Genomic DNA, 230,686 nt, shown 5'->3' on the forward strand with positions numbered 1-230,686 from the left:
CCAGTTTTGCGAAGCGTCGTTCATCACTGGTATTGATGGTAATGATCTGCTGCTTGGCGTGCGGATGATTGAGTGTCTCCGTTTGGGGGGAGAGTAAGCGCTGCAAGTGTTCATTTAGCCAAGTTGGGAGTGCATTGGAAGATATACGATACAGGTGACCTCGGTGCATTGTTTGATGAGTCCAAAATGTATTGGGTAGCGCGTTGAGGGCTTGGGTATTTATTTTGATACGTGTGACCAGTATCGCTGTGCTTTCGGATGCAAAAGGAGTGATGGCGACGGGGGTGTGCTTAAACTCTGGTTGTCCCGATATCGGGTCTGTGTGCGGGCTGATCAACGCCGTTACTTTTCCCATGTTGCTATTGCTGTCGTTCCAGTGAAAGGGGGCAAATAGATTATTAGGTTGGACATCTTTGCTGGTTATCAGACGAAAGTGAGCTTGACCATATTCGTTGCTTAGCTTGACGATACCGTCTGGTGTGAGCTGATGGCGTGTTGCGTCATCGGGGTGAACCATGACAAAAGGCTCGTTGGTATGCTCAGATAAGCGAGGTGATAATCCACTGCGTGTCATCGTATGCCAGTGATCGCGGACCCGTCCGGTATTCAGAATAAACGGAGAGCTAGCATTTGGCTGAGCAATTGGTGGCTCAAACTGGCAAGCAATAAACTGAGCTTTGCCTGACGGCGTTGCAAATTGACCGTCTCCCAAAAGCCGAGGTGTCGGTTGGTTAATGTTATGTACTGGCCATTGCTGGGGTGAAAGCTGATGATACTCTTTGCTGCTCAGTTGACTCAATCCTGAAAGGTTGAGGGGACGGGCTGTTTTTCCATAGTTATCGAATGCTGTTAATTGACTGTATTCTTTAAAAATATCAGCTTCATGCTGATAAGGGAATGCATCAAAAAAACCCATTCTTTTGGCTACTTCACTGATGATCCACCAATCGGGTTTTCCTTCTCCTGGGGTGGGCAGTAAACGTCGTTGGCGTGATATTCGTCGCTCGGAATTGGTCACGGTACCGGATTTTTCACTCCAGCCTTGAGCGGGCAGTTTAACATGGGCATGGCGCAGGGTATCAGTGTCTGCCATACAGTCAGAAACGACGACTAATGGGCACTCATCAAGAATTTTATTTATTCGTTGGTTGTCTGGCAGGCTGACGGCGGGGTTGGTTGCCATTATCCAAATCGCTTTAATTTCACCCTGCTCGATAGCATCAAACATTGCCATGGCTTTTCGCCCTGGGGCTTGGGCAAGGGTGTCTGTTTGCCAAAATTGGCTAATTAGACGGTGATGGTCTGCATTATTAAAATCCATATGGCTTGCCAGCATATTGGCAAGTCCGCCAACTTCACGCCCTCCCATCGCATTAGGTTGGCCTGTTACTGAAAACGGGGTGCTACCCGGTTGGCCGACGCGTCCTGTGGCAAGGTGGCAGTTAATGATACTGTTGACTTTGTCGGTGCCCGATGTCGATTGATTCACGCCTTGCGAGTATACGGTAACGGTTTTATTGGTTTGGGCAAAGAGCTGATAAAAGTCATTGATTTGTTTTGCTGATAACCCTGTTGCTGCTTGCACTTGATCTAAGGCGGCAAAGTCACCCACGGTAGCCAGTGTGAGGTCAAAGCCTTCGGTGTGGGCTTCTATATATTGTTGGTTGAGGTATCGATGTTTAGTTAGATAGGCCAACAAACCATTGAATAAAGCAACATCACTCCCAGATTTTAATGGTAAGTACAGGTCGGCAATATCACAACTCGCTGTTTTACGTGGGTCAATAACCACGACTTTGGTGTTTTGCTTGGCTTTGGCGGCTTTTAATCGTTGAAATAATACCGGATGACACCAAGCGAGGTTTGAACCTGTCAAGATCACTAACTCAGCTTGCTCAATATCCTCATAACAGCCGGGTACAATATCAGCACCGAATGCTCGCTTATGGCCCGCGACAGACGATGACATGCAGAGCCTTGAATTCGTATCAATATTGCTGCTGCCAATGAATCCCTTCATCAGCTTATTGGCGACATAGTAATCTTCGGTGAGTAATTGCCCTGAGACATAAAAAGCGACTGCTTGCCGACCATGTTGTTCGATGACTTGGTTAAACTGCTCAGCAACGTAATCTAAAGCTTGATCCCACTGGCATGATTCGCCATGTATTGATGGTGTGAGTAGACGGCCCTGATGGCCGACAGTTTCCCCCAATGTGAGCCCTTTAGTGCATAGCTTGCCATAATTTGCAGGGTGCTCAGTATCTCCTCTGATATCAAGCGTGCCTTGGGCGTTCGGCTTGGCTTCTATGCCACAGCCTACGCCACAGTATGCGCAGGTGGTTTTAATCCATTTATCGGTGCTGTCACTCATCGTTATTTACCTCGATGTCAATTTCCTTACTGCTGATAACGGCAATAACCGCGCCAACTATTTATTCGCTGATAAAATGTGATAAAGCAAAGCTAAATTCTTTATTCTTTCTTTTTTGTGGGCGTTTACTCTGGGTATAATACTTTGTGGGTATACCCTGTGGTGTTTTATATCGTATGGCGATATGGATTGGTGCAATGAACGGCATTTTTGCACAAGTTAAGTGCAGTGTATGAATTGCTGGATAAGTAAAACGATGAGAGTAGAAGATAAAATAAAAAATTAAATCACTTTAAAAACAATAATTTGCTTATGTTATGTCACATGCGTAATCGATTTGGCACTGTCTTTGCTGTTCTGAATTCATAGCAATAGCAGCGTACATGGAAAGTACGAGTGAGGATGAAATGTCAAATAAAGCAGAAAAACATGAAAGTGCGATTGTTGATTTACCAGCTCGAGGCCAACTTTCATCGCTAGCCCCTCAATTAACAATCACCCCTTCGTCAGTCTTATTACGCAAGCAGCGAAGTGGCCGAGTAAGCCTTGTTGGTGCTGGGCCAGGTGACCCAATGTTATTAACACTCAAGGCACTAAAAGCGATAGAGCAAGCAGATGTCATCGTATATGACCGACTTGTTAGTGATGATATTTGCGCTTTGTTCCCAGCCACAGCAAAAGCAGTGTATGTCGGTAAAGCAAAAGGGCAGCATAGTGCTAGCCAAGACGAGATAAACCAAATTTTAATTGAATATGCACAAGCAGGCTCATCTGTTTGCCGCTTGAAAGGCGGTGATAGTTTCATTTTTGGTCGAGGCAGCGAAGAAATGTTGGCACTTAAAACGCTGGATATCGACGTGGAGGTTGTCCCGGGGATCACCGCCGCGGCAGGATGTACAACGTATGCCGGTATTCCGTTGACTCACCGTGGTATGTCACAAGGGTGTACGTTTGTGACGGCACACGCTGAGAAAACCCTCGATATAAACTGGCAGGCACTGGCGCAACTTGATCATACCTTGGTGTTTTATATGGGGCTGAGCAAAACGGCGTTGATCACCACGCGTTTGATCTCGGCAGGAATGGCTGCTGATACGCCAGTCGCTTTAATTGAAAATGGATGTTGTCCTGAGCAACGCCTTGTCACGGGTGATTTATCAATGCTCTCGTCATTGGTTGATGAACATCAAGTGAAATCTCCAGCGTTGATAGTGGTTGGTGAGGTTGTATCACTGGCAGAGCAGTTGCAATGGCTGACGGCAATGTCAGTGCAACAACAATCGAAAATGACGGCATAAGCAAAGGAAGGCGCATGATGAGTAAACAACAACATGAAAAATGTTTGTCAGCGAAACAGCGAATAGTCGTCGTCGGCAATGGCATGGTTGGCCACAAATTTATAGAAGATATGTTGGTACATGATAGCGATGGCCAATATCAGATAATTACCTTTTCAGAAGAATCAAGATTGGCCTATGACAGGGTACAGTTAAGTCACTATTTCAGTGGTAAGTCTGCACAGGACTTGGCGCTGACTGATGAGGATTATTACCAGCAGCACGGTATTAATTATGTTTTGAATGAATGTGTTACGCAGGTTGATCACCACAAGAAGCTGGTTGTGACGGCAAGCGGACGTGAAGAGCCTTACGACAAGCTGATTTTAGCTACGGGATCATACCCATTTGTCCCTCCAATACCGGGTAATGACCAAACACATTGCCATGTCTACCGCACTATTGATGATCTCGAAGCGATAGAGGTATCAGGTAACCAAAGCCAAGTTGGTGTGGTAATTGGTGGAGGGCTACTCGGATTGGAAGCGGCAAATGCACTGAAATGCATGGGACTCGAAACCCATGTCGTGGAGTTTGCACCAAGGCTGATGGCGGTGCAACTTGATCAAGGAGGTGGGGCTTTACTTGCTAGGAAAATCGAAGACTTAGGAGTCTCGGTTCACACCGAAAAGGCCACAACAGAAATTGTTGCTGGTGAAAGTTGCCGTTATCGCATGAGCTTTGCTGATGGTACGTCACTTGAAACCGATATGGTGGTCTTTTCTGCAGGGATCCGGCCACAAGATGCATTGGCTCGTCAGTCAGGTATCGAAGTGGGAGAGCGTGGCGGCATTGTTATCGACAACCAATGCCAAACAAGCGTTGAAGATATTTATGCCATTGGCGAGTGTGCATTATGGCAAAACCGAATTTTTGGTTTAGTGGCTCCGGGTTACCAAATGGCAAAAGTCGTGGCACAGCAGTTTTGCCTTGATAAAGCAGAGGGTGGTTTTAAAGGGGCTGATATGAGCACCAAATTAAAACTACTTGGTGTCGACGTTGCTAGTATCGGTGATGCGCAAGGTTCAACGGAAGGTGCGCAGTCTTACACTTTTAGTGACGAAATAGAGCAAGTTTATAAACGTCTTATAATCTCCCCCGAAGGCGATAAAATTATTGGTGCGGTGCTGGTGGGCGATGTTGAAAGTTATGATCAACTACTGCAAATAAAACTAAATGATATGCCGTTGCCTGAGAATCCAGCAGTGCTGATATTGCCACAATTAGCGGGTGAAGACGCGAGCTCAAGCGGTGCGGGTGTTGAGGCACTTCCTGATACTGCCTCGGTATGTTCTTGTTACGATGTGACCAAAGGACAAATCCGAGAGGCTGTTGCCGGTGGTTGCCAGACCATGGCTGATCTGAAATCAGTGACCAAGGCGTCCTCTGGTTGTGGTGGCTGTGCGGCCTTTGCAAAGCAGATCATGGATGCAGAGCTTGCTTCAATGGGAGTGAGTGTCAGCAATCACCTTTGTGAACATTTCGAATATTCGCGTCAGGAGCTGGCTGATATTGTTCGAATTAAACAAATTAAAACCTTTGATGCATTGTTAGATAGCCACGGCACAGGGTTGGGTTGTGATGTGTGTAAGCCAGCAGTTGGTTCGATATTGGCGTCATTCTGGAATGACTACGTGCTAAATGATGCCCACCTTGAGCTGCAAGATACCAATGATATTTATCTCGGCAATATGCAAAAAGATGGTACTTACTCGGTGGTGCCTCGTATTCCCGGCGGTGAAATCACGCCTGATAGCTTGATTGTACTGGGGGAGGTAGCGAAAGAATTTGATTTATACACCAAGATAACAGGTGGTCAACGGGTCGACCTTTTTGGGGCTCAACTGCATGAGTTACCATTGATTTGGTCGAAGTTGGTTGATGCTGGCTTCGAGACAGGCCATGCCTATGGCAAATCGGTCCGTACGGTGAAGTCTTGTGTCGGCAGTACATGGTGTCGATACGGTGTCGCTGACAGTGTTGGCTTCGCGATTGAGCTAGAAAATCGCTACAAAGGGTTACGCGCCCCTCATAAACTCAAGTTTGCGGTGTCGGGCTGTACACGAGAGTGTGCTGAAGCTCAGTCGAAAGACATCGGGGTTATCGCCACTGAAAATGGCTGGAACCTGTATGTTTGCGGTAACGGTGGTATGCGGCCGCGCCATGCTGATTTATTTGCTAGCGATTTAGATTCTGCCACCTTGCTCGCTTATGTTGATCGACTATTGATGTTTTACATTCGTACGGCTGATCGCTTGCAGCGTACATCGGTGTGGCTCGAAAACCTTGAAGGCGGGTTGGACTACCTTAAGCAGGTGGTTATTGACGACAAACTTGGACTGGCAAAAGAGCTAGAAACCGATATGGCTTATAACATTAGCCAGTACCAGTGTGAGTGGCAAACAACCTTGGCCTCTCCTGAAAAACTCAAACGATTTAGCCATTTTATTAATAGCGAATATCCCGATCAGGACTTGGCCTATGAGCTCGAACGTGGTCAGCGGCGCCCTGCAGACATTACCGTTACGAACGGCCAGCGAATCGAAATTGTTGATATTACAGAAAAGTCAGTGTGAGGTAATGATGGAACAGTGGCAAACCGTGTGTCGAAAAGAAGATCTAGTTAAGAATACTGGCGTCTGCGCGTTAGTCGATAATAAGCAGGTGGCTATTTTTTATTGTAAGCGAACAGAGTCGTTGTATGCCGTTGATAATTACGATCCTATTGGTGGCGCCAATGTGCTTTCAAGGGGGATGATCGGCTCATTGGGTGAAGAGACAGTTGTTGCTTCTCCGTTGTACAAACAGCATTTTAGTTTACTCACCGGAAAATGCATTGAAGCGCCAGAGGTGGTTTTAAAAACCTATGCAGTAAGGTGTTTTGATGGAGATGTCCAGCTAAGTCAATAATGATAGTATTTGGTTGTTTGTTATATGAAGCATGGCTTGTGCCATGCTTTTTTATTTCTGATGAATATTCGACTTGTAAATCAGTATGATAGTTAAATAAAAACACATACCACTTTGTGGCTATCTTGCGATTTTGGTCTACTTTGGTGCGTGATTGCATCATTACCAAGCTGTTATCTGTGTTTTACTCGGAATACTCTCAAATTATCACTTTAACTGGTTGTTTTTACGTGTGTTGTTAATGTGGCATGATGAGTGCATTGAACAGGTTAGATTATGATATAAGGATACATAAAATGTCATCAACTGGTTCGTTCAATATTTTTTCATTTAAGGGGAAGATGAAAATTCTTCACCTTAGTTGGTTTGCTTTTTTTATTACTTTTTTCGTTTGGTTTAACTTTGCACCTTTGCTACAAGCGGTAAAGGAGTCACTGGGTCTTACAACGGCTGAAATTAAGACGTTATTAATTCTTAACGTTGCTTTCACGATACCTGCTCGGGTGGTGATAGGCATGCTAACGGATAAATATGGCCCACGTATTGTTTACGCCACCTTACTGGCTATCAGCTCGATACCTTGCTTTGTATTTGCGTTTGCCGACAATTTTGTACAAGCAGCAATTGCACGATTTGCTTTGGGCTTCATTGGGGCAGGCTTTGTTGTTGGTATACGTTTGGTTTCTGAATGGTTTCCCCATAATGAGTTAGGCACTGCTGAAGGTATCTATGGTGGATGGGGTAATTTTGGCTCTGCGGCAGCAGCGTTTACCCTGCCGACAGTCGCACTGATGTTTGGTGGCGAGGATGGTTGGCGATATGCCATGGCAATCACTGGTGTAATGAGTCTTGGCTTTGCCTTTGTCTTTTATGCCAATGTAACCGATACCCCGAAAGGTGCGACCTACTTCAAGCCGAAGAACCTGACCGCGATGGAAGTGACATCAAAAGGTGATTTCTTCTTACTTCTAATCATGAAGCTACCGATGTATGGCGCATTGGCTTTATTGGCTTGGAAACTATCGCCAAGCGGTGTTGGTATGCTTGAAGAGAGTATGGTGGCGGGGATTAATATAGCGCTGGCTGTGGTGTACCTGTATGAAGTCACGCAGGTTTGGAAAGTTAATAAACATGTCTTTGAAAAACCGGTACCAGAAATCCACCGTTATAAATTTAAGCAGGTTGCTGTGTTAAATGTGCTCTATTTTGCGACATTTGGCTCTGAACTAGCGGTTATTTCAATGTTGCCACTGTTCTTCTCAGATACCTTTGAATTAACCCCAGTAATGGCCGGAATGGTTGCTTCTGCCTATGCCTTTATGAACTTGATGTCTCGCCCTGGCGGCGGTTGGATTTCAGATAAGTTTGGTCGAAAACCAACGCTGTTGATTTTAACCGCAGGTTTAGCTGTTGGTTACTTCCTTATGGGGCAGGTAGAGAGTAGTTGGCCGGTTTGGTTGGCTGTACTTGCCGCGATGGCTTGTTCGTTTTTTGTACAGGCAGGGGAAGGTGCCGTTTTTGCAACGGTACCGTTGATTAAGCGCCGTATGACGGGACAGATTGCAGGTATGACAGGGGCATATGGCAATGTTGGAGCAGTTTGTTACCTGACGATTCTCTCATTGGTGGATTACAGCACCTTTTTCTATGTGATAGCGGCTACAGCTGTGGTGGGCTTCATCACCTTATTGATGATGGAAGAGCCTAGAGGGCAAATTGCCGAGGTAAATGATGACGGTAGCGTCACTATGATTGATGTCGCTAAGAGCTAGGCCTGAGTATATGTAGAGAGGGGGGGGAGTTATGTCAGTCACTGAAAGTAAGTTGGCAGCAACGGTGCCTGTTTTGCAGGTACAGATGGGGGGCAAATCTGTTGCTGGTGTTAGGGCGACCAACCAAGATGCATTTGCTGTCAGCATCCCCAAACGGCAGGCGGAGCTGAAACATAAGGGCGTTGTTGCCTGCATTGCTGATGGTGTCAGCTGCAGTGACTATGGTCAGCAGGCGAGCCATACGGCAGTGACTCAGTTTATTGACGACTATTATGCTGCTCCCACTACGTGGGGGGTTAGGCATACTGTTGCCAAAGTACTGAATGCACTCAATCTGTGGTTATTTGCCCATGGCGATCAGCATCAACTCACCCACAATGGTTTGATCACCACATTTTCAGCTGTGGTGATCAAATCGAATACGGCACATATCGCCCATGTTGGTGATAGCCGGATCTACCATTATCGCGCGGGACGTTTTGTTCAAGTAACCCAAGATCACTGTCGGCGGCATATAGGTACTCGCCGCTTTCTTACCCGAGCGTTAGGGATGGATAACCACCTTGAAGTTGATTTCCAGCAGCTTAAGTTAGAGCAGGGAGATTGGTTGTTGATGACTACTGACGGGGTGCATGACTGGTTGTCGGATACCCAACTTGTGGCGGCGATCTCTGGTGGGAAAAATAGGGTAGATCCAGAGCGACTTGCTGAGGATGTGATAGAACAGGCACTGGTAGCAGGTAGTACCGATAATGTGAGCTGTTTATTATTACGGATTGATGACTTGCCAACGATGAGTCTGCAAGAAACCATTACCGATCTGACCAAAAGGGCGATACCTCCTGTTATGGAGGTGGGTAATCGTATTGATCAATACGAAATTATACGTGTGCTTCATAGCGGTACACGTAGTCATGTTTATCTTGCTAGCAGCTTATTTGACGGTAAATCATACGTACTAAAGACACCATCAATAAACTGTGAGGATGATTATCAATATTTACAAGCATTTGTTCGTGAAGGTTGGATTGGTGAGCAAATACAACATTCAAGTGTGATGAAAATACACCCTCATTCAAGGTCATCCTCTTTCTTATATCACGTTTGTGAATATATAGAAGGAAGGACCTTAAGGCAGTGGATGTATGACAACCCAACACCTGAACTAGATAAAGTAAGGGTGATTGTGAGTGAAATTATAAAATCGTTACGAGTGCTTCAGCGAAATGGTATTGTACACCGTGATCTTAAGCCAGAAAATATAATCATTAATGGAAAAAATAAAATAACAATTATTGATTTTGGTGCAGCTCAAGTTGACGGACTTAATGAAATAGGTTCACCAATAAAAGAGGAGTTACCCGTTGGTGATTTGAAATATATATCCCCTGAATGTTTGGCTACCCGAAAAGCGACATTTAAAGCAGATATGTTTTCGCTTGTGGTTATAACCTATGAAATGTTAACTGGGAAGTACCCCTATAATGTATTCCCTGTTGCTGAACCTAAGAAAGGTATTAATAAAAAAATAACGTATACGTCACTGAAGGTATATCGGGATGATTTACCACCTTGGCTTGATCTCGTTGTCCAAAAGGGGTGCCACCCTGAGGATACGCACCGCTATCAGGCTTTTACTGAATTAGAGTTTGAACTTTCTACTCCCTGTGAGAGTCTATTATTAGACGGTGCTAATTTGCCCCTGATAAAAAAAGATCCGGTCTTGTTTTGGAAAGTTATTTGTGTGATTTTAACCGTCATTATTGCAATCCAACTTTATCTGTAGAGTAGATGCTTTTATAAAGTTTATCGTTCGGAATAAAAAGGTCGATATATCTATCCACTGTCTGATTTTATGAAATATTTATATTAATTTATGTTAATTAGTCATGGCCACTTTCATTAATGCATATAACTTATTAATTAACTAAAAATAATTGAGATCATCCTTCCATATATATTCTGATTGTTTTGTGCAATGCAAAATAATGCCTATAAATATAGGCGTCAGCTGAACGTCTATGTCTAGTAAAGTCGATAATAAATGCATGTTTATAGTAATGCGATCATTGGATGATTGAGTTACCTATAAACCAACTATTAGTAGATACTGGAAAAGCAGTGGTTAGCCTTTCCTGCGGGCAGTTGACTTCCTTACAATAATTATGGAAGTTTACAATGAAAAAAATAATACCTTTGTCAGTTGGTGCAGCAACGGTAATGGCTGCCATTACGTCATTTCAGGTAAGTGCACATGGTTGGACCGATTTCCCTAAAGCACGTCAAATGTTTTGTTATGAAGACGGTGGGTATGACTGGCCAACAGATGGTTCTGGGATCCCTAATGCGGCGTGTCGCGCCACATTCCTAGAGTCAGGCACTTACCCATTTGTACAAAAAAATGAATACGCAGCGATTGTCATGAATCACGGTGATGAGAATGCAGTTAAAGCCGTCGTGCCAGATGGCCAACTTTGCTATGGCGCAGACGCTAAGAAAAGTGGTATCGGTGTGGCTTCTGCAGATTGGCAGCGCACAACGTTAAAAGCGGGTGAAACGATCCAAATGAAGTTTTTGGCGACCGCGCCGCATAACCCAAGCTATTGGGAAATCTATTTATCTAAGCCATCTTATAATGCCGCTTACAGCCGTTTAGGTTGGGATGATGTTGAGCTGATTGCCGAGTACGGCAATATAGAAAAGGTACGTATCGGAAGTGATGATTTCTACCTTATGGATATCACCATGCCAGCAGGCCGCACAGGCGAAGCAACGTTATTTACTCGCTGGCAACGAACTGATGGTGGCGGTGAAGGTTTCTATAACTGTAGTGATATTAAATTTGAAGGTGATGCGCCGCCACCTGAATGGAGCGAGTTAGGCTCTTATGTTCAGCAAGGTTTAGTCGCTGATGTCGGCGATCATATCCTGTATCGTATTTTCAATGAAAATGGTTCTGAAATTGTTGAAGAGAAGTTGCCGATAACCGCTCAAAATCAAGATATTCATGCTTGGTCATATGAGCTTGCTCAGCTGATTAATGAGCAACATAAAACAATTACTCAAGTGGGTATTGAGCAGCAGTCAGGAATGATCACTTATGATCAGTCCGATCTCTATGCTAATAAAGTATATGTAACCAACCCTGACTATCGATATGCGCTAGATATACGTGACGGTGATGTTATTGAACCTGCACCAGTTGAAGTTACGGGCCTGAAGTCAGAATATACGCAAGGCAGTGATGGTAAAACATTGATTGATGCGACGGTTAGTTCTGAAGGCCATTACAGCATCAATATGAACTTGCTAGATAGCAATGGTCAACAAGTTACATCAGCAACAGATACTGTTGATAATGGTAATATTGTGCTTAGTGTTCTCACAACACAGCTCGGTAGCTTTACTGTTGAAGTAACAGCTGCTGCTGAAGGCAGCACAGAGCATGAAGTGATAACTGCTCAGTCGATCACCATTAAAGAGTCTTCAGGTGGTGGTGACTATGATTTCGAATACCCAGAAGGGATCGGTAGTTATGTACCCGGTGAAACAGTGGTATTAGGCCGTGATGGTAGCACTTACGAGTGTCGTCCATTCCCTGAGGGTGGTTGGTGTAATATCGATTCAGCTGCTCACTATGAGCCGGGTTTTGGTTCTGCTTGGCAGGATGCTTGGATCAAGCAATAAGTCGTAGCTTAATTTACTAAGACATTGAAAGCGCTGGCATAGTCCAGCGTTTTTTTATGCCTGCCATCTCACACTTCTCAATAGGGTTTATTGTCTAGATGAAACTTAATGTTTCCTCTGGTAGACAATTTAGATACTCAACGTGTTGATTACTTGATCGCGCTCAAATTACTTCTTATCAATGCCGCAGAGAAAAACATAGATTGAGCAAGATCAAATTGCTGCACAAGATAGCAGTGTTAGATCATAGCGAGAAGCAGAAAAGAGACTGATTACAGGTAACCCGTTTGTCATCAAATTTGATAAGAGGGTTAAAGTAATTAGTATTTGATAGATATGGAGAAATTATCATGAGTAGTGCATTTTTTATCCCAACAGTAAACCTAATGGGGGCAGGCTGCCTAACAGAAGCTGTTGATGCTATACAGGCACATGGTTTTAAGAAGGCACTGATTGTAACGGATAAAGTGCTTAGCCAAATTGGTATGGTGAAACAAGTTGCCGATTTGCTTTCTGAGCGAAATGTTGACTCTGTTGTTTTTGATGGGACACAACCAAACCCAACCATAGGTAACGTTGAATCAGGCTTGGCACTGTTGCAAGAAGGTCAGTGCGACTTTGTTATCTCGCTGGGTGGCGGTTCTCCACATGATTGCGCCAAAGGTATTGCGCTAGTCGCTTCAAATGGTGGCAAGATTGCTGATTATGAAGGTGTTGATCAGTCAGCAAAACCTCAGTTGCCGTTGATTGCTATTAACACCACTGCAGGTACTGCATCAGAAATGACGCGTTTTTGTATTATTACCGATGAAGCGCGTCATATTAAAATGGCGATAGTGGACAAAAATACCACGCCGCTAATGTCGGTGAACGATCCAGAATTGATGCTAGCTAAACCGGCATCTCTAACAGCAGCTACAGGTATGGATGCATTGACTCATGCGATTGAAGCTTATGTGTCTACAGCGGCGACGCCGATTACCGATGCGGTGGCAATTAAAGCCATTGAGCTTATTCAGGCTCACCTACGTACGGCAGTTAATGATGGCCAGAACATTGAAGCGCGTGAGCAAATGGCCTATGCCCAGTTTATGGCGGGCATGGCATTTAACAATGCCTCACTCGGTTATGTTCATGCTATGGCACACCAGTTAGGTGGTTTTTATGACTTGCCGCATGGTGTATGTAATGCCGTATTGCTGCCACATGTTCAACGTTACAATGCACAAGTTTGCCCTGAGCGCCTAAGTGATGTGGCAAAGGCCATGGGTGTTAACGTTGAGGGCATGACGCCAGAGCAAGGTGCAGAAGCAGCATTGGAAGCCATTCAGGTACTATCAAAAGACGTTGGTATTCCGGCTGGCTTATCCGAGCTGGGTGCGAAAGCTGAAGATATTACCATTCTTGCTGATAATGCATTAAAAGATGCATGTGGTTTTACCAACCCTAAACAAGCAACGCATGAAGAGATTTCGGGTATTTTTTCTGCTGCGTTGTAATGAAATAGCCTGAGATTGAAAGTAACGTTGGTACATGAATAAGCGGCTTAAATGCCGCTTTTTAATGGTTAGATTGAAGCTGATCGTTTAATTTCTGTTTGGCTTTATGAGTAAAATACAGCAAGCCATTTTTTCCCTGTTGTTTTACTTCGTACATAGCAAAATCAGCTTGCTGTAATAGAGTGGGGATTGTTTGCGCTGTAGTTGGATACTCACTGGCACCAATACTGGCAGAGATAGTGTGCTCCTTACCAGCATAGTAGGCAGGCTGTTTGAATATATTAATTAGTTGTGTGCTAATACACGACTGTTTCCCTACTTTAGGCTGACATAGCTCTATTACAGCAAACTCATCGCCTCCCATGCGAGCAACTTTAAAGTCTCTTCCGTGTAGCTTTGTTAATCGGGTTGCAATTTCTATCAATAAGTCGTCACCCGCTTGATGCCCTAACGTATCATTAATTTGTTTAAAACCATCTAGATCGATAAGGTAAAAAGTAAACGGAGTCTTACTTTCGGTTAGGCTAATTAATTTATTATTGAGCCATAAGCGATTATGTACGCCCGTTAACGAGTCATTCATTGCCAATTTGTGGTGAAGGCGCGAATCGCGATAAAGGATAAAAACAATCATAATGCCAAATAGCAGTGTTGCAATGAATAGGTAGCGAATTAATATTTCCATTTTATCGACGGCGTTAACTTGATTCGCTAATTCGCCACTTGAAAGTCGAAACTTGTGATTAAGAAAGATAACTAAATCGTCGTAATCATGACGAACCGTATTTAAGATTGGCTGTATATTTTGGGTGGTAGGTAAATTTAATAAATCGTTTTCTATGGATTGGATAAAACGATAGTGCTCGATCAACTCTTGTTGTGCACCACTGAAGGAGTGTAAATGGATGATCTCTGAATTAATGAGTATGGTTTTAAACCGACTCCATAGAATTTCATATTGCAACATCATATCGTTATAGTCACTATGTTGCGACTGATAGCTACGTAGCTGATAGTTAAACTCTGCATATTCTTTAGACAGTTGAAGCACATACCAAATAGCTTCGTTTTGGCTTTTAGCAATAATGTTAGATGTGTGCTTTAGCGACCCTATTGCCGCGATAATACTGAACATCAGAAGTGGGATGACGAGAAAAAATACTGCCCTGATAGACTTTTTTTTAGTTAGCATTATTTTAATAATTACTGCTTAGTTTCAATAAATTCTATTTGCCATACCATTTTCCCCAAGTGCTCTGTTTGGGCTAGCTCCGGATAAGCATCAATTGATGCGACTAACCAATAAGGGCCATAATTTCTAACTTTTAGATATTTCCCATTTTTTTTGATGGCTATAAGAGGGTTAAATTCATCAAGATATTGCTGAGAAACATCAACTTGATAATCATTTAATGCTGTTACTGTAATGGTTTTATAGCTCAGGGAATATGTGTTAAGTAAATCTGATAGCAGTACACCTTCAAATTCAGCTGTACCTTCAAACCAAGGCAAACGAGTAGATAGGCTACTTTGCGGCAAAGACTCTAGTTTACTGCGCTCAAGCGTAATCGATATTTTCTCACCAGATGTTGTTGCACCTGACAATGTCAGTGGTGGCGCGTAAGCTAGTGATAATAAGGGAAAAAACAAAAGTGACATTAAAAATGTAACACGTCCTAGTTGTGTTGCCAGCATCTTAAAAGCCTCATTTATTTGTTTTTATATTAGTGTAGTTGTTTATAGAACGACAGCAGTCGAATACGGCTAAAAAAGTCAAGATTTAAGGGGGTAGATCAAAATAAAAGTTGAAAAACCTTGAGGTCGATCCAGTTACTCACTAGAATCGCCCCTTCTTTTGTCATTCTATAAATCGTTTTGCGTTGAATGATACTCATGGCTTACGTCATGTCTGTCAGGGTTTCCCTGTTATTAACAACCCTTGGTTGTATCTATGTCTCTTGAGCTTTGTGATAGAGACTGCCTGAAAACAATCTGTGTTTAACTCAATAATCCAGGAGTGAAAATTGGAAATTTTCAATTTCGTTCTGGACAACTGGGATGTCATTGTCTCTCGTACTGTAGAGCACTTGTCATTGGTTAGCTTAGCTGTTGGCTTAGCGATGCTAACTGGCGTGCCTATTGGTATTGCAATCACCCAGAATCAACGTGCAGCAAATATCGTGCTGTATGTTGCGTCCATTATTATTACGATTCCATCTATCGCATTGTTTGGGATCATGATCCCCGTGCTGTCAATTATCGGCCAAGGGATCGGCTATTTACCTGCAGTTATTGCAGTTTTATTGTATTCGCAGCTACCCATTATTCGTAACACTTATACCGCGATTACTAACGTTGACCCGGCATTACGTGAAGCCGCTCGTGGCATTGGTTTAACCAATATGCAGCGTTTACGCCTTGTTGAAATTCCGCTAGCTATTCCTGTCATTATGGCGGGTGTTCGTATGGCGGTTGTGATGAACATTGGTGTAATGGCCATTGCAACTTATATCGGTGCTGGTGGCTTAGGTACATTCATCGCTCGTGGTATCAGCCAGTCTGATCCGCGTCAGTTGATTGTTGGTGCGGTCACCGTCAGCCTGTTAGCCATTTTTGCTGACACTGTTCTGGCTAAAATCCAGAAGAAATTCACACCGAAAGGCGTCGTTGTTCACGGCTAAAGTATTACGAATTAAGAGGGTGTTTTCATGATCCAACTTGAGAACCTGACAAAAATTTTCGAAACACCACAGGGCGTGGTGACGGCTGCCGACCATATCAATATGGAAGTTCCAACTGGCGAGATCTGTGTATTACTTGGCCCTTCTGGTTGTGGCAAGACAACAACACTAAAAATGATTAACCGTTTGGTGACGCCAACATCGGGCCGAGTTTTGATCAACGGTGAAGATACGACAGGTATCGATACAGTTACGCTGCGCCGTAATATTGGTTATGTTATCCAGCAAATCGGCTTGTTCCCGAACATGACGATTGAAGAAAATATTGCCCTTATCCCGAAACTAATGGGGTGGGACGCAAAACGTTGTACTCAGCGTGCTAAAGATTTGCTCGATATGGTTGCGCTAGATCCGAACGCTTTCATGAAGCGTTACCCGAATGAACTTTCGGGCGGGCAGCAACAGCGTGTGGGTGTGGTACGTGCGCTAGCGGCAGATGCACCAGTCCTTTTGATGGATGAACCTTTTGGTGCTATTGACCCAATCAACCGTGAAGTCATTCAGGAAGAATTCCTGAAAATGAACAAAGAGCTGAAGAAAACCATCATGTTCGTATCACACGATATTGATGAAGCGGTGAAAATGGCGAATAAAATTGCCATTTTCCGCGATGGTCAGCTAGAGCAATATTCAAGCCCCGATCAATTGCTTGCTCACCCTGCAACTGACTTTGTCGCTGACTTTGTGGGTACCGATCGTACCCTTAAGCGCCTACAGCTTTCTACCGCAGGTGAGGTGATGGAAAGCCATGTGCCGACTGTTATGCCAAGCGATAATCTTGAAGTCGCTAAGCAGCGTATGGAAGAGTACGGCCATGGCATGATTGTGATGGTTAACAACCAACATCAGCCTGTGGGTGTGATCACCAAATCTGTTGCGATGAGCCAGCGTGGTTTGTGTAGCGATCACTTTAATGGCTTGCCAATTCTGATGAAGCAAGAACAGGATTTACGTGCAGTCGTTTCGAAAATGTTCGCACATGATATTAGCTGGTTAGCAGTGGTTGATGAGCAGGGTCGCCTGTGTGGTGAAATTTCACAGCGTGGTATTACACACCACCTGGGAGCAAGTTTCCGAACGAAGGGGTAAGGGATGAAGTCGATTAATCTAAGCCCTTACATCAATGCTTTACTGATGCTGACGGTCTTTACACTTGGGGTTTGGGCACAGTCCTCTGGGTTTATTGAACAATTTATCTATTACTGGGATGAAATTGTTTACCTATCTGGTCACCACATCAAGCTAACCCTGATTTCAGGCTCTATTGCGGTGATGATTGGTATTCCGGTCGGGGTGATTTTAAGTCGTCCGTCTTGCCGTAAGATTGCAGATATTGTGATGCAGATTTTTAACGTGGGTACAACAGTACCGACGCTCGCTGTATTAGCACTATCGATGAGCTTTTTAGGTATAGGTGATAAGCCTGCCGTTTTCGCGTTAGCGTTTGCATCGGTTTTACCTATTTTACGTAATACCTATACGGGTTTACTTTCGGTTCCTGCGCACCTTAAAGAGGCGGCAACAGGGATCGGCCTTACACCTTGGCAGCAGCTGATGAAAGTTGAGTTGCCCAATGCGATGTATGTGATCATGGCAGGTGTGCGTACTGCAATTGCGATTAATATCGGTACAGTGCCATTGGCGTTCCAGATTGGTGGTACAGGCTTAGGCGAACTGATTTTTGCGGGTATCGACTTGTATGATACGCCAATGATGCTTGCTGGTGCGATTCCAACCGCAGTGTTAGCACTGATTGCGGATATTCTTCTGGGCATGCTGACTTACTTTGTCGTCAGTAAAGGCGTTAACCCTAATCGTAAGTAAGAGGCAACAATGAAACGCATTATTTCTTTATTGGCTACCGTTGCATTGCTCAGCTCTGCATCAGCCATGGCAGCTGGCAAGCTGGTTGTTGGCGGTAAGGGTTATACCGAGCAGTTGATTATGTCTTCAATGACGGCGCAGTACTTGTCGAATTTGGGTTATGACGTCGATCAGCGTGATGGCATGGGTTCAACTGTTTTACGTACAGCGCAACTAAACGGCCAAATTGATTTGTACTGGGAGTACACCGGTACAGGTTTGGTGACCTTTAATAAGGTGGTTGATAAGCTGACGCCAGCAGAAACTTACCAGCGTGTAAAAGAGCTCGATAAGAAAGTGGGCTTAGTGTGGTTGAACCCATCATTGGCGAATAATACCTACGCACTTGCAATGCGTAAGGATTTTGCCAAAGAAAAGGGCATTGAATCAATTACCGACATGATGGACTGGCTTCGAACCGAAGATGGTCAAGATGCTCAGCTGGCAACGAATATTGAATTCTCGGCTCGCCCAGATGGTTTGAAGTCATTGCTAGAAGCGTATAACTTTACTCTGCCTCGCCATAACTTGCGCAAGATGAATTCAGGGTTAGTTTACCAAGCTCTCTCACAGAACGTTGTTGATATCTCGATGGTGTTTGCGACCGATGGGCGTGTTAAAGCGTTTGATTTTTATGTTCTGAAAGATGACCGTAATCATTTCCCTAATTATGCGTTAACACCTGTTGTACGTCAGGATACGCTAGATAAGCACCCTCAGCTTGCTGAACAGCTTAACGTACTATCTGCGTTAATGGACGATGAAATTATGTCGTCATTAAACGCAACGGTTGATGTTGATGGTGTATCGATTGAGCGTGCCTCTCGTGAATTTTTACAGCAGAATAATTTGTTGTAACAAGAGCCTAAATTAATAAAAGGCCAGCATTCGCTGGCCTTTTTAATGGTAACAAGATGATAAAAAGTGAATTAAAGGTTGGTATCGCACAAATTGCCCCTGTGCTAGGCGATGTTGCAGCGAACCGAGAAAAGCACCTTAGCTATATTAAACAGGCTCATGCACAAGGCGTTGAGCTATTGTTGTTTCCTGAGCTATCACTAACAGGATATAGCTTGAAAGAGCAAACCCTTGAGGTTGCCATGCCAGTGACTGATGTACTGTTTAATGAACTCGCTGCAGTTGCTGGTAATATGGTTGTGAGTGTTGGTTTTGTTGAAGAAGCGGCCGCTGGTGAATTCTATAATGCACAGGCGTTGATTAAGAATGAACAACCGTTGCATGTGCATCGCAAGATAAACCTACCTAACTATGGCGGATTAGAAGAAGCTAAATGGTATAGCAAAGGCCAAGATCTAACGATGTGCGAACCCATTAATGGTTGGCCGATGCATACACTGATTTGCGCGGATCTATGGAACCCAGCGCTGCCTCATCTTGCGATGTTAGATAAGCCTGCAATTATGCTTGCCCCAGTTAATTCAGCAGCCGATATTGTTTCTGATGAGTTTTCAAACCCACAGGGCTGGAAGACAAACACTGATTTCATCTCAATGACCTATGGTGTGCCTTTATTGATGGCCAATAGCTGCGCCCGTGAAGGGAATAGTCAGTTTTGGGGCGGCTCTCGTATTATGGATGCACTTGGCAACTGCGTGGCTGAGGCGGGATCTGAAGAGGTATTAATTACTGCGAATTTGAAGCTGGAAGATACACGGATAGCTCGGTTCCAATTACCAACAATTCGAGATGCAGATTCAAGGTTAATGCTTGATTTGTTAGCGAAGCGAATTGGAAAGTAATGTTAGCGGCTTATATCGCTAGTATGATGCTTCACTTATGACTTTGATAAAGCGGTGATACAAGTGAAATGATGTATCACTAGTATCACCGTGCTTAAAACTGGCTCAGAATTTATAATAATGGGCTAAACATATAAAAGAATTGTTCAATTAATTTATTGGTAATATGCCGCTTTTCCCATTCATCTTTATTCACTAATGACGAATCTTTAATATATTCTTGCTGGAGCCAATTTAATTGTTGGGTAAACTCCGGATTATCAACCGCAAGTGTTACTTCAAAATTAAGCCATAGGCTACGCATATCGAGGTTAACGGTACCAATCAAACAATGGTTCCGATCTATGACAACGGATTTTGTATGCAGTAACCCACCATGAAAACGATGAATATTGACCCCTGCCGTTAATAGCTCAGTAAAGAATGATCGACTTGCCCATTCCACCATAATTGAGTCATTTTTATCAGGAATAATGATATCGACTATCACACCGCGCTCAGCTGCACCTTTCAACGCGTGAAGTAGGTTTTCGCTCGGCACGAAGTAGGGGGTTGTAATAACAACACTTTCTTTCGCTTGATAAATACTCAGTAGCAAGACTTGGTGGATGATTTCATCAGGCATTCCAGGACCTGATGGTATGACTTGAATCATATCGATATTTTCATTGGTGCTCGGCAATGTACACTCAGGTTGGGAAGGTAAGTAACGATCACCCGTTTCTACTTCCCAGTCCCATGCCTGTATACAGTTCATGACTGATACCGTTGGCCCAGTTACTCTTACCATTACATCAACCCATTGACCCACACCCGCATCTGTTTTAAAAAAAGCAGGATCAACGAGGTTCATCGAACCGGTATAACCAATGGTGCTATCGATAACGACAATTTTACGGTGCTGGCGTAAATCCAATCGGCGAAAAAACATCCTTAAGGGGCTTACAGCCAGAGCAGCAGTGATATCAATTCCTGCGTGCCGCATTAGCTTGGGCCAATGCGAGCGGAAAAAACGGGAGCTGCCTGCTGCATCTAATAAGATCTTTACGTTCACACCACGCCTAGCGGCTAGAACAAGCGCTGTTGCAACCTCGTCGGCTAACCCTCCTGGGTGCCAGATATAAAACTCCATATCGATGGAGGACTTAGCCTGGTTGATATCATCAATGAAAGAACGAAGGATCTTTTGTGGGGAGTCTTGTAGTGACAGTGTGTTCCCACTTAATGCTGGAATACCTAAACGGTTTTCACAAAGATCGTTGATTGGCCTAGCGTGCTCGCTCATTAAATGCGGTTGGTGTCCAGAACAGTCATTAAGACGCTGAAACCAGTCTGCAAAGGGTTGGAACATGTCTTTTGAACGTTCTGCTCGTTTTTTTCCGAGATTCAGTTCGCCAAATAACAAATAAGCCATAACACCACCCACAGGAATGATGTAGATAATCATAAGCCAAGCCAATGATACCCCTACGACGCGGCGTTTAAAGACAACACGCATCGTGACCGCAGCAATCATTAGCCAATAGAAGAAAACACCGACCCAGGTAAGTACTTGGTAAAACTGTTCCATTTAAATGATTTTTTTGAGTTTTGTTATTACCTATTCTGCATTGAAACGGTAGGAATACCAGCGAAATAACGCGTAAAGCAGAGAAAGATCATTGAACATCGTAAAGAAATTTATGCTGATATGTATGACATATGTAACAGGAACTTAATGCGAACGTGCAAAAAATAAGCGATGTGATGATAAAAGTGGAAAAAAAGCAGTTAATGATCAAAAAGTATGATCATGGCCTTCACATTCTAATCGCAACCTGTTTTACTTGCTACCTATAGAGCGTCAAAAACACATTTTATAAGTGTACACTAAAGTTTACAAAACATAATTGACGCCTATCTCAAGCACACACAACAGAATATTTTGGAGAGAACGTGGCGAATAGTAATACAACCACAGCACCCCGTGAGAATTGGGGGTCAAGATTAGGCTTCGTAATGGCCGCGGCAGGATCCGCAGTAGGTCTAGGTAACATCTGGAAGTTCCCATACACAGCTGGTGAGAGTGGTGGTGGTGCTTTTGTCTTTATCTATCTATTGTTCGTTATCTTTATCGGTTTCAGCGTTATGCTGACTGAATTTGCCGTGGGCCGTAAAACAGGCCTTTCCGCAGTAGGTGCTTTTAAATCAACGGATCGTCGCTGGTCATTCGTCGGGGTGATTGGTGTTGTCAGCGGCCTGCTTATTATGGGCTTCTATCCGGTCGTTGGTGGCTGGGCAATCGCATACATCTATAAAATTTCGTCTGGTCTATTAAGCACACCTGAAGCAATTGGTGATAGCTTTGGCAGCTTTATCTCTAACCCCGTTCAACCTTTGATGTGGATGGGCTTATACCTTGTATTCAACATTCTTGTTGTAATTAAGGGTATTTCAGGCGGTATCGAGAAAGCAGGTAAAATCCTGATGCCTCTACTGTTTGCTATCCTGATCTTGGTTGCAATCAAAGGCCTTACTCTTCCTGGTGCATCGGCTGGCCTAGAATTCCTATTTAAACCAGATTTTTCTAAAGTAGACAGCAGCGTTGTATTGGCTGCGCTAGGTCAGGCTTTCTTCTCACTAAGTCTAGGTATGGGTTGTATGATCACATACGGTAGCTACCTGAAGAAGAAAGAGAACTTAGTTCAAACGACGGCGATGGTAACAGCGATGGATACTGGTGTTGCGCTGCTTGCCGGTCTAGCGATGTTCCCAGCGATGTTCGCTTTCAACATGGAACCAGCAGCAGGCCCAGGCCTAATCTTCGTTGTCGTTCCTCAGCTATTTGCTGAAATGGGCGGTATTGTTGGTCTGTTACTTGCGCTACTGTTCTTTATTGCACTAAGTGTTGCTGCTCTGACATCTTCAGTTTCTTTACTTGAAGTTGTAGTTTCATACCTGATTGACGAAAAAGGCATGAAACGTCCTACGGCGGTATTCTCTGCAAGTGCGGTAATGGCTGTATTGTGTGTGTTCGCATCACTGTCTCTTGGCGGTACGGGACCACAGTTATTCGATACTGGCGCCTTTGATGTCTTCGATTTGCTGACTGATAAGATCTTCCTAGCCGTGGGCGGTATGTTAGTTTGTATCTTTGCTGGCTGGCGTCTGAGCCGTAGTGAGCTAGAAAAAGAGATCACTAACGACGGTGAAATTAAATTCCCACTGTTTGGCCTATGGTACAACCTAGTTAAATACGTGATTCCTTTCGCTATCGCTATCGTTGCTATTGCAGGTGTGAAAGCCGGTTTTGACAGCGGTAAAGGTGAAATTATGGTGCTGGGCTTGGCGATTATCGGTATCGGCGGATTAATTTCTAAGAAGCTGTAAACCAGTTACAAGCAATACCGTTAAATAGTAAAGCGAGAACCATAAAGGTTCTCGCTTTTTTGTTTTTATACTACGCCCCTCGCTGGCTTTAAAAACAATAATCGGTATACTTCTTGCTCCAAAATCGGAGCCAGATTGTTATGTTCGATATCCTTCATACTCACCCCGACTATCTAGTCATTAATAAGCATCCTAACGTTTCTGTTCATAAAGATGACGGCGATACCATGCTGTTGCAAGAAGTGGCTAACCAGAGTGGGGATGAGCAGCTTTATCTCGTGCATCGTTTAGATAAGATGACCTCTGGTTTGTTGCTACTCGGTCGAAATAAGCAAGCTGCAGCTATATTGTCTGCCAATTTCGCCAATCGTGATGTGGAAAAATATTATGTCGCGATTGGGACTAAAAAACCGAAGAAAAAGCAAGGCATTATTATTGGTGATATGAGCCGTTCACGTCGAAGTAGCTGGAAGTTGGAATCGAGTACAGAAAATCCTGCGGTTACTCAATTTTTCTCGACTGCAGCAGGTAACGGCCGACGATTATTTTTGTGCAAACCCTATACAGGGAAAACGCATCAAATTCGTGTGGCACTAAAAAGTATTGGCTCCGGCATTGCAGGGGACGGTATTTACGGTTGCGAACCTTTAGATCGCGGTTATTTACATGCCTATGCGCTACGTTTTCCATATCAGGGGGAGCTGTGGCAATTTATTTGCGCTCCAACGGCGGGTGAGTTGTGGAGTATTGATGAGACAGTGCAAACTTTGCAGCAATGGTCTGAACCTTGGGCTCTTGATTGGCCAGTAATACCAAGCAAAATAAAAAGGTCGTAAAGTAACCAAATTATGTGGTTTTGATGTGTAGAAATACCCTCTTACATGGCTTATTTAGCTGAAGTGGATATTTAATGACATTAAATCTGGTTTGATTGCCGCTTAATTGACCGATCGCAATTACACTATTGATGAAGATCACATATAATATCGGTCTAGGACCTCCCTAGACCGAGAATCAAAAAATGCGCCTTACCCGCTCTATTTCACTCCGTATGCGACTCAAGAAAAAAAAGAATAAAACTCGCTTTTGGGGGCTGGCATCATTTCGTCGTAATCGACAGATCAATAAAAAACGTACTCTTCGCCAGCGACAAGTACGCATGAATGCAGAGTATGTCGTTCTTGCTCAGTGCCGGCAGCAGGAAGAAGACTTAAAATTCGTCGCTTAAACCTCCTTTCCAAAGACTTAAACTCGAATTAATTTTTGTTGAAACGAGCATCTTGAGGTCTCTGAGTATAGAATAGCGCCCTTATTTCAATTCATGTCGTAGAGTTATGGAAACAAGTGCGCTAACTACCCTAGAACAACACCTGCTTGATGAACTTACTTCCCCGCCGTCTGAAGTACGCCGATTATTTCATGGTCGTGGCCGTTGTTGGCCGGGGCTGGAACAGCTAACGGTTGATTGGCTGACAGGTCAAGTGTTGGTCTCATTATTCAAAGAGCCCTCTGAAGCGTTTCTTGTTGAACTACATCAACGACTGAATTCCATAACAACGACTGATATTTGGCGACAAAGTGGTGCGCAATCGCTGTTGCTCCAACATCGTGATCGTCAAGGCTCACCCATGGAGCTATTGTGGGGTGAAGATCGTGAATACCAAAATGTGGTTGAAAACGGTTTAACCTTCAAGTTGGATTTAGGGCGTAAGCAAAATAACGGATTATTCCTTGATATGCGTTATGGCCGTGATTGGGTAATGGAGCATGCTCAGGGAAAACGCGTTCTTAACTTGTTCGCGTATACTTGCGGTTTTTCAGTCGCGGCAATTGAAGGTGGCGCCGAGCACGTTGTTAACCTTGATATGGCAAAAGCGGCGTTGACGCGTGGCAGAGATAATCATCACCTGAATAACCATGATTTGAAAAAAGTCAGCTTTCTTGGTCATGAGCTATTTAAATCATGGGGTAAAGTTCGAAAGCTTGGTCCTTACGACATGATTATTATCGATCCACCATCTTTCCAGAAAGGTAGCTTTGCCCTAACAAAAGATTACCAAAGAATTCTGCGTCGTTTGCCTGAATTATTGACTGAAAATGGTCAGGTTGTTGCTTGTGTCAACGATCCTTCAGTATCGTCGAACTTTTTAATAGAAGGGATGGCAGCAGAAGCCCCTGAACTCATTTTTGAACAGCGTCTTGAGAATCCACCTGAATTTAAAGACATCGATCCTGAAGGTGGATTGAAAGTGTTGATATTCAATCGTCAGTAGCAGGGTAGCCACTATGTTGTTTGAATTAGCGTAAATTAAAACGCCCAGCTTTGCCGTTGGGCGTTTTGGTATTAGGAAGCACAGAGTGTATTAATTAGCCATTTCAGTGCAGAATTCACTGTGGACAACTTCCTGGGCCATAGTGCGACCACGCATGTCCATGATCACGATGTTATAATTAACGCCTTCATTAACGAGTGGGCTGAGCTCTTCACTATTGCAATAGCTTATAGCGGCATTCTTTGCGGCTTGAGTTGGCGGTGTTTTGCCGCCACCGCCGTATAAGATCGTAATTTCAACCATCTTGTCTCGAGCTTGAGCCTTCATGATTTTATATTCATCAATCATATCGTAAGGCGCACGATTATTAATTGCAGCCGCACGGCTGTCAGCGAGTGCTTTTATTGCATCGTCTTGAGCGTTTGAAGCACAACCTACCATCAGAAGTAGGGTTAAGCATGCCATCGTTTGTTTAAGCATAATGTGTGTCTCTATGGCTGCTATGGCAGCACTTTCTTGAAGGGTTTAACAATAACATTGTCATAAACACCAGCTTCAATATAAGGATCAGCGTCAGCCCAAGCTTGCGCATCTTCTAGGGAATGAAATTCAGCGATAACCGTTGAGCCTGTGAAGCCTGCTTCTCCTGGGTTCTCGCTATCGATAGCTGGCATTGGACCGGCAACGAGCAATCGACCTTGTTCTTGTAATGCTTTTAGGCGCTCAAGGTGTTTGTCGCGAACACTTAAGCGACGTTCTAGGCTGTTTTCAACATCTTGAGAAAAAATGACGTACCACATGAATTGCTATCTCCTTATATGACCAATAGGCAGAAGTTCGAATGACCCAAGCACTTATGGCTGGCGTTAAAAGGTTATCTTAAAGGAAAAAAAAAGCCCTAACTAGTTGTTAGGGCTTTTTTGCGGAACTTTGCACTGTTCTATACGAACGTATTTCTCGTCGGGTCTTATTTTTATACTTTTTTGACTGGACGTGGGCGACCGTCGCTGTCGATAGCAACATAGTTGAATGTTGCATCGCAGACCATAAAGCGGTCTTCGATCGCTTCTTCTTTGACGGGCTTCACCCATACTTCTAGATCGATACTCATCGAGCTATTACCGATCTTGGTACATTCGCCGTAGCAACATACAACATCGCCAACTTTGACGGGCTTTTTAAATGTGATACTTGAAACGGAAACCGTCACGATACGTCCGCCGGAGATCTCTTTAGCGAGGATACCGCCAGCAAGGTCTAATTGAGACATAAGCCAGCCACCAAAAATATCACCGTTGGCATTGGTATCAGCTGGCATTGCAAGAGTGCGAAGCAATAGTTGCCCGCGTGGAATATTATTTTTTGATGTCATGTTACGGCTCTGTACTATTCTGAATCGTCTTTAGGCATATGGTGGTAAATATAGCCGCCAGTCGCAAGGGTGAAAATCAAAGTTAGTGCTAAAAGACCAAATACTTTGAAATTAACCCATACATCGAGCGGTAAGCGGAAAGCAATATAGACATTCACAATGGCACAAACAATAAAAAACAGTGCCCATGCTGTATTTATTCGTCGCCAAGCAAATTCGGGTAAGGTGATTTCTTTCCCTAACATCCCCCTTATCAGTGGCTTACCTATCAATTGACTAATTATGAGGCCAAAAGCAAAAATGGCATAAACAATGGTGACTTTCCACTTAATGAAATTTTCATCATGAAGAAAGATAGTCAACCCGCCAAATACGGCAACCATCAGAAAAGTGATCACCTGCATTTTTTCCACTTTTTTGTATAGAAACCATGTTAAGGCGACTTGCACCGCGGTGGCGACAATAAGCGCTCCTGTTGCAACATAGATATCGTGGGTCTTATACAAAATGAAAAAAAGAACGAGTGGAATAAATTCAATCAGCTGCTTCATGTACTGGGTATCCTGATACTGGTGAGCACTTAGTATACCAAGCGCATATCTTTTTGGGGCGTTTATTGATTCGACGAAGATTAGCCCTAACAGCGCGTATCATCATCTTTGGTAACCCGTAAAAATAAAGGCTGCGTGTCTGCAGCCTTTGCTTGTGGTGTGATTGGTGTTTACCAGTCCCCGATAGGTGCTTTACGCCTTACTATCGTTTGATTGAGGTGTTTCATCGACATTTGTCATATTGTCGACAATAACGGCGCAAGCCGCATCACCCGTGATATTGAGTGCCGTTCGAGTCATATCAAAAATACGGTCAAGTGCAAATAATAGTGGTAAGCCCTCAATCGGTATGCCTGCTGCCAGCAGCACCGCAACCACAAGGAATGATGGGCCGGGTACACCTGCTTGACCCACTGCTCCTAATGTAGAGGTGATAATGATGGCGATGTAGGCACTCATGCTTAGATCAATATTAAATATTTGGGCAAAAAAGATAGCCACGAGCCCATAGTAAATGGCATTACCGCTCATGTTAATGGTTGCGCCAAGCGGTAAGACAAACGATGCCGTTGAGTTTTTAACGCCGAGCTCTTCTTCACACACTTCCATGGTGACAGGCAGGGTTGCCATCGATGAAGCTGTCGATAAGGCGACAGCCTGTGGCTTTTTCATGACCGATAAGAACGTTATTGGTGATGTATTACTAAAAACTTTGATTAAAGCTGGATAGAAGATAAAGCCATAAATCAAAATGGCGATGAGGTATACCATAAAGAGTTTGAATACGACCATTAGCGCATCGAAGCCGAATGAACCAACCGCATCTGCCATCAGGCCGAATACACCAAGTGGCGCAACCTTCATGACCACATTGATCATCCAAACCATGGCATCCACAACGGTATTCACCCCGTTAAGCACAGGGTCGCGACGTTTCTTTTCAATCTTGGATAGTGCAATACCAAAGAACATGCAAAATACAAGGATTTGTATAATGTTGCCCTCGTTCAATGATTGAAAAATATTGGTTGGGATCATCCCCAACAGGGTCGCCCAAAAAGTCGGTAAGTCTCCCTTATTTGCATAAATATTGGAGAACATACCTTCAACACCCGCGAGGTTAACACCGACGCCGGGTTCAAAGATCTCACCTAAAAAGAGAGCTAATGAGACGGCAACAGCGGAGGTTAAGCCAAAAAAGCCCAATGTCGCTAAACCGACTTTTCCTGCGGAGTGGCTACTCCCAAGGCTCGCCGAACCAGAAATGATTGCTACGGCAACAAGTGGAATAACCAGCATCTTTATCAGATGGATAAATATACTGCCGAGAGGTGCAAAGATGCTAGCTGATGGCCCCATCGTTGCCCCAACGAGTGTCCCCACACACATAGCAATAACGACCTGTACGCCGATATTGCCGAACAATCCTTTTTCTTGTAACACCGTTAGATACCTCAGTTTTGCATATTATTAATGTTTGTTTGCAGCTGCATTTTTCTAGTAATTATAAAGCATTCTTGTTTGATTCTGTTGCGAAAGTGTTTTTACATGTAAACAGAATAATTATCAATGTTTGTTTGTTAAACCTGTTATTTCAATGATCAAGGCTAATTTTTGGCTTCAATCGTATAGTTTAGTTAACAAAGTGCTCATGTGTTTTTGAACGTTGTTGGTTAAGCTGTAGAGCTCATGACTAGGCCGAAAAGCAGAAGTACACATAATAATATAGATATGTGTATTTTTAACTAACTTATAAAGTGAAAACAAAATAAGAATGAAACCAATTTATATAACGTAACGTGACAACTATAAATAAAATATTARTGATATTCATTACGGTTGTTTCTAACTGCTCATGTCTATGTCTAGATAATTAGTCGAATTTTATTTCGCGTTTAGTATCCAATCATCTTTAATAGTAGTCACGATGTTTTCTGTTGCGATTAATTAACCTAGCCCTTTAGGGTTAAGTTTGTTGGGTGATTAGTGGTTGTAATTTAAATAAATTGTTTTTTTGTTTTTTATTAAGCTGGGTAAATGTTTCTTTATTTATTGCGGGGTATATTTAATCATTTCACATCAATGGTTTAAGTGTTTAAAGGTGTAAATTTCATTTCGATGGTTAGGTTTTAAGTAACGCTTATCACCTCGATAAGAGTTAATTAATTGTCTGTAATGAATGCTCTCCCTATAATTCACCGCATGCCAAAACGGAACCGGGTAATAAACGTGAATTACTTTTCTATTTATAGTTTTGTTTGATTTCTCGGTGTTATAACTGTTCAGGCTGAAATTATCGCCGTAGATTTAATATCTAGCGCGATGGTTAAATTATAAAAATAACTCGCAATAATTAACCTTCCTATTGCTTAGGGCGGGTGCCATTGGACGGCAAAATACCAAGTCATTAATTAATATTTTATTTATAGGTTTAAAAAATGAAAAAGTCTCTTATTACTCTGTCATTATTAGCAGCGATGGGTTCAACTACAGCAATGGCTAGTTCAAATATTGGTACAGGTGATTTTAATGGTCATGATGTCGTCATTGGTGAGATTGCGAAAAATGATGATGGCTCTATAATCGCAGCAGATATCAGTGTTGATGGTACTCAACATCGAATTATGAAACAGAATGATAGCTGGACTGTTTCAAATGAAAATGGCTTAGGGCAAGAGCTAAAAGTTGATGAAAGCGGGAATATTACAATTGATGGCAAGGACTCTGGTAATGTATCTGACTATAACAAACCTCGCCCAGTACTTCCGCCAAAAGCTGATGAGTCTCTTCCTATGGAGCCAGAAGCGAGTAACCCGATAGAAGCAGTACCAACACACCCGATTGAAGATCCTGAATTTTCAAACCCAATCGAACCAGAGCCAGAGCACCCAATTGAAGATGGAAAGCCTGGTCAGGGGCCTGAAGGTGAACCATCAAACCCAGATCGTCCTAATGGTGAAACCGAAGACCGTATCCAAGGTAAGATCAATGACCGTATCGATGCCGTTGATGGTGCACTAGATCAAGGCCGTACATCAATCTCTGATAATACCGCAGCAATTAACGATTTACGTACTGATTTTGAAGATTTTGCCGACGAGACCAATAAGCGCTTTAATGAGCTTGATGATCGTATGGATGGTGTGGTTGCGTCTATGCATGCAATCACTAACGCCCGTCCAATGGTCTCAAACCCTGGTGACTTTGCTATGGGTGCGGGTGTTGGTTTCGCTGGTTCGAAAGAAGCGATTGCGATTGGTGGTGCATACGCAATTAATGAGAATTGGGCTGCATCTGCAACGATGAACTATGAAAGCTCAACTCGCCACAGTTCAAGCCAAGTATCTGGCGGTGCGGGTGTGCAATACAGATTTTAATGCCCTGGTAAGTAAAAAAACATAAGCACATGGTAGTATTTAGGGAATTTCCCAAGGGAGGCTGTAATCGCCTCCCTTTTTTTGTTTATTAATGAATGTCTGGCAAAAAAAACACCCTCAGCATAAGGCAAGAGGGTATCTAGAATCGCTTAGTCCGTTAGTAGATTATGAAAGACGGGTTGCCGCTTTCATATCACTGATGAACTTGTGCATGTTAGTTAGCATTGCATCGTTGTCACCTAGGCTGTTTTCAATCACTTTCACGACAGCAGAGCCAGAGATAGCACCTGCAGCACCGGCTTCAATGGCTTCTTTTACTTGTGCTGGTTCTGAGATACCAAAACCAAGCAGAGCGGGTGGTGCATCGTTAGCTTTTAAGCTGTCTAGCAGGTGATTAATTGGCATACCTGCTTTGGTTTCAGCACCTGTAACGCCAGCACGAGATAGCAGGTAGGTATAACCACTACCATATTGAGACACGGTTTTTAGTGTTGATTCATCCGCATTCGGCGGTGCAATGAAAATAGGGTGGATACCGTATTTTTCTGCCGCAGCACGGAATTCAGCAGATTCTTTAACGGGTACATCTGCGATGAGTACCGAATCAACGCCCGCTTCAGCACATTTTTGATAGAAGGTTTCAATACCGTTAGCAAAGACAAGGTTGGCATACATTAGCAAGCCAATTGGCATATCAGGGTACTTAGCTCGGATTGTCGCTAACATATCAAAGCAGACTGAAGGTGTAGTACCTGCTTCTAGTGCTCGAATGGTCGCGCCTTGAATGGTTGGGCCATCGGCAAGGGGATCAGAAAATGGAATGCCTAATTCTAGTGCATCAGCGCCAGCTTCAACTAATGTTTCAATGATCTTTAGTGATTGCTCAGGGTCTGGATCACCGATAGTAACAAAAGGAACAAATGCACCTTCGTTTTTTGCCGCTAGACGGTCAAACTGTGCTTGATAACGATTCATTACAATGCTCCTTTTGCTTCTAGAATGTCGTGAACAGTGAAGATATCTTTATCACCACGGCCTGACAGGTTCACAACCAATAGCTGTTCTTTCTCTGGATTTTCTTCAATCATTTTCAGTGCATGCGCCAAGGCATGAGCTGACTCCAATGCTGGAATAATACCTTCGTTACGCGCCAATGACTGGAAGGCATCCAGAGCTTCGTCATCTGTTACTGCGACATATTCGGCACGGCCAATGGCATTCAAATGAGCATGCTGAGGGCCAACTGATGGGAAGTCTAAGCCAGCTGAAATTGAGTAAGACTCTTCAACCTGGCCGTCTTCGTCTTGCATCAATGGTGCTTTCATACCAAAGAAGATACCAAGCTTACCGTGCTTAAGTGGTGCGCCGTGCATATCGGTATCTAAGCCTTTACCAGCAGGTTCAACACCAATTAGGCCGACAGGTGTTTCGTCGATGAAATCAGAGAACATGCCAATGGCGTTTGAGCCACCACCCACGCAGGCAATAACAGCATCAGGCAGGCGACCTTCTTTTTGAAGGATCTGCGCTTTTGTTTCTTCACCAATGATGTGCTGGAACTCACGCACGATAGTTGGGAATGGGTGAGGGCCAGCAGCGGTACCTAGTAGGTAATGTGCTTTATCGTAAGTTGCAGACCAGTCACGCATTGCTTCATTACACGCATCTTTTAGGGTTGAAGATCCAGAGTGGACCGGAATAACCTCAGCGCCCATCAGCTTCATACGGAAGACGTTCGGGCTTTGACGTTCAATGTCTTTTGCACCCATGTATACGCGACATTTTAACCCCAGCAGTGCGCAGGCCAGTGCCGTTGCAACACCATGTTGGCCAGCACCGGTTTCAGCAATGATTTCATGCTTGCCCATTCGTTTGGCAAGTAGTGCTTGACCTAGTACCTGATTGGTTTTGTGTGCACCACCGTGAAGTAAATCTTCACGCTTTAGGTACAACTTGGTTTTGGTACCTTTCGTTAGGTTCTGGCATAACGTTAAAGCGGTTGGACGGCCTGCGTATTCTTTTAGCAGAGTTAGGAACTCTTCCTGAAAACTTGGGTCTTGTTGGGCTTCAACGAAAGCTGCTTCTAGTTGATCCAGTGCTGGTACAAGAATTTGAGGGACGTATTGACCACCAAACTCGCCAAAATAGGCATTTAACTTGCTCATTGTGTTCTTTCCTTAATACTTTCTGATAGCCGCGAATGCCGCTTTCAATTTTGATGGGTCTTTTTTACCGGGCTCGCTTTCTACGCCTGAATTTAAATCAAGGCCTCGGCAGCCGATATTGGCCGCTTCATTGGCGTTTTCTGGGGTTAGGCCGCCAGCTAACATGATTGATTGCTTATCCGCACTTGGGATCAGGCTCCAATCAAAAGCGATGCCTGTACCACCGGACTGCTGGCCTACTTGAGTGTCAAGCAGGTGCTTATCAATATGCCCCCACTGGGCGAAACTTGGTGCAGTGTTAGCAACACCGTGAGCCTTCCAAATTTCGCAGCCAGCAGGCAGCCGTGTTTTCAGCGTCAGTGCAAATTCAGGGCTTTCATCGCCATGAAGCTGTACCGCAGCAAGAGACAGTAAGTTGGCTGTTTCGGCAACGGTGTCCAACTCGGCATTTTGGAATACACCAACATACTTCAGCGGAGCGCCACTCATTACCAAGCGTGCTTGTTCAAGGTCAACACAGCGTGGAGACTTAGCTACAAAAATCAAGCCGCCGTATATGGCGCCATTTTGGTATACCGAGGCTGCATCTTCCGGACGAGTTAAGCCGCAGACTTTGTTTTCACCGAGTATCACGCGGCGAACAGCCAGCTCAATGTTGTCTTCAGACATGATTGAGCTACCAATCAAAAAGCCGTTGGCATAGCTTGAAAGGTCACGCACTTGCTGGTGGTTGTATATGCCTGATTCAGAGATCACGATGGTATCTGCTGATAAACGTGGTGCCAGCTCTTTAGTACGATTCAGGTCGATACTTAGATCGCGCAGGTTGCGGTTATTAATGCCGACAACTTTCGCTTTTAGGGCTATCGCACGCTCTAGTTCTTCTTCGTTGCTGACTTCGGTCAAAATACCCAAATCAAGCGATTGAGCGACAGCTGCTAGCTCAAGGTATTCATCGTCGTTGAGAACCGAAAGCATCAGCAAAATGGCATCTGCCTGGTAATGACGAGCCAAGTAAACCTGATAAGTATCAATCATGAAGTCTTTGCAAAGAACGGGCTGCTTAACTTGACCTCGAACTTGAGGTAGGAAATCAAAGTTTCCTTGGAAGTACTTCTCGTCAGTCAGGACTGAAATGGCATTGGCATGGTCGTTATAAACCTGAGCGATGTAATCCAAATCGAAATCATCACGGATCAAGCCCTTAGATGGTGAGGCTTTTTTACATTCAAGAATGAAAGCGGCGTTATCACCAGAGAGTGCTTGATAGAAGTCACGATCAGAAGGCGTTAGGTCATCTTTGAACGTTTCAAGCGGCTGCTGCTGCTTGCGTTCTGTCACCCAAATACGCTTGTCGTCGACAATTTTAGCTAGAACAGTTTCCATGATTACCCTCGTGCAGCCAGTTGACCAACAAGCTCGTAAGCTTTGCCAGATTGCATCACATCAACGGCTTTTTGTGTGTTTGCTTTTAGATCTTCGTAACCAAATAGGCGAAGGAGTAATGCGACATTTACTGCGACAGCGCCCACTTGAGCTTCCGTCCCTTTGCCTGTCAAAATATCAGTAATGATCTGTCGGTTTTCTTCTGGCTCGCCACCTTTAATTGCTTCCAGTGGGTGAGTGTTCAGGCCAAAATCAGCCGGCGTCAGAGTGTACTCTTTGATTTCACCGTCAATGATTTCAGCGACGGTGGTTTCACCGTGAATCGCCACTTCATCTAGGCCGCTACCGTGTACAACCGCCGCACGCTTCATACCCATTGTTGCCATGGTTTCGGCAATTGGACGAACCAATGATTTGTCATACACACCCATTAGTTCGATGTTTGGACGTGCAGGGTTAATTAGAGGTCCAAGTACATTGAAGATAGTGCGGGTTTTGAGGGTTTGACGCACAGGCATCGCATGGCGGACACCGCCGTGGTACTCCGGTGCGAAGAGGAAGCAAACCCCAAGGTCGTCAAGCGCTTCACGTGCCGTTTCTGGCTTCATTGCCAAGTTGATGCCGAATTTATCCAATAGATCAGAAGAGCCAGATTTACTGGAAACACCACGGTTGCCGTGCTTGGCGACTTTGATGCCACATGCTGCGGCGACAAATGCTGCCGTGGTTGAAATATTAATGGTATTGGCGCCATCGCCACCTGTCCCGACAATATCAGCAAAATCATAGTCTGGGCTTGGGAACGGGTTGGCATTGGCTAATAGCGCTTTTGCCGCACCAGCGATTTCTGCCGGTGTTTCACCTTTGATTTTCAGCGCGGTGAGTACCGCAGAAAGCAAAATCGGTTCAACGTCACCTTTGATGATTGCATCAAACAGGGTCTGGCTTTCGTCTTGTGTTAAAGCCTGTTGGTCATACAGTTTATCTGCAATAGTATAAATGGTCGCGTCCATAATCTTTTCCCTAAAATTTGTTGCTATCAGGCTTGAGTCGTTGATGCTGGGGTGGTCATTACCCAGTTTAAGGTGTTGGTGAGCAGCTGTGCCCCTTGGGTCGTTAAAATCGACTCAGGGTGGAACTGATAGCCACAAACACGATCCTCGTCATTGGTTACAGCCATAACCAACTCATCGACATCAGCGATGACTTGTAGGCTTGACGGTACTTCCTTCGCAACTAATGAGTGATAGCGAGCAATTGATAATGGGCTAGGCAAATCACCAAATACGGTGTGGCCGTTATGATTCATCATTGCCGATTTACCGTGCACGATATCGCCAGCACCAGCCACTTTTCCGCCGTAGGCTTCAACAATGGCTTGGTGCCCAAGGCAAATACCTATCATTGGTACTTTTCCTCGAACCCGCTTGATGAGCTCTGGCATACAGCCTGCATCTGCAGGTGCACCGGGTCCCGGTGAAAGTACCAGTACAGGGTTGTTTTTTTCTGCTAGCGCTTGTTCCATCTGTTCGACCGTTAGGCTGTTACGGTAAATAGTGACCGGAAAGCCTAGCGAGCGGAACTGATCAACCAAGTTATAGGTAAAGGAGTCAAAGTTATCGAGTAGGACAATGTGTGCGTTGTTCATTTCTTTGCTCCCTTAATGCGCATTGGCTGAGTTTGGCACTGTGTGTGCTTTGCGGATTGCGGTAATTACGGCTTGCGCTTTACCTCGGGTCTCATCGGCTTCTGCCTGAGGTACAGAATCGTATACCACGCCTGCACCTGCTTGCACGCTGGCTACACCATTTTCGACATAGGCAGAGCGGATCACTATACAGGTATCCATATCACCATGCCCTGTTAGGTAGCCAACGGCTCCACCATAACTGCCACGGCGACGTTGTTCAACATCGCGGATTAACTGCATTGCGCGGATCTTCGGGGCGCCAGTTAATGTGCCCATATTCATACATGCCTGATAGGCATGCAGGGCATCTAAATCACCACGTAACTGACCAACCACGCGAGAAACAAGGTGCATAACATGGCTGTAGCGGTCAACTTGTAGCAAGTCAGCGACATAGCGAGTCCCTGGTTCGCTGATACGCGCAACATCGTTACGAGCCAAATCAACCAGCATCATGTGCTCGGCATTTTCTTTCATGTCGCTGCGTAGCTCAAGTTCAATGCGGCCATCAAGGTCAAGGTTGATTGAACCGTCCGCATTTTTACCGCGATGGCGTGTGCCTGCAATCGGATAAATTTCAATTTGGTTGCTTTCGGTACAGTATTTCAATGCACTTTCAGGTGATGCGCCAAACAGGGTGAAATCGGCATCCTGCAGGTAGAACATGTATGGACTTGGATTGCCGATCTTCAGCTCTTTATAGGCCACTAAAGGAGATGGGCATGGCAGCGTGAATTGGCGTGATGGTACCACTTGGAATACGTTACCGCTGACAACGTGTTTTTTAAGATCGAGCACCTGTTGGCAGAAGTCTTCATCGCTTACGCTTACCTGTGGCTCACAAGTATCGAGTAGCTCTGCTGCTGGCAATGGCTTAGGCTCAAGACAGGCTTCTTTAATGTGTTGCAGGCGGCGGCTTAATTCGAAGTAGCTGGCTGTGTATTCATCACCACCAAACAGTGTTGCTTGTAGCTTTCCTTTACGACGCTGGTGGTCGATAACCAATAAGGTTTCAGCGATATAGAAAAGGTAATCTGGACAACGATTATCTTGAGTCACGTTAGGTAGTGGTTCAAAACTGTCTACCACGTCATAGGCGAACAGACCGCCTAAAAAAAGTGCATCGCGTGGATGTCCTGCAATATCAAAGGCATGCTGGATCAAACGTAGTGCATCAAACGAAGAGGTTTGACGTAGGCGACTGTCTTCGTCAAGCGCACGTTCTGCTGATGGAAAATCCAAAACAAGGCATTTAGCTTCACGAGAAACCTGAATGTCTGTCGGCATTTTACCTTCAAGGGTCTGTAGTACATTTAGGCCGTTGTCGGTCAATGCTTCAAGGCGTACTTGTTTGCCACGGCATACAATGCGCACAGCAGCATCGACGAGCATCAGGCTTTTTAGATCTTGTTTAGAGTCGACTTCGGCTGACTCTAGCAATAAGTTGTGTGGTCGGTCGCCACAGACGGAGTAATACAACTCCGTCGGGTCCGCAACATAAGGAACATCAAGGCTTAGCAATTCTAGCTCGCCTGCTCCTAGTGGGGTAGTGTTCACAGCGTTCTCCCTGCCGCTTCTACAAACGGTTTTAACTCTTGCATCAACTGCTCAAACATTGGACCGGTTAGTGCTTGGTGACCATCCGATAAGGCTTCACACGGGTTAAGGTGCGATTCGACAATGATACCATCTGCACCAACGGCTGCAGCTGCTCGTGAAAGTGGGATCACTAATTCACGAACGCCTGTGCCATGGCTTGGATCAACGACCACTGGTAGGTGAGTACGTTGCTTCAAATATGCGACGGCATTTAAGTCCAATGTATTACGTGTTGCTGTTTCAAAGGTGCGGATACCACGCTCACAGAGAATAATATTTGGATTTCCTGCATCGTAGATATATTCCGCCGCTAGTAACAGCTCCTCGATAGTGGCTGAAAGTCCACGTTTGAGCAAGACTGGTTTCTTACTTTCTCCCACGGCTTTGAGCAAGGCGTAGTTTTGCATATTACGTGCGCCAATTTGTAGACAGTCAACATATTCACACATTGAATCCATTTGGCTGACTTCCATGACTTCTGAGACAGTTGGAATACCAAGTTGCTGATTTGCTTTTTGTAACAATTTCAAGCCTTCAACGCCCATGCCTTGGAAGTCATATGGGCTAGTGCGTGGCTTATAAGCGCCGCCACGTAGTGCAACAGCACCGTGTTTTTTAACAACTTCAGCCACTGACAGTAGTTGCTCCTCAGATTCAACCGAACAAGGACCTGCAATAACGGCAAATTTGTTACCGCCAACAGAGGCATTACCGAATCGAACAACAGTATCGTGAGCTTGTACTTCACGGCTCACCATTTTGTATTTGGTAAGAATAGGTTTAACTGTCTCCACGCATGGATAAGCATCAAGATGGAGCTGGTTAAGTACACGTTCATCCCCAAGGGCACCAAGCACAATACGTTCAACACCAGGCATGTAGAGTGGTTTAAGGCCTGCTGTTTCAATGCGAGCCAGAATTTCTTTTGCTTGTGCTTCAGTTGCATTTGGCTTAAGTACGATAATCATAATCTGTTCCTTTCTTGTCCATGCGTTGGTCTTTTTTCTGAGCAATGCATCGTGCTGAATTTGTCTAATTATTCGAAAAATAAATTGTAAAATTAATCGGTTACTTGAATTTGGGTATAAAAAAACCCGCACAGTGGCGGGTTTGTGTTGTTTGGCTGTAGGTACAGCAAATCACACCACCCGCGTCGGGAAGTGCCACCACCAAGAGAATAAAGCGCAGAGCTGATGCTGAATTTGCTGTAACATGTAAATATCCTGTAACGTGATTACGTAATGGTATTTAGTAATTGCGTACTAGTAAACTAGTTCACGAACTCAAAGTCAAGAATTAAATTTATGTTGTTTGATTTACATAGCCACACGACAGCGTCAGATGGTCGATTGTCTCCAGAAGAGCTGGTTGCTCGCGCTGTCGAGCGTCGAGTCGATATTTTGGCCATTACCGATCATGATACGGTTGCTGGCCTTGGTGCTGCCGAGCAAGAGATAGCGGCAAGGGATTTACCGATCACGCTTATCAAAGGTATTGAAATATCAACACTTTGGAGAAACTTTGATATTCACGTTGTTGGATTGAACATCGATCCTGAACATCCGGCAATGGTACAATTAATTGCAGAGCAACTTGCGCGTCGAGAAGGTCGTGCTCAACGCATTGCTGAGCGTTTAGAAAAGAACCGCATGCCCGGTGCATATGAAGGCGCTAAAGCACTTGCTAATGGCGCGACTTTAACGCGTTCACATTTTGCTCAATGGATCGTCGAGCAAGGCTACGCTAAGAATATGCAGGCAGTGTTTAAGAAGTTTTTGACCCGTAATAACCCAGGCTATGTTCCACCCGATTGGTGCTCTATTGCTGAGGCGGTCGAAGCGATACATTTAGCCGGTGGGCAAGCTGTGCTCGCGCACCCAGGGCGCTACGGTATGACGGCGAAGTGGATAAAACGTTTACTTACATCGTTTGTTGAAGCAAATGGCGATGCAATGGAAGTGTCACTACCGCAACAATCGCCTCAAGAAAGGCGCTTGCTGGGGGATTATGCTATAGATTATCAATTACTTGCTTCACAAGGCTCTGACTTTCATTATGCCTCTCCATGGACCGAACTGGGACGTAACCTATGGTTACCAAAAGGTGTGACTGAGGTCTGGCAGAATTGGAACGTTGAGAAAAAACGCATTGAAGGGGAAGTTGTGAATATATCGGAAGAATAATCGTTTCACCGATATCACTTCCATTGGAGGATAAATGAGTCAGTATTTTTATGTTCACCCAGAAACACCGCAGGTTAGGCTAATTAATCAGGCTGTAGCGATTATCCGTGATGGCGGGGTGATCGTTTACCCGACAGATTCTGGTTATGCACTAGGTTGTCAGTTAGAAAATAAAGCGGCATTAGAGCGTATTTGTCAGATCCGTCGCCTTGATGATAAGCATAATTTCACTTTGCTATGCCGTGATCTATCGGAGCTGTCGCTGTATGCCCGTGTTGATAACACCGCCTTTAGATTATTGCGTAACAATACACCGGGCGCTTATACGTTCATCTTCAAGGGGACAAAAGAAGTTCCTCGCCGCTTGATGAATCCAAAACGTAAAACCATTGGTATTCGTGTTCCTGACAATGCTATCGCGTTAGCATTACTTGATGCTTTAGGTGAGCCAATGATGTCAACATCATTGATATTACCAAAGAGTGATATTGCAGAAGCCGATCCTGAAGATATTCGCGATAAACTTGAGCACGCTGTTGATTTGATTATTAACGGTGGTTATTTAGGCGAGCAGCCAACAACCGTGATTGATTTTAGCAATGATGAAATGGTCATTGCGCGAGTAGGCGCTGGTGACCCATCACCCTTTGAATAATTCTATTTGCCATTAGTTGTATGCCAAAGGCGGGAATTTAGTGATTATCTGGTGTTGTTTCGCCTTTTAGGTGGTAAGTACGCTAAGCTTTTGGCATAATCCGCGGTCGCTTTAAGATGGCTTAAAGTGTGATGATGTTTCGACGCCTGTGAAGGCGACAAAGGTTTGTCTGATGAGTGAAAAATTACAAAAGTTATTGGCACGTTCAGGTCAGGGGTCTCGTCGTGAGATCGAATTAATGATCCAAAACGGCCGTGTAAGTATTGACGGCAAAGTGGCTAAGCTAGGGGATCGTCTTGACGACCTAAGCGTAACACTGCGTATTGATGGTCATAAAATTGACTTGGTAGCATCTTCTGATGAAGTCTGTCGTGTACTGGCTTATAACAAACCAGAAGGCGAACTGTGTACCCGTCACGATCCTGAAGGTCGTCGTACTGTATTCGATCGTCTACCGCGCCTTAATGGAGGCCGTTGGGTTTCTGTTGGTCGTCTAGATGCAAATACCGCTGGTCTATTGCTATTTACTACTGATGGTGAGCTAGCAAACCGTCTAATGCACCCAAGTCGTACTGTTGAGCGTGAATACATGGTACGTGTATTCGGTGAAGTAACAGAAGACATGGTTCGCAACCTTGTTAAGGGTGTGAAGCTAGAAGATGGTATGGCACGTTTTGAAGACGTGGTATACGCTGGTGGCGAAGGTATGAACCATACTTTCTACGTTGTCTTAACGGAAGGTCGTAACCGTGAGGTTCGTCGTCTGTGGGATTCACAAGGCGTAACAGTAAGTCGACTAAAACGTGTTCGTTACGGTGACATCTTCTTAACCAAAGACTTGCCTCGCGGCGGTTGGATGGAGCTTGAACTGAAGGACGTAAACTACCTTCGTGAAGCGGTTGAGCTTGAGCACGAAACGAAAACTGAACTGACAGTTGAAGGCCAGAAGCGTAAGCGTGGTGTTCGTCAGATCCGTCGTGCTGTTCGTCGTCATGAAGAACGTGTGACAGATGAAGCTGGCAGTAAGCGTGGTCGTCGTGGTGGTCGTCAACAAGATACCCGTCGTTCTTCTACGCGTAATAACGAAGCTGAAAGTACAACAACTGGTTCAGGTCGTCGCAAAAAACCGTCAGGTAATGCTACGAACCGTCGTAACCCGCTGAAGAACAAACCTGCTAAGCCACGTACACGTAAGTAATTACAGAATGTGAAGCAGTTTTAGTTTCTATGAATAGTTAAAAAGCAGCCTGATGGCTGCTTTTTTTATGTCAAGACGTCACTGAATGAGGCGATTAGCTAGCAGAATCTGGCTTGCGCTTTGGTTGAGCATCAATGCATTGGCCGTTGACATCTTTGCTTGCTGGCCCCATTAAATAGAGGTAAAGCGGCATAATGTCTTCCGGTGTCTTCAGTAGGTTTGCATCTTCTGCGGGGAAAGCCTTTGCACGCATCCCGGTACGAGTACCGCCTGGGTTAATCGCATTGACACGCACTGCAGTGTTGCTCATTTCATCGGCAACGATTTGCATCATACCTTCAGTCGCAAACTTAGACATTGAATAAGCCCCCCAGAAAGAGCGCCCCTCATGACCCACCGTTGAAGAGGTGAAGATGATGCGCCCATCCGGTGATCTTTTCACCAGCGGCATAATTGCTTGAGTCATCAAGAACTGGGCTTTGACATTCACTTGCATGACTTCATCAAAAGTATCTTCACCTAATTGATCAAACGGGCTGAGTACTCCGAGTAGTCCCGCATTGTGCAGAACACCGTCAAGGCGACCAAATTGGCCTTCAATGGTTTCAACCATATCGAGATAGTTTTGCTTGGTTGCCCCCATTAAATCCATAGGGATAATCGCAGGCTGTTTGTATCCCAACGATTCAATTTCATCATACACAGTTTCAAGCTTCGCCACGGTGCGGCCAAGCAAAATAACAGTTGCCCCGTGGGCGGCATAGCTGATAGCTGCCTGACGGCCAATTCCTTCACCCGCGCCAGTCACTAAGATGACACGATCTTTCAGAGAGTTGTCAGCAATTTGATATTCCACGTATAACTTCCTTATTGGTTTTTTCGTCTGCCCCTAGTATACCCAACTCCCCTTCATTTTCTTGCTTGAAGCTGAATTTATTGAACTGGAAAGGAGATTAGTTTCGACGATCAGGTAGATTGGCGTAGCAGGATTGGTGACAACTTGGTTACAATGTAAAAACGCCAATAGATGAGGACTCAACATTGGATTTTTTGTTTGATTATGGGCTGTTCCTAGCCAAAATTGCCACGGTGGTGATTGCGATTGCTAGTATTCTTATTATTGCTAAAGGCTTAAAGGGTCATCATAGCGCCAAAGGCGAACTAGAAGTTACCGACTTAAGTGAGCAGTATAAAAATACAGTACATCAATTAGAGTCTCACTTGTTTGATAAACCGTTGCTTAAAGCACGTGATAAAGCAGACAAGAAAGCAGAAAAAGAAAAGCATAAACTGCGTCAGAATGAAGTAAAGAAAGCGGCGAAAGAAGGCGATTTATCCCATTCTCGCGATCCGCGCTTATTTGTCTTAGATTTTCACGGTAGTCTTGATGCGCGTGAAGTGAATTCATTGCGTGAAGAGGTGACAGCTATCCTTGCCGTTGCGATGGAAGGTGATGAAGTATTGCTACGCTTGGAAACGGGCGGTGGCATGGTTCACGGCTATGGCTTAGCATCATCACAGCTTGACCGTTTGAAAACTGCAGGGGTTAGTCTTACCATTTCAGTGGATAAGGTGGCTGCGAGTGGCGGCTATATGATGGCGTGTGTGGCTGATAAAATTATCTCTGCTCCATTTGCGGTAGTTGGCTCTATCGGGGTGATTGCACAGTTACCTAATTTCAATAAATTGTTGAAGAAAAACGACATTGAATTTGAACAAATCACGGCAGGTGAATTTAAGCGAACATTAACGATGTTCGGCGAAAACTCAGACAAAGCACGTGAAAAGTTCCAAACTGAAATTGAAGAAACACATGGTTTGTTCAAAGATTTCATTGCTGTTCACCGCCCAGATCTGGATCTAGAAAAAGTCGCTACGGGCGAACATTGGTTTGGTAAGCAAGCATTGGATCTTGGGTTAGTTGATGAAATCGGCACCAGTGATGATTTCATTACTCAAGCATGTAAAGATCGTGATGTTCTTCAGGTGCGTTACGTACAACGTAAGAAGTTGGCTGAAAAGTTAGCGGGTGCAACGGGTGATGCTGCTGATAACTTATTGTTGAAGTGGATCAGTCGTGGACAGCGTCCAATTGTATAGGTGTGATAATGAACCAGAAATGGGCTCTATTTTCATTTAAAGGCCGAATGCGACGCCGTGATTATTGGCTATATAGTGTGCCAGTTTTGTTGGTTTCGTTACCCGTCTTTATTTACAGTTCGCCTGAAAATGTTGCGAATAACCCGATACTGAATCTGTTATCTATGCTGATTCTTGGATTTGTATTTTGGGCTTCGCTGGCGTTGAATATAAAACGGTTACATGACCGAAATAAAAGCGCTTGGTGGGTTATCTTGACCCTACTACCTGTTATTGGGCCAATCTTTGTTATTGTTGATTTAGGCATACTTGATGGCACAAAAGGGCCGAATCAATATGGCGACGATCCAAAAGGTCGTGGCGAACCACCATCATCACCAGATAAGCGTCCGGAAGATGAGAGTGAACGTAAAGAAACGATGACAATCGACATGTAATGTTTGATTTATCGTCTTAAATACATAAAAACAGCCCCGAAAACGGGGCTGTTTTTTTTGTTTATGATAACGTGAATTTTGGTGATAGTTGGTGGGCAAGGTATTTGAACATGTTGAAAACTGCGGTTGTTTTTGCTGTCGGTAAGCCGCCGTCATCAAGGAAGTATTCGCCTTTGAATACCAGTACATCATCACGTTGTTCAACAGAGGTGGCGCGCATACCTTCTTGGTAGGCGTCATGATCTTGGATTAATTGATTAGCAATCATCAATAATTCTTCGCAAGATATTGTCTTTTTTGTGCTCATGGAATGCTCTCTGGATCTATGTTGTTGCCTTATCAATACACAAGGCTGATGGGAGATAGTGTATTGAACTTGAGGCTTGATAACAATTCCCTTACTTGAATAAGGGGTTAGTTAAAAATCGTTCAAAGAATGGGTGATTCCATGGTTGAAAAGGTGAATTTCTGTGAGCCGATACCAAAATTGGCGGTTTTTTATAGTCAAACAGTTGATGAGGTGGTAATGATTACCGCCCGTTGGGCTTGAAGCTACTATCGCGATAGTATGCAGCTTATATATAGAGGCAATTGCGTCGTTATATAACCATAGATAGTACGTTTAACTGATGTAATTCAAGCTGATGTACATTGTATAAATGCGATGTAACCAAGTGTTAACAAGTGGGGAAGGTACGAGCAATCAACCTCTTTTTGTTAAAAAGCAGTTGACCTTCTACGATTGTAGCCCAATATGTAAAGACTAATCGCATTACGTAACTAGTTACTAAAACGTTGTCCTCAACAAGATTGAGTATGATGAAGAGAGTAGTTACTTAATCAGTTTGGTGTGTTGATGTTGCTATGTTAGTTACCATTTTTTAGCATGCGACCATTGGTTTTTTATATTTAGTTTTGTGAGCACGAGGACGAATAGAGTCATTATGGGTAAATCTCTCGTTATTGTGGAGTCCCCAGCCAAGGCGAAAACGATAAATAAGTACTTGGGTAAGGACTTCATCGTAAAGTCAAGCGTGGGTCACGTCCGTGATTTGCCGACCGGTGCACGAAGCACAGGCAAGAAAGCTGCTGCCACTTCGAGCAAAGGTCTGAGTCCGGAAGAAAAAGCACGTATCAAGAAAGAAAAAGATCGTAAGTCGCTAATCGGTAAAATGGGTGTAGACCCTTATAACGATTGGGAAGCGCAATACGAAGTGCTACCGGGCAAAGAAAAGGTTGTTAACGAACTTCAGAAATTAGCAGCAGATGCTGATTATGTTTATCTCGCAACGGATTTGGACCGCGAAGGAGAAGCCATTGCGTGGCACCTTCGTGAGATCATCGGTGGCGATGATGCGCGTTACAAACGAGTGGTTTTCAACGAAATCACTAAAAATGCGATTCAACAAGCATTTGAAGAGCCGGGCGAACTGAACATTGATGGTGTCAATGCGCAGCAGGCACGTCGCTTTTTAGACCGCGTTGTGGGCTTCATGGTGTCTCCGCTACTTTGGAAAAAAGTCGCACGAGGCTTATCCGCTGGACGTGTTCAGTCTGTCGCGGTGAAGTTGATTGTTGAGAGAGAGCGTGAAATCAAGGCGTTTGATCCAGAAGAATACTGGGACATTCATGCCAATACCCAAACCGTAGGCGATGATGCTCTGCGTTTGATGGTTGCTCAGCAAGCAGGCAAGGCTTTCCGTCCGGAAAATGAAACCGACGCAATGGCGGCGAATTCATTGTTGGAAAAAGCGGCTTATCAGGTTATTGACCGTGAAGACCGTCCAACCAGCAGTAAGCCTTCAGCACCTTATATTACCTCGACGCTTCAACAAGCGGCGAGTACGCGACTTGGCTACGGTGTAAAACGTACCATGGGCTTGGCGCAACGTCTGTATGAAGCGGGTTATATTACCTATATGCGTACTGACTCAACGAACTTGTCAAAAGATGCCGTTGAAGCAGCGCGTGATTTCATCAGTAACGAGTACGGTGATAACTATTTGCCAAGCAAGCCGAATGTATACGGTAGCAAAGGCAATGCGCAAGAAGCGCACGAAGCGATCCGTCCATCAAGTGTTGATGTGAAAGCAGAAAACCTTGAGGGTGTCGACCAAGACGCGATCAAACTGTATGACCTAATTTGGCGTCAGTTTGTGTCATGTCAGATGGTACCGGCTAAGTACGATTCGAGCACAATCACGGTTAAAGCTGGCGATTTCACCTTAAAAGCGAAAGGCCGTACCATGCGTTTTGCTGGTTGGACACATGTTCAGCGTCCATCTGGTAAAAATGAAGATACCACACTGCCTCTGGTTAGCGTTGGTGATAACTTGAAGCTTGAGTCACTCGAACCTAAGCAACACTTCACGAAGCCGCCTGCGCGCTTTACAGAAGCTGCTTTGGTTAAAGAGCTTGAGAAACGTGGCATTGGTCGTCCATCGACTTATGCATCGATTATCTCGACGATTCAAGACCGCGGTTATGTGCATGTTGAACAGCGTCGTTTCTACGCTGAGAAAATGGGTGAGATTGTTTCAGACCGCCTAGATGAAAGCTTTGCTGACCTAATGGATTACGATTTTACCGCCCGTATGGAAGGTAACCTCGATAAAATCGCAGAAGGTGAAGCAAGTTGGAAGGGCGTGCTTGATAATTTCTTCAGCGACTTTACATCAGAGCTTGAAAAAGCCGAGTTGGATGAAGCTGAAGGTGGCATGAAGCCAAATAATATCGTAATAACCGATATTAAATGTCCAACCTGTGAGCGTCCGATGGGTATTCGTACCGCATCAACAGGCGTGTTCCTAGGTTGTTCTGGTTATGCATTGCCGCCGAAAGAGCGTTGTAAAACAACCATTAACTTGGGCGACGAAGACGGTATCGTCAATGTGCTTGAGGAAGACGTGGAAACTGCCGCACTGCGTGCGAAGAAGCGTTGTCCAAAATGTAGCACTGCGATGGATGCTTATCTGATTGACCAAGATCGCAAGCTGCATGTTTGTGGTAACAACCCAGGTTGTGATGGCTACATTGTCGAAAAAGGTGAATTTAAGCTTAAAGGTTATGAAGGTCCGCTTATCGAATGTGATAAGTGTGGATCTGATATGGAGCTTAAAAATGGCCGATTCGGTAAGTACATGGGTTGTACTAATGAAGAATGTAAGAATACACGGAAGATCTTGAAGAGTGGCGAGATTGCACCGCCGAAGGAAGATCCAGTTCACTTACCTGAACTGCCTTGCACTCAAGATACTGATGCTTACTTTGTATTACGCGATGGTGCGTCTGGCTTGTTCATGGCTGCAAGTACGTTCCCTAAATCACGTGAAACCCGCGCTCCGTTAGTTGAAGAATTAGTTCGCTTCAAAGACCGTTTGTCTCCGAAGTTTACGTATTTAACTGACGCGCCAACGGAAGACCCAGATGGTCGTCCTACCGTTGTTCGATTCAGTCGTAAGACTAAAGAGAACTATGTACGCTCTGAAATTGAGGGGAAACCTTCAGGCTGGACGGGCTTATACATCGACGGTAAGTGGGAAATTACGGATAAGCGTAAGAAACCGAAGAAAGAAAAAGAAGAAAAAGAAGAGAAATAAGAAAAACCGCCGAAAGGCGGTTTTTTTATATCTTAGCTAAGCCTAAATATTGCCAGCTTATAAAACGATATTAATCGCTATGCTGTCATTAAAGCGGGTACGCCACTGTGAAAACGGAATGCATCGTCTGGGGTGTTGATTAACTCTGCTTCTTTACGGCCTATAAGCGCGATACGGTCAGAAATATCAGTGCCTGCAATCTGCTCTGCGAGTTTCAAGTAGTCTTGGTAGTGTCGAGCCTCTGAGCGTAATAGCGAGATGTAAAACTTCTTTAACTCATCATCTAAATAAGGTGCTAGCTTGGCAAAGCGCTCACATGAACGCGCCTCGATGAATGCGCCGATAATTAGTTTATCAATCAGGGTCGCAGGCTCATGAGTGCGAACGGCCTTCATGAGCCCTTTCGCATAGCGTCCTGCCGTCATGTTTGAGTAAGGGATATCACGACTTGCCATGATATCAAGCACCTGCTCAAAGTGGTGAAACTCTTCTTTTATTAATCGTACCATCTTGTCGATAAGCTCTTGCCCGAAAGGACAGTCCGATTTAGGTGTTAATGGTGCGGATAAGCCATTCTTTTTACCATGAAAGGCACCTGTTTGGCGGACTTTGCCATAAACAAAGTCTTCATAAGGCTTTGCCCATTCCAGCAGCGCTTGGCCACTCTTGGCATCAACGGCGTATTTCCGAATAAGAAAAATGGCGGTCTGGCTGGCTTTAAGCTCACAGTTACAGTGATCGACTAAAAGTGGCACTAAGTTTTCTGGTTTAGTGGCTTCTGCAATCCATTCATCAGGCGTTGAACAGTGTAAAAATTGTTTAATGGGGGTCAGTAGTTCATCGATCATGCGTTGAGTGCTATCCATAATGCTTTTTTGTTGAGCCTTGATATTTATGTGATGCCTAAAGAGCAGCAGCGATTTGTTAGTGGGCTGATTATAACAAAAAGTGGCAGGGCTAGAGAATGGCCATTTGGGTTACAGGGACATGGCGAGATGATTACAGCACTAATTATCTGTATGCCTAATAGGGATAAAAGGCATTGGTATTCGCATGATTAATTTTGCTTATTAGCGAAAAGATGCTTAGTCTACTAAAGAGTTTGTTAATTAACTGTGACGCAGCGGCGCGCAGATTAGGTAAAGAATTCATAACAAAGGAATGGATATGATTAAACCGTTATCGCTTGCCCTTATGATTGCAGGTACATCGTTTAACAGTTACGCCAGTGAATGTGGTGATGTGACTATTGCAGATATGAATTGGAGCTCCGCAACCTTAATTGCCAATGTTGATAAGTTTATTCTTGAGCATGGTTATGGTTGTAATGCCGAGCTAGTACCAGGCGACACGATGCCAACGGGTACATCGATGATCGAGAAAGGTGAGCCTGATATTGCCCCTGAGTTATGGAGCAATTCGATGAAAGCAGCACTTGATCGCGGCGTTGAAGAGGGCCGGTTACGTTATGCTGGTGCTAGCTTATCGGACGGAGGAGAAGAAGGGTTCTGGGTACCAGAGTACATGGTTGAAAAAGACCCGTCACTCGCCACTATAACTGGTATTAAAGCAAACGCTAAGTTATTCATCCACCCAGAAGATCCTGATCGTTCGGCATTTTTTGGCTGTCCAGCTGGTTGGAATTGTCAAATCACCGCAGGTAACTTATTTAGGGCGATGAAGCTAGATGACGCTGGGTTTGATTTGATTGATCCGGGCTCTGGCGCGGGATTGGCAGGCTCAATTGCTAAGGCTTATGAACGTCAAGAACCATGGTTTGGGTACTATTGGGCGCCGACAGCCATTTTAGGTAAATACAAAATGGTCAAAGTTGATTTTGGATCCGGTATCGATGAAGAGCATTATAAAGCCTGTACCGCAAATGCTGATTGCCTTGACCCTAAAGTAACTATGTACCCACCATCAGCTGTTGATACCATAGTGACTGAAACCTTCGCTAAGCGTGCTCCCAAAGCGCTGGCTTATCTTGAAGCGCGATCTTTTACTAACGCCCAGATGAATGAGTTATTGGCATGGATGGAAGATAATCAGGCCGATGGTGAAATCGCAATGGAAGAATTTTTGAATGAGAATGAAGCGACGTGGACAGCTTGGGTTAGCCCTGAAGTTGCCAAAAAAGTGAAACAAGCTTTATCTGAGTTGTAATTGCTTTCACTCTCAGTAGAAACGACCCTATATTGATATAGGGTCGTCTGCAAAATGACAATGGGAAAATCATCTCAGTACCATCCTGCGGTGATTTTTTTGTATACGAGATGATTCCACGGCACCCTGCAGCACCTTGGAGATCAGCACTTATGAGCCAGCCAAAGGAACAAGAAACATCAGCCGTGCCGCTGATCAGTGTTCGCGGTTTGTTTAAGGTTTTCGGCCCCGACTCAGAAAACGTATTGAAGAAAGTAAAAGCAGGGCAATCGAAAGATGACATCCTTCAATCTACAGGTCATACCGTCGGGCTAAGCGATATTAATCTTGATATTTACCCGGGAGAAATATTTGTCGTTATGGGGCTATCAGGTTCGGGTAAATCGACGCTTATTCGTCACTTTAACCGTTTGATTGAGCCGACAGAAGGCGTGATTAAAGTCGAAGGTACGGATGTTGTAAGTCTCAATGAAAAGGCATTGCAACAGTTTAGACGCGATAAAATGTCGATGGTCTTCCAGCGTTTTGGATTGATGCCTCACCGCACGGTTTTGCAGAATATTGCTTATGGTTTGCATGTCCAAGGTGTTACTAAATCCGAACGAGAAAAAACGGCTCAGTATTGGTTAGAAACGGTGGGGCTTGATGGTTATCAAAGCCATTATCCAGCCAGCCTTTCTGGTGGTCAGCAGCAACGGGTTGGCTTGGCTCGGGCATTATGCACCGATGCCGAAATCTTGCTAATGGATGAAGCATTTTCAGCGCTTGATCCACTGATCCGTAGCGAGATGCAAGACCAACTGATTGAACTACAAGAGAGGCTACATAAAACGATTGTGTTTATTACTCACGATCTGGATGAAGCGCTTAGGCTGGGCGATCGTATTGCGATTCTTAGAGATGGTGAAGTGGTTCAACAGGGTAAGCCTTTCGATATCCTATTAAATCCTGCGGATGATTATGTAGAAGCCTTTGTCAAAGATGTAAACAGAGCAAGAGCTTTAACGGTTGAAACCGTTATGAAGCCGCAGGCAGTGCGTATTTCAGCTGAAACCATTGGTGAGGCGATACAACAAATGCGCATGGCACCAGAAGATTACGGCTATTACATCAGTGATGATGGCTATCAAGGTGTCATTACGCAGCAAAGTCTGGAAGAGGTGGATGAACAGGATTACGGCAATGCCATTGATCCATTGATGCTAGAAGAGGTGCCCGCAGTACATACAAAGGCTTTGTTAGAAGTAGTGATCCCTGAAACGTTAGACAGTGAATACCCATTGCCAGTGATTAATGCAGACGGTGAAATTGAAGGGCATTTATCCCGTACAACGTTGGCCGAGGTACTGAGTGATCAAGGTAAAATAGAACGAGGTGACAGTAGTGGCGAAAAAAAGCCCCAAAGTGAAGACTTAGCCGCTTAACGCTTCTACACCGTTTTATGAATGTAATAGTTATAAAAAAGGTCACATTGTGTGACCTTTTTTATGGTTATTAGGCAGGCGTGGCGAAAACTACCACTTTCGTTTTGGCTGAAAGAGCACATCAATGTCGTCGTGCTCTTTATCCATCAACTGCTGGCGTTCATGCTCATGGTTACGGCTTTGGCTATTATCAATGTCGTTTAACATCTGTTGTAGCTTTTCGCGCGCTTGATTTGCATAGGTGTCGTTTTTCGTTGCCAGTGCGTCAATGCCTTTTTTCAGTAACTGTTTAGATGTACCCAGTTGACGTTTAATACGAGCATCGTTGGCGCGTTTGATAACATTTTCAATGTTAATCCTAAGCTGGATACCTTCCAAACGGGCGTTTTCAGCCACAAAGGCTTGCGTTGGCATTCGGCCTTTACTGTGCTCACCTTTAATAACAACTTTCAGGCGTTTGACCAACTGTAGCATGCCAATAGCTTGTTTATCGGTTGTTGGTACTTTAAAACTGGCGACATCGGCATTTGAGTAGTTTTCTTGCAGTTGACGGATTTGTTCACCAACATTTTTGATACGCTGTGGAAGAGACTTATCAGAGGTATCAACTTCATACATGCTTTCTAGCGAAGAAAGTACCCGTTGGTTTAAGCAAACCAGTAATTCTTTGCTATAAGGAAGGTGGTGGGCATTACCGATCAAATCTTCAGTAGCGTCAATAATCGCAATAAACCGTGCAAGCTCTTGTTGTTTACTGCTTTCTAGTTTCTGTCGGTACTGAATTATGATGTTGTAACCAACAATCAAGATCAGTAGTAGACTTACTAGGCCTATGATTAGTGGCATACTCATAAGTTACATCGATCATCCGTGCTTAGATTTAAGCCTATAAGATACACCATCTACCAAGTAGGGCATAGTATTGTTGTACTTTTTGCGCCCTTTAAGTGGCAAGCAATTGATAACTAAAGATGGAGGCGGTGGGGCTTTTTCCGTATTTATAATGTTATGCGATGTAAAGTGGATGGAGTGGGTGTATTTATTGACAAACGCTATGAAAGTAGAACATTTAGCGCTATAAAAGAATGTAATACATGGTTGCATTGATATAATGGACTATACAATTAGGCGGTACCATGAAATTACAACAATTAAGGTATATCGTTGAGGTTGTTAATCATAACCTTAATGTTTCTTCAACGGCTGAAAGCCTCTATACGTCACAGCCCGGTATTAGTAAACAAGTACGCTTGTTAGAAGATGAACTCGGTGTTCAGGTTTTTGAACGTAGTGGTAAACACCTGACGAAAGTGACTCCCGCAGGGCAGGAGATAATTAAAATCTCACGAGATATTCTTTCTCGGGTTGATAGCATTAAGTCAGTTGCTGGTGAACATACTCACCCTGAAATGGGTACTTTAAACATCGCAACTACTCATACTCAAGCACGTTATGCGTTGCCGTCGGTGATCCAAGGTTTCATTAACCGCTACCCGAAAGTGTCGCTACATATGCATCAGGGGGCGCCAGCGCAGTTGGCTGAAGCTGTGTCGAAAGGGACAACTGATTTTGTAATTGCCACCGAAGCGTTGCACCTTTACCAAGAGATGATCATGTTACCTTGCTATCACTGGAATCGTTCCATTGTGGTAAAAACTGATCATCCACTCGCGCAAAAACCTGAAATTACCATCCATGATTTAGCTGCGTACTCTTTGGTTACTTATGTATTTGGTTTTACTGGCCGCTCTGAACTTGATAGCGCCTTTAACCGTTCGGGTTTAACACCAAGGATAGTGTTTACTGCGACCGATGCGGACGTGATTAAAACTTATGTCCGATTGGGGGTTGGGGTTGGGGTTATTGCCAGCATGGCGATTGACCCTGTGATCGACAGCGATTTGGTGGCGATTGATGCGAGTCATATTTTTGAAGCAAGTACGACTAAGATTGGTTTCAAAAAAGGCACCTTCTTGCGTACGTATATGTATGATTTTATGGCGCGGTTTGCTCCACACCTATCAAAAAGTGTTATTGACCAAGCCGTTGAATTAAAAACTAACGCTGAAATTGAAGCGATGTTTGCGAATATTGAGCTGCCAGTTAAATAGTTCATTTATTCTTTAAAAAGAACAAATATAGAAAGGTGCCCAGCAGTCACCTTTTCTTTCTTATATTGAAACAGTCTCTTTCTGCTCATTGATGCGGTATTAGTATACAATACCTGCGATTTGTCTGACCTTCGCAGAGTACACCATGTTTGCCCCGCTTTTTATCCAGCTAGATGCCGTCTTAGCTGATACCCGTGAATTTTGGCAGTTTATGCCGTTTTCGGTTCATTACGCCGAATGGGAAGAAAAACATCCTGAATTATGCCAATGGTTAGGTCAGTTAAGTGATCAACAGCTCGCTGATTACCTCAGTGATCCACAGGCATTAGCCAACGCTTTGCTCCCTTTTATTCCTCAAGCGGTATTACTTCATCGTTTGTCACAGGTGAATGAGTTATCGCAAACAGAGCGAGTACCCCAAAAAGGTATCGATGTTGGGATCCCCGGGCGAAAGTGGCAACAATTAATCGCGTTCAATGGTGCGTTGCCTGCGTTGAAATTACCTTGGCTTGAATGGTGTGCTGGTAAGGGGTACCTAGGTCGAGTGTTAAGCGCAACACATCAGGCACCTGTTGTCAGTTTAGAGTGGCAGCAGGCATTGTGTGATAGCGGCTCTGTTGCGGCGAAGAAGCTAGGCTTACCGGTGACATTTGTACAGGGCGATGCTTTTTCTTCTGAAAGTGAGCAGTTTATTCAGCCTCGACAGCATGCTGTAGCGCTTCATGCGTGTGGCGATTTGCATGTGTCGTTGCTGCAGCGAGTGGTGAGTAAGCAAGGAAAGGCGGTCAGTATATCGCCTTGTTGTTATCACCTAATCCGAAGCCAGATGTATCAACCTATGTCTTCTCTGGCAATGCAAAGTGACTTAGCACTGTCTAAGCATGATTTACGCCTGCCGTTGCAAGAAACGGTTACAGCGGGTAATCGGGTTAGGAATTTACGGTTTATCGAAGTGAGTTTTCGTTTGGGCTTTGATAGCTTGCAAAAACAATTACTCGCAAGTGAAGAATATATGCCGGTGCCAAATGTACAAAAAGCATTATTGAATGATGGTTTTGAAGCATTTTGTCATTGGGCGGCAGAGAAAAAGAAACTCACCCTGCCAGACGGTATTGATTTCGCATATTGGCAGCAGCAGGGCGAACAGCGGTATTATTGGGTCGAGCGTCTTGAACTTGTACGCCAGCTATTTCGTCGCCCGCTTGAAATGTGGTTGGTTTATGACCGTGCTTGCTTTATGGAAGAGTCGGATTACAAGGTTACCGTCGGGACGTTTTGTGACAAGCCGATCACCCCAAGAAACTTACTTATACATGCGGAGTTAAAAGAATAGATGGAATTAACGACACTCTTATATTGTGCGTTGGCATTAGCGGCTGGATGCTTTATCCAGAGTACAGTCGGATTTGGGATGGCAATTGTTGCAGCCCCCATTGTGTTCATATTTGAGCCTCGCTTTGTTCCCGGGGTGATAACACTCGTTGGTTTAGTACTTGCGCTGATCAATATGTGGCAATACCGCTCAATGCTATCTTTTAAAGGGTTAGGGGCAGCGTTTGTTGGCCGAGTGCCCGGTACCATTGTTGCTGGGGTGATGTTGCTTTATATCTCGGTCGAATCTCTGTCGTTAGTCTTAGGCGTTGGTGTATTACTTGCTGTCGCGATTAGTTTATTAAAAGTACGTGTTCGGCCAACCAATAAGTCGTTATTCTGGGCTGGATTCGTGTCAGGGGTGATGGGGACGAGTACCAGTATTGGTGGTCCACCTATGGCTTTGGTACTACAGCATGCCGAGGCAGGTAAATTACGGGCAAACCTTGCTGGTTTCTTTGCTTTCAGTTGTGTGCTGTCACTTATTACATTATCTGCAACAGGCCACTTCAGCTGGTGGCATTTTAAATATGGCATGATGATCATGCCAGTGCCTGTTTTAACGTCGTTATTTGCCTATCGTATTCAACACTTGATTAAAGCAGAGTGGCTACGTTATGCCTTGTTAGTACTTTGTTCTGTTGCGGGTGTAATATCAATTTGGCAAGGTATTTCACCACCAACAACGGTGTAAGACTAACGTCATCAAGAAAAATGAAAGGCCAGCCGTTTTCACTGCTGGCCTTTCATTTTATGTGCCTTAATCAGAGGAAGGGGCATGGGTCTTTATCAAGCACCAAGCAGATCAATGCATAGATGGAATTTCATTGAGTAAGCTGAAGTTTCTGTCTTCATGTTCAGATGCAGGCATTGGACGCCCCAAGTAATACCCTTGACAGAAGTCAAACCGGCATTGTTGGAGGTATCTTAGCTGTGCTTCGGTTTCAACGCCTTCAGCCACCACTTTTAAATCCAGTTTTTCACAGATAGCTCTCGTCGCTTCTATGATGGCCTGGCTTCCTTTATGTTCACCTTGAACAAAACTTTGGTCAAGCTTAACGGTGCTAATTGGCAAGTCTTGAAGCTGAGAGAGTGAAGAGTAGCCCGTACCGAAGTCGTCGAGATAAAGCTCAAGGCCAAGTGAAGCAAGGTCATCAAGACATTGTTTGGCCTCGTCATAATCTTGCAGCATAGTGGATTCGGTTAATTCTAGCGCTAGATGCGAGGGTGGAATTTGATACTGGTGTAAGAACGACTCAATCGTTGGCGCTAGGCTTGATTGTAACTGCGACCTTGATAGGTTGACGCTCATAATGAAATCTTTATTGTATTTCTTGTGCCATTTTGAAAGTTGTTTACAGGCTTTTTTAATGATCCATTTCCCTAGCGGGACGATTTGGCCTGTTTCTTCCGCAAGTGGAATAAACTCACCAGGAGAAACTTGTCCCAGCTCCTCATCATGCCAACGGATCAGTGCCTCAAAGCCTTTTAGCTTGTTTGATTTCATATCAACGATTGGTTGATAGTAAAGCTCGAAAGCTTCGGCTTCTAATGCGACGGTCAAGTGATGGCGTAATGTCATCTTTCGGTAAAGAGCATCGGCCATGTCGGGAGAAAAGTGGTGGCTGCGATTACGGCCTCGAAGCTTAGCGCGATGCATTGCCATGTCAGCTTGCGTGACGAGGGTTTCAATATCTTTGGCATCAGTCGGGTAATTTGCCATACCAATACTGCAACCGATAGATAATTCTCCCACTTCATTTAAATGGAATGGGCGATTCAATGCGGTAATGATTTGTTTCGCAAACTGAGCTGGATCTTTTATTTTGCGATGCTCAACTTGGATGATGAACTCATCACCGCCAAAGCGAGCAAGTAGCCCCTTGAACTTCAGTTCCTCTTGCAAGCGTATTGCAATTGCTCGTAATAGCTTGTCGCCAATGGCGTGACCATATGTGTCATTAACAAGCTTGAAACCATCGATGTCTAAAAAAAGCAGACTAAAAGGGTACTGATTATGCAGATTTTCAACAATGGCGTTGGTTATGCCGCGGCGATTGAGTAGCCCAGTCATGAAGTCATGCTCGGCATTATACTTAGCTCTATGTTGTTGTTCTATTTCTTGGCTGATATCAATAAGGCTAAGTAGTAACCGTTGCTGTTCATTCAGCCATTTTCCTTCAACATTGAACCAGTGGTGAGTTTTACCTGCCCAACAAAGCTTTTTAGTTTTGATGACCTCACCATTTTGGCTTTTAAGGAGCCAATGGTTTGATTGTTGTATGTCACCCAAAAAGCTGGCTAGATCTTGAAGGTGTGGACCATAAGAATGGGTAAATGCATCATTGGCACTTATAAGCTCACCACTCTTGCTAAAGAGTAATGCTAAATTTGTCGTGTTTGATAAGGCAAGTTCTTTTCGGAGGATAGACTCTTCGGATATAACTTCAACAAGCATACCGAGCTTTCCATTATCCAGCGGAATACCAGAAAAATGACATAATGCTTTTTTTGCAATTTTGTTCGGAGAAAAATACCACCACGTCTTTATTACCTCACCTTTTTCGAAGCGGCGTTGATAGCCATCAAGCGTGGCACATACGGCCTCTGACATATCAAGACTTAAGTCGCGTGATGATAATTCATTCGGACAGGATGTTTCCCATAATGGTAACGATGCTGAATTAGCCCAAATTATTTTTTTATTTTGAAAATCGAAAACCCAAACCGGTGATTGCAGGTATTCAAAAAGCGAAAAGGTATGGTTCATTACCAGTGCTTATACATTAGTTTTTTGATTGTGGCTCAAGATTAACTTAAAAATAGTTATATAAATATATTAATAACAAAAAATCGTGAGATTTATTCCTTAATGGCGAGAAAGTGTATGTAATGTATTGAATGTAGCTGGTAATGGTGCTGGATGAGTTGTTTGAAAGTAGGAATGCTTTGCTTCTCTGATAATAAAATGCTCATGTAACATTATTTTATATTCGGCTATCGAATGTCATTAACATTTTTCTGGGGGACGAATATTACTCCTAAGAACAAAGAAATTAAGAATGTTTAAAATATAGTCATTATGCACCCGCTTAATCACCTAAGCGAATGCATAATTAAAGTAAGCCAAATTTAGCTAATTGCTGGAATAAGCCCTGCCATTTGTAAAAATTGCGCTGAAATAATGAGAAAACCAGCTGCAGTTGCAGCGATTAAAGCAGGTTTACCGCCTGAAACTTGGTATTCAGATTCATTCGTTGGGCGTTGTTTTCGTTGGACTGTAACCATCGCGACGGGCAAAAAGATAGCTAGAATCACTAGTGCAATAGCTGCAAACCCCAATGCCATGATAAAGCCTTGAGGGTAGAACAAAGCAAAACCAAGTGGTGGCAAGAAAGTAATGAGTGCAGTTTGTAGACGACCGTGTTTTTGACTATCACGTTTAAAGCTATCTGCGATGAAATCAAACAGTCCTAAACTAACGCCTAAAAATGAGGTAGCTAGTGCAAGATCAGCAAAGATAGAGACAGATTGGCTAACCATTGGGTTATCTAACATTATGCTTAATGTACTGATAAAAGCACCGAGCGTGCTGCTTTCCATCAAATCACTTTGGCTCAATACCCCTTGGCTGGCAATCTGCCAGAAGATGTAAATAACCAGCGGCAATGAAGAGCCTGTGATCATTACTTTACGTAGGGATTTAATATCCATACCAATGTAGCGAACGACAGAAGGAATGCTACCGTGGAAGCCAAATGAGGTAAATACAACCGGTAATGCTGAAATAATTAACCCTTTCTCGACAGGCATATTGACTAAGTGGCCGCCGTCGACATTTGGTGCAAGTAAGCTAAGCATGACAATTAGAGCGATGATTTTTAAAGTAAACAATGCACGGTTTACCATATCGACTGAATGTGTGCCAATCGACACGATTGCAGCAATAACGACAGTGAACAAAATAGCACTCGTTTGTGCTGTCACCTCAATCCCAATCCAGTAGTTCAATTTATTATTGAGTTGATCTCCCCCGCCAGCAATGTATGCAGCACAAAGCGAGTACATCAAAAAAGCCACTGCAAAGCTGGCAATAAATTGTCCTTTACGGCCAAGCAATTGGTTAGCAAGTGAGTTAAGCGTGGCAGTTTGATCTGCGTATTGATGTACTTCAAGCATCAATAAGGCGGTGTAGGTCATGAGTAGCCAGATGCTAAACATAATGATGGTGGCAGTAGTAAAGCCTAGCCCTGCAGAGGCCAGTGGTAAGGCAAGCATACCTGCACCAATGGTAGTGCCAGCAATGATCAGCATACTGCCGAAGGTTTTATTTGTAGACATCGTTGTTGTTGCTCCCAGAAAATTGCGTAGTTATGTTTGGGAGGTGGTCGGTACACCTGTGGTCACTCCCTTTAAGGTATTGGCCACAATGGCGTAATCGGTGTGTGTCATTAAATGTTTACACATGATTAAGCCATTGTGGCTATCGATAGGGAGTGTAAACAAAGTGGTTTTTCATGCTTAAGTCTCTATTTGTCGTTATAAATACCAGCTTAAAGGTATTTGTTAATCATTGATGCTGGGTATGCACCTTATAGTGCCGCTAATGAGCTGTCAACTTTTGTGTTTTTTGGTGTAAACTTTTTTGTACGATTTGGCGATGAGTGAATAGAGGTTTGAGATCGTGACGAGGTGTTGATAATTGACACGCGTAAAGATGCCAAAGCTTTATTAAATAAGGCTAGTATGTAAGATCATAACAAAACCAATAAAAACAGAGGGAAGTATGTTACAGGTAGCAATGATCAGTACCGGGGAAGAAGTGCTGCACGGTGATATCACCGACACCAACGCCGCGTGGTTATCACGATTGTTCTTTGAGCAGGGGTTTGCGATGACCCGGCGTACAACGGTAGGCGACCAACTTGAAATGCTGGCTAAAGAAATTGAGCATTGTAGCTTGACTGCCGATGTTGTGGTGGTAAATGGTGGGCTAGGGCCAACAACGGATGATCTAACTGCCCAAGCGGCTGCAATTGCGGCTGATGTCGGTTTGGAGCTATCTGAATATTGGGTCGCTGAAATGGAGGCTAAATATGCCAAGCTTAATCGTGTGATGCCTGAAACGAACCTCAAGCAAGCGATGCTACCAGAAGGTGCTGAGCTGCTTGATAACCCGGTGGGAACGGCGTGTGGTTTCTCCATGCAGCTAAACCGTGCTTGGATCTTTTTTACGCCGGGTGTACCAAGTGAGTTTAAAGTAATGGCCCATGATCAAATTATCCCAAGGTTAGTCGGCAGCTTCTCCAGTGACCAAGCGAAGGACTGCCATCGCTTATATACCTTTGGCTTATCAGAGTCCGGCATAGGCGAGACGTTACAAAGAATAACATTGCCAGATGGGTTTGAATTTGGCTACCGTTCATCATTACCGTTCATTGAGGTGAAGATTTTTTGCCCTCGAGAGCACGCTGAAGCAGATGCAATTTTAGAACAAGTGAGAGACTTACTTGGCGACAACGTTGTTGGCGTTGAGCAACCTTTGGTTGAGGAAGTTTCAAGTCTGCTGACTAAAACGGACTATTCGCTAACAATTGCAGAGCAAGCGACGGGTGGATTTTTAACTAGCTGGCTGCATGATGTGCCAGATATGAACGCTCACATCCAGAAAGCATGGGTCTTGGGTGATGAAAATACCGTTGAGCATACTCAAAGTGAGCAGCTAGGGGCTGTGTTGGCCATTGCTGCTGCTGCGCGTGATAATGCCTGTAATGGCGGAAATACAACGGGAGGTGGCATTATTATGGCGTCAGGGAAGCTGCATGATGGTCAAGTGGCTGTTGTTATATCGACCCCTGAAGGTGATTGGGCACAGGTGATCACCACTAAGCGTCAATATGCCAGCCGTGATTTCCGCTATGTTCTATCGACAGTTATGCTTGATATGCTGCGCCGCTGGTTATCAGGAAAAGACGTAATAGGGCAGTATGAATCGTTAACGCGGATTGATGAAGCTTATATTGTTAGCGAAAAGCAAAACGAAGGGTAGGCAAGACTAGCAAGGTAGAAGAAGAAGCCTTCTGATCAGACGGCTTTCTTAACTGTTTTATCTTGTACCTGTTGTGGCAGTTGATAGCTAAATTCAAGCGTGACATCTGCTTTGGGTATCGCAGAGCAAGCGAGAATTTCATTGGGCGCGATGAATGCCATACTGTCTTGTTGGGCGACAGCACCAGCAGTTAACTTACAGCGACAAGCACCACACATACCATTACGGCATTGGTATTCTGGCTGAAAACCTGCGTTTTCAAGTTGGTTGAGCAGAGGCTCACGGCTATTGCCGTGAACCTCGATACCATTAACGTTAATGGTGACTCGACTCATAGTTCGAAGTCGCCCAAATCATCGGCACTTACATCGTTGTCAATTTGACCAACAAGGTAAGAGCTGATCTCTGCTTCTTGCGGGGCAACTTGGACGTTGTCTGATGACAGCCATGAATTAATCCACGGGATTGGGTTTTGAGTTGCGCCTGGGTAGGCATGCTCAAGGCCAACAGCAGCCATACGCAGGTTAGAAATATATTCTACGTATTGGCACAAAATGTCTTTGTTCAGACCGATCATCGAGCCATCTTTGAATAGGTATTCCGCCCATTCTTTTTCTTGCTCAGCGGCATCGCGGAAAATGTGGAAGCACTCATCCTTACATTCTTCTGCAATCTCAGCCATTTCAGGATCATCCTGACCAGTACGCAGCAAGTTAAGAATATGCTGGGTGCCAGTTAGGTGTAGTGCTTCATCACGAGCGATAAGCTTAATGATTTTCGCATTACCTTCCATTAGTTCACGCTCGGCAAAAGCAAATGAACAAGCAAAGCTGACATAGAAGCGTATAGCTTCTAGGGCATTAACCGACATCATACATAGGTACAGCTTTTTCTTTAGCTCGCGAAGGCTAATGATGACTGTTTCACCGTTGATGGTGTGGCTGCCTTCACCAAGACGATGGTAGATATTCGTTGCTTGAATAAGCTCATCATAGAACTTTGAAATATCACCAGCACGTTTAGTGATCTGCTCGTTACCCACAATGTCGTCAAACACTGTAGCAGGGTCATTGACGATATTACGAATGATATGAGTGTAAGAACGGGAATGGATAGTTTCAGAGAACGACCATGTTTCAATCCATGTTTCTAGTTCAGGAATAGAAACGATAGGCAGTAGCGCAACGTTTGGGCTACGACCTTGAATTGAATCAAGTAACGTTTGGTACTTCAGATTGCTAATGAAAATGTGACGTTCGTGATCTGGCAGGTTGTTGTAATCAATACGGTCGCCAGATACATCAACTTCTTCTGGTCGCCAGAAGAAGGAAAGCTGCTTTTCAATCAGTCTTTCAAAAATTTCGAACTTTTGTTGGTCATAACGGGCAACATTGACAGGCTGACCAAAGAACATTGGCTCTTTAAGTTGATCGTTATTGGTTTGACAGAAAGTGCTATATGCCATCTTATCCTCAATATCAATGGGAGCCGAGGCTCCCATTATTTTAAACGGGTTAAATCTTACAGCTTGTGCAGTCGTCTGCGCCTACATCGCCTTGGCTATCTGATGCACCATCACGTGTGTTGTGGTAGTACAAGGTCTTCACGCCAAGTTTATACGCTGTAAGTAGGTCTTTTAGCAAGAGCTTCATCGGCACTTTACCACCCGGCTGGCTGCTCGGATCGTAGTTTGTGTTGGCAGAGATAGCCTGATCGATGAATTTCTGCATAATACCGACTAACTGTAAGTAGCCGTCATTGCTGCCGATGTTCCATAGTAGTTCGTAGTTGTCTTTGTACTTATTGTACTCAGGTACTACCTGCTTCAAGATGCCGTCTTTTGATGCTTTTACAGAGACGAAACCGCGTGGTGGTTCAATGCCGTTAGTTGCATTTGAAATTTGCGATGATGTTTCTGATGGCATAAGTGCTGACAGCGTTGAGTTGCGAAGGCCATGCGTTTTAATTTCTTCACGCAATGTTTCCCAGTCGTAACGTAGCTCAGCTGAACATACTTTATCGATATCTTTTTTGTAGGTATCGATAGGTAAAATGCCTTGTGCATACGTTGTTTCATTAAATGCAGGGCAAGCACCTTGTTCTTTCGCTAAACCAACCGATGCTTTCAGCAAGTAGTACTGCATCGCTTCGAATGCTTCATGCGTTAGGCTATTAGCGCTGCCGTCTGAGTAACGAACGCCATGTTTCGCAAGGTAGTAAGCGAAGTTGATGACACCAACACCTAGCGTACGACGGTTCATGGTTGAACGGCGAGCTGCAGGCAATGGGTAGTCTTGGTAATCAAGTAGTGCATCAAGTGCACGTACTGTTAGATCTGATAGCTCTTCTAGATCGTCAAGCGATTCTATGGCACCAAGGTTGAAGGCGGAAAGCGTACAAAGGGCAATTTCACCATTTTCATCTTCAACATTATTCAAGGGCTTGGTTGGCAGTGCAATTTCAAGACACAGATTTGACTGGCGAATTGGGGCAACGCTTGGGTCAAATGGGCTGTGTGTGTTGCAGTGGTCAACATTTTGAATATAGATACGGCCTGTTGAAGCACGTTCTTGCATTAGCAGTGAAAACAGCTCAATGGCTTTAATGGTTTTACGCTTGATGCTTTCGTCTTGCTCATACTGTACGTATAAACGTTCAAATTCTACTTGGTCAGCAAAGAATGCATCATATAAACCTGGAACATCAGAAGGGGAGAACAGGCTGATGTTCTCCCCTTTGATTAGGCGGGTATACATAAGTTTGTTGATCTGTACGCCGTAGTCCATGTGGCGTACACGGTTTTCTTCAACCCCACGGTTATTCTTCAGTACAAGCAGTGATTCAACTTCACCGTGCCAAATCGGGTAGAATAATGTTGCTGCACCGCCGCGAACACCGCCTTGAGAACAACATTTAACCGCAGTTTGGAAGTACTTATAGAATGGGATACAACCAGTATGGAATGCTTCACCACCGCGAATTTCAGAGCCTAATGCACGAATACGACCGGCATTGATACCGATACCCGCACGTTGAGATACATAGCGAACGATAGAGCTTGCTGTTGCATTGATTGAATCAAGGCTGTCGTCACATTCGATGAGTACACATGAGCTGAACTGACGTGTAGGAGTACGAACCCCCGACATGATCGGCGTTGGTAGTGAAATTTGGAATTGAGAGACCGCATCATAGAAACGCTTGATGTAGGTCATACGTGTATCTCGCGGGTATTTGCCGAATAGGCAAGCTGCGATCATCATGTATAAGAATTGTGCGCTTTCGAAAATTTCACCGCTAACACGGTTTTGTACGAGGTATTTACCTTCAAGCTGCTTAACTGCCGCATAAGAGAAGTTCATATCGCGCCAATGGTCGATGTAAGTGTCCATCAACTCGAATTCTTCTTTGGAGTAGTCAGCAAGCAAATGCTGATCATACTTACCCGTCTCTACCAAAGTGGTAACGTGCGTATAAAGTGCTGGTGGCTCGAATTGGCCATACGCTTTTTTACGTAAGTGGAAGATAGCAAGACGAGCCGCAAGATATTGATAATCTGGCGTTTCTTCTGAGATTAAATCAGCCGCTGCCTTAATGATGGTTTCGTGGATGTCTTCAGTCTTGATCCCTTCATAAAACTGAATATGTGATTTTAGTTCAACCTGTGAAACCGACACATTCTCTAGGCCTTCTGCGGCCCAGGTAATTACTCGGTGGATTTTATCCAGATCGATACTTTCTTTGCGTCCATCACGCTTGGTAACAGTGAGCTGTTGAGTCATTTTTGGTCTTTTTCCCAGATAATCATCTATAGCAGTGTTTTTTGAAACTTTAAGCAACCAGGCTGGTAAAGAACGTGATCTTAACTAGGCTTCTGTTTGCTGTTCCAAACACTATATATTGGGGTGTTGAGCTTATAAGGTTACAAGATAGTGATGATGTGGGGTTAATGCAAGGTGGTAATTTTTAATCGGCTGTGGATAACATGGGGATTCATAAAACAAAGTTAGTACCTACTAACCTATTTGCTCAAGTGTGACAATATCATAGAGAAATGCAAAAAAAATTTAGAAAATAAAAAAAGAGAATATAAAAAAAAAACTTGATTTTCACCCCTGATTCTACATGTTTAACGAGGGGTGATTTTTTGGTTATTTATTGGCTAGTTAGCCCTGTAACTTCTATGCGTTAATGAAGCTGATTAGGTCTTCTGGGTGCGCTAATATCGCTTCGGCTTGCCATTCAGATGGTGTATGTGTTTCACCGATATACCCCCAGCCAGCAACATAACCCTGCATGTTGGCGGCATTAGCGGCAATCATGTCTTTTTCTATATCACCAATATATATACAGTCTTCATGGTGTATGCCTAGTTTTTCGCTGGCATGAAGCAACGGAGCTGGGTGAGGCTTTGCCACGCTAAGGGTATCGCCGCAGATAACCGTTTGTGCACGCATCAGCTCAGGAAAGAAGGGCAGAAGCATTTCGGTAAGAAATGTAGGCTTATTTGTCATGATCCCCCATGGTATTTTTTGTTGCTCTAGGTGAGACAAAAGTTGAGGGATACCGTGATATAACGAAGTAGATACACAGATGTTCTGCTGATAGTAATCGAGAAACTGCTGACGAAGTTCGAGCGGGTTAAGATAGTCAGGAATTTGGCCAAAACCAGCCGTTAGTAAGCCTTTTGCACCGTAACTTGTATTTGCCTGTATTTGATGGTCTAAAAGAGGGGGCTGATCATAGTCCGCTAATACTTTATTGGCTGCATCTGCCATATCGGGGGCGGTATCAAGCAAAGTGCCATCGAGATCAAATAGTACGGCTTTAATTGTTGTTGGCATAAGACGCATCCTTGTCTTGCAATGAATAGGGGCATACTCAAAAGGCTTCAAAGTGCTGTGATTTAGAGACGTTACAACAGGCCCTATACGTGATGTATGAGGGAATGATCTAGCCTTTTGATGATATGAATAAGTGTAGTGCGAGGTAGGGGGGCAGCACAAGGGAGTACGAGACTCCCTTGTTCAAATTGCTTAAGGCTTAACAGTATGTACGATGTAATTTACATCTACGTTTTTACCTAGCCAGTATTTATCCGTTAACGGGTTGTAGTGTAAACCTGTTATATGGCGATCTTGCAAGGGCGTTCGGTCGATCATCGAAAGTAGCTCGGATGGACGGATAAATTTCTGATGGTCATGAGTACCTTTAGGAACAAGCTTGAGCAGTTGCTCTGCACCCACAATCGCAAAAAGGTAAGACTTGATATTACGGTTCAATGTAGAGAAAAATACATGTCCACCTGGTTTCACCATTTTTGCGCACGCCGCTATGACAGAGGCGGGATCAGGTACATGCTCTAGCATTTCCATGCAAGTAACCACATCGTAAGTCTCTGGGTAGAGCTCAGCTTGTTCTTCAGCAGTGCGCTGTACATACTCTAATTTTGTTCCAGTCTCCAAGGCATGAAGTCTGGCAACCGTTAAGGGTTCTTTACCCATATCAAGGCCAGTTACATCGGCACCTTCAACCGCCATACTTTCAGCTAAAATGCCACCGCCACAGCCAACGTCCAGTATCTTTTTGCCGAACAGGCCATCGGCATGATCAATAACAAAATTCAGACGAAGGGGGTTGATCTGGTGTAAAGGCTTAAATTCACCTTCAAGATCCCACCAACGGGAGGCCATTTCTTCGAATTTACTGATTTCTGCCGGATCGACATTTAACTGCTTGGTCATCTTCTGTAGCCATTGTCCATATAGGTACGGGCATTATAGCGAAGGAAGGCAGCAGATTGCGAGAGGTAAGGTTATTAAAATAAAGCGGGGAAGTTAACGTTTTTATTCGGTGTTTAAAATACATTAGGGTCTGTCTCGCCTGTGACATTGACAGCTTTTATGGGGTGTAACAGACCCTTCTAAACAATCCTTGTTAGCATGCTTGATTACTCTACTGGATCAATCATTGCTAATTGCATTATGTCAGCCTGTACTGCGCCAGTTGAAACAGTAACTGCGGCTAAAATGAGCATTAAAAGATATTTTCCGCCAATAACACACATGCCGATTGTAGTGATTGCTTTTCCTAACATATTGACCTCACTTGAATGTACTATTTATGAAAACTAAGTTCTCGTCTTTTTCTAAAGCTGATTCTACGCGGGTTGTAGAAGCAAATATTGATAATGATCAGTTTTCTATTCAGCAATGAGTCAGCTTGATGAGATAAATGCATAAATAGTACTTGGGTCGTATTTTTACAATTGGTTGCAATTTATGCAGATGTAAAACGATTAGAAAAACGCAGTTGAATGAAAAGTGAGCGGCTAGAGTTGTTTTTTTTAAATTTGCCTTTTAGCTTTTTCTTTATTTCGCTAAATTACTCACAACATAACGTGTGAAAGGTGTGCCTATTTAGGCTGAAATATGCTATATTTTCGCACCTTGCACGTATGGTACCCAACGTTATAGGTATCGCATTAAATAGGGCTTCCCTTATTAGCGATAGTTATGCTGTTTGGTATACGTATACGACAGAAATTACCTGAGGGATATTGGCTCCATGAGCGATCTTGCAAAAGAGATCACGCCCGTAAATATTGAAGAGGAGCTGAAAGGCTCATACCTCGACTACGCGATGTCAGTTATCGTTGGTCGTGCTCTTCCTGATGTGCGTGATGGCCTTAAGCCGGTACACCGTCGTGTTTTATTCGCGATGAATGTATTGGGCAATGACTGGAATAAAGCATATAAAAAATCTGCCCGTGTGGTTGGTGACGTAATTGGTAAATATCACCCACATGGTGATAGTGCTGTTTACGATACCATTGTACGTATGGCGCAACCTTTCTCTCTTCGCTACATGTTAGTTGATGGTCAAGGTAACTTCGGTTCGATTGATGGCGACTCTGCCGCTGCAATGCGTTATACCGAAGTACGTATGTCGAAAATTGCCCACGAATTGCTGGCTGATCTAGACAAAGAAACGGTTGACTTTGTTCCTAACTATGATGGTACAGAACAAATTCCGGCGGTAATGCCTACGAGAATTCCGAACTTGTTAATTAACGGTTCATCGGGCATTGCAGTAGGTATGGCGACCAACATCCCACCCCATAATTTGGGTGAGGTGATTGACGGTTGTCTGGCTTATATCAATGATGAAAGCATCACCATTGATCAGCTAATGGAATACATTCCAGGCCCAGACTTCCCGACTGCAGCCATGATCAGCGGCCGTAAAGGTATAATTGACGCTTATCATACTGGTCGCGGTAAAGTTTATATGCGCTCTAAAGCGGATATCGAAGCTGACAGTAAGGGTAAAGAAACCATTATTGTTACCGAGATCCCGTATCAAGTGAACAAAGCTCGCTTGATTGAAAAGATCGCAGAGCTAGTAAAAGACAAGAAAGTTGAAGGCATCAGTGCCCTACGTGATGAGTCAGATAAAGACGGCATGCGTATTGTTATTGAATGTAAGCGTGATGCTGTGGGCGAGGTTGTGCTTAATAACCTATATGCTCAAACTCAGCTTCAGACGACATTTGGCATCAACATGGTGGCGCTGGATAACGGCCAACCGAAGACATTCAACCTAAAAGAAATGTTGAAATGCTTCGTTAACCACCGTCGTGAAGTTGTTACTCGTCGTACTATCTATGAACTGCGTAAAGCGCGTGAGCGTGCTCACCTTCTTGAAGGTTTAGCGCTTGCACTTGCCAATATCGATGAGATCATCGAATTGGTTAAAAGTGCGCCGACACCAGCTGAAGCGAAAGCTAGCTTGGTTGCTCGCGGTTGGGATCTTGGTAATGTTGCAGCGATGCTTGAGCGTGCCGGTACCGATGCGGCTCGCCCTGAATGGTTAGAAGACCATTATGGTATCCGTGATAACCAGTACTTCCTAACAGAACAGCAAGCACAAGCGATTCTTGACTTACGCCTTCATAAGCTAACAGGTCTTGAGCACGAGAAAATTCTTGGTGAATACAAGACGCTTCTTGAAGAAATTGCTGAACTAATGCACATTCTTGGCAGTTCAGAGCGCTTGATGGAAGTGATCCGTGAAGAGCTTGAAGCCGCGAAAGAACAGTTTAACGATGTACGTCGTACAGAAATTACTGCCGCAAGCCACGATATCGATCTTGAAGATTTGATTACTCAAGAAGATGTTGTTGTAACGCTTTCTCATGAAGGTTATGTGAAGTATCAAGTACTGAGCGACTATGAAGCTCAACGTCGTGGTGGTAAAGGTAAAGCTGCAACGCGCATGAAAGATGAAGATTACATCGAGCGCCTGCTAGTTGCTAATACCCATGATACGATTCTGTGCTTCTCAAGCCGTGGCCGTATGTACTGGCTGAAGGTTTATCAACTACCGTTGGCAAGCCGAACAGCACGTGGCAAGCCTATCGTTAACATTCTTCCTCTGGAAGAAGGTGAACGCATTACTGCTATCTTGCCAGTGAAAGAATATGAAGCTGACAAGTTTGTCTTCATGGCAACAGCTGATGGTACCGTTAAGAAAACACCACTGACTGACTTTAGTCGTCCTCGTAGTGCCGGTATTATTGCCGTGAACCTGCGTGATGGTGATTCACTGATTGGTGTTGATGTTACTAATAGCACAGACCAAATTATGTTGTTCTCTGAAGCGGGTAAAGTGGTTCGCTTCTCGGAAGAGCAGGTACGTGGTATGGGCCGAACAGCTGCCGGTGTTCGTGGTATGAAGTTAGCGGAAGGCGACAAAGTCGTATCGTTAATTGTGCCGCACAACGATGGTGATGTACTGACTGTAACTGAAAATGGTTACGGTAAGCGTACAGAACTAGCTGAGTACCCAGCGAAGAGCCGTGCAACACAAGGTGTTGTATCAATCAAAGTATCTGACCGTAACGGTAGCGTTGTTGGTGCAGTACAGGTTGAAGATGGCGATGAGTTCATGATGATCACTAACGGTGGCACGCTGGTTCGTACCCGTGTTGCTGAAGTGAGTCGAGTGGGCCGTAACACGCAAGGTGTAACGTTGATCCGTACGACCGAAGGCGAACAAGTTGTTGGTTTGCAGCGTATCGATGAGCCTGAAGAAGTGCTTCTTGAAGACGCGGAAATTGCTGAAGGTGAAGTTGCTGAGGGTGAAGTCGCACCAACAACAGAACTGCCAGCCGCTGATACTGATGCAGAAGGTTCTTCTGAAGAAGAATAAGCTTCGCAGTAGTTTGAACTAAATAGAGCGCAGCCATTAGGTTGCGCTTTTTTTTGCCTGTCAGATGGGAAATAAACTATTTCTTAATAAACCCTTTTCACCGTCGTCATAAAGGTGTAAAAACAAATACTTGATCGGTGTCACAATCAGGTTTTATGGTCTAAAACCCGTTTTGCCGCACTCTATTGCACTTCCCTATGTTTACTAGCAGGAGCAGGTTTCTCGTCATGGACAAGGTTTTTAATTTTTGCGCTGGCCCGGCAATGATCCCGGCAGACGTTTTAAAAAAAGCACAACAAGAACTGATCAACTGGAATGATCACGGTACTTCTGTAATGGAAGTAAGCCACCGAGGTAAGCCATTCATTGAGGTTGCTCAGCAGTCAGAACAAGATTTACGTGATTTGATGTCGATTCCTGATAATTATCATGTCTTGTTCTGCCATGGCGGCGCGCGTGCGCAGTTTGCTGCGGTCCCGATGAATATTTTGGGCGATGCTGATACTGCTGATTATATGGATGGTGGTTATTGGGCTGAAAGTGCAATCACAGAGGCAAAAAAATACTGTAACCCTAACGCCGTTGATATTACCTGTCAGCGTGATGGTAAAACAGCCATTTTGCCAGCCTCACAGTGGCCACTTTCTGACGATGCCGCTTATGTGCATTTTTGCCCCAATGAAACCATTGATGGCATCGAAATTCGTGATTTACCGGAAACGAATAAGCCGATTGTTGCTGATATGTCTTCAACCATTCTTTCTCGCGAGATCGATGTGTCGAAATACGGTGTGATCTATGCGGGCGCCCAAAAGAATATCGGCCCAGCAGGCTTGACCATCGTGATTGTACGCGATGATTTGTTAGGCAAAGCGAAGTCCATTGTGCCAAGCATTTTAGATTACAGTGTTCAGGCTGATAAAGAGTCGATGTTTAATACCCCCCCGACATTCGCTTGGTACTTGGCCGGCGAAGTGTTCAAATGGTTGAAGGATATTGGTGGTATCGCAGAAATGCAGCGATGTAATGAGACTAAAGCGAAGGTCTTGTACGATTACATCGATCAATCTGACTTTTACCGTAATGATGTTCATAGCGATAACCGCTCATTGATGAATGTGCCGTTCCAGCTAAAAAATCCAGAGTTGGATAGCCGATTCTTAGCGCAAGCAGATAGCGCTGGTTTGAAGGCGTTAAAAGGACACCGAGCTGTCGGTGGAATGCGTGCTTCTATTTATAATGCGATGCCTATTGAAGGTGTACAGGCTTTAGTTGAATTTATGTCTAAATTCGAACAAGAAAACGCGTAAAACTTTCGCCCCTTATTGAGTGTACGGCTTTAGCTATGGCATTTTAATTAGGGGCGGTTTATCTTTCTATCCGTTATTAAAAATCACAGATGTACTGAATTTCTCTCCGTCGTCACCACTGCTGTATGACCAGCCCATTCGTTCACAAATTCGCTCAACAATGACGAGTCCACAACCATAACCCGCATTATAGGTTTCGTTGCCGTCATGGCGATTAACTATGTTAAGTTGATTGCCCGTAAGTCGAATATGAATATCGCCAACACTGTAACTAAAGGCGTTTTTTATCAGATTATTAATAACAATATTAATAAAACTTTCTGGTGCAGAAACCAAGCAGGGCGAGTCGGTAATTAGATCATAACTAGCATCTTGTTTTGCAAAGATAGGCGACATCGCATCAAGTTGTTGACGAAGGCTATGTTCCAGTTGGTAAGTACCGAAATGGTGAGCTTCAATGGTTTCTTTTCCGAGAAGCAGAAATGCTTCCGTCAACTCTCTCATTTCCTCACTGGCTTTTAGCAATCGGTAGATGGCTTTGTTTGCAATGGGAGGTTGGTTTGGGATTTTGCCTAACAATTCAGCAGAGCCTTGTATCACCATAATTGGCGTTCGAAGCTCATGCGAGGCAAAGCGGCTAAAGTCATGCTCCCGCTGAAAATATTGTGCAATGTTTGTTTTGCTGTCATGTAACGCCTGTTCAATTTCACGCGTTTCTTTATATTCTGTTTCGACCATGAAATCAGGCTGGTCTGGTGGCATACTTCGGATTTTGTGTTCAATGGTTTCTAAAGGACGAGATAAACTTTTGACGAAATACAGGCTATAGATGAGTACCGTGAGGCTGACTAACCCGCCTAGAGTAAAAGTCATGAAGTGTAGTCTAGCTTCATATTCATCTAGGTAGTCGTCAGCATCATCTTGGAAAACAATATAAAACAGGCCATCGCCAGAGGGGTGGTCGGTTACAATAAAGTGTTTATCTTCTTTGCCCAGCAGATGTTCATAAAATCCTGGTTCTTGGTAGCTTTTAAGCCATTCAGGTGGATTTTCTTTGCTCCAATAACTGTAGAATTCGCTTTCATTTGGAAGTTGCGCCTTACTGCCAAATTGTTGGTAGTCGCGGCTATATTGGCTCGCTTCCGTGTCTAGCCAGTGATGAAGGCTGATAATTTCTAATTCATTTTCCGCGAGATAAATCGCAGACCAAAAGAGGGTGAACATGACCAAAGTAGGAAGGCCAAAACTCCAGCGTATTTTCCGGTAAATACTCGGGTATGCTTTAGGCTTTGAGCCTATATCCTTGGCCATGAATAGTCTCTAATCTTGATTCAACAAAATCCTTGTCTATGGCGCTTCTTAGGCCGTAAACGTGGCTACGCAAAGCATCGCTACTCGGCGTTTCATCCCCCCAAATAGCATTAACAACTTCTTGCCTTGATACGATAGCAGGGGCTTTTTTGACAAGAAGGGTAAGAATTTTAAATTGGATGCGACTGAGCTTGAGCTGTTTGCCTGCTCTGAGTACTTCCCCTGTCGTCTGGTTGATCGCTAAATCAGCAAAACAGATGAGCCCAATGTCCTTTCTACATCCTCGGCTGGCAAGGGCTGTCAGCCGTAAAGACAGCTCTTCCATTGCAAAGGGTTTAATAAGGTAGTCATCACCGCCAGCCTGAAACGCAGCAACTTTATCCTCAAGGCTATCTTTAGCGGTTAAAAAGAGGATAGGAGCATTACAAAATACTTCTTCTCTCATTTTTCTAACGGCAGAAATACCATCAATCTTAGGCATCATAATATCCATAATGATGACATCGTAATAATTTTCTATCACTAACTGAATTGCGCCTAAACCGTGATAAGCACAGTCAATAGTGTGGCCTTCAAGCTCAAGGTAGTCCGCAATGGTTTCAGCAACATGGTGGTTATCTTCGACAATGAGTACTTTCATAAATTGATTTGTTTACTTCCTCAGAATTTCTTCACGTTTGCTTCACAGCAATAGCGATAAAATAGCGCCAGCTTAAAATTATGCACAATTAATTATAGGAAAATTATGAAAAAAATGGTACTGGCGACTGTTATTGCAACGACTTTGGTTGGCTGTGGTGGCGGCTCTGATAGCTCATCGATTGAAACAAAAACAGGTCGTCTTGATGGCCAAGTCGCGAAAATTTCACATGTTAACCAGACCATGACAGTTAACGGCTATTCACTGCACAGTGAAGGCGCCCCTGTGACATACCGAAATGGCGTGACATTGTCTTTTGATGATGTGGCGAATGGCATGCGTGTACAGGTTGATGCTGATGACAACCTGATTACGTCCATGAAGCTTGACCCTTCACTGACTGGTGAGGTAACAGCAATTAATGGCACCAGCTTTACAGTGAATGGCGTAACCCTGATTTTTTCAGACTTAGCCGGTATCAATATTGGTGATTGGGTGATGGTAACCACTTACCCATTGGCTGATGGAACATCTGAAGTTGTATCTGTACAGAAAGTACCTGACCTCGGCTTTGTCGAAATTGAAGGGCTCGTATCTCAGTTAGATCATGCAGCACAGACTTTCAAGATTGGCAGCGTGACAGTCGATTTTAGCCGCGCCGATATCGACGATGAAGATGAACTCGCAAATAGTGCATGGGTTGAAGTCTATGGTGATATGCTAGGCAATACACTTGTCGCAACAGAAATTGATGTTGAAGATGACCGTGATTACGACGATACCGAAGTTGAAGGCGTGATTTCTTGGGTGAATAATAATTTAACCCAAATCGAACTTAATGGCCGTTTACGCATTGAGGTGAATAATAGTACTGAATTCGATGATGGTCGCCGAGAGGATCTCGCATCAGGTCGCTGGGTTGAAGTAGAGATGGTACATCGCTCAAATCGCCTATTAGCAACTGAAATTGAATTTGAAGATGATGGTAATGGCGTATCAGGGAAAGAGTTTCAGGCTGTAGGTGAAGCTCGATACCAAAATGGTGTATTCAGCATCAATGGCATCGAGATTGAAATCAATAACAATACTGAATTTGATGATGGCTTAACCCACGATAATTTAGATACAAGCTGGGTTGAAGTTGAAGGTCGTTATATCCTGGACGGTAGTAACTCTGGTCGATATATTGCCATTGAGATAGAGCGAGAAGACCGTTTTGATGATGAAATCGAGCTAGAAGGCTTTGTTAAAGCGGGTGAAATTTGGGGTTATTCGGCCAACGACAATTCGCTACAACGATTTGAAGGCCGTTGGGTCGATCTTGATTGTGATTTTGACGGTACTTATTTATATCGCTGCGATGACTAATAACAATTGATATGACATGTTTTAAAGCGCCTACGGGCGCTTTTTTCATTTCAGCGAGCAACTAAGGAAGAATCCTTGGCAGATCACATTATTCAGTACTAGCGAACTGAGGCAGAATTCGCTAATCTGCTTGAACTGCGACCAAACAGGATTAAGAAATATCAGATGGAAAGTTTAACGTTACAGCCAATAAATAAGATTAATGGCACAGTGAATCTACCGGGTTCAAAGAGCGTATCAAATCGCGCACTTCTATTGGCTGCGTTAGCAAAAGGTACAACGCGTCTTACCAATTTGCTTGATAGTGACGATATCCGTCATATGCTAAATGCGCTTAGCCAGTTGGGTGTGAGCTACCAATTATCGGAAGATAAAACAACGTGTGAAGTGATCGGTCTGGGTGCTGCATTTAAGCCAGAACAATCGCTAGAGCTATTTTTAGGTAACGCGGGCACGGCAATGCGACCGTTAGCAGCTGCATTATGTTTGGGAAGTGGAGAGTTCGTATTAACGGGTGAGCCGCGCAYGAAAGAACGCCCAATTGGCCACCTTGTTGACGCTTTGCGTGGTGCTGGTGCAGAAATCACGTACTTGGAAAATGATAATTTCCCACCATTGAATATTAAGGGTACAGGACTCGCTGGTGGTGAGGTCGAAATTGATGGCTCTATCTCTAGCCAATTCTTAACTGCATTTTTGATGTCGGCGCCGATGGCGAAAGACGATACGATTATTCGCATCAAAGGAGACTTGGTCTCTAAGCCATACATAGATATTACGCTTCATATCATGGCGCAATTTGGTGTTGAGGTTGAAAACCGTGATTATCAAGAATTTGTGGTAAAAGGCGGCCAAACGTATCAAGCGCCGGGTGAGTTTTTGGTTGAAGGTGATGCGTCTTCGGCATCGTACTTCTTAGCTGCCGCAGCTATTAAAGGCGGTGAAGTGAAAGTAACCGGAATCGGCAAAAAGAGCATTCAAGGTGATATACAGTTTGCTGATGCGTTAGCGGCGATGGGCGCTGAAATTGAGTGGGGTGATGACTATGTTATCGCACGCCGTGATGAGCTTAACGCCGTAGACCTCGACTTTAACCATATTCCAGATGCCGCGATGACCATAGCAATGGCAGCATTGTTTGCCAAAGGCACGACATCTATCCGCAATGTCTATAACTGGCGCGTAAAAGAAACTGATCGCTTGTCTGCAATGGCGACAGAACTGCGTAAAGTTGGTGCAGAAGTGGAAGAGGGTGAAGATTACATTACGATTGTACCGCCAACTCAATTACAGCATGCCGCGATCGATACATACGATGACCACCGAATGGCGATGTGTTTTTCATTAGTCGCATTAAGTGACACGGCGGTCACAATTAATGACCCGAAATGTACATCAAAAACCTTCCCCGACTATTTTGATAAATTGGCTTTGCTAAGCCAATAAATTACAGTCCCCATAAACCCGCTTTCCAGCGGGTTTATTTTTTTATAAGAACGATGGTCATTACCAATTGGTATCATAATCATTTTCCCGTATAATATGCCCCCGTTTAAGAGTGCTAATACTCAGTTCCATCTGTCGGTTTAAGTTAGATGCAAGTTGGTATTCGTGCTTATATTTGAACAACTTCGGAGAGAATCTATGTCTACTCACGCTCCAGTAATCACTGTCGATGGGCCTAGTGGTGCAGGAAAAGGCACGCTGTGTATGCTATTGGCAGATAAACTGGGCTGGAAACTGCTTGATTCTGGTGCTATCTACCGTGTTTTGGCCCTTGCTGCTATTCACCATGGTGTTGAATTGGAATCTGAAGACGCTTTGGTTCCTCTAGCGGCTCACTTAGATGTTCAATTCGTGGCTGAAGGTGAGCTAGTAAAGGTTATTCTTGAAGGCGAAGATGTTTCTGCTGAACTTCGTAAAGAAGAGACTGGCATGGCAGCATCTAAAGTTGCAGCCCTTCCGCGTGTACGTGAAGCACTATTGCGTCGTCAACGTGCATTTAGCGAAGCACCGGGATTGGTGGCTGACGGTCGCGACATGGGGACAGTGGTATTTCCTCAGGCAGAAGTGAAGATTTTCCTTGATGCTAGCGCTGAAGAACGTGCTAATCGCCGCATGAACCAGTTGCAACAGAAAGGGTTAGATGTTAACTTTGGCCGCCTTTTGAAAGAAATTCAGGAACGTGACTACCGTGACCGCAATCGAGCGGTTGCACCGTTGCGTCCCGCAGACAATGCTTTGGTGCTAGACTCTACTGAGATGTCAATAGAGCAAGTAACGGCACAAGCCTTGGCTTTTATTGAAGAAAAATTATCTGCTGAGTGATCAGTATGATGGCGTCGGTGTCACGGAAGATAACTGACTTTACTACCAACCCCATGAGGTAGGATACCCATGGTTGTTAATCAATTTGAAGATTAAATAATGACTGAATCTTTTGCTCTACTCTTTGAAGAGTCTCTAAACGAAATCGAAACACGTCCAGGCGCTATCGTTAAAGGTACTGTTGTAGCTATCGAGAACGGTTACGTTCTTGTAGATGCAGGCCTTAAGTCTGAGTCTTCTATCCCAGTTGAAGAATTCAAGAACGCTGCTGGCGAACTTGAAATTGAAGTTGGTGCAGAAGTTGACGTAGCACTTGATGCTATCGAAGATGGTTTCGGTGAGACTAAACTTTCTCGTGAGAAAGCTAAGCGTCATGAAGCTTGGATCCAGCTTGAAAAAGCTTACGAAGATGCTGAAACTGTTGTTGGTATCATCAACGGTAAAGTTAAAGGCGGCTTCACAGTTGAACTTAACGGCATCCGTGCGTTCCTACCAGGTTCTCTAGTAGACGTTCGTCCAGTACGTGACACTGCTCACCTAGAAAACAAAGAGCTTGAGTTCAAAGTAATCAAGCTAGACCAGAAGCGTAACAACGTAGTTGTTTCTCGTCGCGCAGTTATCGAATCAGAAAACAGCGTTGAGCGTGATGAACTTCTTGCTTCTCTACAAGAAGGCATGGAAGTTAAAGGTATCGTTAAGAACCTTACTGACTACGGTGCGTTCGTTGACCTTGGCGGTGTTGATGGTCTTCTACACATCACTGACATGGCTTGGAAACGCGTTAAGCACCCATCTGAAATCGTTAATGTTGGCGACGAAATCAACGTTAAAGTTCTTAAGTTCGACCGTGAGCGTACTCGCGTATCACTAGGTCTTAAGCAACTAGGCGAAGATCCATGGGTAGCAATCGCTAAGCGTTACCCAGAGAGCACTAAGCTTTCTGGCCGTGTAACTAACCTAACTGACTACGGTTGCTTCGTTGAAATCGAAGAAGGCGTTGAAGGTCTAGTACACGTTTCTGAAATGGATTGGACTAACAAAAACATCCACCCATCGAAAGTTGTTAACGTTGGCGACGAAGTTGAAGTTATGGTTCTTGATATCGACGAAGAACGTCGTCGTATCAGCCTAGGTCTTAAGCAGTGTAAAGCTAACCCATGGCAGTCATTTGCAGAAATGCAAGCTAAGGGCGATCACGTAACTGGTAAGATCAAGTCTATCACTGACTTCGGTATCTTCATCGGTCTAGAAGGCGGCATCGACGGTCTTGTTCACCTATCTGACATTTCTTGGAATGTTTCAGGCGAAGACGCAGTACGCGACTTCAAGAAAGGCGACGAAATCTCTGCTGTAGTTCTAGCTGTTGACGCTGAGCGCGAGCGCATCTCTCTAGGTGTTAAGCAGATCGAAGAAGACCCATTCAATGGCTACGTTGCAGTTAACAAGAAAGGTGCTCTAGTTACCGGTACTGTTACTGCTGTTGACGCTAAAGGCGCAACTGTTGAGCTAATTGAAGGTGTTGAAGGTTACCTACGTGCTTCTGAAGCATCTGTTGACCGTGTTGAAGACGCAACTCTAGTTCTTTCTGTTGGCGATTCTGTTGAAGCTAAATTCACAGGCGTTGATCGTAAGAACCGCGTAATCAACCTATCTGTTCGTGCTAAAGACGTAGCTGAAGAGCAAGAAGCAATGGCAACACTGAACAAGCAAGACGATGCTGGTTTCGGTAGCGCTATGGCTGACGCTTTCAAAGCGGCTAAAGGCGAATAATTGAGCGTAGGGAGAAAAAGCGTTTTAGCATTTTCTCCCTAAACGGTTATACTATTGAGAAACATACTAAAAACCGGAGTGTTTATGACAAAGTCTGAATTAATTGAAAGGCTATGTAGTCAACAAACACATCTTTCTGCCAAACAGGTAGAAGATGCAATCAAGGAAATCCTTGAGCACATGGCGACAACGCTTGCCGATGGCGATCGTATCGAAATCCGTGGCTTTGGTAGCTTCTCTCTGCATTACCGTGCTCCACGTGTAGGTCGCAATCCAAAAACGGGTGATAAAGTTGAGTTGGACGGCAAGTACGTTCCTCACTTCAAGCCTGGGAAGGAATTACGTGATCGTGTTAACTTGGCACTTGCTAGTTAACCACGTTTAGAACAAAAAAACGGCATACTGATAGTATGCCGTTTTTTTATGTCTATTGATCATGGTCTGATGACTAAAAATCTTGCATAATCAGCCAATGCTATTTTGAAATTGCTAATGTGTGCTTCTAGTGAAAATTTAAGCCTCATTGTATTTAGCTTTGTACTATCAATTTTTCGTTCAAGTGAGAAGGATTCACGATGAAGATACTTATTGTTCTTGTTTTGGTTGCCTGTTTCTTGGTTACGTTGGCGCTGGGTGCTCAAAACCAGCAGCTAGTGAATTTTGATTTTCTGATTGCTCAGGGTGAGTTTCAACTTTCAACATTATTAGGGATTGTCTTCGGTTCCGGGTTTGCGATTGGCTGGCTAATCTGTGGCATGCTATATCTCAAAACGCGTTTTACTAAAAATCGCCTAAGTAAAAAAGTTGAAAAGCAGCAGAAAGAAATTAATCAGCTTCGTGCAGAGCCTGTAAAGGAATAATTAATGCTTGAGCTGTTGTTCCTATTATTACCGATTGCTGCTGCCTATGGCTGGTACATGGGTAATAGGAACGCGAGTACAAAACAACAGGAGCAGTCTCATCACATGTCACGCCAGTATGTCACTGGTTTGAATCTATTGTTGTCAGATCAATCTGATAAAGCAGTAGATGTGTTTATTGAACTGCTCCAAGTTGATAGTGAAACCATTGATACTCACCTGGCTTTAGGAAACCTGTTCCGTAGCCGGGGTGAGGTCGATCGTGCTATACGCATTCACCAAAACTTAATTGCCCGTCCTAATCTCACCATCGATCAGCGCAACTTGGCGCTGCAGCAACTGGCTAAAGACTATATGGCTGCTGGTTTTTTTGATCGCGCTGAGAAAATCTTCGAACAGTTGCTCGATGAACCCGATCACCGCAAAGGGGCATTACAGCAACTTCTTACTATCTACCAACAAACCCGTGAATGGGAGAAGGCTATCGAGATGGCCGGACAGTTGGTAAAGATGGGAAAAACCAAACTAAAGCACGATATCGCCCATTACTGGTGTGAGATGGCAATGCTTGAAATGAGTGCGCAAAACCCTGATAAAGCGAAACAATTACTTAAAAAAGCGGTTGGTGCTGATAAAACCTGTGTACGTGCAACCATAATGTTGGCAAAAATATTGATTGCCAACGAAGAGTACAAAGCAGCAGCTAAACAACTTGAGCGTGTTGCTGAACAAGATCTTGAATTTGTCAGCGAATCTCTGCCACTGTTATTAGAATGCTATGAAGCAACCAACAACGAGTCTGGTTGGCTTAAATATTTGAAAGTCTGTGTTGAACAAAAAGCGGGTTCGACAGCAGAACTCATGCTTGCTGATGAAATAGCCAAGCGTGAAGGGGCAATTATTGCCCAAACATTCATGACTCGCCAGCTACAAAAAAACCCGACGATGAAGGGGTTCTATCAATTGATGGACTATCATCTTGACGAAGCTGAAGAAGGGCGGGCAAAAGACAGTTTGACCACGTTACGCGGCTTAGTGGGCGAGCAATTAAAAATTAAACCTCATTTCCGTTGTCGTCAGTGCGGGTTCGCGACACATTCTTTATATTGGCAATGCCCTTCTTGCAAAAGTTGGGGTTCGATTAAGCCAATTCGAGGACTGGATGGAGAGTAAGAAATTCACCATTTAGACTGGTGATTATAAAGCTTTCAGCCCATTCGCAATGCGAGTGGGCTTTTTTGTGTCTAAAAGTGTGGTTTTTTGATGGTTTTTGTTTGGTGTGAATATAATGCTGCGGGAATTTACCATTTTATCAGTGCTTTTTATCTTGGTTGATTTAACAAACGATTGGCTAGTGTAAAAGAGTGTTACTTTTGACTGCTTGAAACAAATAATGAATTTATACTCGCAAAAAAACAAATTTACTGTAAAATTCTGTCCGCGCTCAGCGAGCTGAGCAAGTTTGACCTTATAACTAAGCAGGAGATGCCATGTTAGACCCAAAAGTGATTGTCGCTCTCGACTACCCAAGCCAAGATGAAGCACTAGCCTTTGTTGACCGTATTGAACCGGGAAGCTGTCGACTTAAAGTTGGCAAAGAGATGTTTACTTATTTTGGCCCTGACTTTGTGCGTAATCTGCATGACCGGGGCCATTCTGTATTTCTGGATTTGAAATTTCACGATATTCCAAATACCTGCTCACGTGCAGTCGCAGCGGCTGCTGAATTAGGCGTATGGATGGTCAACGTCCATGCGACGGGTGGTGAGCGTATGATGACAGCATCACGTGAAATCCTGGAGCCATTTGGCAAAGATCGCCCGCTACTGATTGGTGTAACAGTATTGACCAGCATGGAGGCATCAGATCTCCGTGGTATTGGTATTCAGTGTGAGCCACAAGAGCATGTATTGAATCTTGCTCGTTTGACGAAAAATAGCGGACTTGATGGTGTTGTATGCTCGGCACATGAATCAAGCTTATTGAAAAGTGAGCTTGGGAATGAGTTTAAGCTAGTAACACCGGGTATTCGTCCTGCAGGTAGTGCCGCTGGCGATCAACGTCGCGTAATGACCCCAGTTGAAGCGGTACAAGCTGGCTCAGATTACTTGGTGATTGGCCGCCCAATCACCAAAGCAGAAAACCCTGCAGCAGTACTGGCTGAAATCAATAAGACGTTAGCATAGCAATCACTTAATAAGTGAAACCCTGAATATATAAACGCCCGGCTTGCCGGGCGTTTTTTGTTGCTTAAATCATTATCTGTGAAATCTTATCGGCTAGCACCCAATCTTAGGTGTGGCGCTACTAATACGGTTTGTACGATCATGGGATGGCGCAGCGAAGTGGCTATCGATAAGCTTCTGAGTTAATGAGTGCTGCGGATTGTTGAAGACCTCTAGGGTGTTTCCTTGTTCAACTACCTCTCCATGCTGCATCACCATCACTTTGTCAGTAAAGTGCTTAATAACACCCATATGCTGCGATACATAAATATACGATAGCCCCATTTCCTCTTGTAGCTCTAGCAGTAGGTTGATGATCTGCGAGCGCATTGACATATCAAGCCCGTTTAGCGCTTCATCAGCAACAATGATACAAGGTTGAAGAATCAGTGCGCGGGCGAGTGATACACGCTGCTTTTGTCCTGTTGCCAGCATTTGCGGGTAAAAGTAGGCATGTTCAGGTAGTAAACCAACTCGCTTAAGGGTGACCATTATTCGTCGCTCACGCGCTTGCGGGGTCATATTGGTGTTTCGCTTCAATGGCCCTTCTAAGATCTTACCAATCTGAATACGTGGATTTAGCGACGTATTCGGATCTTGAAAGATCATTCTGATCAGTTTGCAGCGTGTTTGATAATCTCGGTGGGCTAAGGGCTCACCATTTACTCGGATGATCCCCTCGGTAGGTTCCTCAACGCCAGACAACATTTTGGCTAGCGTTGATTTGCCTGAGCCATTTTCACCCATGAATGCGATAGTTTCACCGGCTTCCAATGAAAACGATACAGGCTTCACCGCCTCTATGGTACGGCGACGAAATAAGCCTGATCGGTAGTGGTAGTCTTTTTTAAGACCTTCGACTTCAAGTAGTGAACTCACTTTTTCGTTTCCTCCATATTCAGCGGAAAGTGACAGCTAAATTTATGGTTTTTAACTTTTCTTCGTTTTGGTACTTCAACACATTTACGCTGTGCGTGTGGGCAACGAGGCCCTAACCGACAACCAATAGGCAAATGCTGAAGTGGAGGAATCGAACCGGGTAGGGTTTCTAGCTTACTTTTATGGGGCAGAATGTCTAAATTGAAATCAGGCATTGCCCGGAGTAATGCTTCGGTATAGGGGTGGTGAGGCGTACCTAATAATTGCTTTCTACTACCTGATTCAACCGATTGACCACAGTACATGACGGTAATTCTATCTGCCCATTGGGTAACCGTCGTGAGATCATGGCTCACCAATAATATGGTGGTGTTGCCAAGCTGGTTCATACGGCTGAGTAGTCGAAATATTTGAGCTTGGGTTATAGGGTCGAGATCATTGGTTGGTTCATCGGCAATGAGTAGGCGTGGTCGGTTAGCAATGGCCATAGCAATCATAACCTTTTGGCATTCACCGTCGGTTAATTCGTACGGATAACTTCTCATTATCTGTTTATGATCTTTGATCCCCACTTTGTGCAGTAGTGCAATAGCTTGTTTTTGACGCCATTTAAACCGTTGCCAAAACCGCCCCTTAAATGAGGTTGAGGGTATTGCTTCTCTGAGCTGTTCACCGACACGCTCAGAAGGGTCAAGACATGAGGACGGCTCTTGAAATATCATCGCTATCTCACGCCCTACAACTCTTCTTCGCTCACGGGGAGATAAAGCAAGTAGGTCAATATCACCCAAGCGCAGGCGATCTGCACTGACTCGCCAATTATCTTTTGCTACGCCCGCAATAGCTTTCGCGACAAGGCTTTTTCCTGAGCCAGACTCACCCACGAGGCCACGAATTTCACCTTCATTTATTGTTAGGCTCATACGTTCAACGGCTTTCACCATGCCTTGCGGTGTATCAATTTCTATAGTCAGGTTACGAATATCAAGTAATGGCATTAGTCTATCCCCGCGTTAATAGCTTGGCGGAGTCCTTCTCCTACTAAGTTTACTACTAAAACGCTAAACGTAATGGCAAGGCCGGGTAGGGTCACTGTCCATGGTGCAAGATAAATGAGTTCAATAGAGTCACCTAACATGGCTCCCCACTCTGGTGATGGTGCTTGGGCGCCTAAGCCGAGGAAGCCTAATGCAGCTATATCAAGTATCGCAATAGATATGGCACGGGTAAGCTCATTGGTGAGTACCGTTAGTATATTCGGTAGTATCGAATTGTAGAGTAAGTAAAAATCGTTTGCGCCGTCTAAGCGTGCAGCCATGATGTAATCTTTTTCGACTTCATTATGTACCGCGGTGTAGACCGCACGAATGAAGCGCGGGATAAGCGCAAGCCAAATGGCTAATAAAATATTGGTTTCGCCGGGTCCCATATAAGCAACGACGATAATGGCTAACAATAGTGAGGGTATTGAAAGCACGGTATCAAGAACGTGATTTAAAAAGCTCGACTTTAAGCCTCGGGTCATGCCAGCCATTACACCAATAGCAATACCAATGACGGCAGAAGCGACTGCGATAAGTATGGCGTAGCCAAAAGTGATACGAGAGCCCATCAGTAGGCGGCTAAGCATATCTCTTCCTAGGTCATCAGTGCCAAAGAAGTACTCGACATGGCCTGCGGTATCCCAAGAGGGGGGCATGAGCAGCTCGCCGACTTGTTTGACGGGTACGTAAGGCGTAATCCAAGGAGAAATCAGTGTCAAAAATATCAGTAGTAATAAACACCAGAAACCGAATATGGCCAGTGAATTTGATCTGAAATTATGCCATGCACGCTCCCATTGCGTTGGGATCTTGGTTTCCTGATAGATGTTATTTGATAGCATACCATTCCTTCCTAACTAACGGACTCACGAAGGCACCCATCAAATCTGACAGGATATTGGCAATCAGGATAAAGCTACCGACGGTGATAACACCCGCTTGGATTGCAACATAATTTTGGGTCGAAATCGCGTCTAATAGCCAGCGACCTATACCCGGCCAATTAAATATTGACTCTGTTAGCATTGCAAACGTCATCATGGTTGAAAACTGCATGCCTAATTTAGGAATGATGGGGGGAATGGCATTTTTTAGAATATGCCTGATGATAATTTCGTACATTGATAGCCCTTTAGTTTGGGCAACTTTAATAAAGTTTTGATCCAAAATGTCTGTTACTGATGCACGAGTCAGGCGAATAACCTCTGTGGTAGGGGCTAATGCAAGAACAAGGGTTGGTAATATTAGGTGGCTAATCACGTCTTTAATCGCTTCAGCACGATAGGGTTTGTCAGATAACATTACGTCGATAAGCGCAACGCCTGTGACATGCTCAATTTCGTAAAGCAAATTATAACGACCAGATACAGGCAGCCAGCTGAGCTCAAGGGAAAATAGCATGATCAATAAAACAGCTAACCAGAATAATGGGATGGAGTAACCGATTAGTGCCACCGATGAAATTAACGTATCGATAGGCTTTCCACGTTTTACCCCTGCGAGCGTGCCGAGTGGAATCCCGGTAATTAGTGATAAAACAAAGGCAAAGAAACACAGCTCTAACGTAGCAGGAAAGACCGTTAAGACCTCATTTAAAATAGGCTCTCCTTGTAGATTAAGCCCTAGATTGCCTGAAAAAAGGTTCTCTAAGTAAATGCTCCAGCCTGTCCAAAAAGATAAGCCGCTCCAAAAAGAGTCGGTGTCAAGGCGAAGCAAACTAAAGCCGACGAGAGTGAGGATCAGTAACGTAATGAAAAATAAGTTCAGGCGTCGAATGGTATAGATAAGCATATTAGTTATCGCCCCGATAAACCGTTGAGAAGGAGCGGGTGCCAAATGGACTCATGGTTAAACCATTGAGCGATTGGTGGTGTACTTGAAAATGAACGCCGTGAGCAAGTGGAACGATAGGCACTTGCTGATCAAGGATATCCTGCGCCAAGTAGTAGTAATTTAAACGTTGATCAAGTTTGGTTGTTCGTGATGCTAATTCTAATAGGTTGTCAAAATTTAGATTACACCAGTTCGCAACGTTTAACCCAACCATTTTTGCGTCACACGAAAGTAGTGGACGAAGGAAATTATCTGGATCGCCATTATCCGCAATCCAACCCGTTAAAACTAAGTCGCTGTTGAATTTACCAATAGTCCCTAATCGACTTACGGTATCCTGAGTCACTATAGTGACTTGAATACCCACCGCATTGAGATCGGCTTGTATTAACTCGGCGGTCTTACGGGGACTTGGGTTGTACGGGCGGGATTCAAGTGGTACCCAAAGCGTCAGGTTTAAGTTTTTATCATAGCCAGCATCTTTGAGTAACGCGAGTGACTTGGAGGGTGCATAATCTAATGCTTGGCTATTGCGGTTATAGGCCCATGACATTGGCGGTAAAATGCTTTTTGCTTGTGTACCCGTGCCGTAATAAACAGAGTTTAAAAGATTTTCACGGTTAATTGCATGGTTGATTGCTTTTCTAACTCGTACATCTTTTAGCTCTGGCTGAGTATTATCAAGTGCAAGAAAGGCGACGTTCATGCCAGTCTGCGCGATGAGTTCATAGTCTTCATTTTCGCTGATCACAGGAAGCTGGCTCGCGACAGGTGACGATAAAACATCACAGCCCTTACTCAGTAACTTCGCGAGGGTGCCGGTACCTCGGGTTGCAATATCAAATACAACCTGTTCCATTTTTGCACTGCCTTGCCAGTAATCTGGATGGCGGTTCAAGCGAATTAAGTCATTGGGAAGATATTGCTCTAGATAAAATGGCCCTGTGCCAATGGGTTGCATGTCTAGTTGATTAGGTTTGCCTGCACGAAGTACGTTATTGGCATATTCTTGCGAATGAATAACGGCATACGTTGTTGCAAGGTTAGATAAAAAAGCGTTATCTGGGCGCGATAAGCTGAATTCGACGGTATGAGAGTCAATCATCTCGACATTTTCGACTAAATATTCAAAACCTTGGCTTTCAAACCAAGGATAGCGACCGCCTGAGATACCATGAAACGGGTGGCTTGGGTCAATGACTCGCTTAAAGCTAAACACCACATCTTGTGCATTCAGTTGGCGTGTAGGTTTAAACCAATCAGTTGATTGGAATTCAATCCCTCGACGAAGTGTAAATCGATAAACTAAACCATCATCGCTGACAGTCCAATGGCTGGCTAACGAGGGTAAAGGCTGATGGCTGACAGGATCAAGTATCAGTAGCCGGTCAAAGATTTGCGCAGCAAGCGTGTCAGCTGTTAAGCCACCATCGATTAACTGAGGGTTAAACGTTGTTGGCGTATCTTGCCCACAATAGACGAAGCCGCGGCTACGAATATCATTGTCTTGCTCTGGTTCACTACAGCCAACTAGGCTAATTAGGCCAACGCATGCAAGCAGAAGACGAGTATAGGCGCTCATAAGATAAGAATTTTTTTGAAAACAAGACTATAAATTTAACATTATCCCACTCTGTCACCAAGTCATCTCATAAAATTACCTGATAATAGTAGGTGTTTTATGCTTATTTTCCTGCAAAGGAAGTAGCATAAGCGGCACTACTCGATATCTGAATTACCCACGAGCTGGTATTTTCGTAGTAAGCCCCTTAGTTGATGGTAGCTTAAAGATAACAGTTCGGCGGCTTTCCGTTGATTAAATTGCGCCTGCTCAAGTGCTTGTTGAATCAATGCCATTTCCTGATCTTGTTGCCACTGACGAAAATCAATGGGTAGTGATGGGGTAAGAAGGGAGTTTTGGGCATCGTGTTGCTCTGAGGTTGCTTGCTCTGGGCTTAATGTTTGCTGTGTAGTAGAGGCAGAGGAAAGCTCTTCCCAAGGCGCTTTGAATGGGTCAAGGATAATGTCATGAACGGGTTCATCTTCTAGTCCATGACGGAAGACAGACCGTTCGACGACATTTTTTAATTCTCGGACGTTTCCAGGCCATGGGTAGTGTTTAAGTTGCTGAACAGCTTCAGCGGTAAAGCCCGAAAAGTAACTATAGCCGAGTTCACGGCACATTTTGACGGCGTAATAATCGGCCAGTGGAATGATATCTTCACCGCGTTCCCGTAACGGAGGGAGATGAATGATGTCGAAAGCGAGACGATCTAATAAGTCTGCTCTAAACTGTTTTTTTTCAGCTAATTGCGGCAGGTTTTCATTGGTCGCACAAATTAACCTAACGTTTGCTTGGCAAGTCTTACTGCCACCAACCCGTTCATATTCTCCATATTCGATAACGCGCAGTAGCTTTTCTTGAACACCCAATGGGGCGGTCGCGAGCTCATCTAAAAACAAGGTTCCACCTTCTGCACGTTCAAAACGGCCCTGATGACGGCCTTTTGCACCAGTAAATGCGCCAGCTTCATGACCAAACAATTCAGAGTCAATAACCCCCTCACTGAGCGCAGCACAATTAAGCGAAAGAAGTGGCTGATCCCAACGGCGAGAAAGATAGTGCATGCGTTGGGCAATGAGCTCTTTGCCGGTTCCCCGTTCCCCCAAGATCAGCACCGGCCTGTTAAGAGGTGCGAGCCGAGAGGTGTGATCGAGCACGGTTAGAAAAGATTCGGACTCCCCAATAAGATTGTCTGTTTTTTGCATGGTCAATCTCGCTAACTGTTGGCGTATATACTCATAACATAGCAGGGGAGAATAGAAGCTGTAAAGCTAAGTGACTGATATTAAATGTACAAAAAGTTGGCACGGTTGTTGTAATAACTTGCTATGTATTAGGACTATCCCTAGCAACACTGATTGGAGATTTGATTATGGGTATTTTTTCTCGTTTTGCTGACATTGTGAATGCCAACGTAAACTCATTACTGGATAAAGCAGAAGATCCGCAAAAAATGATCCGCTTGATTATTCAAGAGATGGAAGACACTTTAGTTGAAGTACGTACTTCATCAGCGCGAGCGTTAGCTGATAAAAAAGAGCTTCATCGTCGTATTCAAGCGATTGAAGCACAGTCTGCAGATTGGCAGCAAAAAGCGAGCCTTGCACTGCAGAAAGGCCGTGAAGATCTCGCGCGTGCTGCATTAATTGAAAAGCAGAAACTTAATGATGTTGCGCTAACACTGAATGAAGAATTTAAGCTGGTTGAAGACACCATTGAAAAACTAAGCTCAGAGGTTGCTGAGCTTGAGCGTAAGCTGCAAGAAACCCGTGCCCGTCAACAAGCGTTGGTTATGCGTCATAAAGCGGCTGGTACACGTCGTGATGTTCGCCGTCAGCTCGATACCGGTAAAGTGGATGAAGCTTTATCGAAGTTTGAACAGTACGAGCGCCGTATTGATGAAATGGAAGCGGAAGCAGATAGCTACAATATGGGGAAAGGTAAAAACTTAGAGGATGAGTTTGCCAACCTTCAAGCACAAGATGATATTGAAAAAGAACTCGAGCGCATGAAAGCCAACATTAAGGATAAGGAGTAATTCACGGCAATCTTACTTTGTTGGTATGATGGTGTAATTAAGGTAATTATTTGATTCTGCGCGGATAAGGAGAAAGAAAATGTCTATGGGGTTTATTGTTGGTCCACTAGTAGTGTTTATGATCTTTGTTGCCCCGTTGTGGTTGATCCTGCACTACCGTAGTAAAAAAAATGCGAGTGAAGGGTTATCAGGCGATGATCACCAGAAGCTACAAGCGCTGGTCACCCGCGCAGAGCAAATGCAAGATCGAATTGTAACACTGGAACGTATCCTTGATGCAGAAGCACCACAATGGAGGAGCAAGCAATGAGTAAGACCCTCTACCGTGACCCGAAAAATGGCAAGTTAGGTGGTGTTTGTGCTGGTATCGCCGAATATTTTGGTATGGAAATTTGGTTGGTACGTATTCTGACCGTGTCAGCCTTCCTACTCGGCGTTGGTTTTATTGTGACCTTGGCATATATCGCAGCGTGTTTAATCCTCGATAAAATGCCTGAAGAACGAAGCTATCAGCAATATATATTTCGTGAACATCATGTAAAACAAAAGCCATGGCAGGCAGGAAAACCCGCCAGCCAGATTTTGCAAAACGTTGAATCTGAACTTAATGATATAGAGCAAGATTTACGAAAAATGGAAGCCTACGTAACTTCATCAGCGTTTAAGGTTGACCGAGAATTTCGTAACCTGTGATTTTGGCAGGTTCCCTTTTTAAGAAGCAGGCGTTAGCCTGCTTTTTCTTTATTCTGAATTACTGATTCATCGAAGGTTAATCAGTAATTTGCTACCGTTTACTTAGTGATTGACGCACATAGGAATAACGATGAATCGAATTGGTAATGAGTTGAATAAGCTAGTGAATCGAAGTTTAGACCGCCATGTGCGTTTGGCGGTGACGGGGCTATCCCGTGCGGGTAAAACAGCATTTATTACTTCACTGGTAAACCAACTGATGCATGTCAGTACAAACCCGCGATTACCGCTGTTTAGTGCAGTGAGAGAAGGCCATTTACTGGGTGCTAAGCGTGTCCCTCAGGTTGATATGCATGTGCCAAAATTTGCTTATGAAGAGGGTATCAATTCTCTTTTATCGTCCCCGCCATCTTGGCCTGAGCCAACCCGAGATGTGAGTCAAACGCGACTGGCACTACGCTATAAGCCGCAAAAAGGGCCAATGAAATTACTGCAAGAAACCGCTACGTTATACCTTGATATTGTTGATTACCCTGGTGAGTGGTTGCTGGACTTGCCGTTACTTGACCTAGATTTTATCGCCTGGTCAAAGCAGCAAGCGCAAGTGATTAAAGGTAAGCGACTGGAACTGGCCAGAGATTGGCTTGATATGGAAGATGGTTTTGACCCACTCGCCCCAGCCGATGAAGCGGTGATCGAAGCCATTTCCCAGCGTTTTACTGAGTACTTATACCGTTGTAAAGCGGAAGGCGGTTTGCATTGGGTGCAACCGGGGCGTTTTGTCTTGCCGGGGGAATTAGCTGGTGCACCGGTTTTACAGTTTTTCCCTATGATTTGGCTCGACAAGTATACAGAACAACAATTAGCTGACGCGGGTGAAGACACCAATATCGGTATGCTTAGAAGTCGTTACCGTTATTACCAACAGCATGTCGTGAAGGCGTTTTATAAAGAGCACTTTTCTAAGTTTGATCGCCAGATCATTTTAGTGGATTGCTTACAGCCGCTAAATGCAGGTCCTGAATCATTCGGTGATATGCGTCAGGCGCTTGACCAACTTATGCAGAGTTTTAAATACGGGCGTAGTTCCTTGATCCGTCGTTTATTTTCACCGCGCATTGATAAGGTGTTATTTGCGGCAACCAAAGCCGATCATGTCACGCCAGAACAACATCCCAATATGGTGAGTTTATTGCAGCAACTGGTCAATGAGGCATGGCAAACCGCGTCTTTCGAAGGGATCAAAATGGACTGTCTCAGCCTATCGTCGATTCAGTCGACAGAGCCAGGGTTTGTCGATTATCAGGGCAAACAAGTACCAGCATTAAGAGGGCACTCGCTTGATGGTAAGTCGCAAACCTTGTTTCCAGGGGAGGTGCCTAGACGATTGCCAAACGATATTTTCTGGCAACAATCAGGCTTTGACTTTATTAACTTTAGGCCATTAGCACAACAGAGCGATGAACCATTGCCGCATATACGGATGGATAAAGCCTTGGAGTATTTACTGGGAGATAAATTACGATGAGTGATACTTATAAACAGAAAATTGTCTTTGATGAGCCAAAATCAGAACAAGCTCAGCAAACGAACGATGAACTGACCTCCCAGATGCAGTTCGCACAGCAAGATACATTTATGCCTGATGTGGTCGATGATGGCGATAATGAGCTTGAAGAGACATTGTCACGTACGTTAGCCGCTAAACCTAAACGGCGTTCAGGTTGGTTGAAAGGCCTGCTTGTCGGCGGAGCCGTAATGGTGGGGTGGCAGACCGTCGATTATGTTGCAACAGCCTACCAAACGGGAGATTGGTTAGCGCTTGGCTGGAGTGTCATTGTTGCAGGTATTGCTGCAACAGGTATAACAGCGTTGGGAAGGGAGCTTATTACGTTACGTCGCTTAAAACAGCGTCAAAGTGAGCGAGAGCAAGCTCAAGCTTTACTCGATGCTGATGGAATTGGCCAAGCAAAAGCGTTCTGCACTAAATTGGCGCATAAAGGCAATATTCAAGCAGAGAACGCTGGCTATGACCGCTGGATTCAGTCGTTAGCAGCAACACATAATGACCGTGAGGTTATGCAGCTTTACGATAAAATGGTTTTGACTCAACAAGATACACTGGCACGTAAGCTGGTGGCTAAATATGCCAGTGAAGCGGCGGTGATGGTAGCGGTTAGCCCGTTGGCCGTTGCTGATATGTTGCTGGTGGCATGGCGTAATTTCCGTTTGATAGAGCAAGTATCTGCAGTGTACGGCGTTGAGCTAGGGTATTGGTCTCGTATTCGATTGGTAAAGTTGGTGCTGGCTAACATGGCCGTGGCGGGCGCAAGTGAAGTGATCGCTGATTCAGGCATGGATATGCTGTCGATGGATCTTGCCGGACGAATGTCAACACGTGTTGCCCAGGGGGTTGGTGTCGGGCTATTGACCGGGCGGCTAGGACTAAAAGCAATTAGCTTGATGCGCCCGCTGCCATGGCAAGGTGATCAGCAGCCGAAATTGAGTGAAATTCGTAAAGATTTGCTATTGCGAATTACTCGCCAACAAGAATCAGCAGAAAAATAGTGGCTTAGGGCACAGCATCGGTGTTCAGTGTCTTGACTGAGTGGCAGTGAAAGCGCAAACTTCATGTGTCAACAATTCCTGACACTTTGGAAGAGATAAATATGAGGCTACAAGTCTTTTGTGAAGACCGACTTGGTATGACCCGTGAGTTGCTGGATATTCTTGCTAGCCAGCAAATTGACTTGCGAGGCATTGAGATTGACCGTGTAGGTATTATTTACCTCAATTGCCCTGAGATTGAATTTGAGCAATTTAGTCAGCTGATGTCACAGATCCGTCAGTTAGACGGCGTGACAGATGTACGGAAGATTCAGTTCATGCCTAGTGAGCGTGAACATAAAGAATTGAAAGCATTGCTTGAAGCATTACCTGATCCATTCTTTTCTATTAACCTACATGGCAAGATTGATCTTGCCAACGACGCTGCTGAAACCTTATTAGGCAAAACGCGTGGTGAGATTGTCGGTGAAAATATTCAGTCATTTGTTGGATTCAATATCCATCAATGGTTAGAGGCTGATGAAGCAAGCCAGCGTAGTGAAATGGTTGTGCTCTCTGGCCTTGATTACATGATGGAAGTCATGCCGGTATATGTCACTGATGAGAGTGAAGAGCAAGTACTCGCAAGTGCTGTTATTTTGCTTAAATCATTGTCTGAAGCCAAGATGCCTGTTGCCATGCGTAAGCTAAGTGGCGACAACGGCTTTGAGCACCTTGTTGGCCAGTCTTCACGCTTTAAACAGTTGCTGTCTCAAGCGAAGAAATTATCATTGCTTGATGCGCCATTGCTAATCCAAGGTGAAACAGGGACAGGTAAAGAAATGCTGGCCAGAGCTTGCCATCAGCGTTCGCTCCGCCGAGAAAAGCCGTTCCTGTTAGTTAACTGTGTTTCTATGCCTGACAATGCGGCTGAAACTGAGTTGTTCGGTTTGGCTGCCACTGCAACTGAGCCGGGTAAAAAAGGTATATTCGAACAAGCCGATGGTGGCACTGCCTTCCTTTATGAAGTGGGTGAGATGTCTGAACACCTTCAAATAAAGCTCCTTCGCTTCTTACAAGATGGCACATTCCGTCGAGTGGGCGAAGAGAAAGAAATGAAGGTGGATGTTCGTGTCATTTGCTCGACCCAGAAAAAACTGCCTGATTTGGTCGCGGGTGGACAGTTCCGTGAAGATCTTTTTTATCGTCTGAATGTATTGTCGCTTTTTGTTCCACCGCTACGTGAACGAACGGCCGATATCGTACCATTGGCTGATTTATTCTTATCGCAGTTTGCGCAAGAATTACAACAGCCGAAACCCGGTATTTCAAGCGAGGTCGCTCAATACTTAAGCCAGTATTCGTGGCCGGGCAATATTCGACAATTAAGAAATGTTTTGTTCCGAGCGATGACTCAACTCGAGGGGCCGGAAATTTGCGTTGATGATGTTCAGTTACCTGAAAATGAATCGACAACAGTGATCAGTGAAGAGACCTTAGACGGCTCTTTGGATGAGATCATGAAGCGCTATGAATCTGGTATTCTCAATAGCTTGTATCGTAGCTACCCATCAACACGTAAGCTCGCGAAGCGCCTTGGGGTATCTCATACCGCAGTAGCGAACAAGTTACGTGAGTACAGTATTAATAAGTCGTAGTCAGTCGACGATTATTTATGCCACCATGCAAAGGGGGAGAAGCAGCAATAGTCGCTTCTCCCCTTTTTTATTACTGTCGAATACGACTAAATTAAACTTATCTCACCATTCTCTAGTGCCCTTAGCTGGGTAATCACCGATTCACCATAGCGGCAACTCTCTTGTGCTTCTTGTTCTGAGGCGACTCGATGGCAGGGAATGATGATTGGGATAGGGTTAACATTTTTTGCCATACCAACAGCTTGAATGGCGCATGGGTGTTCAATTTTTTCGGCAATTTGGTGATAGGAACGTTGGTTATTATAGGGGATTTCTCGTAAAGCATTCCATACCTGGCATTGGAATGTAGTACCTTGTGGTGCGAGGGGGAGAGTAAAGTGTTTGCGTTGCCCTTGTAAATATTCTTGTAGTTGATTGATGAAAGGTGACATGAACTCAGGGTCATGTTCCCACCGGTTATCTGGACTAAAGCCGCCGCTTGCGATGGTGAGAAGCCTTAGTCCTTGTTCATCTGCTAAGAGATATACTTTTCCCAATACCGTATCAAGGTAGTCGTAATACATAGTCATCACTGTGTTGGTTAGCGGTAAAATGCAGGTGCAGGTTATGACTCAATCATAGTCTAATACCAGCTTTGATTAGCATATTGGATCACTAATAGTCCGAATTCTTTGTTCTATCATAAGTTTATAGTTAATAATAATTCACTATGTTACCGTTTAAGTACAAACGGACAGATAACGGGAGTCGGGGCATTGTTTGAATCAATTTTAAATCGCTCGGCAGTCATTGACTTGGATGAATTCAAAGTACGTTTGATTACTCCCAAAGACGTCAAAGCAATAACGGCTTACTATCAGCGTAATAGGGCCTTCTTAAAGCCCTGGGAGCCTTTGCGTGAAGAAGCCTTCTTTACCGAGGTAGGCTGGGAGATACGCTTAGATCAACTGGTGCAACTGCATAAACATAAGTTGGCATATTATTTTGTGATTCAAGAAAAGGGCAGCCAAGAAATTGCGGGTGTTGTGAATTACAGTAATTTAGTCCGTCATCCATTTTATGCATGTCATGTCGGTTACTCATTAGATCAATCATGGCAAGGGCGTGGCGTTATGATAAAGGCGCTGGAAGAGACCGTGGCATGGATGTTTAAAGAGCAAGGCTTTCACCGAATAATGGCCGCATATATGCCACATAATAAGCGTAGTGCCGCGGTATTGGCGAAATGCGGTTTTGAAGCGGAAGGGCGGGCCAAAAAGTATTTGCTGATAAATGGTCAGTGGGAAGATCACATTTTAACGGCAAGGATGAATCCAGATTGGGCTTCTCCGGTATGACGCATTTAGCTTAACTACGCTTTTAATGGATACCTCAGAAATAAAGGCGAAAAAAAACGAGAGTAAAGTACTCTCGTTTTTATGCCAACATTGCGACCTAACTAAGTGTCAAATGACATCTATCAGTTAAATTATCAGTTAAATGTGTTGCCACAGATCAGCGTAGCGGCCATTTTGCGCCATGAGTTCACTGTGTTTGCCTTGCTCGGCGATCTGCCCTTCATCCATCAAGCAAATATTGTCCATTTGCTCTAAGCCAACCAAGCGGTGGGTAATGAACAGCACGGTTTTGTCTTTGGCATGCTGATGTAACAGAGCGATGATTTGCTGCTCTGTACGGCGATCAAGCCCTTCTGTTGGTTCGTCCATCAATAAGATAGGTGCATCATGCAACAGGGCGCGGGCAATACCGATACGGCGGCGTTCACCACCTGATATTTGGCGTCCACCTTCACCTAACCAAGTATCAAGCCCTTTACCATCAAGCAAACTTTCAAGGCCGACTTTTTCAAGAGCGGCTTTAAATTCGTCATCGGTGCCAGTTGGTTTTGCCAACACAAGATTTTCACGTAGTGAGCCATTGAAGACATCGACGCGCTGGCTCACAACGGTAATCGCATTACGCAGTGACGATTCGTGCCATTGTGGTAATGTCACGCCATCAAGGGAGATGCTGCCTTGTTGTGGGTCCCAGTTACGGGTCAGTAATTGTAGCAGTGTTGATTTACCACAGCCCGTACGACCGAGTAAGGCAACTTTTTGGCCGGCTTTTATCGACAGTGATATGTTGGTTACAACAGGTTTGTCGCTACCGTAATAGGTGTAACTGACATCGTTAATATCAATAGCCCCTATCACTTCCGCTTGATGACCGTTTGGATCAAACGGCGTATCAGGGGTCGCCTCGATAATTTCATTCAATCGGCGTGCTGACGTTAATGTCTGGCTTAAGTACTGGAAAGCGCCTGCAACTGGCATCATAAGTTCAAAACTTGCCATTGTGGCAAAAGCAACCATGGCAATAAATGGGTCCGGTGGGTTGCCGCCGACACCATCTGCGGCAATCCAGGTCATCAGGACTAATGTCCAACCTGTGGCCGCCATGAGAACACCATTGGCGAGACCTGTTAGATTTGCCATTTTGCGCTGAGCGGCAAGTAACGAGGTTTGCTCATTCAACGCCTGCTGGTAATAACGGTCTTCGGCATTAAACAGTAACAGCTCTGCATGGCCTTGGATCCAGTCCATCAACTTAACACGGTAGTTAGCTTTGGCGAATGTTAATGCTTCACCATGCACCTTACCAAGACGGTAAAAGATGATTGGCAAGATCAACATCAATGTCAGCAGTATGGCACCTAACGTTAAACCGAGCGTTAAATCAAACCAAGCTAAAAATCCCGTGATCGCCAGTAGGCCAATGACACCGATAATCAACGGACTTACCAGTCGAAGGTAAATGTGATCCATTGCATCGACATCGGCAACTAATCGGTTGAGTAAGTCAGCGTCACGCAGATTTGCTTGGCGTCCTGGGATTAATGGCGTGAGTTTGCGGAAGAAGAATAAACGTAGGTCGGCCAATAGCTTGAATGTTGCATTATGGCTGACGACACGTTCCCCCCAGCGTCCTGCAGTCCGTGCCATTGAAAACCCACGAACACCAGCACCCGGCAACATGTAGTTAAAGGTCTCGCGGGCAATGGTTAAGCCTGCAACCGAAGATGCGGCAATGAACCAACCTGATAGGGTCAAGAGGCTCATAGCGGCCAACAGCGTCGCTAAACCAAGTAGCATGCCAAGCGTCAGCCCGAACCAATGCTTACGATAGAGTTTTAAATAAGGGATTAAATCACGCATCGAGATCCCTCTTATCAGTGTGTGCCAACATGTCAGATAATAATCCGTCATGGCGAATAAGGTCGAAGTGACCATTTTGAACCAGCTTGCCATTTTCCATAACAAGTACGCGGTCCATCGCTGAAAGCTGATCAAGACGATGGCTTACCATCAGCGTTGTTTGGCCTCTAACAGCCTCTTTCAAGCTTTCAAGTACAAGTTGTTCGCTGTTTGCATCTAAACTAGCAGTCGGTTCATCGAGCAGCCAAAAAGCACCACTTTGAAGCATCGCTCGCGCGACAGCGATACGTTGCGCCTGACCTACCGACAATCCGCCTGAACGGTCTCCAACTTGATGTTGATAGCCTTGCTCTAGGCGAAGAATAAACTCTTCTGCATGTGCCTGCTCGGCGACTTGAGTGATATGCTCATCGGTCGCCAGTGGGTTGCCAAGGCTAATGTTGTCACGCACAGTACCATGCAGTAATAGAGGGTTTTGACCGACCCAGCTAATCGCTTGTCGCCATTGGCTGTGATCGAGATCTTTAAGCTCTACATCGTTAATTTTTATGCTGCCGCGATACGGCAAGAAACCCAATAACGCATTCAGTAAGCTGGTTTTACCTGCGCCACTTGGCCCGACAAGCGCAACCTGTTCACGCGCATTAATATCAAAGCTTAATGGACCAGCAAGTACTTGTCCTTCAGGGCTTAATACCTCTAGGCTTTCCACTGAAATTTTAATGGTTTCAGGTGAGTCGAGGTTTTTATCACCTTGGCTCATTTCATCCACTTCAGCGTTTAGAAACTCAACAATAGATTCTGCAGCACCAATGGCTTGGGCTTTTGCGTGGTAGAACGTACCAAGATCACGTAGTGGTTGATAAAATTCAGGTGCAAGTACAAGGACAAACAGACCAGTGAATAAGGTAATCGGAACGCCGTAGTGGCCGAAGTTTAGCTCGCCGATAAAGGCAAAACCAAAGTAAACGGCAACAATCGCGACTGAAATAGACGCGAAGAACTCAAGTACCGCAGACGATAGGAACGCCATGCGCAGTACTTCCATCGTACGCTTACGTAAAACATGAGAAGCAGCATGCAAGTTATCCGCTTCGGCTTCTGCTCGGTTAAATAAACGCAGCGTCGATAAACCCTGAAGGCGGTCATAAAAGTGGCCAGAAAGGCGCTGTAAAGCCTTAAAGTTACGACGGTTAGCATCAGCTGCACCTAAGCCAACCAGTGCCATAAATATCGGCACAAGCGGTGCAGTAATGAGGAAGATAAGTCCGGCAGCCCAATTCAATGGGAATACCGCGAATAAAATGACCAAGGGCACAAGCACTGCAATTGACATTTGCGGTATGTAACGAGAGAAGAAATCTTGCATTTCTTCAACTTGCTCTAGCACTAAGCTAGCCCATACCCCAGCAGGCTTACCTTTGATATAAGCAGGCCCTAGGCTTTGGAGTCGCTGTAAAATAAGCTGACGAATATGTAAGCGAATTTGTTCTCCACAGCGGTAGCCGAAGACTTCTCGACCCCAACTACAGGCGGCACGCAAGCCAATGATGATAAATAAACTGATGAAGCTACTGACCAGTTGGTATTTATCAGTATGCTCCATGATGAGTTGGTGCAAAATGTGGGCAAGCAAGGCTGCCTGACCAACAAGTAGTAGTCCCGATAGAAAACCAAGCCCGACACTGAACATTAACCAGCGCTTGGCTAGTTTGCTCTGTGACTTTAACCACTTGGTCAAATCGCGTTGTAATTCTTTATCCATATTAAAATCTTGAGCCGCTTGCTAATACAAGCTAATAATGAAGGCAAAAAACGGCCACGTAGAAGTGCGTGGCCGGTATGTATTATTGTTTTTCTTCTTCTAGAGCGTCAAGGTAACGCTCGGCATCTAAAGCGGCCATACAGCCCGTGCCGGCGGATGTGATTGCTTGGCGGTAAGTGTGATCCATGACATCACCCGCAGCAAAAATACCTTCCACACTTGTCTGAGTTGCATTACCTTCAGTACCTGATTGCACTTTGATATAGCCATTAGCCATGGTGAGTTGACCCGAGAAAATATCGGTATTTGGCTGGTGGCCAATGGCAATGAATGCACCCATCACTTCGATGGTTTCTGTTGCTTCAGACTGGGTGTCTTTAATGCGCACAGCCGTTACACCCATATCATCACCTAGCACTTCATCAAGTGTGCGGTCGGTGTGTAGGATAATGTTGCCATTTTCGACTTTATCCATCAGGCGTTTGATCAGAATTTTTTCTGAGCGGAATGAATCGCGACGGTGAATTAGATGAACTTCAGAGGCAATGTTGGATAAATAAAGCGCTTCTTCAACTGCGGTATTACCACCACCTACAACGGCTACTTTCTGGTTACGATAGAAAAATCCATCACATGTTGCACACGCTGATACACCACGACCTTTGAATTTTTCTTCTGACTCAAGGCCTAAATATTTAGCTGAAGCACCGGTAGAGATAATGAGAGCATCGCAGGTGTATTCGCCATTGTCGCCTTTTAGACGAAACGGGCGCTGACTAAAATCAGTTTCGCTGATGTGGTCAAAAATAATTTCTGTTTCAAACTTTTCAGCATGATCTTTCATGCGATCCATCAGAGCTGGACCTGTAAGGCCTTCAGCATCACCCGGCCAGTTTTCAACTTCAGTCGTTGTTGTTAGCTGACCGCCTTGTTGCATCCCGGTGATCATTACCGGGTTAAGGTTTGCACGAGCAGCATAAACAGCTGCTGTATAACCAGCAGGGCCAGAACCAAGGATGAGCAGTTTACAATGTCTTACGTTACTCATTACTTCTCCAGACTGAAATGAGATATTTATCTTATGAAGGGTGATTGTAGGTAAATTGGGTCGCTATTGAAAGGGGGATTTCAGAAACAGAAGAAGGAGCTAGAAGGAATAACGGCTATTCAGTTATCCCTTCTTTTTATAATGTTTTTTTATATGAGATTATTTATAGGCATAAGAGTGTTTATTCTAATTCATGCTAAGAGCAACAATTGGATCGGTATAATGTAAATCGAACGCTTCCGCGACTTCTTTGCAGGTGATCTTGCCAAAGATGATGTTCATCCCAGCTAAAAACCCAGGATCCTCAAGCAGCGCTTTTTTATACCCTTTGTTCGCTAAATTAATCACATAAGGCAATGTTGCGTTGTTAAGTGCAAATGCCGATGTTCTTGCGACGGCACCGGGCATATTGGCAACACAATAATGCACTACGCCATCAATAATGTAAGTTGGATCAGTGTGAGTGGTCGGGTGAGAGGTTTCAAAGCAGCCGCCTTGATCAATAGCAACATCGACTAAAGCAGAGCCTTGCTTCATCTGTTTTACATGCTTGGCGGTGATCAGCTTCGGTGCTGCAGCCCCCGGAATCAGTACCGCGCCAATAATCATGTCGGTATCAGGTACCAGTTTATTAATGACCTCTTCAGTAGAATAAATGAGCTTTACACGGCCTTGGAATTCGCGATCTAATTCACGCAATGTTTCAAGGTTACGGTCAAGTAGAGTGACATCAGCACGCATGCCCAGAGCCACCCTTGCTGCGCTAGAGCCTACGACGCCACCACCGAGGATCATGATTTTGGCTGGTTCAACACCGGGAACACCGCTGAGTAATAGCCCTCGTCCACCATTAGAATTCTCTAGTGTTTGGGCTCCTGCTTGGATAGACATTCTGCCAGCGACTTCCGACATTGGGGCTAAAAGAGGTAACTTTCCAGTGTGATCGGTGACTGTTTCGTAAGCAATACAGATAGCTTTGCTAGCGATTAGGTCTTTTGTTTGGGGAAAATCTGGGGCAAGATGTAGATAGGTGAATAATATTTGCCCTTTAGAAAGCATGGCTCTTTCTTCTGCTTGAGGCTCTTTTACTTTGACAATCATCTCTGATCTGGTAAAAACTTCTTTAGCGTTAGAAATAATAACAGCGCCTGCGCTTTCATAGTCTTGGTCTGTCAACCCAATACCGTCACCGGCATGGGTTTCAACAAGTACTTGATGGCCAAGTGAGACGAGCTCACGAACACTACTGGTTACTAAGCCCACCCGGTACTCGTGATTTTTGATTTCTTTGGGTACACCAATGATCATCCTGCTTCTCCCTTGGTACTCAGTATGATTGGCTATAGACAAGGATGTAAATGCAGATCTAATGGCAGTATAGTTGGCTAGTTAGAGTATTTGATTCTAAAATTTGGAAAGTTGTAGTATATTTTTTTGCAAGGAAGTAAGAAGGTGGAATAAAAAATGGTAGATACCAAGAAGAAACCATCCAAGGAATTGGATCGTATTGACCGTAATATATTGAATGAACTGCAAAAAGACGGTCGAATTTCGAATGTTGAGCTATCCAAACGTGTTGGGCTATCGCCAACGCCGTGTCTTGAGCGCGTGCGTCGATTAGAGCGTCAAGGCTACATTAGTGGCTACACTGCGCTTTTAAACCCTCAATATCTTGATGCGTCGTTACTTGTGTTTGTTGAAATCACACTTAATCGTGGTGCAGCAGACGTATTCGAGTTGTTCAATTCGTCAGTACAGGAACTAGAAGACATTCAGGAGTGTCATCTTGTTTCTGGTGATTTCGACTACTTGTTGAAGACACGTGTATCAGATATGTCGGCATACCGTAAATTACTGGGTGAGACACTACTTCGTCTTCCTGGTGTTAACGACACCCGTACCTATGTGGTAATGGAAGAGGTTAAGCAAACCAATAATTTGGTGATTAAAACGCGTTAACCTGCAATCCTAAAATCTTCGGCTTCAGCTGTAGATATTCTGATTAATCAAGCGACTAAAAAGTCGCTTGATTCGTTTTTATTGCTTCGTTTTTTGCTCAATTCAATTTACCTTCCCATTCCATATTCATGTATTACTGCCATTATTAGCCGTATGCATATGGTTATTTATCTTCAGCAAACATTCGTGATAGCAAATCTTATTCAAAATTCGCAGAAAATCACTGTTTCTTTACTTTCCAAAGATGGCAAACAGTCAAAAAGCCGCATGGTTTAGTATAAGATAGGGGATAAGTTTTTATGCTATCTAGCATTGTGGGATCTGATTAGTCAGGCCGATTACCAATATGGTGATAATGCAATGGTGCTGAATGGCAATTTATTAGTTACATCGGAGTGTTTTTTGAGGAAAGTTAAGGGCAAGAAGCTGCCTAAAATTCGCCTTTCCGGGGGACAGCGCTTACTGGAAAGCTTTCTAATCATCGGCATACTGTCGGCGGTTTTCATCATGGTCGCCTTGTTATCGTTTGACCCGGCTGATCCATCTTGGTCACAAACAGCATGGGAAGGTCCTGTTCAGAATAAAGCAGGGGCTCTGGGTGCGTTTGTTGCCGATACCTTCTTTTTCACTCTGGGCTCACTGGCTTACCCATTACCTGCTGTTATTGTTTTAGCTGCTTGGGTGCTTTTTCGGCGTCGAGAGCAACAAATTGCCATTGATTACATGATTTACGGTACGCGCCTCCTTGGTTTACTGCTGTTGTTTGTAACCAGTTGTGCGTTAGCGGATTTGAACTTTGATGATATTTGGTACTTTTCTTCCGGCGGGGTAATTGGTGATGTTGTGTCTAACATGGCTTTACCCATGTTTAACCTCTTGGGCGCGACCCTTGTCTTAATGTTCTTTTGGGCTGTAGGTTTTACCTTATTCACCGGGATCTCTTGGTTGACTATCGTTGATCGGCTGGGAGAGGGAGCGTTAGGGCTGTGTGCCGCTTTTCTGAATAAAGTACGCTCTGATAAGTCAGAAACATTGACGCCTTTTGCCGCTGAAATTCCCGATGAACATCAAACCGAGTTTGGTAAGCAACTTGTTCAGCAGCAAGATAATGAACCTGATGCCGATGACGTGTTACTTGCCACGTCGAGTACAGAGAAAGACCATCCTCGCGTTAATGATCGTAATGTGTTCGCGCGCAAGGAACCCCAGTTTAATGAGCTTGTGAACGAAACCGTTGATCCATTGCTTGCTGAAACTCAAGCGTGGGAGCAACAGTCTGCGACGGCAGAGCCGGTTATCGTGATGCCTGCTAGAAAGCAAAATCAGGCGGTAACGCCGGAAGCGCTGAACACAACGAAACCAACACAAGCGGTATCGCAACCTGTACCACAGCCAGTGGCCGTGGCTGAAATTGAAACAGTACCGATTACACATTCAGTCAGTAAAGTGGAAAAAATAGCGCCGGTTACAGCATCTGTTGCAGAGCCTGTGCTGGCTCATGCCGTGGCGGCTGAAGTGGTTGATAGCCATGTGAATCAGACTGTTATTGATGAACCGCTGGTGGAAATTACGTCCACGCAACAGGCGAAGGGCATGACGATAGCGGATCTTGAACGTGAGTTGGATAAAGATGAAAACTTTACGGTTTATATGAATGACGCAGAGGGGGCTACGGATAGTGAGCCTCTAAATCAGCCGATGGATATCGCAGCTGAGGGTACTGCTGACATTACTGCTGATAGCATCGTAGAGCCGAATAAGCCTTCACAGCCAAGTCCTGCTGAAATGCAAAGTTATCGTTCTGAGTTGAGTAGTTCACATTCAGTTCAGGCTGAAGCTGTAACATCAGAAGAAATAGAAACAGCACCAATAGAGACAGACCCTGTACCATCGCCTCAACCTCAGGCAGCATTGATGCCTGACCACGAGATAGAAATTGGCGTGCAAGATGGCTTGTCTGAATTGGAGCGAGCAGAACGTGAAAGCGGCACTGTTACCGATGAAGCACTCAGTGATGAAGACGAATTCTTGCAAAAAATTCGTGATGCACAAAAAGCACAGGCACAGGCCGCAGGGTTAGATAACCCATTCTTAATGAAGAAAGATGCCGATTTGCCTACGCCAACAAGCCCGATGCCAACCGTGGATCTACTGGCACCAGCTAGACAGAACGTTCAGCCCGCGAGTGAAGAAGAGCTTAAGCAGACCGCGATGCTGGTGGAATCGAAACTGGCGGATTACAAAATTAAAGCCAAGGTCGTTGGTGTATACCCAGGGCCTGTAATCACCCGTTATGAACTTGATCTTGCACCAGGGGTAAAAGTAAGTCGTATTTCGGGATTGGCAAAAGACTTAGCGCGTGCATTGTCGGCATCGGCAGTACGTGTGGTTGAGGTTATTCCTGGTAAGCCTTATATCGGCTTGGAACTACCTAACGTCAATCGTGAAACCGTTTATATGTCTCAAGTTATTGATAGTGATAACTTCCAACATAAAAAAGGTGCACTACCGATTGTACTTGGGTATGACATTGCGGGTGAAGCGGTGGTTGAAGACCTGAGTAAAACGCCGCACTTATTGGTCGCTGGTACCACCGGTTCTGGTAAATCGGTTGGGGTTAACGTGATGATTCTCAGCTTGCTGTATAAGTGTAAGCCAGAAGAATGCCGCTTCATCATGATTGACCCGAAAATGCTTGAACTCTCTATTTATGAAGGTATTCCTCACCTACTAACAGAGGTGGTAACTGACATGAAAGATGCAAGTAATGCCTTGCGTTGGTGTGTTGGTGAGATGGAACGCCGTTATAAACTGATGGCAGCGGTAGGGGTGCGTAACCTCGCTGGATTTAATGCCAAGTTAGAAGAGGCTTCCGCCGCAGGGCACCCTATTCATGATCCGCTGTGGAAGCCGGGTGATAGCATGGATGAATACCCACCAATACTGGAAAAAATGCCAAGTATTGTGGTGATTGTTGATGAATTTGCTGACTTAATGATGGTTGTCGGGAAAAAGGTAGAAGAACTGATTGCCCGTCTAGCACAAAAAGCGCGAGCGGCAGGTATTCACCTCGTTCTGGCAACACAGCGACCATCAGTGGATGTTATTACAGGCCTGATTAAAGCGAATATTCCAAGCCGCATGGCATTTACTGTTTCAACGAAAACTGATTCACGAACGATTTTGGATCAGGGTGGGGCAGAATCATTGTTAGGTATGGGTGATATGCTTTATTTAGGCGCAGGACAAAACCATCCCGTGCGTGTACACGGTGCTTTTGCTTCAGATGATGATGTACATAATGTCGTTAATGACTGGAAAGCGCGTGGCAAACCACAATATATAACAGGTATTCTAGAAGCAGACCAAGGTACAGAAGGCCTGCTGCCTGGTGAAGCGCCAGTATCTGGCGATGATGATTTAGATCAGCTGTTCGATCAAGTTGCGGCTTTTGTGACTGAATCTCGTCGTGGTTCAGTATCAGGTGTGCAGAGGAAATTTAAGATTGGCTATAACCGTGCGGCACGTATTGTTGAGCAATTGGAAGCTCATGGGATAGTCAGTGCGCCTGGACATAATGGTAACCGTGAAGTTATCGCGCCAGCGCCGCCGCCTCGCGACTAGCCAATTTGTTTTTAACATTCATTTGCAGCCAACGTGTTGGCTGCAAATCTAAAAAGGTCACCCAATGATTAAAAAAACGTTATTCACTTTATTTATTGCTGCACCCATGGTGTTTTCTGTTAGTGCTTGGGCAAACCCGCAACAAGAGCTGAGTACGCGTTTAGGGAAAGTGAATGCCTTTAGTGCTGACTTCAAGCAAAAAGTTGTCAGTCCTGACGGCGATGTTTTGGTTGAAGGCGAAGGTGATGTCTCTATCAAACGACCAAATTTATTCCGCTGGAACACGGAAACGCCAGATGAAAATGTATTAGTTTCGGATGGTAAAACATTGTGGTACTACAGCCCGTTTATCGAGCAAGTTACTGCAATGTGGTTAAACGACGCGACAGATCAAACCCCTTTTGTACTGCTTACCCGTAATAGTACCGAAGATTGGCAACAATATAATGTGTCTCAAACGTCTGATACTTTCACGTTAACACCGAAGAGCAGTGCATCATCAATGGGTAAATTTATTGTGACAGTGGCAAGTACCGGTGAAGTTCGCGGCTTTTCTGTGGTAGAGCAAGACGGCCAACGCAGCAACTTTACGTTTCAACGTTTCTCTAAGCAGACACCAGCGTCTGACTTATTCCGTTTCGCACCACCTCAAGGTGTAGAGCTGGATGACCAGCGTCATTAATCACAAGGGTTGGCTATATTTGTAGCCGAACAGTGTGTATAGAATTAAATAGGTGGTGCTTTGGTGCCACCTTTTTCGTATTTCAAGCGGGTGGCTTAATACTACCTCCCGTAGGTAATGAGGAGTTGTTATCTTGAATAACTTCAGTTTAGATTTTTCGTCGGACTTTCGTCCGTTAGCTGCACGTATGCGGCCACGAACAGTACAAGAATATATCGGTCAGAAACATATCCTCGGTGAGGGTAAACCGCTGCGTAGAGCGTTAGAGGCTGGCCACCTGCATTCAATGATCCTTTGGGGCCCGCCGGGAACCGGTAAAACGACGTTAGCGGAAGTGGCGGCAAATTATGCTAATGCAGAAGTTGAGCGGGTCTCTGCCGTTACGTCAGGCGTTAAAGATATTCGAGCCGCCATTGATAAGGCTCGCGATAACAAGATGGCGGGCCGCCGTACCATTTTATTTGTTGATGAGGTGCATCGCTTTAACAAAAGCCAGCAAGATGCATTTTTACCCCATATCGAAGATGGCACGGTGACATTCATTGGCGCAACGACCGAGAATCCATCGTTTGAGCTGAATAATGCATTGTTGTCACGTGCCCGCGTGTACAAACTGAAGTCTTTAGAAGCGGATGAAATTCTTGAGGTTATCGAACAAGCGCTGGCAGATACCGAACGCGGTATCAGTGCAACCAACGTTTGTTTTGTTGAGGATGTTAAAGCTCGCCTTGCTGATTTAGTGGGAGGCGATGCACGTATGTCACTCAATTATCTTGAGCAGATTATTGATATGGCAGATGAAGATGAGCAAGGCATCAAGCAAGTGACGCTGGCATTATTGGCTGAAGTCGCGGGTGAGAAAATTGGCCGCTTCGATAATAAAGGCGATTTATGGTACGACATGATCTCAGCGGTACATAAATCAATACGTGGCTCTAGCCCAGACGGTGCACTGTACTGGTTTGCCCGTATGCTACAGGCTGGTTGCGACCCGTTATATATCGCTCGACGTTTACTTGCTATTGCATCTGAAGATATCGGTAATGCAGACCCTCGCGCTATGCAAATTGCAGTATCCGCTTGGGATTGCTTTACTCGGGTCGGCGCTTACGAGGGGGAGCGAGCCATTGCACAAGCCATTGTTTATCTCGCTAGCGCGCCGAAAAGTAACGCCGTCTATACCGCATTCAAGCAAGCTCAAATTGATGCGATGAATCACCCTGACTATGAGGTACCTCATCACCTCCGTAATGCCCCCACAAAGCTAATGAAAGAGTTGGGATATGGAGAAGAGTATCGCTACGCTCATGATGAACCGGGTGCGTACGCTGCAGGAGAATGCTATTTCCCACCAGAAATGGCAGGAACGCGATACTACCAACCAACAAACCGAGGCTTAGAAACCAAAATTGCTGAGAAATTAGATTATCTCGCTTCATTGGATGCAAAAAGCACGTCAAAACGCTATCAATAATAAGGCTTTTTGGGTATCGTTGAGGGATCAGCGTTAGGTTGCCTAACGCCCTCTGAATTAAAAATTATTTAGTCACCAATTTGATTAAATAATGTGCCTTTAGAACATTACGAGCACAGGATAAGCATGCTAGATTCTAAATTACTTCGAACTGAGCTGGACGCAACAGCAGAAAAATTAGCGCGCCGTGGTTTCATTCTTGATGTTGAACTATTACGTTCCCTAGAAGAAAAACGTAAATCACTTCAAATCAAAACAGAAGATCTTCAGGCACTGCGTAACTCGCGATCGAAGTCCATTGGCCAAGCAAAAGCGAAGGGTGATCACGAAGAAGCTCAGCGCATCCTTGCTGAAGTCGGTAACCTTGGTTCTGAACTAGACGCAGCAAAGAAAGCCCTTGCAGAGCTTCAAGCTGAACTAGACACCATTACACAGATGGTACCTAACCTACCGGATGACTCTGTACCACAAGGTAAAGACGAAGACGAAAACGTTGAAATTTCTCGCTGGGGTCAACCTAAGGCTTACGACTTTGAAGTGAAAGATCACGTCGACCTAGGTGAAATGGCTGGTGGCCTTGATTTCGCAAGCGCAGTAAAAATTTCAGGTGCTCGCTTTATTGTGATGAAAGGTCAATTTGCACGACTACACCGTGCAATTGCGCAGTTTATGCTTGATCTACATACCGATGAGCATGGCTACACTGAGATGTATGTACCATACCTTGTAAACAAAGAAAGCTTACTGGGTACAGGCCAATTACCGAAGTTTGGTGAAGATCTTTTCCATACTAAGCCTGCGACAGAAGAAGGCCAGGGATTGTCTTTGATCCCAACGGCAGAAGTACCTGTTACAAACATGGTGCGCGATACCATCACTGATGACGCTGATATGCCAATCAAGATGACCGCTCATACGCCGTGTTTCCGCTCTGAAGCTGGCTCTTACGGCCGTGATACACGTGGTCTTATTCGTATGCACCAGTTCGACAAAGTTGAATTGGTTCAGATCACGCGTCCAGAAGATTCAATGGCTGCACTTGAAGAGCTAACAGGTCACGCTGAGAAAGTACTTCAGCTATTAGAATTGCCTTACCGTAAAGTGATTTTATGTACGGGTGACATGGGTTTCGGTGCCATTAAAACTTACGACTTAGAAGTCTGGGTTCCTGCGCAAGAAACTTACCGTGAAATTTCTTCATGTTCGAACTGTGGTGATTTCCAAGCTCGTCGTATGCAAGCACGCTTCCGTCGTAAAGGCGAGAAGAAGCCAGAACTTGTTCATACATTGAATGGCTCTGGTCTAGCTGTTGGTCGTACGATGGTTGCTATTCTTGAAAACAATCAAGAAGCTGACGGCCGTATCACTATCCCTGAAGTACTGCGTAAGTACATGGGTGGGCTAACGCACATCGGCTAATTGCCGATTGGCTATATATTAAAGATGAAAACCCAGCCAGTTGGCTGGGTTTTTTTATGTCTGACTGTTCAAGCATGTTCGGGGGCAGACCGAAAGAAAGGCTGTAGTGGAATATTTTTGATTTTTTATGCTTTAAATGTGAATTAATCTTCATTTGTGGTTGAGTCTGAAATTTTTATCGATATAATCACTCAAAAGAAAAGTTATTCACTATAAGTGAAAGAATAATCATCTAGGGAGCAGTCAGATGAGCGATACACTATTAGCCCAAGAGAAACTTAAGACCAGCCGGAACGTGCTGATGTTTGCAATCCCATCATTGCTGGGGCTGTTTTTTTTCCTTGCACCATTAACCATAAATGGTGATTTTACTTTTCCATTGGCATTAATGGCGAAAGGCTTTAAAGCGTTACTGGGTGAAGCAATTCTTCCAACAGTTGCCGCGGTTATATGCTTTTCAGCACTTTTCTCTGTTGTTGCTAGCACAGTGAAACCTGCCTTTGTGACGCAGTCTCCGCTAATGACAAGGCTGTTTGTATTGACACCTACTTGGTTGGTGATTCGTTCTCTTGGTGCGGTATTCACCCTTGTGGCTTTATACCAAGTTGGTCCTGAAATGATTTGGGATGGTAATACCGGTGGTTTAGTGCTTAACGATTTATTGCCATCACTTTTTGTGACCTTCATTTTTGCTGGCCTGTTACTACCTCTTCTTCTGAATTTTGGCCTGCTCGAGCTATTAGGTACCTTGCTCAGTAAATTTATGCGTCCAGTTTTTCGGTTACCAGGCCGGGCGGCTATTGACTGTATTTCTTCATGGTTAGGTGATGGTACTGTTGGGGTTATTTTAACCAGTAAGCAGTATGAACAGAAAAAATACACGGCACGTGAAGCTGCTGTCGTTGCAACAATGTTTTCACCTGTCGGTATTTCGTTTTCATTGGTTGTACTAACCCAAGTCGGGTTACAAAATTATTTTGTTCCTTTCTACTTGGCTATCTGTTTATCGGGTGTCGCTGCTGCAATGGTTATTCAGTTTTTGCCACCACTCTCTTACAAAAAAGATGTGTACATTGACGGGACTAAACCAAACCGTGACGATGAGCTAGTGCCAGAAGGGCACTCTGCAATGAGTTTTGGCTTAGAGTTAGCCCTACAGCGGGCGAGCAAAGTGAAAAGCTTAGGGTCAGTTGCAAAAGAAGGGGTTCATAACGCATTAGACATGGTTATTGGTGTGCTACCTGTCGTAATGGCTGTAGGTACTTTGGGTCTAATTGTTGCAGAAGGCACACCGCTGTTCTCTTTGCTTGGTGCTCCATTTGTTCCGTTGCTTGAGCTACTTAATGTCGCAGAAGCACAGGCTGCAGCCCAAACGATTTTGGTTGGTTTCACTGATATGTATGTGCCATCGATTATTGCAGCTTCAACCATTGATGCCGATATGACTAAGTTTATTGTGGCGGCGTTATCTGTTACTCAGCTGATTTTTATGTCAGAAACAGGTTCAGTGATCCTGAGCAGTAAAGTGCCAATTAACTTTCTTGAGTTAGTTGCAATCTTCATGCTGCGTACTTTAGTTACTCTGCCCATTATCGTTATGGTTGCTCACTGGATATTTTAATTCAGACATCACGTAGCTGTTAAAAACCCGCTAAATTTCTTTAGGTTCGAAATGCGATTTAGCGGGTTAAAAGGTGAATAACCTTTTGCCCTTCCTGTTCTTCATGCATGGTTACTGCTGGCATCTTTATCGATAACTCTCTGCCGATTTCGCTTAATACATGGTCATAGAACTGGAACAACACATCTGAAACTTGTAAAGAAAATAAATACAGTTCACTTTCTACTTTGGTAGCCTCTGAGTGTCGTAAGTCAATTCGGTTAAATTGTACTGTTAGCTCTTCAAGTATTTGCAGTTCAATCACTTCTGTATAGGGTATGGCAATTTGCTTTAGCCGCCGATGTAATATTTTCAGGTGCAGATTAAGCTCCCTTTCCATAATTTCTTTATCACTGTTACCCGAATAATAATGAATGGTGTACCGGAAGCGGCTAAGGCTATCTATTGCATTGAGTGTGATCGGCCATACTGATTGGTATTGTTTAAAAATAGCGTCTTTATCTGCTGCAATTAAGGTCTGTGTAATCGTGTCATCAATGAGGTAAAGCACATGGCGAATGGTCTTTCCATGTATGGTTTGATTACGCGGGATTGAATAGCTTGGCCATTCATCGAGTAGTTTCGATATTCGCTGCATTAAAAGGCGATACATCGGCTTATTGTTGTGTTCAGCTTGGTTTAGTAAAGAACGAATTAGAGATTGAATGGCCATTGACTCAGCTAAGGCTGGTTGATTCTGATTATGGGGGGTATTGCAAAGTTGAAGATGTGTTTGGCGGCGGTGAAAACGAAGTAAGTGGATTAGCTGCCTTAAGCCAATGATCTGATTGAAGCGACTATTGAGTTGTTGGCGTCGCAACTTCACATGATAAGCCCAAGCACTAATGGCAGTGATTGTGATGATAATGGAAAGGATTAGATAGAGCATATGGCCTCCATGACGCAATTAAGGTCGATAGAGAAAATCCAGCAAATGTTATGCCGTTACCATAGTATATGAACTAAAATTTATCTATTTAAAATCAATGCTTTAAGGTTGGCCGTAAGTTTATCCCTTCGGTCGCGCACCATCGCGGTGCAAAAAGGAAAGGGGGCTGGTGCAAAAAAGGCTCCGAAGAGCCTTTATAATTTTACCATCTGCGCTTAATCACGTTTATGTTACTACGCATTAGTATTTGGTGTTGGGTGAAGATGAATTTCTTCTTCTTTCTCACCTGCGTGCGGGTCATTGAAGCGCTCAACATCTAGCTCGCCTTCTGTTTTCGCGACAATACAAGTCACACAGCTATCGCCAGTAATGTTAACGGCAGTACGGATCATATCAAGCAGGCGGTCAACACCCATGATAATTGCGATACCCTCAACAGGAAGACCTACTTGGTTCAGAACCATTGCCAGCATGATTAGGCCAACACCTGGAACACCAGCAGTACCCACAGAAGCAAGGGTAGCTGTAGCAATTACCATTAAGTAATCGCCCATGGTGAGATCAATATTGAAAGCTTGTGCAATAAAGGCTGTCGCAACACCTTGCATGATCGCTGTACCATCCATATTGATGGTGGCACCAAGCGGTACAGTGAAAGAGGCAATACGGTTTTTAACACCTAGACGCTTGGTTGCCGTTTCCATGGTAACTGGAATGGTTGCGTTTGAAGAAGCCGTTGAGAAAGCGAACATAATCGCATCTTCCATTTTTTTCAGGAAGATTCTAGGGCTTAAACCGGTGAATACTTTGAACAGGGTGCCGTATACCACAAAGCCATGCAGCAATAGTGTACAAGACAGAACTAAGAAGTAACCGAATAGATTGAAAATCGCATCAAGGCCAAGACCTGTGAACAATCTTGCCATCAGGAAGAACACACCGAATGGTGCAATGTTCATCAATAAAGCAACAAGCTTCATGATTACATCGTTTAAATCTGCAAAGATGCTCGCAATACGCTCACCAGGCTTACCTGCTGCGCTGATCGCAACACCAAACAAGATTGCAAAGACGATAATTTGTAATGTGTTCCCTTCCGCCATTGAGTTTATTGGGTTCGTTGGGAACATGTTGATAATAACTTGACCCAAAGATGGCGCTTCTTTAGATGCAAAGTTTGACGCTGCTGCTAGGTCGGCACCCGCTCCTGGCTGGAAGATATTACCCATGACCAGTGCAAGTGTGATGGCAATTGCCGTTGTTGTTATGTAGAAAGCAAGTGTCTTACCGCCAAGGCGGCCAAGAGTACTGATGTCTTTTAGCGTACTTGTACCGCATACCAGCGAGACGAAAACAAGCGGCACAACTAGCATCTGTAAGCTAGCAATAAAGATAGAACCACCAACATCAAACAGGCCATCCACTATGTATTCGTATACAAATGAAGTTTCAGCAAAAAGTGAGCGAATAGCGAATCCTGTCAATATGCCTAATACCATACCGAGAACGATGCGGCCAGTAAGAGACATTTTTTTCTTTTGTGTTTGCATTAAAAGAACACTCCTTATAATTATTCACTCTGTAATTCATTCACCAGAGCGCGGAGCAGGTTAACAGCACTTTAGGTGTTAACGCGAAGTAAAATGCTATTGCGAAGTCAAAGCTATGTTTCGGATCACACTTTTAAGCTCAGAATGATGTTCTGAAAACATAAAATTTAACCATAAATTAACTTGYGACGTAATAATAGCTCGCTTTTTCTACTCTGGTTTCGTGTTGAGCGAAAATAAGCTTCGTTTAAACCGAGTTGGTGAGATATTTAGCTAAGCAATAGAATCAACCATTAACATTGTTTTTTGCAGTATTTCAGTTTGATAACAGTTCTGTTGTTATTAAGTGTAATTGATAAGTTAATACGCCTGCCTTTAAATAAATAATTAGATCTAAGGCATAGATTCTCAGTCATTGCTGGCAGGTATAGCCGTTAAATCATTGTTGCGCATTTAATTGCTTATTGAGTGGATACGCTTGAGTACAAGTAGGTGCAGCCCGCGACTGAAATGTTCAGTATGCGGGCTGTTTAAGGCATGGTGTTTTACAACCGTTAGATCACTGGATTCATCGTATCTTCAAGCAACATATCAATACGTTGGATATAGTCATTATATTCCGCTGTATTTTCCTTCGCAAAGTGGAAGTTACGGAAGTAACGTGTCATACCAGTAAAGAACTTACGCGCTTCATCTTTATTGTCGAAGTTGTAAGCTTGACGAGTAATATGAACAACCTTGTTAAAGACAAACTGCTGGCGTTCAAAGCTACATGATGCATCAACGTCATCGAATGCATCTTGCTGTAGATAAACCATATCAACAAGAAGTGCCTTCTGGTAAGTCACGTAATCGTCAATTGAGATACCTTCTTCACCTGTCACTTGCATCATTTTGCCAATGCTGTCACCGGTTACGATAAGCTGCTTCATCTCTTTGATCGTCGGTACCCACTCTGGGCTGATGTGTTCAGCATACCAAGGTTCAAGCTGGTCAAGATAACGGGACCATGAAATCAACGGGTCGATCGCTGGATAGAAACGCTTATAAGCACGCTCGTAAGATAGACCTAGGAACGTTTTAACCGTACTTAGCGTTGACTGTGTAACGGGCTCTTCAAAGTTACCACCGGCAGGCGATACTGATCCAATCATGGTCAATGAGCCGTTTTCGCCATCTTCGTTGTTGATAACACCACAACGCTCGTAAACACCTTTAATTGATGAATCAAGGTAAGCGGGGAAACCTTCTTCACCTGGGATCTCTTCTAGACGGTTCGATGTTTCACGCATTGCTTGCGCCCAACGTGACGTTGAATCAGCTAGCACCAACACGTTATAGCCCATCTGACGGTAGTATTCACCTAGCGTCAGACCGGTATAGATAGATGCTTCACGAGCAGCAACAGGCATTGACGACGTATTACAGATGATAACCGTACGGTCGATTAGCGTTCCACCGTGCTTAGGGTCAGGCAGATGAGGGAACTCTTCAATTGTTTCTACCACTTCACCCGCACGCTCACCACATGCAACAACGATTACGATGTCTGCATCACAATAACGAGAGATACCGTGTTGAAGTACAGTTTTACCTGAACCGAATGGACCAGGAACGCAGCCTGTACCGCCTCGGGCAATAGGGAAGAAGGTATCGATAGTACGAGTCGTTGTTACAAGCGGCTCCGATGGGAACTCACGCGTCGTATTACCTTCTACAGAAAGGGTATTGGCAATAGATTGACGTACTGGCCATTTCTGGACCATGGTCAATTTGTGCTCTTTACCCTTTGAATCAGAAATATGCGCAATGACTGTATCAACAGTAAAGCTGCCTTCCTGAATCCAAGTAACCTCTACTTCACCTTTAATATGGAATGGCACCATAATTTGGTGAGTAAATCGGCCTTCTTGAACGCTACCTAGGGATTGACCTGCACGTAACTTATCACCTTGACGCACTTTGGCATTGAATGCCCAAGTTTCAGTCAGGTCTAGTGAGTCTACGTGCATACCACGTTTTAGGAATTTCCCATGGATTTGGGCTAACCGCTCAAGAGGCTGCTGCAGGCCATCATAGATTTGAGACAGGATCCCTGGCCCTAAATCTACGGTTAACATCTCACCGCTTTGGATAACGGCATCGCCAACAGCAACACCACGTGTGTCTTCATAGACTTGAATATCAGCGCTATCACCATTTACACGCAGAACTTCAGCCATTAGCTGTTCGTCAGCACCTTCGGTTTGTTTACGGTTTGGAATTACGTAAACAACTTCGTTTTTGATCAGTGCACCCTTAAGTTCAGGGTTTAGACGGATCTTTAGGGTGTCACCAATAACGGCAGTAACGTGTGCAGTCGGTGTTTTGTTAGTCATTTCAGTGCTCATTGAACAACCTGTTTAATTTGTCTTAATCTGGCAGATTACTGGCGAAATCGCCTAGTGCATCTTCGACTAGTTGGTCGAATCGCTCAATCGCAAGTTCACTGTTATAAGTGGTCCAGCGAGAGACTAAATTCCAACGTAGTAAATAAATCACGACAGCCTCAAAGCTGAAACGTTGGCTGCTACCTGCGCGATCTAGCTCATGCCAAACAGCATTAAGTAGCTCTTTTTCAAGCTCTAGGCTTTGGTCATTTTCCATGTACCGAGCGACATCAGGTAGCCACGGAAAAGTAAACTGCAGATTAAAATACGGAATATTCCAGTTACGACGGATATATTCATAGCGGGTACCAAAGCTCCAACGTGGCTCAGAAGGGGCTTTCTCCCCTGCTTTTTTACGACGAAGTGCGGCAACCACTGTACGCATATCTAACCGCCAATCGATAAGGTCACGAAGTACCTTACTGTTCACTGCATCGCGTGCGCGCGTTGCAAATTTGATTAGTTCTGCTTCTTCAATATCATTTTTGCCTTGATCCCAGTGCATGAGGTTTTCAATCATGTCTAGGGTCTTTCTTTCATCGAAAGACAACGCGCTTAAACGACGTTCAAGCTGGTAGCGTGAAATTGGCGTTACTTTACTATCAAACAGTGAATCGATGTGCGGTAGCGAAGTCAGCAGACCATGGTATGCTTTATTCGACATATTCGCTCCTTTGATGGAGAGGCAGGTAAACCTGCCTCAGCCGTCTTATTTAACAATGCCTTCCAGCAGTGCACGGAAACGTGGCTGCAGGTGGTTTAGCATCATTTGAGTAACAGTTTCTTCAGACAACTCAATTTCAATATCTTTGTCTTTCAGGCGGAATACCAATGCATTGGTGTTATCAGCGTCAACGCTGAACGATACACCCTCACGAAGCATTTCAGCAGCTTGCGCTACAGCGAAATACATGAGGCTTCCTTCTGTCATCTCTTCTGGATTTGAACGTAATTCGTCAACCCCAACCACTTTTGATGGTAAAACGACATCAACAGCTTCTTCAGACTCAATGGCATTACGACCAGCAACTTCGATGATCATTTGCTTAAGTAGCGTTTCATCCGTGAGTTCTTTACCAACGGTTGCTTGAATTTGCTTGCTAAACTCATCTTGTAGGAACGTTTTAAGCTCTAGTACGGCATTACGTTTTGCCATATCAAATGCTTGTTGACCTGCAATCGTAATGAAGTCGGCTTCTTTACGAGCATTGCCAAGAATGCTACCCGCTTTATCACGCGCTTCAGCAACCAGTGTTGAGGCTTCTTCTCGTGCTTCAGCAATGATATGCTCTGCCGAGGTTTTACCCGCATCGACGCCTTGCTGGCGCAGTGTTTCCACCAGTTGCTGGATACCCGCAGATACTGGTGCGTTTTGATTTTCTACAGTCATGGTCTATTCCTTAAGCGCCGATGTTCGAGCCCATTACTAGCGCGAATACGAAGGCAAATACTGAGAAGCCTTCTACGATTGCAGCTGGTGCGATAGACAGACCGAATACTTCAGGCTTGTTCTTCGACGCATTGATTGCAGCTGATACCGCTTGACCCTGATATACCGCCGAGAAAAGTAGTGCTAGACCAGTCATAAGACCAATACCGAACAGGCCGCCAGCTGTTTCTGGGCTTACGCCAATAGCAGAAAGCGAGAACATGATTACGATACCGTAGATAACCTGAGATGAAGGCATCGCAGATAGGCCGATGTACTTACCGTAGCCTGATTCAACATCTAGCATTGCGCCACAAGCCGCTTGACCTGCAACTGAACAGCCGATAGCTGAGCCGATAGCACCAAGTGCAACTGGAGCGAATGCGCCTAACCAACCTAGTGCAATAACAAATTGTTCCATTTTTTAATCCTCTTTCTTTCGAAAAGCTTTGAACGGGTAACCTTCATCAGAGAGGCCCCAGTTTACAAATTCAATTACATTTAGACGCATGCCGTGAACCACGCCACTCATAATACAAAGTGCGAAGTTAAGAACATGGCCAAGCAGCAGTATCAGACCCCCGAAGAGCACCCCTGAAACGGGCTGGGCTTCAACAACTTGTCCTGCCAGTGAGTTAAATGTCATCGCCAGTGATGCACCTGACAGACCCAGTGCGAATAGACGCATATAGCTGAGGATGTCACCGAATGCACTCGTGATGTTGTAGATCGCTTTAGCACCATCGATTATGCGTAGCAGTAAGTCTTTTTTACTGTTAACTTCGCGCTCACTGCTGTACACGCAAACCATGCCTGCACCGCCGAGCATCAGTAAACCACCGAAGTACTTACCAAACCATGCCCATACTGTGCCTGTCATGCCATACCATACCAACATGCCGCCAAACATTAGCGCCGCCCAACCAAGTGGTGCTAGTGCGCGTTTATACGGGCGATTAATATAGGCGGTCATTACGTTAGCAATGACGAGATGCATAACACCGATGAAAACTGAAAGTTTCATCATGGCGGTATAGTTGTTCATATCGATGATGTTAAAGAAGCCCAAGAAGCTGCCGTCACTGGGGCTAACCCCAAAGTAACTGCCGGAAAGTGCGCCCCAAACGATACCTATACCTGACATGAATAGGCCGAGGTTCATTAAGCGGCTTCCCTCGTTCGACGTAGTTAACTTGTCTTTGAAGAACAAGATAATCAGGCCGAAAATGGCACTGTACATCACGTCATTCATGATCATTGCGAAGAACAATGCGAATGAATAGAACACCAAGTTACCTGGGTCCCACGCTCGGTAGTTCGGCGTTTGGAAGAAGCTCATTGCTTCTGAACCGCCACCTGTCAGATCGGAGTTCTCTAACAATGTTGGAGGCTCGTCTTCCGCTTTTGGTTCTTCAAACAGCACGGCGCTGCCGTAGACTTCAGCTAGCTCAATCACGGTTTCTTCTTGATCGGCTGGCATCCAACCTTGAACTAAGAAGAAGTCACCTTCATCTTGTACGCCAGAAGAGGCTAACAATAATTCAGCGTGATCTTGGCTCGCTGCGAGTGACTGGCTTAATGGATAGACCCAACGAGTCAACGCTTCCCGTTCAGCATGGAGATCTTCTAAATGCTGTTCTGAAATTTCAATTAATTCATGAACTTCAGATAAGCTATTATGACCAACGTGCGAGCGTTCAACGGGCATTGATGATTCATCAGGTTCGTTTTCAGATACGAGCACGATAAATGCACTTTTCTGATCTCGATGAATCTCTTGCCACGGTGTATTTACATCACGAAGTAGATCAATCTGCTTTAGTGGAATAACGTAGAACCAAAAACGTAACCCATTAATGCTGTCCAATTTAGGTAGCGTAAACTCTCCCCATGGACGCAATAGCTGCATACGTTCTTTGTACATGTCACGCTTGTCTTGCTGCTGGCGTATTGCCTGCTTGTTTTGCAAAATTTGCGCGACCAACTCATCGATATCGACCAACGTTTTATCGGTCACTGAACGACGGCGACGTTCTATGCGGCTGAGCCAAGCAAGTGCTTCACTCGCTTCTGTTGGCTGTTGCATCGCGAGGGCACGGTTTGCTTGTGCATTATCTTCACTAAGTGGGATTAAATGCATACAACCGAGTGCCTGCAAAGCCATGAGGGTTTCTTCACGACGAGACGCTTGGCCACCTAGGGTTAGACGTTTTAGACGTTTAATACTCATGCTTGGCCTCCCTGCGTTTTAGCTTGCTGCGCTAACACTTTTTGCTTTGATAGTTTCGCATTCATTACAGCAGCACGATCTTGATCTGATAAGTAGATCCCGATACGGCGAATATTCTCTTTTGTTTCTGGGATCAGAACTTTAGAGAATAAATTCACACGCTGGCTAGTAACGCGAGTTGCGTGACTGATCAATTCATAGCGTTTTTGAAAGACAGACAGTTCAACACGAAGACGAACCATTTCTTTCAATTGGCGAACAACACTATCAACCCAATGTGGGCGAGCTAAGAAGCTGTATGGTGTCAATTCAAGATCAATGTCTTTGATAATTGGCACACGACAACCAACGATATTTTGCGTATCAAGCGTCACGTTATTCACTTTAATTAAGTTGTTAACGCTAATCTCTTTACAAGCCAGCATCGGAATTGTTTCTTCAACAATTTTTCGGAGATCAGCAACACGTTGCTTCGCTTCGTTTAATGCTTTTTCGGCTTTTTTACGCTCAATCATTAGCTGTTGACGCTTCAGCTCTAACGCAGGTAGGTAGCGGTTATATGTTTTCAAGCTACGTTTTTGTTGGTTTAACGCGCTTTTATTTAGTGCTACCTTTGCCATGGCTTATGCCTCCGCTGCTTGTTCAGCAGACTGATTCGTTGGCCAGTATTTATCTAGCAAACTGTCTTTAATCAGCGTTTCTTCTGGGTCAAAGCAATCAGCAAGGATTTTCCAGCCAAAGTCGAGCGCATCTTCCAAAGACATATCAACGTCAAGTGACATGAAATTCTTCTTGAATAGATCACCATACTTAAGCGTTTTATGGTCATACTCAGAGAGTTCGAAAGCCATGGCTTCTTTTTGCTTTGCTTCTACTGCTTCAGAATACAAACGAATCAACGCATCCATCAGCGCACCATGGTCTTCGCGAGTTTTCTTACCCACAACCATCTGCTTAAGGCGAGAAAGAGAGCCGAATGGATCGATTACGCCATCATGAAGGTAGAATTGACCTTCAGTAATATATCCTGTGTTATCAGGTACTGGGTGAGTAACGTCGTTACCCGGCATAGTAGTAACAGCAAGCAGTGTTACAGAGCCAGCACCTTTGTAGTCACAGGCTTTCTCATAACGTTTTGCTAACTGAGAATAAAGGTCGCCCATGTAACCACGGTTAGATGGGATCTTATCCATTGAGACACCAATCTCTTTCATCGCATCCGCGTAAGAGGTCATGTCTGTTAGTAGAACAAGTACTTTTTTGCCTTCATCAACAGCAAAATGCTCTGCGACTGACAGGGCCATATCGGGAGCGAGTATCCGCTCTACCGTTGGATCTGAGGCTTGGTTAACAAACATGACGGTACGTGAAGATACGCCTGCTTCTTCGAATTGAGTTCTGAAAAAATGGTAATCATCGTAAATCAACCCCATGCCTGCGAATACCACAACATCAGCTTCCGCTTGAATTGCAATACGAGCCATGAATTTGTTATACGGTTCACCCGCGACAGAGAAAACAGGAATTTTTTGTGATTCAACGAGCGTGTTGAATACATCGATCATCGGAACATTTGTGCGAACCATACGTGATGCAAGCGTACGACGCACAGGGTTAACGGATGGGCCATCAATCTCAACTTTCGGATCGTGTTCTAGCTCTGGACCTTTGTCGATAGGTTGACCTGCACCATTAAAGATACGGCCTAACACGTTAGGTGAGTACGTCACCTGCATCGGTTGATCTAAGAAGCAAACAGCAGCGTTAGTCGAAAGACCTTTACAACCTGAAAATACCTGTAATGAAACTTCTTCATTATCAATTTTGATGATTTGAGCCAGTGAATGGTTCTCACCATTTTGCTCAATCATTGCGAGATCACCATATTTGGCTTTCGCATTACTTGAAGATAAGTTGGGTACTTCTACCCGGATTAAATCACCAACAATACTGAGTATATTGGTATAACGTAATAGACTCTGTGGCATTACAATACCTTGATAACTGCCCAAAAAAAGAGTTTTTTAATGAAACTGCTTAACGCAATTTTTCATTATTTCGCTCGCTATTAAACTGCTTACCTTTCCAAGGTGAGGTTTCAGTTCAAAGCACAGTTGCTAGACTATGCTTCTCTCATGCATTTGGTATCGGCGAGTTGTTTCAATTTGTGATGTTTTGTAATAAATGATTTCCGTCACATCGGTAAAATCGATACTATTCATCGGATTAAGTAGGGGTGTTAATTAAGGTAAGATTGGTGTGTCTTTTTGGCTTTATTGTTCAACCTACTGATTTTATTTGAATRAGTTGTTTTTTATGCTGATTTTTACTTGGTGCTGTTCTGTAAAATTATTTTGTTTTTGCGACTCGATTGGTATTTTTCAAAATTGAAAAGTAAGAAATCACTAATTTTTAGACTTTTAACATATGTAAAAAACGTAAATGACTTTTATGTTAATGGAATGTAGCGAGATGTGGTTTTTTACTGGTTTTWTGTCTTGTGACGATAATAGGCATAAAAAAAGCCAGTCGAGATGACTGGCTTTAGAAACGAGTTGCGAAGGTGTATTACATTACTCGCATACCAGGCTGTGCGCCTTCGTGTGGCTCTAGGATCCAAAGATCTTTACCACCAGGGCCAGCAGCTAGGATCATGCCTTCAGACATGCCAAACTTCATCTTACGTGGCTTAAGGTTTGCAACCATTACAGTGTGCTTGCCGATAAGCTCTTCAGGCGTATAAGCTGATTTGATACCAGAGAACACCTGACGCATTTCACCACCAATGTCCAACTGGAACTTAAGCAGTTTGTTAGCTTTTGGCACTTCTTCACAAGAAACAATCTTAGCGATACGCATATCGACTTTAGCAAAATCGTCGAATTCGATTTCGGCTTCAATTGGCTCATCGTCCAATGGGCCTTTTGCTGCTGCTTCAGCTTGCTCTTTTGCTGCCTGTTCTACCGCTGCATCTTCTTTAGACGTTTCTACCATTGCAGCAACGTGTTTAGGATCGATACGGTTAAACAATGCCTTGAACTTAGTCACTTCATGGCCAGTAAGCGGGTTAGCAATACCTTCCCACGTTAGAGTTTCGTTCAAGAAGCCTTCAGTACGCTCAGCCAGCTGGGGCATAACTGGTTTTAGGTAAGTCATTAGAACGCGGAACAGGTTGATACCGACAGAGCAGATCTCCTGCAGCTCCTGATCTTTACCTTCTTGCTTAGCCACAACCCAAGGTGCTTTCTCATCAACGTACTGGTTAGCTTTATCAGCTAGGGCAGTAATTTCACGGATAGCACGGCTGTATTCACGGTTTTCAAAAAGCTCAGCGATACGGTCGGCCGCACCAATGAATTCCGCGTAAAGCTCAGGTTCTGCAAAAGTATCAGCTAGCTTGCCGTCGAAACGCTTAGCAATGAAGCCCGCATTACGAGATGCTAAGTTAACAATTTTGTTCACAACGTCGCTGTTTACACGCTGTGTGAAATCTTCAAGGTTAAGGTCAAGATCATCGATACGGTTATTCAGCTTCGCTGCATAGTAGTAACGTAGGCATTCTGGATCTAGGTGCTGAAGGTAAGTGCCCGCTTTGATGAACGTACCCTTAGACTTAGACATCTTCGCGCCGTTTACTGTCACATAGCCGTGCACAAATACGTTGTTTGGCTTACGTAAACCAGCACCATCTAGCATTGCAGGCCAGAATAGGCTGTGGAAGTAGACGATATCTTTACCGATGAAGTGGTAAAGCTCTGTTGAGCTATCTTTGTTCCAGAATTCGTCGAAGTCTAGGTCATCACGCTTGTCACACAGGTTCTTGAATGAGCCCATGTAGCCGATTGGTGCATCAAGCCATACATAGAAGTATTTACCTGTTTCACCTGGGATCTCAAAGCCAAAATATGGCGCATCACGTGAGATATCCCACTGCTGTAGGCCAGACTCAAACCATTCCTGCATTTTATTTGCAGTTTCGTCTTGAAGTGCGCCTGATCGGGTCCATTCTTTAAGCATGTCTTCAAATTGAGGTAAATCAAAGAAGAAGTGCTCAGAATCTTTCATTACAGGCGTTGAACCTGAAACGGCAGACTTTGGATTGATCAACTCGGTTGGACTGTAGGTTTCACCACAGTTATCACAGTTGTCACCGTACTGGTCTTCAGATTTACACTTCGGACATGTCCCTTTTACAAAACGGTCTGGCAGGAACATTTCTTTCTCAGGGTCAAACAGCTGAGAAATGGTGCGGCTAGTAATAAAGCCTTTATCTTTTAGCTGAGTATATACGAACGACGCAAGCTCACGGTTCTCGTCTGAGTGTGTGCTGTGGTAGTTGTCAAAGCTGATATCGAAGCCAGCAAAGTCAGCCTGGTGCTCTTTGCTCACTTCGGCAATCATCTGCTCAGGATCCATACCCATCTGCTGGGCCTTAAGCATGATTGGAGTACCGTGTGCATCGTCTGCACAGATGAAATGAACTTCGTTGCCACGAAGGCGCTGATAGCGCACCCAAATATCCGCTTGTACATGCTCAAGCATGTGGCCCAAGTGGATAGAACCGTTAGCGTACGGCAGGGCGCAGGTCACCAGAATTTTTCTTGGATTTGCAGCCATAATGTCTTGTTTCGCTCATGATGGGTAATAAAAACGTAGCTGTAAATACTACCTGATGGATAACGTGTTGCCTAGGATGATCTGTTGATAATCCGCGTAAATAAGGGCGATAAATGGGCATTGGTGATAGGATGAAGATAAAGAACAAAAACTAAAGAGCAAAAAAGGGAGCGCTAAAAAACATGAGTAGTGATTCAATCATCCGATTTGAACGTGTGGCAGATATTACCCGTTGGCTAAATCAATTTGATCATCCATGGCTACATGCGGAATGGGCAGATACACCAAATGTTGTCTCGGTTGCCGCTGATGGCAAAATATCGATTACCTTACCGTTTGCTGCAACCTCTGTGATCGAGTTACTTGAACAGTGGATTGAGGCGGAGCAACAACATCATATTCCAACGAATGTGGCTTTTTCGATTACGACTCGTGTTGTCCCTTTAGCTTGTGGTGAAAAACCAGCGTTAAAAGGCGTTAAGAATATTATCGTAGTGAGCTCAGCAAAAGGCGGGGTGGGCAAGTCAACGACGTCTGTCAACCTTGCACTCGGGCTTCAAGCTCAGGGAGCGAAAGTGGGCCTGCTTGACGCTGACATTTATGGCCCTTCTGTACCTATGATGTTGGGAACGGTTGATGAAAAGCCACAATCACCCGATGGCAAAATGATGCTGCCGATTGAATCATGTGGTCTATTTACTAACTCTGTTGGTTATTTAGTACCGGCAGAGAGTGCAACAATCTGGCGTGGCCCGATGGCATCGAAAGCGCTGTCCCAAATCATTGATGAAACTTGGTGGCCTGATCTGGATTATTTAGTTATCGATATGCCGCCGGGCACGGGTGACATCCAGCTAACACTCGCACAGCAGATCCCAGTGACAGGCGCAGTGGTTGTAACAACACCTCAGGACTTAGCACTTGCAGATGCCATTAAAGGGGTCAGCATGTTTAATAAAGTAGACGTACCTGTCATCGGTATTGTTGAGAACATGAGCTATCACATTTGTAGTAACTGTGGTCACCATGAAGCAATATTTGGTACTGGCGGTGCAGAGCGAATGGCACAGGAGTATTCAGTTCCGTTACTTGCCCAGTTGCCTTTGCACATTAAGATCCGTGAAGACATTGATAACGGTAAGCCAACGGTTGCCGCTGATCCAGAATCTGAACATGCTCAAACATACATCAATTTAGCCGGTTCAGTGGCAAGTCGATTGTACTGGCAGGGAGCCCCCGTTGCCGAACAGATCACAATTCGTACAATGTAAACCATTGCTTATTAGCATACCGTTGACTTTATAGCCAAACGCCGTAGATGCCGCATTTTTTCTGGCATCTGTGGTAACAACTGCCTATAATCATGCGGTTTATTTATGCCAATTTTCCGATGTTGAATGACTATTTATTTCAGTCTTACGGCTATAATAAGTTATTTGATCGGTATTTTTCACCTCGCCACGTTGTTTACAGGTGCTTTCTGATATGTCTGAAAACTCACACCAATGCGTCATTATCGGTATTGCAGGTGCGTCTGCATCCGGTAAAAGCTTGATTGCCAGTACTGTTTATAAAGAGTTAAAAGAAAAAGTAGGCGATCATCAGATCGGTGTTATTACGGAAGATTGTTACTATAACGATCAAAGTCACCTGAGCATGGAAGAGCGGGTAAAAACAAACTATGACCACCCAAGTGCGTTGGATCATGATTTGTTATGTGACCATTTAGAGAAGCTTATTCGCGGAGAAGCAGTAGAAGTACCACAGTACAGCTACAGTGAGCATACGCGTATGGAAGCGACGACCACATTGACACCTAAGAAGGTGATTATTCTTGAAGGCATTTTGCTGCTGACTGATCCACGCTTGCGTGAAATTATGCATGCAAGTGTCTTTATGGATACGCCGCTCGATATCTGTCTACTACGTCGTTTGCAGCGTGATGTTGCTGAGCGTGGTCGTACAATGGAGTCGGTACTTGTACAGTATCAAAAAACAGTACGTCCAATGTTCATGCAGTTTATCGAACCATCGAAGCAGTACGCGGATATCATCGTCCCTCGCGGCGGTAAAAACCGTATTGCTATTGATGTGTTGAAAGCACACATTGGTAAATTACTGCGTGCATAATTAGCAAATTATTAATTTGTTATCAAATTTGAATAGGTGGCTTTTATAGCCGCCTATTTTTTTATCTGACATATGGTTGATATTTTTTATATGTAGGTTGGTAAGATGAACAAATACTTAAAATATATTGTCTTATTGCGATAACAACGTTTAATCTCGTTACAGGCATGGATGATTTGGGGATACAATGAAAAAGATAATGTTTGCCTTATTGGCAGTTTTGCTGGTGGTGGTCATCGGTATTGCGGCTTTACTTGCACTGGTCGATCCAAACCAGTTTAAGCCCATGATTGCAGAACAAGTGAAGAAGAATACCGGACGTGAATTGATTATTTCCGGCGATATTGGTTGGCGTTTCTTCCCGAGTATTGGCTTCGATATTGGTAAAACAGAATTTAGAAACCCTGAAGGTTTTGCAGAACCAAATTTAGTTCAGTTTGATAGTGCAGAACTCTCGGTGTCGGTGATACCTTTATTTTCACAGCAGCTGGAAATTGGCAACGTTAGCCTTCAAGGTGGCCATGTTTTCATTCAGACACTGGCTTCAGGTGTGACTAACTTGGATGGTATCGGGCAACCAAGTGAAGTAACTGAATTTTCTCCACAACCAGATACAACGACTTCTACACCGTCATCAACCTCAGATACTGAATCGGGTTCAAGCTGGGCTATTTCTTTAGAAAGTGTTGAGGTTGTTGGCGCCAGCGCGATTGTTCAAGACGATAAGCTAGGTACCAAATCAGAGCTTTCTCAGCTTAATTTTTCCTTAAGCCGTTTTGCTCCGGGAGAGTGGGCAACCGCGCAATTTGATATCGCAGGTGCCAGTGGCGAGCTTAACTTTGCGGCACAGGGCGAAACTGAATTAATGTTCGCTGAAACTTTAGATAGTGCTGAATTTAAAACCTTAGCATTGACCGCATCAGCGAAAGACACCGCTAATGATATTCAGTCGGTATCACTTAACGTAGACCAATTCAAACTGGGCAGCTGGTCAAACGTAACTTTTACCCTACAGGGTTCAGTACCCGATTTGGCGTTTAATACCAATGGTTCGGTTCGATTAAGCGTAGATGAAGCATTTGAGAATATTCAGTTAGAACAACTCGCGTTAACTTCTGACCTTAAAGGTGCATCATTGCCTCGTCCTGAGATGGCGATCAAGCTGGTGGCTGATGCTAGCTATAACGTACCGAAAGGCTTGGCTGCGTTCACTAATATGGAAACCAATGTTGATGAACTGGCATTGACAGGTAAAGGCTCATTTCAATCGGCAGATATCCCTGTTATTCGTTTTGACTTAGCTTCGGATGCCATTGATGTTGATCGTTTCTTAGGAACTGGTGCATCAACGACACAAGAAACACAAGTTTCAACGTCTGGTGATAGTACTAATACAGCGGGTGCTACAGCGTCAGAAGCTGATAAAAATCGCGAACCCGATCTCTCTGCTTTGAAAACCATCGACCTCGCAGGCACATTGGCGGTTGGACAGTTTAAAGCAGCAAATGCCAAATTAAGCGATGTGGCGATTAATATTGCCATTGCCGATGGTGTGCTGAACTTAAAGCAGTTAGATGCCAAACTTTATGACGGCACGATACAGACCAAAGCAACCATCGATGCTAACGGCAAGCTACCTCGCTATAGTGTTACCAAGTTGATCCGTGGTGTGCAGGTACAACCATTGCTCATTGACGTGGCAGAAAAAGATGTATTGGCCGGTAAGGGCGATATTACCGTGAAGTTAAGTGGTACGGGTTTAGCTGAAGCGCGAATGCGTGAGAATATTGCAGGCAGTATCGATATTCATTTTGCTGACGGTGCTGTTTACGGTGTTAATCTTCCTGAAATGATCCGTGAAGCACGAGCAACACTGAAAGGTCAAAAAACAGAGTACGTTAAGGAAGAGAAGAAAACAGACTTTTCGGCAATGAAGGCAACCTTCAATATTGGCAAAGGGGTAGCTTCTACCAATAACCTTGATATCGACTCACCATTGCTGCGTGTTGCAGGTAAGGGGAGTACCAATTTGGTGTCTGAAGCCATCGATTTCAATATCAGTGCCTCTGTTGTTGCAACGAGTAAAGGTCAAGGTGGTAAAGATATTGATGAAGTGACCGACTTAACTGTGCCTATTGATGTCGCTGGAAACTGGGAGCAGCCAACGTTTTCCCTTAACTTGGCGCAATTGCTGAAGCAGAATAATGAACTCGAGCAGAAAGCGCAGAAAGAAGTCGAGCGCGGTCTTGAAAAGCTTTTAGGTGATAAAGCGCAAAATGAAGACATTAAGAAGGCCGCCGATAAACTGCTAAAAGGGCTATTTAACTAACACTTTTAGAGCGTTTTGGGGTAGTTCAGAGCCAGCGAAATGCTGGCTCTTTCTTTATGGTTTTAAGCAGGCTGTTTTTTCTTTTTCAATGATTTTTGATTCTCAAGGCTATCTTGAAAAGCTTTTAGTAAATCGATAGCGGACAACATTCCAACCAGCTCACCAGCTTTATTCAATACTGGTGCTGCGCCTACATGGTTATCTAAAATAGTGCCAATGGCTTTGGTTAGGGTGTCGTAGGTGCGAACATGAATAATATCTTTGCACATGACATCACGAATATGCAGATCATCGGTTAAATCATACTCGTGGCCGATCTCTGGTGACTCATCGACCCATTGAGGTCGTCTTAGCTCTCTGTCACTTACAATCCCGACCAGTTCACCTTGCTCACTAATAACAGGCAGGTGCCGAATTGATTCGTCTTTCATCAAGAAAAAGGCTTCACGAAGTCCAGCATCCGGCTGGATTGTAATAAGCTTTTGCGTCATGTATTCAGATACTTTTGTTGGCATTGCATCTTCCCTATGTCTATTTGAATGGAGGTTGCTTGATTACCCTAGCTAAATATCATTGTTTTAACTGCGAGCAAGCCCTGATTTTTACTTTTACTGAGCATTGAATGTGAATTGCCTCACGCGTTTCACGTATCAATAAATGATGATTTTCTGTTAATGTGTGCCAATAAAGTCAAAGCTAGATTTATACGATCAAACGAATATAACGAGAAACGGTTTGATCAGTATCTAAAGGAGTGAAAGTGGATTCGGTAACACAAATGGCATTAGGTGCAGCGGTTGCTGGTCTGGTTGCAGGGAAGAAATGTTCCCCCAAAATATTATTAGCCGGGGCTGCGTTAGGTACGTTGCCAGATTTGGATGTATTGCTAAGCTATGGTGACCCTGTGTCAGATATGGTGAAGCATCGCGGCTTCAGTCATTCTTTATTCGTATTGTTGCCATTTTCATTGCTACTAAGTGGATTATGGCAAAAATGGTGTCCAACACGTTTTAGCTTTACACAGTTGTGGTTGTTGGTTGCGGCATGTTTAATTACTCACCCACTACTCGATGCTTTTACGGCGTATGGCACGCAATTGTTCTGGCCAATAAATACACCTATTGCCATCTCCAGTATTTTTATTATCGACCCATTGTATACCGTACCGTTGCTAATCGTATTGTTAGCAAGTTTACTCTGGCGCGATCGTATGGCTAAGTTGTGTGGCGCTGGATTAGTTGTTTCCTCACTCTATCTTGGCTGGTCAGTACTCGCCATGAATATGATTGAGCAGCGGGTAGAGCAACAATTAGCTGGTACACCATTAGCCAACCAGCCTGTATTCATTACCCCGACACCATTAAATACCGTGCTATGGCGTATCGTCGTAAAAGGGGATGAGAGCTACTTCGAAGGTTTATCCTCATTGCTTGATGACAGCACGAATATTGATTTTATTGAAAAGCCACTTGGTACTTGGCCTGACGGTATATCTTCAGAGCATCAACAAATGCTTGCGCACTTTACTGGTGGTTTCATTAAGTATGAGCAACACCAGTCAGAGCTGGTCGCGACTGATTTACGTCTGGGAATGGCTGACTATATGCCGTTTCAATTTGCTCTTGCTAATAATGATTTAGCAAAGGGATGGGAAGTGGTTTCACCGGTTCAAATCAACAGCCCGTCAGTTAGGCTAAAGCATATTCCGACATTGTGGCTAAGGGTGCTTGGTAATCAAGATATTGATGCGAATTTGTGTCATATATCAGAATGCCCAAGCATCGGTGAAACAGCACGTAACTGATCACAAATAAATTCAGCTCTATTTTTCTTAAAGGAAAAAGAGCTGAATTTTATTGAAAGGTTCTCTATGGGCATTCTTGTTGGCATTTTTTATATTTGAATGTGAAAAGTAGTTACTTATTGGTGAGACAGTACCGACATTTTTAGTTCTTTTTGGTATTTAGGCGGTGATGAAAAAAGCATAAATGCTTAAAAGTGTTATATTTATTATAGTGTTGGTCGGTAGGTAAGCTATTGAGGTATTAATGAAAAGAGTAGATTTTGATGCGCTCAGAGCAAGGATGCATGGAAAAGCGGTAGAGAAAGCGATGGACTTCTATAAGAAAAAGTTACGAAAAAAAGACCAGAAATAATGAATATTCGAATTCGAGAGGGGGCAAAAGAGTGCCCCCTTGTTCATTGTTGTTAATCTTCTGACTGGCACTTATGTGGTTCAGTCACTTTTTCATATGGCCAGTAATGGTGGCCAATACGAATCACTAACGTGGCAGCAGCCAGAATAAAGGCAGCCAATGATAACCACACTAAATAAACCCCATCCAACTGTTTCATCCCTAAAGTGATGTAGCGCGCAATTGCCATGATCGCAATGTAGATTGGGTAACGAACTGGAATTTTACCATTGGTAACAAACTGCTGAACCATGGCCAGCACTTCGAGGTAAATGAACATCAGCAGAATATCGGTAAGTTGGATCTGTCTGTTGACATAGATATTGACAAATTCATTGGTCATTGCCGCTATGGTCGCGAGTGTTATCGCAACCAGTAAAATGGCTTCTAGAATATGAAAGACTTTAAGAAAAGGGCGACTAAAGCCCTTCGGTAGTTGTGAAGGCATGATAAATCCTAATGACATTTTTTATTATGCTCACGTTGATTTAATTCACCGTGAGCTGTGTTCGTTGTCATTATATTTTAGATCAGCAAAAAAAGAATCTATTTGTTGCGAATCGCCTACCAGTCAACGCCTTTGCGGGCTTTTACACCGTTCTCGAAAGCATGTTTAACATTACGTACTTCAGAGACGGTATCGGCAAGCTCAGTTAAAGAACGATGCGCACCACGACCCGTCACGACGACGGACTGCATAGCAGGGCGCTGGCTAATCGCCTCTAAAATATCTTCAAGTGGTACATAGCCATACGTTATCATGTAAGTAAGCTCATCAAGTAACACTACGTCGTAGCTGTCATCAGCCAGCATCTCTTTACATTCAGCCCATGTTTGCTGTGCCGCTTCAGAATCGGCTTGTTTGTTTTGTGTTTCCCACGTAAACCCTGTGGCCATAACGGCAAATTTTACGCCATGTTGTTCTAGCAGTGAGCGCTCACCACAATCCCATGTCCCTTTAATAAACTGGCCAACGCCACACTTCTGCCCGTGGCCAACCGCTCTTGCGATAGTGCCAAACCCTGAGGTTGATTTACCTTTACCGTTTCCGGTAATCACGAGAAAGATCCCTTTCTCTTCTTGTGCTGCGTCAACACGAGCATCAACTTCACTTTTTACTTTTTGTTGTCGTGCTTTGTAACGATCGTCTTTCTGCGTTTGATCAACCATGAGAGTCCTTAATTATGATGTAACAGTCGCTAATATAATCAGATAGCCAGCGATTTCTGAAAGTTGTTGTGCTGCGCCTAAGCAGTCACCGGTATACCCCCCAAGTTGCTTGTTGAACCAGCGACCACAACCCGTGCGTACAATGGCTAATACCACCATTAAGCACAGGGCAGTATTGAGGGAGAATAAGAGTAATATAATTAAACTGGTTAAAATTAAAACCCACAAATCGTACTGGCTTTGCTCATTTGCCAAGGGTTTAACTTTACTTTGCTCATCAAGCCGTACATAGGGGTAACTGAAGATTAGACTCGCTGCCACCGCTCGACTAAGTGTGTGCATAGCGACTAATGATAAGGCGGTTAGGGTGACACTGTGGCTAGCGATGGCACTCAGTGTTGCCCACTTTAGTCCAAGAGCGATGAAGAGTGCTGAAGCACCATAAGTCCCAAGGCGTGAGTCTTTCATTATGTCGAGCTTTTGTTCGGGGTTCCAACCACCGCCAAACCCGTCAAAGACATCTGCGAGTCCATCTTCATGGAACGCGCCTGTGAGTAGTAAGCTAAAAGCCATCGATATGGCGATAGCGATAGAGATCGGTAAAACGCTCTGCATCAATAGGAAAAGTAGCGCCGTGAGTACACCGATAAGTGTTCCGACAAGGGCGAAGTAACGGTTAGCTTGATTAAGGCGTTCTGATGAATAAGGAATGTTATCCGGAATAGGAATACGGGTAAAAAAAGCAAGCGCTACTAAGAATATTTGCCATTGTTGCTTCATGAAGGTGTTCCGGTTAATGCAATTAAGTGCTTAAATATTGTTAATGCGGCCATTTTAACAAATTAGTGATACCAGCTTAACTAAAATATCGAGTAAACTATTTTATGGTATATCGTTCTTTTTAATGGGAAGTGTAAATGCGCACAATGATGTTGTTGGCCGCTTTGAGTGTCATGGTAGGTTGCTCTAGTCGTTTACCGACAGAACAAGAACAGGCGGAAAGCCTGATTGAACGCAAACAAGATTTAGTTGAAGTCGAGTACATTGAAGATGCAACAGGTTTACAGTGGGTCTCTCCAGAATTAAAGTCATCTTATTATCGGCAGTTGCAGATTGAACCTGTCGGTTTGAACCAAAAAGCCAAAGCAGATCATCAGCTACCTAGCTTTGTATTGGAACGAGTATCTGCACGTTTAACTGATATCTTAAAGCAAGAACTCTCTAATGGTGTACCGATAGTTGAAAGCCCAAGTGGACGTACTGCCGTTCTGCGGGTTGAAATAACCCGCGCAAGTACAGATTTCGAAGATTTGAAAATTACAGAAGTGCTACCTTATGGGGCACTGATTGGTGGGGCTAAAGCGTTGCTGGGTACCCGTGATCGTAATGTACGTATTCTTGTGGAGTCTCAGCTATCAGACAGTCTTTCTGGAGAATTGTTAGCAGAACGTGTGAGTGTGTTGTTAGCCAAAGATGTTCTAGAGAATGACACCGTTCAGCTTGAATATGAGCAAATTAAAGAAACGGTAGAGCGGTTTACGCAAGACATTGTCCATTTTATACGTATGACGGCTTATACTGCGAAGTTAAATGAGCAGAGTGAAGAAGGGTAGCCTTTAATTAAGTGATCCTTAAGCCTTTGCTTGGGGTGTGTTTGCCCGATAGATCAAGGAATAGATGAATGGCTTTTCAAATACTGGTCGTATGCATGGGTAATATTTGCCGCTCCCCAACAGGTGAAGCGGTGTTGCGTAGCAAAGCGTTGCGGCGAGGAATGACGTTAACGGTTGACTCTGCTGGTACGATTGGATATCACCAAGGCAGCAAGCCTGATCGACGCTCTACAGAAGCTGGTGAGGCGAGGGGATATCAGTTTGATACTATTCGTTCCCGTAAAATTAAGCTCGAAGACTTTGAACGATTTGATCTTATTTTAGCTGCTGACAATGCGAACTTAGCGGACTTGAAGGCTATATGCCCAAACGTTTATCAATCGAAAGTAAGGTTATTTCTAAGCTATAGCAATAACAACGACGTTGAAGAGATCCCAGACCCTTATTATGGCGGCCAGAATGGATTTGAGGTCGTGCTCGATTTAATTGAAGATGCCTCAGATGCTGTACTCGATAGCATCAGTTAATCAAAGCTGTGCAACACAAATGATACAGACAAAAACGCCCGCATTTGCGGGCGTTTTTTATGAGTTGGCGGTTGGTGTGGCTTACCCGCCTAGGGTATCTGTCGCAACTTTATAAGTTGGATCTTCCATCATGTTTACTTCGACCAAGTTGCCAGCTTTTTTCAGTAGAGAGCGGCACTCAGGGCTTAAATGACGAATGTGCAAGGTTTTACCTTGAGTCGCATAGCGTTCCGCAATGGTATCGATAGTCTCAATTGCAGAGTGGTCGGCAACGCGTGATTTTGCAAAATCGATAATAACGTCACTTGGGTCGTTTTTAGCATCGAAAAGCTCAAGGAAGTGAGACGCTGAACCGAAGAACAGTGGACCATTTACTTCATAGACTTTTGAGCCATTTTGATCGATGTGGCTTGAGGCATAGATTTGTTTTGCATGTTCCCAAGCAAAGACTAGTGCAGAGTAAATTACACCAACAATAACAGCCATAGCAAGGTCGACAGCAACCGTTACACCAGTCACAAGGATGATAGCGAAAAAGTCATGTTTAGGTACTTTGCGAGCCATTTTAAGGCTTGCCCACTCAAAGGTGCCAATAACAACCATGAACATGACGCCAACAAGCGCTGCTAGTGGGATCACTTCAATTAAAGAAGAACCAAATAGAATGAATAGTAGTAGACCAACAGCACCAGATATACCTGATAGTCGACCACGGCCGCCAGAGTTAATGTTGATCATTGATTGACCAATCATCGCACAGCCGCCCATCGCACCAAATACTGAACAAGTCACGTTGGCAACGCCTTGGCCCACACATTCACGGTTACCTTGTCCGCGTGTTCCTGTCATTTCATCAATAACTGTCAGGGTTAGTAGCGATTCAATCAGGCCTACCGCTGCCAAGACTAAAGAATAAGGCAGGATGATGCTTAAGGTTTCCATGTTGAAGCCAACATCAGGAATGGCAAATGTAGGCAGTGAACCTGCTAGTGTCGCACTGTCGTTACCACTCATGCTGCGAACGAAGTCGATCACGGTACGAGTATCAAGACCAAGGCCGTGCACCATAACTGTAACAGTAATAATTGCAACAAGTGATGATGGCACAGCTTTGGTCAGTTTTGGCAAAAAGTGAATAATGCCCATCGTTAATAGAACTAAGCCAAGCATGATGTATAGCTCAGTACCTTGCATCCACTGCAGTGCACCAGAAGCATCCGGCACTTTGAATTGGCCTAGTTGGGCGAGGAAGATAACAATTGCTAGACCATTAACAAAACCGATCATTACCGGATGAGGCACCATCCGAATGAATTTACCGAGCTTGAAAATACCTGCCAGTATTTGGATAACACCTGCAAGCATAACGGCGGCAAATAGGTATTGAATACCGTGCTCAGCGACCAAGCTCACCATGACAACAGCCATAGCGCCCGTTGCACCCGAGATCATACCCGGACGACCACCAATAACGGCTGTAATGAAACCGACGATAAAGGCAGCATATAGGCCAACCATAGGGTCAACGCCAGCAACGAAAGCAAAAGCTACAGCTTCCGGTACCAGTGCTAACGCAACAGTAAGCCCAGAAAGGACGTCATTTTTGACGGATTGTCGCGAAAATTGAGGGAATTCGAACATGTTATTCAGTTTTTATCCGGTTCTGGTGGGTTTAGCCGGGTTGCATCAGTGCATCCACTTTTAAAAGAGCTAATAAGTTGGAGGATCCTACAGAAAGATGTGAGATGGTTCAACTTTCAAGTTGAATTTTTACCCGTAGCAACAGTGATTGTAAGGAAGGGTGTGAGTTCTGGATATTTTATGAATTATGTAATTAGTGATTTCTAWTCGTCTCATTATGTAAATATTAAATTTTGATTAAATGACTTATCAGAATGGGGTTGGCTTAGGGACGTAGCTAGTTGCTGGAAAATGAAGGTAAAAAAAAGCCATGCTAATAAGCATGGCTTTTAAGTGCTGTTAAGCAAATTTACCGTAGGTTATAGCATTAACCTAGAGGCTTGCTCATTGGCGCTTGAGCACTATTCGTTGCTGTTTGGCTACCCGCTTGGCGAGCTGCAAAACGTGACTCACGAAGTGGCGCTACCGTTACAACTTCAGCGTTTGCATTTTCAGCAGGTGCAGGAGCTTTAACCGTAGGCGCAATAGCATGGCGACCACGAGGTGCTGTTGCAGTAACAAGCGGTGCTTCAACCTTCGCAACGACTTCTACAGGCGTTACAGCTGGTGCTGCTTCTTCTAGTACAACAGGCGCTTCTTTAGTAACCGGAGCTACCACTGGTGCTTCTTCTGCAGTGACGCTTTCGGCAGCTGCAGTTTCAACCACTGGTGTTTCTTCTACTGAAGGTGTTGCAATCACTTCTACTGCTGTATCAGCACTTACAGGTGCTTCTTCACGTAGAGGGAATGCTTTACCCATCGCGAGCTCAGGTTGAGCAACACCACCTAGAGCAGATGCTGTTTCAACAACTTCTGCTGCTGGCGCTTCTGCTACAGGTGCTTTAACTGGTGCTTCTGCAACCGGTGCTGCTTCTTCAACTGCGGCAACAGGTACCTTCTTAGCGCTCTGCCAAACTTTACCCATCGCCATTTCTGGTGATGCAACGCCTGATACTGGACGTGATGACGTTGGTTTTTCAACAATCGTTACCACATTTTCGATGTCATTCAATGTATCAGTTGCTTCTTCAACAGCATGACCAACAGCGTCGGTTACCATTTTTTCCATGTTATCGCCATTTTCAGGGCGGTTATCACGGATGCGACGGCGACGTTGACCGCTTGCTCGTAGGTGACGAGGAGAGCGACGATTACGACGTTGGCCGTTTTCTTGCTCGCCTTTTTCACCTTTTTGCTCAGCTTGATCATCAGTTGCTTTGGCTTCTTGAGCCACTGCAGTTCCAAGCTCTTGAATCGGAGAAGGGGTTTGAACCGCTTCTTCAACAACAGGTGCTGCAATAACTGCTTCGACAGGAGTCTGCTCTTGTTCATCAATAAAACGAACCTTCTTACGAAGATCGCGGCGTTGACGACGTTGCTTCACCTTACTCGCTTTTTCAAACTCTTGTTCGCGCTTTTCTTCTACTGTTGGCTTAGCCGTTTTATCAGTTTGCTCTTCAGTGTGACGTTGTTGCTTTTGCGCTTGAATGTCTTCACGACGAGACTGGCGCTTTTGCTCTTTGTCTTTACGCTGTTGAACAGGTTTTTCTGATTGTTGCTCTGGCTTGTCCTTCGCTTTTTCATTACGACGACGTTGCTGGCGCTGTTCGTTAGCTTGTTTACGCTCTCCATCTTGGCTTTCAGGGCGTTCTGTACGCTCCTGACGGCCACGGCGAGGTGCGTCTTTAGCATTACGACGGCTATCTTGGCGATCACCACGGCGACCATCTTGGCGTTCGCCACGACGATTGTCTTGGTTACGACGATTGTCTTTACGATCGTTACGACGGGCATTCTGTTTGCTAACGTCTTTTTTCTCTTCCTTTACCTCTGGCTCAGGGCTTGAGAAGAAGTTGGCAATGGCAGAGAAAAGACGGCTAAATAAGCCTGGTTTTTCATCAACAGCAGGTGCAGCAGTCGCTGGTTTTGCTTGTTGCTGAGGCTTAGTAACCTTAGCTTTCGCTTTTTCTGGTGCTTGTTGTGGTGCGGTGAAGCCTTGTAATACAGGTTCTTCACGCTTTTTCACAACACGCTCTTGTGGTGCAGATTCAGCAGCTTCTGCTTCTTTTAACGCATCAAGCGCTTTTGGAAGATGGTATGACAATGTGTCATGTTCATCACCACTACGAACACGAACCACTTCAAAGTGAGGTGTTTCCATGTCGGCATTCGGTACGATAATTACACGTACATCGTGAGACTTTTCAATGTGCTGTACAGAGCGACGTTTCTCATTTAATAAATAAGAAGCAATGGCTACGGGCACAATGGCTAGTACTTGCGATGTATTATCTTTCAGTGCTTCTTCTTCGATTAGACGAAGGATTGACAGAGATAGAGATTCACTATCACGAATAACACCAGTACCAGTACAACGAGGACACACATGGTGACTTGCTTCAGCCAGTGATGGGCTTAGGCGCTGACGCGACATCTCAAGCAGGCCAAAGCGTGATATACGACCAATCTGAACGCGAGCGCGGTCCATTCGAACTGCTTCACGTAGACGGTTCTCTACTTCACGCTGATGACGTACAGGCGTCATATCAATAAAGTCGATAACAACTAGGCCACCAAGATCTCGAAGACGTAATTGGCGAGCAATTTCGTCTGCAGCTTCAAGGTTTGTATGAAGTGCTGTTTCTTCAATATCGCCACCCTTTGTTGCACGGGCAGAGTTGATATCGATCGATGTAAGTGCTTCTGTAGGATCGATAACTATTGAACCACCTGATGGCAGACGAACTTCGCGCTGGAACGCGGATTCAATCTGATTCTCAATTTGGTAGTGGTTAAATAGTGGTGTATCCGTGTTTTCATACAGTTTCACACGCGACAAAAAGTCAGGGCGAACTTGCTGAATATGATCATGTGCACGATCAAAGATTTTTTTGCTATCAATAACAATCTCACCGATATCACGGCGAAGATAATCACGAATAGCACGTGCAATGACATTACTTTCTTGGTGGATCAGGAACGGTGCAGGTGCAGAATCTGCTGCATCTTTAACGCGATCCCAGTGGTTAAGTAGATAGTTAAGATCATACTCTAGGTCTTCAGCTGACTTGCCAACACCCGCAGTACGAACAATTAAACCCATTCCCTGAGGAAGTTCTAATGTGCTTAGTGCTGCTTTAAGTTGGGTACGCTCTTCACCTTCGATTCGACGAGAAATACCGCCAGCTCGAGGGTTATTAGGCATTAGGACAAGGTAGCTACCTGCTAGAGAGATGAATGTCGTAAGGGCTGCACCTTTGTTACCACGCTCTTCTTTGTCAACCTGAACAATTACTTCCTGACCTTCCTTTAGCACTTCCTTAATGTTAGGACGGCCTTGATAGGTATAGTCAGAAGGGAAATAATCGCGGGCGATTTCTTTAAGAGGTAGGAAACCGTGGCGCTCTGCACCATAGTCAACGAACGCTGCTTCCAGGCTTGGTTCGATACGTGTGATACGGCCTTTGTAGATATTTGCTTTTTTAGATTCGTGGCCAGGGCTTTCGATATCAAGATCGAAAAGCTTCTGCCCGTCAACTAATGCGACGCGCAACTCTTCCTTCTGAGTTGCGTTAATCAACATTCTTTTCATTATATTGTACTCGTTTTTGTCGTTGTGTTAGCGCATTCAGTGACGAGATTGTATTGATGGTGCCCGACCCCAAGTCTGATCTAAAAATGCAACCTCACGGCTGGAATTCAGGGGTGCTATATGGCAACACGTTGTATCCAACTAGTATCAAGATGATTAAATCTGAAAAATATACAGCTGGCTCACCGTATCTCACGGCGGTATCTCTCACACCAATAAAAAAAGTCAGTAAAAACACTAAAAAACACTCCGAAGAAATTAACGTCTTACGCCATATGCTGCGCTTTTCGTCAGAGCGGTATATAAAATAGTCACTTGGGTGGTAATCTGCTCACCCTGTTAACAAAGTAGGCTTTTTTTCCTACTCTTGCAGGCAATGATAGCAGGGTGGCTTTTTTGCGGCAATCTGCTTTGTGTAAGAGTTATGCTTAAAGTCCTTAAAATTGATGAGTTAGTTGTTTTTGTAAGAAAGCTTAGATGAAATAGATACAGGAAGGGTTATCTCTTTTATTCACTTTTGTATACAATGCTTGGCTATGAAAGATGATAAACCTCAAGTGCACTTCATCGAAATTACCGATGACTTTGCCGGCCAGCGGATCGATAACTTCCTTCTCGCAAGGCTTAAAAACGTACCAAAAAGTATGATTTATCGCATCTTGCGTAAAGGCGAAGTGCGAGTAAATAAAAAACGTATAAAACCTGAATATAAATTACAAGACGGCGATCTTGTTCGGGTACCACCGGTTAGAGTACCGGAAAAAGAAGATAAGGCGCCGATTAGTACAAAGCTTGATAAAGTTTCAGAGCTTGAGTCGTGCATTATTTATGAAGACGACCATATGCTGATTCTAAATAAACCGTCAGGTACTGCGGTACATGGTGGTAGTGGGCTGAAGTTTGGCGCGATTGAAGCGTTACGTGCTTTGCGCCCAGACGCACGTTTTTTGGAATTAGTTCACCGTATTGACCGTGATACTTCTGGCATTTTATTGATTGCCAAGAAGCGCTCTGCATTACGTAAACTGCAAGAGCAGTTCCGTAACAAGACGGTGCAGAAGTATTATTTTGCGCTAGTCATGGGTGAGTGGAAGGCAAGTTGTAAAAAGGTGACGGCGCCATTACTGAAGAATGAAGTCAACAGTATCGTGCGGGTTAACCCTAACGGCAAAGCATCAGATACGCGTTATAAAGTGATTGAGCGATTGGATCAGGCGACATTGGTGCAGGCGAGCCCAATAACAGGCCGTACTCACCAAATTCGTGTACATTGCCAGTATGCGGGTCACCCCATTGCGTGGGATGATCGCTATGGTGATCCACGTTTTGATGCTTACACGAAAAAAACGGGACTCAACCGACTTTTCCTTCATGCGGCGAACATTAAGTTCACTCATCCAAATACTGAAGAGTTAATGGATATTAGTGCACCGATGGAGTCAAAATTGGTGAAAGCCGTTGAGCAGTTACGTATTACAGCTAAAAAATAATATAGACGATTTGTAAATTTAGCCGTACTAATGACGTGATGTCGTTGTTGGTGCGCTAAGAAATGAAGCGGCAGAGTTTTCTTTGCCGCTTTTTGTCGTTTCAATGAATGAAACTTACAAAACGGAAACGCCTTGTTTGCTGAGCATTTCGCATAACGCAATCAGGGGGAGCCCAATCAAGGTGTTCGGGTCACGACCTTCTAATTTTTCGAATAAAGCAATACCAAGCCCTTCGCACATGAAGCTACCCGCACAATTAAGTGGCTGCTCACGTTCGACATAGCGGCGGATTTCATCATCGCTAAGCTCGCGGAAGGTCACATGAAAAGGTTCGCAAATGACATCACTGGTTTGAGTGGCTGCATTATATAAGCATAGGCCTGTATAAAATGTGACAGTTTGTCCGCTGGCAGCTTTTAATTGCTCACAGGCTTTTTCAACGGTATGTGGTTTGCCGATGATACGATCGTTAATCACACAAACTTGGTCAGAGCCGATGATTAAATGATTTGGGTGAGCCGGGGCACAAGCGAGTGCTTTGCTTTCAGCCAGCCGACATACAAGCGTTTGGGCTGGCTCATCTATAAGCGGTGTTTCATCAGTTTGCGGCTTAGCTGTATCAAAAGAGAGATGCAGTTTATTAAGCAGTTCTTTGCGGTATGGGGATGTTGAAGCCAGAAGTAACGGTTGAGCCATGATGATTACCGGGTTGTCCAAGGTTGTGGTAGTCTAGCGGCCATAAAGGCTGAGCGCTACGTTATAATGTTAAGTGGCAAGGTCGATTTGTCGTTCACTTCGTTAGATTTTGTGTGTTATTTGCGCACTAGATGGTGTGTTATCAACCTGTTTATTGTCAGTCAGATAACAGACAAAATGGTGGAAGTGCCAGTGCTGAGCTATTGGTTATCAATACAGAGTATATGAATTGATTAAATGCTGTTAATTCACGCACATTTCCTTTGACTCAAACACATTAGAAGGCTAATATTCGCGCCCTATGCAAAAGGTAAAATTGCCGCTAACGGTTGATGCAGTTCGTGCTGCTCAAAAAAAACTCGATTATGATGGTATCATCAAAGTCGAATTACTTGAGCGCCTAGCAGCTTCAACTCAGAGCGTAACACGTGATGCAAACGTCACTTTATCATTTGACTTTGACCAACGTCACTTGGCATTTATGCGCGGTAGCGCTGATGTCGAAGTGGAGTTGACCTGTCAGCGATGTCAGGAAGGTTTCAAACACGTTTATAGTGTTGATTTCTGTTATAGTCCGCTCCTCAAACCAGAGGAAGCAGATGATTTTCCGGAAGCTTATGAGCCGGCTGACGTCGATGAAAACGGTGAAATCAATCTAATTCAAATCGTCGAAGACGAGTTGATTTTAGAGTTACCTCAAATTGCTATGCATGATGACACTGACTGTAAAGCCAGTGGCAGAAACATGACATTTGGTGATATCCCCGTTGCTGATGAGCGTCCGAATCCGTTTGCAGTATTGAAAAATCTAAGTAAGTAATTTAACAGGAGTAGGGTTAATGGCCGTACAAAAGAGCAAAAAATCACGTGCAGCACGTGGTATGCGTCGTTCACACGATGCACTAACAACTGCAGCTGTATCTGTAGATTCTGCAAGTGGTGAAACTCACCTACGTCACCACATGACAGCTGACGGTTTCTACCGTGGCCGTAAGGTTATCAACAAGTAAGGTTGAACCTTGAGTGGTCTTACCGTTGCACTTGATGCAATGGGTGGGGATTTCGGTCCCCAAGTAACAGTGCCTGCCTCCGTGCAGGCATTGTTACAATACCCAGAGCTCAAACTTATCCTTTTTGGTGATCAAAGTGCGATCACGTCTCAACTATCTCTTCTAAACCAATCGAACCACCCTCGACTTAGCATTGTCCATTGCGACCATGTAATCGCCAACGATACCCGTCCGTCTCAAGCTTTACGCCGTAGCCAAGGCTCATCAATGCGTATGGCATTGGAATATGTATCGGAAGGTCAAGCTGATGCTTGTGTAAGTGCCGGTAATACTGGGGCTTTGATGGCATTATCACGCTTTATACTCAAGTTACTTCCTGGTGTTGATCGCCCTGCATTAGTTTCGGCTATTCCCACTCGTACGCAGCATAAAACATGGTTACTTGATTTAGGCGCCAATGTGTCGTGTGATGCAGATACCCTATTTCAGTTTGCTGTTATGGGGACGGTCTTGGCTGAGCAGGGACTTCCTCATTCGCCCAAAGTGGCATTGCTGAATATTGGTGAAGAAGACATTAAAGGTAATGATCTGGTTAAGCGCTGTGCTGAAATGCTGTTAGAGTCGCCAGATATCAACTACACCGGTTATATTGAAGGTAACCAACTTTATAGCGGACAAGCTGATGTTATTGTCTGTGATGGTTTTGTTGGTAATGTTAGCCTCAAGACCAGTGAAGGTGTAGCAAACCTTTTTATCGATAACATCAAAAGTGCCATTTCCCGTAATCCACTCAAGAAGTTAATCGCTAAATGGTTGTTTAGTGACCTATTTGAGAGTTTGAAACAGTTGAACCCCGACCAGTATAACGGGGCGAGTCTGTTAGGATTGCGCGGTATAGTGGTAAAAAGCCATGGAAGTGCTGATACAGCCGCATTTACCAATGCGATTGGTGAAGCGGCACACGAGGTCAAACGGCAAATACCGAGTAAAATCAGTGACCGTTTGGAAGAAGTCTTACTCGAGAGGCATTACTAGTCGTTATGCATAGCAAAATTTTAGGCACAGGCAGCTTTTTGCCTGAACAAGTACGTTCTAACGCTGACTTAGAGCAATTGGTTGAAACCAGCGATGAATGGATTGTTGCGCGTACTGGTATTCGAGAGCGACGCATTGCTGCAGCTGATGAAACGGTTGCCGTTATGGGCTATCAAGCTTCTTTAAACGCGATTGAAATGGCGGGTATTGAAAAAGAAGACATTGATTTGATCATTGTTGCTACGACCAGCGCGAGCCATTCATTTCCTTCAGCTGCTTGCCAAGTTCAGGGAATGTTAGACATTAAAGGCTGCCCAGCCTTCGATATCGCAGCAGCTTGCTCCGGATTTGTATATGCATTGAGCATTGCTGATCAGCATATTAAAACAGGCATGGCTAAGAATGTGCTTGTGATCGGTTCTGATGCGCTATCACACAAGTGTGATCCTAACGATCGTTCTACGATCATCTTGTTTGGTGATGCCGCTGGTGCTGTTGTTATTGGCGCAAGTGAAGAGCCGGGTATTATCTCAACGCACCTTCATTCTGATGGTCATTTTGGTGGTCTCCTTAGCCTTGCTATTCCTGAACATGGTCAAGTATTTAGTGATGATAAATGGTTGTACATGGCAGGTAATGAAGTGTTTAAAGTCGCGGTAACGCAGCTATCTAATTTAGTAAAAGATACGCTAGCAGCGAATAACATGGATAAATCAGAGCTTGATTGGCTGGTTCCGCACCAAGCAAACTTACGTATTATCAAGGCAACGGCGAAGAAATTGTCGATGTCTATGGATCAAGTTGTTGTCACACTTGATCGCCACGGCAATACATCGGCTGCAACGGTCCCTACTGCTTTAGATGAAGCAGTACGTGATGGCCGTATCCAGCGTGGTCAAATGTTGCTGTTGGAAGCCTTTGGTGGCGGCTTTACATGGGGCTCAGCCCTAGTGAAGTTTTAAATTAAATATTATTGAYGACATGAGCTATAACGTTTAAATGTTATAGCTCATGTTGATAAAACAACCTAATAAGGACTCTCGAATGTCTAAGTTCGCGATTGTATTTCCGGGGCAAGGTTCTCAAACCGTTGGTATGCTTGCTGAGTTAGCAGAGCAGTTTGAAATTGTTAAGCAAACGTTCGCTGAAGCTTCTGAAGCGCTGGGTTACGACTTATGGGCGCTAGTGCAAAATGGTCCAGCTGAAGACCTAAACCAAACACACCGTACTCAACCAGCATTGCTTACCGCTTCTGTTGCGATTTGGCGTGTATGGCAGCAGCAGGGTGGTGAACAACCTGTTGTACTAGCTGGACACAGCTTGGGTGAATACTCTGCGCTTGTTTGTGCTGGTGTGATTGACTTTAAAGAGGCCGTTAAATTGGTTGAGCTTCGTGGCCAACTGATGCAAGAAGCGGTACCAGCAGGTGTTGGGGCAATGTCGGCTATTATCGGCTTAGATAATGACGCGATTGCAAAAGCATGTGAAGAAGCAGCACAAGACCAAGTTTGTTCACCAGTTAATTTTAACTCTCCTGGTCAGGTTGTTATTGCCGGTAACAAAGAAGCCGTTGAGCGTGCAAATGTACTTTGTAAGGAAGCGGGCGCTAAACGTGCGTTGCCTCTTCCAGTCTCTGTACCGTCGCATTGTGCACTAATGCAGCCAGCAGCAGATAAACTTGCCATTGCACTTGAAAGCATTGAATTTTCGGCACCAGCATTACCGGTTATTAACAACGCAGATGTTGCAACAGAGACAGATCCTGCAGCAATTAAGCAAGCGTTGGTTAAGCAGCTTCATAGCCCTGTTCGTTGGACTGAGTCAGTTGAGCGTATGGCATCTGAAGGTGTTGAATCTTTGTTGGAACTTGGTCCTGGTAAAGTGTTGACTGGCCTTACAAAACGTATTAATCGTTCACTTAGCGGTGCGGCTGTAAATGATACAGCAAGCCTAGAAGCTGCAAAGTAACGATAATGCTGCCTGCTCTTATTCAACATAATTGGCGGGCAACATAAATAACATAAAAGAGGAATTACAATGAGCCTGGAAGGTAAAGTTGCCCTGGTAACAGGTGCAAGCCGTGGTATTGGCCGTGCTATTGCTGAAATTTTAGTTGAACGCGGTGCTACTGTGATTGGTACTGCGACGTCAGAGAGTGGTGCTGAAGCAATCAGTACTTACTTAGGTGCCAATGGTAAAGGCCTAGCACTTAATGTAACCTCTCCTGAGTCAATTGAAGCTGTGCTTAAGCAGATCAAAGCTGAGTTTGGTGATGTCGATATTTTGATCAACAATGCTGGTATCACACGTGATAATTTGTTAATGCGTATGAAAGATGACGAATGGCAAGATATCTTGGATACTAATTTGACATCGGTCTTCCGTCTGTCTAAAGCCGTATTACGAGCAATGATGAAAAAACGTCATGGTCGAATTATTAGTATTGGTTCAGTAGTCGGTACTATGGGTAATGCTGGCCAAACAAACTACGCCGCGGCAAAAGCAGGCTTACTTGGTTTTACTAAGTCAATGGCGCGTGAAGTTGCTTCTCGTGGCATTACCGTGAATGCTGTGGCTCCAGGTTTTATTGAAACGGACATGACCAAAGCACTAAATGATGACCAGCGAGCAGCAACATTATCTAATGTTCCAGCTGGCCGCCTTGGTGATCCGCGTGAAATTGCTGCAGCAGTAGCATTTTTAGCGTCAGAAGATGCTGGTTATGTAACCGGTGAAACGCTGCACGTAAATGGCGGCATGTACATGATTTAATCAAAAAAGTTGCATAACTTGATGATGCAAGTCAAACTCAACTAGTTTTCAGTGAAAATCGTGGTTTGACCAGCATGTTGAGTATTGCAACTTTTGCAGTATTGAATAAACTACAGCAAATCGCATTAGCGAATTCTTGTTTTAAGGAAATAGATTAATGAGCAACATCGAAGAACGCGTAAAAAAAATCATTATTGAGCAACTAGGTGTGGACGAAGCTGAAGTTAAGAACGAAGCTTCTTTTGTTGACGATCTAGGTGCTGATTCACTAGATACAGTTGAACTAGTTATGGCTCTTGAAGAAGAATTCGACACTGAGATCCCAGACGAAGAAGCTGAAAAAATTACTACAGTACAAGCAGCGATCGACTACGTTGTTGGCGCTTCTGAGTAATTAAGAACTCCCTCCAGGCGGTCACCATGACCGCCTGATTTTCTTTTGAATCCTGTTTCACCCTCAATTCCCGGAGAAATTAATCGTGTCTAAGCGTCGCGTAGTTGTTACTGGCATGGGTATGCTAACACCGGTAGGTAATTCTGTAGAATCATCTTGGAAAGCCCTTTTATCCGGTACTAGCGGTATCAGCACTATTGAACATTTTGATGCTAGTGCATTCGCTACTCGTTTTGCTGGTTTGGTCAAAGACTTCAATTGTGAAGAATACATGACTAAAAAAGATGCGCGTAAAATGGATTTATTTATCCAGTACGGCATTGCAGCAGGCGTACAAGCATTAAAAGATTCTGGTATTGAAGTCACTGAAGAAAATGCACACCGTATTGGTGTAGCTATCGGTTCTGGTATTGGTGGTCTTGGCTTAATTGAAGCAAACCATCAATCATTGATGGAGAAGGGCCCGCGTAAAATTAGCCCGTTCTTCGTACCATCAACAATTGTAAATATGATCGCAGGCCACATGTCTATCATGCATGGTCTTCGTGGTCCAAACATCGCTATCTCTACGGCATGTACTACTGGCCTTCATAACATTGGCCATGCTGCGCGTATGATTGCTTATGGCGATGCAGATGCCATGCTAGCGGGTGGTGCTGAAAAAGCATCAACACCACTAGGCATGGGCGGCTTTGCTGCGGCAAAAGCACTTTCTACCCGTAATGATGATCCACAAGCAGCCTCTCGCCCATGGGACAAAGACCGTGATGGTTTTGTACTTGGCGATGGTGCAGGCATGATGGTTGTTGAAGAATATGAGCATGCAAAAGCGCGTGGCGCTACAATTTATGCTGAGCTTGTTGGCTTTGGTATGAGCGGCGATGCGTTCCACATGACCTCTCCAAGTGCAGATGGTTCTGGTGGCGCTTTAGCAATGGAAGCGGCTATTCGTGATGCTGGCATTAATGCAGACCAAATTGGTTACATTAACGCACACGGTACGTCTACCCCTGCGGGTGACGTAGCTGAAACATTAGGCATCAAGCGTGCGATGGGCGCTGCTGTTGATAATGTTATGGTTTCTTCAACTAAATCGATGACTGGCCACCTATTAGGTGCTGCGGGTTCTGTTGAATCAATTATTACTGCTATGGCACTGGTTGATCAGGCTGTTCCGCCAACAATCAACCTAGACAACCCTGATGAAGGTTGTGATCTGGACTACGTACCAGGTGAAGCACGCCAAGCAAGCTTTGAGTATGCACTGTGTAACTCATTCGGTTTCGGCGGTACAAACGGCTCACTGCTGTTTAAGAAAATCTAAGATAACCTGTGTTATTATAAACGGCTTGGTGTTTCGCACCGAGCCGTTTTTTTATGTTCGAAGAATGGATAAGCGATGATCCTAATTAATGGTGAGTGCCAATCACAAATTGCAGTAACTGATAGGGCTATACAGTACGGCGACGGTTGCTTTACCACTATGTTGGTCGAGCAAGGGCAAGTACAGTTGTGGCCTTTTCATTTAGAGCGGTTAAAAAAAACGGTTCGAGCATTTTCGCTGGCAGAGCCTGATTGGACGAAAGTAGAAGCCAATGTGTTAGAGCTCGCACAGCGTTACCCTGAGAAAGGCGGGATAAAGGTGTTGATCAGCCGTGGCAGTGGCGGGCGTGGTTACAGTACACAAGGCTGTCAGTTAACACAGGTTGTGGTGTCTGATTTCGCGTGGCCTGCACATTATGAGCAATGGCAGCAAGCAGGGATCACCCTAGGGGTATGCCAACAACGCTTATCAATATCGCCTATGTTGGCAGGGCATAAACACTTAAACCGCCTCGAGCAGGTGCTGCTAAAGCAAGAAACTGAACGATTAGGCTTTAAAGATGCAGTGGTACTTGACGCGAACGGGTGCGTGATGGAGTCGGTTGCGTCGAATATCTTTTGGCGTATAGGCCAAACAGTGTATACACCGTTACTTGATCTGTCGGGTGTACACGGCGTAATGCGTCGCCATGTTATCGAGCTTATTAACTCGCTGGGTTATTGTTTAGAGTTTGTCAAAACCCCCGTTGAGCGCTTGCTTTGTGCTGATGAAATCTTTATTACTAATGCCCTGATGGCGTTAGTGCCTGTAAATGAAATAGATGGAATAGAATTTGTTGAGCGCTCAGCGCTTAATGCAATAAACAAGAGGTTGTACACGTGCTAAAGAAGTTGATGATAATGATTGTTCTGTTGGGCGTTATTGCAGCAGGAGCAGCGGGGTGGTCTTACCAACAGGTAAAGCTTTCTCTTGAGCAAACGGTAACAAAGACTGACGATGTATTATTCACAGTCAGAGCGGGCACGTCATACCGAGGCATGCTAAATCAATTAGATAATCAAGGCATTGTGGCGGCATCAACATGGACGCGTTGGATCCCTCGGCTTGAACCACAGTTGGCACAGCTAAAAACGGGTAGTTACCTGATTACAACGGACATGACGTTGCGTGATGTGCTGGCATTAGTTGCAACAGGCCGTGAGCATCAGTTTGCTATTACGCTGGTAGAAGGCGATCGGTTTGTTGATTGGTTGGCTCAACTGAGTGAGGCGCCATACGTAATACATCAGAGTGACGGCATGACAGAAGCAGAGATTGCTAAAGTGATTGGTGCTGATATTGAAAAGCTTGAGGGCTACCTTTTACCTGAAACTTATCATTATACCGTTGGTACAACTGACTTAGAAATATTAACCCGTGCTTATCGAGATATGACAGTGTTACTCGGTGAAGCGTGGGAGGCAAGAGACAAAGACATTCCACTTAAGTCGCCGTATGAAGCACTGATAATGGCGTCAATTATTGAAAAAGAGACCGCAGTCGACGATGAACGCACTATCGTATCAGCGGTATTTATGAACCGTTTGAACAAAGGCATGCGCCTGCAAACGGATCCGACGGTAATTTACGGTATGGGTGATAAATACGAAGGTAATATTCGTAAGCGTGACTTGCGTACACCGACGCCTTATAACACTTATACCATTTGGGGTTTGCCGCCAACGCCGATTGCAATGCCGAGCAAAGCTTCTGTACTTGCTGCGGTACAGCCTGAAGAAAGTGGCTATTACTACTTCGTGGCAGATGGCAAAGGCGGGCATCAATTCTCGACAACATTGACTGAGCACAACCGTGCTGTACGTGCTTACCTAAGAACACTAAGAAAATAATAATGACTGGCAAATTTATTGTAATTGAAGGGCTTGAAGGTGCGGGTAAAAGCACCGCTATCAAGCAAGTGATGCAGGTATTAGCAACGAATAATATCACTGATGTTACTTCTACCCGTGAACCTGGCGGTACTCCGTTAGCTGAGCAAATGCGTACTTTAGTTAAAGAAGGCCACCCTGACGAGCCATTAACCAACATGGCTGAGCTGCTATTGATGTATGCCTCTCGCTCGCAATTGGTCGAAAATGTCATTAAGCCTGCATTGGAAAGTGGCCATTGGGTTGTTGGTGACCGACATGATATGTCGTCACAAGCTTACCAAGGGGGCGGGCGCGGGTTTGATCGCCAAGTTATGGAAAACCTTCGTGATACGGTTTTAGGCGATTTCCGTCCAGACTTCACCCTTTACATGGATATTGATCCGGTGGTCGGTCTTGGTCGAGCGCGTGGGCGTGGAGAGCTTGACCGTATTGAAAAAATGGATATTGATTTCTTCCACCGTGCTCGTGATCGCTTTCTCGAGCTATCAGAAAATAATCCAAACGTTGCGATTATCGATGCAAGTCAATCGCTAGAGAGTGTAACGGCTGATATAACGTCAGCACTACAGCGTTGGTTGGAGCAACAGTAATATGCTTTATCCATGGCAGGAATCATTGTGGCAAAAATGGCAACAGCTACTTGACCAAGAGCGTCTTCATCATGCTGTTTTGCTGCTAGCCCCGCTGGGTAGTGGACGGGAAGCACTAGGAAAGCAGTTAGCGCACACCCTTTTGTGTAAAAATGGGCTTACAGAACCTTGTGGCGTTTGTCATAGCTGTAAACTGTTTACTGCGGGTACCCATCCTGATTTTCACCATGTAGCACCAGAGCAGCAAGGCAAGCAAATAGGTGTCGATGCTATTCGCCAATGTAATCGTTGGGCTGTTGAAACATCGCAGTTGGGTGGTGAGCGTATTATTATGATTGATCATGCTGATGCGATGGGGGAGGCTGCAGCCAATGCATTGCTTAAAACGTTGGAAGAGCCGCCTGCTGGGTGCCAATTTATTTTAATGGCATCTTCACTTGATAATTTATTGCCAACAATCAACAGTCGCTGTAACAAATGGCGATTGTCGATGCCAAATGAAGAGCAAACGCAACGTTGGGTTGAAAAGCAATTAATGCAAAGCATCAAGCTTGAAACCGTCAGACTAAACAATTGCGCTCCTCTCGCGACGTTGCAATTTATCGAACAAGGGCAAGATATTCGATATACAAAATTATTAGAAGCGTTTGCGGCGTTTTTACAACCCCCCTATATCGGCCTTTATGATGTTGCTGGGCTATGCAATGGCGAAGGGCACCATAGCCTAAAGTGGTTAAGCTATTTCATGGTTGATTGTTTAAAGCTACAACAAGGGGTGAGTTCACATTTAGTGCATAGCGAATCGTTGCCATTAATTCAACAAGCGGCCTCAGTGGTTACGCCTGAGGTATTGATGAGTCAGAGTCGAAAAGCAAATGCGCTATTTCAGCAACTTGACCACCACACTGGCTTGAATACTGAGCTATTGTTGGTGGAATGGTTAACTGGATTTATGTCACAGTAATGATATCTCTCAGCAAAATGGCTGGGTTTTTAAAAAAATTGAGGAAACCGACGTGTTAGTTGATTCGCATTGTCACCTGGATAAATTAGATTACGAGCAGCTTCATACAGGGATTGATGATGTGTTGGCTAAGGCCAAAGCTCGTGGCGTTGAATACTTTTTATCAGTAGGGGTTACGCTGAAAAGCTTCCCAGCCATGATGGAAATGATTGCACCGTACGAAAATGTGTTTGCCTCTTGTGGTGTACATCCGTTGGACATCGAGGCGGGTTTTGATTTCGACCAGCTGAAAGAATATGCGCAGCATGATCGAGTCATTGCGATCGGTGAAACGGGGCTTGATTATCACTATCAACCCGAACTAGCAGATCAGCAAAAACACATCTTTCGCGAGCATGTACGTTTAGCGGTAGAGTTGAATAAGCCACTCATTATTCATACGCGTATGGCACGTGAAGATACGATGCAGATCCTTCGCGAAGAAGGCGCAGAAAAATGCGGTGGCGTGTTGCATTGCTTCACGGAAAGTTTGGAAATGGCCCTAGAAGCGATTGAGCTAGGCTTTTATATTTCAATTTCAGGCATTGTTACTTTCAATAAAGCCAGCGAGCTAAAGCATGTGGTGAGCCAATTGCCACTGGAGCGTTTATTGGTTGAAACCGACTCTCCTTATCTTGCGCCAATCCCCTATCGTGGAAAACAAAATCAGCCTGCCTATGTGAAAGAGGTTGCTGAATATATCGCGATACTGAAAGGTGTATCTGTCGCTGATGTCGAAAAGATAACGACCGATAACTTCTTCAACCTTTTTTCGCGAGCCGAACGTTAATTAATTAAAAAAAGGAGCGAAAGCTCCTTTTTTTATATCAAAATTTGCACGTTAATCACTTTATTTTAATAACCCCCTCCAAATGTATCAGGATCGTTTATTTAGGGCGAAATTAACCGTAATGTAATTTCGTAACGTTAAGTAACATAGCTTACAGTACTGAAAGATAATTACAGGGTGGTAAGGGTTGTTTTTTGTAATGACTTCTCTATCTATAACAGTGAGTTAGCGGCTTGTTTTGTTGTTTTTATGTGTTTTCCCCATTGTGATCTATATTTAGTTTTGAAATTATATTTCATACGGTGTTGGCATTTTTGACAGTCATCAAGTTATATTTAGCACCGCAACATATACTAAAGCTGTAAAAACAAAGAAAAGCAGTGCTTACATTAATGACTACGGGGGTAGGTCGTAAGTACTGATTAATTTCTGATTTATATATTTCACTCAGGAGCACAATATGTTTAAGAACCTTTTTGCTAACCTGCAAAAAGTCGGTAAGGCGCTTATGCTGCCTGTATCGGTTTTGCCGGTAGCAGGTATTCTATTAGGTGTCGGCGCGGCGAACTTTAGCTGGCTACCAGAAGTCGTATCACAAACTATGGAATCCGCTGGTGGTTCTGTATTCGGCCAAATGCCACTACTATTTGCAGTAGGTGTAGCACTAGGTTTCACTAACAATGACGGTGTCGCGGGTCTTGCGGCGATTGTTGGTTACGGCATTATGGCGGCGACGCTAGGTGTTATGGCTAGCGTTATGGGCGTAGAAGCAATCGACACAGGTGTACTTGGTGGTATCCTTGTCGGTGGTGTTGCTGCATGGGCATTTAACCGCTTCTTCCGCATCCAGCTACCAGAATACTTAGGTTTCTTTGCTGGTAAGCGTTTTGTACCAATCATGACAGGTTTCTGTGCAATTGGTCTTGCGATTCTACTATCTATTATCTGGCCACCAGTTGGCGGTGCAATTGCAGCATTCTCTGATTGGGCTGCTCACCAGAACCCAACAGTTGCATTCGGCATCTACGGTATCATTGAACGTTCACTGATCCCATTTGGTCTACACCACGTTTGGAACGTTCCATTCTTCTTCGAAGCAGGTACTTGTGTTAATGCTGCAGGCGAAACTCAGAATGGCGTACTAACTTGTTACCTAGTTGCTGATGAAGCTTCTCGTATCGCAGGTAATGGCTTCGGTCAGCTAGCGGGCGGTTACATGTTCAAGATGTTCGGCCTACCAGCTGCTGCTATCGCAATCGCTCAGTGTGCTAAGCCTGAAAACCGTGCGAAAGTAATGGGTATCATGGTTTCTGCTGCACTGACTTCGTTCCTAACAGGTATTACTGAACCAATCGAATTCGCTTTCCTATTCGTTGCACCAGTATTATACGGAATTCACGCGCTACTAGCTGGTTCAGCATACGTTGTTGCTAACACGCTAGGCTTCGTACACGGCACGTCGTTCTCACACGGTCTGATTGATTTCCTAGTACTATCTGGAAACGCTCAGAAAATGGGCCTAATGATTGTTGTTGGTCTTGTATACGCAGCAATTTACTACACAGTTTTCCGTGCAGTAATCATCAAACTAGACCTAAAAACACCTGGTCGTGAAGATGAAACTGAAGAAACTGGTACAGTTTCAACGGGTACTGAACTTGCGAAAGACCTAGTTGTAGCATTCGGTGGTAAAGATAACATCACTGGCCTTGATGCTTGTATCACTCGTCTACGTGTTTCTGTAGCAAGTGTTGATAATGTTGACCAAGACGGTCTGAAGAAGCTAGGCGCAGCGGGTGTTGTTATCGCAGGCGGTGGTGTTCAGGCAATCTTCGGTACTAAATCTGATAACTTAAAATCAGACATGGATGAGTGGATTCGTAACAACTAATACGAATTACTGATTCAATTAAAAGGGAAGCTTCGGCTTCCCTTTTTGCGTTCTTGGTAATGCTTAGAATACCGACCCGAATAAAGTCATGCTTATAAACTACAGCAACTTGCAGTTATAACGACAAGAAGAATAGCATCAAAAAAGGGACTAACAGGCTGAGAATAAACCCGCTAACAATCGCGATTGGCACGCAGCGAATGCCACCGCTGTTCTGAATGATGGGTAGAGTAAAGTCCATTGCGGTTGCACCAGCATAACCAATTGCAGTACATGGATAGCGACGGATAATGATAGGGATTAAACTCAGCGCAACTAACTCTCTGAGCAGCTCGTTAAGGAAAGCAGCCCCGCCGAATACTGGCCCAAGGCTATCGCCGATCAAAATACCCGCTAATGAATACCAACCAAACCCTGATGCCATAGCGAGTCCCTGATTATATGGAATATCTAGAATGAGAGCGGCGATAAGTCCGCCAGGCAAAGAGGTCAATAGAATGATTGAGGCAATCGCGATCCCTTTTTTATTGAGCAAGATTTGCCTTAAGGTCATCCCGCTATTTCGTAGCTGAATACCGATAAGAAATAACAGCAACAATAAAATGACTTCACTCGCTTGATCAACCCAGCTTAAATCAATACCACTGAATAAACCGATAACTAAGCCTCCAGCCACAGCAAAGATTAACTTTACAGACTCCATCATCATTGTTGTTAATGGGATAGTCCGGTGATCTTGCTGAGTATTGGTCGGTGCTAACTTATCTATCAACGGTAAAACAAGTAAATTACAGGTACTAATAGACACAAAGAATACGGCTGTGTAGATAAGAATTTGATTTAAGTTTTCACTAAGGTTATCTAGGCCAGCAAGGCTGAGTCCCATAAGCGAAAGAATTACTAATACTAAGCGACTAGTTTGGGTGTTGATGAAGTCTAGCACTACCGGTTTTTTGACTTGGATAAAGTAGCCAATTATTAACGGAAGGAAGATATAGAGCATTCCCGAGAACATGTTGATCCTATAACAATGTTGATATCGGTGATAAGTATCGACGTAGAGAGCCTTTCTACGTTGGAATCCCAGATTAATTTCAAGATGCTTGATTATGCACCTTTAGTTAATGTGAGTATGGATACTAACAATATGATAATAAGTAGAATGTAGGCAGCTTATCAGCTGAGTTTAGAAAGCGTCAATATGCTTTATAAACTCAGGAAATGATAAGTGTTTAGCGTAGTGTTGAATCTGTGTGCGTGAATTAGAATCCACTGCTTTTAATTACCATACTTAATTGGTGATTAAATTCTTTGTCTGGCATGTTGGTTAAATCATACATGACTTCAGCGTCTGTTAGATCGAGCTCAACATGATGGACATCAATGTCTGCATCGTTATTTTTATACATTAGAAGATGGTTAGCCATGCGTGCTATATCTAAATAGTGAGTCGTTTCTGCGGCTGCTTTGTAGGCGGTCGGCTTATTGGAGGCGACTTCTAGGTAGTCGTCATCAAACTTCCAGTGCTTTAGAATTACTAGGCTTGCATCTTGGCAGCAATGTTCAAAAATAAATTTTGCGATATCAAGATCAAGGTAGTTACCGCTATCAAGGTAGTGTTGATACTGGCTAATAAGGCTAAATAGACCGATATCGGCAAATAGACCAGCAAGGAGGGCTTTTTCAGGCTCAACAGCCTTCGGAAATTCTGGGTGATTGGCTAATCCATGTGCAATAAGTGCCATGGTTGCTGCGAGTTGGCGAGAACGAATAGCACTTTGTACGAGGAGGTTGTTACATTCAGTGTTAAAGCTATGGCGGGTTTTTAATTCTTCAATAGTTTTAACGGTAATAATGTCTCTAACTCGAAGGATACCTAATCGACTGACGGCAGTATAAATATCATGACAAACAATATTTCGGCGATTGAACATCATTGTATTGGATATCTTTACGATGTAAGCCGCGATACCGGGGTCATCAAGTAAAAGCTGTGCTACATCGCGTACTGTAGTCTCATTATCGTTACAGAGGTTTTGAAGCTGAACTAATACGTTTGGAATTGGAGGGAGGGTTAATCGGTCTTCTCTTACGGCATTTTTCACCAAGGAGAAAAACTCCGATTCTAATCCTTTGACAATTTTGTCATGTTCGGGCTGAAGCCAAAAAAAACTTACGTGTGCCATTACAACATTCATACACTATTTAGATGCGGGTATTCTATCGGTTGTTGGTTCATTTAAATAGTCAAAACACTTGGAAATTGTATTATTTTAATTGAAATAGTTTATGTAGAAACCTAACGGTGAGCAAAGGGGTATCTTGAGTTACAAGTAATTGTTTATAGTGAACCTCTAACGGGAGGATTTCGATCCATCGTTGGCATACCCAGCTAAGATCACCCATTTCAGGCGATGGATATAAATGGCCGACTTCGGGCATTGTTTTAAACAAAAAATCCAAATTTTCGGCTAAATTGCTGTGTGCTGCTCTTAACGGCTGCGAAGACCAATTGGCAAACGTTGTGTGTTCACCTTTAAATAACCCGTCATGTTCGATTGAAATCCCCAATAAGCGCACTTTTTGGCTACCTTCTATGGTAATGGTTAACACACCATCGTTATGCATATCAAAATTGATCACATCGCAGAGTGTCACAATAGCCGGAATTGTTTTTATCTCGTTATCGACTTCTGGTTCGTTCAGCATACAAAGTGCTAAGCGCCGTTTACCTGCCAGTGATTCTTTTAGCATGCGGTGGTAACGCTCCTCGGCTATTTTAATGTCAGTTCTTCCGCCTGGAAGTACATGATGACTTGATGGATAAAGTGCTATCTCACCCATGACTATTCCCTCTAATGATACTTTAAACATAGACGCTACTGACAAGAATGATGTGAGCGTTGAAGTGTAAGATAACGAATAAAGCCGCATGAAAAATCAGGTCGCTTTTGCCACATTATGCTTATTTCGCGCTCAGTAATATGTTCAAAATCTCACTTTCAAGTGTTCGCTGTTTCATATGTGGAAATGATAGCAGTCTTGTGCCATTGTCAATTTGTTGACGCTTATTTGTTTGGCGTTACTGGATAATTAGGACCAATAGCGTTTAACGGGAGAAATACTGTGCAAGATTTCAAGGATGAGTTTTTTAATTATCTTCGCGAATTTGGTAGTTTTGAGAAACGTTCAATGTTTGGCGGGACAGGCATTTTTATCAACGGTGCAATGTACGCGATTATAACTGAACATGCTTTGTTCTTACGCGGTGGCGAGAAGCTGGATAAACAGCTATCACATTTAGGCTGTGAGAAATTTAGACACATTAAACGTAGCACTACAGCTGTGGTGAATTATTATGATATTACTGAATTATACCAACACAGTCGTGGACAGTGCTCGCTGCTAGTTGAAGAGTCGATTGGAATTTCCGTATCAGAGAAAGCCTTTAAAACATCAGAAAAAAGTAGGCGCCTTAGAGACTTACCGAACATGAGGCTGACATTGGAACGAATGGTAAAAAAAGCAGGTATACCTGACGTAACCAGTTTTATATCGCTCGGCGCTGTTGAAGTGTATCAAAAAGTTCGTCAAAGCCACGGAAAAGATCTCGATGTTAAATTGCTATGGATGTTTGCCGGTGCCATTGATGGCTGTCATTGGTCCTTACTAAAAGACGATCATAAACAGCGCTTATTACGTGCTATTGATTAAGTTTATTTATACGTATTAATATGAGTCGTGCATATTTTTCTTAATTAAAGAAGTCACTTGAATACAGGTGACTTTTTTGATGTATGATGGCGCGACCACTTTTTTGCTTTATGTATTTATATGCGCCTTCCTCGCTTGACCGGATCTGTACTTTCAGGACTACATTGCTTTTTAATCGCGGCAGATCAGATGAGCTTTACACGCGCCGCAGAGCTATTATGTTTGACGCAAAGTGCTGTGAGCCATCGAATCAAAAACCTTGAAGATGCCTTAGGGGTTCAATTATTTATCCGTCAGCCACGTAAATTGGTATTAACGGAAGAAGGTAAGCGGCTAAAAGAAGTGGTTGCTCATAACTTCGGTGATATAGCGAATGAAATTAGAGATCTGAAAACGTTAGAGCTAAGTGGTGATCTTAACGTGTCAGTACCGCCTACATTTGCTCAACGTTGGCTGCTGCCTCGCCTTAAAACATTTATAGACAAATATCCTGCCTTGCGTCTTCATTTGCGTACTCGTAATGAGCTCGTTGACTTTCAAACGGAGTCTTTCGATTGTGCGGTGTACTTTGGTGATGGTAAATACACGGGGCTACATACTGTAAAGTTAATGGCTGAAAGCATGCTGCCAGTGTGCAGCCATGATTATGCTGTTGAACATGGCTTATACGGGAATCCTACAAAATTGGCCTCTTGCATGTTATTACACGATGCCGCGCCTTGGGCTCGAGCTGGTCGTAATGATGAATGGCAGTATTGGGCACAGCAAAGTGGTATACCCCTACCAGAAGCTGGCTGTACGTTTGATCGTTCTGATTTGGCGTTGCAAGCCGCAGAAAGAGGAATTGGCGTTGCGATAGGTCGAGAGTCATTTATTGCAGAGCAACTACAAACAGGGCGATTGGTTACGCCTTTTGCTTTACCTGTTGCTTCCCCTCTAAATTACTACTTGGTTTGTCGTAAAGAAATGTCATCTTCACCGAGGGTAAAAGCATTCATTGAGTGGCTTGAAGATGTGATTGCCACTTCAGCTTAGTATTAGAAATAAAATAGCCCTCACGTTTCTAAGTGAAACGTGAGGGCTATTTTAGTATGTTTATTTCATGCTATTTTTCAGCAACGTGCCTTAGAACTTAAAGCGCGTTGTAAGCATGACTTGATCGCTATAAATTTCATTAAAACGACCCGTTACACCAATTGAGAACAGCTCAGTAGCATGGAAGCGAGCGTAGATGTTACCAATGACTTTTTCGTAGTCATCAATGTTCAAGTGGCCAATATTACCACCCACTTCAAGCTGTGGACCTAACCATTGGCGAATACCTAGGTTAACTTCCATCCCCATTTTTCCCGCAGAGCTGTCAAAGCGCCCTTTGTTTTTTGCGTTGCGCGCTTTTAATTCACCGGTAACGTCTGCCCAGTTGTTGATTGGTGCGTGGAAGCCTACACCCAATGCAGCATCCCAATCACTATCAAACTCTGTATCGATACTACCCACAATGTGAGCATTTGGGTGGATAGATTTACTGAAACCAGCACCGTAGGTCAGTGGGCTAATACCAATACGCGCTTCAGCGTAATCGTAGCTAAAATTACTCATTGTAGATTGTGCATTTACATGAGCTGCTGAAAGTGATGCCAGGATAATTCCCGTGGCAATAAGAGTTTTACGCATGACTATTAGTCCAATGGGCTAAAAATATTGCAGACATTTTAATAGACAACAACAGGCAATCATAGATTTTAAAGGACTTTTTTGTGGTTTATTTTTGTCCGAGCAAAAAAGTGCAGGAAAAATCACAGCATGGTCTTATTTTTGGTTAGATTTATCTTGGTTTTGTCGGCAGCTAAATACACCCATTACTGACGAAGGAGAATATGCAGGCGGTGACACCTGCATGAATAAACGATGTTGCTACTTAACTAACTCATTACCCGACATTGTATTCGCACCAAAGTGTTTAATATTACTCAGTGTGGTATCTGCGATATTACCCAATGCTTCTTCAGTTAAGAATGCCTGATGGCCAGTGAACAGCACATTGTGGCACGCAGACAAGCGACGGAAAATATCATCTTTAATCACATCGTTAGATTTGTCTTCAAAGAAAAGATCTTTTTCATTTTCGTAAACATCAATACCGAGAGAGCCAATTTTGCTGCTTTTTAAAGCTTCAATGGCATCCTTTGAATTCAATAATTCACCGCGGCTGGTATTAATGATCATCACACCGTCACGCATCTTGGCAAAGGATTCAGCATTTAGCATGTGATAGTTTTCTTGTGTCATTGGGCAGTGCAAGGTAATGACATCAGCTTGTTGGTAGATGTCATCTAAGGTGGTGTACTGCACACCTAGTTCGGCGGCGATAGGATTTTCGTAAGGGTCATAGGCAAGAATGTTCATGCCAAAGCCTTTTAGAATGCGAATGGTCGCAATGCCTATTTTACCGGTACCGATGACACCTACAGTACGGCCATGAAAGTTAAATCCAGTTAGTCCTTCAAGTGAAAAATTTGCGTCCCGCGTGCGTTGATAAGCACGGTGAATTCGTCGGTTAAGGCTAAGCATCAAGCCGAGAGTATGCTCTGCAATAGCCTCTGGTGAATAAGCGGGTACACGTACTACTTGAAGCCCTAGCTCACGTGCAGCGTTAAGGTCGACTTTATCAAAACCAGCACAACGCATAGCAATAAGGCGAACATTATTGGTTGCGAGTAACTCAAGAACGGGGCGGCTAAGATCATCATTTACAAACGCACAGACGGCATCATAGCCTTGAGCCATTTTCGCGGTTTGTTCAGTTAGGCGAAAATCATAATAATCCAGTGTGTGGTTGTATCGCTGGTTGATGATTTCAAATGATGTTTGATCATATTTCTTGGTGCTAAAGACTGCAACTTTCATAGGTCACCTTTTCGGATACACCATTTCAAATAACGGATTTAGAAACAGTGTAATTGAACCATAGTTATTATGTGATCAACATAACATTATTGTGGTAACCCGAAAAGGTTTGTATGACAAATTATCCCGTAAAAAGTCAGGTATCAGAAAAGCTTAAACGGCGATCACTCATGGCTTTCATTACTCGATTCGTATCAAGTATCTGAATCCAAGGCATAAGATCTTGTTCATTTTCAATCATGTAATTAGTTAGTTGAGCGATAACGGTATTGTAGAGTGCATTGCCATCCCAAGGCTTTGAAATGAAATAATCTAAACTGGCGTTGTTAACCGCTTGAATAGTTTCTTCTAACCCTGCTTGTCCAGTAAGTAGTACTTTACGCGCATGACAGGACTCTTCTTGGTGCTTTAGTTCGATGAGAAAGTCGATCCCTTTTTCACCGGGCATTATGTGATCGCAAAGGATCAAAGCGAGTGGGGTGTGATCCGCAATGGCATCGGCGAGTACATCTTTGGCTTCATCAACCGATTCGGCAGCCTCAATGATGAAATGTGTTTCAAGATCACGAAGATCATTCAAGACACTATCGAGGACTTCTCGTTCGTCATCAACACAGAGGATGAGATACTTTTTCATATGGCCTCCTTACTTGGCCTCGTTTAAAGGCAATGTCACAATCATTTTGGTGAATCGTCCTTGCTCTGACTCAACCTTTATATTGCCATTGTGTTGCTGGACTATTTGTTGGCAAACAGATAACCCGATCCCCAAGCCGAAGTTGCCTTCGCGCTTGGTGGTATAATTTAATTCAAAGATTTGCTGTTGTTGCTCAGCTGGAATACCTTTGCCGCTGTCTTCAACAATGACTTCTATGGCATGTTGCCCAGCTTGGCTGTGATGATAGGGGGCAAGCCGAGTTGCAATGCGTATTTGTCCCGGCTCGGTAATGGCGTCAAGCGCATTGGATATAAGGTTTGTCCATACTTGCTGTAAGGCAATAGGCTGACAATATAATGGGGGTAATTGGCTATATTCTTTAATGACATGATGCCGTTTGAGTTTATTTTCAAAAATCACCAGCGTGTCTTCAATCCCTTCGTGAATATCAATACTGTGAAGTGATTCGTCATCTTGTCGGGCATAACTTTTCAGACTTTTAACCAAATCGGCAATACGGTGAGCGCACACATTAATCGAACGAAGAAAGTTCCCCGTTTGATAATAGTTGTCCCATTCCGATAAGACAGAGGGAAGTGCGTCCTTTTGCGGAAGCAACCATTGCGTTATATGTTCATCATTATCAAGCCCCATGATGACAGCTTTTCTTGCCAGTTGCCTGTCACCCAATGATGTGGCTAGCTTTTTTGCGCGTAGGCGGGCCTCAGATGTAGATAGCGGACGTGATTGCAAAGCCTGTTGTAAAATAAAATTACCCCGATTTTGGTTTTCTTGATTAAGTGGCGTATCGGTAATTTTATTGATGGTTTGTTTTAGCGTGTCGCTTCCACGTAATATAGCCGATACAGGGTTATTCAACTCATGAGCAACCCCTGCGACTAACTGCCCAAGCATTGCCATTTTTTCTTTATCAATGAGCTGGTGATAAGCGTCATCCAACGATTTCAGTGTTTGTTGTAGGCGGAGCTCGGTTTTAATACTGCCTTGCAGGCGACGATTAAAATTACGCAGTAGCAAGTTGGTAAATAAAGGCAGTAGTTCACTGCGGGAATGCATCACCTTATTGAAGAGTTGGCGATCAAGCTTGATCACATCGGTCGTTGACAGTGTTAGCCCGGTTGAAAACGACGGCTCACCCGTCACAAACGACATCCCCCCGACCAGATTTCCCGCGCTGACACGAGCGACTTCATGGCGGTTACCATGCTCATCTTTTTTATAAAGTGCGACTTCACCTTTCGTAATAAACCAAAGGACATTATTCGGTTGGCCTTCTTGAGTGAGGACATGCTTTTCATGATAGCGCCGACACGCACGATTTTCGTCGTTGCCATGGAAGAAATCTTGTAATGCATCAGCCACTTGATTGGCAAGCGTGGCGTCGTCTAGCGTATCAGTATCTTGAATGAAGCCTGAGCGGAAACGATTCATTTGACGCTCAATATGAGCATTCAGAATACGGCGGTGATCCAGTAATTGGCTGTATTTAAGTAGATCTTCATCTTGGTGTTTTAGAATGAAGCTGGTCAGCTCTTTTATCAGAACTTGCTTCAGTTCCTTTTTATTCCAAGGTTTGGTTAAACAGTAATGAAGTCGCCCTTCGTTAACGGCTTGCATAATGGCATCAAGTTGAGGTTTATCGTTAAGAAGCAGTGAACGAGCCTGCTGGCTTGCAGGGTACTGATCCAGTTTTACGAGAAAGTCGACTCCTTTATCATCACCGAGTTCATTATCACAAATGACGAGGGCAACACGTTGACTGTTTTGCTCCACAAATGTGAGGGTGTCATTTGCTTCTGTAATACTATAGGCATTACAGATATCAAACAGCTCGGAAAATTCTGCAAGATCTTGGTTAAGTTGTTCAACGACTTTGGGGTCGTCATCAAGACAGATAATTACAAAATTGTTCACCCTCAAATCCTTCTTATTTGTCATGATTTTTAGCTACAGTATCAGCGGCAGTCCGTCATCTTATTATTCTAAAAGTGTACAATAAATCAGCAGTGTAGACTGAGAGCCAGATTGCAAAGTGTTTTAGGTCAATAGGGCGGAATCCGACTTTATTTAAAACTTGATACCTGTGTCGTACCAATTAGATATGAGGAATATATCTAATCGGTTTAGTTATTGATAAATAGACTGTTCAGAAAGCTGTGATAAACTTGGTTTTTCATCTTCGAATGTGGGACGAGTAAAGTAATGTTGAGGAAAATTGGTGCGGTTGGTGGTGCGGTTGTTGTGGCACTCTGTTGGCCATTTGCCACAGGATTAGTCGGTGAGCAAATATATATGGATACGGTTGGTAAATACGAAAATCCGTATTTTTCCGTAACCAATGACGATTACGATCGCGGCTATCTTGGTTCTGATGCGGTTTCTCGTATTGAAGTAAAAGATGAGCTTAAATATATTTTCGAAGATGAAGGTTTACCTACGGTTTGGTATATCGCACATAGGATCACCCATGATTTTATGGGTGTGAGTTCGACTAGTGAACTTCAGGTTGACGATGAACTAAAGCCGATTGCTGAAGCACTTTGGGGCAAGGACGTTGCGCCTGCTACGTTCTCAACGTCAACGGCTTTAACGCGTAAAACCGATTTTACGTTTACGATTAACCCTATCAAAACGGAAGAATTTCATGGGGGTAATGCTGATATTAGCGCCTTTGTTATGGAAGGAACCGTTAATGCCAAAGGGGCGGGTGATTTCCGCTACACATTACCCTCTGCTGAATTAACGACTGATGCGAATGAAGCTATGTCGTTAAAAGGGCTGCAAGGTGGTGGTGAAGGTGTTTTAGATGGTCAGTTCTGGATTGGTCATCAAGAAATGTCGTTAGATAGCGTTAGCTTTAAAGATATCGCATCAGAACAAAGCGTTGATGCTGAGCATATCTCAGTCTCAATGAAGAACGTTTTGAGCCAGCCAACTGAAGAGATAAAAGAGCCGTTACTCACTAACAGCAATGCGGTAAAAGCGGGAAAAGTAACCCTGCTTGACGGTAAAGAGTACCGTAACTTTAACTTCCAGATGGCATTTTCTGAGTTGAATTATCCTGCTCTCAGTCGTCTTGGTGATTTGTCAGATTCTTTAGATGGCCAGCTGACAGAGCAAGAAGCACAAGACGTCTCTCGTGCCCTTGATTTATTGGTCGCTAAAGGCTTGTCGTTCGCAATTAGTGATTTGAGTGTGACGACGCCAGAAGGTGACGTTGACAGCAATATTCATTTAACGCTTTCTCCAGGCATTATTAATATTTCTGAAAATATTGGTCAGCTTGCTGAAAAGCTAAATGGTGAAATTAATATTAATTTGCCTTTGGACTTAGTTGATACAGATCCAGTGCTGTCAGAGCGTGTCAAAATGATGGTTAAAAATAGCATTGCAGAAAAATCAGATACGCATTATTCCCTAAAAATGCAAATTGAAGGGGATAAGGTTGTATTGGCATCTGGCGATCAGCTGCCTTTAGCCATGTTATTTATGCTGTTTATGTAAGCACAACGAGCGACTCCAAAACTGAAGAAACCGCCGTCTTAGGCGGTTTTTTCATTTCATAGAGAAAAACTATTAATGAAATTGATGATTTCAATTTAGTAATTTCAACGAAATAGACGACACTTATATCAAGCGGAGGAGATTACCTTATTTAAAAGGATAGCTGCCATCCGAGACAATACGAAGCAGGCTATAAGTACACGAATTGCCTGTTTATCAGCATTAACAACGGAATTAGGGGGATGCATGGAGTCGTTAAAAGTAAGAGATTACATGAATGCGCGCCCAGTAACATTTGATCCCAAAATGTCACTATCACAAGCGTTAGATAAACTACTTACAGCCAAGCAAATTGGCGGGCCTGTGGTGGATGAAACAAGGAAAGTTGTGGGTTTCTTGTCGGAACAAGACATGATCCATAAACTATTGAAAGTGGGCTATCACTGTCAGGATACCCATAATGTCCAAGAATGCATGCGGCCAGATGTATTAACCGTTTCGCCTGATGATTCAATCATTGAACTTGCCGACACTATGGCAGGGCAAAAACCTAAAATATATCCAGTGGTCGAGAGAGGCCAATTAATAGGGGTAATTACACGTCGCGATGTACTTACTGCCATTAGTAATCAAATTGGTGATTGCTTCAAACATCCAGTATAAAATTGCTTGTACAATAGAAGAAAGGCGCTATTTATGCGCCTTTCTTTATTTTAATCAATATGAATAATGACCCGCAGAAAGGAAGTCGGTGTGGCAGAAACACAGAAAAACAGCGAGGTACAAGCTAAGTTTGTAACGGGATCACCAATGAAACATATCGTGGTGATGTCAGGTACAGGTGCTATTGGCTTGATGGCACTGTTTTTGGTCGATTTACTCGATATGTTTTTCATTAGCTTACTCGGTGAAATCGAGTTGGCTGCCGCGATTGGCTTTGCCGGAACGCTGATATTTTTTTCTACCTCGGCGTCAATCGGTACCTCTATTGCTATGGGCGCACTTGTGTCGCGGGCATTAGGGGGAAATGAGAGAGAAAAAGCAAGGAACTTGGCGGTAAATGTCATGATCTTTGCATTTATTATTAGTTGTATCTTGGTCAGCTTAATGCTGTGGAATTTGCCCCAACTGCTTTCAATGATTGGAGCAAAAGGACACGTAGCTTCGGCAGCAACCGATTATTTAACCATTTTATTGCCCAGCGCCCCGATGATCGCTATTTCGATGTCTGCAGGTGCCGCATTACGCGGTATTGGTGATGCCCGCCGTTCAATGGTAGCGACGTTAATTGGTGGTGGGGTAAATGCGATATTAGACCCATTGTTTATATTTGGTTTTTCGATGGGAGTTGAAGGTGCGGCGATTGCTTCAGTGTTTGCCCGCCTTGCGGTAATGGTCTTTTCACTGCATGCAGTGATCGTTCACCATAACCTCATTGCTAAGCCTGCGATTAAGTCCTTTTTTACTACCTTGCCTGCGATATCATTTCTTGCGTTTCCTGCTATTTTAACCAACACAGCGACACCTATTGGTAATGCGATTGTCACTAGCAACATTGCTCAGTATGGCGAAAACTTTGTTGCAGGCTATGCGGTAATTGGCCGCTTGATGCCAGTGATGTTTGCACTTGTGTTTTCATTATCGGGGGCGATAGGACCAATTATTGGGCAAAACTTTGGTGCTTTACGCTGGGATAGGATCGACCGGACCTTAAAAGATGCGATGCTATTCGTATCGGCTTATTGCGTGTTGGTTTCATTTATTTTGTGGAATATTCAAGACTATTTGATTGCAGCATTCAGTTTACAAGGGGATGCTGCCTACCTACTTTCTATTTTCTGCACCTATGTGGCAATAACCTTTATATTTAATGGCGCACTGTTTGTAGCCAATGCTGCGTTTAACAACTTAAACCGCCCTACATGGTCAACGGCTTTGAACATGGGCAAAGCAACACTCGGTACGATTCCTTTTGTGATGCTTGGTGGTGCAATAGGCGGGGCTGGTGGAGTGTTAATTGGTCAGGCTATAGGGTCTATTGTTTTTGGTGTCATTGGCGTTGTATTGCTACTGCGGCAGGTTAAAGTCATGGCTCAAGAACATGAGCAACGCCAATCAGAACTTGAAGTGCTTGAACCGAGCATACCATTAACCCCATTTTGTTCATCTCGAACCTATATGGGACAAGAAGATACGGTAGAGGAACCTTTAACAAGTGAAATTAAGTGAATTTACAGCCCAATTAAGAGCTAAATATTGATTAGATAATCATTAAAAAAGATTTATATTTCACCAGTTTATTGATCTAATTCGGTGAAATAAAACCCGAATGAACGCAAAATTAACCCATACGTATTTTAGGTTAGCTGCAAATTGACTCTTGCAGTTAGCAGCTTGTGTCTGTTGTTGTTTCTTCCACTAACAACCCATCATCAAGGATGAAGACAGATACAAAGGGTGATTTTTAGTTTTAAGGGAATAATGGCATCATGCGTCCATATCTACGGTATATCATACCGGTTTTAGTACCACTGTTAATTTTACTTCTTCCTGCTTCTGCATTTCCTGTTGAAGGCTTAACTGTTATTCAACAACGTGTTATTGCGATCTTTTTACTGGCAGCTTTATGCTGGGTGATGGAGCCCATTCCGATTTACGCCACCTCTGTGGTGATAATCGTACTCGAACTCTTATTACTTTCAGATAAAGGGTTATATCTTTTCCGTAGCGGAGAAGGGCAGGCCCATTTTGGTGAGTTGCTTAAGCATAGCGATATCATGGCAACGTTTGCGAGCCCGATCATCATGCTATTTCTTGGTGGATTCTTTCTGGCCATGGCTGCGACCAAGTTCCGCTTAGATGTGAACCTTGCTCGTGTTTTGCTAAGACCATTTGGGACACAGCCTAAATATGTAATGTTTGGTTTGATGCTGATCACCGCAATTTTCTCGATGTTCATGTCAAATACGGCCACAACAGCAATGATGTTGTCTATTCTTGCCCCTGTGATTGCGTTATTTGGTAATAAAGACCCAGGTAAGATTGCTTTCGCCTTGTGTATTCCAGTTGCCGCGAATATTGGTGGTATCGGTACTCCGATAGGTACTCCCCCGAATGCCATTGCATTGAAATACCTAAGTGCTGAAAATATGATCACCTTCGGTGAGTGGATGTTCTTTGGGGTGCCATTCGTGGCTATTTTGCTGGTATTTGCTTGGTTGCTCATTAACGCGCTATACCCTGCGAAACAAGAAAAAATTGAATTAACCATTAAAGGTAAGTTCTTGAAAACACCTAAAGCCATTACGGTATACGTGACATTTGCACTGACCATTACACTTTGGCTGATGGGCTCAAGTCATGGTATGAACTCTTATACGGTCGCATTGATCCCTGTGGCGGTGTTCTCGCTAACAGGCATTATCAATAAAGAAGATCTGAAGAAAATTTCGTGGGATGTGCTGTGGCTAGTTTCTGGTGGTATTGCACTTGGTTTAGCACTCGACCAAACGGGCCTTGCCAAACTGATGGTGAATAGCATTCCATTTGATAATTACTCACCGTACGTTGTACTTGGTGGTTCGGCACTACTGTGTTTGCTCATGGCAAACTTTATGTCGCATACCGCTACCGCGAACTTATTGATGCCAATCATGGCTGCGCTGGGTGTATCGATGACATCACTGGTGCCATTAGGCGGCGAGATCACCCTTATTCTTGTTGTGACGTTCGCCGCTTCTTTGGGTATGTCTTTACCTATCAGTACACCGCCAAATGCATTAGCACATGCTACCGGGCACGTTCAAAGTAATCAAATGGCGCGAGTTGGCGTCATCATCGGTGTGGTGGGTGTATTTATGAGTTTTGTCATGATTTGGCTATTACATATGATTGACCACATTTAACGAGAAAGTCGATGCACCAACCAGAAGCGCTGCAGCGTATTATAGATGTTTACTTTCGCGAACCGTCTCGTATCGAGGCGGTAAAGGCTGGAACTCAGATTCTTAAACAAGATGGGTTTAATGACAAACTCTATTGGGTTAAAAACGGTGAGCTATCTGCTTACCTACAAAGTGAAACTAGCGGTGTTACAGCTAAAGTGTTTCAGGCTAAGCAAGGTATGTTCTTTGGGGTGCACAGCTTTTTTGCAAAAACGTTGATGGCTTCAACCACCGTCATTGCAGAAAAAGACAGTGAATTGGCTTGGATCGACAGAGCGACAGCAGCGGTTGAACCTGAAGTCTATGGCTCGTTGAGTGAACAGTTTATGCCCGTGATGGTGCATGAATTGGCACAACGTCAAATGCTGACTGGACTACAAGCTATCGAAAAAGAAAAGGCGTTACAAAAACTGTATGCCGCCGAGCAAATGACCACATTAGGTCAGCTGGCGGCAGGCATTGCTCACGAGCTAAATAATGCTGTAGGAGTGCTCAGCAGTAAAACGGAAGGGATACAGAGCGGTATATGTCATTTTCTGGAAGAGAATAAACCAGAAGTGAGCCCATTCCTTGATTTAGGTATTTGTGACGGTCAGTCTTCGACCTCGGCAGAAGTGCGTAAGCGCGCTAAAACGTTGCAAGAAAAACACGCTTTAGACCGTGACACGGCAAAGCAGCTTGCCCGAGCATTACCTCACGGAGATGTGCCTGATTATTGGCTTAATAATCTTGATGATGCATTGCGGTATTGGGATATCGGCCGAGACTTGCATGACATGCGTTTAGCCTCTAAGCATGCTGCAAGTATTGTACGCTCAGTTAAGCAACTTGGCGGTACCGATAACGCTCGGCAACCTGATGTTGATGTGAACGATACCATTCATAAATCGCTATCACTGCTGCAAAGTAACCTGCGTCGCGTCAATGTCGTATTACGGCCTGCGGTATTGCCAACCATTACGGCGAGTACGACTGAGTTAGTGCAGGTGTGGGTCAACATTATTAAGAATGCGTGTGATGCCATGGAGCAAACCACGGAACCACAGATTGAAATTATTACACGGCATTCAAAGAATAGATTGCTAATTACTATCAGTAACAATGGCCCAATGATAGAAGAAGCAATACGCAGAAAAGTTTTTCAGCCAAATTTCACCACCAAAAAAGGGGGACTGTCATTTGGCCTAGGATTGGGGCTCTCTATTGTGCAACGTCTAGTACATAGTTATGGCGGGACGATTGCCTTGAAGAGTGACCCTGAGAAAACAAAATTTCGTATTAAATTGCCAATCGCGTAAGGGATGGTTATGGAAAAGCTAAATATCATTTGTGTAGATGATCAAAGGGAAGTACTAAGTGCAGTATTAAAAGATCTAGCGCCCTTAGGTGACTTCTTTAATGTTGAAGACTGTGAATCAGCTGATGAAGCATTAGAGCTGATGGATGAACTGGATGCTGAAGGTGAATACATTGCACTCGTCATTTCAGATCATGTAATGCCAGGTAAAACGGGTGTTGAGTTGTTAACTGAAATATCGCAAGACAACCGTTTCATCCGTACGAAGAAAGTCTTGCTCACCGGTCAAGCGACCCATCAAGATACCATTGCGGCGATCAATCGTGCTCGAATTGAAAGCTACTTCGAGAAGCCATGGAAAGCGGATGCATTGCTAACGACAGCTAGGATCTTAATCACTGAATATATCTTTGATATGGGCTTGGATTACCAGCAATGGATGGATATTTTAGATAATGCCGTGGTATTTAGGCGGTTAAGTTAATTACTTAAATATCGTTGAATAAAGCTCATCATGCGTAGGTATTGGTGGGCTTTTATTTGTTTACATTACAACTTCATCATCTACATTGGTATGTTTGAGCCATCGTTATTGCAAATGGCCAAACTGTACTGCGTGCGTTCCTCTTCCATTTTTCTTTGTTATTAGTCGATTCCTTTCTTGACCTTAGACTCAGCTCTAAGGTTTATAGTTTAGGTATTGGTGATGATTGCCAATCACGAAAACAAGGAAAATGACGATGTGCGCTCAATGCAATAATAAAAAGCTACATGTTCACGCGGCTCAGCCTGCGTTAGCAACAAATGCCTCTGTGCAAGTTGAAAATAACCAGTCTGAGGATTGCTGTGTTTCAAGCACTTGCCAATCAACAGTGGCTGAATCAGCATCAAATAAAGAGTCAGCATTACCTGCTGATGAAGAACCTGCCTCCGGTGCACCTGCTGGATTTAACATTGCCAAAATTACTTCCGCAGAGGTAGCACCGCCTGAAGACGTGAGTCCGCCATCGTCATCTTGTGCATCGTCTGGTTGCTGCTCGCAAACAGCTGATATCGAGAGTGACGATAAAGAAACCTTGCTGACAAATGATAGTCATAGCGCGACGTTGAGTTGGAAAGTCGGTGGTATGGATTGTCCGAGTTGTGCCAGCAAGTTAGAGAAAGCCATAACGGCGATTGAGGGCGTTATCTCCGCGAAAGTAATGTTTGCAACCGAGAGGCTGGTGGTTAATTGCGAGTCAGATGAACTGGCATCAAAAATTATCGCAAAAACCAAAGAAACAGGTTTCAGCCTTGTTACCGGTAAAGATAAAGCTGAGCCAGAAACCGCTGCGAGCTTAATCAAAGAAAACCTACCTGTTATCTTCATTGCTATCATGATGTTGGTGTCATTCATTGTTAGTAAGCAGTCAGAATCATTAGGTTTCATTGCGTTTACGGCCACGACAATTTTAGGTTTGATCCCGATTGCACGTAAAGCGGTTGTGTTGGCAAAAAGTGGTTCACCTTTCTCGATTGAAACATTAATGAGTGTCGCGGCAATAGGTGCTTTGTACCTAGGGGAAACGGCCGAAGCGGCAATGGTATTGCTGTTGTTCCTTATTGGTGAGCAACTTGAAAGTTATGCATCTGCAAAAGCCCGCAGTGGCGTAAAAGCCTTAATGGCACTTGTGCCAGAAGAAGCGACCGTGATCCGTGCTGATGGTACGAAAGTGCAGGTTTCAGCAGACGAGCTAAAACAAGGCGACGTTATTGAAGTTGCCCCAGGGGGACGTCTTCCTGCTGATGTTGAATTACTTGATGCTGCCGCGAGCTTTGATGAAAGTGCGCTTACAGGGGAATCAGTACCTGTAGAACGCTTTTCAGGGGAGCAAGTCATGGCCGGTGCATTAGTTGCCGACAGGGTCGTGCGACTGAAAATAACGTCTGCCCAAGGTGATAATGCCATTGACCGTATTTTGCACCTTATTGAGGATGCTGAATCACGTAAAGCACCGCTTGAGCGATTTGTTGACCGCTTTAGCCGTTGGTATACCCCAGCGATGATTGTGCTAGCAGCGTTGGTTGTGGTTATACCGCCAATGATGTTTGGTCAGTCGTGGGATGAATGGCTCTATAAAGGCTTAACCTTGTTACTTATTGCTTGTCCTTGTGCATTGGTTATCTCTATTCCAGCAGCAATTACCTCAGGTTTGGCTGCGGCAACTCGTCGAGGCGCATTGATTAAAGGCGGAGCAGCACTTGAACAACTTGGTCATATTGAAACAGTCGCATTTGATAAAACAGGGACGCTAACAGAAGGCAAACCTGTAATGACAGACATCGTTAGCTGGGATGGTGATGAAGATAAATTACTTCGCCAATCAGCAGCGGTAGAAATGGGTTCAGCTCACCCGTTAGCAAAGGCTGTGGTAAATGCAGCAGAGCAACGGGGTTTAACGGTAACAGAAGCAGAGCAGCGCGAAGCACTCGCGGGGCGTGGTATTCAAGGTATTACAGACGGTGACTTGTTGGTACTTGCAGCAGCAGATCGTCTACCACAAGGTGTTGAACTGACTGAATCACAAACATCGCAAGCTTTCCAACTAGAAGGTGAAGGGAAAACCTTGGTTGTTGCTGTCCGTAACCAGCAGCCAGTGGGACTGATTGCATGGCGTGACAACTTACGTGAAGACAGTGCGAAGGCCATTAAGGCACTGAAGGCGATGGGTATTCATTCTGTAATGCTAACGGGTGATAACCCACGAGCAGCGGCTGCGATTGCCAAAGAAATTGATATTGATTTCAGTGCTGGTTTATTGCCAGAAGATAAAGTGAAAGCAGTTGAATTGGCAAATCAAACCAAGCGTGTTGCCATGGTGGGTGATGGCATCAATGATGCTCCGGCAATGAAAACAGCCTCGATTGGTATTGCGATGGGTGGCGGTACAGATGTTGCGTTGGAAACTGCAGACGCGGCACTGACACACAATCGAATTTCAGAATTACCGATGATGATCGCTCTGTCTAAAGCAACGCTGGCTAATATTCGTCAGAATGTCATCTTGGCACTCGGCCTAAAAGGGGTATTCCTTGTCACCACATTGTTTGGTTTGACCGGGCTTTGGGTGGCCGTACTGGCAGATAGTGGCGCAACAGCATTGGTTACCCTAAATGCGCTAAGGCTGTTGAAATTTAAGCCAAATGAGTAATTAAGAACACCGCACTAGTTTATGATTGGATAATAAGGCATCACGAAAGTGGTGCCTTTTTTATATCTGTGCTCATCGCGAGAAATGTGATTGCCCGCAAAGGATAACGATTAAGTGAGATCTTCGTCACAATAAGATGTAACGTGARATTGTTTGTTTTTCTATTTGTGTGATTGTGATCACTCAAATGCTGGCGCCTATAGGCTATCGTTATTTGGTGTTTCGCGAGCACTCTTTTGCGATAAAGTTGAAAGAGTACTTCCAAAACAATAATTAAGTGTAGCCGCTAATCTTGTTCCCCCTATATCAGCGGCAATAATAATGAAAGGATCTGATTATGTCTGACAACGCAGTTTTCCATCTTGGTGTAAATAAAGCGGACCTTAACGGTGCAGAGCTTGCAATTATTCCTGGCGATCCTGCTCGCGTTGAAAAAATTGCCAACCTAATGGATAACCCTGAATTTTTAGCAAGCTCGCGTGAGTACACGGTGTTCCGCGCTAAGCTAGATGGTAAATCTGTAGTTGTATGTTCGACGGGGATTGGTGGTCCTTCAACTTCAATCGCTGTTGAAGAACTGGCGCAGTTGGGTGTTCGTACCTTCCTACGTGTCGGTACGACAGGCGCAATTCAACCACATATCAATGTAGGCGACATGATTGTATCGACGGGCTCTGTACGCCTAGACGGTGCAAGCCTACACTTTGCGCCAATGGAATTCCCTGCGGTTGCAGATTTTGACGTTGCAACTGCAATGAAAGCAGCGTGTGACGACGATGGTGCAACAGTACATACGGGTGTAACGGCTTCGAGTGATACCTTCTACCCAGGCCAAGAGCGTTACGATACGTTCTCTGGTCGTGTTGTTCGTCGCTTCCAAGGCTCAATGAAAGAGTGGCAGGAAATGGGTGTGCTTAACTTTGAAATGGAATCTGCGACATTGCTAACAATGTGTGCGAGCTCTGGCTTACGTGCGGGTTGTGTGGCTGGTGTTATTATCAACCGTACTCAGGAAGAAACACCTGATCATGCAACGTTGAAAGTAACAGAAGCACGTTCAATCAAAGTTGTTGTAGAAGCTGCACGCAAGATGTTAGCCGAGTAATTCCACCAAGTTGCTTAGCTTAGAATTTAAAAACCAGTGCTTTGCACTGGTTTTTTCATATCTAGATACGCAAAAAATAATGATGTGTAATCATTCAATGCAATAAATTCAGTGCATATTCATGCAGGCGTTATTTCGCTTAATAACTCGCCTATTATAGTTCGTAAAGACTGTTACCTTCGTAAGGTTGCTGTAACATTCGAACTCAACCTGTTTGTCTTTACCGTCAAATAATGACAATTAGCAGGTCGGTTTTAAATTTTAGGGGTAATAAGTGTGATGTTAATCCACCTTAACGGCTTCTAATATATTTCTTTATCAATAGTTTTTGTTACGAACAAAGTAGAAACCTACTTGTGATCTTAATTCCGTCAGTTAAAAGTTAGTAAAAAATAGATAGTGATATTGAGTCAACTTTACATTTAGTAAGTGAATGTTTTTTCATGTTTATAAGAATAATATCCAAGTCTATTTTGATATTTATTTTGGTAAAAAAAATTACTGTGATTTTGATCTATTTTAGTTAATCTTTTACCTTTTATTATCCCCTCCAGATTTTAATGTGCTGAAAAGCATCAACAAAAATATCGCTCGCACTAAAACATAAACCGATTAGGTAATAACAGTGAGCGTTTCTCGGGGGATTCTGAATGACTTTTCGTAAAACTTGTCTGGCAGTAGTAATTGGTTCAGCCATTGCGCTAGCTGGGTGTAATAGTAGTGGCAGTAAAACAGAGAAAACGGCAGGACTACCAAATAGCGATTTCACCAATGTAATCGACCGCACCGGTGCGCCGGAATACCTACGTGATTACGATGAATACAGTAACCTTAAATATAATGCTTTTGTTGATAATGGCGCATGGCACGGCCATTTATTACCGGCCGATGAGAAAGGTTATGGTGCTTTTGGTGGCATCATGCAAGTTACTCAAGAATATGCCCATTTTATGTCAGGCCAAACGTTTGACAAGCTGCACCTGACAGACAAAGTCACAGGCGATGTCATTAACTTATCCTCTGCTGACGCGGAGATATACAGCACGCCCGGCGCGTTAGTGCAAATTTTGAAAACCAAGAACATTGAAGTTCAAATGGTGCTTCGCTTTGTGACTGACCGTACCTCATTGGTTGAAACTAAAATTACTAACTTAACCAACCAAGATATGGACCTGCAATTATTGTGGGATGGTGAGTTATTGCAAAAAGCGCTGTCAACATCTGGTAATGAAACCAAATCTGTCGACCAGATGTACCCAGATTATAACCGCCAGATCTCATTACTTGATAATGGTGTGAAGGTTACATTTGGCGATATGAAAGGCAATTGGGCTATCCGTAACGATGGTGACGCAGAGTTCCGCATTGCGCGCTCGATAGCCACTCAGACACACATTATGCCTAACAGTACTTCGTATGCCTCTGCTGCTCAGCAAGCTGTTCAGGCAAATGATAGTGCTACCGTTTATACCACCTATTCAAATCTGCATGATGCTGAAGAAGCAACACGTGAGCTGGCTAAAATTACCGATATTTTGGCTAACCCTCAACCGTACATGCTAGCGGCAGATGAACGTTGGGACGGCTATTTACGGTCTGGTATGGTGAATGAACAGGCAACAAAAGAGCAAGCCCGTGTTGGGGTGAAAGCCATCATGACATTGAATGGCAACTGGCGTTCGGCTGCGGGTGATGTACACCAGTCGACAGTCACGCCATCGGTAACCGCGCGTTGGTTCTCGGGTAACTTAACTTGGCCGTGGGATACGTGGAAGCAAGCCTACGCGATGGCTCACTTCAACCCTGATGTGGCGATGGATAACATCCGCACCGTATTTGAATACCAAGTGCAGGAAGATGACGTAATTCGTCCGCAAGATAAAGGCTACCTGCTAGATGTTGTGACTTACACCTTGCCAGAAAACCGTGGTGGTGCAGGTTCAGAGAACTGGAACGAACGAAATACCAAACCGTCTTTGGCTGCTTGGTCTGTGATGGAAGTGTACAACGCACTGAAGAACGAATTCGATCGCCCAGCAGATGCCCAAGCATGGATTGACGAAATGTACCCTAAGCTGGTGGCTTATCATGATTGGTGGCTGACTAACCGCGACCATAATGGCAATGGTGTACCAGAGTATGGCGCAGCGGTTGATCCTGCCCACAATACCGATGACGGTCATATGTATGTTTGGGTGACAACGACTGAAGATCTCAATATCAGATTTAAAGATGATGTAATAGAGCAAGATGGTAACAGCTACAAAGTTCAAGGAATGGACAATTACAATACCATTCTTGATGACGTCATTTATGATGAGCTCCATGTTGGTGCACAAGAGGCGGCGGGTTGGGAATCCGGTATGGATAATGCTGCTCGCTTTGGGTTTATTTCGCCAGAGCAACTTCAAGATTATGCTGATGCCGAACACGGTGGCGATGTCGAAATTGCGAAGAAAGATTGGGAAGTTCGCTTTGCTGAAAACCGCTCTGAATCGGGTGAGTTGTTAGGCTTCTCTATGCTACAAGAGTCGGTCGATCAGGCTTCTTATATGTATTCCGATAATAAGTATTTGGCGGAAATCGCCAACTTGGTATCAGATAACGTTCCTGATAAGCACCGCGCACAGGAATTCCTTGATGGTGCCGCCAATATTAAGGACTACATAAATACCTGTATGTTTGATTCATCATCAGACTTCTATTACGACATTAGCATGAACGTAGATACTAATGGTCAGCTTGCGCCAGTGATGAAAAATGGTATTGCTTGTGCCGGTGATCCAATTGTCGCACGAGGCCGAGGACCAGAAGGCTGGGGGCCGTTATTTAACGGTGCTGCCACTCAGGAGCTGGCAGATAAAGTGGTTGCCACGATGATGAATGCCGATGAGTTTAATACATCTGAGAAGTATTTGGGTGAAGGGGTTTCCTTGCCAACGGCTTCGCAAACCAACCCGGCTTATCATGCTGATATCTATTGGCGTGGACGTGTATGGCTCGATCAGTTCTACTTTGGTGTGCGTGCCATGGAACAATATGGTTACGGTTCAGAGGCTGTGCATATGGCTAATGAGTTATTTGCAAATGCAGAGGGAATGACAGAGGACGGAGCTATCCGTGAGAACTATAACCCTGAAACGGGGGCGGTACAGGGAGCGACCAACTTCTCTTGGAGTGCTGCACACATGTACATGCTTTACCGCGAGTTCTTTAAAAACTGATGGTGATGGATCAATCATAACTCATTGTGTTATGAGCCATTAACTTGAAGCCAGCTTAAAAGCTGGCTTCTTTTTTAGTTAAAGCTATCGGTATGAAGACTCCGTCTGGTGTATTCATTCCATTCTTCAGTCAGTATTGAATACGTTAGCGTACTCGAAGTTCGAGTATATAAAGGAATGAAGACTTCTCCATGCTCATTGGTTTTATACACTTTCCCACGGTTAGCGTGGTTACTGACACTCACTCTGGCATTAGCTGCTGGCTTACCTTGTTCAGTGACCCGAACCCAGCTGCCTGACTGGGTGTCGACAATACGAATATCAGCCCAACTCATTGTACTGGCTGAAAGCATTAAAGCGGCGATACTTACTTGTTTAAATGTCATGTAAACCTCTCAGAACAACTTACTTTGACATTAAAGTTGCTTCAGGTTCAGTATAGATAACACCGTTTAGCTTTGAGACAAAATCGCGTCAGTAAGAAAATTACTCGTCGTTGGCATCACGTGCTCTAAGCGCTTTAAATTCATTTCCTGAAGGTGTGATGGCGGTGAAGGTGACGCTTCGGCTGAAGCGTAGACTAATTGGAATATAGACTTCACCATATTCATTGGTCTTAAAGGTTGTGTTGGCGATACTGGGAACATTCGAGACTTTTACACTGGCATTGCTAACGGGTTCGCCATTTTCTTCAATACTCACCCAGCTGCCTGCTGGCGTATCGACAATCCGCATGTTTGCGGTTGCGATGGTTGATATAGCCATCATTAAGAAGGCGATTCCCCATTTTATTTTTCGCATCTTGTGCTCCTTTTTTCTAAGTATACCCCGACTAAACGAAGAGAATTGTAATCAGCCGCAAAGAATCTGTGGAGATGATCACTGTGAAGAATTTGGGTTCTCGTATACTTTAACAACATACCGACCGTCGGTCGGTTGTGTGTGGCAATAGAATACATGTATGTGAGAGTCGATTATGAGCCGAATTGTTAAGAGCCCTGAAGAGCGTCGGGCGGAATTCATTGCAGCAGCCAATAAACTGTTTCTTTCCAAAGGGTATGCGGGTACCTCGGTGAATGACCTGATCACAGAGGTTGGGGTGTCCAAAGGGGCGTTCTATCATCATTTTGATTCCAAGCAAGCAGTGTTAGCAGCTTGGAGTGACAATATGCTCGATCAATATCGGCACATGTTAGGCGGATTGGTTGTAGACCCAAATATTAGTGCCCTTGATAAATGGCAACAAATGCTCCGTCATTCAAATCAGTGGAAATTAGATCAGCGCGACATCATGCTGAGTTATACAAAAATTATCAATATGGATGAAAATATCCAGCTCAAACATTATGTCATGCAAAGAACCAGTAAGCTGTTGGCTGACTATTATCAAATCATTATTAAACAAGGCAATAGTGAAGGGGTGTTTGTTGTCCCTGTGCCAGAAATGACTGCGCAGCTAATGGTGTCTGTGTTGTTTAGCTTCTCGGAAACGTTGACTCAGCAGCTACTCAATCACGGTATCGAAACACTCACAGTAGAAGACGTAATACCGTCGGTAAAAGCAACTCAACAGGCTATCGAACGTATGCTGGGCGCGGAAGAAGGCACAATGCCACTTATCGATGATGAATTATTACAGGCGTGGTTTATGGCCGAGTAGTTTAGGTTGAACAGGTTGTTATTTGAAGACATTGTTATTTGAACAGATGGCTACTTGAGAAGATGGCTACTTGTTGAAAGCGGAGTGATAAAGGTGAATATCATGAAAAATATAGCAGGGTTTAAGCGTGTATTCGTTTGGGTTATTTTGGCTGCTATTGGCTTGTTACCTTCATTAGCAAGTGCAGAATCAGCTGCTGATATAGTGCGTAAATCGGATGCACAAATGCGAGGTGATTCGAGTTATACCGAAGCGACTATGCGCATTATTCGCCCCAATTGGACGCGTACCATGAGCATGAAAACATGGACCAAAGGCCAGGATTTATCATTGGTATTGGTCACAGCACCCGCCAAAGATAAGGGCAGTGCATCGCTCAAACGGTATCGCGAAATGTGGAACTGGTTACCAACTATCGAGCGGGTGATCAAAATTGCGCCGTCGATGTTGGGGCAGTCATGGATGGGATCAGATTTCACCAATGATGATTTGATCAACCAGTCTTCCATTGTGGTGGATTACACCCATACCCTAGTTGAAAAGTCGACGTTTGACGGTGAGCCTGCGTGGATAATCGATGCTGTGGCTAAACCTAATGCACCCGTGGTATGGAGTAAGGTAAGGCTGTGGATCGCAACCAGCAATTATCTGCAACGCAAAGTGGAGTTTTACGATGAATTTGATGAACTGGTTAATACCATGCAAACCTATGATGTGAAGCGAATGGGTGGCCGGCAAGTGGCCGCGAGAATGCAGATGATCCCTGCGGATAAGCCTGGGAACAAAACAGAAATCATTACTCATCAGGCACAGTTTGATTTTGCTATTAAAGACAGTTTTTTCTCACAAAGTCAGATGAAGGCATTGCGAGACTGATTTTATACCTTGAACAGCACGACCGGAAACAAGGATGAGTTATGTTGATTAAACTGGCGTGGCGCAACCTCTGGCGACAAAAACGGCGAACAGTGCTCACCGCTTCGGCTTTGGCGCTGGCGCTGGCTTTGTCGCTGTTTATGCGTAGCTTGCAAGAAGGTACCTATGCCAACAATATTGAAAATGCCGCACGCTTTTATACTGGATTAATACAGTTACAGCATCCTGAGTTTAGCGAAAGTCAGAGCATTGATGATCTACTGCCGATGACGCCAGCATTTACCGCTCCAATGTATGACAACAGTAATGTTGAGCGGGTATTACCACGTATCGAATCCTTTGCGCTTGGTGCTCATGGTGATAAATCAAAAGGGGTGATGGTATTGGGCGTTGATCCTGAACGCGAAAATGAATATTCCGGCATATCAAGCAAGTTAGTTGCAGGTGAATTCTTAAATGCGACGGATGAGCAAGTGTTGATAGGTGAGGGATTAGCACGTTTCTTTAATATCTCGATTGGTGATGAACTTGTGCTTTATGGGCAAGGTTATCGTGGGCAAACTGCCGCTGGTTTGTACACCGTAAAGGGTATTCTGGATTTTCCAGTATCGCAGCTTGATAACCAGCTGGTGTATTTACCTATTACTTTGGCACAGACACTTTATAGTACAGGTGAACAAGTAACGGCTTGGGTAATGGACACCCATGACCTTAACCAGCTACCCGACACCTTAAATCAGCTTGAAGCGGCCTATAACGATCAGGCATTGGTGCGCGATTGGCAAGATCTCTCGCCTGAGATGGCACAGCAAATGCTCATGGATAAAGCCGGCGGCATCTTCATTATGTATTTGCTGTATGGCATCGTCGGCTTTGGCTTATTTGCCACGTTATTGATGATGACGCTTGAGCGGCAGCGTGAGTTCGGGGTGATGTTGGCTACGGGTATGTTAAGGCGAAAGTTATTGGCATTGATTGCTCTAGAATCTGCCTTGATCGGCGTACTTGGCGTGGTGATTGGCTTTATTGTTACCTTGCCGTTTTTACTCTGGTTTTATGCCAACCCGATCGAACTTACTGGCGAGACCGCCGAAATGGTCATAGAAATGGGTTGGGAGCCTATACTACCGATCGCTCTAGACCCGCAGTTGATGATGAATCAAGTGATGATTGTATTGGCATTACTCGCTGTTTGTTTGGTCTATCCAATGTGGCGTATTCAGCGCCTTGAATTGGTCAGTGCGTTAAAGGGAGGCAGTCATGCTGATTAAGCTTGCGTGGCGCAATTTATGGCGAAATAAACTTCGCACCAGCATTATGCTTGGGGCGATGATCTTTGGTTTATTTGGCGTAGTGGGGATCATCGGTTTTATTTCAGGGCTGTATGGGAACATGATCCACAATGCCATTGCTTGGCAGACCAGCCATATTCAGGTGCACAATCAAGCCTATATCGATGATCCAGATATTAAAAACACGCTGGTAGAGTTAGCTTCTGTTGAAGCTGCTATCGAGCAACTCTCCCAAGTCAAAGGCTGGTCGGCACGTTTTATTGCCGATGGCATGGTTGCTTCGGCACGCAGTACCCGAGGCGTACGGATCAATGGAGTAGATATTGACGCCGAAGCGAATGTGACGCCAATTGCCAGCAGCATTCAACAGGGCGAATGGCTGGATGAACAAGGGCGTAATCCGGTATTGGTTTCAGAAAAAACAGCGAGTCGTTTAAAACTTCGGGTCGGTTCGAAAGTTGTTCTGACGTTTACCGATGCCAGCGGTGATGTAAGCGGTGCTGCATTCCGTGTTCGGGGGATTTTTAAAACACCGTCAACCAGCTTCGATGATAGTAATGTCTATGTTCGCCGTACCGATCTTACAGCTTTAGCGGGTATTGAAGGCGCGCATGAGATTGCTATCCGGTTTGATAATGATGATATGGCGTTTGTATTGGCTAATCCTTTGCAGGAACAAATATCATCTCGTAATACCGTACGAGACTGGAAAGAAATTCAGCCAATGTTGGCATCCATCATTAACCAGCAAGGTACCAGTAATGCCATTATGCTGGGTATCTTCGTATTGGCTATGGGCTTTGGTATCGTCAATATTATGCTGATGTCGGTATTTGAACGTACCCGTGAGTTCGGGGTATTGATGGCGGTGGGAATGCAAAAGCACCGAATATTTACCTTGATACTACTAGAAACCGCATTACTTGGAATATCGGGGGCAGTTTTAGGACTCATTGTCAGTCTGTTAACCATTACCACATTGGGGCATACCGGTATTTCATTAGGTGTGATGGCGGAAGGGCTAGGGGCATTTGGCGTCGATACCGTGCTCTATCCAACAGTATCTGCCAATGAGTACCTGATGATTTTTATCACAGTGGTTGTGGCAAGCACACTAGCTGCGCTTTACCCTGCCCGGCAAATTCTCAAGCAGCATCCTGCTGAAGCCATGGCGGACAAGCACTGATGGAGATACACGAATGACTATTCAAATTAATCAATTACGTAAAACCTACAATCCAGACAGTGATTTCCCCGTCCACGCGGTTCAAAACCTTGATCTCATCATTGAGCAGGGGGAATTCGTCGCAGTGATGGGACCGTCAGGCTCAGGGAAAACCACCTTACTAAACATGGTCGGTGGTATCGATAAGCCAACCTCGGGTTCGGTGAATATTGATAATTGCGATATCTGCACGCTGGATGAGAAATCATTGATTGCTTTTAGGCGTGATCATATCGGGTTCATTTTTCAGGATTACAGCTTATTGCCAGTGCTTACCGCACTTGAGAACGTTGAATTTGTGATGCAGTTACAAGGTCATGATGAAGCGATTTGCCGTCAGCGGGCGAGTGATCTCCTCGATGAAGTCGGATTAGAAACTCAAAAGCACAAGCGGCCAGCGAAACTCTCTGGCGGTCAGCAGCAACGTGTTGCGGTAGCCCGAGCATTAGCACCGCGGCCTCGCTTTGTCATGGCGGATGAGCCAACGGCCAACCTTGATGCCAAGAGTACTTCCGAGCTACTTGATATCATGCAGCAGCTCAATGAAAAGGAAGGCACGACGTTTATTTTTTCAACGCACGATCCGCGAGTGATCAAGCGGGCGAAGCGAGTGATCGTCTTTGAAGATGGCCAGCTTAAAGAGGATCGTCGGCAATGAATCGAGCTGTGCGATTAACCGCTGGACTGGTGGCTGGGATCGCTTCGTCACATACGTTAGCGCAAATTCCGGGTTTAGCGCCTGAGAAAGCGTGGGATCTTAATGGCTATGTAAAATACATGGCGACAGCAACAGTACCGGATGGTGAAAGCTCGGGGGTCGATAACCTTATTCATCAGCGTTTTAACTTTGAATACCGTTTCAATGATCAGTTGCGGTTTAATGCGGGTATGCGTAACCGGCTACTATTTGGTGATACCGCAGAGCTTGATGGCTATGGAGAGCTGATTGAATTCGATAATGGTTATATGGACTTATCGAAAAACTGGTTAGATAAAAAGGGTGTGGTCGGCAACAGTCAGTTTGACCGGCTTTATCTTGATTGGCGTAATGATGACTGGCAATTGCGTGGTGGACGCTTTCGGATTAATTGGGCGATGTCGACGTTGTGGAATCCCAATGATATTTTCAACTCCTATTCAATCTACGACTTTGACTATGAAGAGCGCCCCGGCAGTGATGCCGTAATGGGGAGCCGAAAGCTGGGCTTTGCCAGCTCCGTCGATGTGGTTTATAACCCAAATTCAGACAGTGATTTAACCAGTTACGCAGGGCGTTACTTGTTTAATCATCAAGGTTGGGATTATCAATTGCTATTAGGAAAGGCTCGACTTGATCATGTTATTGGCGCAGGCTTCGCGGGTGATATCAAAGGGGCTGGGTTACGCGGTGAGTGGAGCTGGTTTGAACCCACTCAAGATAGTTGGCAAGATGAAGATCTGGAATCGAGCAGTGTTGCCACTGTTGAGGTCGACTACAGTTTTGGCGGACGTCGTAACTGGATGGCAAGGGCATCAGTGCTGCATATCTCTAATCCGCAAGATCCAGCCAACGCGGTCGCATTCTTAAACTTACCGCTATCAGCTCGTACTTTAAGTTTTACCAATTGGACAGGTTATGCTGATGCTAGTTTTGATATTTCGCCACTGAGCCGGCTAACGTTCTCGGCGACATATTATGACGATGGCTCGTTTTTTGTCGGCGCCAGTAATAGTTATTCTTTAGCTGATGATTGGCAGTTACTAGGGGTGATCCAGCGTTTTGATGGCAGCAGCAATAGCCTATTTGGCGATAGCGCCAGTACCTTGGTATTTGGGCAGCTGAGGTGGAGTTTTTAGGGGGAGTCTCCCCCTAAAAAGTGACCTGAAATTAGGATTTTTCTGTAAACGTCACCTGATATTCACCAATACCACCGTAGTTAATGGTCGTAGGCTTATTGAATGCGACTTCAACAATACCGCAGTATGAACCTGTAATAATGGCTTCACCAGCATGGAAATGTATACCACGACGTGTCATATAATTGATCAACCAGTAAATAGGACTTTGCGGTAAGTTATTTGGGTGCTCACCGTTAAAGGTTTGCACCTCTTCATCTTGAGTTACCGTAATAGCAATTTTTGCCGCAGAGAACGCTTTTTCTCGTTCAACTTGTGGGCCAATGAACATCCCTTGGTTTACTAAGCAGTCTGCGAGCTTTTCATAGAACTCGGCACCACTGTCATCTGAAAAACGAGCTTGCATCAGCTCTAGTGCCATATAGCATGACCCAATCGCCTCATTGATTTGTGCTTCACTGTACCCTTCAGGGTTAGCTGGCAGATCGGCTGCAAGAATAAACGCAATTTCTGGCTCGATACGGGCTTTATTGTTATCAGCGAACAGCTGGCAATTTTCACCTCGCTGTACTGTATCTGCAAAAATTGGCGCAACAACGAACTTGTCATCAGCTAGCGGTAGCAAGCACTTCCAGCCACCAACTTCATCACTGTATTGATCGATCATCGAAGATTGTATTTGCAGAGCATCATCCACGTTGGTTGGACGTTGTTGCTCGGCAAGGCGCGGTGCTTTGGTACCTGCAACGCGGCGATTAAGCAGCTCTGTTGCAGCTTGCTCAAATAATGCTTTAGTCATATTGTATTACCTTTGATGTTTATCCCTGCATCTTATCTGGATTTAGAAAGGTTGAATAGTGAAATGATCATCTTTGAGGTAGTCCTATTCTGCATAATTGCCGAAAGTCCTTTGGGCTAATATCCGTTTGGCGTTTGAAAAACTTTGCCATGTTCGTCGCTTCATTGAAACCAAGCGTTGCGGCCACATCAGATATGGAATATTGGCTAAAAGCAAGCAGGCGCTTGGCTTCGACCAGCACACGTTCATCCACTAACTCTTTGACACTTTGGCAGGCATGATCTCTGGCAAGTTTATCAAGCTGTTTGCTGCTTTTTCCTAAGGCGAGTGATATATCTGCCACAGTCGGTCTGTCGTGGAAGTTCTCGTCGATGTACTTTTTCAAGCGGTAGTATTCATTGTTACCAACTCGTTGAGCATGATGGTATTGCTCTTGGTAAGCTGGTACGACAGCTTTAAGGATGACTGAGCGTAATAGGTTACGAATAACTTCATCTTGAAACTCTGAAGCCGATTGGAACTCACAGACTAAGGCGCTAAATAGCAGTCCAATATTGTCACTTACATCACGTACGCAATTTATTTGCCCCATGGCTGCAAGCATTAAATCGAAGTAAGGGTCGGTATTGCTGGATGAGAGGAAGCTGCAATCAAAAGAAAGCACATAGCCATCAACGGTGCGTTGTTTGGCAAAAGCATGGATCTGATTTTTACCTAGCACCAGTAGCGTACCTGCACGGAGTAAATGCATTTTGTGCTCTACAAAATGCATGCCTTCTCCTTCAGTGATATAGACAAGGGCACTGAAATTAAGTCGATGAGGGCGAGAAACGGTTTCAATTCCTCGCAATTGATAGAGAGCGGATATCCGATTAATAAACGGGTTTATCATGTCGGTATCACGTTTTAAGCGCTCTAGAGGTATACACTTGCTAGTCATTTCGCATGCCAGTTTTTTATCCAAATTCGTGTTACAAAAAGGCACTTAAATCGAATTTAAGTGCCTGATAGTTAACTATCACAAAACCGCTAATTCAGTACTTCTCTTGAGCTAAATCTTTTGCCATTTGCTTGAAATCTATCTTGGGAGCTTCGTTTGTTTTCGTTGCGACTGGCTCAACTTGACGTGTGACGCTATGGAGCACAGCATGCTGATTTTGATCACCGGTCAGTGCCATGAAGCTGGTGGACAGTTGCAACAAGATAATGCCGGAAGCCAAGCAGTAAAAGGCGATCGAAATACGGTGTCTCATTGTGCTGCCTCCTTGTTTTTTCGGTCGGAACGCTTCGGCTTTGTGAGTTGTTTCAACCAATTTTTATTGAATACCACAAAGTCAGTTAAGGTATTGATCGGACACAAGCTTTGGCACCAAGGACGTCGAACAATTAACGAGGTTAGGAGGATCATCACAGTTAAGATAAACAAGTACATCCCACCTATCATGCCGAAAGCGATACCAAACGGCTCGTAAACAAAGGCGGTAGGGTTTCTGAAGTAAGCGCCTAAACACAGTGTTGTTAGCAGCAAAAACCGTGGAAACCAGATGAAAAAGGTTTGGCGAATAGGCGATGCTTTGGCATTACCTACTTTGGCTAAGCATTGTTGAACGGCCCCAAACGGGCATAAACTTTGACAGTAGACATTGCGATTGTAATAGAGAATATAACCTAAGCTCAGTATCAATAAGACGAACGGGGTGTAACTGGCAACCCCAGTAAGCCAAGTTCCAAACATAAACCCGCCCATGGTTGAAGCGGAGTAGAGCGAAGCGGAATGGAAACCAAAAATCAGGGTTGAGCCTGCCAGTAAACTGAAATTTAACTTCGTTTTATGTTCCGAACGGGTTCGGTTTACCCAAACAGCCATGGCGAAGAAAGCCAATGCTGCGGCATCGAGCCATTTAAGGTAATGCCAAGCTGGTACTGCTTCGGTGAACTGATAGCCGTAAAGTTGTTCTCGAATAGGATCCGCGGCATGGTTGAGCGCAAGGGTATAGGCATCGGAGGTGAGTGTGGCTCCAGAAACAGCATCTACTGAGAGCACCTTTTTAATGTTCTGCGCCAACAGCTTTTCAGGTAGCTTCTGCTCAACCACCTTATCGAAATAAGAGGTTGTTTCCTTTGAATTGAGTAGCGCGATGGTTTCTACCTCACCGCCATTGGTGACCACAGTACCAACGGTTAAATCGCCGCCATAACCTACGCCAGTGCCGAAGCTAATCCACTTTATGGGGACTGAGGTATCAGTATCGGTTGAGATAATTTTAAAGAGTTGTGGTGTCACTTCGAGCAGTTGCTCTTGGTTGCTCACCACAGAGTTGAAAAACTGGGCCTGAGCATTATTGGTACGAAGTCCACCTAAGTACCAAGCAGTAAGAAGAGCCAAAATAGAGACAACACTCACTATCTTATCGAAGGTGTTATTACGCCGCGCATGTGGCTGTCGTTTGGATCGTTGTAATTTGTGCTGTTGAGCGATTGTTTGTTTTTCCATTGGTATTCAAAGCCACAAGAAGGCTCTTGTGGCTTGTTCCTTCTCTGATTTACCCGATAGTGCAGGTCAAATTAAGGCTTTAGGTTTCAAAGCAATAATGACCCTAAGTAAGATAGCGCCAGCGATGATGAGTCCTGTACCGACAAAGCCAAGGAAATACCAACCGGCCATGCCTTCGTTCTCTCCAAGCAAAGTGAATGCACCTGCAATAGTGAGAATGATTGATGCCCACCAACTACCTGCGAGTGTCCATTTCCACCAGTTCATACCGAGTTGATATTGTTTGGCCCATTGGTTGGCACCAGCGAAGACCAGTACTTGCAATGCGCCAAAGGCCATCCAGAACAGTGGATCCAATATGGTTGATTGTGGAAACATTAGAAGCCCTCCCAGTTACCGTCATAGTCCCAAGTTTGCTCAACCTTGAGGTAGTCTTCACTGCGCAGCCACTCCGGTGGCTGGTGGTAACCCGCAAATCGCCCGCCGTTCCAGTCGCCGTGGTATGCATCTGCTTCTGGGTAATAGAAGAAGTTATGTTGCATCGCCAGTAAGGTTTTACGCGTTAGTCCGGTTGGATCTCGTGGGTCGGTTTCTTTAACCAATGCATGGATCCAGTTGTTTTTACGGGTATATGGACATACCGCGATACAGACTCGGCAACCCATCGCTGACTCAGTTGGGCCTTGGCGCCACATGGTCCAGCAACTGTCTTGGTTGAAGTCGAACTTGCGGTAGCCGCGCACGACTGTATCGGGTTTATCGGCTTTGCTGATCGAGCCGCTTGGGCATGAATCCGCGCAGATTTTACATTCTTCACAGAAGTGCTTGATCTTGGTATCGATTGGTTTATCAGATTCCATGTCCAAGTCGGTGATCACTGCTGCAAGGCGGATATTCGGCCCCAACTCAGGCGTGAGCAGAATACCATTACGAGCAGCTTCGCCCATACCCGCTTGAATCGCGAGTGGGGGGACGACAATTTCGTAATCAGAGCCCGGCCATTGAGGGCGGGCGGCATAGCCTAATTCACCCAAGAAGGCTGCCATCAAGCCTGAGGCATTCTTGGCGCGGAAATAGCCGTCATAGGAGGTTGAGTAACCGATAGAGGCGTACATCGGATCCCAGTTCATTGGGGTGCCGAAGATAATAACGTTCTTCCAGTGCTTCGGAATGCTTTCATCCCAATCGGGCATGCCACGCATGGTGTTTTTGAATACAAAGCTTGGGTCTAGCTTGGTAACACCGACAATGCTCATACCGAACTTAAACGCCATCTTCTTGATGAGCTCTGATGCATGTTTTGGCGATTTAAACGGCTTAGGCTCGCGCTTTACCCATTGGAAATCGACTTCATCAGGGTGTCCGTTGGGCTTAGGAGGAAAGTTACTGCTATTGCCTTTTAAGTAAGCCGCAGAATAAGCCCAAGCGAGTGCGAATCGGTCGCGATGCTGTTCAATATTTTGTTCGTGCTTGGCTTTTTCTTCGAACGATTGGTACATATCATCCCAACGTTCAGGGTGACGGGAGTAGTACTCCTTGACCCGCTCATTGGGAATATCGCGCCAGTCTTGGGTCGGTACCCAGCCATTGCCCATTTCTGCGCCTAAAGCTCGGGTGCGGTGAAATAGGAAGTCGCTCCATTCAGGACGGATTGGCTCGCTGACCACTTCCATCGTTGGTGGGACATCCACTCGGAAGGGCTCGCGGTTGAAATACATATCTTTGCCCGCTTCGGTTCGACCCCAGCCGACATTCGCATCTGGGTCTCGCCCTAGCACAAAGCCGGCTCCAGCTGCCGCCCCGACAGTGGCTGTCGCAGCAGCAACACCACCGAGCTTTAAGAAGTCGCGCCGCGACGTATCTGCAACGCCTTGTTCTGTTTTCTCTCTCACGTTTGCTCCCTGTGTGTTATACCAACCTACATAAATATTTGATCAGTATTGCAAGTTAAAATCGCTGTTCTCTGCGTTAGATATTTTGTAATTAGAGCCACTAGTTACTGCAATATCTGCCTTGATAACAACGATTTTTCTAGTGCAAATTCTTGATCAACTACTTATCCAGATTGGTATTAGTTTAATTCGACAACGTCGAGGCTCAGTTTCTTATTGATGGTATTGATGAGCGCTCGGTGAGTAATTTTGTAGTGGGCTGATAACTTGCTGAGGTCAACCATGATCTGCTGTGCTAGCCCCCATTGCTTGGTATGGAAATAGCAGAGAAAAAGCTGCTCGAGACACCATTCGTCATGAGGTTCAAATATTAGGAGTTGCTGTAGATCAGGCTCCAAATCGTCATAGCGTTTGAGATCGGCTTTGATGTGGGTGCGGATATTGAGCACATCAAAGTTGTTAGGGGTGACGTTGAGGTATTGATCCAACGCCTCTAAGGCTTCTTCGAGACGACCCTGTTGGTAGGCACAAATACCTGCCAGTCGCACCAGCTCTATAGATGAAATGTTGTTGTCGAAGGCGCGAGTGATCCAGTGATCAGCTTGATCGTTTGCTCCCAGCGCCAAATAGCTGCTGGTGGCCGTAATGTAGGTAGATATCAGTGATTGGTCTTTTGAATAGGCCTGCTCTGCATATTGGGCTGCAAGATCAAATTTGCCTTCTTGGTAATACAGCCCGGCAAGGTTTTGATATCCGCCGATAAATGCTGGATCGGTTGTAATGCTTTGTTTGAAGCTCTCTTCGGCAAGCTCGCTGTCACCAAGATAAAGATGGGTAAAGCCAAGGTGGCAGTGCAGTAATGGATTGCTGGCATTAAGTGCTATCGATTCTTCAAACATCGATTTTGCCATGTCGTAATCACCTAGCTGCTGGTACACCAAGCCACAGCTAGTTTTGAATTCATTTTCAGTTAGCAAGTGTTTATGCTTATTGATGGCCACCATCGCGAGCTGACACATTTGTGCGGCCATTAGGGTTTCGAACAAAAATTTTAGCTGGGTAGGGTTGAGTTCTAACCGTGCTATCTCGTCACTCATGACAAAGGTAAAAGCTTCATGCTCTAACCAGTCGGCATGACTTTGCTCTTGTGTCTCGTCAAAATTCCAATTCGCGTGTTGGCGATGTTGTTTCTTGGGAAACTGTACCTCTAGAAACAACAGACGCTCATTGAGCGGTATTAATACGTCGGTAGACTCAGGGAGTTGCTCAATCTGCCCTTTGAGATATTGGTAAAGCTCGATCCACTTACTGCTAATCATTCGAGTGTCCTTGATGAAAGATCAGTATCAGTATTGGGGAATCACCTTATGGTCAAAAGGTATAAATTCACCCACTTAGGGTGGAAATTATCCCTTCGTGGTTAATTATGATTTTGATCAATAAATCAAAGGGCTATTGATTGTGCTGCGTGATAATGATGAACAGGTGTCGGTACTGATAGGGCTGGGAGGTAAGCGAGAATATATGAGGTGTTTAGGTGTTCAAATGGTAGAGGAAGTAGTACTCCCTCTAACCATTGTTAATTTAATATACAGTTAGCCGCGATTAATCAGGCTACATTATGACTGTGGCCGCCAGCGTCTTTCAGCCAGTTGTGCAAGTGTGTTTGTAACTCACCCAATTGATCAGGGCCAATAATCGCTAGACCTAAGTCTTGGGCGCGAACCAAATCATGGTGGCGCAGTGGGCGGAAGCTCACCAGCATGGCGCGTGCCTGTAGGCCACCCAGTAAATCACGTAAAGATTCTAGCTTATACAGAGTATCGTCGCCGTCATCACGCATACCTTTGGTTTTACATTCGATGATATGCAGTTTGTTGTTTACAACGGTAGCAACATCAAGCTCATTACGCACTTCACGATCGCCGATTTTACGGTAAACCTGAACACCTAAAGAATGATCCTGAATGGTCGGCAGTTCATTTTGAATGGCACGTACAGTACTGTGAACCAAGTTTTCTAACCATTCACCATTGGCGAAGCGGCGAGCTTCCTCATGTTTGAATGTCAGCACACCCTCGTGGTAGGTTGCCAGCCCCGTTTCTTCAAGATCGTTAAGTAGCATTGCCAGCTCTCTATAGCCTTGCTGTTTTTCGCTTAATGCAACATCAAGTTTTTGCTCTTTACGACAGGTTGTCGCTAAGTAGTTAAGCGTTGCAAGTCCAGGACCGAGCTCTAGTGCTGAGCCTGCCCAGCGTTGGCCTAATTCCCAAAGTTGATCGTTGAGCGACTCAGGTACAAGGTTTTCAGTAAATTCAGAACGAGCGCCGAAAATAGTTAGATAATCTTCAAGCTGTATACGGTCTTCAACCTGCTGTTGTTCGCGATCTGCTGGGTATAACCAGCACATCTCATCACTGTAGGGTTCGATAACATAAATTGGCCAATGATAAGTACGGAATACTTCATAGGCTGAAAGCAGGCGATGACGTAGGCCACAGCTAGAGTTAAACCATACATCAGAATCTTGCTGCTTTAGTCGCTCTGCAAGCTCGATGACACGTTTACGAATACAGGTGATGTTGATTGAATCAGGGATAACAAATAGCTCAGCCGTGATATTTCGAGGCGTTAAAATGGAAGCTAAGCGTTCATATTGTTCGCGCTGCGATTCTGTTCCGATAAATATCATTTTATCGGCAGGAATGCCGTGATCGAGTAACGGGGTGATCAACCTGACAGGGTCTTGATCGATAATGCCAACGTGAGTAATCATAATAATCCTTAAGCGTTCTTATCGCTCGTGCCGGCACAAAATAGAGAAACGAAAGATGGAAGCCTGTGCTCGGTAGTCTGCTGTTGCCGCTTTTATTCATCTAAACAATATTGTTTAGTATTAAAGGTAAATACCTTTGTTCTCGTATATATATGTAGACAGTTTTCTTGGTTTTCAAGCTAATATAACTGATTAAGTTTGCGATATATTGCTTTCTTTCAATCTAACGGAACAAACTTCAACTAATGTCTGCACAATGTAAGTTATTGTCAGAATTGATACAGAAATATAACCGTCTTTTGGCTGCCATCATTCGTAAACCACCATAGTTGATACATACTCGAAAAAAAAGATTGAAATTATCGACTTGAAAGAGACAATAACGACGAACCTTTTATATAGACACCATTATGACTGAAAAGCTCACTATTTTAGATATTGCCAAATTAGCTGGTGTAGGAAAGTCGACGGTTTCACGCGTACTGACCAATGATCCAAAGGTAAAACCTGAAACCCGTGAGAAAGTTGAGCGGGTGATCCAAGAGTCGGGTTATGTACCATCAAAATCAGCGCAATCAATGCGTGGCGGTAGTGCTAAAGTAGTCGGCGTTATACTCTCTCGCCTTGATTCACCGTCAGAAAATAAAGCAGTAAGTGGCATTCTCGATGTGATGTACCGCGAAGGTTATGATGCGGTGATTATGGAAAGCCAATTTTGTGCTGAGAAAACCAATGAGCACCTTGAGGTGTTAAAAAAACGCCATGTCGATGGGGTTATTGTGTTCGGTTTCTCTGGTTGTGATCTCAGCTCAATTGAAGCGCTAGGCAATAAAGCGGTCGTGATTGCTGTTGATACAGACACTATTTCGTCGGTTGATTATGATCATAAGGGGTTGATTGAGCTGGCAATGCAGCAGTTGGTTGAGCAGGGTAATCGCGCTATCAGTTATATTGGCGTTGACCCAAGTGACAAAACTACGGGCTTGATGCGTTTGAACGCCTATAAAGAACGTTGTGAAGCCTTAGGTATTCAGCCTCATTACCAAACAGGGCAACTGAGCTATGACAGTGCTTATCAAATTACTGATGATGTCCTGACTCCAGAGACCCAAGCTATTGTGTGTGCCAGTGATACCTTAGCGATGGGCGTTGCTAAGCGATTGCAGGACTTGGGGCGCACTGATATCAAAATCTCAGGGGTGGGAGCGACTGATCTGCTGTCTTTTATCTTCCCTAATACATTCAGTATTGATCCTGGCTATTATCAGGCCGGCTCTGCCTCGGCACAACTATTGATAAAGCAATTAGCTGGACAAGAATCGGTGACACACTTGATCCAACAACCGACCTCGTAATAGGGGAGATCCTCTCTTTATCACGCACAAATTGGTGCCTATTCGCACCAATTTGATTATCTTCATAAGTTCGCTAAGTATAATTAAGTTGTGAGCTACCTCTCGCGATGGGAATGTTCCCATTTTAATGCGGGTGAAATTTTGGGATTATTACATCATCAATTGGGAACATTCCCACTGGCGATTCATACAATATTCCTATTTTAATAACAATGGACTTCGGCATGAGTAAGATTAACCAACAGCAAGTTGACCGTTTGGTTGAGCTGATCGGTGGCAGCGAGAACATCGCAAGCGTTAGCCACTGCCTAACACGTTTACGCTTTGTTCTGGTAGATACTGAGAAAGCTGATATTAAAGCAATTGAAGCTATTTCAATGGTGAAAGGGTGTTTCACCAACGCAGGACAGTTTCAGGTCGTTATTGGTACTGAGGTCGATCAGGTTTATAAGATGCTAACGGCATCGACTGGTACTGCGACTGCAAGCAAAGAAGATGCGAAAGTGGCTGCTCGCCAGAATATGAGCTGGCTTGAGCGTGGTATCTCTCACCTAGCTGAAATCTTTGTTCCTTTGCTACCCGCGATTATTACTGGCGGTTTGATTCTTGGTTTCCGTAACGTCATTGGTGACATCCGAATGTTTGATGGCCAAACATTAACGGAGATCAGCCAGTTCTGGGCAACAGTACACTCTTTCCTATGGTTGATTGGCGAAGCGATCTTTTTCTTCCTGCCTGTCGGGGTCTGCTGGTCTACAGTGAAGAAACTCGATGGTACGCCCATTCTGGGTATCGTGCTGGGTGTGACGTTGGTGTCGCCACAATTAATGAATGCATACCTGATTGGCCAGCAAGTTCCTGAAACATGGGATTTTGGCTTGTTTGTTATCGAGAAAGTTGGTTATCAAGCTCAGGTGATCCCAGCGATGTTGGCAGGTGTTGCGTTGGCGCTGATTGAAACTAATTTGAAGAAAGTCATTCCAGCTTACTTGTACCTTGTGATTGTACCGTTTGTTTCTATCATTATTTCTGTAGTACTGGCTCACGCTTTTATCGGCCCGTTTGGTCGTATGGTTGGTAACGGTGTTGGCTATGCAGCTCAAGCTGCAATGACTGGGGATTTTGCGATACTCGGTGCGATGGTGTTTGGCTTCCTCTATGCCCCACTTGTTATCACTGGTATTCACCACACTACCAATGCCGTTGACTTGCAGTTGATGCAATCGATGGGCGGCACCCCAATTTGGCCTTTAATTGCACTTTCTAATATCGCTCAGGCTTCTGCTGTTGTTGCCATTATCATTATCAGTAAAAAAGAAAATGAGCGTGAAATTTCAGTACCAGCAGCAATTTCTGCCTATCTTGGTGTTACTGAGCCTGCCATGTATGGCATTAACCTGAAATATAAATTCCCAATGCTCAGCGCAATGATCGGTTCTGGTTTGGCTGCGGCTATCTGTGGTAGCGCAGGTGTGATGGCGAACGGCATTGGGGTTGGTGGTTTGCCGGGTATCTTATCGATTCAGCCGCAATATTGGTTGATTTTCCTTGTCGCGATGGCTGTCGCAATTGTGGTTCCGATTGCACTGACTCTGTTCATGTATAAGCGCGCTGAGGCAAAAGGTGAGCTAACAGAAGCAACAGCGTAACAACGTTTTACTATAGCCAGCAGCTTGCTGGCTAATTTACTGATTCAAATTTTAAGTGTGCAGGTTTATATGATGAAAGAGCAACTTGAATGGTGGCGTACCGCGACTATTTATCAGATTTACCCTAAAAGCTTTTGTGATAGTAGTAACAAAGGCACGGGCGACATAAAAGGGATTATTTCGAAGCTCGATTATCTGCAATTACTGGGTGTTGAGGCCATTTGGCTAACACCCGTGTATCAATCACCAATGATCGATAATGGTTACGATATTTCTGATTATTACGCGATTAACCCGCAGTTTGGCAGCATGGCTGATTTTGATGAGTTACTGGAAAAAGCACATCAGAAGGGCATCAAAATTGTCATGGATATAGTGGTTAACCATACCTCTACTGAGCATGCTTGGTTCCAGTCGGCCTTGGGGGACAAAAATAGCCCATACCGCGATTACTATATCTGGAAAGATCCAGTTGATGGCTGCGAACCAACCAACTGGCAGTCAAAATTTGGTGGAAATGCATGGGAATTGGATGAAGCAACTGGCCAATACTTCCTGCACCTTTTTGCCAAAGAGCAGGCAGACCTGAATTGGGAAAACCCAAAAGTACGAGAAGAAGTTAAAGACGTGATCAGCTTTTGGGCTGAAAAAGGCGTGGATGGCTTCCGCTTGGATGTGATCAACCTGATCTCCAAGCAGCAAGACTTCCCAAATGATGAGACTGGCGATGGCCGCCGTTTTTATACTGATGGTCCGCGAGTTCATGAGTACCTTCAAGAGATCAGTGAAGCAGTGTTCCAAAAATACGGATCGGTGACCGTGGGTGAAATGTCATCGACCACCCTTGAACATTGCCAGCGGTATTCCTCGAAAGATGGTAAAGAACTTTCGATGGTCTTCAATTTCCACCACTTAAAGGCTGATTACCCGAATGGTGAAAAGTGGACCAAAGCACCATTTGATTTTCATCAGCTGAAAAGTATCTTTAATCACTGGCAAACGGGCTTGAACGGTAATGGTTGGGGGGCACTATTTTGGTGTAATCACGATCAGCCACGGGTTGTGAGCCGTTTGGGCGATGATAAAAATTACCGCATCGAGTCGGCAAAAATGCTAGGGGCATCAGTACATATGATGCAGGGGACGCCATATATTTTCCAAGGGGAAGAGATAGGCATGACCAACCCAGCTTACACTTCTATTCATCAATACCGAGATGTAGAAAGTACGAACATGTATGACATCATGGTGAATGAACAGGGTGTATCAGAACAAGATATGTTGGCGATTTTGGCGCAGAAATCGCGTGATAACGCCCGTACGCCAATGCAATGGGATAGCAGCCAATATGCTGGTTTTTCAACAGCCGAACCGTGGCTTGAAGTGGCGGGAAATTACCCTGAGCTTAATGCCAAAGTGGCAGTGGCTGATGAGAACTCAGTATTCCATTTCTATCGCCAGCTGATCCAGTTACGTAAAGATATTGCAGTGATCACCGATGGTGATTATACGGATTTGATGCCTGAGCACGATCGAATTTTTTGCTACAAGCGTGAGTCTGAAAGCCAGATATTATTATGTATAAATAACTACTACGGTGAAGGCGTTAACTGTGAATTGTCTTCTGAACTTGATGTGCACCAAGGAGTTTGCCTGTTGTCTAACTATCCGAGTTCGATGGCTGTGGCCCAAAGTAACCTGTTTAACATGAAGCCTTACGAGACAAGAATTATTGTCATTACTAAGTAGCATGAACGCTAATGAAAAGGCGCCGTTTGGCGCTTTTTTATTAATTGAATTTCAACGGAAGAGATCATGATGCCATCGCCATATACCCCGGTGGCGGCGCAGTGGTGACTGCCTTTTTAAGGCGATAATATTCATTGATACGAGCATGGGCCTTGTCAACTTTGCCAGACAATGGGCGTGCTGCAGGATAGGGACGCTCACCCCAATAGAACTGATAGAAGGTTTCAAAGCTGCGAGCTATTCGATTGGGAGTCGACTCGCGAAGGCAGCTTTCGATCACTTTCCAAGCGGAGCCGTTAGGCGTTAAGTTAGGCTTAACCTTAGTAAAATATGCAGCTATCCACCGGCCCCGGTCGAGTGGTTTATTCAGATATATTCCAATGGCTGTATGGGATAATATGCTCATTAACTCATCGGCATTGGTATTGAGTTCTTGTTGAGTTTCTAAAATATACTTCAAAGGAGTCATTGTTCATCCTCTCACTTTATCTTCATTAAAGAAGACAGACCTTATTGGTAATGATTAACATATATTGAAAGCTGATATTTAATTCTTATTTGTATACTGATAATTATCCTCATAACTATATTAAAGAATATAAATTGGTTAATATGCTATGACGATTTAATCGGTAACGATCAATGTTTATATAAGTGTTATTGCTTTCATTACTACATGGGAGTATTCGTTCACCTCAATTTCAGATGGCATCTTTTGCGTTTCTTTTTTGATAAGAGAGATATTAAAGTCTTTAATATCAGGGTAATGCGTTTTTAACGACATTCTGATTATGTCACTGGCTCTAAGCGGATGGTCGGAGGAATAATGAAAGTTGCTATTTGCCATTTTCACCTGAAAATTAAATGTTTCGAGATTACGCGAAGCTTGAATAGAGACATCAATAAAAGCAGGGAAGTAATAGGCGTAGACAGTTAATTCTGTATGAGTGCCAGATTGTTCTCTTACTTGGATGTCTCTTATTTCGACTGACCCTTTTGTTGCAATATCATTAGACACCAATAACTCTTCTACAGCGCTTGCGCGAGATTTTGAAAAATCGGTAACAAGTTTGTAATTTCTGCTACCTATACAGGTGGAATAGAGTACTGAGTTTTCTGACTCAAATACTTTTACGACTGTTGATTCCATTGTTTCTTCTCATACATGGTGATTTAAACGCTATACAGCGAGCCTATTGAGAGGAAGAAGTCAGCCTTCTGAACCTTATTCATTAATGCGAGTTTCAAAGTAGCATGATTTTTGGAGGTAAGATGTTCATTTTTTTATAACACTATATTTAGAATAACTAACGTGAATAATAGTGTTATTTATGCATCAAGAAGAAAGGAGTATTTGGTCTGATATAGTGTTAGCGGTCATGTATAGAAGTAATATTTTCAAAGGTAAAACTGACTATGAAACGGAACAGTCAGTTTTACCTTTTTAGACGATTACTCTTGGGGTGCGAATAATGGCTTAGACGGTTGGTACTTGCGAAGCCAATAACCAAATAGCCAATACAAAGAAGATCAGACCCATAAACTTGTGCTGGTTAGTACGGAACTTCTCGTTTTTCAGCAGGGGCTGGCCGAGGCTGCCAATCATGGTAACCAAGAAAAGGTTGAATAGCAGGCCAAGTACGTTTAGTAGCAAACCCAGTACCAGCATTTGCTCACCTGAGGTTGCCGTTGTTTGAGTAGATACAAACTGGGGCAAAAACAGTACAAAGAAAATCAGCGCTTTCGGGTTTAGCAAATTACTTATCACCGCACGGCGGTATAGCGTGGTTGCAATACTTTTGCTTTCTTCAACATCAGGCGCATCAGATGGTTGGGTACGCATACAATCCCACCCCATCTTTAGTAGGTAAGCACCGCCGAGTACACGTAATACTTGCAACGCAATTGGGTTCATGGCGATCAATGCTGAGACTCCCATCGCAGCAAGCAACGTTAAGATAATGCCAGAGGTTGCATTACCAAGGCTTGCAAACACGCCGACCTTTTTACCATAGCTAAGGCTAGAGCTGACAATCAACAACATGTCTGGGCCTGGGATCAGTAAAAGGGCAACAACGGCGGTTAAATATACAGGGAGAATAGTTAGATCGATCATCACAATAAGCTGGTTAATTTACAAGGAGCTGGATTCTAGCGGTAAATGCAGATCAAATGAACTGTTTTGCTGTTATTGGGTGGAATTTGATTCCGCATTTACAATAAAGTGTGGTTTGGTGTTCTGATGTTGTGTAACACTTAACCAGCGATGGGTGAATGTTAAATCGAATGCCATTATTTATTACAACCATCCAATAATAACTTCAGCAGGTTTGCAAAAAAGGCAAAAGGCAAAAGGCACAAGTGAAAAGTGCTACAATCGGTCATAGCTTATTTTCTCGATAGCCTGACGATTTCTATCGGTACCTATATTCTAARATCTTATTATTTGCTAGAGAAACAAAATGATTAGCTGGCTACATGCACCTGAAAACCCATTGATTTCTAAATATATAGAGTGCTATTGGTTTTTAGAGCGAACACCTGACAACGATGGTTCACAATACCCTAAGTTGAACCCCGATCCCTGTGCACATTTAATCATTGCCCCTGAGGTGCAAGATTATCATTACGCATTATCGGATAGTACTCAGCAAGGGCAAGGTAGCCATTGGCTATGTCCACATAGCCAGACTTATCAGATGGATCATTCAAAGCCGTTTGTGATTTTAGGGATTAAGTTTCATCCCGGTGCATTATATGCGCTGGGCATTTCTGCTACGCAGCCAGCTTGTGATCAAGTCTATGATCTTGTATTGAGTGATTTATTTGATGATGAATTATTCAATAGCGAAAAATTATTTACGAATGCTCGTACAAACCCAGTACTGTGCCAGACTCAGCTAGAGCACTACTTGATCCCGCTGCTTGAACAGGCTAAACCAGATAGGCACAGTGAACTTGTTCATCAGGCGCTGCCATTATTAAATGATACTCCCATCTCCCAGCTCGGAGATTTGCTGCATTGTTCGCAACGTACCTTAGAACGTAGTTTCCTGCGGGTAACAGGTATCACCCTCAAACAGTGTCAGTCGATGAACAAGTTAGATGCATTACTGACGTCGCTGTATCAGCAAGAGGCAAAGGACATTGACTGGACGAATGTCGCGCTTGAATTTGGTTTCAGTGATCAACCGCATCTTATTCGGTATCTTAAAAGCAGTATCGGGGTAACACCCAAGCAATATGCCAAGCAGCGTGATTTGGTCGTCGATGTCTACGGAGGCGTAGAGTCGATTTGATATTGTCGTTTTTGTTCAATCTTATTGATTTCGATGTCACTAATATCTGCTTTTAGAACGAGGGCGGCACACTAGCACCGCTCAACGATAATGAATGAAAGTAGAGCACAATGAATAAAGTAATTAGACCATATCAAGCAAACGACTTAATAGATTTACTCGACGCATGGGAAAGAGCATCAAGAGTTGCGCACCCCTTTATGACGGAGGCTTTTTTTGAACAAGAACGCCATAACATTCCGAACCTCTATATTCCGAATGCTGACACTTGGGTGGCCGTTGCTGAGGGTAAAGTTGTCGGGTTTATCGCGTTAATTGGTAATGAGGTCGGTGGTATTTTTGTTGACCCAAGCCTACATGGTAGCGGTTTGGGTAACGCCTTGATGAATAAAGCACAATCGCTACACGGTAATTTAGTCGTACAAGTATTTAAAGAGAACAGTATTGGCCGCCGTTTCTATGACCGTTATGGTTTCGAGTTTGTCGAAGAAAGCACTTGGGAACAGACGGGTGATACTTTGTTAAAGTTAGCTTTCACTGCTAAATAAAAGAAGCCTTCCTGTGCTTAACGAGGAAGGCTCTTTGTTTAACTTATTTTACTTAACCCTGCTTATTTAACCAAAGTCACCTGAGATATAGCGGCGAGTCCGGTCATTATCAGGCGAGTTGAAAATCTTGTTGGTTTTACCAAATTCTTGTAGCTCACCGAGGTACATAAATCCGGTGTAATCAGAAATTCGCATCGCTTGTTGCATATTGTGCGTCACAATCACAATGGTGAACTTTTCCCTTAGTTCGGTAATTAAGGTTTCGATGGCAGCCGTCGCAATTGGGTCAAGTGCCGACGTCGGTTCATCCATCAGGATCACTTCTGGCTCGAGTGCAATCGTACGTGCAATGCATAAACGCTGCTGCTGACCACCTGATAGGCCATTCGCATCGGCATTTAGTTTATCTTTAACTTCTTCCCATAGGTGGGCACGCTTTAGCGCTGATTCGATACGCGCTGTGATCTCCGCTTTAGAGAATGTTCCCTGTACTTTTAGACCAAACGCCATATTGTCATAAATTGACATGGGAAAAGGCGTGGGCTTCTGAAAAACCATACCGACTTTAGAACGAAGCTCATTCACATCAGTATTAGAGAAAATACTCTTGCCATCCAGCAGTATTTCACCTTTAGCATGCTGCTGGCCGTAAAGGTCGTAAATGCGGTTCATGGTGCGAAGTAAAGTTGATTTACCACAACCAGAAGGGCCAATTAAAGCGGTTACCCGATTTTTGTATACCGGCATGGATACAGACTTCAACGCCGCTTCCCCACCTTTTTGGTAGTAGAAGTCGAGTGCTTTAATTTCCATACGATGGGTTGGGTTTGCCGCTACTTCAGTAGTTGAAGCATCCATGGCACCTGTGTCTATCGACATACCGTTAATTGTTGCGTTATCGAATGTTTGTACTGTTGCCGTGTTCATGATTTTCTAGCTCTCAATAGTTGCGGCAACGTGGTCGCCAATACGTTAACAATCAGAATAAAAGTGGTAATGATCAGTGCACCAGCCCAAGCGAGCTCTTGCCATGAGGTATATGGGCTCATCGCAAACTGGTATATCGTGACTGGCAGGTTCGCCATTGGCTTACTTAAGTCAGTTGTCATGAAACTACTGTTTAATGCTGTAAACAGTAGTGGTGCCGTTTCTCCAGAAATACGCGCAACAGAAAGTAAGATTGCCGTGATAATCCCCGGTGCAGCAGCGCGGTAGCTAAGTTGGGTGATGACTCGCCATTTTGGTGAGCCCATACCGCTACCCGCTTCTTTCAGTGTCGGCGGTACGAGACGTAGCATTTCTTCAGTGGAAGCAACAATGACCGGCAGTGCTAGTACAGCTAAAGCTATCGCACCTGCCCAGCCTGAATAGCCACCCGTCGGTACTACAATTATTGCGTAAACAAACAAGCCCACCAGAATGGAAGGTGCACTCATTAACATACCATTTAAGAATCGCAGTGTTTCTGCGGTCTTGTTGTTGTCATCGGCTTCAGCAAGCCAGGTTCCTGCTAGTACCCCGACAGGAGCCGCAATTAATATGCCTAGTACGGTGAGCTTCAAACTGCCGTAGATGGCATTTTTTAAGCCGCCTTCGCTACCTGGCCCCGGTGTGATCTCGGTAAAAACAGCCAGACTCATGCCCTTGATACCTTCACCGACTAATGTGTAAAGGATCGATGCCAATACAAACACCCCGAACCCTGCAGACAGGGTGCAGAATGACAGGAATAGGTAGTTCTTTATTTTTCTAGCATTCATGAGGACTTCCTCAATAGGCGACGAGCAAACCCCATCACAAAGAAAGTAATGATAAATAACACAACGCCAAGGCCAATGAGCGAAGCGATGTGCATAGGGTTTGTTGCTTCATTGAATTGCTGAGCAATAGTCGATGAAATCGAGCTCGCTGGCATAAAGAACGACATTTCGATACGGCTTGCTCCACCGATAACGAAGGCGACTGCCATGGTTTCACCCAGCGCACGGCCTAGGCCTAAAATACCAGCACTTACTGTGGCATTTTTCACTTTCGGTAACAGCACTTTGGTAATGACTTCAAACGGTGTCGCACCCGTACCATAAGCGGCTTCACGCAGCACATTGGGTACAGACCTTAAAGCATCGCGGGTCAATGACGTCATGATAGGTAAAATCATGAAAGAAAGAATGATCCCGGCACTGAGTAAGCCTATCCCAATTGGTGGACCATTAAACCAATTGCCAATTAGTGGGATGCCGGTTAAATGCATACCTGCCCACATTTGGAAGCCTTCTGAGAACCAAGGTACGAACACAAATAGGCCCCACATACCATAGATAATACTTGGGATGGCAGCCAATAATTCAATTGCCTTACTGACGGGTGTACTCACCCATGTTGGGGTTAATTCAGCAAGGAAAATAGCCGTGCCTAACGCGATAGGGCCGGCAATGACAATAGCGATGACAGAGGTTACCAGTGTGCCGTAGATAGCCGCCGCAGCACCAAATTCACCATTTATAGGATCCCAGATATTGCGGAATACAAAACCTGGACCGAATTCTTTGAATGCAGGCCAGCCGCCTTCAACCAAAGAAAGAACAATCCCCGCAAGGGTGATGAAAATAATTAAAGCACTGGTGAAGCTCAGCTTATTGAAAACTGAATCGCCATTGACTTTATGTCTAAAAGTTAGTGTTGTCATAATGGTAGTTCAAAGCCTCTACGCTTAGCAGAGGCTTAATTAAAGTCACTTTTGTGGTTTCAATGAGTTTGGATTTACTTAGTAACGATCGCTTGACCGTTTGATTTAAGGCCTTCTTTCCATGTCTCGTTAACCATGTTCACCACTTTTTGCGGCATAGGGATGTAGTCAAGTTCAACGGCGTACTCACCTTGGGTGTAGCTCCACTCGAAGAAGTCGATAATCATCTGTGCTTTATCGGTATCAGCTTGATCTTCATGCATCAGGATGAAAGTCGCAGCAGTCATTGGCCAAGAGTCAGCACCTGGCTGGTTGTTCAGTAGTAGGTGGTAACCCGGTGCATTTTCCCAATCTGCGTTTGCCGCTGCTGATTGGAACGTCTCCATTGTTGGCATTAAGTATTTGCCTTCGCTACTTTCCATTTGCGTATAAGCAAGGTCATTTTGTTTCGCAAAGGCATACTCAACATAACCAATCGCACCACGGGTACGGTCTACAAAGTTCGCCACACCAGCATTGCCGTTACCGCCAATTGTTGTTGCTTTGCGAGGCCAAGTGATGTCTTTACCGACACCGATGTTTTTGCTCCATTCTGGGCTTACTTGGTCTAGGTATTCAGTAAAGTTGAATGTTGTGCCTGAGCCGTCAGAACGGTGTACAACATAAATAGGTTGGCTAGGCAGCTCTAAACCTTCGTTTAGTGCAGCAATTGCAGCATCATCCCATGACTTGATGTTGCCAAGGTAGATATCAGCCAGCACTTCACCCGTCAGTTTCATGTCACCAGCATCGATGCCCGGTAAATTGATAACAGGAACTATTGCGCCCATTACCATTGGAAATTGCAGCATTTTTTCTTTTGTCAGCTCTTCGATAGTTAAAGGAGCATCTGTCGCACCAAAATCAACCGTCTTTGCTGTGATTTGACGGATACCACCACCAGAACCAATCGCCTGATAGTTAATTTGTATGCCCGTCTCTTTGTGATATTGCTCAGCCCATTTTGCATAGATTGGGTGAGGGAATGTCGCACCAGCGCCATTGATTGTTGTGTTGGCAGAAGCACCAAAAGAGGCGGCAATCAGTACAGATGTCACTAGAGCTGACTTGATTAAATTCACGATATATCTCCGATATCATAACCATAAAGATGGGCTATCCGAGGTGTTGCGCGTATCCTCGAATAGCCCAGTTTAGTTTTGCGTTCAAACAAACTAAGGATTTGAAATAAATTCAAACCGTCAACTGGTGTTGGCCAATTGACGATTCGGAGATTAGAAATTTAATGTGACAAAAATATTAAAGAAATACGAAAAGGGCATATGTGTGAATAACAATTATATTAATCAATGTTTGATTGATAATAAAACTTCACGGAATGGTACATTATTCTCGTTGCTGGTATTAATTAACTCCATTAGACTTAGCTCATGAATATGCTTATTACTTTTAATATATACCTCGTTTACGGATTGGCTTTTTTTGCTATATTTTTTGCGATCCTTTTTCAAGATTTAAGCAAAAGCCGGATACGAATTGCTGAGGCACTTCCAATACTTGCAGTATTTGGTTTGATCCATGGCTTACATGAATGGTCTGAGCTGTACCTTGAAATGTATGAGCATGAGTACCGTCTAACAACAGCGCTTCACACCTTTCAAGTGATCAAGCTGTGGCTCTCATACATAGCCCTTGGCGCGTTTGCGTGGAAAATGCTAGATATCACGCGTTGGCACTATGTGCTATGGGTTAAGCGATTCGCTGTAGTCGTTATTCTGATGTTCTTTGTCAGCCTTTTTGTGCGTTATGGATATGATGATTACACTGCTTATTTAAGAAATACCGCCAACCAAATACGTTGGATATTTGGCTTAGGCGCGGGTGTTTTATCAGGGGTTGCCATCTATAGTTATGCCAATGAACTAGAGACAGAAGGGCATGGTGCATCGTTGCCGTTTAAAATGACGGGAGTAGCGTTAATCTGTTACGGATTTAGTGCTGGCGTATTGCTAGTTGAACTTGGGTTATGGGTACTGTTCGTACGTACACTTTGTGCTACTGCGATACTGGTCTCTTTATGGTATGCATTGCGTATTTTCGACCAAGAACGCAATAGTCAAATTGAATCGGCATTGCAGCAATCATTACAATATGCAAAGTTGAAAGAGCTTGGTGAACTGACATCAGCGGTTGCTCATGAAATTAAAACACCGCTGAGCAGTGCGATGATGAGCTGTGATTTGCTTGAACATCATTTACCAGAAAACGAGCTGCATCAACGCCAATTAGATCGTATTCGTTATGGGCTTGAGCGAGCCGCAGAGATTAGCCATGAGGTACTAAACTATGCTCATCATCGGCCAATTAAACGTGACGATGTAAAACTGTCTTCAGCCATAAAATCAGCCGTGTCACTCAACCAATATCGATTAGAGTCATTTACACTTACCGAAAATTTCGATGATAATTTACATGTATTAGGTGATGCGGGTTTATTGGAGGAGGTTTTTACGAACCTTTTAGCGAATGCAATTGATGCATGTACACAAGAGCAGCGCATTAGCATTGCGAGTTATCAAGATAAATTAAACGCCATTATAGCGATATCAGACAGTGGCTGTGGCATCACTGAGGATGTCATTGAAAAAGCGACAAAACCATTTTTTACCACCAAACCGAAAGGGGAGGGTACGGGAATGGGGCTCGCTATCGCTAAACAAATTGTGTTACAGCATAGCGGTGAATTAGTTCTCTATAACACTGAGCAAGGGCTCACCGTTGAAGTTAGGATACCAAGGAAAATGTCATGACGTTAAAACTCCTGCTTGCTGAAGATGATCAGCAGTTACGCGAGGTACTTGTTGAAGCCTTATCATTAGAGTCTTTCGAAGTGACGGCTTGTACGAGTGCAGAAGATGCACTTGATGCTGCGGCGAATCAGCATTTTGATCTCGCACTGTTTGATGTTGTTATGTCGGGGATGACGGGTATCGAGGCCCTGACAACGCTTAGGCGTCATCACCCGAATATTGGCATCATTATTACCACTGCATTTGCAACCGTGGATGTGGCTGTTGATGCAATGAAAAAAGGCGCGGATGAGTTTTTGACGAAACCGTTTAATCTTGCGGCACTGTCTGTCACTTTAATGCGGGTTCATGCTGAGCGCTCTCCAAAATCGGTTTTAGATGAACGTAATAATGATCTTATTTTTAGTGCTTTATCGAATCCCATTCGACGTTCTGTTGTGAAGCAGTTAAAAATCCATCGTAAGATGAAATTCATGGATTTATGCCGAGTTGTGGGTATAGAAGATCATACCAAGTTTAACTTTCATTTACGGCAGTTAGTTAACAGTGGTTTAGTTTGTAAAGGTGAAGGTCGAGTTTACTCTTTAACTGAAACGGGCTTACAAGTACATTCTGGCATGCTGCAATAGTTTTCTACTTATCTTTAACTTTCTTAGTAATTTTACATATCTCGTCATTCCACGATATAAAAAACAAATTTACCGATTTCATAGCGTTTGATATCGGTTTTTGCTTACATTTATTTACACTTGACGGAGGCGTTAAATCGATCTGATAAATTTATTTATCAGAATGAGAATAAAACTGATGAGGATATTTATCTGGATTTTTTATTAAAAACTAAATCAATAAAAAGTGTCGAATATAAAACTGTTAATTAAAAATTGTATATAATTAAATGCTATCCGGATTGGAAGTTGATTATTATCAATCATGCTATAGGTAATAAAAAATTAAAATAACACCTAAGAGTTAAATGTATTAATCAGCCATTTTTAACAATCTTAGGAAGTGAAATATGAAGGTATCTGTACCGACCGAGCATTTTAGTACAGGGAGTAAGGTTATGCATATTGTGTCAGCTATAGCATTTATAGTTGCCATGATCATCATGTTGTTTGAACCTATCCCTGATTCATTTAGTTTCAACCTTCACCAATCGCTGGGTATGTTGGTACTTGTTCTTTTTGCTGCCCGCATAGCATGGATTAACTGGGTTGGTCAGCCACCAACACAAGGAACACAGGTACAGAAATTCATTGCTCATTCCGCCCACCTTGCCATGTACGCTATTTCACTAGGCATGCCATTATCAGGCTTACTGATCACCTTAGCGAAGGCTAAAGATACCGTTGTATTTGGTATGTTTACCATTTCTGGTTTTGCAGAAAGAAACTCAGGGCTTATTGAATTCGCATATCAAATTCACTCATTTTTAGAAATCTTCTGTTATTTACTGGTTGCTATGCACTGTGTCGGCACTATTTATCACCAAGTTGCTTTGAAAGACGGAACACTGGCTCGAATGATGGGAGTGAACAAGAATGCTTAAGTCTATTACAATGAAAAAAAGTGTTGTTTTAGCACTTCTATCTGGCGTTGCGATGAATGCTCACGCATATAACATGAGCAATGAAACCGTTGAGTCGGATATTGAGTGGGATAATATTCCAGTTATTGAAAAGACAATGTTTTTCCCAGGTTTAATTACCTATGACTGGATTAACTCGCCAGAGCATAAAGGCACGCAACGTCCAGATTTTGAATCAAAAACCTGTACCAGCTGCCATAGCGGTGAAGAAAAAGGCTTGGGTGAGCAACTCATCAAGCATGACCGTCTGGATAAAATGGCGGGTAAACCGGGGTCGTTGGATGTTGATTTCCAGTTCGCTAATGACGACGAGCATCTTTATGTTAAAGCAACGTGGGAAACCCAATCACCATACCCAGCGCGTTTGCATGACACCTTATTATTTGAAGGTGGCAAATGGACCATTATTGGTGGCGACCGTGGTAAAAACCCGTATACCCCAATTTATGAAGACCGCTTCTCTATCATGATTGATGATGGCAGCGTTGATGAGTTTGCCCAGCAAGGTTGCTGGATGTCGTGTCACCGTGGTATGCGCGATATTGGTCAGGCAACAATGCGTGATGTACAAGCTCTTGACGTGATTGGTTTTGGGGGCCTTGATCAGAAAGACATCCGCAAATACCTACCAGATACACGCACAGAGCGTTACGGCGTAAACTGGGACAAGTTGAAAACCCGCGAAGAAATCGACCAGCTGAAAAAAGACGGCAAGTTTGTTGACCTTATGCAGTGGCGTTCGACTCGTTCAGCACCGACGAATAGCGCTGATGATGGCTATGTATTGGAATACCGTTTAAGCGATGCGGGTAAAACAGTATTTACGTGGAACTTCGATAGAAAAGCGGGTCTGCCAAAATACATGTTTGATAAATCAGTGACTGGTTTCTATGCGCTTAACAAAGAAGACTTTAACGATCTGAACAAGAATATTGCACTAATCGAAGGCGTGAATACTATGCCATACGATGCAAGCAAAATTAAAGAAGGTCAGTATCTACAAGGTCGATTGAACCGTGAAGGCGGTGGTTCTGCGGGTGATAACAATGAAATTCACTCTGAATGGAAAGACGGTAAATACACGCTTATCTTCAAGCGTAAGCTAGATACCGGTAATCCAGAAGATGACAAAATCATGGAAGTGGGCGGTACTTATGATTTCAATATCGCGATTCACGATGGCGAAACAACCACGCGTTTCCACCATGTGACTTTCCCGTTTACTGTCGGTATTGGTGATGGCGCAGAAGGTGATGTAGTCAGTCAAACCGTTAGGTAATAGTGACTCAACTTACTCACTAACCTTGTTAAATTGATTAAGGTAAATCCCTCGAATTCATTCGGGGGATTTTTTTATCTAAACTTAGTTTACAATTTTTAGCCAATATATTCGGGTAACTAAATCAGGGGCACCATGATGGAGAAAGAAAAATACTACGCAGAACACGATAAGGACAAACAGACGTATTTTGTCGAGTTGGAAACAGGCTATCAGGCCGAAGTTAATTATCAAGCTGATGGTAATGTGCTGACGCTCAATCGCTCTTATGTGCCTGAGGCGCTGCGAGGGAAAGGTTATGCGGGAATTATGATGGAAGCGGTGTTGCAAGAGATTGAACGAGATGGATATAAAATTATCCCGACTTGCAGCTACATAGTTTATTACCTTGAGCGTCATGAAGAATGGCAGCATTTAATGCAGCGTTAGTTATTAATTCAATGCATAATATCAGCCTACATAGTCACCTGTTATGGTGAGCCTTATTTGTTTTTCACAATCAGTAGGACTAGAGAATGGATGTTCAGCGCATAAACCCAACGGCTCGTTGGTCAGATGTCACGATTTTTAATGGTATGGCGCATTTTGTTGAAGTGGCCGAGGCTGATACCAGCGCTGATATGGCTGGGCAGGTTAGTCAGATATTTTCGCAAGCAGAAGAGATGTTAGCGAGTGTAGGGAGCGATAAATCGAAGCTTGTTTCGGTCACAATTTACGTAACCGATTTTGCCAACTTTGATGCACTAAATGTTGCATGGGAAGCATGGTTACCTGAAGGCTGCGCACCAAGCCGCGCCTGCGTAAAAGTGGAATTAGCCAATCCTGATTTGCTGGTGGAAATGGCGTTTGTCGCCGCAGCTGGGGCTGAATACCAAAAGGTGTAGTTCCCTGAAAAAATAGAGCCCCAGCGGGGCTCTAACCTATGGATTAAGGTTTCGCTGGTACTTCTGCTTGTGGGTTGGTTCTTGCCGCAAGCTTATTTGCCAATGAATGTAGTTCAGGCAACATTCGCTGAATAAGGTGTAGCTGCTGCAGCACCATACGTATGGATGTGCAATCCTCATCGCGCCATTGCGATACACGTTGTTCAAGCTCACTATCGGCGATAGGCGCTTGGGCACAGTGGTTACCGTCAAGTTGTTCAGCAAGGCAATCTAAATGAGCGTGGATCTCGCGGTGTGCTTGCGCAACCAGCTGATGTGTACGTTCATCTTCGAGACGAGTTCGGTGCGCGCCTAGTGCTGAGATGTAGCTCAGCATTGCATGGTTCAAAGTCAGAAAGCGGAAGCTTTCATTGGTTGCCATACGGTAGCGTCCGGGCTCTGACAGCATATTGCTAATAGCGGTGCTGAGCTGTGCATCGGTATTATGGGCATCTCGACGTGCAATACGATAACTTAAGCTGTCTTTTTTACCGATACGGTACTGACCAATAATCTGCCCTAGATAATCACGGTTGGTTTGAACTGCCGTGGCCATGACTTTATGAAGTCGTTTGGCTTGCCAGTCTGGCAGAATAAAGCTGACTGCCAGTACTGCCAGTAAACAGCCCAATAATGTATCACCAAGGCGAGGCAATATGACGGCGAACCCTTCACCTAACTGATTGAAACAGAACAATACAAGTAAGGTAATAAAAAAGGTAGCTATACCGTAATGAGCGGTGCGGAATGAGAAAAATAGCACACCAGCTAATACCATCAGTACCATTTGTCCATCCAGCCCAGGGAACAGATAAAGCAAAGGCATACCGACTAATAAGCCTCCTAACGTACCAATCACCCGTTGCACTAGTTTTTGGCGAGTTGCACTGTAATTGGGCTGACATACAAACAAAGTGGTTAGCAAAATCCAATAACCACGTTCCAAATCAAGCACTAAGATACAGCCGTAGCCGACAGTGAGTGCGATCGCCATTCTAAGGGCATGACGAAATAACATCGAATTGGGCGTAAACTGGCTAGAAATGCGCTGCCAGCGCTCTTTCATACTATGTGCTTCTGTGTCATCCAGTTCAGTGTCGCTACCTGTTTGGGCAACGTCAGGGTTACTGACATTTGAGAGTTGGCGTTCGACGGTTGCTAGGTTGCTAAACAGGTAGTCGAGCTGGGCGAGGTAGGTTCGCCATTTTGGATTGGACTGATTTTTTAAATACAGTAATGAGTCTTGAAGCTCATCAAGAGCGCGAACACTTTCAGCGCCGTGGCGATATGGCTTACCCATCGCCAAAGCATGCGATATTTCACGACAGGCTTGAGCCTGACATGCTAATAAGCGTTGAAAGCGGAATAATACATCACTGCGATGAAACTCTGCAGCCAAGTCTTGATAGCGTGAATGAGAAGAGCTGGCTCGCTCGTGAATATCTTGCGCTAAAAAGTAAATTTTCAGGAATTTGTCACCGACTTCATTGGGATGCCCGCGACGAGCCCGATGAAGCAAGGTGGCCTTAGCATTATTTAGTGCTGTCACCACTTTTGCATTTTGGCTTGCCGCTTCTAAGCGAAGTGGCTGTGGGACTAGGTTGGAAACAGGTTCAAACAGCTTGCTTTTACTGTCGAGGTAATGAGCAAACTCAGAAAAAACAGCCGACAAACTTTGTTGTACGGGACGATTTGGCCAAAGTATTTGCCAAGTGAGCGAGAGAAGGCCATACCATGTTGCCCCCCCCAGTAATAGCATGGGCTGATACCATAAGTTAGGGCTTTCTGCTGCGCCTAGCATGGTGTATACCGCCAGTAATAACGAGGCAAAAGCGATACTGGCGTAACGAGCGCCCATCGCCCCAAGCATGATAAAGCCAAAGGTTGAAGTAAACAGACCAATGGCAAAAAATACTGGGTAAGGGAATAACAGTTCAATCGATATCGCGGCGATGAAAAAACAAAGTAGCGTCGTGATAAACGCTTTTATACGTCCCGTTAAGTTGTCGTCAGTCTCTGCTAAGGCTGAGGCGATAATACCGAGTACGAGCGGCGTTACAGCGGTGTTAGCATCTAAATACCAACAGGGAAGGGCAACACCCACAAGAGCAATAAATACACGGATACTGTAATTAATTCTTTCGTTTGCCCAGTAGCGGCGTAACGTTAATTTAAGGCGGCTGGTTTGCATTTCAGTTCAATCTAATCGGTGAAGCGCTAAAGATAGCAAAGTTCGTTAGTTAAAGGGGATAAATCCCTATAAAAAAAATAGTTATATACTGGGTCAGTGGACTTTTTAGCACAAAACTGACGTAAAAAAGTGGTGTGAAGCTATGGTGGATACAGAGTTCTTGATATTCTAACGGCGTTTAAAGAACAGTTTGGTGACAGGATGCGTTTAACAGCAGGGTGGTTAGCCCAATGGCTTTCTCAAGGTGATTATTGCAGTGTTGCATTAGGTGATGAGTGCCTGATACTTGATAGTCAGCTTGAAACAGAAGAAATACCGTTTGATGAGTGGGATGGCGCAATTGTTATTCATCGCGGGGTGTTTTGGGGAAGCTTCGAAATCAGTTCTGCTGATCAGGAATATTGCTGGGTCGTACATGGCTTACCATGGTACCAGTGTAAATCCTTCGCCAATACATTACTTGAGGCTTATCGCCAGTGGGCGCAAGGTCGTGTCCAAAAATTAGACAATGCGCTTCCTGAGATGCTTAGCCGTATCAATGGTTATGTTAATCAGGTTGGGTATTTACGCCAGTCTGATCATCATAACTTGCATCATTACCTAGAAACATCGTTGGCATCGACGGGGTTAACGTTAGAGCTCGCGTCATCATTCAGGCCTCTTGCACTTGAAAAAGTAGAGCCTTGGCTTGAGGGCAATGGTAATTGGGTAGCATCAACAAACGAAACATGGCTAACCAAAGAAGCAGAAAAGTGGTCATCATGGTTTGATGCGTTCGAGTCGTCGCCTTTAAACACTTCACAGCGAGAAGCTGTGCTCATTAACCAAGATCATAATTTAGTATTAGCGGGTGCTGGGACGGGTAAAACCAGTGTGTTGGTTGCTCGGGCTGGTTACTTAATTGCCAATCAAATTGCGCAACCTCAAGATGTTTTGATGTTGGCATTTGGTCGTAAAGCTGCAGAAGAAATGAGTGAGCGCTTAGCTGCCAAAGTGAATGACCAAATCAAAGTTGCGACGTTCCATAGCTTGGGCACGCAGATTATTAAGGCCGTTGAAGGTTCGATGCCAAGCGTGTCACCTGTAGCCCTTGATGATAAGGCAAAAGCAGAGTGGATATCGGTAATGCTGACCGAGCAGTGGGAAAACGCCGCATCAGCAAAGCGTTGGCAAAAGCATTTAACGCAATGGCGTATTCCGGGCTTTAAAGCTGATAATTCAATGGAAAAGCAGGCGCGTAGTGAACAGCTTATCAGTTGGGTATGGCGTCATATCGAGTTGATAGGTCAGCGAGGTGCGAATAAATCGCAGCTAAGCGAAAGCATAGAAAAGCATAGCCAGGACAACGCAAAAGCCAGAATGAAGAGTGAGCTGGCTTTGCTCTGGCCTTGTTATCGAGCTTATGAGCAACATTTAAAAGCCAGTAAACACATCGATTTTAATAGCATGATCCAGCGTGCGACCGAATATGTTATAGACGGTAAATTCTCACCGTCTTGGCAATTTATTATGGTTGATGAATATCAGGATATTTCTCCCCATCGTTTAGCGCTGATTGAAGCTTTATGCAATTCAAAAAGCCAAAGTAATAAACCGACGTTGTTTGCTGTTGGGGATGATTGGCAGGCAATTTACCGTTTTGCTGGCGCAGATGTTAATTTAACGACAGGGTTTGAATCACGATTTGGTGCTTGTCATATCACTGAGCTGGGTACGACATACCGTTTTAATAGCATGATTGGTGAAGTAGCGAATACGTTTATTCAACAAAACCCAACACAGTTACAAAAAGAGCTGGCGAGCCATAAAAAACAAAAGCGCAAAGCTGTCACGCTATTATGTCAGGATCTTATTGATCAAGAGCTGGCACAATTGGCTTCACAACAAAAAGAGCCGGTAACGGTATTGCTGCTAGGGCGTAATAATAATCAACGTCCGGAAGCACTAAAACAGTGGCAAGAACGTTGGCCTCAGCTTGGTTTGAGTTTTATGACCTGTCATGCCAGTAAGGGGCGTGAGGCTGATTTTGTATTCATACTTGGTGTTAATAAAGGTGTTTTCCCTGCGCCTGATAGAGACACAGGATTAGCGGCTTGCCTTCAGGCTAAAAATGAACCTTTTGCTGATGCAGAAGAACGCCGTTTGTTTTACGTGGGGCTTACGCGCGCGAAGAAACATGTTTGGGTATGTGCGGAACCCGAAAAAACATCCTCTTTTGTTAATGAGCTGATTGATGAAAAATACCCAGTCATCAACAAAATTAAACGAATAAAAAACACTGAAAAAAGAACGAAAAAATAGTTTAGATATGGACAAGGGGGATATATCCCCCTTGTTGGTTATTTCTCGTTAAGTGATACCACAACCTTTCCGCTATGCTGCTGGCTTTGTAGGTACGCAAGCCCTTTATCGAGCTCTTCGAATGAGAATACTTTATCGACCATCGGGTGAAGTAGGCCTTCATTAACCAAATTAATCAATGAATTGCCAATATTGGCTAAGTGCTGGATGTGCTCTTGATGACCATGGGCATAGGTGCCATGAATGGCAACCTCATGAATACTCAGTGCTTTTGTTGTTGCCAATAAAGGCACTTGATTGAATTGGTCGGCAATCATCACAATTTGGCCGTTGTATTGAATTAGGGCGCTCATGACGCTACCAGATTTTGCTGATATACAATCAATAACGCTGTGCACCAACTTATCTTCTGTTAACTCGATTAACCGCATTGCCGTATTTTCTGTGCTTGGGTCGATGACATCTTGAATACCGTAGTGGAGTAAACGGTCATGGTGCTGAGCATGGGCAATCGCATAAACATGTGCCCCTGCTAATTTGGCTAACTGGGCAGCATATCCTCCGACACCGCCTCCAGCGCCCGTTATTGCAACGCTGAGCCCTGCCGTAAGTCGAAGCTTATCATGTACGGCTTGCCAAGCGGTGTAGCCTGCACAAGGTAGCGCTGCAGCATCGGTAAAACTTACATTCTGTGGGATTCGGCTTAGCGCATAGGCTTTAGAAATGGCGAAGTTGGCAAAGCCTCCGGCATCGCGAGGGTCGACAAAGCACATGACTCTATCACCGGGTTGAAAATGATGAACATCTTCACCAACAAACGACACAATACCGGCAATATCAAGCCCTATAACTTGCGGGTATTGCCAAGTCGCATAGCCCCAGTTTGCCAATTTATAATCGATAGGGTTTAGGCCAACCGCTTTTACCTGTATACAGACCTCATCCCTTGCAGGGGTAGGTTTTGCGGCTTTTAGTAGTTTGAGGCAATCGAGTCCTTCTGGTTTTGTTAGTTTCCATGCTTTCATGAGCCACCACAGCAAATTCTTATTATGTCTTTAAACAATAAACCAGAAATCTCCAAGTGGGGTGGTGCGGGTCATTATTTCTTTGGCTGTTTGATATGAAAACCTATAAAAAAGCCTGCTTTTTATTAAAAAGCAGGCCATTAAAACTCGATGTTAGGTTAGCCTAAGCGCTCGGTTAAGTATGCATCGTAATCTGGGATTTCGATTTCAACTTCTTCTGCCAGCTTTGGTGATGAAATCATGAAATTCGCGCTTGCACGGTTCGTTGCAACAGGAATATTCCATACCGCAGAGATACGAAGTAGGGCTTTTACATCAGGGTCATGCGGCACCGCGTTAAGTGGATCCCAGAAGAAGATCATCATATCGACCTTACCTTCAGAAATTAATGCGCCTAATTGCTGATCGCCACCCATTGGGCCACTTAGTAAGCAGTTAACTGCGAGTCCTGATTTCTGTGAAATCATATGGCCCGTTGTACCTGTCGCATAGAGCGTATGACTTTCAAGCTTACTTTTATGCTCAAGTACCCAGCGAAGTAGGTGTTCTTTACAATTGTCATGAGCAACAAGGGCGATATGTTTGTTTGTTTCCATTTTGCGGGTTGTAACGTGCATCTATAACTCCACAACGATACGAAATGACCAACTGAATATTTGGCTAAATATCCATTCACCAGATTTTGGCGACTTAGCCTATTAATGTCTGAATATGTGTACTAACCAACTTGAAGATATTCATTTAGGTTAAATCGAGCATCTTCAAGTTGGTTAGCTATAACTACCAGAGCTTGCGGTAGATGTACATCCTAATTGGTTGAAATCAAAGATAGCTAACACATTTTTTTGTGATGTCAGAGTAGAGTGTATGGATAACCATAAGCAACGGATTTACCATTAAAGCTTATTTGTTGATACCGACATCAAATACAGGGCGAAACTCTGATGATGACAGAGAATCAATAATGGCCTGTTCTGGTAGGTTGTTTGGCGTTAGTCCTTCAATTTTTGGTGAGAGATCTTTTTCTAAAGGTTTACCTTCAAGATAACGAACCGCTTGATCGACCGACAGCATGGCTTGTTGTGCCATTTTATCCGTTGGTGAGAAGAGTATTTTATTTCTTAATAGGCCACGATATACACCGTGACTCAGGTAGGTAGATAAAATATTTACGTCGGCGGTCATCTTATTCGTGCGTAGTTCACTGATAGCCACTTCGGCTGCGACCGCACTTCCTACGATATAATCAATATCGTGGCCACTTACAAAGAGTTGTTGCAGTAAGTTCCTTTGCAGCTCTTTGCTGTTATCAGCCCACGCCGTTCTTACCACATTGATATTGCCCTGTTGGATGGCATCAAGAAAGCCTTGTACCATTGGTTTTGTGCCGCCGCGTTGCTTCGGGCCTGGCAGTAATGCAACATTGACTATTGGGCTGTTTTTAGGGTGTTGGGCGGCTAAAAACTCACCCGTCTTATAACCCATTTCATACCAATTGATTCCGACTCGAGCAACAATATTTTTGTGGCTGTCAGGGTTTAGCATATCGAGGTCGTTGATCGTGGAAAATACAGGGATACTACCTGTAAGCTCAGTAAGGTGGCCATCGTATGCTTGGCTGTCAACGGTGCCAAGAATAATGGCGTCGGCTCCCCATTCCTTACAATCTTTAAGCTGGCTTTGTTGTTTTTCTAGGTAGGGATAGCCCCCAGCTTCGAGTACTTTCAGTTGTATTCCCAGTTTTTGGGCATGCTGAACCATACCGTAATTGACAGAAAGCCAATAGGAGTCTTTTAAGTGGGGGTAGACAGCACATAACTTCCACTTTTGTTGGGATTTTTTTAATGGCTGATAGTTTATTGAGACTGGCTGTTTATCCATCGCAAAAGGTGGCGTGTAGGTGATTATTTCTACGGCTTGAGTTAAAGGAATGGTCGTTATTAGTATTAATAGGGAAAGGATCAATTTTTTGTTCATTGCTTAATACCAATTTAATGAGTCATCTCGTAGAAACGAGCATCTTGAAGTAACTAGGGTATAATACCATCATATTGTTTTGGCTATTCATAATAGTCATTATCGCACGGCTTGTTATTTTATTTTCGTGGTTGTTAGTATGACATTTACTCCAAATGGTATCGGGCAGAAGTTGCTGATTGCCTTTTCCATGATGGCTGGATTAATGATTATTGCTGTTGTTATTGGTGTTGCAGGGTTCTCGTTGGTCGCCAAAACGGAACGGACAGTAATTAATTCAGCTGTACCCGCATTAGCTGAAGCTCGTCAGCTTTCTGATTTCAGTACCCGTATTATTTTTACCGCTCAAGTCTTGGCAAAGTCGAAAGATGAAGCTGAGCGCGATCAGCAAGGGAAATCACTAACGATTCATATTGAAGCATTAAAGCAAAGCTTAAAGTCGCTAGAGCAATTCCCATTTGAGCAGGCATTAATGCAGCAGCTGGATGAAGATGTTGAAAATATTGTCAATAACCTAGCCATGCTAGGGGTACTGGTTGGCCGTAAACTGACATTAACCGATCAAGTACAGCAACTTAACGATGAGATGACGCTTGCTGCGGTGCAAATCGACACCCTTTCCCAATCACAGGTTTCAAATGCTAATACTATTGCCGTCGCTAATGTATCGAGAATTTATGACTTGGTAGAAAATGATGATAAGCCAGCTGTTTACAATGCGCTAGATAGCCTTGTTGAAGTGGATATGGATTTAGCTGAGCGTTTGTTTGAACTACGGTTTCTGTCTTTGCAAGTAATTAATATGCTTGATGACTTGAATCAAGTTAATACCGTGCCCCAACTTGTGGCGTTAAAAAAACGGTTTAATTACTCAGTGTCTGTCATACAGCATCGGGTGAAATCAGTAGAAGACCCAAGCCGTTCTGTGCAGTTATTAGCATTAACGAAAACCCTTCATCAAGGGGGAGAGCTTTTTCACCAGCTAGAACAGCTCACCAAGGCCAAGCAAGATGTTGAGCGTATGGAACAACAAAACTTAGTGTTGTTTCAGCAGTTAAACCAAACGGTTGATGACATTATTAAAGCGGCCAATACGGGTACCAAGCAAGCAATCACAAAAGTTGATGACGCACTGAATGTAGCAAGAAATAGCCTTATTGTAATTTCAGTTCTTGGTATGCTCGCGCTTGTGCTGATTATGTGGCGTTATGTTTATGCGCGAGTGATCCGCCGAATAAATGATTACAGCCAAGCCTTAATGTCATTGTCACGGGGTGACTTGAATATCCGTTTGAAGATTAGAGGCGATGATGAATTAGCTCAAATGGGGCGGGCAATTATGGTGGCACGAGATACCGCTTATGAACGTCACCGTCTAGCGCAAGTTGAGTCTAAAATACGGTTTGAGCTTCAGCAGCATAAAAATAGTTTGGAACAGCAGGTGGCAGAACGTACGAGTCAGCTTGAAAGTACCAATAGTAAGCTAAATGAAGAAGTAAACAACCATGCGGTAGCTAGGGCTGAAGCTGAGAATGCAAACCGTGCGAAATCGGCTTTCTTAGCCACAATGAGCCATGAAATCAGAACGCCCATGAATGGTGTTTTGGGCACCGCGTCCTTACTTGCTGATACAGGCTTAAATGAACAGCAAACCAAGTATTTGGACGTTATTAATCGCAGCGGTGAAACGCTGCTAGATATTCTTAATGATGTACTCGATTATTCGAAAATTGAGGCTGGTCATTTGGATATTCGGCCGAGCGATTTTTCGTTGCCCATATTACTGAATGATATTCATAACTTGCTAGAAAATCGCGCCATTGCAAAGCATATCCAACTGGCTATCAATATCGACGATAACGTTAAAGAGTTTTGGCGAGGCGATGCGACTCGTATTCGACAAGTGCTGGTGAATTTAATCGGTAATGCGATTAAGTTTACCGAAGAAGGCACGGTACAGGTCAATATCAGTGCTGCTCCCCATGTTGAAGGGCGGTTACATTTTGAAGTTGAAGACTCAGGTATTGGTATCCCCCTCGATGAACAGCAGAAAATGTTCAATGCATTCGAACAATCGAGTGAGGGGTGGCAAACGGCGGGCGGTACTGGGTTGGGGCTTGCGATAAGTAAGCGTATTGTTGAAGCCATGAACGGCGAGATTGGTCTATATTCAACCCCAAATGTGGGCAGCTGTTTTTGGTTTACACTCAACCTTAAACCCTGTGAAAAGGTCATTGATGCTGGAGCTCCGGTGTCGATGAATACCGCGGTTTCTGCCCGTATTCTTTTGGTTGAAGATAATCCAGTAAACAGCTTAGTGGCTGAGGGCTTTTTACATCGTCTTGGTCATAGTGTTGTCGTTGCTGAAGATGGCAAGCAAGCTGAAGAGATATATCGCGAGCAGGCATTTGATATTGCGTTACTGGATATTAATTTACCCGATACCAATGGGGTCGAATTGCTTGATCGATTAAGAGAGATAGAAGCGCACTCTCAGGTGCATGAAGGCTGTAGTTTGATGCCGATGGTGGCTTTCTCTGCACATGTCTTTAATGAGGAAGTCGAGTTGTATTTAACTAAAGGTTTTGCGGGCTTTTTGCCTAAACCCTTGGTTGAAAAGCAACTCGTTGAAGTAATTGGTAATGTGTTGGCTGGAAAAGATCGCGTGATTGTCGAAAGTGATATTCAGGATGAGCAACCTACGTCGAATAAAGTGATAGCTGATACAAGGGTAGATGAAACGCAATGTCAGGAATACCAAACAATGAATAATAACAATGCTGTACCTGTTTTAGATGAAACCGTTCTGGGTAGTGACTTGAAAGTTTTGGGTGAAAGTATGGTGGCAAAGATGATTGAGTTGTTTGTTAGCTCCTCATCTGAAATATTTGAAAAGCTGTTGATTGCGATTGAAAACAACCAGTTACCTGAGGTTGCTAATTATGCACACACCTTAAAAGGTGCGGCAGGTACGATGGGGCTCACTCGATTACATCAAGCTTGCTCAGCATATGAAAAGTCAGCCAAAGAAGGCTCGATTGAAGACTTGTCTATTGAAGATCTTGAGCAAGTGTTTGCAGCCTCTGAAGAAGCATTGTTAACCACGTTTAAAACAAGGGAGTAATCCCCTTAACCTATGCTGATTTCCCTACGGGCAGTTTGAGCCTGTAGGGACCCTCTTTCCATATTATATTGGCCGGTTAGTTCTGAGTGGCAAGTGTCGCTTCTTGGGAGAACTTTTGGTCTAGAGGCAACCTTTTGTTTAAAACTAACATCCCTATGCTGGCGAGTAGCATAATGACACCAGCGATAACAAAGCCAAATTCGATAGCATCATAGTGGGCGAGAAAAGCAATCAAGACATAGCTTAAACTTTGGGTTAGGGTTGCAAACATTCCTAGGCCACCATCAACGCGGCCACGTTGCGACATATCGACAGTGTGATGCATCCAGTTTGTTCTAGCGATGCGGTTTAATGCATTGAAAAAGCCAAAACTGAGAGTGAGCAGAACAATGTATAAAGGCTGTATAGCTCCTCCCATTGCCATTAAAACAATGGCGAGAACAAGCATTGAATACTGCATGATTTTGCCGTGTCTGATACGCCCTATAACCCGAGAAATTAATAGTCCAGTCATTAACGAACCCAATCCAAAAGCCATGTTATACATTGCAACCCAACTGCCAGAGACATCGAGATCTGAAAATAAAATCGGCACTAATTTACCAAGGTATGTGAGTACCGGATATGAGAGGCAAGACAGTAATAAGAAGCCATAAAAAGCTGGCTCTGCGGCGAAAATAGACTGACTTTCTTTTATTTGACTGAGGAAAGATACTTTTTTGCTAGGAGTAAATTGACGGTTATATGGCGTTAATATATAGCTGAGTGCTGCAATAGCTGAAGCTGTTGCGGCAAAGGCAGTAAATTCCAATATACCCCATTGTTCAAGTAGAATAATGCCTATAGCACCAGCTCCAAGGGTCGTTGTTTGCATTACAATTTCTTGATAGCCTGATATTTTAGCGTATTCATGTGAGTGGTAGTTTTCTTGGGTAAAGGCATTATTGGTATTCCAAGCAATGTTACTCGATACCCAAAAGATCAGTTGGGATAGGGCAAGTATCCAATGAGAGCCTAAGTCGAACATGAAAACAAAACCCACAGTAGCGGCTGCTGATGATTGGATCACCTGAACCCATACCAAGATCGCCTTTCTTGAGTGTCTATCGATAAGAGTCGAGAAGAAAGGCGTACAGATAAATGAAATACTTGTACACGCTAAGGCTGTCAGAGCAACAAAGGTGCCCATATTCGGTGTTTTAAGCATTAGCCATGGCAGTGCCATCATAAATAAGCCAGAGCTGATCCCATCAAAAAATCGTCCTGATAAGTACGGAAGGTTTTTATTTTTCATTGCGACTTTCTTGTTATTTCAGATGATGGCTACCACTCTACTAGTTAAAGTTAGCTTTAAGTCAATTGTTATGATGTGTTAATTTTTATGTTAGTTTTTGGTATAGGGTTACTTAGTCAGAGCGAGGTAACAGCTGGTTATTGTTATTCACTACTTCTTTGAAAACACTAATAAATTCTTTGGCACCGAGTGAGAGTTCTTTCTTTATTGGAATAATTAATCCAATGTCTCTATAAAGTGATTCTGTAATAGGAATAATCCGAACATCATTGCGATTAAACATGATCTTAAGTGATGACGGGAGCACACTCACACCGATTCCACATGCAACCATACCTAGAATGGTTGATTGGTAAGTTGCTGTTTGTACTGGTATCAATGGTGTATTTGTCAGAGCAAACCCTTTTTCAGTTAAATGGCGCATACTCATGCCGCTTTTCATCGCAATAAACGGGTATTGAACAACTTGATACCAACTCACTTCGGGTTGATTTGCTAGTGGGTGTTCTGGAGAGCAGACGAAGTGAAGGTAATCTTTATAGATGGGAATAAACTCAATATCATGTTTGCTTGTTGGTGAAGAGCCAATCCCAAAATCAATATCACCATTCAGCACCTGTTGATACATCGGTTCATCATTTTCTTCAATATACTCTAAGACAACTTTAGGATTACGTCGTTGAAACTCCATCATTGCAACTGGTACTAGGCTTGCACCGACAGTAAGTAAGGCAGCAAAAGTCACTTTCCCCATCCTTCCAGCCGCAAATTCATGCATATCACTAACGCCACCGATTAATCGATTCAGAATTTTTTCAGCTGTGGGCAAAAAGGCTCGGCCTGCGTCGCTTAGAGACACTTGACGTGTTGTTCGATCAAATAGTTTAACTTTAAGGGTAACTTCAAGCTGGCGTATCTGATTACTCAGTGATGGCTGAGTAAGGTAAAGCTGTTCAGCCGCTTCAGTAAAGCTACCATGGTGGGCTACAGCTAAAAAAGCTTGCAACTGCCGTGAGTTTATATTCATAAAATATCCTTATAAATGCATAGCTAATTCAAATTTATCTTATCAATAAACCTATTTACTATCTAGATAGTCAATTAACCCAAGGAGAAGGTCGATGTTAAAGCAGGTGATGGATTTATTTGAGTTATTGGATACACCAAGTGCATCGGGGAATACAGTCAAAGATTATCTATGTTCCTTAGGAGCAAAGAGTGAGCAAGTAGAAATCAATCAAATAACGTCTGATAAGGGAAAGTCTGATTTTATTAAAGTCACGATCTCTGGATCTGAAGGAAAAAAATCAGGTGGTATAGCACCAACACTTGGCATTATTGGACGATTGGGGGGAATTGGTGCTCGACCTGAAATTACTAGCTTCGTTTCTGATGGCGATGGTGCTCTTGCTGCATTATCAGCTGCAGCAAAATTGATTAAAATGGCAAATAACGGTGATTATTTAAAAGGTGATGTTATTGTCACCACGCATATTTGCCCTGACGCACCAACTCGTGAACATTACCCTGTACCATTTATGGACTCTCCAATCACTTTTGAAGACACTTGGGCATATGAAGTGGATACTGCAATGGATGCGATTGTATCTATTGATACAACAAAAGGTAATCGCATTATGAATTATCGAGGTATCGCGATCTCTCCAACGGTATGCCAAGGCTATATTCTAAAGGTAAGTGATAGTGTGGTTAATGTCGTGGAACGTACCACTGGCGAAAAGGCTAATGTATTCCCATTAAGTATTCAAGATATTACACCTTACGGTAATGATCTGTACCATTTGAATAGTATTTTACAGCCGGCAGTTGCTTCAGATGCGCCCGTAATAGGGGTTGCACTATCAACTGCGATTCCTGTTGCTGGTTGTGCAACAGGCGCTAGCCATGAAGTTGATATCGAACAAGCTGCCCGTTTTTCTATCGAAGTGGCGAGAGACTTTGGTCAGGGAGTGTGTACGTTTATTGATTGCAAAGAATTTGAACTTATGCAGAATCTATATGGTAGTCAGAGCCATTTTCAAACCCGTGGTATTATAAATGGATAGCTCATCCTTACTAGGAATAGTGACGATTGGTCAATTGCCCCGCTCAGATTTGCATGAAGACTTACAATCCTTGCTTGGGAGCCAGCAGCGTTGGGTGGAGGAGGGGGCCCTTGATACTTTATCCTTAGCTGAGATTGAACAGAAATATCCAATTGCAGGTAAACAAGACATCCTCGTTTCACGGATGATTAATGGGCAGCAGGTATGTATATCGGAATCGGATCTAGAACCTCTCTTATTTCGTGCATTATCTCGGATACAGGAACACGAACCTGACGCTATTCTAATTCTATGTACTGGAGACCTACCTTCTTTTTCATTTGATGATTGTATTTTGTTATCTCCAAATAATATTACTCGTCACTTCTTTTCTGGGTTAGGGACGTCATCATTTATTGTGATGTCACCAGAGGAGGCACAAGTAGAAAATGCTAGAAGGCGCTGGGAAAGCGCCGGGTTTAGTGTGAAAAGCATATTTGGCTCCCCATACAAGGATGAGGAACAACTATATAAAGCTGCGTTAAAAGCGAAAGATATATCAGGTGAATTTATCTTTCTGGATTGTATGGGATATAGTCTTGAACATAGAAATAAAATAGAAGCTTGGTCAGGAAAGCGTGTTATTACCCCGCGAGAAATTATTTTTAATACGGTGAAAACTCTTTTTGGGATTTAATGGATAGAATTTTTAGTAAGGATTACTATGAAGACCAATGTTTATAATCCAGATGAAGTCGTGACTTCACCTGATGCCCATCCGAAATTTTTTGTAGCATCACAAATGTTATTTAATGTTTTTATTGCTTCACTTGGGGCGATAATTGGACTTGAATTAATAACTCGTGTTGGAATAACACCTAATACATCGATTATCGGTGCATTGGTTGCCATTATTATTTCGTATATACCAATAAAGTTATTTAGTAAGTTTAAGCGGTTAGAAAACCAGACGTTAGTTCAAACATCTATTTCCGGCGCGACATTTTCAGCTGCAAATGGCCTGTTATTACCAATAGCGATCCCTTTTTTAATGGGTCAACAAGACATGGTAATTCCAATGTTAATTGGTGCTTCGTTAGCTGTAATTACAGATGCATCAATATTATATTTTTCGTTTGACTCGAAGTTATTTAGTGCTCGTGGTGCGTGGCCTCCAGGCTTTGCGACAGCTGAAGCATTGAAAGCTGCAGCAAATAAAGGGAAAAGTGCAATCTTACTTGGCGTCGGTATGATAGGTGGTGCATTAGGTAAGAGTGCCGGTATACCTACAGAAATGCTGGGTATTGCATGGATCTCTAATGTATTCGCTCTCGGTGCTTTAGGGGTTGGCCTACTTATTCGTGGTTATTCGATTGAAATCTTCGGTTTTGATATCAATTCGCAATATATTCCACATGGGATCATGATCGGTGCTGGTATGGTGGCTTTAATTCAGATTCTAAGGCTTATGCGTCGCGATGATACCGAAAGTAATGACGATGAAATTCAGGGGCAACGTCCAACACGTTCTGCGCTACAAATGAAGTTAGCTATGTGTAGTGGTTTCAGTGTTTACCTTACTATTGCATTGATGCTGGCTATAGGAACGGGTATTTATACAGATATGAGCTTAGGCATGATGATTGGCTGGTTGGCCTTCGCTGCTGTAGCCGCTCTTGCTTCAGAAATGATTGTTGGTATTGCAGCAATGCATTCGGGGTGGTTCCCCTCGTTTGCGACAGGCTTGATTTTTCTTGTCCTAGGAATGCTAATAGGTTTTCCTAGCGAGGCATTGGGCATACTGGTTGCATTTACTGTTGCTACTGGTCCGGCATTTGCCGATATGGCTTATGATCTAAAAGCTGGTTGGGTGATCCGTAAAGAGGGAACAGATGAAGAGTTTGAACTAGCAGGGCGGAAACAACAATATTTCGCAGAGTTATTTAGTTTTGGTATTGCGATCATCATTGTTGCTTTTGCTCATCAATTTTATTTTGCTCAAGATTTAGTTCCGCCCGTTGCACGAGTGTATGTCGCGACGATTGAGGCAGGAGCAGATAGTAGTATTGCTACAATGCTTGCAGGTTGGGCAGTTGTTGGAGCTATTATTCAATTTATTGGTGGAATTTCTCGTCAAATTGGTGTGCTGCTTGCGACAGGATTGCTAATTATGTCGCCAAAAGCTGGGATTATGATTTTTGTTGGTCTTGCGATCCGTTTTATCGTTCTTAAGATGTTTGGTGAACAAGGTAAAAAACAACTGTATGTACTGGGTGCTGGTGCAATTTCAGGTTCGGCACTATACAGCTTTTTTACTTCGACGTTGAAACTTGGTTCAAAATAATTATGTAACGGAAAGCTCTTATTTCGTGCATAGGGATTAATTGAACTAAGGTTAATATTTCAAATGTGTGAATTATTTTAATGTTTAAATATTATGGAGTAATACTCTCTACATTATTAATTAGTGGGGAGTATTTTTATTTATATGAATTTTGAGGAGCTACACTTATAGTTATTGAGTCATACACAAAAATGATGTTATGAAAAAAATACTCTTTGTAGTGATTGTCTTTCTGCTCTTATTCTTTATCGACCGTCTGGTGAATAATCATGACGATATTATTGCAAGGCAAGTTAAAGCCATTGCGGTGCCGGAAGCGAATTATTTACTCGAAGTTAATCAACATATTAGTAAAACCCCGAGACCTACAGAAACATTTTCATTCCCGATTAAAGTGGGGGAGGTAGGCCCGGTTCAATCCCTCTATTCTGGTTCCAACCAGTACCCTTTCTATTGCATGACCCTTGACTCTGGTTTAGAGCAACCACTGGTCGATAATCAATTAGGCTTAGGCGTCCCTGTTTACGATGAAGAGAAGGCTGAAACCGTTATCGGTTACTCGAAAGATTGTTCGGTGAAAACGCGTTTATCCTATGTAGTTGTTGGCACTAATAATGAGCTGCATCATAAAACCGCGCTTGAATTACAGCAATCTCCCCCCCGCAAAGATGAGCTGTTGCTTAGGGTTGAACAAGGAACAATTAATCGTTATATCTACACGTTTTTAATGCCGATAAATCTGGATGAAGTAGGGAGTCAGAATAGCGCTAATGTTTGGAATAAACGCTTAATTTATCGGTTTGAAGGCGGGTCGGGAATCGGGTATCGGCAGGGGCGGATCAGATTATTCCGTTTAATAAATAAAGAGCTATCACAATTACAAAAAGGGTATGCCTTAATTACATCAAGTGGCAATAGAACCAGTTATGGCTATAACATGTTATTGGCTGAAGATACTGCGAGAAGAGTGAAAACACAGTTTGTTAGCCTATTTGGTGAACCGTTATACACGGTTGGAATAGGGGGGTCTGGCGGTGGCTTAGCGCAATACCTTATTGGTCAAAATAGTCAGGGCATTTTAGATGGTATTCTTCCTTTGTACTCTTACCCTGATATGGTCAGCGTTAGCACTTATGCCTTAGATTGCGACTTATTCAATAACTACTTTAGCTTTCGTGCCAGCAATAAAGATAACTGGCAAGATTGGCACAAACGACAAGCCGTAGAAGGGTTACGTGCGATTAATGGGGCTGAACAAAAGTATGGTTGGTTGCAACCGTTGAACCAGTTATGGCATTGGCAACGTCCCCGATTTCCAACAGGAAACAACGAATGTATTAACGGTTATTTTGGCTTAAGTAGTTATATTCATAACCCTAGGCAAGGCTTTCTCAAGCCCTATTATCATGACACGGTCGTTAAAGCGGTTAAGTGGAATTATTGGCAGGATATGGCGCAGATATACGGCAAAGACCAAACCGGTTTGGGACTTTCAACGTGGGATAATATCGGGGTGCAGTATGGCCTACAGGCGCTAATTAATAATCAGATATCATTTGATGAGTTTATTGATATAAACAGGAAAATAGGCGCATGGAAGCCGTTATATAAAATGAAGCCTGAGCGAAAATTGAAACTAGGAGCGGCTATCCCTCCGATTTGGTTATCACTCTGGAGTAATCATAATATTACCGCAGTCGATAATATTTCTGCACAGCGGCAATCGGCAACGATCTCTGCTATTAACAAAGCTTATGAATATGGCCAGGTGTTTATTGGCAGAATATCGTTACCTATTATCGATATTCGCCATTACCTTGAAGATGATTTAAATATGCATCATACATCAGCTTCTTTTGTTAGCCGGCTACGGATCCTCAATTCACAAAATCATGCTCAAAACCATGTTATTTGGATATCTGAAAAGCAACATACGCCAGTTGAAGAAGCGTATGAGGTGATGGATGAATGGTTGCTGGCGATAAACACGTTGCCTAAGCACTGGCCTTATCAACGAAAAGTACTAACTGCAAAACCAGCGCTGGCCAAAGACACTTGTTTTGATGAAAGTGGCAGTATTATTGCGGCTGGTGATGGCGTTTTTAATGGCCGTTGGAATCAGCAAGTTAATGGAACTTGTACTGAGCGTTTCCCCATTTATAGTAATAGCCGGATACAAGCGGGCGCACCTTGGAAAGGCAGTATTTTTAAATGCCATCTCATGACTATTGAAGCTGCGATCGAACGTGGCATATACGGTGATTTAGATTTATCTTCGAAAGTCAGCATTCTAAAGCTAACGTTTCCTGATGGGGTGTGTGACTATAGCCTCGGTGATGCAGGGCGGCCAAAGCAGTTATAATAGAAAGGATCTGAATGTTCCAAATCCTTTCTATCGGCGTTAAAGTTTAAGTTATGACTGCTGTAATTTAAGGTACTGAGTCGCTAGCTTTTCTGTGGTGAAACATCACCAATTTCGAACGGATTTTCTGGATTGCCGCTCCATTCATACCAACCGCCATCAAAGACGCTGATATGCTCCCAGCCCATCACATAAGCATAGAAAAACACTTCTGAAGCACGCCAGCCTGTCCCGCAATAGAAAGAAACATTGTGATCCTTCTCTATTCCCCAGTCTTGCCAAAAGCGAGTAATAATATCAGGGCTGATCATAGTGTCGTCAGGATTACGGAAGTCTTCTAAATGATAGGGGTCTGAACCGCCATGGCCCCATTTAGAGCCAGTAATTCGCCCTTTGGGGTCAATATATTTATAGCCACTGGTTTCACCAAGGTACTCTGCCCAGCTACGAATACTAACAAGAGATTGGTTCTGTTGGTCTGCGAGAATATGCTTCGCTTCGGGGACATCAATAATAAAATCAGGGTTAGAGGGGATAGGCCGGCCAAATTCAACAGGCGTCGCTCTATTTCTCATTGGCTGTGTTCTATACCCCTCATTGACCCATGACTTCCAGCCACCGTTAAGTAGCCGAACATCTTCAACACCCGCATACATCATAATACTGGCGGCTCGAGCCGCTGCGGTATTATCACGACCATATAGGATCACGGTCGTGTCATAGCGTATGCCTAAGTTATTAATAACCTCAGTAATTTTTTGATCAGAGACTCTGTTCCACCATGGTTCTGATTCAATATCATTGGTATTTAAGTACAGAGCGGAAGGAATATGGGAGATGAGATATTTAGCGGGTGGTCCCCAAGCAACTTCGATTACCTTAAACCCCTTTGCTGGTGGGTGAGCGACTTGTTCACCTTGAAGCAGCTGTTGTACCCAAGAAGCAGGTACAAGTTGTTGGTGATTTTTTAAAGCAACCAGTTCACCCGAATAATGAGTAATAGGCTCAGCGATGATAGTCACGTTATCGTTGCCAAGTTGAGCAAATTGTTGCTTCACACGTTTAGCTTTATCGTTATCGCAATAAAGGTAAGTCGGCTTATTGATATCAATGGCGTGACTATCGAGTAGTGCTTGTAATCTAGGTGGGCGTAAGGTGCTGAGCCAATCAGTATCAAAGTTAATCGCGCCTGGATAGTGGCCGCCACGCGTAGCTTCGCCTTCAGGCCAGCCGTTGTAATTGTTACTTGAACGGCAGTCGATGATTTGGTGTGTCGTTTGAAATTCA

196 protein-coding genes and 1 other annotated feature (2 of these 197 only partly in view) are annotated in these 230,686 nt (G+C 44.1%); of the genes, 107 read left to right on the plus strand and 89 right to left on the minus strand.

The genetic code is table 11. From position 1 onward, the window contains the following. Positions 1–2,374 carry the 5' portion of a molybdopterin-dependent oxidoreductase gene (locus L4D78_RS00935; protein ID WP_428465206.1) on the minus strand. 335 nt of this gene lie to the left of the window's left edge, so 2,374 of the gene's 2,709 nt are visible here — the first part of the coding sequence; it begins with the start codon at positions 2,372–2,374; the stop codon falls past the left edge of the window. Between the two features lie 383 nt (positions 2,375–2,757). Between L4D78_RS00935 and cobA the strand changes: the two genes are divergently transcribed. From cobA to yiaY, 7 genes are all read left to right on the plus strand, one after another. Continuing rightward, positions 2,758–3,672, plus strand: a complete 915-nt coding sequence (gene cobA, locus L4D78_RS00940) for a uroporphyrinogen-III C-methyltransferase (protein ID WP_428465207.1) — start codon at positions 2,758–2,760, stop codon at positions 3,670–3,672. A gap of 17 nt (positions 3,673–3,689) precedes the next feature. Further along, a complete protein-coding gene (nirB, locus tag L4D78_RS00945) occupies positions 3,690–6,287 on the plus strand; it encodes a nitrite reductase large subunit NirB (protein ID WP_428465415.1) in 2,598 nt (865 codons plus the stop codon). 7 nt (positions 6,288–6,294) lie between these two features. After that, positions 6,295–6,621 (plus strand): nitrite reductase small subunit NirD, encoded by a 327-nt coding sequence (gene nirD / locus L4D78_RS00950; protein ID WP_428465416.1) that lies wholly within the window; start codon positions 6,295–6,297, stop codon positions 6,619–6,621. A 296-nt stretch (positions 6,622–6,917) separates the two neighbouring features. Beyond that, on the plus strand, positions 6,918–8,393 hold the full coding sequence (locus L4D78_RS00955; protein WP_428455702.1) for a NarK family nitrate/nitrite MFS transporter: 1,476 nt from the start codon (positions 6,918–6,920) through the stop codon (positions 8,391–8,393). Between the two features lie 31 nt (positions 8,394–8,424). Continuing rightward, positions 8,425–10,179 carry a bifunctional protein-serine/threonine kinase/phosphatase gene (locus L4D78_RS00960; RefSeq protein WP_428465208.1) on the plus strand — a complete coding sequence of 585 codons (1,755 nt, stop codon included), beginning with the start codon at positions 8,425–8,427 and terminating at the stop codon, positions 10,177–10,179. Positions 10,180–10,571: 392 nt separating this feature from the next. Beyond that, entirely contained in the window at positions 10,572–12,080 is a 1,509-nt protein-coding gene (locus L4D78_RS00965; RefSeq protein WP_428465209.1) for a lytic polysaccharide monooxygenase, read from the plus strand. Between the two features lie 350 nt (positions 12,081–12,430). Further along, entirely contained in the window at positions 12,431–13,579 is a 1,149-nt protein-coding gene (gene yiaY, locus L4D78_RS00970; RefSeq protein ID WP_428465210.1) for an L-threonine dehydrogenase, read from the plus strand. 61 nt (positions 13,580–13,640) lie between these two features. Here the strand turns inward: yiaY and L4D78_RS00975 are convergent, their stop codons facing one another. Both L4D78_RS00975 and L4D78_RS00980 read right to left on the minus strand, forming a co-directional pair. Beyond that, positions 13,641–14,771, minus strand: a complete 1,131-nt coding sequence (locus L4D78_RS00975; RefSeq protein ID WP_428465211.1) for a diguanylate cyclase domain-containing protein — start codon at positions 14,769–14,771, stop codon at positions 13,641–13,643. 11 nt (positions 14,772–14,782) lie between these two features. Continuing rightward, a complete protein-coding gene (locus L4D78_RS00980) occupies positions 14,783–15,274 on the minus strand; it encodes a putative pterin-binding protein (RefSeq protein WP_428465212.1) in 492 nt (163 codons plus the stop codon). Positions 15,275–15,603: 329 nt separating this feature from the next. Here L4D78_RS00980 and L4D78_RS00985 point away from each other — a divergent pair, with 329 nt between their 5' ends. Genes L4D78_RS00985 through L4D78_RS01005 form a run of 5 tightly spaced genes read left to right on the plus strand, consistent with a single transcriptional unit; the run spans position 15,604 to position 19,943 of the window. Further along, a complete protein-coding gene (locus tag L4D78_RS00985) occupies positions 15,604–16,260 on the plus strand; it encodes an ABC transporter permease (protein ID WP_428465213.1) in 657 nt (218 codons plus the stop codon). 27 nt (positions 16,261–16,287) lie between these two features. Continuing rightward, a complete protein-coding gene (locus L4D78_RS00990; protein ID WP_428465214.1) occupies positions 16,288–17,409 on the plus strand; it encodes an ABC transporter ATP-binding protein in 1,122 nt (373 codons plus the stop codon). A 3-nt stretch (positions 17,410–17,412) separates the two neighbouring features. Further along, positions 17,413–18,144 (plus strand): ABC transporter permease, encoded by a 732-nt coding sequence (locus L4D78_RS00995; protein WP_428465215.1) that lies wholly within the window; start codon positions 17,413–17,415, stop codon positions 18,142–18,144. 9 nt (positions 18,145–18,153) lie between these two features. After that, the gene (locus tag L4D78_RS01000; protein WP_428465216.1) at positions 18,154–19,041 is read left to right on the plus strand and encodes a glycine betaine ABC transporter substrate-binding protein; all 888 of its coding nucleotides are present in this window, start codon (positions 18,154–18,156) and stop codon (positions 19,039–19,041) included. A gap of 56 nt (positions 19,042–19,097) precedes the next feature. Continuing rightward, positions 19,098–19,943 (plus strand): nitrilase-related carbon-nitrogen hydrolase, encoded by an 846-nt coding sequence (locus tag L4D78_RS01005; RefSeq protein WP_428465217.1) that lies wholly within the window; start codon positions 19,098–19,100, stop codon positions 19,941–19,943. A 112-nt stretch (positions 19,944–20,055) separates the two neighbouring features. Here the strand turns inward: L4D78_RS01005 and cls are convergent, their stop codons facing one another. Next, entirely contained in the window at positions 20,056–21,513 is a 1,458-nt protein-coding gene (gene cls, locus L4D78_RS01010; RefSeq protein ID WP_428465218.1) for a cardiolipin synthase, read from the minus strand. Between the two features lie 365 nt (positions 21,514–21,878). Here cls and L4D78_RS01015 point away from each other — a divergent pair, with 365 nt between their 5' ends. The 4 genes from L4D78_RS01015 (at position 21,879) to L4D78_RS01030 (ending at position 25,585) form a co-directional block, all read left to right on the plus strand. Further along, the gene (locus tag L4D78_RS01015) at positions 21,879–23,312 is read left to right on the plus strand and encodes a sodium-dependent transporter (protein WP_428465219.1); all 1,434 of its coding nucleotides are present in this window, start codon (positions 21,879–21,881) and stop codon (positions 23,310–23,312) included. A gap of 140 nt (positions 23,313–23,452) precedes the next feature. After that, a complete protein-coding gene (locus L4D78_RS01020) occupies positions 23,453–24,148 on the plus strand; it encodes a TIGR01621 family pseudouridine synthase (RefSeq protein WP_428465220.1) in 696 nt (231 codons plus the stop codon). A gap of 185 nt (positions 24,149–24,333) precedes the next feature. Further along, positions 24,334–24,540, plus strand: coding sequence for a hypothetical protein (locus L4D78_RS01025; RefSeq protein ID WP_428465221.1), 207 nt, complete (start codon positions 24,334–24,336; stop codon positions 24,538–24,540). 106 nt (positions 24,541–24,646) lie between these two features. After that, positions 24,647–25,585: a class I SAM-dependent methyltransferase gene (locus L4D78_RS01030; RefSeq protein ID WP_428465222.1), complete on the plus strand. Its 939-nt coding sequence runs from the start codon at positions 24,647–24,649 to the stop codon at positions 25,583–25,585. Between the two features lie 90 nt (positions 25,586–25,675). On the opposite strand, the gene gspS2 is transcribed toward L4D78_RS01030, so the two are convergent. From gspS2 to L4D78_RS01055, 5 genes are all read right to left on the minus strand, one after another. Beyond that, the gene (gene gspS2, locus L4D78_RS01035; RefSeq protein WP_428465223.1) at positions 25,676–26,065 is read right to left on the minus strand and encodes a type II secretion system pilot lipoprotein GspS-beta; all 390 of its coding nucleotides are present in this window, start codon (positions 26,063–26,065) and stop codon (positions 25,676–25,678) included. 20 nt (positions 26,066–26,085) lie between these two features. Further along, on the minus strand, positions 26,086–26,385 hold the full coding sequence (locus L4D78_RS01040) for a YciI family protein (protein ID WP_428465224.1): 300 nt from the start codon (positions 26,383–26,385) through the stop codon (positions 26,086–26,088). A 173-nt stretch (positions 26,386–26,558) separates the two neighbouring features. Continuing rightward, a complete protein-coding gene (gene yciA / locus L4D78_RS01045; protein WP_428455684.1) occupies positions 26,559–26,957 on the minus strand; it encodes an acyl-CoA thioester hydrolase YciA in 399 nt (132 codons plus the stop codon). Between the two features lie 14 nt (positions 26,958–26,971). Continuing rightward, the gene (locus tag L4D78_RS01050; RefSeq protein ID WP_428465225.1) at positions 26,972–27,508 is read right to left on the minus strand and encodes a septation protein A; all 537 of its coding nucleotides are present in this window, start codon (positions 27,506–27,508) and stop codon (positions 26,972–26,974) included. 192 nt (positions 27,509–27,700) lie between these two features. After that, positions 27,701–28,966, minus strand: a complete 1,266-nt coding sequence (locus L4D78_RS01055) for a dicarboxylate/amino acid:cation symporter (protein WP_428465417.1) — start codon at positions 28,964–28,966, stop codon at positions 27,701–27,703. A gap of 980 nt (positions 28,967–29,946) precedes the next feature. On the opposite strand from L4D78_RS01055, the gene L4D78_RS01060 reads away from it, so the two are divergent. Further along, on the plus strand, positions 29,947–30,885 hold the full coding sequence (locus L4D78_RS01060; RefSeq protein WP_428465226.1) for a YadA C-terminal domain-containing protein: 939 nt from the start codon (positions 29,947–29,949) through the stop codon (positions 30,883–30,885). A gap of 165 nt (positions 30,886–31,050) precedes the next feature. On the opposite strand, the gene trpA is transcribed toward L4D78_RS01060, so the two are convergent. Genes trpA through aroF form a run of 7 tightly spaced genes read right to left on the minus strand, consistent with a single transcriptional unit; the run spans position 31,051 to position 38,693 of the window. After that, on the minus strand, positions 31,051–31,860 hold the full coding sequence (gene trpA, locus L4D78_RS01065) for a tryptophan synthase subunit alpha (RefSeq protein WP_428465227.1): 810 nt from the start codon (positions 31,858–31,860) through the stop codon (positions 31,051–31,053). Beyond that, a complete protein-coding gene (gene trpB, locus L4D78_RS01070; RefSeq protein ID WP_428465228.1) occupies positions 31,860–33,050 on the minus strand; it encodes a tryptophan synthase subunit beta in 1,191 nt (396 codons plus the stop codon). The genes trpA and trpB overlap by 1 nt, the downstream gene beginning before the upstream one ends. Before the next feature lie 12 nt (positions 33,051–33,062). Further along, entirely contained in the window at positions 33,063–34,436 is a 1,374-nt protein-coding gene (trpCF, locus tag L4D78_RS01075; protein ID WP_428465229.1) for a bifunctional indole-3-glycerol-phosphate synthase TrpC/phosphoribosylanthranilate isomerase TrpF, read from the minus strand. A 2-nt stretch (positions 34,437–34,438) separates the two neighbouring features. Further along, the gene (gene trpD, locus L4D78_RS01080; protein ID WP_428465230.1) at positions 34,439–35,449 is read right to left on the minus strand and encodes an anthranilate phosphoribosyltransferase; all 1,011 of its coding nucleotides are present in this window, start codon (positions 35,447–35,449) and stop codon (positions 34,439–34,441) included. Positions 35,450–35,475: 26 nt separating this feature from the next. Next, entirely contained in the window at positions 35,476–36,084 is a 609-nt protein-coding gene (locus L4D78_RS01085) for an aminodeoxychorismate/anthranilate synthase component II (RefSeq protein WP_428465231.1), read from the minus strand. Positions 36,085–36,096: 12 nt separating this feature from the next. Continuing rightward, a complete protein-coding gene (locus tag L4D78_RS01090; protein ID WP_428465232.1) occupies positions 36,097–37,683 on the minus strand; it encodes an anthranilate synthase component 1 in 1,587 nt (528 codons plus the stop codon). Beyond that, positions 37,680–38,693, minus strand: coding sequence for a 3-deoxy-7-phosphoheptulonate synthase (aroF, locus tag L4D78_RS01095; RefSeq protein ID WP_428465233.1), 1,014 nt, complete (start codon positions 38,691–38,693; stop codon positions 37,680–37,682). Before aroF ends, L4D78_RS01090 begins: the two co-directional genes overlap by 4 nt. Positions 38,694–38,809: 116 nt before the next feature. Then, positions 38,810–38,903 (minus strand) — a sequence feature (Trp leader region). A gap of 126 nt (positions 38,904–39,029) precedes the next feature. Between aroF and rnm the strand changes: the two genes are divergently transcribed. The 3 genes from rnm (at position 39,030) to rluB (ending at position 41,761) form a co-directional block, all read left to right on the plus strand. Then, entirely contained in the window at positions 39,030–39,908 is an 879-nt protein-coding gene (gene rnm / locus L4D78_RS01100; protein ID WP_428465234.1) for an RNase RNM, read from the plus strand. Positions 39,909–39,942: 34 nt separating this feature from the next. Next, on the plus strand, positions 39,943–40,563 hold the full coding sequence (locus L4D78_RS01105) for an L-threonylcarbamoyladenylate synthase (protein WP_428465235.1): 621 nt from the start codon (positions 39,943–39,945) through the stop codon (positions 40,561–40,563). A gap of 172 nt (positions 40,564–40,735) precedes the next feature. Beyond that, the gene (gene rluB, locus L4D78_RS01110; protein WP_428455673.1) at positions 40,736–41,761 is read left to right on the plus strand and encodes a 23S rRNA pseudouridine(2605) synthase RluB; all 1,026 of its coding nucleotides are present in this window, start codon (positions 40,736–40,738) and stop codon (positions 41,759–41,761) included. 94 nt (positions 41,762–41,855) lie between these two features. Here rluB and L4D78_RS01115 read toward each other — a convergent pair whose 3' ends face one another. Further along, the gene (locus L4D78_RS01115; RefSeq protein ID WP_428465236.1) at positions 41,856–42,617 is read right to left on the minus strand and encodes a YciK family oxidoreductase; all 762 of its coding nucleotides are present in this window, start codon (positions 42,615–42,617) and stop codon (positions 41,856–41,858) included. A 185-nt stretch (positions 42,618–42,802) separates the two neighbouring features. On the opposite strand from L4D78_RS01115, the gene sohB reads away from it, so the two are divergent. Then, positions 42,803–43,861 (plus strand): protease SohB, encoded by a 1,059-nt coding sequence (gene sohB / locus L4D78_RS01120; RefSeq protein WP_428465237.1) that lies wholly within the window; start codon positions 42,803–42,805, stop codon positions 43,859–43,861. A gap of 8 nt (positions 43,862–43,869) precedes the next feature. Then, positions 43,870–44,298 carry a DUF805 domain-containing protein gene (locus L4D78_RS01125; protein ID WP_428465238.1) on the plus strand — a complete coding sequence of 143 codons (429 nt, stop codon included), beginning with the start codon at positions 43,870–43,872 and terminating at the stop codon, positions 44,296–44,298. 61 nt (positions 44,299–44,359) lie between these two features. Here the strand turns inward: L4D78_RS01125 and L4D78_RS01130 are convergent, their stop codons facing one another. Beyond that, positions 44,360–44,605 (minus strand): YciN family protein, encoded by a 246-nt coding sequence (locus tag L4D78_RS01130; RefSeq protein ID WP_428465239.1) that lies wholly within the window; start codon positions 44,603–44,605, stop codon positions 44,360–44,362. Between the two features lie 637 nt (positions 44,606–45,242). Here L4D78_RS01130 and topA point away from each other — a divergent pair. After that, entirely contained in the window at positions 45,243–47,897 is a 2,655-nt protein-coding gene (gene topA, locus L4D78_RS01135; RefSeq protein WP_428465240.1) for a type I DNA topoisomerase, read from the plus strand. Positions 47,898–47,974: 77 nt separating this feature from the next. Here the strand turns inward: topA and miaE are convergent, their stop codons facing one another. After that, entirely contained in the window at positions 47,975–48,763 is a 789-nt protein-coding gene (miaE, locus tag L4D78_RS01140) for a tRNA isopentenyl-2-thiomethyl-A-37 hydroxylase MiaE (RefSeq protein ID WP_428465241.1), read from the minus strand. A gap of 301 nt (positions 48,764–49,064) precedes the next feature. Between miaE and L4D78_RS01145 the strand changes: the two genes are divergently transcribed. Together L4D78_RS01145 and L4D78_RS01150 are read left to right on the plus strand one after the other, a co-directional pair. Next, positions 49,065–50,063: an ABC transporter substrate-binding protein gene (locus tag L4D78_RS01145; protein WP_428465242.1), complete on the plus strand. Its 999-nt coding sequence runs from the start codon at positions 49,065–49,067 to the stop codon at positions 50,061–50,063. Positions 50,064–50,215: 152 nt separating this feature from the next. Continuing rightward, complete coding sequence (locus tag L4D78_RS01150) at positions 50,216–51,487, plus strand: quaternary amine ABC transporter ATP-binding protein (protein ID WP_428465243.1); 1,272 nt, start codon at positions 50,216–50,218, stop codon at positions 51,485–51,487. Positions 51,488–51,577: 90 nt separating this feature from the next. Here the strand turns inward: L4D78_RS01150 and L4D78_RS01155 are convergent, their stop codons facing one another. After that, positions 51,578–52,339: a DNA repair protein gene (locus L4D78_RS01155; protein ID WP_428455664.1), complete on the minus strand. Its 762-nt coding sequence runs from the start codon at positions 52,337–52,339 to the stop codon at positions 51,578–51,580. A gap of 284 nt (positions 52,340–52,623) precedes the next feature. Between L4D78_RS01155 and cysB the strand changes: the two genes are divergently transcribed. The 3 genes from cysB to L4D78_RS01170 all read left to right on the plus strand — a co-directional run bounded on the left by cysB (position 52,624) and on the right by L4D78_RS01170 (position 55,663). After that, positions 52,624–53,598: an HTH-type transcriptional regulator CysB gene (gene cysB, locus L4D78_RS01160; RefSeq protein WP_428465244.1), complete on the plus strand. Its 975-nt coding sequence runs from the start codon at positions 52,624–52,626 to the stop codon at positions 53,596–53,598. A gap of 145 nt (positions 53,599–53,743) precedes the next feature. Further along, positions 53,744–54,931 (plus strand): methyltransferase, encoded by a 1,188-nt coding sequence (locus L4D78_RS01165; protein WP_428465245.1) that lies wholly within the window; start codon positions 53,744–53,746, stop codon positions 54,929–54,931. Further along, complete coding sequence (locus L4D78_RS01170) at positions 54,932–55,663, plus strand: sulfite exporter TauE/SafE family protein (RefSeq protein ID WP_428455661.1); 732 nt, start codon at positions 54,932–54,934, stop codon at positions 55,661–55,663. It abuts the gene before it with no gap. A gap of 111 nt (positions 55,664–55,774) precedes the next feature. On the opposite strand, the gene L4D78_RS01175 is transcribed toward L4D78_RS01170, so the two are convergent. Both L4D78_RS01175 and tyrP read right to left on the minus strand, forming a co-directional pair. Next, positions 55,775–57,739 carry a putative bifunctional diguanylate cyclase/phosphodiesterase gene (locus L4D78_RS01175; RefSeq protein ID WP_428465246.1) on the minus strand — a complete coding sequence of 655 codons (1,965 nt, stop codon included), beginning with the start codon at positions 57,737–57,739 and terminating at the stop codon, positions 55,775–55,777. A gap of 362 nt (positions 57,740–58,101) precedes the next feature. After that, on the minus strand, positions 58,102–59,310 hold the full coding sequence (tyrP, locus tag L4D78_RS01180; RefSeq protein WP_428465247.1) for a tyrosine transporter TyrP: 1,209 nt from the start codon (positions 59,308–59,310) through the stop codon (positions 58,102–58,104). Between the two features lie 445 nt (positions 59,311–59,755). Between tyrP and L4D78_RS01185 the strand changes: the two genes are divergently transcribed. Beyond that, on the plus strand, positions 59,756–61,018 hold the full coding sequence (locus tag L4D78_RS01185) for a CinA family nicotinamide mononucleotide deamidase-related protein (RefSeq protein WP_428465248.1): 1,263 nt from the start codon (positions 59,756–59,758) through the stop codon (positions 61,016–61,018). 35 nt (positions 61,019–61,053) lie between these two features. Here the strand turns inward: L4D78_RS01185 and L4D78_RS01190 are convergent, their stop codons facing one another. From L4D78_RS01190 to L4D78_RS01215, 6 genes are all read right to left on the minus strand, one after another. Further along, complete coding sequence (locus tag L4D78_RS01190) at positions 61,054–61,353, minus strand: 2Fe-2S iron-sulfur cluster-binding protein (RefSeq protein ID WP_428455657.1); 300 nt, start codon at positions 61,351–61,353, stop codon at positions 61,054–61,056. Then, positions 61,350–62,483: a class Ia ribonucleoside-diphosphate reductase subunit beta gene (nrdB, locus tag L4D78_RS01195; RefSeq protein ID WP_428465249.1), complete on the minus strand. Its 1,134-nt coding sequence runs from the start codon at positions 62,481–62,483 to the stop codon at positions 61,350–61,352. The genes L4D78_RS01190 and nrdB overlap by 4 nt, the downstream gene beginning before the upstream one ends. Positions 62,484–62,532: 49 nt before the next feature. Next, positions 62,533–64,800, minus strand: coding sequence for a class 1a ribonucleoside-diphosphate reductase subunit alpha (gene nrdA / locus L4D78_RS01200; RefSeq protein ID WP_428465250.1), 2,268 nt, complete (start codon positions 64,798–64,800; stop codon positions 62,533–62,535). Between the two features lie 399 nt (positions 64,801–65,199). Then, the gene (locus tag L4D78_RS01205) at positions 65,200–65,862 is read right to left on the minus strand and encodes an HAD family hydrolase (protein ID WP_428465251.1); all 663 of its coding nucleotides are present in this window, start codon (positions 65,860–65,862) and stop codon (positions 65,200–65,202) included. Between the two features lie 192 nt (positions 65,863–66,054). Next, complete coding sequence (gene ubiG, locus L4D78_RS01210) at positions 66,055–66,762, minus strand: bifunctional 2-polyprenyl-6-hydroxyphenol methylase/3-demethylubiquinol 3-O-methyltransferase UbiG (protein ID WP_428455653.1); 708 nt, start codon at positions 66,760–66,762, stop codon at positions 66,055–66,057. 206 nt (positions 66,763–66,968) lie between these two features. Continuing rightward, the gene (locus L4D78_RS01215; protein ID WP_428465252.1) at positions 66,969–67,115 is read right to left on the minus strand and encodes a hypothetical protein; all 147 of its coding nucleotides are present in this window, start codon (positions 67,113–67,115) and stop codon (positions 66,969–66,971) included. A gap of 470 nt (positions 67,116–67,585) precedes the next feature. Between L4D78_RS01215 and gyrA the strand changes: the two genes are divergently transcribed. Next, on the plus strand, positions 67,586–70,231 hold the full coding sequence (gyrA, locus tag L4D78_RS01220) for a DNA topoisomerase (ATP-hydrolyzing) subunit A (RefSeq protein WP_428465253.1): 2,646 nt from the start codon (positions 67,586–67,588) through the stop codon (positions 70,229–70,231). 227 nt (positions 70,232–70,458) lie between these two features. After that, positions 70,459–71,541: a 3-phosphoserine/phosphohydroxythreonine transaminase gene (gene serC, locus L4D78_RS01225; protein WP_428465254.1), complete on the plus strand. Its 1,083-nt coding sequence runs from the start codon at positions 70,459–70,461 to the stop codon at positions 71,539–71,541. A 66-nt stretch (positions 71,542–71,607) separates the two neighbouring features. Here the strand turns inward: serC and L4D78_RS01230 are convergent, their stop codons facing one another. Together L4D78_RS01230 and L4D78_RS01235 are read right to left on the minus strand one after the other, a co-directional pair. Continuing rightward, positions 71,608–72,852: a sensor histidine kinase gene (locus tag L4D78_RS01230; protein ID WP_428465255.1), complete on the minus strand. Its 1,245-nt coding sequence runs from the start codon at positions 72,850–72,852 to the stop codon at positions 71,608–71,610. Then, positions 72,824–73,492 (minus strand): response regulator transcription factor, encoded by a 669-nt coding sequence (locus L4D78_RS01235; protein WP_428465256.1) that lies wholly within the window; start codon positions 73,490–73,492, stop codon positions 72,824–72,826. The genes L4D78_RS01230 and L4D78_RS01235 overlap by 29 nt, the downstream gene beginning before the upstream one ends. A 105-nt stretch (positions 73,493–73,597) precedes the next feature. Between L4D78_RS01235 and L4D78_RS01240 the strand changes: the two genes are divergently transcribed. The 8 genes from L4D78_RS01240 to pyrF all read left to right on the plus strand — a co-directional run bounded on the left by L4D78_RS01240 (position 73,598) and on the right by pyrF (position 82,004). Beyond that, a complete protein-coding gene (locus tag L4D78_RS01240; protein WP_428465257.1) occupies positions 73,598–74,860 on the plus strand; it encodes a DUF5666 domain-containing protein in 1,263 nt (420 codons plus the stop codon). A 165-nt stretch (positions 74,861–75,025) separates the two neighbouring features. Then, entirely contained in the window at positions 75,026–76,306 is a 1,281-nt protein-coding gene (gene aroA, locus L4D78_RS01245) for a 3-phosphoshikimate 1-carboxyvinyltransferase (protein WP_428465258.1), read from the plus strand. A 198-nt stretch (positions 76,307–76,504) separates the two neighbouring features. After that, a complete protein-coding gene (gene cmk / locus L4D78_RS01250) occupies positions 76,505–77,188 on the plus strand; it encodes a (d)CMP kinase (protein ID WP_428455645.1) in 684 nt (227 codons plus the stop codon). A 99-nt stretch (positions 77,189–77,287) separates the two neighbouring features. Then, the gene (rpsA, locus tag L4D78_RS01255; RefSeq protein ID WP_428455644.1) at positions 77,288–78,958 is read left to right on the plus strand and encodes a 30S ribosomal protein S1; all 1,671 of its coding nucleotides are present in this window, start codon (positions 77,288–77,290) and stop codon (positions 78,956–78,958) included. 84 nt (positions 78,959–79,042) lie between these two features. Next, a complete protein-coding gene (gene ihfB, locus L4D78_RS01260) occupies positions 79,043–79,333 on the plus strand; it encodes an integration host factor subunit beta (RefSeq protein WP_428448146.1) in 291 nt (96 codons plus the stop codon). Positions 79,334–79,533: 200 nt separating this feature from the next. After that, positions 79,534–79,818, plus strand: a complete 285-nt coding sequence (locus tag L4D78_RS01265; protein ID WP_428455643.1) for a LapA family protein — start codon at positions 79,534–79,536, stop codon at positions 79,816–79,818. A 3-nt stretch (positions 79,819–79,821) separates the two neighbouring features. Further along, entirely contained in the window at positions 79,822–80,991 is a 1,170-nt protein-coding gene (gene lapB, locus L4D78_RS01270) for a lipopolysaccharide assembly protein LapB (protein ID WP_428465259.1), read from the plus strand. A 317-nt stretch (positions 80,992–81,308) separates the two neighbouring features. Next, entirely contained in the window at positions 81,309–82,004 is a 696-nt protein-coding gene (pyrF, locus tag L4D78_RS01275; protein ID WP_428465260.1) for an orotidine-5'-phosphate decarboxylase, read from the plus strand. Positions 82,005–82,097: 93 nt separating this feature from the next. Here pyrF and L4D78_RS01280 read toward each other — a convergent pair whose 3' ends face one another. From L4D78_RS01280 to pspF, 6 genes are all read right to left on the minus strand, one after another. Further along, complete coding sequence (locus tag L4D78_RS01280; protein WP_428465261.1) at positions 82,098–82,922, minus strand: peptide ABC transporter ATP-binding protein; 825 nt, start codon at positions 82,920–82,922, stop codon at positions 82,098–82,100. Continuing rightward, positions 82,919–83,920: a peptide ABC transporter ATP-binding protein gene (locus L4D78_RS01285; RefSeq protein WP_428455639.1), complete on the minus strand. Its 1,002-nt coding sequence runs from the start codon at positions 83,918–83,920 to the stop codon at positions 82,919–82,921. The genes L4D78_RS01280 and L4D78_RS01285 overlap by 4 nt, the downstream gene beginning before the upstream one ends. Beyond that, complete coding sequence (gene sapC, locus L4D78_RS01290; protein ID WP_428465262.1) at positions 83,920–84,807, minus strand: putrescine export ABC transporter permease SapC; 888 nt, start codon at positions 84,805–84,807, stop codon at positions 83,920–83,922. The genes L4D78_RS01285 and sapC overlap by 1 nt, the downstream gene beginning before the upstream one ends. Continuing rightward, complete coding sequence (locus tag L4D78_RS01295) at positions 84,794–85,756, minus strand: ABC transporter permease (RefSeq protein ID WP_428465263.1); 963 nt, start codon at positions 85,754–85,756, stop codon at positions 84,794–84,796. Before L4D78_RS01295 ends, sapC begins: the two co-directional genes overlap by 14 nt. Before the next feature lies 1 nt (position 85,757). Then, entirely contained in the window at positions 85,758–87,380 is a 1,623-nt protein-coding gene (sapA, locus tag L4D78_RS01300; protein ID WP_428465264.1) for an ABC transporter substrate-binding protein SapA, read from the minus strand. A 137-nt stretch (positions 87,381–87,517) separates the two neighbouring features. Next, a complete protein-coding gene (gene pspF / locus L4D78_RS01305) occupies positions 87,518–88,567 on the minus strand; it encodes a phage shock protein operon transcriptional activator (RefSeq protein ID WP_428465265.1) in 1,050 nt (349 codons plus the stop codon). A 167-nt stretch (positions 88,568–88,734) separates the two neighbouring features. Between pspF and pspA the strand changes: the two genes are divergently transcribed. The 6 genes from pspA to tyrR all read left to right on the plus strand — a co-directional run bounded on the left by pspA (position 88,735) and on the right by tyrR (position 94,298). Then, a complete protein-coding gene (gene pspA, locus L4D78_RS01310) occupies positions 88,735–89,400 on the plus strand; it encodes a phage shock protein PspA (RefSeq protein WP_428455634.1) in 666 nt (221 codons plus the stop codon). A gap of 79 nt (positions 89,401–89,479) precedes the next feature. Then, entirely contained in the window at positions 89,480–89,710 is a 231-nt protein-coding gene (gene pspB / locus L4D78_RS01315; protein WP_428455633.1) for an envelope stress response membrane protein PspB, read from the plus strand. After that, on the plus strand, positions 89,707–90,093 hold the full coding sequence (gene pspC, locus L4D78_RS01320; protein ID WP_428455632.1) for an envelope stress response membrane protein PspC: 387 nt from the start codon (positions 89,707–89,709) through the stop codon (positions 90,091–90,093). The genes pspB and pspC overlap by 4 nt, the downstream gene beginning before the upstream one ends. A gap of 130 nt (positions 90,094–90,223) precedes the next feature. Further along, entirely contained in the window at positions 90,224–91,621 is a 1,398-nt protein-coding gene (locus L4D78_RS01325; RefSeq protein WP_428465266.1) for a YcjX family GTP-binding protein, read from the plus strand. Further along, positions 91,618–92,661, plus strand: coding sequence for a YcjF family protein (locus tag L4D78_RS01330; RefSeq protein WP_428465267.1), 1,044 nt, complete (start codon positions 91,618–91,620; stop codon positions 92,659–92,661). The genes L4D78_RS01325 and L4D78_RS01330 overlap by 4 nt, the downstream gene beginning before the upstream one ends. Positions 92,662–92,762: 101 nt before the next feature. Further along, on the plus strand, positions 92,763–94,298 hold the full coding sequence (tyrR, locus tag L4D78_RS01335) for a transcriptional regulator TyrR (protein WP_428465268.1): 1,536 nt from the start codon (positions 92,763–92,765) through the stop codon (positions 94,296–94,298). Between the two features lie 86 nt (positions 94,299–94,384). On the opposite strand, the gene L4D78_RS01340 is transcribed toward tyrR, so the two are convergent. Beyond that, complete coding sequence (locus tag L4D78_RS01340; RefSeq protein WP_428465269.1) at positions 94,385–94,861, minus strand: methylated-DNA--[protein]-cysteine S-methyltransferase; 477 nt, start codon at positions 94,859–94,861, stop codon at positions 94,385–94,387. Between the two features lie 192 nt (positions 94,862–95,053). On the opposite strand from L4D78_RS01340, the gene rimJ reads away from it, so the two are divergent. Then, the gene (gene rimJ, locus L4D78_RS01345; protein ID WP_428465270.1) at positions 95,054–95,635 is read left to right on the plus strand and encodes a ribosomal protein S5-alanine N-acetyltransferase; all 582 of its coding nucleotides are present in this window, start codon (positions 95,054–95,056) and stop codon (positions 95,633–95,635) included. 138 nt (positions 95,636–95,773) lie between these two features. On the opposite strand, the gene cydC is transcribed toward rimJ, so the two are convergent. The 4 genes from cydC to ald form a co-directional block, all read right to left on the minus strand. Then, positions 95,774–97,495 (minus strand): heme ABC transporter ATP-binding protein/permease CydC, encoded by a 1,722-nt coding sequence (gene cydC / locus L4D78_RS01350; RefSeq protein WP_428465271.1) that lies wholly within the window; start codon positions 97,493–97,495, stop codon positions 95,774–95,776. After that, positions 97,488–99,260: a heme ABC transporter permease/ATP-binding protein CydD gene (gene cydD, locus L4D78_RS01355; protein WP_428465272.1), complete on the minus strand. Its 1,773-nt coding sequence runs from the start codon at positions 99,258–99,260 to the stop codon at positions 97,488–97,490. Before cydD ends, cydC begins: the two co-directional genes overlap by 8 nt. An 82-nt stretch (positions 99,261–99,342) precedes the next feature. Further along, entirely contained in the window at positions 99,343–100,308 is a 966-nt protein-coding gene (gene trxB, locus L4D78_RS01360) for a thioredoxin-disulfide reductase (RefSeq protein ID WP_428465273.1), read from the minus strand. Between the two features lie 186 nt (positions 100,309–100,494). Further along, positions 100,495–101,616, minus strand: a complete 1,122-nt coding sequence (gene ald, locus L4D78_RS01365) for an alanine dehydrogenase (protein ID WP_428465274.1) — start codon at positions 101,614–101,616, stop codon at positions 100,495–100,497. A 156-nt stretch (positions 101,617–101,772) separates the two neighbouring features. On the opposite strand from ald, the gene lrp reads away from it, so the two are divergent. From lrp to L4D78_RS01395, 6 genes are all read left to right on the plus strand, one after another. Continuing rightward, positions 101,773–102,267, plus strand: coding sequence for a leucine-responsive transcriptional regulator Lrp (gene lrp, locus L4D78_RS01370; protein ID WP_428455622.1), 495 nt, complete (start codon positions 101,773–101,775; stop codon positions 102,265–102,267). 402 nt (positions 102,268–102,669) lie between these two features. After that, positions 102,670–105,891, plus strand: a complete 3,222-nt coding sequence (locus tag L4D78_RS01375; protein WP_428465275.1) for a DNA translocase FtsK 4TM domain-containing protein — start codon at positions 102,670–102,672, stop codon at positions 105,889–105,891. A gap of 67 nt (positions 105,892–105,958) precedes the next feature. Further along, positions 105,959–106,573 carry an outer membrane lipoprotein periplasmic chaperone LolA gene (gene lolA / locus L4D78_RS01380; protein WP_428465418.1) on the plus strand — a complete coding sequence of 205 codons (615 nt, stop codon included), beginning with the start codon at positions 105,959–105,961 and terminating at the stop codon, positions 106,571–106,573. A 133-nt stretch (positions 106,574–106,706) separates the two neighbouring features. Continuing rightward, positions 106,707–108,047 (plus strand): replication-associated recombination protein A, encoded by a 1,341-nt coding sequence (locus L4D78_RS01385; RefSeq protein ID WP_428465276.1) that lies wholly within the window; start codon positions 106,707–106,709, stop codon positions 108,045–108,047. 126 nt (positions 108,048–108,173) lie between these two features. Beyond that, a complete protein-coding gene (gene serS, locus L4D78_RS01390) occupies positions 108,174–109,466 on the plus strand; it encodes a serine--tRNA ligase (protein WP_428465277.1) in 1,293 nt (430 codons plus the stop codon). Between the two features lie 247 nt (positions 109,467–109,713). Further along, positions 109,714–111,087 carry a YjiH family protein gene (locus L4D78_RS01395; protein WP_428465278.1) on the plus strand — a complete coding sequence of 458 codons (1,374 nt, stop codon included), beginning with the start codon at positions 109,714–109,716 and terminating at the stop codon, positions 111,085–111,087. Between the two features lie 58 nt (positions 111,088–111,145). On the opposite strand, the gene L4D78_RS01400 is transcribed toward L4D78_RS01395, so the two are convergent. The 10 genes from L4D78_RS01400 to metG form a co-directional block, all read right to left on the minus strand. Next, positions 111,146–112,015, minus strand: a complete 870-nt coding sequence (locus L4D78_RS01400; RefSeq protein ID WP_428465279.1) for a hypothetical protein — start codon at positions 112,013–112,015, stop codon at positions 111,146–111,148. Between the two features lie 233 nt (positions 112,016–112,248). Continuing rightward, a complete protein-coding gene (locus tag L4D78_RS01405; protein WP_428465280.1) occupies positions 112,249–113,565 on the minus strand; it encodes a dicarboxylate/amino acid:cation symporter in 1,317 nt (438 codons plus the stop codon). Positions 113,566–114,119: 554 nt separating this feature from the next. Further along, complete coding sequence (locus tag L4D78_RS01410) at positions 114,120–115,955, minus strand: V-type ATP synthase subunit A (RefSeq protein WP_428465281.1); 1,836 nt, start codon at positions 115,953–115,955, stop codon at positions 114,120–114,122. Between the two features lie 22 nt (positions 115,956–115,977). Then, the gene (locus L4D78_RS01415; RefSeq protein ID WP_428455614.1) at positions 115,978–116,658 is read right to left on the minus strand and encodes a DUF2764 family protein; all 681 of its coding nucleotides are present in this window, start codon (positions 116,656–116,658) and stop codon (positions 115,978–115,980) included. A gap of 45 nt (positions 116,659–116,703) precedes the next feature. After that, complete coding sequence (locus L4D78_RS01420) at positions 116,704–117,384, minus strand: hypothetical protein (RefSeq protein WP_428465282.1); 681 nt, start codon at positions 117,382–117,384, stop codon at positions 116,704–116,706. A gap of 10 nt (positions 117,385–117,394) precedes the next feature. Then, positions 117,395–117,844, minus strand: coding sequence for an ATP synthase subunit C (locus L4D78_RS01425; RefSeq protein ID WP_428455612.1), 450 nt, complete (start codon positions 117,842–117,844; stop codon positions 117,395–117,397). Between the two features lie 3 nt (positions 117,845–117,847). Beyond that, positions 117,848–119,653: a V-type ATP synthase subunit I gene (locus L4D78_RS01430; RefSeq protein ID WP_428465283.1), complete on the minus strand. Its 1,806-nt coding sequence runs from the start codon at positions 119,651–119,653 to the stop codon at positions 117,848–117,850. Continuing rightward, the gene (locus tag L4D78_RS01435) at positions 119,650–120,273 is read right to left on the minus strand and encodes a V-type ATP synthase subunit D (protein ID WP_428455610.1); all 624 of its coding nucleotides are present in this window, start codon (positions 120,271–120,273) and stop codon (positions 119,650–119,652) included. The genes L4D78_RS01430 and L4D78_RS01435 overlap by 4 nt, the downstream gene beginning before the upstream one ends. A gap of 3 nt (positions 120,274–120,276) precedes the next feature. After that, entirely contained in the window at positions 120,277–121,641 is a 1,365-nt protein-coding gene (locus tag L4D78_RS01440) for a V-type ATP synthase subunit B (RefSeq protein ID WP_428465284.1), read from the minus strand. A gap of 580 nt (positions 121,642–122,221) precedes the next feature. Then, the gene (gene metG / locus L4D78_RS01445; protein WP_428465285.1) at positions 122,222–124,270 is read right to left on the minus strand and encodes a methionine--tRNA ligase; all 2,049 of its coding nucleotides are present in this window, start codon (positions 124,268–124,270) and stop codon (positions 122,222–122,224) included. Positions 124,271–124,452: 182 nt separating this feature from the next. On the opposite strand from metG, the gene apbC reads away from it, so the two are divergent. The 3 genes from apbC (at position 124,453) to L4D78_RS01460 (ending at position 128,729) form a co-directional block, all read left to right on the plus strand. Further along, positions 124,453–125,541, plus strand: coding sequence for an iron-sulfur cluster carrier protein ApbC (apbC, locus tag L4D78_RS01450; protein WP_428465286.1), 1,089 nt, complete (start codon positions 124,453–124,455; stop codon positions 125,539–125,541). A gap of 214 nt (positions 125,542–125,755) precedes the next feature. Beyond that, on the plus strand, positions 125,756–126,400 hold the full coding sequence (udk, locus tag L4D78_RS01455; protein ID WP_428455606.1) for a uridine kinase: 645 nt from the start codon (positions 125,756–125,758) through the stop codon (positions 126,398–126,400). Positions 126,401–126,587: 187 nt separating this feature from the next. After that, positions 126,588–128,729, plus strand: coding sequence for an AsmA family protein (locus L4D78_RS01460; protein WP_428465287.1), 2,142 nt, complete (start codon positions 126,588–126,590; stop codon positions 128,727–128,729). 62 nt (positions 128,730–128,791) lie between these two features. Here the strand turns inward: L4D78_RS01460 and L4D78_RS01465 are convergent, their stop codons facing one another. Next, the gene (locus L4D78_RS01465; protein ID WP_428465288.1) at positions 128,792–129,244 is read right to left on the minus strand and encodes a CBS domain-containing protein; all 453 of its coding nucleotides are present in this window, start codon (positions 129,242–129,244) and stop codon (positions 128,792–128,794) included. A gap of 245 nt (positions 129,245–129,489) precedes the next feature. On the opposite strand from L4D78_RS01465, the gene L4D78_RS01470 reads away from it, so the two are divergent. Then, positions 129,490–130,533, plus strand: coding sequence for a metal-dependent hydrolase (locus tag L4D78_RS01470; RefSeq protein WP_428465289.1), 1,044 nt, complete (start codon positions 129,490–129,492; stop codon positions 130,531–130,533). Positions 130,534–130,937: 404 nt separating this feature from the next. On the opposite strand, the gene L4D78_RS01475 is transcribed toward L4D78_RS01470, so the two are convergent. The 3 genes from L4D78_RS01475 to L4D78_RS01485 form a co-directional block, all read right to left on the minus strand. Then, positions 130,938–131,372: a phosphate-starvation-inducible protein PsiE gene (locus L4D78_RS01475; RefSeq protein WP_428465290.1), complete on the minus strand. Its 435-nt coding sequence runs from the start codon at positions 131,370–131,372 to the stop codon at positions 130,938–130,940. A gap of 116 nt (positions 131,373–131,488) precedes the next feature. Further along, positions 131,489–132,094 carry a cob(I)yrinic acid a,c-diamide adenosyltransferase gene (gene cobO / locus L4D78_RS01480; protein ID WP_428465291.1) on the minus strand — a complete coding sequence of 202 codons (606 nt, stop codon included), beginning with the start codon at positions 132,092–132,094 and terminating at the stop codon, positions 131,489–131,491. Positions 132,095–132,106: 12 nt separating this feature from the next. Further along, positions 132,107–132,874 (minus strand): adenosylcobinamide-GDP ribazoletransferase, encoded by a 768-nt coding sequence (locus tag L4D78_RS01485; protein ID WP_428465292.1) that lies wholly within the window; start codon positions 132,872–132,874, stop codon positions 132,107–132,109. Between the two features lie 137 nt (positions 132,875–133,011). On the opposite strand from L4D78_RS01485, the gene L4D78_RS01490 reads away from it, so the two are divergent. Beyond that, entirely contained in the window at positions 133,012–133,707 is a 696-nt protein-coding gene (locus L4D78_RS01490) for a DUF3313 family protein (RefSeq protein ID WP_428465293.1), read from the plus strand. 68 nt (positions 133,708–133,775) lie between these two features. Further along, positions 133,776–134,234, plus strand: coding sequence for a low molecular weight protein-tyrosine-phosphatase (locus L4D78_RS01495; protein WP_428465294.1), 459 nt, complete (start codon positions 133,776–133,778; stop codon positions 134,232–134,234). Between the two features lie 81 nt (positions 134,235–134,315). Here the strand turns inward: L4D78_RS01495 and L4D78_RS01500 are convergent, their stop codons facing one another. Continuing rightward, a complete protein-coding gene (locus L4D78_RS01500; RefSeq protein WP_428455597.1) occupies positions 134,316–135,875 on the minus strand; it encodes a SulP family inorganic anion transporter in 1,560 nt (519 codons plus the stop codon). Positions 135,876–136,242: 367 nt separating this feature from the next. Continuing rightward, positions 136,243–139,497: a ribonuclease E gene (gene rne / locus L4D78_RS01505; RefSeq protein WP_428465419.1), complete on the minus strand. Its 3,255-nt coding sequence runs from the start codon at positions 139,495–139,497 to the stop codon at positions 136,243–136,245. Positions 139,498–140,042: 545 nt separating this feature from the next. On the opposite strand from rne, the gene rluC reads away from it, so the two are divergent. Further along, complete coding sequence (rluC, locus tag L4D78_RS01510) at positions 140,043–140,996, plus strand: 23S rRNA pseudouridine(955/2504/2580) synthase RluC (protein WP_428465295.1); 954 nt, start codon at positions 140,043–140,045, stop codon at positions 140,994–140,996. A 114-nt stretch (positions 140,997–141,110) separates the two neighbouring features. On the opposite strand, the gene L4D78_RS01515 is transcribed toward rluC, so the two are convergent. Continuing rightward, on the minus strand, positions 141,111–141,692 hold the full coding sequence (locus tag L4D78_RS01515; RefSeq protein WP_428465296.1) for a Maf family protein: 582 nt from the start codon (positions 141,690–141,692) through the stop codon (positions 141,111–141,113). 301 nt (positions 141,693–141,993) lie between these two features. Between L4D78_RS01515 and yceD the strand changes: the two genes are divergently transcribed. The 14 genes from yceD to ptsG all read left to right on the plus strand — a co-directional run bounded on the left by yceD (position 141,994) and on the right by ptsG (position 154,432). Beyond that, positions 141,994–142,512 carry a 23S rRNA accumulation protein YceD gene (yceD, locus tag L4D78_RS01520; protein WP_428465297.1) on the plus strand — a complete coding sequence of 173 codons (519 nt, stop codon included), beginning with the start codon at positions 141,994–141,996 and terminating at the stop codon, positions 142,510–142,512. 19 nt (positions 142,513–142,531) lie between these two features. Beyond that, positions 142,532–142,702 (plus strand): 50S ribosomal protein L32, encoded by a 171-nt coding sequence (gene rpmF, locus L4D78_RS01525; protein WP_107349559.1) that lies wholly within the window; start codon positions 142,532–142,534, stop codon positions 142,700–142,702. 9 nt (positions 142,703–142,711) lie between these two features. Next, entirely contained in the window at positions 142,712–143,737 is a 1,026-nt protein-coding gene (plsX, locus tag L4D78_RS01530; protein ID WP_428465298.1) for a phosphate acyltransferase PlsX, read from the plus strand. A gap of 5 nt (positions 143,738–143,742) precedes the next feature. Beyond that, positions 143,743–144,699 (plus strand): beta-ketoacyl-ACP synthase III, encoded by a 957-nt coding sequence (locus L4D78_RS01535; RefSeq protein WP_428465299.1) that lies wholly within the window; start codon positions 143,743–143,745, stop codon positions 144,697–144,699. An 82-nt stretch (positions 144,700–144,781) separates the two neighbouring features. Then, positions 144,782–145,705: an ACP S-malonyltransferase gene (gene fabD, locus L4D78_RS01540; RefSeq protein WP_428465300.1), complete on the plus strand. Its 924-nt coding sequence runs from the start codon at positions 144,782–144,784 to the stop codon at positions 145,703–145,705. 69 nt (positions 145,706–145,774) lie between these two features. After that, on the plus strand, positions 145,775–146,509 hold the full coding sequence (gene fabG, locus L4D78_RS01545; protein ID WP_428465301.1) for a 3-oxoacyl-ACP reductase FabG: 735 nt from the start codon (positions 145,775–145,777) through the stop codon (positions 146,507–146,509). A gap of 157 nt (positions 146,510–146,666) precedes the next feature. Further along, complete coding sequence (gene acpP / locus L4D78_RS01550) at positions 146,667–146,903, plus strand: acyl carrier protein (RefSeq protein WP_016961388.1); 237 nt, start codon at positions 146,667–146,669, stop codon at positions 146,901–146,903. 85 nt (positions 146,904–146,988) lie between these two features. Next, positions 146,989–148,227, plus strand: coding sequence for a beta-ketoacyl-ACP synthase II (fabF, locus tag L4D78_RS01555; protein ID WP_428465302.1), 1,239 nt, complete (start codon positions 146,989–146,991; stop codon positions 148,225–148,227). Positions 148,228–148,302: 75 nt separating this feature from the next. Continuing rightward, positions 148,303–149,112, plus strand: coding sequence for an aminodeoxychorismate lyase (gene pabC / locus L4D78_RS01560; RefSeq protein ID WP_428465303.1), 810 nt, complete (start codon positions 148,303–148,305; stop codon positions 149,110–149,112). Further along, complete coding sequence (gene mltG / locus L4D78_RS01565; RefSeq protein ID WP_428465304.1) at positions 149,106–150,116, plus strand: endolytic transglycosylase MltG; 1,011 nt, start codon at positions 149,106–149,108, stop codon at positions 150,114–150,116. Before pabC ends, mltG begins: the two co-directional genes overlap by 7 nt. Before the next feature lie 2 nt (positions 150,117–150,118). Beyond that, a complete protein-coding gene (gene tmk, locus L4D78_RS01570; RefSeq protein WP_428465305.1) occupies positions 150,119–150,748 on the plus strand; it encodes a dTMP kinase in 630 nt (209 codons plus the stop codon). A 1-nt stretch (position 150,749) separates the two neighbouring features. Next, positions 150,750–151,712 carry a DNA polymerase III subunit delta' gene (holB, locus tag L4D78_RS01575; protein ID WP_428465306.1) on the plus strand — a complete coding sequence of 321 codons (963 nt, stop codon included), beginning with the start codon at positions 150,750–150,752 and terminating at the stop codon, positions 151,710–151,712. A 52-nt stretch (positions 151,713–151,764) separates the two neighbouring features. Beyond that, positions 151,765–152,541 (plus strand): TatD family hydrolase, encoded by a 777-nt coding sequence (locus L4D78_RS01580; RefSeq protein WP_428465307.1) that lies wholly within the window; start codon positions 151,765–151,767, stop codon positions 152,539–152,541. Positions 152,542–153,001: 460 nt separating this feature from the next. Continuing rightward, positions 153,002–154,432, plus strand: a complete 1,431-nt coding sequence (gene ptsG / locus L4D78_RS01585; protein WP_428465308.1) for a PTS glucose transporter subunit IIBC — start codon at positions 153,002–153,004, stop codon at positions 154,430–154,432. A gap of 115 nt (positions 154,433–154,547) precedes the next feature. Here ptsG and L4D78_RS01590 read toward each other — a convergent pair whose 3' ends face one another. The 3 genes from L4D78_RS01590 to L4D78_RS01600 form a co-directional block, all read right to left on the minus strand. Further along, positions 154,548–155,447, minus strand: a complete 900-nt coding sequence (locus L4D78_RS01590) for a LysO family transporter (protein ID WP_428465309.1) — start codon at positions 155,445–155,447, stop codon at positions 154,548–154,550. Between the two features lie 247 nt (positions 155,448–155,694). Continuing rightward, positions 155,695–156,618 (minus strand): HDOD domain-containing protein, encoded by a 924-nt coding sequence (locus tag L4D78_RS01595; RefSeq protein WP_428465310.1) that lies wholly within the window; start codon positions 156,616–156,618, stop codon positions 155,695–155,697. Positions 156,619–156,700: 82 nt separating this feature from the next. After that, positions 156,701–157,306, minus strand: a complete 606-nt coding sequence (locus L4D78_RS01600) for an LON peptidase substrate-binding domain-containing protein (RefSeq protein ID WP_428465311.1) — start codon at positions 157,304–157,306, stop codon at positions 156,701–156,703. 252 nt (positions 157,307–157,558) lie between these two features. Here L4D78_RS01600 and L4D78_RS01605 point away from each other — a divergent pair, with 252 nt between their 5' ends. Further along, complete coding sequence (locus L4D78_RS01605) at positions 157,559–158,146, plus strand: TfoX/Sxy family DNA transformation protein (RefSeq protein ID WP_428465312.1); 588 nt, start codon at positions 157,559–157,561, stop codon at positions 158,144–158,146. Between the two features lie 120 nt (positions 158,147–158,266). Beyond that, positions 158,267–159,181: a DNA-binding transcriptional regulator DsdC gene (gene dsdC / locus L4D78_RS01610; RefSeq protein WP_428465313.1), complete on the plus strand. Its 915-nt coding sequence runs from the start codon at positions 158,267–158,269 to the stop codon at positions 159,179–159,181. 90 nt (positions 159,182–159,271) lie between these two features. Here dsdC and L4D78_RS01615 read toward each other — a convergent pair whose 3' ends face one another. The 4 genes from L4D78_RS01615 to L4D78_RS01630 form a co-directional block, all read right to left on the minus strand. Then, positions 159,272–159,820 (minus strand): hypothetical protein, encoded by a 549-nt coding sequence (locus L4D78_RS01615; protein ID WP_428465314.1) that lies wholly within the window; start codon positions 159,818–159,820, stop codon positions 159,272–159,274. Positions 159,821–160,060: 240 nt separating this feature from the next. Beyond that, entirely contained in the window at positions 160,061–161,053 is a 993-nt protein-coding gene (locus L4D78_RS01620; protein ID WP_428465315.1) for a 2-hydroxyacid dehydrogenase, read from the minus strand. Between the two features lie 136 nt (positions 161,054–161,189). Continuing rightward, positions 161,190–161,690 carry a response regulator gene (locus tag L4D78_RS01625; RefSeq protein WP_428465316.1) on the minus strand — a complete coding sequence of 167 codons (501 nt, stop codon included), beginning with the start codon at positions 161,688–161,690 and terminating at the stop codon, positions 161,190–161,192. Positions 161,691–161,699: 9 nt separating this feature from the next. Continuing rightward, positions 161,700–163,646 carry an ATP-binding protein gene (locus L4D78_RS01630; protein ID WP_428465317.1) on the minus strand — a complete coding sequence of 649 codons (1,947 nt, stop codon included), beginning with the start codon at positions 163,644–163,646 and terminating at the stop codon, positions 161,700–161,702. Positions 163,647–163,934: 288 nt separating this feature from the next. Between L4D78_RS01630 and L4D78_RS01635 the strand changes: the two genes are divergently transcribed. The 9 genes from L4D78_RS01635 to ygjK all read left to right on the plus strand — a co-directional run bounded on the left by L4D78_RS01635 (position 163,935) and on the right by ygjK (position 177,997). Next, positions 163,935–165,236: a DUF945 family protein gene (locus L4D78_RS01635; protein ID WP_428465318.1), complete on the plus strand. Its 1,302-nt coding sequence runs from the start codon at positions 163,935–163,937 to the stop codon at positions 165,234–165,236. A 246-nt stretch (positions 165,237–165,482) separates the two neighbouring features. After that, positions 165,483–165,899: a CBS domain-containing protein gene (locus L4D78_RS01640; protein WP_428465319.1), complete on the plus strand. Its 417-nt coding sequence runs from the start codon at positions 165,483–165,485 to the stop codon at positions 165,897–165,899. Between the two features lie 147 nt (positions 165,900–166,046). Continuing rightward, positions 166,047–167,465: an MATE family efflux transporter gene (locus L4D78_RS01645; RefSeq protein WP_428465420.1), complete on the plus strand. Its 1,419-nt coding sequence runs from the start codon at positions 166,047–166,049 to the stop codon at positions 167,463–167,465. Positions 167,466–167,725: 260 nt separating this feature from the next. Beyond that, on the plus strand, positions 167,726–169,141 hold the full coding sequence (locus L4D78_RS01650; RefSeq protein WP_428465320.1) for an SLC13 family permease: 1,416 nt from the start codon (positions 167,726–167,728) through the stop codon (positions 169,139–169,141). A gap of 11 nt (positions 169,142–169,152) precedes the next feature. Continuing rightward, entirely contained in the window at positions 169,153–170,478 is a 1,326-nt protein-coding gene (locus L4D78_RS01655) for an ATP-binding protein (RefSeq protein ID WP_428465321.1), read from the plus strand. Positions 170,479–170,487: 9 nt separating this feature from the next. Beyond that, positions 170,488–170,961, plus strand: coding sequence for a response regulator (locus L4D78_RS01660; RefSeq protein WP_428465322.1), 474 nt, complete (start codon positions 170,488–170,490; stop codon positions 170,959–170,961). Positions 170,962–171,217: 256 nt separating this feature from the next. Further along, entirely contained in the window at positions 171,218–173,668 is a 2,451-nt protein-coding gene (locus tag L4D78_RS01665; RefSeq protein ID WP_428465323.1) for a zinc/cadmium/mercury/lead-transporting ATPase, read from the plus strand. A 337-nt stretch (positions 173,669–174,005) separates the two neighbouring features. Then, positions 174,006–174,773, plus strand: coding sequence for a uridine phosphorylase (gene udp, locus L4D78_RS01670; RefSeq protein ID WP_428465324.1), 768 nt, complete (start codon positions 174,006–174,008; stop codon positions 174,771–174,773). A 650-nt stretch (positions 174,774–175,423) separates the two neighbouring features. Next, a complete protein-coding gene (gene ygjK / locus L4D78_RS01675; RefSeq protein WP_428465325.1) occupies positions 175,424–177,997 on the plus strand; it encodes an alpha-glucosidase in 2,574 nt (857 codons plus the stop codon). 74 nt (positions 177,998–178,071) lie between these two features. Here the strand turns inward: ygjK and L4D78_RS01680 are convergent, their stop codons facing one another. Further along, entirely contained in the window at positions 178,072–178,383 is a 312-nt protein-coding gene (locus tag L4D78_RS01680) for a hypothetical protein (protein ID WP_428465326.1), read from the minus strand. A gap of 100 nt (positions 178,384–178,483) precedes the next feature. Continuing rightward, positions 178,484–178,798, minus strand: coding sequence for a hypothetical protein (locus L4D78_RS01685; RefSeq protein ID WP_428465327.1), 315 nt, complete (start codon positions 178,796–178,798; stop codon positions 178,484–178,486). A gap of 175 nt (positions 178,799–178,973) precedes the next feature. On the opposite strand from L4D78_RS01685, the gene L4D78_RS01690 reads away from it, so the two are divergent. From L4D78_RS01690 to L4D78_RS01715, 6 genes are all read left to right on the plus strand, one after another. Further along, positions 178,974–179,657, plus strand: a complete 684-nt coding sequence (locus tag L4D78_RS01690; protein WP_428465328.1) for a TetR/AcrR family transcriptional regulator — start codon at positions 178,974–178,976, stop codon at positions 179,655–179,657. A 102-nt stretch (positions 179,658–179,759) separates the two neighbouring features. Next, the gene (locus L4D78_RS01695; protein ID WP_428465329.1) at positions 179,760–180,533 is read left to right on the plus strand and encodes an outer membrane lipoprotein-sorting protein; all 774 of its coding nucleotides are present in this window, start codon (positions 179,760–179,762) and stop codon (positions 180,531–180,533) included. Between the two features lie 41 nt (positions 180,534–180,574). Further along, the gene (locus L4D78_RS01700) at positions 180,575–181,804 is read left to right on the plus strand and encodes an ABC transporter permease (protein WP_428465330.1); all 1,230 of its coding nucleotides are present in this window, start codon (positions 180,575–180,577) and stop codon (positions 181,802–181,804) included. Continuing rightward, entirely contained in the window at positions 181,794–183,011 is a 1,218-nt protein-coding gene (locus tag L4D78_RS01705) for an ABC transporter permease (RefSeq protein ID WP_428465331.1), read from the plus strand. The genes L4D78_RS01700 and L4D78_RS01705 overlap by 11 nt, the downstream gene beginning before the upstream one ends. A gap of 13 nt (positions 183,012–183,024) precedes the next feature. After that, entirely contained in the window at positions 183,025–183,708 is a 684-nt protein-coding gene (locus L4D78_RS01710) for an ABC transporter ATP-binding protein (protein WP_428465332.1), read from the plus strand. Further along, positions 183,705–184,886 carry a hypothetical protein gene (locus L4D78_RS01715; protein WP_428465333.1) on the plus strand — a complete coding sequence of 394 codons (1,182 nt, stop codon included), beginning with the start codon at positions 183,705–183,707 and terminating at the stop codon, positions 184,884–184,886. Before L4D78_RS01710 ends, L4D78_RS01715 begins: the two co-directional genes overlap by 4 nt. Before the next feature lie 31 nt (positions 184,887–184,917). Here the strand turns inward: L4D78_RS01715 and L4D78_RS01720 are convergent, their stop codons facing one another. From L4D78_RS01720 to L4D78_RS01755, 8 genes are all read right to left on the minus strand, one after another. Then, positions 184,918–185,685: a hydratase gene (locus L4D78_RS01720; protein ID WP_428465334.1), complete on the minus strand. Its 768-nt coding sequence runs from the start codon at positions 185,683–185,685 to the stop codon at positions 184,918–184,920. A gap of 67 nt (positions 185,686–185,752) precedes the next feature. Further along, positions 185,753–186,625, minus strand: a complete 873-nt coding sequence (locus L4D78_RS01725) for an AraC family transcriptional regulator (protein ID WP_428465335.1) — start codon at positions 186,623–186,625, stop codon at positions 185,753–185,755. Between the two features lie 94 nt (positions 186,626–186,719). Next, positions 186,720–186,938: a hypothetical protein gene (locus tag L4D78_RS01730; RefSeq protein ID WP_428465336.1), complete on the minus strand. Its 219-nt coding sequence runs from the start codon at positions 186,936–186,938 to the stop codon at positions 186,720–186,722. Next, a complete protein-coding gene (locus L4D78_RS01735; protein WP_428465337.1) occupies positions 186,935–188,179 on the minus strand; it encodes an FMN-binding protein in 1,245 nt (414 codons plus the stop codon). The genes L4D78_RS01730 and L4D78_RS01735 overlap by 4 nt, the downstream gene beginning before the upstream one ends. 66 nt (positions 188,180–188,245) lie before the next feature. Further along, entirely contained in the window at positions 188,246–188,557 is a 312-nt protein-coding gene (locus L4D78_RS01740) for a hypothetical protein (protein WP_428465338.1), read from the minus strand. Next, positions 188,557–190,071: a reductive dehalogenase gene (locus tag L4D78_RS01745; RefSeq protein WP_428465339.1), complete on the minus strand. Its 1,515-nt coding sequence runs from the start codon at positions 190,069–190,071 to the stop codon at positions 188,557–188,559. Before L4D78_RS01745 ends, L4D78_RS01740 begins: the two co-directional genes overlap by 1 nt. Before the next feature lie 179 nt (positions 190,072–190,250). Then, on the minus strand, positions 190,251–191,390 hold the full coding sequence (locus tag L4D78_RS01750) for a tetratricopeptide repeat protein (protein ID WP_428465340.1): 1,140 nt from the start codon (positions 191,388–191,390) through the stop codon (positions 190,251–190,253). 290 nt (positions 191,391–191,680) lie between these two features. Then, positions 191,681–192,847: a Card1-like endonuclease domain-containing protein gene (locus L4D78_RS01755; RefSeq protein ID WP_428465341.1), complete on the minus strand. Its 1,167-nt coding sequence runs from the start codon at positions 192,845–192,847 to the stop codon at positions 191,681–191,683. 410 nt (positions 192,848–193,257) lie between these two features. Here L4D78_RS01755 and treR point away from each other — a divergent pair, with 410 nt between their 5' ends. The 3 genes from treR (at position 193,258) to treC (ending at position 197,600) form a co-directional block, all read left to right on the plus strand. Next, positions 193,258–194,202, plus strand: coding sequence for a trehalose operon repressor TreR (treR, locus tag L4D78_RS01760; protein WP_428465342.1), 945 nt, complete (start codon positions 193,258–193,260; stop codon positions 194,200–194,202). Between the two features lie 224 nt (positions 194,203–194,426). Continuing rightward, the gene (gene treB / locus L4D78_RS01765; protein WP_428465343.1) at positions 194,427–195,851 is read left to right on the plus strand and encodes a PTS trehalose transporter subunit IIBC; all 1,425 of its coding nucleotides are present in this window, start codon (positions 194,427–194,429) and stop codon (positions 195,849–195,851) included. Between the two features lie 69 nt (positions 195,852–195,920). Continuing rightward, positions 195,921–197,600, plus strand: coding sequence for an alpha,alpha-phosphotrehalase (treC, locus tag L4D78_RS01770; RefSeq protein WP_428465344.1), 1,680 nt, complete (start codon positions 195,921–195,923; stop codon positions 197,598–197,600). 64 nt (positions 197,601–197,664) lie between these two features. On the opposite strand, the gene L4D78_RS01775 is transcribed toward treC, so the two are convergent. The 3 genes from L4D78_RS01775 to L4D78_RS01785 all read right to left on the minus strand — a co-directional run bounded on the left by L4D78_RS01775 (position 197,665) and on the right by L4D78_RS01785 (position 199,716). After that, positions 197,665–198,069 (minus strand): hypothetical protein, encoded by a 405-nt coding sequence (locus L4D78_RS01775; protein WP_428465345.1) that lies wholly within the window; start codon positions 198,067–198,069, stop codon positions 197,665–197,667. Positions 198,070–198,246: 177 nt separating this feature from the next. Then, positions 198,247–198,750: a hypothetical protein gene (locus L4D78_RS01780; protein WP_428465346.1), complete on the minus strand. Its 504-nt coding sequence runs from the start codon at positions 198,748–198,750 to the stop codon at positions 198,247–198,249. Positions 198,751–199,077: 327 nt separating this feature from the next. Beyond that, positions 199,078–199,716, minus strand: coding sequence for a LysE family translocator (locus tag L4D78_RS01785; protein WP_428455539.1), 639 nt, complete (start codon positions 199,714–199,716; stop codon positions 199,078–199,080). A 346-nt stretch (positions 199,717–200,062) separates the two neighbouring features. Here L4D78_RS01785 and L4D78_RS01790 point away from each other — a divergent pair, with 346 nt between their 5' ends. Both L4D78_RS01790 and L4D78_RS01795 read left to right on the plus strand, forming a co-directional pair. Next, positions 200,063–200,899: a helix-turn-helix domain-containing protein gene (locus L4D78_RS01790; protein WP_428465347.1), complete on the plus strand. Its 837-nt coding sequence runs from the start codon at positions 200,063–200,065 to the stop codon at positions 200,897–200,899. Positions 200,900–201,009: 110 nt separating this feature from the next. After that, positions 201,010–201,447, plus strand: a complete 438-nt coding sequence (locus L4D78_RS01795; protein ID WP_428465348.1) for a GNAT family N-acetyltransferase — start codon at positions 201,010–201,012, stop codon at positions 201,445–201,447. A 66-nt stretch (positions 201,448–201,513) separates the two neighbouring features. Here L4D78_RS01795 and pstB read toward each other — a convergent pair whose 3' ends face one another. From pstB to pstS, 4 genes are all read right to left on the minus strand, one after another. Further along, complete coding sequence (gene pstB / locus L4D78_RS01800; RefSeq protein WP_428465349.1) at positions 201,514–202,374, minus strand: phosphate ABC transporter ATP-binding protein PstB; 861 nt, start codon at positions 202,372–202,374, stop codon at positions 201,514–201,516. Beyond that, positions 202,371–203,207, minus strand: a complete 837-nt coding sequence (pstA, locus tag L4D78_RS01805) for a phosphate ABC transporter permease PstA (RefSeq protein WP_428465350.1) — start codon at positions 203,205–203,207, stop codon at positions 202,371–202,373. The genes pstB and pstA overlap by 4 nt, the downstream gene beginning before the upstream one ends. Then, positions 203,204–204,133 carry a phosphate ABC transporter permease subunit PstC gene (pstC, locus tag L4D78_RS01810; RefSeq protein ID WP_428465351.1) on the minus strand — a complete coding sequence of 310 codons (930 nt, stop codon included), beginning with the start codon at positions 204,131–204,133 and terminating at the stop codon, positions 203,204–203,206. The genes pstA and pstC overlap by 4 nt, the downstream gene beginning before the upstream one ends. A gap of 74 nt (positions 204,134–204,207) precedes the next feature. Next, the gene (gene pstS, locus L4D78_RS01815) at positions 204,208–205,254 is read right to left on the minus strand and encodes a phosphate ABC transporter substrate-binding protein PstS (protein WP_428465352.1); all 1,047 of its coding nucleotides are present in this window, start codon (positions 205,252–205,254) and stop codon (positions 204,208–204,210) included. A gap of 309 nt (positions 205,255–205,563) precedes the next feature. Here pstS and L4D78_RS01820 point away from each other — a divergent pair, with 309 nt between their 5' ends. The 6 genes from L4D78_RS01820 (at position 205,564) to L4D78_RS01845 (ending at position 210,697) form a co-directional block, all read left to right on the plus strand. After that, positions 205,564–206,943 carry a sensor histidine kinase gene (locus tag L4D78_RS01820; protein ID WP_428465353.1) on the plus strand — a complete coding sequence of 460 codons (1,380 nt, stop codon included), beginning with the start codon at positions 205,564–205,566 and terminating at the stop codon, positions 206,941–206,943. Next, positions 206,940–207,572, plus strand: coding sequence for a response regulator (locus tag L4D78_RS01825; protein ID WP_428465354.1), 633 nt, complete (start codon positions 206,940–206,942; stop codon positions 207,570–207,572). Before L4D78_RS01820 ends, L4D78_RS01825 begins: the two co-directional genes overlap by 4 nt. A gap of 389 nt (positions 207,573–207,961) precedes the next feature. After that, positions 207,962–208,495, plus strand: coding sequence for a cytochrome b (locus L4D78_RS01830; protein ID WP_428465355.1), 534 nt, complete (start codon positions 207,962–207,964; stop codon positions 208,493–208,495). After that, complete coding sequence (locus L4D78_RS01835) at positions 208,488–209,813, plus strand: ethylbenzene dehydrogenase-related protein (RefSeq protein WP_428465356.1); 1,326 nt, start codon at positions 208,488–208,490, stop codon at positions 209,811–209,813. Before L4D78_RS01830 ends, L4D78_RS01835 begins: the two co-directional genes overlap by 8 nt. Positions 209,814–209,948: 135 nt before the next feature. Next, the gene (locus tag L4D78_RS01840) at positions 209,949–210,242 is read left to right on the plus strand and encodes a GNAT family N-acetyltransferase (RefSeq protein ID WP_428465357.1); all 294 of its coding nucleotides are present in this window, start codon (positions 209,949–209,951) and stop codon (positions 210,240–210,242) included. An 86-nt stretch (positions 210,243–210,328) separates the two neighbouring features. Further along, positions 210,329–210,697 carry a RidA family protein gene (locus L4D78_RS01845; protein ID WP_428465358.1) on the plus strand — a complete coding sequence of 123 codons (369 nt, stop codon included), beginning with the start codon at positions 210,329–210,331 and terminating at the stop codon, positions 210,695–210,697. 43 nt (positions 210,698–210,740) lie between these two features. Here L4D78_RS01845 and yccS read toward each other — a convergent pair whose 3' ends face one another. Next, complete coding sequence (gene yccS, locus L4D78_RS01850) at positions 210,741–212,927, minus strand: YccS family putative transporter (RefSeq protein ID WP_428465359.1); 2,187 nt, start codon at positions 212,925–212,927, stop codon at positions 210,741–210,743. 201 nt (positions 212,928–213,128) lie between these two features. On the opposite strand from yccS, the gene helD reads away from it, so the two are divergent. Further along, positions 213,129–215,228 (plus strand): DNA helicase IV, encoded by a 2,100-nt coding sequence (helD, locus tag L4D78_RS01855; protein ID WP_428465360.1) that lies wholly within the window; start codon positions 213,129–213,131, stop codon positions 215,226–215,228. A 38-nt stretch (positions 215,229–215,266) separates the two neighbouring features. On the opposite strand, the gene L4D78_RS01860 is transcribed toward helD, so the two are convergent. From L4D78_RS01860 to torT, 3 genes are all read right to left on the minus strand, one after another. Then, entirely contained in the window at positions 215,267–216,253 is a 987-nt protein-coding gene (locus L4D78_RS01860) for an alcohol dehydrogenase catalytic domain-containing protein (protein WP_428465361.1), read from the minus strand. A 158-nt stretch (positions 216,254–216,411) separates the two neighbouring features. Next, positions 216,412–216,870 carry a methylglyoxal synthase gene (locus tag L4D78_RS01865; RefSeq protein ID WP_428465362.1) on the minus strand — a complete coding sequence of 153 codons (459 nt, stop codon included), beginning with the start codon at positions 216,868–216,870 and terminating at the stop codon, positions 216,412–216,414. Between the two features lie 286 nt (positions 216,871–217,156). Next, entirely contained in the window at positions 217,157–218,230 is a 1,074-nt protein-coding gene (gene torT, locus L4D78_RS01870) for a TMAO reductase system periplasmic protein TorT (protein WP_428465363.1), read from the minus strand. Positions 218,231–218,369: 139 nt separating this feature from the next. Between torT and torS the strand changes: the two genes are divergently transcribed. Then, a complete protein-coding gene (gene torS, locus L4D78_RS01875) occupies positions 218,370–221,354 on the plus strand; it encodes a TMAO reductase system sensor histidine kinase/response regulator TorS (RefSeq protein WP_428465364.1) in 2,985 nt (994 codons plus the stop codon). Between the two features lie 76 nt (positions 221,355–221,430). Here torS and L4D78_RS01880 read toward each other — a convergent pair whose 3' ends face one another. Next, a complete protein-coding gene (locus tag L4D78_RS01880) occupies positions 221,431–222,648 on the minus strand; it encodes an MFS transporter (protein ID WP_428465365.1) in 1,218 nt (405 codons plus the stop codon). Positions 222,649–222,760: 112 nt separating this feature from the next. After that, entirely contained in the window at positions 222,761–223,675 is a 915-nt protein-coding gene (locus L4D78_RS01885; RefSeq protein ID WP_428465366.1) for a LysR family transcriptional regulator, read from the minus strand. 94 nt (positions 223,676–223,769) lie between these two features. Between L4D78_RS01885 and L4D78_RS01890 the strand changes: the two genes are divergently transcribed. The 4 genes from L4D78_RS01890 (at position 223,770) to L4D78_RS01905 (ending at position 229,399) form a co-directional block, all read left to right on the plus strand. Continuing rightward, a complete protein-coding gene (locus L4D78_RS01890; protein WP_428465367.1) occupies positions 223,770–224,714 on the plus strand; it encodes a DUF1177 domain-containing protein in 945 nt (314 codons plus the stop codon). After that, positions 224,707–225,390 (plus strand): AroM family protein, encoded by a 684-nt coding sequence (locus tag L4D78_RS01895; protein WP_428465368.1) that lies wholly within the window; start codon positions 224,707–224,709, stop codon positions 225,388–225,390. Before L4D78_RS01890 ends, L4D78_RS01895 begins: the two co-directional genes overlap by 8 nt. Before the next feature lie 27 nt (positions 225,391–225,417). Then, positions 225,418–227,037, plus strand: a complete 1,620-nt coding sequence (locus tag L4D78_RS01900) for an OPT/YSL family transporter (protein WP_428465369.1) — start codon at positions 225,418–225,420, stop codon at positions 227,035–227,037. 199 nt (positions 227,038–227,236) lie between these two features. Beyond that, positions 227,237–229,399: a DUF6351 family protein gene (locus tag L4D78_RS01905; RefSeq protein ID WP_428465370.1), complete on the plus strand. Its 2,163-nt coding sequence runs from the start codon at positions 227,237–227,239 to the stop codon at positions 229,397–229,399. An 83-nt stretch (positions 229,400–229,482) separates the two neighbouring features. Here L4D78_RS01905 and L4D78_RS01910 read toward each other — a convergent pair whose 3' ends face one another. Then, a protein-coding gene (locus L4D78_RS01910) for a sulfurtransferase (protein ID WP_428465371.1) crosses the window boundary here: on the minus strand, positions 229,483–230,686 show its 3' portion. The gene runs 83 nt beyond the window's last position; 1,204 of the gene's 1,287 nt are visible here — the last part of the coding sequence; its start codon lies beyond the right edge, outside the window; its stop codon occupies positions 229,483–229,485.

The sequence above is a fragment of the Photobacterium minamisatsumaniensis genome (assembly GCF_050336695.1).
GTDB classification, from domain to species: Bacteria; Pseudomonadota; Gammaproteobacteria; order Enterobacterales; family Vibrionaceae; genus Photobacterium; species Photobacterium minamisatsumaniensis.

What these genes read in the sequence shown, in the direction of transcription:
- L4D78_RS01215 (WP_428465252.1), bottom strand. Translation starts at nt 67,115, where the DNA reads ATGTTAGGAAAAGCAATCACTACAATCGGCATGTGTGTTATTGGCGGA.
- pabC (WP_428465303.1), top strand. Translation starts at nt 148,303, where the DNA reads ATGATCCTAATTAATGGTGAGTGCCAATCACAAATTGCAGTAACTGAT.
- tyrP (WP_428465247.1), bottom strand. Translation starts at nt 59,310, where the DNA reads ATGTCTACAAATAAAACCTTCGGCAGTATGCTGATCATTGCTGGCACT.
- L4D78_RS00955 (WP_428455702.1), top strand. Translation starts at nt 6,918, where the DNA reads ATGTCATCAACTGGTTCGTTCAATATTTTTTCATTTAAGGGGAAGATG.
- L4D78_RS01795 (WP_428465348.1), top strand. Translation starts at nt 201,010, where the DNA reads ATGAATAAAGTAATTAGACCATATCAAGCAAACGACTTAATAGATTTA.
- L4D78_RS01615 (WP_428465314.1), bottom strand. Translation starts at nt 159,820, where the DNA reads ATGCGTAAAACTCTTATTGCCACGGGAATTATCCTGGCATCACTTTCA.
- L4D78_RS01050 (WP_428465225.1), bottom strand. Translation starts at nt 27,508, where the DNA reads ATGAAGCAGCTGATTGAATTTATTCCACTCGTTCTTTTTTTCATTTTG.
- L4D78_RS01720 (WP_428465334.1), bottom strand. Translation starts at nt 185,685, where the DNA reads ATGACTAAAGCATTATTTGAGCAAGCTGCAACAGAGCTGCTTAATCGC.
- nirD (WP_428465416.1), top strand. Translation starts at nt 6,295, where the DNA reads ATGGAACAGTGGCAAACCGTGTGTCGAAAAGAAGATCTAGTTAAGAAT.
- L4D78_RS01435 (WP_428455610.1), bottom strand. Translation starts at nt 120,273, where the DNA reads ATGGCAAAGGTAGCACTAAATAAAAGCGCGTTAAACCAACAAAAACGT.
- L4D78_RS01895 (WP_428465368.1), top strand. Translation starts at nt 224,707, where the DNA reads ATGGATAGCTCATCCTTACTAGGAATAGTGACGATTGGTCAATTGCCC.
- ubiG (WP_428455653.1), bottom strand. Translation starts at nt 66,762, where the DNA reads ATGACCAAGCAGTTAAATGTCGATCCGGCAGAAATCAGTAAATTCGAA.
- lapB (WP_428465259.1), top strand. Translation starts at nt 79,822, where the DNA reads ATGCTTGAGCTGTTGTTCCTATTATTACCGATTGCTGCTGCCTATGGC.
- L4D78_RS01680 (WP_428465326.1), bottom strand. Translation starts at nt 178,383, where the DNA reads ATGACATTTAAACAAGTAAGTATCGCCGCTTTAATGCTTTCAGCCAGT.
- L4D78_RS01415 (WP_428455614.1), bottom strand. Translation starts at nt 116,658, where the DNA reads ATGTCGAATAAAGCATACCATGGTCTGCTGACTTCGCTACCGCACATC.
- L4D78_RS01020 (WP_428465220.1), top strand. Translation starts at nt 23,453, where the DNA reads ATGTTCGATATCCTTCATACTCACCCCGACTATCTAGTCATTAATAAG.
- L4D78_RS01420 (WP_428465282.1), bottom strand. Translation starts at nt 117,384, where the DNA reads ATGACTGTAGAAAATCAAAACGCACCAGTATCTGCGGGTATCCAGCAA.
- fabD (WP_428465300.1), top strand. Translation starts at nt 144,782, where the DNA reads ATGTCTAAGTTCGCGATTGTATTTCCGGGGCAAGGTTCTCAAACCGTT.
- L4D78_RS01685 (WP_428465327.1), bottom strand. Translation starts at nt 178,798, where the DNA reads ATGCGAAAAATAAAATGGGGAATCGCCTTCTTAATGATGGCTATATCA.
- pspB (WP_428455633.1), top strand. Translation starts at nt 89,480, where the DNA reads ATGTCTATGGGGTTTATTGTTGGTCCACTAGTAGTGTTTATGATCTTT.
- trxB (WP_428465273.1), bottom strand. Translation starts at nt 100,308, where the DNA reads ATGAGTAACGTAAGACATTGTAAACTGCTCATCCTTGGTTCTGGCCCT.
- nrdA (WP_428465250.1), bottom strand. Translation starts at nt 64,800, where the DNA reads ATGACTCAACAGCTCACTGTTACCAAGCGTGATGGACGCAAAGAAAGT.
- cysB (WP_428465244.1), top strand. Translation starts at nt 52,624, where the DNA reads ATGAAATTACAACAATTAAGGTATATCGTTGAGGTTGTTAATCATAAC.
- L4D78_RS01880 (WP_428465365.1), bottom strand. Translation starts at nt 222,648, where the DNA reads ATGAAAAATAAAAACCTTCCGTACTTATCAGGACGATTTTTTGATGGG.
- L4D78_RS01005 (WP_428465217.1), top strand. Translation starts at nt 19,098, where the DNA reads ATGATAAAAAGTGAATTAAAGGTTGGTATCGCACAAATTGCCCCTGTG.
- L4D78_RS01325 (WP_428465266.1), top strand. Translation starts at nt 90,224, where the DNA reads ATGAATCGAATTGGTAATGAGTTGAATAAGCTAGTGAATCGAAGTTTA.
- L4D78_RS01885 (WP_428465366.1), bottom strand. Translation starts at nt 223,675, where the DNA reads ATGAATATAAACTCACGGCAGTTGCAAGCTTTTTTAGCTGTAGCCCAC.
- L4D78_RS00990 (WP_428465214.1), top strand. Translation starts at nt 16,288, where the DNA reads ATGATCCAACTTGAGAACCTGACAAAAATTTTCGAAACACCACAGGGC.
- pspA (WP_428455634.1), top strand. Translation starts at nt 88,735, where the DNA reads ATGGGTATTTTTTCTCGTTTTGCTGACATTGTGAATGCCAACGTAAAC.
- L4D78_RS01640 (WP_428465319.1), top strand. Translation starts at nt 165,483, where the DNA reads ATGGAGTCGTTAAAAGTAAGAGATTACATGAATGCGCGCCCAGTAACA.
- acpP (WP_016961388.1), top strand. Translation starts at nt 146,667, where the DNA reads ATGAGCAACATCGAAGAACGCGTAAAAAAAATCATTATTGAGCAACTA.
- trpA (WP_428465227.1), bottom strand. Translation starts at nt 31,860, where the DNA reads ATGAATCGTTATCAAGCACAGTTTGACCGTCTAGCGGCAAAAAACGAA.
- yiaY (WP_428465210.1), top strand. Translation starts at nt 12,431, where the DNA reads ATGAGTAGTGCATTTTTTATCCCAACAGTAAACCTAATGGGGGCAGGC.
- L4D78_RS01655 (WP_428465321.1), top strand. Translation starts at nt 169,153, where the DNA reads ATGCACCAACCAGAAGCGCTGCAGCGTATTATAGATGTTTACTTTCGC.
- sapC (WP_428465262.1), bottom strand. Translation starts at nt 84,807, where the DNA reads ATGCTATCAAATAACATCTATCAGGAAACCAAGATCCCAACGCAATGG.
- pspC (WP_428455632.1), top strand. Translation starts at nt 89,707, where the DNA reads ATGAGTAAGACCCTCTACCGTGACCCGAAAAATGGCAAGTTAGGTGGT.
- L4D78_RS01890 (WP_428465367.1), top strand. Translation starts at nt 223,770, where the DNA reads ATGTTAAAGCAGGTGATGGATTTATTTGAGTTATTGGATACACCAAGT.
- L4D78_RS01730 (WP_428465336.1), bottom strand. Translation starts at nt 186,938, where the DNA reads ATGAGACACCGTATTTCGATCGCCTTTTACTGCTTGGCTTCCGGCATT.
- L4D78_RS01735 (WP_428465337.1), bottom strand. Translation starts at nt 188,179, where the DNA reads ATGGAAAAACAAACAATCGCTCAACAGCACAAATTACAACGATCCAAA.
- L4D78_RS01105 (WP_428465235.1), top strand. Translation starts at nt 39,943, where the DNA reads ATGAGTCAGTATTTTTATGTTCACCCAGAAACACCGCAGGTTAGGCTA.
- L4D78_RS01485 (WP_428465292.1), bottom strand. Translation starts at nt 132,874, where the DNA reads ATGAAGCAACAATGGCAAATATTCTTAGTAGCGCTTGCTTTTTTTACC.
- ihfB (WP_428448146.1), top strand. Translation starts at nt 79,043, where the DNA reads ATGACAAAGTCTGAATTAATTGAAAGGCTATGTAGTCAACAAACACAT.
- L4D78_RS01785 (WP_428455539.1), bottom strand. Translation starts at nt 199,716, where the DNA reads ATGATCGATCTAACTATTCTCCCTGTATATTTAACCGCCGTTGTTGCC.
- cmk (WP_428455645.1), top strand. Translation starts at nt 76,505, where the DNA reads ATGTCTACTCACGCTCCAGTAATCACTGTCGATGGGCCTAGTGGTGCA.
- L4D78_RS01235 (WP_428465256.1), bottom strand. Translation starts at nt 73,492, where the DNA reads ATGAAAGTACTCATTGTCGAAGATAACCACCATGTTGCTGAAACCATT.
- rne (WP_428465419.1), bottom strand. Translation starts at nt 139,497, where the DNA reads ATGTTGATTAACGCAACTCAGAAGGAAGAGTTGCGCGTCGCATTAGTT.
- lrp (WP_428455622.1), top strand. Translation starts at nt 101,773, where the DNA reads ATGGTAGATACCAAGAAGAAACCATCCAAGGAATTGGATCGTATTGAC.
- L4D78_RS01185 (WP_428465248.1), top strand. Translation starts at nt 59,756, where the DNA reads ATGTTACAGGTAGCAATGATCAGTACCGGGGAAGAAGTGCTGCACGGT.
- L4D78_RS00965 (WP_428465209.1), top strand. Translation starts at nt 10,572, where the DNA reads ATGAAAAAAATAATACCTTTGTCAGTTGGTGCAGCAACGGTAATGGCT.
- L4D78_RS01440 (WP_428465284.1), bottom strand. Translation starts at nt 121,641, where the DNA reads ATGCCACAGAGTCTATTACGTTATACCAATATACTCAGTATTGTTGGT.
- L4D78_RS00960 (WP_428465208.1), top strand. Translation starts at nt 8,425, where the DNA reads ATGTCAGTCACTGAAAGTAAGTTGGCAGCAACGGTGCCTGTTTTGCAG.
- L4D78_RS00980 (WP_428465212.1), bottom strand. Translation starts at nt 15,274, where the DNA reads ATGCTGGCAACACAACTAGGACGTGTTACATTTTTAATGTCACTTTTG.
- L4D78_RS01705 (WP_428465331.1), top strand. Translation starts at nt 181,794, where the DNA reads ATGCTGATTAAGCTTGCGTGGCGCAATTTATGGCGAAATAAACTTCGC.
- L4D78_RS01495 (WP_428465294.1), top strand. Translation starts at nt 133,776, where the DNA reads ATGGCTTTTCAAATACTGGTCGTATGCATGGGTAATATTTGCCGCTCC.
- rnm (WP_428465234.1), top strand. Translation starts at nt 39,030, where the DNA reads ATGTTGTTTGATTTACATAGCCACACGACAGCGTCAGATGGTCGATTG.
- L4D78_RS01820 (WP_428465353.1), top strand. Translation starts at nt 205,564, where the DNA reads ATGAATATGCTTATTACTTTTAATATATACCTCGTTTACGGATTGGCT.
- gspS2 (WP_428465223.1), bottom strand. Translation starts at nt 26,065, where the DNA reads ATGCTTAAACAAACGATGGCATGCTTAACCCTACTTCTGATGGTAGGT.
- ygjK (WP_428465325.1), top strand. Translation starts at nt 175,424, where the DNA reads ATGACTTTTCGTAAAACTTGTCTGGCAGTAGTAATTGGTTCAGCCATT.
- pstC (WP_428465351.1), bottom strand. Translation starts at nt 204,133, where the DNA reads ATGACAACACTAACTTTTAGACATAAAGTCAATGGCGATTCAGTTTTC.
- trpB (WP_428465228.1), bottom strand. Translation starts at nt 33,050, where the DNA reads ATGAGCAAGTTAAATGCCTATTTTGGCGAGTTTGGTGGTCAATACGTC.
- yciA (WP_428455684.1), bottom strand. Translation starts at nt 26,957, where the DNA reads ATGACATCAAAAAATAATATTCCACGCGGGCAACTATTGCTTCGCACT.
- L4D78_RS01265 (WP_428455643.1), top strand. Translation starts at nt 79,534, where the DNA reads ATGAAGATACTTATTGTTCTTGTTTTGGTTGCCTGTTTCTTGGTTACG.
- cobO (WP_428465291.1), bottom strand. Translation starts at nt 132,094, where the DNA reads ATGGTTGATCAAACGCAGAAAGACGATCGTTACAAAGCACGACAACAA.
- L4D78_RS01665 (WP_428465323.1), top strand. Translation starts at nt 171,218, where the DNA reads ATGTGCGCTCAATGCAATAATAAAAAGCTACATGTTCACGCGGCTCAG.
- L4D78_RS01460 (WP_428465287.1), top strand. Translation starts at nt 126,588, where the DNA reads ATGAAAAAGATAATGTTTGCCTTATTGGCAGTTTTGCTGGTGGTGGTC.
- nirB (WP_428465415.1), top strand. Translation starts at nt 3,690, where the DNA reads ATGAGTAAACAACAACATGAAAAATGTTTGTCAGCGAAACAGCGAATA.
- L4D78_RS01830 (WP_428465355.1), top strand. Translation starts at nt 207,962, where the DNA reads ATGAAGGTATCTGTACCGACCGAGCATTTTAGTACAGGGAGTAAGGTT.
- L4D78_RS01835 (WP_428465356.1), top strand. Translation starts at nt 208,488, where the DNA reads ATGCTTAAGTCTATTACAATGAAAAAAAGTGTTGTTTTAGCACTTCTA.
- L4D78_RS01405 (WP_428465280.1), bottom strand. Translation starts at nt 113,565, where the DNA reads ATGCAAACACAAAAGAAAAAAATGTCTCTTACTGGCCGCATCGTTCTC.
- L4D78_RS01190 (WP_428455657.1), bottom strand. Translation starts at nt 61,353, where the DNA reads ATGAGTCGAGTCACCATTAACGTTAATGGTATCGAGGTTCACGGCAAT.
- L4D78_RS01535 (WP_428465299.1), top strand. Translation starts at nt 143,743, where the DNA reads ATGCATAGCAAAATTTTAGGCACAGGCAGCTTTTTGCCTGAACAAGTA.
- L4D78_RS01725 (WP_428465335.1), bottom strand. Translation starts at nt 186,625, where the DNA reads ATGACTAGCAAGTGTATACCTCTAGAGCGCTTAAAACGTGATACCGAC.
- L4D78_RS01000 (WP_428465216.1), top strand. Translation starts at nt 18,154, where the DNA reads ATGAAACGCATTATTTCTTTATTGGCTACCGTTGCATTGCTCAGCTCT.
- L4D78_RS01900 (WP_428465369.1), top strand. Translation starts at nt 225,418, where the DNA reads ATGAAGACCAATGTTTATAATCCAGATGAAGTCGTGACTTCACCTGAT.
- L4D78_RS01700 (WP_428465330.1), top strand. Translation starts at nt 180,575, where the DNA reads ATGTTGATTAAACTGGCGTGGCGCAACCTCTGGCGACAAAAACGGCGA.
- L4D78_RS01695 (WP_428465329.1), top strand. Translation starts at nt 179,760, where the DNA reads ATGAAAAATATAGCAGGGTTTAAGCGTGTATTCGTTTGGGTTATTTTG.
- L4D78_RS01690 (WP_428465328.1), top strand. Translation starts at nt 178,974, where the DNA reads ATGAGCCGAATTGTTAAGAGCCCTGAAGAGCGTCGGGCGGAATTCATT.
- dsdC (WP_428465313.1), top strand. Translation starts at nt 158,267, where the DNA reads ATGCGCCTTCCTCGCTTGACCGGATCTGTACTTTCAGGACTACATTGC.
- nrdB (WP_428465249.1), bottom strand. Translation starts at nt 62,483, where the DNA reads ATGGCATATAGCACTTTCTGTCAAACCAATAACGATCAACTTAAAGAG.
- L4D78_RS01165 (WP_428465245.1), top strand. Translation starts at nt 53,744, where the DNA reads ATGTTTGCCCCGCTTTTTATCCAGCTAGATGCCGTCTTAGCTGATACC.
- L4D78_RS01625 (WP_428465316.1), bottom strand. Translation starts at nt 161,690, where the DNA reads ATGAAAAAGTATCTCATCCTCTGTGTTGATGACGAACGAGAAGTCCTC.
- rpsA (WP_428455644.1), top strand. Translation starts at nt 77,288, where the DNA reads ATGACTGAATCTTTTGCTCTACTCTTTGAAGAGTCTCTAAACGAAATC.
- cobA (WP_428465207.1), top strand. Translation starts at nt 2,758, where the DNA reads ATGGAAAGTACGAGTGAGGATGAAATGTCAAATAAAGCAGAAAAACAT.
- cydD (WP_428465272.1), bottom strand. Translation starts at nt 99,260, where the DNA reads ATGGATAAAGAATTACAACGCGATTTGACCAAGTGGTTAAAGTCACAG.
- L4D78_RS01060 (WP_428465226.1), top strand. Translation starts at nt 29,947, where the DNA reads ATGAAAAAGTCTCTTATTACTCTGTCATTATTAGCAGCGATGGGTTCA.
- L4D78_RS01395 (WP_428465278.1), top strand. Translation starts at nt 109,714, where the DNA reads ATGAGCGATACACTATTAGCCCAAGAGAAACTTAAGACCAGCCGGAAC.
- torS (WP_428465364.1), top strand. Translation starts at nt 218,370, where the DNA reads ATGACATTTACTCCAAATGGTATCGGGCAGAAGTTGCTGATTGCCTTT.
- L4D78_RS01285 (WP_428455639.1), bottom strand. Translation starts at nt 83,920, where the DNA reads ATGCCATTACTTGATATTCGTAACCTGACTATAGAAATTGATACACCG.
- L4D78_RS00975 (WP_428465211.1), bottom strand. Translation starts at nt 14,771, where the DNA reads ATGCTAACTAAAAAAAAGTCTATCAGGGCAGTATTTTTTCTCGTCATC.
- L4D78_RS01155 (WP_428455664.1), bottom strand. Translation starts at nt 52,339, where the DNA reads ATGAGTATGCCACTAATCATAGGCCTAGTAAGTCTACTACTGATCTTG.
- apbC (WP_428465286.1), top strand. Translation starts at nt 124,453, where the DNA reads ATGAGTAGTGATTCAATCATCCGATTTGAACGTGTGGCAGATATTACC.
- topA (WP_428465240.1), top strand. Translation starts at nt 45,243, where the DNA reads ATGGGTAAATCTCTCGTTATTGTGGAGTCCCCAGCCAAGGCGAAAACG.
- L4D78_RS00995 (WP_428465215.1), top strand. Translation starts at nt 17,413, where the DNA reads ATGAAGTCGATTAATCTAAGCCCTTACATCAATGCTTTACTGATGCTG.
- treB (WP_428465343.1), top strand. Translation starts at nt 194,427, where the DNA reads ATGAGTAAGATTAACCAACAGCAAGTTGACCGTTTGGTTGAGCTGATC.
- L4D78_RS01750 (WP_428465340.1), bottom strand. Translation starts at nt 191,390, where the DNA reads ATGATTAGCAGTAAGTGGATCGAGCTTTACCAATATCTCAAAGGGCAG.
- L4D78_RS01635 (WP_428465318.1), top strand. Translation starts at nt 163,935, where the DNA reads ATGTTGAGGAAAATTGGTGCGGTTGGTGGTGCGGTTGTTGTGGCACTC.
- L4D78_RS01240 (WP_428465257.1), top strand. Translation starts at nt 73,598, where the DNA reads ATGAAAAAAATGGTACTGGCGACTGTTATTGCAACGACTTTGGTTGGC.
- L4D78_RS01145 (WP_428465242.1), top strand. Translation starts at nt 49,065, where the DNA reads ATGATTAAACCGTTATCGCTTGCCCTTATGATTGCAGGTACATCGTTT.
- L4D78_RS01715 (WP_428465333.1), top strand. Translation starts at nt 183,705, where the DNA reads ATGAATCGAGCTGTGCGATTAACCGCTGGACTGGTGGCTGGGATCGCT.
- L4D78_RS01860 (WP_428465361.1), bottom strand. Translation starts at nt 216,253, where the DNA reads ATGAAAGCATGGAAACTAACAAAACCAGAAGGACTCGATTGCCTCAAA.
- treR (WP_428465342.1), top strand. Translation starts at nt 193,258, where the DNA reads ATGACTGAAAAGCTCACTATTTTAGATATTGCCAAATTAGCTGGTGTA.
- metG (WP_428465285.1), bottom strand. Translation starts at nt 124,270, where the DNA reads ATGGCTGCAAATCCAAGAAAAATTCTGGTGACCTGCGCCCTGCCGTAC.
- miaE (WP_428465241.1), bottom strand. Translation starts at nt 48,763, where the DNA reads ATGGATAGCACTCAACGCATGATCGATGAACTACTGACCCCCATTAAA.
- gyrA (WP_428465253.1), top strand. Translation starts at nt 67,586, where the DNA reads ATGAGCGATCTTGCAAAAGAGATCACGCCCGTAAATATTGAAGAGGAG.
- ptsG (WP_428465308.1), top strand. Translation starts at nt 153,002, where the DNA reads ATGTTTAAGAACCTTTTTGCTAACCTGCAAAAAGTCGGTAAGGCGCTT.
- rpmF (WP_107349559.1), top strand. Translation starts at nt 142,532, where the DNA reads ATGGCCGTACAAAAGAGCAAAAAATCACGTGCAGCACGTGGTATGCGT.
- cydC (WP_428465271.1), bottom strand. Translation starts at nt 97,495, where the DNA reads ATGCGTGATTTAATCCCTTATTTAAAACTCTATCGTAAGCATTGGTTC.
- L4D78_RS01410 (WP_428465281.1), bottom strand. Translation starts at nt 115,955, where the DNA reads ATGAGCACTGAAATGACTAACAAAACACCGACTGCACACGTTACTGCC.
- treC (WP_428465344.1), top strand. Translation starts at nt 195,921, where the DNA reads ATGATGAAAGAGCAACTTGAATGGTGGCGTACCGCGACTATTTATCAG.
- L4D78_RS01425 (WP_428455612.1), bottom strand. Translation starts at nt 117,844, where the DNA reads ATGGAACAATTTGTTATTGCACTAGGTTGGTTAGGCGCATTCGCTCCA.
- L4D78_RS01740 (WP_428465338.1), bottom strand. Translation starts at nt 188,557, where the DNA reads ATGTTTCCACAATCAACCATATTGGATCCACTGTTCTGGATGGCCTTT.
- udp (WP_428465324.1), top strand. Translation starts at nt 174,006, where the DNA reads ATGTCTGACAACGCAGTTTTCCATCTTGGTGTAAATAAAGCGGACCTT.
- L4D78_RS01230 (WP_428465255.1), bottom strand. Translation starts at nt 72,852, where the DNA reads ATGGCCAAGGATATAGGCTCAAAGCCTAAAGCATACCCGAGTATTTAC.
- udk (WP_428455606.1), top strand. Translation starts at nt 125,756, where the DNA reads ATGTCTGAAAACTCACACCAATGCGTCATTATCGGTATTGCAGGTGCG.
- aroF (WP_428465233.1), bottom strand. Translation starts at nt 38,693, where the DNA reads ATGATTATCGTACTTAAGCCAAATGCAACTGAAGCACAAGCAAAAGAA.
- helD (WP_428465360.1), top strand. Translation starts at nt 213,129, where the DNA reads ATGCGTTTAACAGCAGGGTGGTTAGCCCAATGGCTTTCTCAAGGTGAT.
- L4D78_RS01340 (WP_428465269.1), bottom strand. Translation starts at nt 94,861, where the DNA reads ATGTATTACGACTACCTTGATACGGTATTGGGAAAAGTATATCTCTTA.
- L4D78_RS01130 (WP_428465239.1), bottom strand. Translation starts at nt 44,605, where the DNA reads ATGAGCACAAAAAAGACAATATCTTGCGAAGAATTATTGATGATTGCT.
- L4D78_RS01170 (WP_428455661.1), top strand. Translation starts at nt 54,932, where the DNA reads ATGGAATTAACGACACTCTTATATTGTGCGTTGGCATTAGCGGCTGGA.
- tmk (WP_428465305.1), top strand. Translation starts at nt 150,119, where the DNA reads ATGACTGGCAAATTTATTGTAATTGAAGGGCTTGAAGGTGCGGGTAAA.
- L4D78_RS01175 (WP_428465246.1), bottom strand. Translation starts at nt 57,739, where the DNA reads ATGAACCATACCTTTTCGCTTTTTGAATACCTGCAATCACCGGTTTGG.
- holB (WP_428465306.1), top strand. Translation starts at nt 150,750, where the DNA reads ATGCTTTATCCATGGCAGGAATCATTGTGGCAAAAATGGCAACAGCTA.
- L4D78_RS01500 (WP_428455597.1), bottom strand. Translation starts at nt 135,875, where the DNA reads ATGTTCGAATTCCCTCAATTTTCGCGACAATCCGTCAAAAATGACGTC.
- L4D78_RS01475 (WP_428465290.1), bottom strand. Translation starts at nt 131,372, where the DNA reads ATGCCTTCACAACTACCGAAGGGCTTTAGTCGCCCTTTTCTTAAAGTC.
- tyrR (WP_428465268.1), top strand. Translation starts at nt 92,763, where the DNA reads ATGAGGCTACAAGTCTTTTGTGAAGACCGACTTGGTATGACCCGTGAG.
- trpD (WP_428465230.1), bottom strand. Translation starts at nt 35,449, where the DNA reads ATGGACGCGACCATTTATACTATTGCAGATAAACTGTATGACCAACAG.
- L4D78_RS01620 (WP_428465315.1), bottom strand. Translation starts at nt 161,053, where the DNA reads ATGAAAGTTGCAGTCTTTAGCACCAAGAAATATGATCAAACATCATTT.
- L4D78_RS01755 (WP_428465341.1), bottom strand. Translation starts at nt 192,847, where the DNA reads ATGATTACTCACGTTGGCATTATCGATCAAGACCCTGTCAGGTTGATC.
- L4D78_RS01650 (WP_428465320.1), top strand. Translation starts at nt 167,726, where the DNA reads ATGCGTCCATATCTACGGTATATCATACCGGTTTTAGTACCACTGTTA.
- L4D78_RS01590 (WP_428465309.1), bottom strand. Translation starts at nt 155,447, where the DNA reads ATGTTCTCGGGAATGCTCTATATCTTCCTTCCGTTAATAATTGGCTAC.
- L4D78_RS01905 (WP_428465370.1), top strand. Translation starts at nt 227,237, where the DNA reads ATGAAAAAAATACTCTTTGTAGTGATTGTCTTTCTGCTCTTATTCTTT.
- L4D78_RS01085 (WP_428465231.1), bottom strand. Translation starts at nt 36,084, where the DNA reads ATGAACAACGCACACATTGTCCTACTCGATAACTTTGACTCCTTTACC.
- L4D78_RS01430 (WP_428465283.1), bottom strand. Translation starts at nt 119,653, where the DNA reads ATGAGTATTAAACGTCTAAAACGTCTAACCCTAGGTGGCCAAGCGTCT.
- rluC (WP_428465295.1), top strand. Translation starts at nt 140,043, where the DNA reads ATGAAAGATGATAAACCTCAAGTGCACTTCATCGAAATTACCGATGAC.
- yccS (WP_428465359.1), bottom strand. Translation starts at nt 212,927, where the DNA reads ATGCAAACCAGCCGCCTTAAATTAACGTTACGCCGCTACTGGGCAAAC.
- L4D78_RS01840 (WP_428465357.1), top strand. Translation starts at nt 209,949, where the DNA reads ATGATGGAGAAAGAAAAATACTACGCAGAACACGATAAGGACAAACAG.
- serC (WP_428465254.1), top strand. Translation starts at nt 70,459, where the DNA reads ATGGACAAGGTTTTTAATTTTTGCGCTGGCCCGGCAATGATCCCGGCA.
- sapA (WP_428465264.1), bottom strand. Translation starts at nt 87,380, where the DNA reads ATGAGCGCCTATACTCGTCTTCTGCTTGCATGCGTTGGCCTAATTAGC.
- L4D78_RS01205 (WP_428465251.1), bottom strand. Translation starts at nt 65,862, where the DNA reads ATGCCAACAACAATTAAAGCCGTACTATTTGATCTCGATGGCACTTTG.
- yceD (WP_428465297.1), top strand. Translation starts at nt 141,994, where the DNA reads ATGCAAAAGGTAAAATTGCCGCTAACGGTTGATGCAGTTCGTGCTGCT.
- L4D78_RS01515 (WP_428465296.1), bottom strand. Translation starts at nt 141,692, where the DNA reads ATGGCTCAACCGTTACTTCTGGCTTCAACATCCCCATACCGCAAAGAA.
- trpCF (WP_428465229.1), bottom strand. Translation starts at nt 34,436, where the DNA reads ATGGAAACTGTTCTAGCTAAAATTGTCGACGACAAGCGTATTTGGGTG.
- L4D78_RS01330 (WP_428465267.1), top strand. Translation starts at nt 91,618, where the DNA reads ATGAGTGATACTTATAAACAGAAAATTGTCTTTGATGAGCCAAAATCA.
- L4D78_RS01600 (WP_428465311.1), bottom strand. Translation starts at nt 157,306, where the DNA reads ATGTTTAAAGTATCATTAGAGGGAATAGTCATGGGTGAGATAGCACTT.
- L4D78_RS01400 (WP_428465279.1), bottom strand. Translation starts at nt 112,015, where the DNA reads ATGCTCTATCTAATCCTTTCCATTATCATCACAATCACTGCCATTAGT.
- L4D78_RS01490 (WP_428465293.1), top strand. Translation starts at nt 133,012, where the DNA reads ATGCGCACAATGATGTTGTTGGCCGCTTTGAGTGTCATGGTAGGTTGC.
- torT (WP_428465363.1), bottom strand. Translation starts at nt 218,230, where the DNA reads ATGAACAAAAAATTGATCCTTTCCCTATTAATACTAATAACGACCATT.
- L4D78_RS01780 (WP_428465346.1), bottom strand. Translation starts at nt 198,750, where the DNA reads ATGGAATCAACAGTCGTAAAAGTATTTGAGTCAGAAAACTCAGTACTC.
- L4D78_RS01125 (WP_428465238.1), top strand. Translation starts at nt 43,870, where the DNA reads ATGAACCAGAAATGGGCTCTATTTTCATTTAAAGGCCGAATGCGACGC.
- L4D78_RS01825 (WP_428465354.1), top strand. Translation starts at nt 206,940, where the DNA reads ATGACGTTAAAACTCCTGCTTGCTGAAGATGATCAGCAGTTACGCGAG.
- L4D78_RS01030 (WP_428465222.1), top strand. Translation starts at nt 24,647, where the DNA reads ATGGAAACAAGTGCGCTAACTACCCTAGAACAACACCTGCTTGATGAA.
- L4D78_RS01865 (WP_428465362.1), bottom strand. Translation starts at nt 216,870, where the DNA reads ATGCACGTTACAACCCGCAAAATGGAAACAAACAAACATATCGCCCTT.
- fabG (WP_428465301.1), top strand. Translation starts at nt 145,775, where the DNA reads ATGAGCCTGGAAGGTAAAGTTGCCCTGGTAACAGGTGCAAGCCGTGGT.
- pstA (WP_428465350.1), bottom strand. Translation starts at nt 203,207, where the DNA reads ATGAATGCTAGAAAAATAAAGAACTACCTATTCCTGTCATTCTGCACC.
- L4D78_RS01040 (WP_428465224.1), bottom strand. Translation starts at nt 26,385, where the DNA reads ATGTGGTACGTCATTTTTTCTCAAGATGTTGAAAACAGCCTAGAACGT.
- L4D78_RS01845 (WP_428465358.1), top strand. Translation starts at nt 210,329, where the DNA reads ATGGATGTTCAGCGCATAAACCCAACGGCTCGTTGGTCAGATGTCACG.
- L4D78_RS01465 (WP_428465288.1), bottom strand. Translation starts at nt 129,244, where the DNA reads ATGCCAACAAAAGTATCTGAATACATGACGCAAAAGCTTATTACAATC.
- L4D78_RS01150 (WP_428465243.1), top strand. Translation starts at nt 50,216, where the DNA reads ATGAGCCAGCCAAAGGAACAAGAAACATCAGCCGTGCCGCTGATCAGT.
- rluB (WP_428455673.1), top strand. Translation starts at nt 40,736, where the DNA reads ATGAGTGAAAAATTACAAAAGTTATTGGCACGTTCAGGTCAGGGGTCT.
- serS (WP_428465277.1), top strand. Translation starts at nt 108,174, where the DNA reads ATGCTAGATTCTAAATTACTTCGAACTGAGCTGGACGCAACAGCAGAA.
- pspF (WP_428465265.1), bottom strand. Translation starts at nt 88,567, where the DNA reads ATGCAAAAAACAGACAATCTTATTGGGGAGTCCGAATCTTTTCTAACC.
- L4D78_RS01295 (WP_428465263.1), bottom strand. Translation starts at nt 85,756, where the DNA reads ATGCTTATCTATACCATTCGACGCCTGAACTTATTTTTCATTACGTTA.
- cls (WP_428465218.1), bottom strand. Translation starts at nt 21,513, where the DNA reads ATGGAACAGTTTTACCAAGTACTTACCTGGGTCGGTGTTTTCTTCTAT.
- L4D78_RS01645 (WP_428465420.1), top strand. Translation starts at nt 166,047, where the DNA reads ATGAAACATATCGTGGTGATGTCAGGTACAGGTGCTATTGGCTTGATG.
- L4D78_RS01790 (WP_428465347.1), top strand. Translation starts at nt 200,063, where the DNA reads ATGATTAGCTGGCTACATGCACCTGAAAACCCATTGATTTCTAAATAT.
- L4D78_RS01025 (WP_428465221.1), top strand. Translation starts at nt 24,334, where the DNA reads ATGCGCCTTACCCGCTCTATTTCACTCCGTATGCGACTCAAGAAAAAA.
- pyrF (WP_428465260.1), top strand. Translation starts at nt 81,309, where the DNA reads ATGTTAGACCCAAAAGTGATTGTCGCTCTCGACTACCCAAGCCAAGAT.
- L4D78_RS01595 (WP_428465310.1), bottom strand. Translation starts at nt 156,618, where the DNA reads ATGGCACACGTAAGTTTTTTTTGGCTTCAGCCCGAACATGACAAAATT.
- L4D78_RS01775 (WP_428465345.1), bottom strand. Translation starts at nt 198,069, where the DNA reads ATGACTCCTTTGAAGTATATTTTAGAAACTCAACAAGAACTCAATACC.
- L4D78_RS01660 (WP_428465322.1), top strand. Translation starts at nt 170,488, where the DNA reads ATGGAAAAGCTAAATATCATTTGTGTAGATGATCAAAGGGAAGTACTA.
- L4D78_RS01710 (WP_428465332.1), top strand. Translation starts at nt 183,025, where the DNA reads ATGACTATTCAAATTAATCAATTACGTAAAACCTACAATCCAGACAGT.
- pstB (WP_428465349.1), bottom strand. Translation starts at nt 202,374, where the DNA reads ATGAACACGGCAACAGTACAAACATTCGATAACGCAACAATTAACGGT.
- ald (WP_428465274.1), bottom strand. Translation starts at nt 101,616, where the DNA reads ATGATCATTGGTGTACCCAAAGAAATCAAAAATCACGAGTACCGGGTG.